Annotated in this window: 185 protein-coding genes, 1 tRNA gene and 29 pseudogenes (2 of these 215 cut by a window edge); 130 read left to right on the forward strand and 85 right to left on the reverse strand. The window is 66.9% G+C overall.

Annotated features, from left to right (window positions below; translation table 11 throughout):
* Positions 1 to 469, forward strand: the 3' portion of a protein-coding gene (locus L6444_RS06260; protein ID WP_236981362.1) for a biotin--[acetyl-CoA-carboxylase] ligase. 365 nt of this gene lie to the left of the window's left edge; the window shows 469 of its 834 coding nt (coding positions 366–834); its start codon lies beyond the left edge, outside the window; it ends in the stop codon at positions 467 to 469.
* Between the two features lie 22 nt (positions 470 to 491).
* Positions 492 to 1,010: a PH domain-containing protein gene (locus tag L6444_RS06265; RefSeq protein ID WP_236981363.1), complete on the forward strand. Its 519-nt coding sequence runs from the start codon at positions 492 to 494 to the stop codon at positions 1,008 to 1,010.
* On the opposite strand, the gene L6444_RS06270 is transcribed toward L6444_RS06265, so the two are convergent.
* Entirely contained in the window at positions 965 to 1,624 is a 660-nt protein-coding gene (locus tag L6444_RS06270; protein ID WP_236981364.1) for a GtrA family protein, read from the reverse strand. The two genes, L6444_RS06265 and L6444_RS06270, sit on opposite strands and share 46 nt — an antisense overlap.
* A 99-nt stretch (positions 1,625 to 1,723) precedes the next feature.
* On the opposite strand from L6444_RS06270, the gene L6444_RS06275 reads away from it, so the two are divergent.
* The 6 genes from L6444_RS06275 (at position 1,724) to L6444_RS06300 (ending at position 8,152) form a co-directional block, all read left to right on the forward strand.
* Positions 1,724 to 2,938: a 5-(carboxyamino)imidazole ribonucleotide synthase gene (locus L6444_RS06275; protein ID WP_236981365.1), complete on the forward strand. Its 1,215-nt coding sequence runs from the start codon at positions 1,724 to 1,726 to the stop codon at positions 2,936 to 2,938.
* Positions 2,931 to 3,452, forward strand: a complete 522-nt coding sequence (purE, locus tag L6444_RS06280; RefSeq protein ID WP_236981366.1) for a 5-(carboxyamino)imidazole ribonucleotide mutase — start codon at positions 2,931 to 2,933, stop codon at positions 3,450 to 3,452. The genes L6444_RS06275 and purE overlap by 8 nt, the downstream gene beginning before the upstream one ends.
* 15 nt (positions 3,453 to 3,467) lie before the next feature.
* Positions 3,468 to 4,637: an acyl-CoA dehydrogenase gene (locus L6444_RS06285; protein ID WP_236981367.1), complete on the forward strand. Its 1,170-nt coding sequence runs from the start codon at positions 3,468 to 3,470 to the stop codon at positions 4,635 to 4,637.
* A 256-nt stretch (positions 4,638 to 4,893) separates the two neighbouring features.
* Positions 4,894 to 6,078: a PP2C family protein-serine/threonine phosphatase gene (locus L6444_RS06290; protein WP_236981368.1), complete on the forward strand. Its 1,185-nt coding sequence runs from the start codon at positions 4,894 to 4,896 to the stop codon at positions 6,076 to 6,078.
* Between the two features lie 74 nt (positions 6,079 to 6,152).
* Positions 6,153 to 7,715 carry a sensor histidine kinase gene (locus L6444_RS06295; protein WP_236983864.1) on the forward strand — a complete coding sequence of 521 codons (1,563 nt, stop codon included), beginning with the start codon at positions 6,153 to 6,155 and terminating at the stop codon, positions 7,713 to 7,715.
* A complete protein-coding gene (locus tag L6444_RS06300) occupies positions 7,712 to 8,152 on the forward strand; it encodes a response regulator (protein WP_236981369.1) in 441 nt (146 codons plus the stop codon). Before L6444_RS06295 ends, L6444_RS06300 begins: the two co-directional genes overlap by 4 nt.
* 13 nt (positions 8,153 to 8,165) lie before the next feature.
* Here the strand turns inward: L6444_RS06300 and L6444_RS06305 are convergent, their stop codons facing one another.
* Positions 8,166 to 10,412: a SulP family inorganic anion transporter gene (locus tag L6444_RS06305; RefSeq protein WP_236981370.1), complete on the reverse strand. Its 2,247-nt coding sequence runs from the start codon at positions 10,410 to 10,412 to the stop codon at positions 8,166 to 8,168.
* A gap of 238 nt (positions 10,413 to 10,650) precedes the next feature.
* Positions 10,651 to 11,862: a CoA transferase gene (locus L6444_RS06310; protein WP_236981371.1), complete on the reverse strand. Its 1,212-nt coding sequence runs from the start codon at positions 11,860 to 11,862 to the stop codon at positions 10,651 to 10,653.
* Positions 11,863 to 12,016: 154 nt separating this feature from the next.
* On the opposite strand from L6444_RS06310, the gene L6444_RS06315 reads away from it, so the two are divergent.
* Positions 12,017 to 12,706: a cation transporter gene (locus L6444_RS06315; RefSeq protein WP_236981372.1), complete on the forward strand. Its 690-nt coding sequence runs from the start codon at positions 12,017 to 12,019 to the stop codon at positions 12,704 to 12,706.
* 102 nt (positions 12,707 to 12,808) lie between these two features.
* The gene (locus L6444_RS06320; protein WP_236981373.1) at positions 12,809 to 14,452 is read left to right on the forward strand and encodes an AMP-binding protein; all 1,644 of its coding nucleotides are present in this window, start codon (positions 12,809 to 12,811) and stop codon (positions 14,450 to 14,452) included.
* On the opposite strand, the gene ctpC is transcribed toward L6444_RS06320, so the two are convergent.
* The 4 genes and pseudogenes from ctpC to L6444_RS06340 all read right to left on the reverse strand — a co-directional run bounded on the left by ctpC (position 14,449) and on the right by L6444_RS06340 (position 19,162).
* On the reverse strand, positions 14,449 to 16,599 hold the full coding sequence (gene ctpC / locus L6444_RS06325) for a manganese-exporting P-type ATPase CtpC (RefSeq protein ID WP_236981374.1): 2,151 nt from the start codon (positions 16,597 to 16,599) through the stop codon (positions 14,449 to 14,451). The genes L6444_RS06320 and ctpC overlap by 4 nt on opposite strands.
* A 4-nt stretch (positions 16,600 to 16,603) precedes the next feature.
* On the reverse strand, positions 16,604 to 16,885 hold the full coding sequence (locus L6444_RS06330; protein ID WP_236981375.1) for a DUF1490 family protein: 282 nt from the start codon (positions 16,883 to 16,885) through the stop codon (positions 16,604 to 16,606).
* Positions 16,886 to 16,948: 63 nt separating this feature from the next.
* Entirely contained in the window at positions 16,949 to 17,635 is a 687-nt protein-coding gene (locus L6444_RS06335; protein WP_236983866.1) for a TIGR03089 family protein, read from the reverse strand.
* Positions 17,636 to 17,681: 46 nt separating this feature from the next.
* Positions 17,682 to 19,162: pseudogene (locus L6444_RS06340) on the reverse strand (LCP family protein).
* Positions 19,163 to 19,225: 63 nt separating this feature from the next.
* On the opposite strand from L6444_RS06340, the gene rfbD reads away from it, so the two are divergent.
* The 3 genes from rfbD to manB are packed head-to-tail and all read left to right on the forward strand — an operon-like array spanning position 19,226 to position 22,128.
* Complete coding sequence (gene rfbD, locus L6444_RS06345; protein WP_236981376.1) at positions 19,226 to 20,134, forward strand: dTDP-4-dehydrorhamnose reductase; 909 nt, start codon at positions 19,226 to 19,228, stop codon at positions 20,132 to 20,134.
* A gap of 10 nt (positions 20,135 to 20,144) precedes the next feature.
* Positions 20,145 to 21,047, forward strand: a complete 903-nt coding sequence (locus L6444_RS06350) for a glycosyltransferase family 2 protein (protein ID WP_236983868.1) — start codon at positions 20,145 to 20,147, stop codon at positions 21,045 to 21,047.
* Between the two features lies 1 nt (position 21,048).
* The gene (manB, locus tag L6444_RS06355) at positions 21,049 to 22,128 is read left to right on the forward strand and encodes a mannose-1-phosphate guanylyltransferase (RefSeq protein WP_236981377.1); all 1,080 of its coding nucleotides are present in this window, start codon (positions 21,049 to 21,051) and stop codon (positions 22,126 to 22,128) included.
* Here the strand turns inward: manB and L6444_RS06360 are convergent.
* From L6444_RS06360 to cofD, 4 genes and pseudogenes are all read right to left on the reverse strand, one after another.
* A complete protein-coding gene (locus L6444_RS06360; RefSeq protein ID WP_236981378.1) occupies positions 22,110 to 22,655 on the reverse strand; it encodes an NUDIX hydrolase in 546 nt (181 codons plus the stop codon). The genes manB and L6444_RS06360 overlap by 19 nt on opposite strands.
* A pseudogene (locus L6444_RS06365) lies at positions 22,652 to 24,232 on the reverse strand (class I SAM-dependent methyltransferase). The gene L6444_RS06360 and the pseudogene L6444_RS06365 overlap by 4 nt, the downstream one beginning before the upstream one ends.
* On the reverse strand, positions 24,229 to 25,578 hold the full coding sequence (locus L6444_RS06370; protein ID WP_236983870.1) for a coenzyme F420-0:L-glutamate ligase: 1,350 nt from the start codon (positions 25,576 to 25,578) through the stop codon (positions 24,229 to 24,231). The pseudogene L6444_RS06365 and the gene L6444_RS06370 overlap by 4 nt, the downstream one beginning before the upstream one ends.
* Before the next feature lie 14 nt (positions 25,579 to 25,592).
* Positions 25,593 to 26,592, reverse strand: a pseudogene (gene cofD / locus L6444_RS06375) (2-phospho-L-lactate transferase).
* A 351-nt stretch (positions 26,593 to 26,943) separates the two neighbouring features.
* On the opposite strand from cofD, the gene L6444_RS06380 reads away from it, so the two are divergent.
* The gene (locus L6444_RS06380) at positions 26,944 to 27,300 is read left to right on the forward strand and encodes a WhiB family transcriptional regulator (protein WP_370653150.1); all 357 of its coding nucleotides are present in this window, start codon (positions 26,944 to 26,946) and stop codon (positions 27,298 to 27,300) included.
* Between the two features lie 14 nt (positions 27,301 to 27,314).
* On the opposite strand, the gene L6444_RS06385 is transcribed toward L6444_RS06380, so the two are convergent.
* A complete protein-coding gene (locus L6444_RS06385) occupies positions 27,315 to 27,722 on the reverse strand; it encodes a metallopeptidase family protein (RefSeq protein ID WP_236983872.1) in 408 nt (135 codons plus the stop codon).
* 203 nt (positions 27,723 to 27,925) lie between these two features.
* On the opposite strand from L6444_RS06385, the gene L6444_RS06390 reads away from it, so the two are divergent.
* From L6444_RS06390 to manA, 4 genes are all read left to right on the forward strand, one after another.
* On the forward strand, positions 27,926 to 28,414 hold the full coding sequence (locus L6444_RS06390; RefSeq protein WP_236981380.1) for a DUF3499 domain-containing protein: 489 nt from the start codon (positions 27,926 to 27,928) through the stop codon (positions 28,412 to 28,414).
* A 74-nt stretch (positions 28,415 to 28,488) separates the two neighbouring features.
* Positions 28,489 to 29,889: a phosphomannomutase/phosphoglucomutase gene (locus tag L6444_RS06395; protein WP_236981381.1), complete on the forward strand. Its 1,401-nt coding sequence runs from the start codon at positions 28,489 to 28,491 to the stop codon at positions 29,887 to 29,889.
* Positions 29,886 to 30,959, forward strand: coding sequence for a TobH protein (locus L6444_RS06400; RefSeq protein ID WP_236981382.1), 1,074 nt, complete (start codon positions 29,886 to 29,888; stop codon positions 30,957 to 30,959). The genes L6444_RS06395 and L6444_RS06400 overlap by 4 nt, the downstream gene beginning before the upstream one ends.
* Before the next feature lie 7 nt (positions 30,960 to 30,966).
* Positions 30,967 to 32,205 carry a mannose-6-phosphate isomerase, class I gene (gene manA / locus L6444_RS06405; RefSeq protein ID WP_236981383.1) on the forward strand — a complete coding sequence of 413 codons (1,239 nt, stop codon included), beginning with the start codon at positions 30,967 to 30,969 and terminating at the stop codon, positions 32,203 to 32,205.
* Here manA and L6444_RS06410 read toward each other — a convergent pair.
* Positions 32,189 to 33,568, reverse strand: a complete 1,380-nt coding sequence (locus tag L6444_RS06410) for an FAD-dependent oxidoreductase (protein ID WP_236983873.1) — start codon at positions 33,566 to 33,568, stop codon at positions 32,189 to 32,191. The two genes, manA and L6444_RS06410, sit on opposite strands and share 17 nt — an antisense overlap.
* Positions 33,569 to 33,657: 89 nt before the next feature.
* On the opposite strand from L6444_RS06410, the gene L6444_RS06415 reads away from it, so the two are divergent.
* The 12 genes and pseudogenes from L6444_RS06415 (at position 33,658) to L6444_RS06470 (ending at position 45,857) form a co-directional block, all read left to right on the forward strand.
* A complete protein-coding gene (locus tag L6444_RS06415) occupies positions 33,658 to 35,139 on the forward strand; it encodes an amino acid permease (protein ID WP_236981384.1) in 1,482 nt (493 codons plus the stop codon).
* Between the two features lie 119 nt (positions 35,140 to 35,258).
* Positions 35,259 to 36,503: an alkane 1-monooxygenase gene (locus L6444_RS06420; RefSeq protein WP_236981385.1), complete on the forward strand. Its 1,245-nt coding sequence runs from the start codon at positions 35,259 to 35,261 to the stop codon at positions 36,501 to 36,503.
* Positions 36,500 to 36,661 (forward strand): annotated as a pseudogene (locus L6444_RS06425) (rubredoxin); the annotation flags it as partial. The gene L6444_RS06420 and the pseudogene L6444_RS06425, both read left to right, overlap by 4 nt.
* 18 nt (positions 36,662 to 36,679) lie before the next feature.
* Positions 36,680 to 36,862: a rubredoxin gene (locus L6444_RS06430; protein ID WP_236983874.1), complete on the forward strand. Its 183-nt coding sequence runs from the start codon at positions 36,680 to 36,682 to the stop codon at positions 36,860 to 36,862.
* Positions 36,859 to 37,509 carry a TetR family transcriptional regulator AlkX gene (gene alkX, locus L6444_RS06435; protein WP_236981386.1) on the forward strand — a complete coding sequence of 217 codons (651 nt, stop codon included), beginning with the start codon at positions 36,859 to 36,861 and terminating at the stop codon, positions 37,507 to 37,509. The genes L6444_RS06430 and alkX overlap by 4 nt, the downstream gene beginning before the upstream one ends.
* A gap of 131 nt (positions 37,510 to 37,640) precedes the next feature.
* Positions 37,641 to 39,112: pseudogene (ahcY, locus tag L6444_RS06440) on the forward strand (adenosylhomocysteinase).
* A gap of 148 nt (positions 39,113 to 39,260) precedes the next feature.
* Complete coding sequence (locus L6444_RS06445) at positions 39,261 to 39,893, forward strand: dTMP kinase (protein ID WP_236981387.1); 633 nt, start codon at positions 39,261 to 39,263, stop codon at positions 39,891 to 39,893.
* An 80-nt stretch (positions 39,894 to 39,973) separates the two neighbouring features.
* A pseudogene (gene mtrA, locus L6444_RS06450) lies at positions 39,974 to 40,661 on the forward strand (two-component system response regulator MtrA).
* Between the two features lie 23 nt (positions 40,662 to 40,684).
* Positions 40,685 to 42,413: pseudogene (gene mtrB, locus L6444_RS06455) on the forward strand (MtrAB system histidine kinase MtrB).
* Complete coding sequence (gene lpqB / locus L6444_RS06460; RefSeq protein WP_236981388.1) at positions 42,413 to 44,176, forward strand: MtrAB system accessory lipoprotein LpqB; 1,764 nt, start codon at positions 42,413 to 42,415, stop codon at positions 44,174 to 44,176. Before mtrB ends, lpqB begins: the two are co-directional and overlap by 1 nt.
* A 38-nt stretch (positions 44,177 to 44,214) precedes the next feature.
* Positions 44,215 to 45,033, forward strand: a complete 819-nt coding sequence (locus L6444_RS06465; RefSeq protein ID WP_236981389.1) for an LmeA family phospholipid-binding protein — start codon at positions 44,215 to 44,217, stop codon at positions 45,031 to 45,033.
* A gap of 284 nt (positions 45,034 to 45,317) precedes the next feature.
* Positions 45,318 to 45,857, forward strand: coding sequence for a hypothetical protein (locus tag L6444_RS06470; protein ID WP_236981390.1), 540 nt, complete (start codon positions 45,318 to 45,320; stop codon positions 45,855 to 45,857).
* Between the two features lie 3 nt (positions 45,858 to 45,860).
* Here the strand turns inward: L6444_RS06470 and L6444_RS06475 are convergent, their stop codons facing one another.
* The 8 genes from L6444_RS06475 to L6444_RS06510 form a co-directional block, all read right to left on the reverse strand.
* Positions 45,861 to 46,667 (reverse strand): ESX secretion-associated protein EspG, encoded by an 807-nt coding sequence (locus tag L6444_RS06475; RefSeq protein ID WP_236981391.1) that lies wholly within the window; start codon positions 46,665 to 46,667, stop codon positions 45,861 to 45,863.
* Between the two features lie 24 nt (positions 46,668 to 46,691).
* Positions 46,692 to 47,330, reverse strand: coding sequence for a hypothetical protein (locus L6444_RS06480; protein WP_236981392.1), 639 nt, complete (start codon positions 47,328 to 47,330; stop codon positions 46,692 to 46,694).
* Positions 47,331 to 47,675: 345 nt separating this feature from the next.
* The gene (locus L6444_RS06485) at positions 47,676 to 48,140 is read right to left on the reverse strand and encodes an ESX secretion-associated protein EspG (protein WP_236981393.1); all 465 of its coding nucleotides are present in this window, start codon (positions 48,138 to 48,140) and stop codon (positions 47,676 to 47,678) included.
* A gap of 1 nt (position 48,141) precedes the next feature.
* On the reverse strand, positions 48,142 to 48,888 hold the full coding sequence (locus L6444_RS06490) for a hypothetical protein (RefSeq protein ID WP_236981394.1): 747 nt from the start codon (positions 48,886 to 48,888) through the stop codon (positions 48,142 to 48,144).
* A gap of 23 nt (positions 48,889 to 48,911) precedes the next feature.
* Positions 48,912 to 49,457: a hypothetical protein gene (locus L6444_RS06495; protein WP_236981395.1), complete on the reverse strand. Its 546-nt coding sequence runs from the start codon at positions 49,455 to 49,457 to the stop codon at positions 48,912 to 48,914.
* Between the two features lie 12 nt (positions 49,458 to 49,469).
* Entirely contained in the window at positions 49,470 to 50,894 is a 1,425-nt protein-coding gene (locus L6444_RS30985) for a TPR repeat region-containing protein (protein WP_444980220.1), read from the reverse strand.
* A gap of 43 nt (positions 50,895 to 50,937) precedes the next feature.
* On the reverse strand, positions 50,938 to 51,258 hold the full coding sequence (locus L6444_RS06505; RefSeq protein ID WP_236981396.1) for a hypothetical protein: 321 nt from the start codon (positions 51,256 to 51,258) through the stop codon (positions 50,938 to 50,940).
* 102 nt (positions 51,259 to 51,360) lie between these two features.
* Positions 51,361 to 52,242 carry a L,D-transpeptidase gene (locus tag L6444_RS06510; protein ID WP_236981397.1) on the reverse strand — a complete coding sequence of 294 codons (882 nt, stop codon included), beginning with the start codon at positions 52,240 to 52,242 and terminating at the stop codon, positions 51,361 to 51,363.
* A 197-nt stretch (positions 52,243 to 52,439) separates the two neighbouring features.
* Between L6444_RS06510 and L6444_RS06515 the strand changes: the two genes are divergently transcribed.
* The 6 genes from L6444_RS06515 (at position 52,440) to mddA (ending at position 60,204) form a co-directional block, all read left to right on the forward strand.
* Positions 52,440 to 53,072, forward strand: a complete 633-nt coding sequence (locus L6444_RS06515; protein WP_236983875.1) for a ComF family protein — start codon at positions 52,440 to 52,442, stop codon at positions 53,070 to 53,072.
* 351 nt (positions 53,073 to 53,423) lie between these two features.
* Positions 53,424 to 54,047 carry a ribosome hibernation-promoting factor, HPF/YfiA family gene (hpf, locus tag L6444_RS06520; RefSeq protein ID WP_236983876.1) on the forward strand — a complete coding sequence of 208 codons (624 nt, stop codon included), beginning with the start codon at positions 53,424 to 53,426 and terminating at the stop codon, positions 54,045 to 54,047.
* A gap of 112 nt (positions 54,048 to 54,159) precedes the next feature.
* Positions 54,160 to 56,991: a preprotein translocase subunit SecA gene (secA, locus tag L6444_RS06525; RefSeq protein WP_236981398.1), complete on the forward strand. Its 2,832-nt coding sequence runs from the start codon at positions 54,160 to 54,162 to the stop codon at positions 56,989 to 56,991.
* A 53-nt stretch (positions 56,992 to 57,044) separates the two neighbouring features.
* Positions 57,045 to 57,794, forward strand: coding sequence for a hypothetical protein (locus tag L6444_RS06530; protein ID WP_236981399.1), 750 nt, complete (start codon positions 57,045 to 57,047; stop codon positions 57,792 to 57,794).
* A 22-nt stretch (positions 57,795 to 57,816) separates the two neighbouring features.
* Positions 57,817 to 59,382, forward strand: coding sequence for an HD domain-containing phosphohydrolase (locus L6444_RS06535; RefSeq protein WP_236981400.1), 1,566 nt, complete (start codon positions 57,817 to 57,819; stop codon positions 59,380 to 59,382).
* Positions 59,383 to 59,445: 63 nt separating this feature from the next.
* Complete coding sequence (gene mddA / locus L6444_RS06540; RefSeq protein WP_236981401.1) at positions 59,446 to 60,204, forward strand: methanethiol S-methyltransferase; 759 nt, start codon at positions 59,446 to 59,448, stop codon at positions 60,202 to 60,204.
* 23 nt (positions 60,205 to 60,227) lie between these two features.
* Here mddA and L6444_RS06545 read toward each other — a convergent pair whose 3' ends face one another.
* Entirely contained in the window at positions 60,228 to 60,725 is a 498-nt protein-coding gene (locus L6444_RS06545; protein ID WP_264892194.1) for an Rv3235 family protein, read from the reverse strand.
* 190 nt (positions 60,726 to 60,915) lie between these two features.
* Between L6444_RS06545 and L6444_RS06550 the strand changes: the two genes are divergently transcribed.
* From L6444_RS06550 to L6444_RS06580, 7 genes are all read left to right on the forward strand, one after another.
* Entirely contained in the window at positions 60,916 to 62,325 is a 1,410-nt protein-coding gene (locus L6444_RS06550; RefSeq protein WP_236983877.1) for a WS/DGAT/MGAT family O-acyltransferase, read from the forward strand.
* Between the two features lie 41 nt (positions 62,326 to 62,366).
* The gene (gene ppk2 / locus L6444_RS06555) at positions 62,367 to 63,227 is read left to right on the forward strand and encodes a polyphosphate kinase 2 (RefSeq protein WP_236981403.1); all 861 of its coding nucleotides are present in this window, start codon (positions 62,367 to 62,369) and stop codon (positions 63,225 to 63,227) included.
* Complete coding sequence (locus tag L6444_RS06560; protein WP_236981404.1) at positions 63,224 to 63,724, forward strand: DUF6912 family protein; 501 nt, start codon at positions 63,224 to 63,226, stop codon at positions 63,722 to 63,724. The genes ppk2 and L6444_RS06560 overlap by 4 nt, the downstream gene beginning before the upstream one ends.
* 98 nt (positions 63,725 to 63,822) lie before the next feature.
* Positions 63,823 to 64,980, forward strand: coding sequence for a ferredoxin reductase (locus L6444_RS06565; RefSeq protein ID WP_236981405.1), 1,158 nt, complete (start codon positions 63,823 to 63,825; stop codon positions 64,978 to 64,980).
* Positions 64,981 to 65,066: 86 nt separating this feature from the next.
* The gene (locus L6444_RS06570) at positions 65,067 to 66,347 is read left to right on the forward strand and encodes a fatty acid desaturase family protein (protein WP_236981406.1); all 1,281 of its coding nucleotides are present in this window, start codon (positions 65,067 to 65,069) and stop codon (positions 66,345 to 66,347) included.
* Positions 66,348 to 66,493: 146 nt separating this feature from the next.
* The gene (locus L6444_RS06575) at positions 66,494 to 67,030 is read left to right on the forward strand and encodes a hypothetical protein (RefSeq protein ID WP_236981407.1); all 537 of its coding nucleotides are present in this window, start codon (positions 66,494 to 66,496) and stop codon (positions 67,028 to 67,030) included.
* 4 nt (positions 67,031 to 67,034) lie between these two features.
* Positions 67,035 to 67,904, forward strand: a complete 870-nt coding sequence (locus L6444_RS06580) for a beta-keto acid cleavage family enzyme (protein WP_236981408.1) — start codon at positions 67,035 to 67,037, stop codon at positions 67,902 to 67,904.
* Here the strand turns inward: L6444_RS06580 and L6444_RS06585 are convergent.
* On the reverse strand, positions 67,897 to 68,379 hold the full coding sequence (locus L6444_RS06585) for a DUF302 domain-containing protein (RefSeq protein WP_236981409.1): 483 nt from the start codon (positions 68,377 to 68,379) through the stop codon (positions 67,897 to 67,899). The two genes, L6444_RS06580 and L6444_RS06585, sit on opposite strands and share 8 nt — an antisense overlap.
* Positions 68,376 to 69,553: pseudogene (locus L6444_RS06590) on the reverse strand (thiolase family protein). The gene L6444_RS06585 and the pseudogene L6444_RS06590 overlap by 4 nt, the downstream one beginning before the upstream one ends.
* A gap of 96 nt (positions 69,554 to 69,649) precedes the next feature.
* Between L6444_RS06590 and L6444_RS06595 the strand changes: the two are divergent.
* Positions 69,650 to 70,120: a winged helix-turn-helix transcriptional regulator gene (locus tag L6444_RS06595; RefSeq protein ID WP_236981410.1), complete on the forward strand. Its 471-nt coding sequence runs from the start codon at positions 69,650 to 69,652 to the stop codon at positions 70,118 to 70,120.
* A gap of 84 nt (positions 70,121 to 70,204) precedes the next feature.
* Here the strand turns inward: L6444_RS06595 and rsgA are convergent, their stop codons facing one another.
* A complete protein-coding gene (rsgA, locus tag L6444_RS06600; RefSeq protein WP_236981411.1) occupies positions 70,205 to 71,185 on the reverse strand; it encodes a ribosome small subunit-dependent GTPase A in 981 nt (326 codons plus the stop codon).
* Complete coding sequence (aroA, locus tag L6444_RS06605; RefSeq protein WP_236981412.1) at positions 71,182 to 72,465, reverse strand: 3-phosphoshikimate 1-carboxyvinyltransferase; 1,284 nt, start codon at positions 72,463 to 72,465, stop codon at positions 71,182 to 71,184. The genes rsgA and aroA overlap by 4 nt, the downstream gene beginning before the upstream one ends.
* Before the next feature lie 43 nt (positions 72,466 to 72,508).
* Between aroA and L6444_RS06610 the strand changes: the two genes are divergently transcribed.
* Entirely contained in the window at positions 72,509 to 73,264 is a 756-nt protein-coding gene (locus L6444_RS06610) for an SOS response-associated peptidase (RefSeq protein ID WP_236981413.1), read from the forward strand.
* Here the strand turns inward: L6444_RS06610 and L6444_RS06615 are convergent, their stop codons facing one another.
* Both L6444_RS06615 and L6444_RS06620 read right to left on the reverse strand, forming a co-directional pair.
* Complete coding sequence (locus L6444_RS06615) at positions 73,265 to 73,888, reverse strand: TetR/AcrR family transcriptional regulator (RefSeq protein WP_236981414.1); 624 nt, start codon at positions 73,886 to 73,888, stop codon at positions 73,265 to 73,267.
* Positions 73,888 to 74,658, reverse strand: a complete 771-nt coding sequence (locus tag L6444_RS06620; protein ID WP_236981415.1) for an SDR family NAD(P)-dependent oxidoreductase — start codon at positions 74,656 to 74,658, stop codon at positions 73,888 to 73,890. Before L6444_RS06620 ends, L6444_RS06615 begins: the two co-directional genes overlap by 1 nt.
* 41 nt (positions 74,659 to 74,699) lie before the next feature.
* On the opposite strand from L6444_RS06620, the gene L6444_RS06625 reads away from it, so the two are divergent.
* The 5 genes and pseudogenes from L6444_RS06625 (at position 74,700) to L6444_RS06645 (ending at position 79,351) form a co-directional block, all read left to right on the forward strand.
* On the forward strand, positions 74,700 to 75,944 hold the full coding sequence (locus tag L6444_RS06625) for an alkyl sulfatase dimerization domain-containing protein (protein ID WP_236981416.1): 1,245 nt from the start codon (positions 74,700 to 74,702) through the stop codon (positions 75,942 to 75,944).
* Positions 75,941 to 76,688: pseudogene (locus tag L6444_RS06630) on the forward strand (SDR family NAD(P)-dependent oxidoreductase). The gene L6444_RS06625 and the pseudogene L6444_RS06630 overlap by 4 nt, the downstream one beginning before the upstream one ends.
* Positions 76,689 to 76,691: 3 nt before the next feature.
* Positions 76,692 to 77,876 (forward strand): sulfotransferase family protein, encoded by a 1,185-nt coding sequence (locus tag L6444_RS06635; RefSeq protein WP_236981417.1) that lies wholly within the window; start codon positions 76,692 to 76,694, stop codon positions 77,874 to 77,876.
* On the forward strand, positions 77,873 to 78,334 hold the full coding sequence (locus L6444_RS06640; RefSeq protein ID WP_236981418.1) for a VOC family protein: 462 nt from the start codon (positions 77,873 to 77,875) through the stop codon (positions 78,332 to 78,334). The genes L6444_RS06635 and L6444_RS06640 overlap by 4 nt, the downstream gene beginning before the upstream one ends.
* A 9-nt stretch (positions 78,335 to 78,343) precedes the next feature.
* Positions 78,344 to 79,351 (forward strand): zinc-dependent alcohol dehydrogenase, encoded by a 1,008-nt coding sequence (locus tag L6444_RS06645; protein ID WP_236981419.1) that lies wholly within the window; start codon positions 78,344 to 78,346, stop codon positions 79,349 to 79,351.
* Between the two features lie 116 nt (positions 79,352 to 79,467).
* Here L6444_RS06645 and L6444_RS06650 read toward each other — a convergent pair whose 3' ends face one another.
* Together L6444_RS06650 and L6444_RS06655 are read right to left on the reverse strand one after the other, a co-directional pair.
* Entirely contained in the window at positions 79,468 to 80,316 is an 849-nt protein-coding gene (locus L6444_RS06650) for an SDR family oxidoreductase (RefSeq protein ID WP_236981420.1), read from the reverse strand.
* A gap of 9 nt (positions 80,317 to 80,325) precedes the next feature.
* A complete protein-coding gene (locus tag L6444_RS06655) occupies positions 80,326 to 81,198 on the reverse strand; it encodes a DNA-3-methyladenine glycosylase family protein (protein ID WP_236981421.1) in 873 nt (290 codons plus the stop codon).
* Positions 81,199 to 81,446: 248 nt separating this feature from the next.
* Here L6444_RS06655 and L6444_RS06660 point away from each other — a divergent pair.
* Positions 81,447 to 82,099 (forward strand): annotated as a pseudogene (locus L6444_RS06660) (sigma-70 family RNA polymerase sigma factor).
* A complete protein-coding gene (gene rsrA / locus L6444_RS06665; RefSeq protein ID WP_236981422.1) occupies positions 82,096 to 82,392 on the forward strand; it encodes a mycothiol system anti-sigma-R factor in 297 nt (98 codons plus the stop codon). The pseudogene L6444_RS06660 and the gene rsrA overlap by 4 nt, the downstream one beginning before the upstream one ends.
* A 9-nt stretch (positions 82,393 to 82,401) precedes the next feature.
* On the opposite strand, the gene L6444_RS30990 is transcribed toward rsrA, so the two are convergent.
* Positions 82,402 to 82,476, reverse strand: coding sequence for a 50S ribosomal protein bL37 (locus L6444_RS30990; RefSeq protein ID WP_089025046.1), 75 nt, complete (start codon positions 82,474 to 82,476; stop codon positions 82,402 to 82,404).
* Positions 82,477 to 82,675: 199 nt separating this feature from the next.
* Between L6444_RS30990 and L6444_RS06675 the strand changes: the two genes are divergently transcribed.
* Complete coding sequence (locus L6444_RS06675) at positions 82,676 to 82,891, forward strand: biotin/lipoyl-binding carrier protein (protein ID WP_236981423.1); 216 nt, start codon at positions 82,676 to 82,678, stop codon at positions 82,889 to 82,891.
* 16 nt (positions 82,892 to 82,907) lie between these two features.
* A complete protein-coding gene (locus L6444_RS06680; protein ID WP_236981424.1) occupies positions 82,908 to 84,419 on the forward strand; it encodes a sensor histidine kinase in 1,512 nt (503 codons plus the stop codon).
* A 62-nt stretch (positions 84,420 to 84,481) separates the two neighbouring features.
* Here L6444_RS06680 and whiB1 read toward each other — a convergent pair whose 3' ends face one another.
* The gene (whiB1, locus tag L6444_RS06685; protein ID WP_036353357.1) at positions 84,482 to 84,736 is read right to left on the reverse strand and encodes a transcriptional regulator WhiB1; all 255 of its coding nucleotides are present in this window, start codon (positions 84,734 to 84,736) and stop codon (positions 84,482 to 84,484) included.
* A gap of 295 nt (positions 84,737 to 85,031) precedes the next feature.
* Positions 85,032 to 85,994: a diacylglycerol/lipid kinase family protein gene (locus tag L6444_RS06690; protein ID WP_236981425.1), complete on the reverse strand. Its 963-nt coding sequence runs from the start codon at positions 85,992 to 85,994 to the stop codon at positions 85,032 to 85,034.
* 75 nt (positions 85,995 to 86,069) lie between these two features.
* Between L6444_RS06690 and L6444_RS06695 the strand changes: the two genes are divergently transcribed.
* The gene (locus tag L6444_RS06695) at positions 86,070 to 86,501 is read left to right on the forward strand and encodes a hypothetical protein (RefSeq protein ID WP_236981426.1); all 432 of its coding nucleotides are present in this window, start codon (positions 86,070 to 86,072) and stop codon (positions 86,499 to 86,501) included.
* Here L6444_RS06695 and L6444_RS06700 read toward each other — a convergent pair.
* Genes L6444_RS06700 through L6444_RS06710 form a run of 3 tightly spaced genes read right to left on the reverse strand, consistent with a single transcriptional unit; the run spans position 86,453 to position 88,637 of the window.
* On the reverse strand, positions 86,453 to 86,935 hold the full coding sequence (locus L6444_RS06700; protein WP_236981427.1) for a GNAT family N-acetyltransferase: 483 nt from the start codon (positions 86,933 to 86,935) through the stop codon (positions 86,453 to 86,455). The genes L6444_RS06695 and L6444_RS06700 overlap by 49 nt on opposite strands.
* Positions 86,932 to 88,029 carry an isochorismate synthase gene (locus L6444_RS06705; protein ID WP_236981428.1) on the reverse strand — a complete coding sequence of 366 codons (1,098 nt, stop codon included), beginning with the start codon at positions 88,027 to 88,029 and terminating at the stop codon, positions 86,932 to 86,934. The genes L6444_RS06700 and L6444_RS06705 overlap by 4 nt, the downstream gene beginning before the upstream one ends.
* Positions 88,026 to 88,637 carry an acid phosphatase gene (locus L6444_RS06710; RefSeq protein ID WP_236981429.1) on the reverse strand — a complete coding sequence of 204 codons (612 nt, stop codon included), beginning with the start codon at positions 88,635 to 88,637 and terminating at the stop codon, positions 88,026 to 88,028. The genes L6444_RS06705 and L6444_RS06710 overlap by 4 nt, the downstream gene beginning before the upstream one ends.
* Positions 88,638 to 88,774: 137 nt before the next feature.
* Here L6444_RS06710 and L6444_RS06715 point away from each other — a divergent pair, with 137 nt between their 5' ends.
* Positions 88,775 to 89,575, forward strand: a complete 801-nt coding sequence (locus tag L6444_RS06715) for a ParA family protein (RefSeq protein ID WP_236981430.1) — start codon at positions 88,775 to 88,777, stop codon at positions 89,573 to 89,575.
* 9 nt (positions 89,576 to 89,584) lie between these two features.
* Here L6444_RS06715 and L6444_RS06720 read toward each other — a convergent pair whose 3' ends face one another.
* The gene (locus tag L6444_RS06720; RefSeq protein ID WP_236981431.1) at positions 89,585 to 90,799 is read right to left on the reverse strand and encodes an Rv3212 family protein; all 1,215 of its coding nucleotides are present in this window, start codon (positions 90,797 to 90,799) and stop codon (positions 89,585 to 89,587) included.
* Between the two features lie 23 nt (positions 90,800 to 90,822).
* Positions 90,823 to 92,364, reverse strand: a complete 1,542-nt coding sequence (locus L6444_RS06725) for a DEAD/DEAH box helicase (RefSeq protein ID WP_236981432.1) — start codon at positions 92,362 to 92,364, stop codon at positions 90,823 to 90,825.
* 256 nt (positions 92,365 to 92,620) lie between these two features.
* Here L6444_RS06725 and L6444_RS06730 point away from each other — a divergent pair, with 256 nt between their 5' ends.
* Positions 92,621 to 93,319 carry a ferritin-like fold-containing protein gene (locus L6444_RS06730; protein WP_236981433.1) on the forward strand — a complete coding sequence of 233 codons (699 nt, stop codon included), beginning with the start codon at positions 92,621 to 92,623 and terminating at the stop codon, positions 93,317 to 93,319.
* Here the strand turns inward: L6444_RS06730 and L6444_RS30455 are convergent.
* A pseudogene (locus L6444_RS30455) lies at positions 93,316 to 94,058 on the reverse strand (MmpS family transport accessory protein). The gene L6444_RS06730 and the pseudogene L6444_RS30455 overlap by 4 nt on opposite strands.
* 226 nt (positions 94,059 to 94,284) lie before the next feature.
* On the opposite strand from L6444_RS30455, the gene L6444_RS06745 reads away from it, so the two are divergent.
* Complete coding sequence (locus tag L6444_RS06745) at positions 94,285 to 94,539, forward strand: DUF3107 domain-containing protein (RefSeq protein ID WP_236981436.1); 255 nt, start codon at positions 94,285 to 94,287, stop codon at positions 94,537 to 94,539.
* Here the strand turns inward: L6444_RS06745 and L6444_RS06750 are convergent.
* Entirely contained in the window at positions 94,536 to 95,222 is a 687-nt protein-coding gene (locus L6444_RS06750; protein ID WP_236981437.1) for a TetR/AcrR family transcriptional regulator, read from the reverse strand. The genes L6444_RS06745 and L6444_RS06750 overlap by 4 nt on opposite strands.
* Positions 95,223 to 95,392: 170 nt before the next feature.
* Here L6444_RS06750 and L6444_RS06755 point away from each other — a divergent pair, with 170 nt between their 5' ends.
* The 3 genes from L6444_RS06755 to L6444_RS06765 all read left to right on the forward strand — a co-directional run bounded on the left by L6444_RS06755 (position 95,393) and on the right by L6444_RS06765 (position 98,674).
* Positions 95,393 to 96,427, forward strand: coding sequence for a DUF3152 domain-containing protein (locus tag L6444_RS06755; RefSeq protein ID WP_236981438.1), 1,035 nt, complete (start codon positions 95,393 to 95,395; stop codon positions 96,425 to 96,427).
* A gap of 39 nt (positions 96,428 to 96,466) precedes the next feature.
* A complete protein-coding gene (gene moeZ, locus L6444_RS06760) occupies positions 96,467 to 97,645 on the forward strand; it encodes an adenylyltransferase/sulfurtransferase MoeZ (protein WP_236981439.1) in 1,179 nt (392 codons plus the stop codon).
* Between the two features lie 174 nt (positions 97,646 to 97,819).
* A complete protein-coding gene (locus L6444_RS06765; RefSeq protein ID WP_236981440.1) occupies positions 97,820 to 98,674 on the forward strand; it encodes a TIGR02569 family protein in 855 nt (284 codons plus the stop codon).
* Here L6444_RS06765 and L6444_RS06770 read toward each other — a convergent pair.
* Together L6444_RS06770 and L6444_RS06775 are read right to left on the reverse strand one after the other, a co-directional pair.
* Complete coding sequence (locus tag L6444_RS06770; RefSeq protein WP_236981441.1) at positions 98,671 to 98,973, reverse strand: MGMT family protein; 303 nt, start codon at positions 98,971 to 98,973, stop codon at positions 98,671 to 98,673. The two genes, L6444_RS06765 and L6444_RS06770, sit on opposite strands and share 4 nt — an antisense overlap.
* Before the next feature lie 2 nt (positions 98,974 to 98,975).
* Positions 98,976 to 99,755, reverse strand: a pseudogene (locus L6444_RS06775) (alpha/beta fold hydrolase).
* Between the two features lie 149 nt (positions 99,756 to 99,904).
* Between L6444_RS06775 and L6444_RS06780 the strand changes: the two are divergent.
* From L6444_RS06780 to nudC, 5 genes and pseudogenes are all read left to right on the forward strand, one after another.
* Positions 99,905 to 100,744, forward strand: coding sequence for a DUF6159 family protein (locus tag L6444_RS06780; protein WP_236981442.1), 840 nt, complete (start codon positions 99,905 to 99,907; stop codon positions 100,742 to 100,744).
* Positions 100,745 to 100,843: 99 nt separating this feature from the next.
* Positions 100,844 to 103,910, forward strand: a pseudogene (locus tag L6444_RS06785) (ATP-dependent helicase).
* Positions 103,907 to 107,187, forward strand: a pseudogene (locus L6444_RS06790) (ATP-dependent helicase). Before L6444_RS06785 ends, L6444_RS06790 begins: the two co-directional pseudogenes overlap by 4 nt.
* Before the next feature lie 56 nt (positions 107,188 to 107,243).
* Positions 107,244 to 108,315 (forward strand): annotated as a pseudogene (locus L6444_RS06795) (potassium channel family protein).
* Positions 108,312 to 109,253 (forward strand): NAD(+) diphosphatase, encoded by a 942-nt coding sequence (nudC, locus tag L6444_RS06800; RefSeq protein ID WP_236981443.1) that lies wholly within the window; start codon positions 108,312 to 108,314, stop codon positions 109,251 to 109,253. Before L6444_RS06795 ends, nudC begins: the two are co-directional and overlap by 4 nt.
* 14 nt (positions 109,254 to 109,267) lie before the next feature.
* On the opposite strand, the gene L6444_RS06805 is transcribed toward nudC, so the two are convergent.
* The gene (locus L6444_RS06805) at positions 109,268 to 109,903 is read right to left on the reverse strand and encodes a sensor domain-containing protein (RefSeq protein WP_236981444.1); all 636 of its coding nucleotides are present in this window, start codon (positions 109,901 to 109,903) and stop codon (positions 109,268 to 109,270) included.
* A gap of 68 nt (positions 109,904 to 109,971) precedes the next feature.
* Positions 109,972 to 110,226 carry a mycoredoxin Mrx1 gene (mrx1, locus tag L6444_RS06810; RefSeq protein ID WP_236981445.1) on the reverse strand — a complete coding sequence of 85 codons (255 nt, stop codon included), beginning with the start codon at positions 110,224 to 110,226 and terminating at the stop codon, positions 109,972 to 109,974.
* Positions 110,227 to 110,326: 100 nt separating this feature from the next.
* Between mrx1 and L6444_RS06815 the strand changes: the two genes are divergently transcribed.
* The 3 genes from L6444_RS06815 to L6444_RS06825 all read left to right on the forward strand — a co-directional run bounded on the left by L6444_RS06815 (position 110,327) and on the right by L6444_RS06825 (position 113,093).
* A complete protein-coding gene (locus L6444_RS06815) occupies positions 110,327 to 112,429 on the forward strand; it encodes an ATP-dependent DNA helicase UvrD2 (protein ID WP_236983878.1) in 2,103 nt (700 codons plus the stop codon).
* Positions 112,430 to 112,541: 112 nt separating this feature from the next.
* A complete protein-coding gene (locus L6444_RS06820) occupies positions 112,542 to 112,694 on the forward strand; it encodes a hypothetical protein (protein ID WP_236981446.1) in 153 nt (50 codons plus the stop codon).
* 135 nt (positions 112,695 to 112,829) lie between these two features.
* Entirely contained in the window at positions 112,830 to 113,093 is a 264-nt protein-coding gene (locus L6444_RS06825; RefSeq protein WP_236981447.1) for a WhiB family transcriptional regulator, read from the forward strand.
* Between the two features lie 8 nt (positions 113,094 to 113,101).
* On the opposite strand, the gene L6444_RS06830 is transcribed toward L6444_RS06825, so the two are convergent.
* The gene (locus tag L6444_RS06830) at positions 113,102 to 114,445 is read right to left on the reverse strand and encodes a macrolide-binding ATPase MABP-1 (protein ID WP_236981448.1); all 1,344 of its coding nucleotides are present in this window, start codon (positions 114,443 to 114,445) and stop codon (positions 113,102 to 113,104) included.
* A gap of 140 nt (positions 114,446 to 114,585) precedes the next feature.
* Here L6444_RS06830 and L6444_RS06835 point away from each other — a divergent pair, with 140 nt between their 5' ends.
* On the forward strand, positions 114,586 to 114,759 hold the full coding sequence (locus L6444_RS06835) for a hypothetical protein (RefSeq protein ID WP_236981449.1): 174 nt from the start codon (positions 114,586 to 114,588) through the stop codon (positions 114,757 to 114,759).
* Positions 114,760 to 114,772: 13 nt separating this feature from the next.
* Here L6444_RS06835 and L6444_RS06840 read toward each other — a convergent pair whose 3' ends face one another.
* Together L6444_RS06840 and L6444_RS06845 are read right to left on the reverse strand one after the other, a co-directional pair.
* Positions 114,773 to 115,597: a cyclodehydratase gene (locus L6444_RS06840; RefSeq protein ID WP_236981450.1), complete on the reverse strand. Its 825-nt coding sequence runs from the start codon at positions 115,595 to 115,597 to the stop codon at positions 114,773 to 114,775.
* Positions 115,598 to 115,634: 37 nt separating this feature from the next.
* Complete coding sequence (locus tag L6444_RS06845; RefSeq protein ID WP_236981451.1) at positions 115,635 to 117,026, reverse strand: zinc-dependent metalloprotease; 1,392 nt, start codon at positions 117,024 to 117,026, stop codon at positions 115,635 to 115,637.
* 78 nt (positions 117,027 to 117,104) lie between these two features.
* On the opposite strand from L6444_RS06845, the gene L6444_RS06850 reads away from it, so the two are divergent.
* The 3 genes from L6444_RS06850 (at position 117,105) to L6444_RS06860 (ending at position 122,145) form a co-directional block, all read left to right on the forward strand.
* The gene (locus tag L6444_RS06850) at positions 117,105 to 118,127 is read left to right on the forward strand and encodes a YlbL family protein (RefSeq protein WP_236981452.1); all 1,023 of its coding nucleotides are present in this window, start codon (positions 117,105 to 117,107) and stop codon (positions 118,125 to 118,127) included.
* A 68-nt stretch (positions 118,128 to 118,195) separates the two neighbouring features.
* A complete protein-coding gene (locus L6444_RS06855) occupies positions 118,196 to 121,183 on the forward strand; it encodes a UPF0182 family protein (RefSeq protein ID WP_236981453.1) in 2,988 nt (995 codons plus the stop codon).
* Positions 121,184 to 121,335: 152 nt separating this feature from the next.
* Positions 121,336 to 122,145 carry a crotonase/enoyl-CoA hydratase family protein gene (locus tag L6444_RS06860; RefSeq protein WP_236981454.1) on the forward strand — a complete coding sequence of 270 codons (810 nt, stop codon included), beginning with the start codon at positions 121,336 to 121,338 and terminating at the stop codon, positions 122,143 to 122,145.
* 37 nt (positions 122,146 to 122,182) lie between these two features.
* Here L6444_RS06860 and L6444_RS06865 read toward each other — a convergent pair whose 3' ends face one another.
* Positions 122,183 to 123,388 carry an RtcB family protein gene (locus tag L6444_RS06865; RefSeq protein WP_236981455.1) on the reverse strand — a complete coding sequence of 402 codons (1,206 nt, stop codon included), beginning with the start codon at positions 123,386 to 123,388 and terminating at the stop codon, positions 122,183 to 122,185.
* A 179-nt stretch (positions 123,389 to 123,567) separates the two neighbouring features.
* Between L6444_RS06865 and L6444_RS06870 the strand changes: the two genes are divergently transcribed.
* Both L6444_RS06870 and L6444_RS06875 read left to right on the forward strand, forming a co-directional pair.
* Positions 123,568 to 123,644, forward strand: a tRNA-Met gene (locus tag L6444_RS06870).
* A gap of 258 nt (positions 123,645 to 123,902) precedes the next feature.
* A complete protein-coding gene (locus L6444_RS06875; RefSeq protein ID WP_236981456.1) occupies positions 123,903 to 124,934 on the forward strand; it encodes a DUF3644 domain-containing protein in 1,032 nt (343 codons plus the stop codon).
* Positions 124,935 to 125,092: 158 nt separating this feature from the next.
* Here the strand turns inward: L6444_RS06875 and L6444_RS06880 are convergent, their stop codons facing one another.
* The 10 genes and pseudogenes from L6444_RS06880 to L6444_RS06925 all read right to left on the reverse strand — a co-directional run bounded on the left by L6444_RS06880 (position 125,093) and on the right by L6444_RS06925 (position 133,017).
* A complete protein-coding gene (locus tag L6444_RS06880; RefSeq protein ID WP_236981457.1) occupies positions 125,093 to 125,518 on the reverse strand; it encodes a MazG nucleotide pyrophosphohydrolase domain-containing protein in 426 nt (141 codons plus the stop codon).
* 204 nt (positions 125,519 to 125,722) lie between these two features.
* Complete coding sequence (gene tmk, locus L6444_RS06885; protein WP_236981458.1) at positions 125,723 to 126,340, reverse strand: dTMP kinase; 618 nt, start codon at positions 126,338 to 126,340, stop codon at positions 125,723 to 125,725.
* On the reverse strand, positions 126,337 to 127,821 hold the full coding sequence (locus L6444_RS06890) for a B12-binding domain-containing radical SAM protein (RefSeq protein ID WP_236981459.1): 1,485 nt from the start codon (positions 127,819 to 127,821) through the stop codon (positions 126,337 to 126,339). The genes tmk and L6444_RS06890 overlap by 4 nt, the downstream gene beginning before the upstream one ends.
* On the reverse strand, positions 127,769 to 128,656 hold the full coding sequence (locus L6444_RS06895; protein WP_236981460.1) for a DNA glycosylase family protein: 888 nt from the start codon (positions 128,654 to 128,656) through the stop codon (positions 127,769 to 127,771). Before L6444_RS06895 ends, L6444_RS06890 begins: the two co-directional genes overlap by 53 nt.
* 595 nt (positions 128,657 to 129,251) lie before the next feature.
* Positions 129,252 to 129,573: pseudogene (locus tag L6444_RS06900) on the reverse strand (helix-turn-helix domain-containing protein).
* Complete coding sequence (locus L6444_RS06905; protein WP_236983879.1) at positions 129,554 to 129,904, reverse strand: type II toxin-antitoxin system RelE/ParE family toxin; 351 nt, start codon at positions 129,902 to 129,904, stop codon at positions 129,554 to 129,556. Before L6444_RS06905 ends, L6444_RS06900 begins: the two are co-directional and overlap by 20 nt.
* Positions 129,905 to 129,968: 64 nt before the next feature.
* The gene (locus L6444_RS06910; RefSeq protein WP_236981461.1) at positions 129,969 to 131,084 is read right to left on the reverse strand and encodes a tyrosine-type recombinase/integrase; all 1,116 of its coding nucleotides are present in this window, start codon (positions 131,082 to 131,084) and stop codon (positions 129,969 to 129,971) included.
* Positions 131,085 to 131,297: 213 nt separating this feature from the next.
* Positions 131,298 to 131,504: a helix-turn-helix domain-containing protein gene (locus tag L6444_RS06915; RefSeq protein ID WP_236983880.1), complete on the reverse strand. Its 207-nt coding sequence runs from the start codon at positions 131,502 to 131,504 to the stop codon at positions 131,298 to 131,300.
* Between the two features lie 465 nt (positions 131,505 to 131,969).
* Positions 131,970 to 132,332: a helix-turn-helix domain-containing protein gene (locus L6444_RS06920; protein WP_236981462.1), complete on the reverse strand. Its 363-nt coding sequence runs from the start codon at positions 132,330 to 132,332 to the stop codon at positions 131,970 to 131,972.
* Positions 132,333 to 132,645: 313 nt separating this feature from the next.
* Positions 132,646 to 133,017: a hypothetical protein gene (locus L6444_RS06925; RefSeq protein WP_236981463.1), complete on the reverse strand. Its 372-nt coding sequence runs from the start codon at positions 133,015 to 133,017 to the stop codon at positions 132,646 to 132,648.
* A gap of 826 nt (positions 133,018 to 133,843) precedes the next feature.
* On the opposite strand from L6444_RS06925, the gene L6444_RS06930 reads away from it, so the two are divergent.
* The 16 genes and pseudogenes from L6444_RS06930 to L6444_RS30045 form a co-directional block, all read left to right on the forward strand.
* Entirely contained in the window at positions 133,844 to 135,523 is a 1,680-nt protein-coding gene (locus L6444_RS06930) for an SNF2-related protein (protein ID WP_236981464.1), read from the forward strand.
* Positions 135,524 to 135,527: 4 nt separating this feature from the next.
* On the forward strand, positions 135,528 to 136,706 hold the full coding sequence (locus L6444_RS06935) for a hypothetical protein (RefSeq protein ID WP_236981465.1): 1,179 nt from the start codon (positions 135,528 to 135,530) through the stop codon (positions 136,704 to 136,706).
* Entirely contained in the window at positions 136,703 to 140,467 is a 3,765-nt protein-coding gene (locus tag L6444_RS06940) for an Eco57I restriction-modification methylase domain-containing protein (protein ID WP_236981466.1), read from the forward strand. Before L6444_RS06935 ends, L6444_RS06940 begins: the two co-directional genes overlap by 4 nt.
* Positions 140,451 to 140,630: a hypothetical protein gene (locus L6444_RS06945; RefSeq protein ID WP_236981467.1), complete on the forward strand. Its 180-nt coding sequence runs from the start codon at positions 140,451 to 140,453 to the stop codon at positions 140,628 to 140,630. Before L6444_RS06940 ends, L6444_RS06945 begins: the two co-directional genes overlap by 17 nt.
* 15 nt (positions 140,631 to 140,645) lie before the next feature.
* Positions 140,646 to 145,934, forward strand: coding sequence for a DEAD/DEAH box helicase (locus L6444_RS06950; RefSeq protein WP_236981468.1), 5,289 nt, complete (start codon positions 140,646 to 140,648; stop codon positions 145,932 to 145,934).
* A gap of 21 nt (positions 145,935 to 145,955) precedes the next feature.
* Positions 145,956 to 146,870 (forward strand): hypothetical protein, encoded by a 915-nt coding sequence (locus L6444_RS06955; protein ID WP_236981469.1) that lies wholly within the window; start codon positions 145,956 to 145,958, stop codon positions 146,868 to 146,870.
* Positions 146,871 to 147,260: 390 nt separating this feature from the next.
* Positions 147,261 to 147,568: pseudogene (locus L6444_RS06960) on the forward strand (transposase); the annotation flags it as partial.
* 145 nt (positions 147,569 to 147,713) lie between these two features.
* A pseudogene (istA, locus tag L6444_RS06965) lies at positions 147,714 to 149,372 on the forward strand (IS21 family transposase); the annotation flags it as partial.
* Between the two features lie 6 nt (positions 149,373 to 149,378).
* Positions 149,379 to 150,268, forward strand: a pseudogene (gene istB, locus L6444_RS06970) (IS21-like element helper ATPase IstB).
* Positions 150,269 to 150,276: 8 nt separating this feature from the next.
* Positions 150,277 to 150,910 (forward strand): annotated as a pseudogene (locus L6444_RS06975) (DDE-type integrase/transposase/recombinase); the annotation flags it as partial.
* A gap of 84 nt (positions 150,911 to 150,994) precedes the next feature.
* The gene (locus tag L6444_RS06980; protein ID WP_236981470.1) at positions 150,995 to 152,074 is read left to right on the forward strand and encodes a tyrosine-type recombinase/integrase; all 1,080 of its coding nucleotides are present in this window, start codon (positions 150,995 to 150,997) and stop codon (positions 152,072 to 152,074) included.
* A complete protein-coding gene (locus tag L6444_RS06985) occupies positions 152,049 to 152,219 on the forward strand; it encodes a hypothetical protein (RefSeq protein WP_236981471.1) in 171 nt (56 codons plus the stop codon). Before L6444_RS06980 ends, L6444_RS06985 begins: the two co-directional genes overlap by 26 nt.
* Positions 152,216 to 153,955 (forward strand): tyrosine-type recombinase/integrase, encoded by a 1,740-nt coding sequence (locus tag L6444_RS06990; protein WP_236981472.1) that lies wholly within the window; start codon positions 152,216 to 152,218, stop codon positions 153,953 to 153,955. Before L6444_RS06985 ends, L6444_RS06990 begins: the two co-directional genes overlap by 4 nt.
* 65 nt (positions 153,956 to 154,020) lie before the next feature.
* Positions 154,021 to 154,272, forward strand: a complete 252-nt coding sequence (locus tag L6444_RS06995) for a hypothetical protein (RefSeq protein ID WP_236981473.1) — start codon at positions 154,021 to 154,023, stop codon at positions 154,270 to 154,272.
* A gap of 25 nt (positions 154,273 to 154,297) precedes the next feature.
* Positions 154,298 to 154,495, forward strand: a pseudogene (locus L6444_RS07000) (integrase core domain-containing protein); the annotation flags it as partial.
* A 34-nt stretch (positions 154,496 to 154,529) separates the two neighbouring features.
* A pseudogene (locus L6444_RS30045) lies at positions 154,530 to 154,649 on the forward strand (integrase core domain-containing protein); the annotation flags it as partial.
* Positions 154,650 to 154,728: 79 nt separating this feature from the next.
* On the opposite strand, the gene L6444_RS07010 reads toward L6444_RS30045, so the two are convergent.
* The gene (locus L6444_RS07010; RefSeq protein ID WP_236981474.1) at positions 154,729 to 155,295 is read right to left on the reverse strand and encodes a nuclear transport factor 2 family protein; all 567 of its coding nucleotides are present in this window, start codon (positions 155,293 to 155,295) and stop codon (positions 154,729 to 154,731) included.
* Positions 155,296 to 155,456: 161 nt separating this feature from the next.
* Here L6444_RS07010 and L6444_RS07015 point away from each other — a divergent pair, with 161 nt between their 5' ends.
* Both L6444_RS07015 and L6444_RS07020 read left to right on the forward strand, forming a co-directional pair.
* Entirely contained in the window at positions 155,457 to 155,861 is a 405-nt protein-coding gene (locus L6444_RS07015) for a TetR/AcrR family transcriptional regulator (protein WP_236981475.1), read from the forward strand.
* The gene (locus L6444_RS07020) at positions 155,837 to 156,058 is read left to right on the forward strand and encodes a hypothetical protein (RefSeq protein ID WP_236981476.1); all 222 of its coding nucleotides are present in this window, start codon (positions 155,837 to 155,839) and stop codon (positions 156,056 to 156,058) included. Before L6444_RS07015 ends, L6444_RS07020 begins: the two co-directional genes overlap by 25 nt.
* A gap of 141 nt (positions 156,059 to 156,199) precedes the next feature.
* Here the strand turns inward: L6444_RS07020 and L6444_RS30050 are convergent, their stop codons facing one another.
* Positions 156,200 to 156,331 carry a hypothetical protein gene (locus L6444_RS30050; RefSeq protein WP_255731144.1) on the reverse strand — a complete coding sequence of 44 codons (132 nt, stop codon included), beginning with the start codon at positions 156,329 to 156,331 and terminating at the stop codon, positions 156,200 to 156,202.
* A gap of 188 nt (positions 156,332 to 156,519) precedes the next feature.
* Between L6444_RS30050 and L6444_RS07025 the strand changes: the two genes are divergently transcribed.
* Both L6444_RS07025 and L6444_RS07030 read left to right on the forward strand, forming a co-directional pair.
* Entirely contained in the window at positions 156,520 to 161,997 is a 5,478-nt protein-coding gene (locus tag L6444_RS07025) for an AAA domain-containing protein (RefSeq protein WP_236981477.1), read from the forward strand.
* A gap of 241 nt (positions 161,998 to 162,238) precedes the next feature.
* A pseudogene (locus L6444_RS07030) lies at positions 162,239 to 163,356 on the forward strand (IS3 family transposase).
* 5 nt (positions 163,357 to 163,361) lie between these two features.
* Here L6444_RS07030 and L6444_RS07035 read toward each other — a convergent pair.
* Positions 163,362 to 164,231, reverse strand: a complete 870-nt coding sequence (locus L6444_RS07035; protein WP_236983882.1) for a sigma-70 family RNA polymerase sigma factor — start codon at positions 164,229 to 164,231, stop codon at positions 163,362 to 163,364.
* Between the two features lie 91 nt (positions 164,232 to 164,322).
* On the opposite strand from L6444_RS07035, the gene L6444_RS07040 reads away from it, so the two are divergent.
* The 3 genes from L6444_RS07040 to L6444_RS07050 all read left to right on the forward strand — a co-directional run bounded on the left by L6444_RS07040 (position 164,323) and on the right by L6444_RS07050 (position 166,695).
* Positions 164,323 to 164,550, forward strand: coding sequence for a hypothetical protein (locus L6444_RS07040; RefSeq protein ID WP_236981478.1), 228 nt, complete (start codon positions 164,323 to 164,325; stop codon positions 164,548 to 164,550).
* Between the two features lie 46 nt (positions 164,551 to 164,596).
* The gene (locus L6444_RS07045; protein ID WP_236981479.1) at positions 164,597 to 165,400 is read left to right on the forward strand and encodes a crotonase/enoyl-CoA hydratase family protein; all 804 of its coding nucleotides are present in this window, start codon (positions 164,597 to 164,599) and stop codon (positions 165,398 to 165,400) included.
* A 95-nt stretch (positions 165,401 to 165,495) separates the two neighbouring features.
* Entirely contained in the window at positions 165,496 to 166,695 is a 1,200-nt protein-coding gene (locus tag L6444_RS07050; RefSeq protein WP_236981480.1) for a hypothetical protein, read from the forward strand.
* A gap of 68 nt (positions 166,696 to 166,763) precedes the next feature.
* Here the strand turns inward: L6444_RS07050 and L6444_RS07055 are convergent, their stop codons facing one another.
* Positions 166,764 to 167,933 carry an acyl-CoA dehydrogenase family protein gene (locus L6444_RS07055; protein WP_238305547.1) on the reverse strand — a complete coding sequence of 390 codons (1,170 nt, stop codon included), beginning with the start codon at positions 167,931 to 167,933 and terminating at the stop codon, positions 166,764 to 166,766.
* 56 nt (positions 167,934 to 167,989) lie between these two features.
* Complete coding sequence (locus tag L6444_RS07060) at positions 167,990 to 168,553, reverse strand: TetR/AcrR family transcriptional regulator (protein WP_236981482.1); 564 nt, start codon at positions 168,551 to 168,553, stop codon at positions 167,990 to 167,992.
* Positions 168,554 to 168,627: 74 nt separating this feature from the next.
* Between L6444_RS07060 and L6444_RS07065 the strand changes: the two genes are divergently transcribed.
* The 17 genes and pseudogenes from L6444_RS07065 (at position 168,628) to L6444_RS07145 (ending at position 190,676) form a co-directional block, all read left to right on the forward strand.
* Positions 168,628 to 170,070 carry a DUF3375 domain-containing protein gene (locus L6444_RS07065; RefSeq protein ID WP_236981483.1) on the forward strand — a complete coding sequence of 481 codons (1,443 nt, stop codon included), beginning with the start codon at positions 168,628 to 168,630 and terminating at the stop codon, positions 170,068 to 170,070.
* The gene (locus L6444_RS07070; RefSeq protein ID WP_236981484.1) at positions 170,067 to 170,642 is read left to right on the forward strand and encodes a DUF4194 domain-containing protein; all 576 of its coding nucleotides are present in this window, start codon (positions 170,067 to 170,069) and stop codon (positions 170,640 to 170,642) included. Before L6444_RS07065 ends, L6444_RS07070 begins: the two co-directional genes overlap by 4 nt.
* A pseudogene (locus L6444_RS07075) lies at positions 170,635 to 174,020 on the forward strand (ATP-binding protein). The gene L6444_RS07070 and the pseudogene L6444_RS07075 overlap by 8 nt, the downstream one beginning before the upstream one ends.
* On the forward strand, positions 174,017 to 175,195 hold the full coding sequence (locus L6444_RS07080; RefSeq protein ID WP_236981485.1) for a Wadjet anti-phage system protein JetD domain-containing protein: 1,179 nt from the start codon (positions 174,017 to 174,019) through the stop codon (positions 175,193 to 175,195). The pseudogene L6444_RS07075 and the gene L6444_RS07080 overlap by 4 nt, the downstream one beginning before the upstream one ends.
* A complete protein-coding gene (locus L6444_RS07085; protein WP_236981486.1) occupies positions 175,192 to 175,407 on the forward strand; it encodes a hypothetical protein in 216 nt (71 codons plus the stop codon). Before L6444_RS07080 ends, L6444_RS07085 begins: the two co-directional genes overlap by 4 nt.
* A 119-nt stretch (positions 175,408 to 175,526) precedes the next feature.
* Positions 175,527 to 176,972 carry a WS/DGAT/MGAT family O-acyltransferase gene (locus L6444_RS07090; protein ID WP_236981487.1) on the forward strand — a complete coding sequence of 482 codons (1,446 nt, stop codon included), beginning with the start codon at positions 175,527 to 175,529 and terminating at the stop codon, positions 176,970 to 176,972.
* Complete coding sequence (locus tag L6444_RS07095) at positions 176,969 to 177,724, forward strand: SCO6745 family protein (protein ID WP_236981488.1); 756 nt, start codon at positions 176,969 to 176,971, stop codon at positions 177,722 to 177,724. The genes L6444_RS07090 and L6444_RS07095 overlap by 4 nt, the downstream gene beginning before the upstream one ends.
* A gap of 18 nt (positions 177,725 to 177,742) precedes the next feature.
* A complete protein-coding gene (locus L6444_RS07100; protein WP_236981489.1) occupies positions 177,743 to 178,408 on the forward strand; it encodes a DUF1345 domain-containing protein in 666 nt (221 codons plus the stop codon).
* Positions 178,409 to 178,637: 229 nt separating this feature from the next.
* Complete coding sequence (locus tag L6444_RS07105) at positions 178,638 to 180,008, forward strand: MFS transporter (protein ID WP_236983883.1); 1,371 nt, start codon at positions 178,638 to 178,640, stop codon at positions 180,006 to 180,008.
* 109 nt (positions 180,009 to 180,117) lie between these two features.
* Positions 180,118 to 184,227: pseudogene (locus L6444_RS07110) on the forward strand (SpoIIE family protein phosphatase).
* Entirely contained in the window at positions 184,227 to 184,574 is a 348-nt protein-coding gene (locus tag L6444_RS07115; protein WP_236981490.1) for an STAS domain-containing protein, read from the forward strand. The pseudogene L6444_RS07110 and the gene L6444_RS07115 overlap by 1 nt, the downstream one beginning before the upstream one ends.
* 445 nt (positions 184,575 to 185,019) lie before the next feature.
* A pseudogene (locus tag L6444_RS07120) lies at positions 185,020 to 186,058 on the forward strand (sulfate ABC transporter substrate-binding protein).
* Positions 186,055 to 186,912 carry a sulfate ABC transporter permease subunit CysT gene (gene cysT / locus L6444_RS07125; RefSeq protein ID WP_236981491.1) on the forward strand — a complete coding sequence of 286 codons (858 nt, stop codon included), beginning with the start codon at positions 186,055 to 186,057 and terminating at the stop codon, positions 186,910 to 186,912. Before L6444_RS07120 ends, cysT begins: the two are co-directional and overlap by 4 nt.
* On the forward strand, positions 186,909 to 187,727 hold the full coding sequence (gene cysW, locus L6444_RS07130; protein WP_236981492.1) for a sulfate ABC transporter permease subunit CysW: 819 nt from the start codon (positions 186,909 to 186,911) through the stop codon (positions 187,725 to 187,727). The genes cysT and cysW overlap by 4 nt, the downstream gene beginning before the upstream one ends.
* 18 nt (positions 187,728 to 187,745) lie before the next feature.
* On the forward strand, positions 187,746 to 189,119 hold the full coding sequence (gene hpnE, locus L6444_RS07135; protein ID WP_236981493.1) for a hydroxysqualene dehydroxylase HpnE: 1,374 nt from the start codon (positions 187,746 to 187,748) through the stop codon (positions 189,117 to 189,119).
* 10 nt (positions 189,120 to 189,129) lie between these two features.
* A complete protein-coding gene (locus L6444_RS07140; RefSeq protein ID WP_236981494.1) occupies positions 189,130 to 189,978 on the forward strand; it encodes an SDR family oxidoreductase in 849 nt (282 codons plus the stop codon).
* 2 nt (positions 189,979 to 189,980) lie between these two features.
* Entirely contained in the window at positions 189,981 to 190,676 is a 696-nt protein-coding gene (locus tag L6444_RS07145; protein WP_236981495.1) for an acetoacetate decarboxylase family protein, read from the forward strand.
* A gap of 13 nt (positions 190,677 to 190,689) precedes the next feature.
* Here the strand turns inward: L6444_RS07145 and L6444_RS07150 are convergent, their stop codons facing one another.
* Positions 190,690 to 192,186: a potassium/proton antiporter gene (locus L6444_RS07150; protein WP_236981496.1), complete on the reverse strand. Its 1,497-nt coding sequence runs from the start codon at positions 192,184 to 192,186 to the stop codon at positions 190,690 to 190,692.
* Between the two features lie 166 nt (positions 192,187 to 192,352).
* Here L6444_RS07150 and L6444_RS07155 point away from each other — a divergent pair, with 166 nt between their 5' ends.
* Both L6444_RS07155 and L6444_RS07160 read left to right on the forward strand, forming a co-directional pair.
* Positions 192,353 to 193,051, forward strand: a complete 699-nt coding sequence (locus L6444_RS07155; protein ID WP_236983884.1) for a potassium channel family protein — start codon at positions 192,353 to 192,355, stop codon at positions 193,049 to 193,051.
* A gap of 113 nt (positions 193,052 to 193,164) precedes the next feature.
* Positions 193,165 to 193,980 carry an amidohydrolase family protein gene (locus L6444_RS07160; RefSeq protein ID WP_236983885.1) on the forward strand — a complete coding sequence of 272 codons (816 nt, stop codon included), beginning with the start codon at positions 193,165 to 193,167 and terminating at the stop codon, positions 193,978 to 193,980.
* Here the strand turns inward: L6444_RS07160 and L6444_RS07165 are convergent.
* Positions 193,973 to 195,307 (reverse strand): flavin monoamine oxidase family protein, encoded by a 1,335-nt coding sequence (locus L6444_RS07165; RefSeq protein ID WP_370653151.1) that lies wholly within the window; start codon positions 195,305 to 195,307, stop codon positions 193,973 to 193,975. The two genes, L6444_RS07160 and L6444_RS07165, sit on opposite strands and share 8 nt — an antisense overlap.
* Before the next feature lie 135 nt (positions 195,308 to 195,442).
* Here L6444_RS07165 and L6444_RS07170 point away from each other — a divergent pair, with 135 nt between their 5' ends.
* Complete coding sequence (locus tag L6444_RS07170; RefSeq protein ID WP_236981497.1) at positions 195,443 to 196,387, forward strand: alpha/beta fold hydrolase; 945 nt, start codon at positions 195,443 to 195,445, stop codon at positions 196,385 to 196,387.
* Here L6444_RS07170 and L6444_RS07175 read toward each other — a convergent pair.
* From L6444_RS07175 to L6444_RS07185, 3 genes are read right to left on the reverse strand one after another with little or no spacing between them, the layout of a single operon-like run.
* Complete coding sequence (locus L6444_RS07175) at positions 196,382 to 197,728, reverse strand: flavin monoamine oxidase family protein (protein ID WP_236981498.1); 1,347 nt, start codon at positions 197,726 to 197,728, stop codon at positions 196,382 to 196,384. The two genes, L6444_RS07170 and L6444_RS07175, sit on opposite strands and share 6 nt — an antisense overlap.
* A 30-nt stretch (positions 197,729 to 197,758) precedes the next feature.
* Complete coding sequence (locus L6444_RS07180) at positions 197,759 to 198,874, reverse strand: hypothetical protein (protein ID WP_236981499.1); 1,116 nt, start codon at positions 198,872 to 198,874, stop codon at positions 197,759 to 197,761.
* Positions 198,874 to 199,992 (reverse strand): phosphotransferase family protein, encoded by a 1,119-nt coding sequence (locus tag L6444_RS07185; protein ID WP_236981500.1) that lies wholly within the window; start codon positions 199,990 to 199,992, stop codon positions 198,874 to 198,876. Before L6444_RS07185 ends, L6444_RS07180 begins: the two co-directional genes overlap by 1 nt.
* A gap of 43 nt (positions 199,993 to 200,035) precedes the next feature.
* Between L6444_RS07185 and L6444_RS07190 the strand changes: the two genes are divergently transcribed.
* Positions 200,036 to 200,632 carry a TetR/AcrR family transcriptional regulator gene (locus L6444_RS07190; RefSeq protein ID WP_236981501.1) on the forward strand — a complete coding sequence of 199 codons (597 nt, stop codon included), beginning with the start codon at positions 200,036 to 200,038 and terminating at the stop codon, positions 200,630 to 200,632.
* Positions 200,629 to 201,462 (forward strand): SDR family NAD(P)-dependent oxidoreductase, encoded by an 834-nt coding sequence (locus tag L6444_RS07195; RefSeq protein WP_236981502.1) that lies wholly within the window; start codon positions 200,629 to 200,631, stop codon positions 201,460 to 201,462. Before L6444_RS07190 ends, L6444_RS07195 begins: the two co-directional genes overlap by 4 nt.
* A 7-nt stretch (positions 201,463 to 201,469) precedes the next feature.
* Here the strand turns inward: L6444_RS07195 and L6444_RS07200 are convergent, their stop codons facing one another.
* Positions 201,470 to 202,750 (reverse strand): HNH endonuclease, encoded by a 1,281-nt coding sequence (locus tag L6444_RS07200; protein ID WP_236981503.1) that lies wholly within the window; start codon positions 202,748 to 202,750, stop codon positions 201,470 to 201,472.
* A 70-nt stretch (positions 202,751 to 202,820) separates the two neighbouring features.
* Between L6444_RS07200 and L6444_RS07205 the strand changes: the two genes are divergently transcribed.
* The 7 genes and pseudogenes from L6444_RS07205 (at position 202,821) to L6444_RS07235 (ending at position 212,731) form a co-directional block, all read left to right on the forward strand.
* Positions 202,821 to 203,771, forward strand: coding sequence for a DUF4129 domain-containing protein (locus L6444_RS07205; RefSeq protein ID WP_236981504.1), 951 nt, complete (start codon positions 202,821 to 202,823; stop codon positions 203,769 to 203,771).
* Positions 203,768 to 204,253 (forward strand): hypothetical protein, encoded by a 486-nt coding sequence (locus L6444_RS07210; RefSeq protein ID WP_236981505.1) that lies wholly within the window; start codon positions 203,768 to 203,770, stop codon positions 204,251 to 204,253. Before L6444_RS07205 ends, L6444_RS07210 begins: the two co-directional genes overlap by 4 nt.
* Positions 204,254 to 204,284: 31 nt before the next feature.
* Positions 204,285 to 205,254 (forward strand): annotated as a pseudogene (locus L6444_RS07215) (AAA family ATPase).
* Positions 205,251 to 206,498, forward strand: coding sequence for a DUF58 domain-containing protein (locus L6444_RS07220; RefSeq protein ID WP_236981506.1), 1,248 nt, complete (start codon positions 205,251 to 205,253; stop codon positions 206,496 to 206,498). The pseudogene L6444_RS07215 and the gene L6444_RS07220 overlap by 4 nt, the downstream one beginning before the upstream one ends.
* Before the next feature lies 1 nt (position 206,499).
* A complete protein-coding gene (locus tag L6444_RS07225) occupies positions 206,500 to 206,916 on the forward strand; it encodes a hypothetical protein (RefSeq protein WP_236981507.1) in 417 nt (138 codons plus the stop codon).
* A gap of 126 nt (positions 206,917 to 207,042) precedes the next feature.
* Positions 207,043 to 210,249: a PPE family protein gene (locus tag L6444_RS07230; RefSeq protein WP_236981508.1), complete on the forward strand. Its 3,207-nt coding sequence runs from the start codon at positions 207,043 to 207,045 to the stop codon at positions 210,247 to 210,249.
* Positions 210,250 to 210,484: 235 nt separating this feature from the next.
* Positions 210,485 to 212,731 carry a PPE family protein gene (locus L6444_RS07235; protein WP_236981509.1) on the forward strand — a complete coding sequence of 749 codons (2,247 nt, stop codon included), beginning with the start codon at positions 210,485 to 210,487 and terminating at the stop codon, positions 212,729 to 212,731.
* A 14-nt stretch (positions 212,732 to 212,745) separates the two neighbouring features.
* Here the strand turns inward: L6444_RS07235 and nuoN are convergent, their stop codons facing one another.
* From nuoN to L6444_RS07305, 14 genes and pseudogenes are all read right to left on the reverse strand, one after another.
* The gene (gene nuoN, locus L6444_RS07240; RefSeq protein WP_236981510.1) at positions 212,746 to 214,317 is read right to left on the reverse strand and encodes an NADH-quinone oxidoreductase subunit NuoN; all 1,572 of its coding nucleotides are present in this window, start codon (positions 214,315 to 214,317) and stop codon (positions 212,746 to 212,748) included.
* Positions 214,314 to 215,890, reverse strand: a pseudogene (locus L6444_RS07245) (NADH-quinone oxidoreductase subunit M). Before L6444_RS07245 ends, nuoN begins: the two are co-directional and overlap by 4 nt.
* 101 nt (positions 215,891 to 215,991) lie before the next feature.
* Positions 215,992 to 217,881: an NADH-quinone oxidoreductase subunit L gene (gene nuoL, locus L6444_RS07250; RefSeq protein WP_236981511.1), complete on the reverse strand. Its 1,890-nt coding sequence runs from the start codon at positions 217,879 to 217,881 to the stop codon at positions 215,992 to 215,994.
* Positions 217,882 to 217,891: 10 nt separating this feature from the next.
* Positions 217,892 to 218,191 carry an NADH-quinone oxidoreductase subunit NuoK gene (gene nuoK, locus L6444_RS07255; protein ID WP_205876874.1) on the reverse strand — a complete coding sequence of 100 codons (300 nt, stop codon included), beginning with the start codon at positions 218,189 to 218,191 and terminating at the stop codon, positions 217,892 to 217,894.
* Complete coding sequence (locus L6444_RS07260) at positions 218,188 to 218,988, reverse strand: NADH-quinone oxidoreductase subunit J (protein ID WP_370653093.1); 801 nt, start codon at positions 218,986 to 218,988, stop codon at positions 218,188 to 218,190. Before L6444_RS07260 ends, nuoK begins: the two co-directional genes overlap by 4 nt.
* On the reverse strand, positions 218,985 to 219,533 hold the full coding sequence (gene nuoI, locus L6444_RS07265) for an NADH-quinone oxidoreductase subunit NuoI (protein ID WP_255731146.1): 549 nt from the start codon (positions 219,531 to 219,533) through the stop codon (positions 218,985 to 218,987). Before nuoI ends, L6444_RS07260 begins: the two co-directional genes overlap by 4 nt.
* A complete protein-coding gene (gene nuoH, locus L6444_RS07270; RefSeq protein WP_236983892.1) occupies positions 219,526 to 220,788 on the reverse strand; it encodes an NADH-quinone oxidoreductase subunit NuoH in 1,263 nt (420 codons plus the stop codon). Before nuoH ends, nuoI begins: the two co-directional genes overlap by 8 nt.
* Before the next feature lie 5 nt (positions 220,789 to 220,793).
* Positions 220,794 to 223,214, reverse strand: a complete 2,421-nt coding sequence (locus tag L6444_RS07275) for an NADH-quinone oxidoreductase subunit G (protein ID WP_236981512.1) — start codon at positions 223,212 to 223,214, stop codon at positions 220,794 to 220,796.
* A 7-nt stretch (positions 223,215 to 223,221) separates the two neighbouring features.
* The gene (gene nuoF / locus L6444_RS07280; protein WP_236981513.1) at positions 223,222 to 224,538 is read right to left on the reverse strand and encodes an NADH-quinone oxidoreductase subunit NuoF; all 1,317 of its coding nucleotides are present in this window, start codon (positions 224,536 to 224,538) and stop codon (positions 223,222 to 223,224) included.
* On the reverse strand, positions 224,535 to 225,317 hold the full coding sequence (gene nuoE, locus L6444_RS07285; RefSeq protein WP_236981514.1) for an NADH-quinone oxidoreductase subunit NuoE: 783 nt from the start codon (positions 225,315 to 225,317) through the stop codon (positions 224,535 to 224,537). The genes nuoF and nuoE overlap by 4 nt, the downstream gene beginning before the upstream one ends.
* On the reverse strand, positions 225,314 to 226,612 hold the full coding sequence (nuoD, locus tag L6444_RS07290; protein ID WP_236981515.1) for an NADH dehydrogenase (quinone) subunit D: 1,299 nt from the start codon (positions 226,610 to 226,612) through the stop codon (positions 225,314 to 225,316). The genes nuoE and nuoD overlap by 4 nt, the downstream gene beginning before the upstream one ends.
* Positions 226,612 to 227,337 carry an NADH-quinone oxidoreductase subunit C gene (locus L6444_RS07295; protein WP_236981516.1) on the reverse strand — a complete coding sequence of 242 codons (726 nt, stop codon included), beginning with the start codon at positions 227,335 to 227,337 and terminating at the stop codon, positions 226,612 to 226,614. The genes nuoD and L6444_RS07295 overlap by 1 nt, the downstream gene beginning before the upstream one ends.
* Positions 227,334 to 227,888: a NuoB/complex I 20 kDa subunit family protein gene (locus L6444_RS07300; RefSeq protein ID WP_236981517.1), complete on the reverse strand. Its 555-nt coding sequence runs from the start codon at positions 227,886 to 227,888 to the stop codon at positions 227,334 to 227,336. The genes L6444_RS07295 and L6444_RS07300 overlap by 4 nt, the downstream gene beginning before the upstream one ends.
* An 8-nt stretch (positions 227,889 to 227,896) precedes the next feature.
* A complete protein-coding gene (locus tag L6444_RS07305) occupies positions 227,897 to 228,274 on the reverse strand; it encodes an NADH-quinone oxidoreductase subunit A (protein ID WP_236981518.1) in 378 nt (125 codons plus the stop codon).
* Between the two features lie 430 nt (positions 228,275 to 228,704).
* On the opposite strand from L6444_RS07305, the pseudogene L6444_RS07310 reads away from it, so the two are divergent.
* From L6444_RS07310 to L6444_RS07315, 3 genes and pseudogenes are all read left to right on the forward strand, one after another.
* Positions 228,705 to 229,178, forward strand: a pseudogene (locus L6444_RS07310) (PPE family protein); the annotation flags it as partial.
* Complete coding sequence (locus L6444_RS30055; protein ID WP_255731340.1) at positions 229,163 to 229,294, forward strand: hypothetical protein; 132 nt, start codon at positions 229,163 to 229,165, stop codon at positions 229,292 to 229,294. The pseudogene L6444_RS07310 and the gene L6444_RS30055, both read left to right, overlap by 16 nt.
* A complete protein-coding gene (locus L6444_RS07315; protein WP_236984669.1) occupies positions 229,291 to 229,986 on the forward strand; it encodes a hypothetical protein in 696 nt (231 codons plus the stop codon). The genes L6444_RS30055 and L6444_RS07315 overlap by 4 nt, the downstream gene beginning before the upstream one ends.
* Before the next feature lie 8 nt (positions 229,987 to 229,994).
* Here L6444_RS07315 and L6444_RS07320 read toward each other — a convergent pair whose 3' ends face one another.
* Together L6444_RS07320 and L6444_RS07325 are read right to left on the reverse strand one after the other, a co-directional pair.
* A complete protein-coding gene (locus L6444_RS07320; RefSeq protein ID WP_236981519.1) occupies positions 229,995 to 230,396 on the reverse strand; it encodes an Rv3143 family two-component system response regulator in 402 nt (133 codons plus the stop codon).
* A 14-nt stretch (positions 230,397 to 230,410) separates the two neighbouring features.
* Positions 230,411 to 230,686: the 3' portion of a YceI family protein gene (locus L6444_RS07325; RefSeq protein WP_236981520.1), read on the reverse strand. It continues 267 nt past the right edge of the window; only the last 276 of its 543 coding nucleotides appear in the window; its start codon lies off the right edge, out of view; the stop codon is at positions 230,411 to 230,413.

The following is a 230,686-nucleotide window of genomic DNA, read 5'->3' on the forward strand; positions in this document are numbered from 1 at the left end:
GAAATGGCCCAACGACGTACTCGCCGGGGCCTCGAACTCGATGCGGAAGCTGGCCGGGATCCTGGCCGAGGTGTCCCAGCCGTTCGCGGTGATCGGCATCGGGCTCAACGTCACCGAGGCGCCCGGGGATCTCGACGGGCCGGGGGCCACGTCGCTGCGGGACGAGGGCGTCGACGCACCCGACCGGAACCTGCTGGTGCGCCGGCTGCTGCGGGAACTGGGCGAGCGGATCAAGGCCTGGCGCGGCGCGACGGACGGGTGGGCCGCGCTGGCCAACGACTACCGGGCCCGCAGCCTGACCCTGGGTTCGCGGGTGCGGGCCGAACTACCGGGCGGCCGCGAAGTCGTCGGCGTCGCCCGTGACGTCGACGCCCAGGGCCGGTTGTGCCTTCAGACCTGGGACAACGACGCCGACAAGTCGGGCCAGACCGTCGTGGTGTCCGCCGGCGATGTCGTGCATTTGCGTTGAAGCCAGAGATAGGGTCGCGGATATGAGCTACCCGGACAACGCCCTGGCCGCCGGCGAGAAAGTGGTGCTGCACCGGCACCCGCATTGGAAGCGGCTGATCCTGCCGGTGCTGAGCCTGCTCCTGTTGACCGGGCTGGCCGCGCTGGGCAGCGGGGTGGTCGACGGCAGCCAGTGGCAGCCGCTCACCAAGAAGATCCTGTTCGGCGTCATCTGGGGCGTCTGGCTGGTCGTCGTCGGCTGGCTGACGGCGTGGCCGTTCCTCACCTGGCTGACCACCCATTTCGTGGTGACCAACCGGCGGATCATGTATCGGCACGGAGTGTTGACCCGAAGCGGCATCGACATCCCGATCGCGCGGATCAACAGCGTGCAGTTCCGGGACAAAGTCTTCGAGCGGATCTTCCGCAGCGGCACGCTGATCGTCGAGTCGGCGTCCCAGGACCCGCTGGAATTTCACGACATCCCGCGGCTACGCGAGGTGCACGCGCTGCTCTATCACGAAGTCTTCGACACGCTGGGCTCCGAAGAGTCACCCAGCTGAGCCTGCCCCTTGCGCTTGTTGCGCCAGGCGCGCAACAACGTCACGTTCCCGCCCTCGATCTCGTCCTCGAAGACCTCGGCGATCCCGCCAGCGGTCAGCGCCGACTCCAGCGCCCGGTCCGGGTCGCGCGCGAACGCGTCCGGGAACACCCAACGCCGGAACGCCCAGAACCGGAACGCCATCTGCAACAGGTTGCCGATGATGTACGCCGACACGAAGTCCGCGAGGTTCTCCACCGTCAGCGACACATTGGGCACCCGAAGTTGCAGCACATAGCTGGAGAACCACAGCGGCGCCATGCTCAACAGCACCCCCACACCGCTGAAGGCGAAGAACAGCAGCGCCTCGTGGTGCCGCTCGCGGCCGCCGCGGTTCCGGAAGCTCCATTCCCGGTTCAAGATGTAGGACGCGATGACCGCGACGATCCCGGCGATCACCTTGGCGGTGACCGGCTTGGATTCGAGAATGGTGAGCTTGAGCGTGTAGAAAATTGCTGAGTCGATGATGAATGTGGTGCCGCCGACGATGGCGAATTTGATCAACTCATGGTGGCGCATCGCAAAGGGCTGAATTACCCCGGGAAGGCGCGCAATCGTGGCATCGGCAAAGGACACAGCACGCCAGTCTACGGACGATCTCGAAACCGACGCAAAATGATACATAACGATTTGGTACGGCCTCCGCTAAACACGCCGGTCAACAGCCATGACAACATGATGGCCGTGCCGAGTCCCCGTACCCCGCTGGTGGCGATGGTCGGTGGCGGGCAGCTCGCCCGCATGACGCATCAGGCCGCCATCGCCCTCGGCCAGACCCTGCGGGTTCTGGCAAACTCCGTCGACGAGCCGGCGGCCCAGGTGAGCCCCGACGTGGTGGTCGGCTCCCACACCGATCTCGAGGATCTGCGCCGGGCGGCGGCCGGGGCCGCCGTGCTGACGTTCGACCACGAGCACGTGCCCACCGAGCTGCTGGACAAGCTGGTCGCCGAGGGCGTCAACGTGGCTCCGCCGCCACAGGCCCTGGTGCACGCCCAGGACAAGCTGGTGATGCGGCAGAAGCTGGCCGCGCTGGGCGCGCCGGTACCGCGCTGGCTGGCCATCGAGACCATCGAGGGTCTCGCCGAGCTGGACGCGTTCGCGGCGCGGACCGGTGGCACGCCGGTGGTCAAAGCCGCCCGCGGCGGCTACGACGGCCGCGGCGTGACAATTGCGGACGATCTCGCCGACGCCCGGGAGATCGCCGGCGAATACCTCGCCCGTGGGGTACCCGTGCTGGTCGAGGAGCGGGTGCAGCTGCGTCGGGAGCTGTCCGCGCTGGTGGCGCGATCGCCGTTCGGCCAGGGGGCGGCCTGGCCGGTGGTGGAAACCGTGCAGCGGGACGGGATCTGCGTGCAGGTGATCGCGCCGGCGCCGGAGCTGGCGCCGGACTCCGCCGCCGACGCCCAGCGGCTGGCGCTGCGGCTGGCCGGGGAGCTGGGTGTGGTCGGGGTGCTCGCCGTCGAGCTGTTCGAGACGGCCGACGGCACGCTGCTGGTCAACGAGCTCGCCATGCGGCCGCACAACTCCGGGCACTGGACCATGGACGGATCCCGCACCAGCCAATTCGAACAGCATCTGCGGGCGGTGCTGGACTATCCGCTCGGCGACACCGACGCGATCGTGCCGGTGACGGTGATGGCCAACGTGCTGGGTGCGGCGCAGCCGCCGCGGATGAGCGTGGACGAACGGCTGCACCACCTGTTCGCCCGGATGCCCGACGTCAGGGTTCATCTCTACGGCAAGGCCGAACGGCCCGGCCGCAAGGTCGGCCATGTCAACCTGCTGAGCACCGGGGCCGAAGGCCTGACCGAGCTGCGCAGGCGCGCCGAGCTGGCGGCACACTGGTTGTCCCACGCGCAGTGGACGGACGGATGGGATCCGCATGGGTGATGCAGCGCAGCCCCGCGTCGCAGTGATCATGGGCAGCGACAGCGACTGGTCGGTGATGGTCGACGCGGCCGCGGCGCTGGCCGAGTTCGGCATCCCGCACGAGGTTCGGGTGGTCTCGGCGCACCGCACCCCGGGGGCGATGTTCGACTATGCCCGCGACGCCGCCGGCCGCGGCATCGAGGTGATCATCGCGGGCGCCGGGGGAGCGGCGCACCTGCCCGGCATGGTGGCCTCGGCCACACCGCTGCCGGTGATCGGCGTGCCGGTGCCGCTGGGGCGGCTGGACGGCCTGGATTCGCTGTTGTCGATCGTGCAGATGCCGGCCGGTGTGCCGGTGGCCACGGTGTCCATCGGCGGCGCCCGCAACGCGGGACTGTTGGCCGTCCGGATGCTCGGATCGTCGGATCCGCAACTACGCGCGCGCATCGTCGAGTTCCAGGACGAGCTGGCGCGCAGCGTGCAAGCCAAGGATGCGGCGTTGCAGCAGCGAGCGAGTAAATTGGGCCCCGACTAGCAAGGAGGCCGACAGATGGCTGGATGGGCCGGAAACCCGTCATTCGATTTGTTCCAACTTCCCGAGGAACACCAGGAGTTGCGTGCCGCGATCCGGGCGCTGGCGGAGAAGGAGATCGCCCCGCATGCCGCCGACGTCGACGAGAACTCCCGGTTCCCCGAGGAAGCACTGCAGGCTCTCAACAATTCGGGTTTCAACGCCGTCCACGTGCCCGAGGAGTTCGGCGGCCAGGGTGCGGACTCGGTGGCGGCCTGCATCGTCATCGAGGAGGTCGCCCGGGTCGACGCGTCGGCCTCGCTGATCCCGGCGGTCAACAAACTGGGCACCATGGGCCTGATCCTGCGCGGCTCCGACGAGCTGAAGAAGCAGGTGCTGCCGTCCATCGCCGACGGCACCGCGATGGCCTCTTACGCGCTGAGCGAACGGGAGGCCGGCAGCGACGCCGGATCGATGCGGACCCGGGCCAAGGCCGACGGCGACGACTGGATTCTCAACGGCACCAAGTGCTGGATCACCAACGGCGGCAAGTCCAGTTGGTACACCGTGATGGCGGTGACCGACCCCGACAAGGGCGCCAACGGCATCTCGGCGTTCATGGTGCACAAGGACGACGAGGGCTTCTCCGTCGGCCCCAAGGAACGCAAGCTCGGCATCAAGGGCTCGCCCACCACCGAGTTGTACTTCGAGAACTGTCGGGTGCCCGGTGACCGGATCATCGGCGACCCGGGTACCGGGTTCAAGACCGCCCTGGCCACCCTCGACCACACCCGCCCGACCATCGGCGCGCAGGCCGTCGGCATCGCCCAGGGCGCGCTGGACGCCGCCATCGCCTACACCAAGGACCGCAAGCAGTTCGGGCAGTCGATCAGCGATTTCCAGGCGGTGCAGTTCATGATCGCCGACATGGCGATGAAGGTGGAGTCCGCCCGGCTGATGGTCTACAGCGCCGCGGCCCGCGCCGAGCGCGGGGAGGGCAACCTGGGGTTCATCTCCGCGGCGTCGAAGTGTCTGGCCTCCGACGTGGCGATGGAGGTCACCACCGACGCGGTGCAGTTGTTCGGCGGCGCCGGGTACACCGTCGACTTCCCGGTGGAGCGGATGATGCGGGACGCCAAGATCACCCAGATTTACGAGGGCACCAACCAGATTCAGCGTGTCGTGATGTCGCGGGCATTGCTACGCTGAGCCGGCCTGTAAACAGTGCATGCGCAGTTTCGCGAACAATGGGAAACTCCCAGCGCAACCGCCTATTATCCAGCAGACGAGCAGTCCACGCGATTGAGCAGCCAGTCGGGGTGGCAGGACGCTGCGGAGGGCCCGCTTCGGCGCGTCGGCCGCACGCCTGCACGCCATCGTCCGACCAAACGTATTCCCACTGCCCAGGGGGCGATGAGGTGACGAACGTAGGTTTGCGCGCACGTGACTGCGTGACGAGCACTTGATGGCGCAAGGGTCGATCGCACCGGCCGCGACGTGGCAGGCGTTGTCGCTGCTGCTGGTCGAGGACGACCGCGCCGACGCGGTGCTGGTCGAGGAGCTGATCGCCGATGCGGTCGCCGACATCGAGGTGGTGTGGGCACAGTCGATGGCGCACGCCGAACGCGAGCTGGCCTCCGCCCGCCCCGACTGCGTGCTGCTGGATCTGAACCTGCCGGACGCCAACGGGATCGACGCGTTGGACCGCATCCTGCGCAGCGACGCCACCGTCCCGATCGTCGTGCTCACCGGGCTCAACGACGAGTACTTCGGGGCTTCTGCCGTCGCGGCCGGCGCGCAGGACTACCTGGTCAAGGGGCGGGTGGAGCCGGAGATGTTGCGGCGGGCCCTGCTGTACGCGATCGAGCGCAAGCGGGCCGAGCTGATCGCCGCGGACCTGCATGCCAGCCAGCTGCGGGCCCGGGAGAACGCGCTGCTCGAACGCGGCCTGCTGCCCTCGCCGCTGTTGCTGGACAACCCGGGCGTCGACATCGTCGCCCGGTACCGGCCCAGCCGCGAGAACGCCTTGCTGTGCGGCGATTTCTACGACGTGGTGCAGACTTCCGACCGGGTCACCCACGTCCTGATCGGCGACGTCGCCGGACACGGCCCCGACGAGGCGGCGTTGGGTGCCGCACTGCGGATCGCCTGGCGCACACTGACTTTCGCCGGAGTGCACGGTGTCGAGCAGATGCGCCAGCTGGAGCGGGTGCTGCATGCCGAGCGGGCCGAGAACGGCGTGTTCGCCACCGTGCTGAGCCTGGCGATACCGCCCGACGATGGCCCGATCACCGCCGTCCGGGCCGGCCACCCCGGGATGCTGCTGCACGGGCCGGGATCGGTGGAGTGGATCGAACCCCCCTACGGTCCCGCGCTGGGACTACGCAGTTCCGGCTGGCCCCAGCACCAGCTGGAGCTGCCGCCCGGGCACGGGTTGCTGTTGCTCACCGACGGGCTGTTCGAGGGGTATTCCGGTCATGACGGGCGCCGGCTGGGCGAAGCCGGCTTGCTGGCCCTGGCGCGGGGGCACGCGGCGCTGCCCGGCGCACAGTTCGTCGACGCCGTGATCGACGGCGCCGAGGAACTCGCCCGCGGGATGGGCGGGCTCAGCGACGACATCGCCGTGGTACGCGTGGAGCGCACCTCGTGAGAACCGACGCCTCGGGAACGCTGCCCAGAAAGCAACTCACCGCGCGCGGCTGGCAGGCCCTGGTGTTGTCGATCATGGGCGTGTTGGTGCTCGCGGGCGCGGTGCTGGGCGGGTTGTTGCTGGAGCACGCCGACGAAGTGTCGCGCGAGTTGCGCGACGACGTGCAGCCGGCCCGGGTGGCCGCGGCTCAGCTGCAGGCGGCGGTGCGCGACCAGGAAACCGGCACCCGCGGCTATCTGCTCACCGCCGATCCGCAGTTCCTCAAGCCGTATTACGACGGGCAGCGCGCCGAACGCGCCGCGGCCGACTTTATTCGGAGCCGACTGGGTCGGCATCCGGATCTGATCGCGGATCTGGATGCGATCGAGGCTGCCGCCACGGAATGGCGAAACAGCTACGCCGAACCGGTCATCGCCGCCTTGCGGGCCAACAACGCGGCCTTCACCAAGAACGCCGACCTGACCGACCATGGCAAAACGCTGTTCGACGGCCTGCGCGGGCTTTTCGACACGCAGACCGCGCACCTGACCGAGGCGCGCAACCAGGCCACCGCCAGCCTGCAGCGGGTCAACGACTGGCGGGACCGGGTGCTGGCCTCGATGGTGGTGACGTTCTTCGTGACGGCCGCGGCGCTGGGGCTGCTGATCAACCGCGCGGTGTCGAAGCCGCTGGCGTCGCTGGCGGCGTCCTGCCGCCAGGTCACCGAAGGCCACTTCGGCGACGCCATCAAGCTGCCCCGCCGGCCGGCGGACATCCGCGGCATCGCCTACGACGTGGAAGGGATGCGGCAGCGGATCGTGCAGGCGCTGGAGGCGTCGCGGGCCGCGCAGGCGCAACTCGACGAGCAGGCGGCCGATCTGCGGCGTTCGAACGCCGAACTCGAGCAGTTCGCCTACGTCGCGTCGCACGACCTGCAGGAGCCGCTGCGCAAAGTGGCGTCCTTCTGCACGTTGCTCGAGCGCCGGTACCGGGACAAGCTCGACGACCGCGGCGTGGAGTACATCGACTTCGCGGTCGACGGCGCCAAGCGGATGCAGGTGCTGATTAACGACCTGCTCAGCTTCTCCCGGGTGGGTCGGCTCAACGCCAAGTACACCGCGGTCGAACTCGACACGGCGCTGGACTCGGCGGTGGCCAATCTGGCGGTGGCCATCGAGGAGTCGGGAGCCGAGATCGTCCGGCCGGCCCGGCCGCTGCCGCGGGTCAACGGTGACCCGACATTGCTGGTTGTGTTGTGGCAGAACCTGATCGGCAATGCGGTGAAGTTTCACCGCGAGGGCGTTCCGCCCCGGATCACGATCGAATTCCGGCGCGGCACCGGCAGTCGGGAGAACCTCTGGGTTTTCAGCGTCTCGGACAACGGCATCGGAATCGCCGAGGAGTTCGTCGACAAGGTGTTCATCATCTTCCAGCGGCTGCACGGTCGCGACGCCTATGGTGGAACAGGTCTCGGTCTTGCGATGTGCAAGAAGATCGTCGAGCACCACGGGGGCACCGTGTGGATCGACACCTCGTATACCGATGGGACACGGTTCGAGTTCACTTTGCCTGTCGCCGAGCTCAACGCTGAACCCATCGGGGGGCGCAGTGAGGTAGTCCAATACGGCTTGGTCTCTTCAGAAGGAGCAAACGAATGACATCACCCGGTCGCGCGATCGACATCCTGTTGGTCGAAGACGACCCCGGCGACGAGCTGATCACCCGGGAAGCGTTCGAGCACAACAAGCTCAAGAACAGGCTGCATGTCGCGCATGACGGCGAGGAGGGGCTGAACTACCTCTACAAGCGCGGCAACTACGAGCACGCTCCGCGGCCCGACCTGATCCTGCTCGACCTGAACCTGCCGAAGTACGACGGGCGGCATCTGCTGCAGAAAATCAAATCGGACCCCGACCTGTGCCGCATCCCGGTCGTCGTGCTGACCACCTCCTCGGCCGAGGAGGACATCCTCAAGAGCTACAAGCTGCACGCCAACGCGTACGTCACCAAGCCGGTGGACCTGGATCAGTTCATGAACGCGGTCCGCCAGATCGACGAGTTCTTCCTGCAGGTGGTGCGGCTGCCGCCCAGCTGACGGGCGGCCGGATTCAGTGCGCGGGAGCCGGTTCCCGCGCGGTCTGGGTGGCGGGCACGATCCCGTGCCGATCCACCACGTGCACGTGCACGGTGGCGAAGTCGAAGAAGATGCCCACCACTTGCACGGCACCTGACTCCACCGCGGCAGCCAGGATCGGGTGGCGGCTGAGCCGGTCGACCTGCACCGCCACGTTGACGATCGCCAGCTGGTCGACTTCGCTGAAGCGGAAACCGTTCGACGTGCAGCTCAGCCGGGCGTCGTGGTTGTCCCGGTAGGCTGCCAGGCTTTCCCGGGCATGTTCGAGCCACTGCGAGATCGGGGCGGCGGTGTCGTGGAGCGTTCCGTCGAGCAGCGCCTGCATCGCGCGGCATGACGAATGTCCGCACACCACAACCGAACTCACGCCGAGTTGGTTGACCGCGAAGTCCAGCGCGGCGTCCACGGAGCGCTCGGCGGAGTCCACCGGCACCAGGTTGCCGACGTTGCGCACGATGTAGAGGTCGCCGGGCCGGCTCGCGGTGATGGTGTCCGGCAGGATCCGGGAGTCGGCACAGGTCAAGAACACCGTGTCGGGGTTGGGGGAGTCGATGAGCTCAGGGACGTGATGGTGCAGATTGCCGATGCGGTGATAGTGCTGGACGCCGTCCAGAATCGAGGCGTCGGGCCCGTCGCCGTTGTTGTCGCGGCGCGACGGCCAGGGCGCCTCGCGCAGCGAGCGGGAGACGAAGTGGCGTCGCGGTGGGCTCTGGTGGGCGCTCACCAGGTTGGCCGGCGACGTCTCGACGATGGTCACCGATCCGCCGGTTGCCTCATGGGCGGTCTTCCAGTCGGAGATGGCCTCGGAGATCGAGTGGTCGATGTAGTCGGCGTTCAGGTTCAGCGTCACATCGCACCCGGGCGGCAGGGTGGAGAGCACGTTGGTCAGCCGCGGCAGCAGCAGGAAACTGAGCGTGCCGTCGATGTCGACCCGCCAGTGCTTGGACTCCTCGCCCACCGGTTTGGCCTCGATGGGCGCTTGGACGACCCGGACCAGCAGGAACCCGATGGCCACCGCCAGCCCGATGGCCACACCCTCGAGCAGGTTGAGAAAGACCACGCAGACGATGGTGATGACGTAGATCGCGAAGTTGCCGGTGCGCACGGCCACCTGGATGTGGGCCAGCTTGATCAGCTGGATACCGATGACGATGAGCAGACCGGCCAGCGCGGCCTTGGGGATCAGCTCCACCAGGCCGGTCAGCAGCGAGGCGAACAGCAGGATCCACACCCCGTGCAGCACGGCCGAAGTCCGGGTGCGCGCGCCCGCGGCGACGTTGGTGGAACTTCGCACGATGACGCCGGTCACCGGCAGGCCGCCCAGCAGGCCGGACACCACGTTGGCGCTGCCCTGCCCGATCATCTCCCGGTTGAAGTTGGTGCGCGGTCCGCTGTGCATCTTGTCGATGCCGACCGCCGAGAGCAGGGATTCGACGCTGGCGATCAGCGCCACCGTGACCACGCCGAGCGCGACCGCGCCGATCTCGGACAGCCACGGGTGGCCGCTCGGGGACACCGGCGGCAGCTGCGGCAGCCCGATGGCGTCGAAGAAGTTGCCCGACAGGTTGATCCGGTCCACCTGCAGGTCCACCAGCAGCGACAGCGCCGTGGCCACCACGATCGCCACCAGTGCGCCCGGGATGAAGCGGATCCTGGGGGGCAGCTTCGACCACAGCACCAGGATGGCGATGACCGTGCCGCCGACGATCACCTCGTGCAGTTCGTGATTCAGGATGCCGTTCGGCAGCGCCTTGATGTTTTCCCAGGCCGAGCTGCGTGAGGCGCCACCCATCAGCACGTGGATCTGCTGCAGCACGATGGTCACGCCGATGCCGGCCAGCATGGCGTGCACCACCACCGGCGCGACGGCCAGCGCCGCACGCGCTACCCGGACCAGGCCCAGCAGGATCTGCACCGCACCGGCGCAAATGGTGATCACGCACGTCATCTGCCAGCCGAACTGGTCGATCAAATCGGCCACCACCACGGTGAGGCCGGCGGCCGGGCCGCTGACCTGAAGCACCGAACCGCCGACGGAGCCGGCGACGATGCCGCCGGCGACCGCGGCGATCAACCCGGCCATCAGCGGGGCGCCGGAGGCGATGGCGATACCCAGCGACAGCGGCAGCGCGACCAGGAAGACCACCAGCGAGGCCGGCAGGTCGTAGCGCAGGTTCGGCAGGATCTTGCGGGGCGCTTCCGCGGTGGCAGTGCTGCTCATGCGACTCCTCGTTGCCGGGGGCTTCCGGCTGACGACCTTTCAGGACCGGCGTGAACGCCGTCTGTCGACCGGTAGTCCACCAGGCGTCGGGTACGGGCAACACATATTTGCAACCAGCAAACATATGAGCCCGATTACCGGCGCATTCACCAATATCCCTGCGGCCGCCAACGATCCCGGGAGCCGAACAGCGATTCATCGGCAATTCAAAGAAAAACGATGAATCGCCTGCGCGAATTTAGGAAAGCTCGGTGAGATACCGGTCGTTGTGTTGGCCGGGCGCCGGCGGCGGGTCGGTGACGGTGGCGTCGAAGCTGGTGTAGCGGGCCGGCGTACGGATCACGGTGACCGTCCCGATCGCCGGATCGTCGGCACTCACTTGCAGCGCGAGGTCGTTCTCGGCGAACAACGGGGTGTCCACCACCTGCTTCCACGTGTAAGCCAGGCACGCCATCAGGCCGCCCTCCTGCAGCAGTTCCACCCATTCGGCGGCCGTCTTGGCCGCCAGCGCCGATTCGAGTTCTTCGGTCAACTCGGCGTAGTTGATCGCCCGGGAACGCTGGTCGGCGAACCGCGGGTCGTCGATCAGGTCGGGCCGGCCGATGATCTGGCACAGCTTCGTCCAGTGCTTGGGCACATAGGCGCTGATCACGAGGTAACCGTCGGAGGCGCGGAACGCGTCCGAGGGTTGGGTGGCGAAGCCGACGCCCTTGCGCTTCTTGACCGGCTCGCCGGCGGGTTGGCCGGCGGGCTGCTGGGCCGGTTCGGGTTTAGCCGGCAGCTTGTTCAGGTGGATGGTCAGCTGATTGGCCTGCAGGCCGACCGCGACGTCGTACATCGCGACCCGCACCAGGTCACCGACACCGTGCCGCTCGCGGTTGAGCAACGCGGCCAGCACAGCCTGGGCCAGCACGTGGCCACTGGCGTTGTCGACCACCTGGAAGGGAATGATCTGCGGTTTGCCGCTCGGGGTGGGCATGCCGCTGCTCATGCCGGCCTCGGCCGCGACCATCAGGTCGACCCCCGGCCGCGAACCGTGCGGGCCGTTGCCGCCGTACGCGCTGAGCCGGGCGTAAATCAGCTTGGGGTTGCGGGCCCGTAGCTCCTCGGGGCCCAAGCCGAGCCGCTCCATGACACCGGGCCGGAACCCTTCCAGCACCACGTCGGCGGTGTCGGCGAGCTCGAGGATCTGCCGCTTGGCGACCTCGTCCGTGAGGTCGACCGTCACCGACTTCTTACCGCGGTTGTTCGGCAGGAAGTAGGTGGCCAGCGGGGGGCGGCCGGGCAGCACCGAGGTGAGCCGCCGCGCCTGCTCCCCGCCCGGCGCCTCGATCTTGATGACTTCGGCACCCAGGTCGGCCAGCACCTGTCCGGCCAGCGGCCCGGCGACGTTCTGGGTGAAGTCCAGTACCCGGAAGCCGTCCAGCGGTTTCGGTTGGTTGTCCGTCATCGGCCGCGATTCTCCTTGTCTGGCTCGCCGTCGGGGTCGAGGCGCGCCTTACATGCTTAGACAGATTAACGACGCGATCCTTGTCACCAAACCGTGTCCGCGGTCGCCACCCGGGTTACCAGCTTCCGCACGGCTACGCATCTAGCATCGTGGGATGCAACCGGCGACCACTCCCGGTCTCATCGAAGTCGACGCCTGCTGCGACGGAACCGTCGCCCGGCACGGGCCGCCGACGCGAGATGCCGCCTGGCGGCGACACGCGCGAGTGGCGCACCGGCTGGCCTGGGTGAGCCTGGCCGTGATGCTGTGCGAGGGCGTGCTGGGCCTGTGGCAGGGCATCGCGGTGGGGTCGGTGGCGTTGACGGGGTGGGCGCTGGGCAGCGTGCCCGAAGGCTTGGCCAGCGCGATGGTGATCTGGCGGTTCAGCGGTTCGCGCACGCACTGCGACAAGGCGGAGCGGCGCGCGCAGATCGGTGTCGCGCTGTCGTTCTGGCTGACCGCCCCCTACATCGCGGCCGAGTCGGTCCGCCACCTCGTCGAGGGTCAGCACGCCGAGACCTCGCTGATCGGCATCGCGCTGACGGCGCTGGCCCTGGTGCTGATGCCGACGCTGGGCCGGATCAAGCACAATCTGGGCGCGCGACTGGGCTCCGGGGCCACCAAGGGTGAAGGCACGCAGAACTACCTGTGTGCCGCCCAGGCGGCTGGAGTGCTGGTGGGCCTCGCCGTCACTGCGACGTGGTCGGGGACCTGGTGGGTCGATCCGGCTGTCGGACTCGTGATCGCCGCTGTCGCGATCTGGCAGGGCTTCCGGGCCTGGCGGGGCCTGGACTGCGGCTGCTGAGCGTCGAGCGGTTGCCGTGCCTGCGCGGGTGACCAAAGGCACCCGTCCACGGTGTCGTTACGCCTGCCGTGCCGCGCGGATCGGTGGCAGCATCGACGTGTGGTGAGCGCAGAGCAGACGTTGGCGGGGCTGGCCAGGCGGCTGGGTTTGGAAGGCGAGTCCCTGCTGTTGTATCTCCGGTCGGGCGGACTGCGGCCGATCCTGCCGGCCCGGATCGGGTCGGTGCTGCGCGCCCTGCAACGCTATGGGCTGCTGGGCGCGGCGACGGCGATCGCCGCGGGCCGCGACCCCGACGGTCTGGCGCTGATCGACGAGCGCGGTCCGCTCAGCTTCGGCGAGTTGGATCGCCGCACCAACGCGCTGGCCAACCAGTGGCGCTGCCGCGGGCTCGGCCCCGGCGCCAGCGTGGCCATCCTGGCCGCCAACCACCGGGGCTTCCTCGAGGCGGTTTATGGGGCCGCCAAGTGCGGCGCGGGCGTCGTGCTGCTCAACACCGGCTTCGGCAGCGCCCAGCTCGCCGACATGGTGGCCCGCGAGAAAATCGATCTGTTGGTGCACGACGACGAGTACCGGGCCGTCGTCGCCGATGTCCGGCCGAGGCTGGGCCGAGTCGTGGCGTGGAGCGACACCCCGGCCGACGACACCATCGACGGGCTGATCGACCGCGGCATCGAACGCGGCGCGGATGCGCCACCGCCCCGCTCGGGTGGCCGGCCCAAGATCATCATCTCCACCAGCGGAACCACCGGCACCCCGAAAGGCGCCATGCGTTCCGAGCCGCTGTCGCTGATCCCCGTCGGAAGTCTGCTCGGCAAGGTTCCGTTCCGCGGCCGCGGCGTCACCGAATGCTGTGTGCCGCTGTTCCATTCGCTGGGCTTCAGCCACGCCATGTACGCGATGGTGCTCGGCTCGACGCTGGTGTTGCACCGCCATTTCGACCCGCAGCAGGCCCTGAACAGCGCGGCCGAGCAGCGGGCCGACGCCATGATCGTGGTACCGATCATGCTGCGGCGCATCCTGGACCTAGGCCCGCAGGCGCTGGCCGCGGCCGACCTGTCCGCGTTGCGGATCGTGTTCATCGGCGGCTCTCAGCTCGGGGCCGCGCTGGCCACCCGCGCCCTGGAAGCGCTGGGGCCGGTGGTCTACAACATGTACGGCTCCACCGAGGTCGCCTACGCCACCATCGCCACGCCGGCAGACCTGGCCGTCGCGCCGGGATGCGTCGGCAAGGTGGTGCCGGGATCGGTGGTCAAGGTCTTCGCCGACGAGCTGCACGAAGCGCCCGTCGGGACGCCGGGACGGATTTGCGTCGGCAACATCCTGGCTTTCGAGGGCTACACCGGCGGCGGCACCAAGGAGTCGATCCAGGGCCTGATGGCCACCGGCGACGTCGGCCATTTCGACGCGGCCGGCAGGTTGCACGTGGACGGGCGCGACGACGAGATGATCGTCTCGGGCGGGGAGAACGTCTACCCCGGTGAGGTGGAAGAGGCGCTGGCGAACCACCCCGGCATCCTCGAGGTCGCGGTGGTGGGCGTCGACGACGAGGAGTTCGGCCAACGGCTGCGCGCCTACATCGTGCCGCGGCCGGGCGTCTCGCTGACCGAACAGGATGTCAAAGATTACGTGCGAAACCAGTTGGCGCGCTTCAAGATTCCCCGCGACGTCCGCTTCGTCGACGCGCTGCCCCGCAATGCGGGCGGCAAGGTGCTCAAGCGATTGCTGAAAGACCAGCGCGTGACTTAGTCCAGCCGGTAGCGGATCAGCCGGGAGCTGTTGGCCACCACCGCGACCGACGACGCGTTGTGCAGAATCGCGGCGAGCACCGGTGACAGCGCACCGCCCGCCCCGATCAGCAGGCCGGCCGCATTGACCGCGATCGACATGCCGTAGTTCTGCTGGATGACGCCCACCGCGCGGGCGCCCAGGTCCCGCACGTCGAGCAGGCGGTGCAGGTTGTCGTTGGCCAGCGCGACGTCGGCGGTCTCGACAGCGACGTCGGTGCCGGCCAGGCCCATCGCGATGCCGATGTCGGCGGCGGCCAGCGCGGGGGCGTCGTTCACGCCGTCGCCGACCATGCCGACCACAAAGCCCTCCTGCTGCAGGCCGCGCACCACCTCCAGCTTGTCCTCGGGCATCACTTCGGCGCGCCATTCGTCGATGCCCAGCTCTGCGGCAACCACTTCGGCAATGTCGGGGTGGTCGCCGGTGAGCATCACGATGCGGCGAACTCCGTTGCAGCGCAACCTGTTCAGCACCTCGGCGGCCTCGGGCCGCACCTCGTCGCGCAGGCTGATCAGGCCCACCAGCTTGCCGTCCACCGCGAGCAGCAGCGGGGTTTCGGCCTGGGCGCGCAGCTTGGCGACCCACTCCGAGGCTTTCTTGGACACCCGGACCTTCTCGGCGCGCAGCAGTCCCGGGCTGCCCAGCAGCAGGGTGCGCCCGTCGGCCCAGGTCCGCATGCCCAGCCCCACCAGCACCTCGCACTCCTCGTGCGGCGGGATGCTGATGTGGCGTTCCTCGGTGGAGCGGATGACGGCCTCGGCCAGCGGGTGCCGGGAGTGGATCTCCGAGCTGGCCGCGTACGCCAGCACCTGCTCGGGCTCCCAGTCTTTCTGCAGCGAAACAATATTGGTGACCACCGGGCGCCCGACGGTCAGCGTGCCGGTCTTGTCGAAGACCATCGCGTCCACCCGGCCGGCCTGCTCGAGGTGCGAGCCGCCCTTGATCAGGATGCCGCGCCGGGCGCCGTTGCCGATGGCGGCGCTGATCGCCGTCGGGGTGGACAGCCCGACCGCGCACGGGCACGCGATCAGCAGCATGGTCATGGCCCGACGGACGTCGCCGGTGACCAGCAGGGTGACGGCCGAGACGACGAACGAAGTGGGCACGAAGCGGCGGGAGAAGTTCTCGCCGACGGTCTGAATCGGGGCCCGATCATGTTGGGCCTCTTCGACTCTGGTGATGATGCGGCCGATGGTGGTCTGGTTGCCGACGGCCTGTGCGCGCACCACCAGCCGGCCGCGCACCACCACCGAGCCGGCGTGCACGAGCGCCCCGGCGGTGACGCTGACCGGCAGGTTCTCGCCGGTGATCGCGGATTGGTTGACGATGGCCTCGCCCTCGACCACCTCGCCGTCGACCGGGATGGCGACGTGGTCGTGGATCACCACCTCGTCACCGATCTGCACGGTGTCGATCGCCACCTGTACTTCGGTACCGTCTTCGAGCCGGATCCAGGCGGTGTCCTGGCTGCCGCGCAGCAGTTCGGAGATCGCGCGCCGGGTGCGGCGCAGGGTCAGGTCCTGCAGGTACTCGCCGATGTTGAGCAGCCACAGCACGGTCAGCGCGACGACGTTCTCGCGCAGGATCAGGCTGGCGACCGTGGCGGCCGAGACCAGCGCGTCGGTGCCGAGCTTGCCCGAGCCCACCGAGCGCAGGGCGCCGCGCAGGAACGGGTAGCCGGTGAAGACGGTGACGCCGGTGGCCACCAGCCGTCCACCCGCGCCCAGCAGCGGTGGCCGCGCGAACACGTAGCGGCGCACGCCGAGCAGCGCCAGCGCCGCACCGCCGATGACCATGCGCAGCACGTCGGTGTTGCGGATCTCGCTCGAGTGCGGTTCGCGAGTCGGGATCAGTTCGGCCGCAACGGTTTTAGCGCTGCGCACCGCATCGAGCACGGCCACGCGGTCGCAGCGCCTGGGGGAGTACCAGACGACGACCGAACCGGTGCGGGGGTAGGCATGGGCCACTCGCACCCCGTCGACCTGGGTGACGGCCTCTTCCACCGCGACGGCCCGCCGCGAGTCGCAGCGCACCCAGTCGACCTTGACCCGCATCCGGCCCGCCGCATCGGAGACGACCTCCAGCGGTTCGGCGATCGCGAGAGTCATCCGCTCAGTGGTCGTGGTCGTGGACGTCCCCGACGGCAGGCGTGGGCGTCTCTTCGCCGATGCGTTCGCGGGCTTCGGCCATCACGTCGGCGATCTTGAGGCGGGCCGATTCGGCGGCCACCTCCGCCTTGCGGGTGCCGCGCAGCCCAAGTTCGGCGCCCTTGACGGCCGTCTCGTGCAGGGGTGCTTTCTTGGCGGCTTTCTTCAGCACCTCGTACGCGGTGACCCCGGCCAACCCGGTGATCACCGTCGAAGCCGCCTTTGCCAAGAGCGCCTGCACCGCCATCGTTACGCCTTTCTCTGGGATCTCCCGACGCTAACATCCAAATATCGCGATATCAACATGTGTTTAGGGACCTGTCAGCAGCGTGCGGGTGACCTTCTCGGTTTCGATGCGGCGCGCCATCGCCGCCGAATCCGGATTGGCCACCAAAACCAGCGACCCGCCCACCGACAGCACCGCCAGCAATTGGTCCACCAGCTGCTCGGGCCGCTCCCACGACGCGGTGGACAGCACTCGGTCTGTCGCCGAGATGCCCTGCATCGCCGCCGATTGCGCGCAAGCCGCCAGCACCTGGGCGGCCGACTGCCCGGCCAGCGCCGGCCCGGGCTGGGGTTCGGGCACGATCTGGTCGCCGTGCACCCGCACCGCGGTGGCGTAGTCGGTGACGCCGATCGGCAGGTCTGGGACGGGCTTGCCGAACGGGTCCAGCGACAACACCGCCACCTCACCGCCGGTGACCGAGTCATCGGCCTCGTCCAGCCGGTCGGCCGTGCAGAACGCGACGTCGGCGGGACCGTCGAAAACCGCCTCGGCGCCGATCCACCACACCCCGAACAGCACCGCCGCGGTCTGCCAGTGCGCCGGCAACAGCACCGCCACCCGGCTGCCCGGCCCGGCGCCCAGTTCGTCGCGCAGCAGGTTGGCCGTCTTGGCGGCCCAGTTCGCCAGCGTCACCGCGGACAGTTCGATGCGCTCGCCGGTGGAATCGTTGTAGTAGGTGATACGCGGGCCGACCGGGTCGGCGCGCAGCATCGGATCCAGGATTGCCGCGCTCAGTGTCAGTTGCCCCACGAAGTGGTCAGTTTATGCACTCGGGGTTGTCCGAGCCCGCGGTGAGGATGGGCGACGGGGCGGGGGCGGTCGAATTGGCGGCCCCCACGGTGGAGGCGCGCACCTGCGTAGCCGTGCCGCCGCCGTCGAGCCCCGATCCCGGGCCGGTGTAGTCGTTGGCCAGCACCACCCGCACCGATCCGGCCGGTATCGACGAGTCGGCGACGACGGGCAGGCCGCCGAGTTGCTTGGCCACTTCCTGGGCGCCCAGGTCGTCGGCCTTGGGCGCGCGCACCTGGCTGTTCTTGACGTGGCTGCCGTCGTTGTTGCCGACCGTGCCGGCGGTGAACCCCTTGGCGGTCAACACGTCGGACACCGCCGAGGCGAGTCCGTTGATGTCGGTGTCGTTGACCACGTTGGCGGTGGTCTTGCCGGGCGCGTAGGCCAGCTCCTCGGTGTGTCCCTGGTCCTGCTCGTGCAGCAGACCCAGAACCCACTCCTGCACCTGGTGCGGATCCACCCGCACCACGCTCTGCATGCCGTCGTCACTCCAGCCGGCGCCGTCGAGCACCGGGATGGTGGCGAACGCGACCTTGCCGCCGGCCAGGCTCTGCAACTGGCGGACGAAGTCCATGATGTCCCAGCCCGACGAGATCACCACCGAGCGCTGTACGGCCTGTTCCAGGCGCTTGAGCGTGGCCGGGCTGGACAGCGTCTTGCCCGAGATCACCCGGTGGGCCAGCGAGGCCATCACCACTTGCTGTCGCACCACCCGGTCCAGGTCGCCGCGCGGCAGTTCGTGCCGTTGCCGCACGAAGCTGAGCGCTTGCGGGCCGTTGAGCTTCTGCCGGCCGGCCGGGAAGTCGGCACCTGAAAGCGGTTCGAACACAGCATCTTTGAGGCACACGTCGACGCCGCCGAGGGCGTCGGCGATCAGTGCGAAGCCCAGCAGGCCGATCTCGGCGTAATGGTCGACGGTGACGCCGGTGAGGTCGGCCACCGTCTTGATCAATGCCGTGCGCCCGGCTTCGGTGCCGGCCGCGGCGGCCTCGGCGGCCGAGGCGCCGGCTTTGACCAGGCTGGTCCGCTTGGCTTCGCGGGTCTGCCCATAGACGCCGTTGATCTTGGTCTTGCCCAGGCCGGGCGCCTGCACGTAGGAGTCGCGGGGGGATCGAGATCGCGGTTGCCGACTTCCCGTTGTTGGGGATGCGGACCAGGATGATGGTGTCGGTGTTGGTGGCCTCTTCGTCGCCGGCGCGCAAGGTGGCCAGTTCCTCGGGGGGTCAGCGCGTTGCCGTGTGCGTCGGTCCGGCTGTCCAGGCCCACCAGCAGGATGTCGATCGCGCCGTCGTCGGCGCCGCCTCCCAGCGAGGGCGACGACATGTGGAAGATGCCGTCTTCGAAAGATCTGACGTTGCTCCAGGCCACGCCGGTGCCGATCACCACGGTCACCGCCAGGGCGGTGCAAATCACACGCATCACACGAGCCACACTTTGCGCAGGCATCACTGTAGGTTACTTGCGCAACATCCGGTTTCCGGGTAGCCCGCATCGGCGTGCCAGACTCGAACCATGGCAGGCAGGCTTGTGATCACCGGTGCGGGCGGGCAGTTGGGCAGCCTGTTGGCCGCGCAAGCCACCCGATCCGGCCGCGACGTGCTGGCCGCCGCCTCGTCGCAATGGGACGTCACCGACCCGGCGGCGGCCGCGCGGAATATCCAGGCCGGCGACACCGTGATCAACTGCGCGGCCTACACCGACGTCGACGGCGCCGAGACCGACGAGGCCCGCGCGTATGCCGTCAACGCCGCCGGCCCGGAGCACCTGGCGCGCGCCTGCGCACGGGTCGGAGCCGAGCTCATCCACGTCTCCACCGACTACGTGTTCGACGGCGACTTCGGGGATGCACCGCCGCGCCCCTACGAGCCCGGCGACCGAACCGCGCCGCAGGGCGTCTACGCACGCAGCAAGCTGGCCGGCGAGCAGGCGGTTCATGCCGCGCTGCCGGATGCCGTCGTGGTGCGCACCGCCTGGGTGTACACCGGCGGCGTCGAGCGCGGCGACTTCGTGGCGGTGATGCAGCGACTGGCCGCCGGCGCCGGTCCGATCCGGGTGGTCGACGACCAGACCGGCTCGCCCACCTATGCCGCCGACCTGGCCGCGGCGCTGCTGGAGCTGGCCGACAGCTTGCCAACGAAAGATGTCCGCGGACGCATCTTCCACGCCGCCAACGAGGGTGCGGTGTCCCGCTTCGAGCAGGCCCGTGCGGTGTTCGAGGAAAGCGGCGCCGACCCGCACCGGGTCAACCCGTGCGGCACCGACGAATTCCCGCGCCCGGCGGCGCGGCCCGGCTATTCGGCGCTGTCGAACCGGGAATGGATCGCGGCGGGGTTGACACCGTTACGGCCCTGGCGCAGTGCACTTACCGACGCACTCGCCGCGGCCGGCGCCGATCGACCGTTACCCTCTACGCGTGACTGACGTTCTGCCGGTGGTGGCGGTGACCTATTCGCCGGGTCCGCACCTGGAGCGGTTCCTGGCGTCGTTGTCGCTCGCCACCGAACGTCCCGTCAGCGTGCTGCTGGCCGACAACGGCTCCACCGACGGCACCCCGCAGGCCGCCGTGATGCGCTATCCGAACGTGCGGTTGATGCCCACCGGCTCCAACCTCGGCTACGGGACGGCGGTCAACCGCACCGTCGCCAAGCTGGCGCAGCGCGACGAAAACTGGGTCGAGGACTGGGTGATCGTGGCCAACCCGGACGTGCAATGGGGCCCGGGCAGCATCGACGCCCTGCTGGAGGCCGCCACCCGGTGGCCGCAAGCGGGCGCGCTGGGGCCGCTGATCCGGGATCCGGACGGGTCGGTGTACCCGTCGGCCCGTCACCTGCCGAGCCTGATCCGCGGCGGCATGCATGCGCTGCTGGGGCCGGTCTGGCCGCGCAACCGTTGGACCAAGGCCTACCGGCAGGAGCACCTGGAGCCCAGCGAGCGTCCGGTGGGCTGGTTGTCGGGCTCCTGCCTGCTGGTCCGCCGGGCCGCGTTCGAGCAGGTGGGTGGTTTCGACGAGCGCTACTTCATGTACATGGAGGACGTCGACCTCGGCGACCGGCTGGGCAAGGCCGGCTGGCAGTCCGTCTACGTGCCGTCGGCGGAGGTGCTGCACCACAAGGGCCACTCGACCGGCCGCGACCCGGCCAGTCACCTGGCCGCGCACCACCGCAGTACCTATATCTTTCTGGCCGACCGCCATTCCGGCTGGTGGCGGGCCCCGTTGCGGTGGACGTTGCGCGCTTCGCTGGCGCTGCGCTCGCGGGTGATGGTGCGCAGCGCGCTGCGCAGGTCCCGTAAGTCGCTGCGGCAGGAGTTGAAGATGGCAGAAGGGCGGCGCTGAGGTGGCAACCCACGAAGTCGACGCGGTGGTCCTGGTCGGCGGCAAAGGAACCCGGCTGCGTCCGCTGACGCTGTCCGCGCCCAAGCCGATGTTGCCGACGGCGGGGCTGCCGTTCTTGACCCATCTGCTGTCGCGGATCGCCGCCGCGGGCATCGAGCACGTGGTGCTGGGCACGTCGTACCGGGCGGAGGTGTTCGAGGCCGAGTTCGGCGACGGGTCCAAGCTCGGCCTGCAGATCGAATATGTGACCGAGGAGAAGCCGCTGGGCACCGGCGGCGGCATCGCCAACGTGGCGGGCAAGCTGCGCCACGACACCGTGATGGTGTTCAACGGCGACGTGCTCTCCGGGGCGGACCTGGGCCAGCTGCTCGATTTCCATCGCGACCGCCAGGCCGACGTCACGCTGCACCTGGTGCGGGTGAGTGACCCGCGGGCGTTCGGCTGCGTGCCCACCGACAGCGAGGGCCGGGTCACCGCGTTTCTGGAGAAGACGCAGGATCCGCCGACCGACCAGATCAACGCCGGCTGCTACGTCTTCGCCCGCGACATCATCGACCGGATCCCGCGCGGGCGTGAGGTCTCCGTCGAGCGGGAGGTGTTCCCGGCGCTGCTGTCGGACCCGACGGTGAAGGTCTGCGGGTACGTCGACGCGACGTATTGGCGCGACATGGGCACACCCGAGGACTTCGTGCGCGGATCGGCGGATCTGGTCCGGGGGATCGCGCCGTCACCGGCGCTGCACGGTCACCGGGGTGAGCAATTGGTGCACGACGGCGCCGCGGTGGCGCCGGGTGCGCTGCTGATCGGTGGCACCGTCGTCGGCCGCGGCGCCGAGATCGGGCCCGGGGTGCGGCTGGACGGGGCGGTGATCTTCGACGGCGTCAAGGTCGAGGCGGGCAGCGTGATCGAACGCTCGATCATCGGCTTCGGCGCCCGGATCGGTCCGCGGGCGCTGATCCGCGACGGCGTGATCGGCGACGGCGCCGACATCGGCGCCCGCTGCGAACTGCTGCGCGGCGCCCGGGTGTGGCCGGGGGTCTCGATTCCCGACGGCGGCATCCGCTACTCCTCGGATGTCTGAACCGCCCGCCGCACCAGGTGCTCCAGCGCGTGGTCGGTGCCCTCGGGTAGCGCCCCGGCCGGCCACCAGCGCAGGTCGTCGGACTCGTCGCTGATCGCGATCTGTGCGCCGGCCGGGGCGTGCGCGACGAACTGCAGATCCAGATGCCGGGTCGGTACGCCCAGCGAGCAGGTCAGCGCATGGACGTGCACGGCAACCAGTCCCGGGTTCAGCCGCAGGTCGGGGATGCCGGATTCCTCGACGGCCTCGCGCAGCGCGGCGGCCAGGATGTCGGCGTCCTCGTCCTCGCAGTGCCCGCCCAGCTGGACCCAGCGGCGCAGTCGCGGGTGCAGGGTGAGCAGCACCCGCTCGCCCCGGTGGTCGAGCACCAGGGTCGAGGCGGTGATGTGGCCCGGTTCGCAGGCCCGGCGGCAGGCGTCGTCGCGGGCCAGCACGAAGCCCAGCACCGCCTGGCGCAACGCGTCCTGGCCGGCATCCGGCGCCTGCCATTCGGACAGCAGCGCGATCACCGATTCCCGCAGCGTCATCGGCCCCTCCGTCCGATGCGACGGTCGCGCAGGGCGATCCACGCTGCGCGGCAGTCCGCCACCACCGCCGGCGACAGGCCCAACCCCTCGATCAGCACCCGGCGGTCCACCAGGTCCAGCGCCTTCTCGATCTCGTTGGCCCGCAACAGCAGATCGACGTCGTCGGCCAGGCCGGAACCGGCATACCCGGGTGGCGGGACGGGCAGCCGTTCGGCCTCGCCGGGTTCGAGTTCCAGGATGCCGCCGCCGTAACTGCGGCCCATGGTCTCGGCGAAGGCGAACGTCGCACTGTTGTGGAACGCCGCGGCCAGCGCCGTGGGGGTCCACGCCCGGGACGACCCGCACCCGGTGCACGGTGTCGGTGCTGGTCGCCGCGGCCGCGTTGACGGTCAGCCGGGGCGCCTGATGAATCTGGCGCAACAGGAACAGATCGGGGTTCCACAGCGACGGGGTGGTCCACCACGGCTTGCGCAGCGAGCACTTGTAGCCCAGGTGGACGCCGGCGGCCTCGCCGGCCTCGATGTGCGCGACCAGCGCGGTGTCGGCGGGTTGCGCCGGGGCGTTCAGCAGCCAGGTCCGCTGCCCGTTGGCGACATCGCCACTGCGACAGTCGATGTCGTAGTGCAGACCGGACAGCTGCGCGCGCTGCGCGAGACCAGCGGGACACAGTGGTGGGTCAGCCCGAGTTCGCGGGCCTGGGCGTCGGTGAAGGTGAAGAAGCTGTTGCGGCCCGTCACGATGCCCACGTCCACTTCGGCGACCCGGCCCAGCCGGGTCAAGGCCGGGCTGCACGCGAGGTCGCGCAGCGTCCGGATCGCCGCCGGGTCCAGGAAGTACTTGGTCCACTTCTCGGTGTCGTGCAGCAGCGCGGGAGCCGCCGGTACGCCCAGATCGGCGGCGGCCAGTGCGTCCGAGTCGGACAGCTCGACGGTGCGGATGTGCGCCGGCCCGGCGCCGACGACCCCGCAGAACAGCACCACCTCCTGCAGCGCGCCGGCGAAAACGAGCCGGCGGAAGCTGACCAGGGTGATCTCCCGATACCGGCGCACCAGGAAGTCGCGTAGCTGCGCGGCGTAGCCGACCTGCAGCAGCTCGGCGGGCAGCACCAACCCCACCCGGCCGCCGTCGCGGACCAGGGCGGTGGCGGCCACCACGAACGGCACCCACGCGTTGGTCAGCTTGGTGGGCCGCAGCCCCTGACGACACATGAATTGCAAGGCGGCCGCCCGTTGATCGGTGGGCCAGTTGCCGAACCGGATGTAGGGCGGGTTGCCGGCGACGCCGTCCCAGCCGGCACCCGGCATCGTTGCGGACCAGGCGAACAGGTCGGCGTCGTCGACGGGTGCGAACTGCCGTGCCTTGGCCGCCTCCTCGGCGACGAGTTCCACGCCGTGGGCCTGCTCGGTGAGCGCGGCGAGCTCGCGCAGGATCCGGCCGTCGCCGCAGGAGGGCTCCAGCACCCGGGGCCCCGCCTGCACCACCCATCCGGCCAGGAATCGGGCGATCGGCTCCGGGGTGTAGTAGCCGCCGCGCACCTTGTCGGGCGAGGCCGGGGTCTTCCCGGCGAACGTCCTCATCTGCGGATCAGCAGGTCCGCTGCGTCGACCGGCTCCCGCAGCCCGGCCGGCTCGGCGGGGTAGCCGATCGCCACGGCGCCCAGCGGTTCCCAGTCGGCGGGCAGTCCCAACTCGTCGCGGACCAGGTCGGCGGCGAAGATCGTCGACCCGATCCAGCAACTGCCCACCCCGCGCACCGCCAGCGCGACCAGCAGGGCCTGTACGGCAGCACCCACCGCGACGGTGAACATGGTGTGCTCGGCGGCGGTGCGCGCCGCGTCCGGGTAGTGGTGCGCGCCGTCGGGGACCAGGAAGGGTATGACGACTTCGGTTGCGTCGTAAAGGATTCGGCCGCGGGCGACGCGGCGCTCGACAGCATCGGCGGGTCGGCCGTCGGCACGCAGGTCGCGGCGCCACTGGTCTTTCATCCGGTCCAGCAGCCGGGTGCGGGTCTGCTCGGACTGCACCCAGACGAACCGCACCGGCCGGGTGTGGTGCGGGGCCGGCGCGGTGAGTGCTTCGGCGACGGCGGCCTCGACGAGCTCGGGCGGTACCGGCTGGGTGCTGAACCGCCGCACGGATCGTCGGGTCAACTGGGCTTGGCGCCGGCCCAGGTCCAGTGCCTCGGCGGTGCCGAGCCAGAACAGGTCCTCGGTGCCGGGGCGTACCAGATCCCGGGCCGTGGAGCCGTCGTCGGTCGGCTCGAGTCCGCGCACCACGGCGACCGGCATCGCGGTCAGCTTGCCCTTGACCAGGTCGGCCGCGGCGGCGACTTCGTCGGCGATGGCGATCTCGGTGACCACCAGGTCGTTGCCGTGCCGGTCCACCGCGCCGGAATAGTTGTGCAGCACAGCCAGACCCGCGCTGCCGACGGCGGCGTCGATCTGACCGTTGCGCCAGGCCCGGCCCATGGTGTCGGTGATGACCACGGCAACCTCGACGCCGAGCCGCTCCCGCAGGGCCGACCGCAGGGTCGCGGCGCTGCCGTCCGGGTCCACCGGCAGTAACGCCAATTCCTTACGCCCGACGTTGGATCCGTCCACCCCGGCCGCGGCCTGCACCAGACCGAGCCGGTTCTCGGTGATCAAGGTGCGCTCCTTGCGGGCCAGGACGCGTACCGCCTCGTCGTCGACCAGCTTGCGGCGCAACGCGTCTCGGCGCTCCGGATCCGACGGTGCCGGCACCAGCCGGCCTTCGCACTTGGACACCACCTTGCTGGTGACCACCACCACGTCGCCGTCACGCAGCCAGGGTGCGGCGGCGGACACGGCAGCAGCCAGGTCGTCGCCCGGCCGGAACTCGGGAAGCCCGGCGACGGGCAGGATTTCGATCGCGGCAGCGGTTCCGTGTTCGCCCGTCGGCGGCAGGGCCGGGTGCCCGTTCACCCGGTCACGCCCGCAATCTCGAGGCCGGCGCGCACCATCTCGGCCGTCGCGGCCGGATCGGTCATCAGCAGCGGGACGGAACGTGTCGTCACGCCGTCGATCTCGGCGTGGTCGCCGTCGTGGACCAGCCAGTAGTCCAGGATCCCGGTGCCGCTGCGGGCGCCGTAGTGCTGGCCGACGGCTTGGGCGGTGGACTGGACCCCGATCACCGTCAGGCAGGCATCGGCCATGCCGCGCAACGGCTTTCCGCCGATGATGGGGGAGTAGCCGACGACGGGGGCCGGGGCCGCTCGCAGCGCGGCCCGGATGCCGGGCACGGCCAGGATGGCGCCGACGCTGACCACCGGATTGGACGGCGCCAGCATGACGACGTCGGCGTCGGCGATTGCGGCCAGAGCTTCGGTTGTGGCGCTTGCTTTTTCGGCCCCGACGAAAGCGAAGCTGTGGGTGGGCACCTGGGCGCGGTACCGTACCCACCACTCCTGGAAGTGGATCGCCCGCCGCGTCGCGGAGGCTGGGTCGCAGTCCGGGTCGGTGATCACCACGTGCGTCTCGCAACGGTCGTCGCTGGCGGGCAGCAACCGTGCGCCGGGTTGCCAGCGGTCGCACAGTGCCGCGGTGATCTGGGTGAGCGGGTAGCCGGCGTTGAGCATCTGGGTGCGCACCAGGTGCGTGGCCAGATCGCGGTCGCCGAGGCCGAACCAGTCGGGCTGCACGCCGTAGCGCGCGAGTTCCTCCTTGGCATGCCAGGTTTCGTCACGGTGACCCCAGCCGCGCTCCGGGTCGACGCCGCCGCCCAGGGTGTACATGCAGGTGTCCAGGTCCGGGCAGATGCGCACCCCGTGGATCCAGGCATCGTCGCCGACGTTGACCACGGCACTCAATTCGTGGCCGGTGTCCCTGGATTGAGCAAACCCTCCGAGTCCGAGCAGATGCTGCACCCCGAGTAGGAATCGGGCGCCCCCCGACGCCGCCGACCAGAACGGTGACCTTCACACCGCAGGACAGTACCCGGGTGCGTGTGGCATGGTGGTTTCGGTAACCGCTGTGGCGCAAGGGACTTGTGATGAATCTGTGGCCGACACGCCGCGGCCCGACCGCAACAGAATCGCCGAAATTCGATCACGAGATGGTATGGAAATGCGCCGAAGTGCTTGACCAAGATCGCCGACCCGTGTCTAATCACATCAGTGTCATTTCCCGGTTGGCCGGCCGGTTCCGGTGTCGCAGACCGAGATTCGATCACTTGTTCGAATTGGGTATCTGTACATCAAAACAGTGGGAAACCATTTCATTCTCAATCAGTGAGGAGGCGGAGGCATGTCCTATGAGTACCTTCGGGGCGTAATGGGAAGCGCACCGCACGCCGTTCCGGGTTCGGCTGTGACGTCTTTGCCGATGCCGACGGCACCTGTCCGCCCTCATCTGAGTGTGGTTCCAGACGCGCCGGCCGCGTTCGAGCCGGAGCCGCTGGAGGAAGTGCCCGCCGATCAGTGGCAGGACAAGGCGCTGTGCGCGCAGACCGACCCGGAGGCCTTCTTCCCGGAGAAGGGCGGCTCCACCCGCGAGGCCAAGAAGATCTGCCTCGGCTGCGAGGTCAGGCACGAGTGCCTCGAGTATGCGCTGGCTCACGACGAGCGCTTCGGTATCTGGGGCGGTCTGTCGGAACGCGAACGCCGGCGCCTCAAGCGCGGAGTTATCTAGCCCGCCAACACAAGTCAGTCGTCGATCGTCGGGTCGATGACCGAGGGTTCCACGTCCAGATAGATGGCCACCTGGGCCACCAGTATCTCGTGCAGCAAGTCGCCGAGTTCGACGGTGTCTTTCGCCCGTCGCTCAATTGGCTTGCGAAACAGCACAATTCGTGCCCGCGTCGCGTTGCCGCGGACGTCCACTCCGGCCGGTATCAGCCGGGCCAGCGCGATCGGGCCGTCGGCGATCACCTCCGGTGGCCACTGCACGCTGTCGGGGTCTTTGGCCGCGATGCGCGGGATCTCGTCGACGGCGACGTCGAGCTCGGACACCCGGTCGCGCCAGCGCCGCTCGATGGGTTCGTAGGACTCGAGCACCGCCATGTCGAACCGCTCGGCGCGGCTGCGCCACCCGGGGACCGTCGGCGGCAGCAGCGGGCCGCGCGGATCGCGACCCCGGCGCCGGGACCGGTGCCGGGATGACCCGGCCGCCCCGACCCAGGGTCGGCCGCTCCGGCCGCTGGGGCCGGAACCGCGGGAATCGCTCACGCGCCGATGGTAACGGTTGCACATCGTGCCCCGACGCGTTGCGCGTGTCCGGCGCTGCGGCGGCGGCGGCGCGCGATAGCCTTTCGATCGTGAACGTACCCCGTCGCTGCTGCCGGCCCGGGTGTCCGCACTATGCAGTGGCAACGCTGACGTTCGTCTACTCGGACTCCACAGCGGTGGTCGGCCCACTCGCTACCGCGCGGGAACCCCATTCCTGGGACCTGTGCGTCGGTCATGCCGGCCGGATCACCGCCCCCCGCGGGTGGGAACTCGTCCGCCACGCCGGGCCGCTCAATGCCGAGCCCGTCAACCCCGACGAAGACGATCTGGTCGCCTTGGCCGACGCGGTCCGGGAGGGCGGCGCCGCTCGGGGCGGTGCCGTGGTGAACGGCTTCGGAGTACCGGGCGCTGACCTATACGACGGGTACGACGACGTCCCGCACACCGGTGGCGGCGCCGACCTGCACACCGCGGGAGCCCACGCCACCGCCCCCAGCGGTGGGCTGCTCGCGCCGCCCGAACACCGGTCCGGGCGCCGCCGCGGACATTTGCGCGTATTGCCCGACCCTTGCGACTAAGTACCTGCCGTGACGGTCGGGGGCGGCCGATAGGCTGACGGCCAAGAGAGTTCACGTCGTCAGGAGCACCCCGCATGTCTTGGCCCGCCGCGGCTGTCCACCGTGTCATCAAGGCATATGACGTGCGTGGGCTGGTCGGAGACGAGATCACCGAACCGTTCGTCGCCGACGTCGGCGCCGCGTTCGCCCGGCTGATGCGCGCCGAAGGCGCCGGGCAGGTGGTGATCGGGCACGACATGCGCGACAGTTCGCCCGCGTTGGCCGCCGCGTTCGCCCGCGGCGTCGTCGGCGAAGGTCTGGACGTGGTGCGCGTCGGTCTGGCGTCCACCGATCAGCTGTACTTCGCTTCCGGACAGCTGGACTGCCCGGGCGCGATGTTCACCGCCAGCCACAACCCGGCGTCCTACAACGGCATCAAGCTGTGCCGCGCCGGCGCCAAACCGGTCGGCAAGGACACCGGCTTGACGACCATCAGCGAAGATTTGATCGCCGGGATCCCAACTGCCTACCGCGGCTCGCCCGGCTCGATCACCGACAAGGACGTGCTGGCCGATTACGGGGCGTTTCTGCGCTCCCTGGTCAATACCGCCGGCCTGCGCCCGCTACGGGTGGCGGTGGACGCCGGCAACGGGATGGCCGGCCACACCACTCCGGCGGTGCTCGGCGCAATCGAGTCGATCACGTTGTTGCCCTTGTACTTTGAGCTCGACGGCACGTTCCCCAACCACGAGGCCAACCCACTGGACCCGGCGAACCTGGTGGACCTGCAGAACTACGTGCGTGAGACGGGCGCCGATATCGGGCTGGCATTCGACGGCGACGCCGACCGCTGCTTCGTCGTCGACGAACGCGGCCGGCCGGTCTCCCCGTCCACGGTCACCAGCCTGGTGGCCGCCCGGGAACTGAGCCGCGAGATCGGCGCCACCGTGATCCACAACGTGATCACCTCGCGGGCGGTGCCCGAGCTGGTGACCGAGCGCGGCGGCACGCCGCTGCGCTCGCGGGTCGGGCACTCCTATATCAAGGCGCTGATGGCCGAAACCGGGGCCATCTTCGGCGGCGAGCATTCGGCGCACTACTACTTCCGCGACTTCTGGGGCGCCGACTCCGGGATGCTGGCCGCGCTCTACGTGCTCGCGGCCCTCGGCGAGCAGCACCGGCCGCTGTCGGAGCTGACCGCGGACTACCAGCGTTACGAATCCTCCGGGGAGATCAACTTCACCGTGGCCGACGCGCCGGCCGCCGTGGACGCGGTACTGAAGACATTCGCCGGCCGGATCCACTCGATCGATCACCTCGACGGCGTCACCGTCGACCTCGGCGACGGCACCTGGTTCAACTTGCGCAGCTCTAACACCGAGCCGTTGTTGCGGCTCAACGTCGAGGGGCGCAGCATCGAAGACGTGGACGCGGTGGTCGCCGAGGTCAGTGCGCAAATCGAGGCACAGGCGGGCCGGGACGGGGCCGCACCGTGAGTGCCGTCGGCTCCATCGATCTCGAGGACTCCGACGGTCTGCTGGCCGCCGACCGCGGCGGCCTGTTGCGGGCCGCCTCGATGGCCGGCGCTCAGGTGCGCACCGTGGCCGCGGCGCTGGACGAGGGCGACCTGGACCTGCTGCGCGACCCGACCAACAAGCCGCGCACGGTGATCTGGGTGGCCGGGCGCGGCACCGCCGAGACGGCCGGTGCCCTGCTGGCCGCGACGCAGGCCGGGGCGGCCGCCGAGCCGATCGTGTTGGCCACCGAGGCGCCGCCGTGGGTCGGCCCGCTCGACGTGCTGGTCGTGGCCGGCGACGATCCGGGGGATCCCGCGCTGGTCGGTGCTGCCGCCACCGGAGTGCGGCGCGGCGCGCGGGTGGTGGTCGTGGCGCCGTATGAGGGCCCACTGCGCGACTCCACCGCCGGCCGGGTCGCGGTGCTGGCCCCGCGACTGTGGGCCGCCGACGGGTTCGGGTTGTGCCGATACCTGGCGGCGGGGCTGGCGGTGCTGCAGATCGTGGATTCGCGGTTGCGCGTCGACCTGGCGGCGCTGGCCGACGAACTCGACGCGGAGGCGCTGCGCAACAGCGCCACCCGCGAACTGTTCACCAATCCGGCCAAGACGCTGGCCGCGCGCATGGCCGATCACCAGGTGGTGCTGGCCGGAGACAGTGCGGCGACGCTGGCGCTGGCCCGGCACGGCAGTTCGGTGTTGCTGCGCAACGCGCACCGGGCGGTCGCCGCCGCCGGGTTAGCGGACGCGCTGGCGGCGCTGCGCGACCCGAACAGCGGATTGCGCACCCACGCCGACACCCTCTTCCACGATGAGCAGATCGACGGGCCGCTACCGCAGCGGCTGCGGGTCCTGGCGCTGACGCTCGCCGACGAGCGCACCGTGGTCAATGCCCGGATCGCCGGGCTCGACGAGGTCTACCCGGTCGGTGCCGAGGATGTGTCGGATGCGCCCGCCACGCTCACCGAGTCCGCCCGCGCCGAGCAGCAGCTGGCAGTATTGGCGGTTCGGCTGGAGATGGCCGCGGTTTACCTGAGACTGGCACGGGGATAGATAGACGGTGGAATTGCTACGCGGAGCCTTGCGCACCTACGCCTGGGGATCTCGCACCGCGCTCGCCGAGTTCACCGGGCGGCCGGTGCCTGCCGCGCATCCCGAGGCCGAACTGTGGTTCGGCGCGCACCCCGGCGACCCGGCCTGGCTGGAAACGCCCGGCGGCGATACGTCGTTGCTGTCGGTGCTCGCCGACGACCCGGAGGGTCAGCTGGGCTCGACCTGTCGGGCCCGATTCGGTGACGTGCTGCCGTTTTTGGTGAAGGTGCTGGCCGCCGACGAGCCGCTGTCGCTGCAAGCACATCCCAGTGCCGCGCAGGCACTCGAGGGTTACCGGCGTGAGGAGCGGCTGGGTATCCCGGTGAACTCGCCGGTGCGCAACTACCGCGACAAAAGCCACAAGCCCGAGCTGCTGGTGGCGCTGCAGCCGTTTGAAGCGCTGGCCGGGTTCCGGCAGGCGTCGCGCACCGCCGAGCTGCTCCGCGCGCTGGCCGTTTCCGATCTGGACCCGTTCATCGACCTGCTGGGCGCCGGCTCGGACGCGCAGTCCGACGCCGACGGGCTGCGGGCGTTGTTCACCACCTGGATCACCGCACCACAGCCCGATCTCGACGTGCTGGTGCCCGCCGTACTGGACGGCGCCATCCAGTACCTCAGTTCCGGCGCCACCGAATTCGCCGGGGAGGCCAAGACGGTGCTGGAGCTGGGGGAGCGTTATCCCGGCGACGCCGGGGTGCTGGCGGCGTTGCTGCTCAACCGCGTCATCTTGGCCCCGGGTGAGGCGATCTTTCTGCCGGCCGGCAACCTACACACCTACCTGCACGGGTTCGCGCTGGAGGTGATGGCCAACTCCGACAACGTGTTGCGGGGCGGGTTGACCCCCAAGCACGTCGACGTGCCGGAGTTGCTGCGGGTGCTGGACTTCACCCCCACTGCGGAGTCGCAGCTGCGGGCGCCGGTGCACCGCGACGGGCTGGCGCTGGTCTATGACACTCCGACCGACGAGTTCGCGGTCGCGCTGCTGATCCTCGACGGCGATCAGCTGGGCCACGAGGTGGACGCGCCGTCACGCCATGACGGCCCGCAGATCCTGTTGTGCGCCGAGGGCGAGTTGACGGTGCACGGCAAGTCCGGGTCGCTGCATCTGGACCGGGGCGCGGCGGTCTGGGTGGGCGCCGACGACGGCCCGATCCGGTTGTCGGCGCGGCGGCCGGCCAAGCTGTTCCGGGCTACCGTCGGCTTGTGACGGCGGATCGGCGTCGCTGACTATCGTCGCGTTTCTCGCCCAGCCACAGCCGCATGTTGTGCGCGATGGTGCGACCGAGGATCGACGGTGACGGCACCATGTACAGGCTGTCGAGCAGCGAGAACCGGCGCAGAAACCACTCGCCGAGAACGGGATTGGTTTCCGCGGCGCCCAGGAACTGGTCGAACAGCCCGCCGGCGGCCCGCCACCAGCTCGGCTCGGGCGAGGCGGCGGCGTGGTGGAAGGTGACGTCGCCGATCGCGTTCATCGTCCACACCGGGAAGGTGGTCTTGGCGGTGAGCCGACTGAACTCGCCGGCCAGCTCGCCGTCGTCGTCGACCGACTGCAGTGCCCGGCGCAGGTGACCGGCCTGCAGCGACGTCATCGTCATGCCCTGACCGAAGGTGGGGTTGAAGCTGGCCACCGCGTCCCCGAACGGCACGATCCCGGCCGGGAAGCGTTCCAGCTTGTGGTAGCGGCGCCAGCGGCTGACCGGGAAGGCGTGGTAGGCCGGTTCGCCGACGGGTTCGGACTGCGCCAGCGCGGCGTTGAAATGATCCGGCAGCAGCTCTTTGGCCAGCGCGAGCATTTCGGGGTAGGTGCGCGGGGGTTTGGTGTTCGCCACCCCGAAGGTGGTCAGCACCCAGGTGTAGTTCTCGTAGTGCAGCATGCCCAGGCCCAGCGATTTGTCGTGCGAGGCGCCGGCGACCACCACCTTTTCCGCGATCAGGCCTTCGGGCATGCGGAACTGGTGGGTCGCGTAGTTGATGCCGATGTCGACGGTGGCTTCCGGGGCGCGCTGGTAGCCCCACTGGGTCAGCCACACCGGTAGCCGGGTGCCGCGCCCGGCGGCGTCGACCACGAGGTCGGCGGCGACGAACTCCGGCGAATCCTGGCCGGGCTGCGGGTCCAGCAGCACCCCCGTCACCCGCTGCAACGCGGGCTCGAACCGTGGCTCGGCGACCGGTCGTCGCTCGATCGCGACGTTGTCGATCTGCTGGACCCGGCGCCGGATCTGCCATTCCAGGTGCGGCCGGCTGGGCACGTAGGCGGTGAATTCGTCGCGCAGCGTGTGTCCGGTGCCCAGGACGTGGCCGGCCGCACCGAGATGGATGCAGTCCGGCCGGTTCTCCAGGATCGGCACCCCGGCGGCGACCATGTCGGCCAACAGGCCCGGGAACAGGCTCTCGAACTCGTTGGCGCCGCGCGCCATCAGCATGTGCAGATGCCGGTCCTGAGGCACGGTGGCACGGTTGGCCGGCTCACTGGGCAGCTCGTCGCGCTCATAGACGGTCACCTGGGTATAGAAGTCCGACAGCACCCGGGCGGCACACAACCCGGCGATGCTGGCGCCGATCACCACGGCGTGATTTCTGTTCGCTGCGCTCCCCACCATCGACGCAGAGTACCCAGTACTGTCCCGTCACAAAGGTGAGGTGAAAGGGGCGGCCGATGGCCCGACTCAAGGATTCGTTGCGCACGAAGACGGTCGAGCAGTCGATCGCCGACACCGACGAGCCCGGCACCCGCCTCCGCAAGGACCTCACCTGGCGGGATCTGGTGGTGTTCGGTGTGTCGGTGGTGATCGGGGCCGGGATCTTCACGGTCACCGCGTCCACCGCCGGAGACATCACCGGGCCGGCGATCTGGATCTCGTTCCTGATCGCGGCGGGCACCTGCGCGCTGGCGGCGCTGTGCTACGCCGAGTTCGCTTCGACGCTGCCGGTGGCGGGCAGTGCCTACACCTTCTCCTACGCGACCTTCGGCGAGTTCCTGGCGTGGGTGATCGGGTGGAACCTGGTGCTGGAACTCGCGATCGGTGCGGCCGTGGTCGCCAAAGGCTGGTCCAGCTACCTGGGCACGGTATTCGGGTTCTCCGGCGGGACCGCCGAGTTCGGCTCGGTGCGTTTCGACTGGGGCGCGCTGGTGATCGTGGCGCTGGTGGCGATCCTGTTGGCGCTGGGCACCAAGCTGTCGTCGCGGTTCTCCGCGGTGGTCACCACCATCAAGGTGGCGGTGGTGCTGCTGGTGGTCGTGGTCGGCGCTTTCTATGTCAAGGCCGAGAATTACCGGCCGTTCATTCCCGCACCCGAGGCCGAGCACGGCGGTAACGGCCTGGACCAGTCGGTGTTGTCGATGCTCACCGGCGCCGGCAGCAGCCATTACGGCTGGTACGGGGTGCTGGCGGGGGCGTCGATCGTGTTTTTCGCGTTCATCGGGTTCGACATTGTGGCGACCATGGCCGAGGAGACCAAGCATCCGCAGCGCGACGTGCCGCGCGGCATCCTGGCGTCGTTGGGGGTGGTCACCGTCCTCTACGTGGCGGTCTCGGTGGTGCTGTCCGGGATGGTGTCATATACCCAGCTGAAGACGGTGGGCCGCAACTCGGCGAACCTGGCCACTGCTTTTCGGGCCAACGGCATCCACTGGGCCAGCGGCATCATCTCGGTCGGCGCGCTGGCCGGTCTGACCACCGTGGTGATGGTGCTGATGCTGGGCCAGTGCCGCGTCCTGTTTGCGATGGCCCGCGACGGGTTGCTGCCGCGGGGCCTGGCCAAGACCGGCGCCCGGGGCACTCCGGTACGCATCACCGTGCTGGTGGCGGTCGTGATAGCCGCGACGGCGTCGGCGTTCCCGATCGACAAGCTCGAGGAGATGGTCAACGTCGGTACGTTGTTCGCCTTCGTGCTGGTGTCGGCCGGTGTCATCGTGCTGCGCCGGACCCGTCCCGACCTGGAGCGCGGGTTCAAGGCGCCGTGGGTGCCGCTGCTGCCGATCGCCTCGGTGTGCGCCTGCCTGTGGCTGATGCTCAACCTCACCGCGCTGACCTGGGTCCGGTTCGGCGTCTGGTTGGTGCTCGGCGCGGCCATATATTTCGGCTACGGGCGCCGGCATTCGGTGCAGGGACGGCGGCCGGTGGCGCAGGTCGAGTAGACACAACTCACAGATTTGAATATCTGGTTTACAAAACGTGGCTATGTGTCTAGACAGGAGACGCAACCTATCGTATTGTCCAATCTCAAGGTGGTGTGACTCACAAGGAGGTTTGGCATATGACGACGGATACGACGGAAACCATCGAGACCACGATCGAATGGCGCGACAAGAAGCGTTACCTGTGGCTGATGGGCCTGATCGCCCCCACCGCGCTGTTCGTGATGCTGCCGCTGGTCTGGGCGTTCAACCGGCTCGGCTGGCAGACCACGGCCCAGGTGCCGCTGTGGATCGGCCCGATCCTGCTCTACATCCTGTTGCCGGCGCTGGACCGGTTCTTCGGCCCGGACGGCCAGAACCCGCCCGACGAGGTGATGGAGCGGCTGGAGAACGACAAGTACTACCGCTACTGCACCTACATCTACATTCCGTTCCAGTACGCCAGCGTGGTGCTGGGCGCCTACCTGTTCACCGCCTCCAACCTCAGCTGGCTGGGCTTCGAGGGTGGATTGGGCTGGTTCGGCAAGATCGGCGTGGCCCTTTCGGTCGGCGTGCTCGGTGGCGTCGGCATCAACACCGCGCACGAGATGGGGCACAAGAAGGACTCGCTAGAGCGCTGGCTGTCCAAGATCACGCTGGCGCAGACGGCCTACGGCCACTTCTACATCGAGCACAACCGGGGCCACCACGTCCGCGTCTCCACTCCGGAGGACCCGGCGTCGTCCCGGTTCGGCGAGACCTTCTGGGAATTCCTGCCGCGCAGTGTCATCGGCAGCGCCCGCTCGTCGGTTCACCTCGAGGCGCAGCGGATCCGCCGGCTCGGCAAGAGCCCCTGGGACCCGCGCACCTACCTGGGCAACGACGTGCTCAACGCCTGGATGATGACGGTGGTGCTGTTCGGCGCGCTGATCGCGGCCTTCGGTGTCGGCGTGGTCCCGTTCCTGGCCATCCAGGCCGTCTTCGGCTTCAGCCTGCTCGAAGCCGTCAACTACCTCGAGCACTACGGCCTGCTGCGGCAGCGCAACGCTAACGGCCGCTACGAACGCTGCGCCCCGGTGCACAGCTGGAACTCCGACCACATCGTGACCAACCTGTTCCTGTACCACCTGCAGCGGCACAGCGATCACCACGCCAATCCCACCCGGCGCTACCAGACGCTGCGCAGCATGGCGGGTTCGCCGAACCTGCCCAGCGGTTACGCCTCGATGATCTCGCTGACCTACTTCCCGCCGCTGTGGCGCAAGGTGATGGACCACCGGGTGCTCGCGCACTACGACGGCGACATCACCAAGGTCAACGTGCAGCCGAGGTTGCGCCGGAAGCTGTACGCGAAGTACGGCGCCACCGAAACGGCCCGAGCATGACGGCCGCGTACCGGTGCCCCGTCTGCGAGTACGTCTACGACGAGGCCAAAGGCGATGCCCGAGAAGGATTTCCGGCCGGAACCGGCTGGGACCAGATCCCCGAAGACTGGTGTTGTCCGGACTGCGCCGTCCGCGAGAAGCCCGATTTCGAACTCGTCCAGAAGGTTAGAACTCCGATGAATGACTACAAGCTCTACCAGTGCGTCCAGTGCGGGTTCGAGTACGACGAGGAGCTGGGCTGGCCGGAGGACGGCATCGCGCCCGGCACCCGCTGGGCGGACATCCCGGAGGACTGGAGCTGCCCGGACTGCGGTGCGGCCAAGGCGGACTTCGTGATGGTGGAGGTGGCCCGGTCATGATCGGCACCAACTTCGTGCCGAAAACGGCTACTGTCGCGCCTGTGAAGCGAATTCCTTACGCGGAGGCGTCCCGGGCCCTGCTACGTGATTCGGTTCTCGACGCGATGCGGGACCTGCTGCTGACTCGCGACTGGTCGGCGATCACGCTCTCGGACGTGGCCAGGGCCGCCGGCATCAGCCGGCAGACCATCTACAACGAGTTCGGCTCCCGCCAGGGCCTGGCTCAGGGCTACGCGCTGCGCCTGGCCGACCGGCTGGTCGACACCGTCAGGACGGCGCTGGACGCCAACATCGGCAACATCTACGAGTCGTTCCTGCAGGGTTTTCGGGCCTTCTTCGCCGAGTCGGCCGCCGACCCGCTGGTGCAGTCGCTGCTGTCCGGGGTGGCCAAGCCCGACCTGCTGCAGCTGATCACCACCGACAGCGCGCCCATCATCAACCGCGCCTCGGCGCGGTTGGCGACGGCCTTCACCCAGACCTGGCTGGCGACCAGCGACGACGACGCCAACGTCCTGTCGCGGGCGATCGTCCGGTTGTGCTTGAGCTACGTGCCCATGCCGCCGGAATCCGACCACGACGTCGCCGCGGACCTGGCCCGGCTGATGGCGCCGTTCGCGGAGCGGCACGGGGTGGTGAACGTCCCCTAGCGTCCGGCGCGTCCGAACCGGGCGGCTACAGTGGCTGAGGAGCAATCCGAGGCGCTGCTAGCCGCCCGGCTCCGTTTTGACCACAGACGCCTCAAGAACCCGAAGAACCCCGAGAAGGATGTATTACGACCATGGCCCCCGGAAATTCGCTGACTCCCGACGTGCTCAACGGCATCGACTTCAAGGTCGCTGACCTCTCGCTGGCGGAGTTCGGGCGCAAGGAACTCGACCTGGCCGAGTACGAGATGCCCGGTCTGATGTCGCTGCGCCGCGAGTACGCCGAGGTGCAGCCGCTGAAGGGGGGCCCGGATCTCGGGTTCGCTGCACATGACCGTGCAGACCGCGGTGCTGATCGAAACCCTGACCAGCCTCGGTGCCGAGGTCCGATGGGCGTCGTGCAACATCTTCTCCACTCAGGACCACGCGGCGGCGGCGGTCGTCGTCGGCAAGCACGGCACCCCCGAGGAGCCCAAGGGTGTGCCGGTGTTCGCCTGGAAGGGCGAGACGCTCGAGGAATACTGGTGGTGCGCCGAGCAGATGCTCACCTGGGAGGGTGAGCCGGCGAACATGATCCTGGACGACGGCGGCGACGCCACCATGATGGTGTTGCGCGGCATGCAGTACGAGAAGGCCGGGGTGGTGCCCCCCCGCCGAGGAGGACGACTCCGCGGAGTGGAAGGTCTTCCTCAGCGTGCTGCGCAACCGCTTCGAGACCGATAAGACCAAGTGGACCAGGATCGCCGAGTCGGTCAAGGGTGTCACCGAGGAGACCACCACAGGTGTGCTGCGGCTGTATCAGTTCGCCGCCGCCGGCGACCTGGCCTTCCCGGCGATCAACGTCAACGACTCGGTCACCAAGTCCAAGTTCGACAACAAGTACGGCACCCGGCACTCGCTGCTCGACGGCATCAACCGCGGCACCGACGCGCTGATCGGCGGCAAGAACGTGCTGATCTGTGGCTTCGGCGACGTCGGCAAGGGCTGTGCGGAGGCCGCCAAGGGCCAGGGTGCGCGCGTCTCGGTGACCGAGATCGACCCCATCAATGCCTTGCAGGCGCTGATGGAGGGCTACGACGTGGTGACCGTCGAGGACGCGATCGCCAACGCCGACATCGTGATCACCTCCACCGGCAACAAGGACATCATCTCCCTCGAGCACATGAAGGCGATGAAGGATCACGCCATCCTGGGCAACATCGGCCACTTCGACAATGAGATCGACATGGCGGCGCTGGAGCGCTCCGGTGCGACCAAGCTGAACATCAAGCCGCAGGTCGACCTGTGGACCTTCGGTGACACCGGCCGCTCGATCATCGTGCTGTCCGAGGGCCGGCTGCTGAACCTGGGCAATGCCACCGGGCACCCGTCGTTCGTGATGAGCAACAGCTTCGCCAACCAGACGATCGCGCAGATCGAGCTGTGGACCAAGAACGACGAGTACGACAACGAGGTGTACCGGCTGCCCAAGCACCTCGACGAGAAGGTGGCCCGCATCCACGTCGAGGCGCTGGGTGGCAAGCTGACCAAGCTGACCAAGGAGCAGGCCGAGTACCTGGGCGTCGACGTCGAGGGCCCGTACAAGCCGGACCACTACCGCTACTGAGTCCCGCCGGACCCCGCCTTCCCGCCGAGCGTCACGCCAGCGTGGCACGCAGCGCCGAGCGTCACGCCAGCGTGACGGCTGCCGGGTACGCCGGGTACGCCGGGGTCGCCGGGTTCGCCGGGGTCGCCGGGTTCGCCGGACGCCGGCCATGCTGATCGCGATCGAGGGTGTCGACGGCTCCGGCAAGCGGACGTTGACCGACGGGCTGAAGGCCTCGATCGAGGCGGACGGCAGGTCGGTGGCCACGCTGGCTTTTCCGCGCTACGGGCAGTCGATCACCGCGGACCTGGCCGCCGAGGCGTTGCACGGCCAACATGGCGACCTCGCCGACTCGGTGTATGCGATGGCGACGCTGTTCGCGCTGGACCGGGCCGGGGCGGCGCCGGATCTCGAGCGGCTGCGCCACCAGCACGACGTGCTGATCCTGGATCGTTATGTTGCCTCCAACGCCGCCTACAGCGCGGCGCGGCTGCGTCAGGACGCGTCGGGCGCGGCGGTGAGTTGGGTGCGCCGCCTGGAATACGAGCGGCTGGGGCTGCCCGTCCCGGACTGGCAGATCCTGCTCGCGGTGCCGTCCGAACTCGCCGGGCAGCGGGCCCGCAGCCGGGCGGACAGCGATCCGGGCCGGGCGCGGGACAGCTACGAACGCGACGACGGACTGCAGCGCCGCACCGGCGCGGTGTACGAAGAGCTGGCCGCCGGGCAGTGGTGCGGACGGTGGCTCGTGGTCGGCGCGGACGTCGATCCGGGCGCGCTGGCCGTCACGCTGAGGGCTGAATAGCACAATTTCGGTGCGTTTTGCGGTGATCAATCAAGAAACACGCGCGTGGTGTCCGGGGTTTGTCCGGAACTGGTGACACCATGGAGGCCATGAGGCAAAGGATTCTGGTTGTCGACGACGACGCTTCGCTCGCCGAGATGCTCACCATCGTGTTGCGTGGGGAGGGTTTCGACACCGCCGTCATCGGCGACGGTACCCAGGCCCTGACCGCGGTCCGCGAGCTGCGGCCCGACCTGGTGCTGCTGGACTTGATGCTGCCCGGCATGAACGGCATCGACGTCTGCCGGGTGTTGCGCGCCGATTCGGGTGTCCCGATCGTCATGCTGACCGCCAAGACCGACACCGTCGACGTGGTGCTGGGCCTGGAGTCGGGTGCCGACGACTACATCATGAAGCCGTTCAAGCCCAAGGAGCTGGTGGCGCGGGTGCGGGCGCGGCTGCGCCGCAACGACGACGAGCCCGCCGAGATGCTGTCCATCGCCGACGTCGACATCGACGTGCCGGCGCACAAGGTCACCCGCAACGGCGAGCAGATCTCGCTGACGCCGCTCGAGTTCGACCTGCTGGTCGCGTTGGCGCGCAAACCCCGCCAGGTGTTTACTCGTGATGTGCTGCTCGAACAGGTGTGGGGATACCGGCACCCGGCGGACACCCGCCTGGTGAACGTGCACGTCCAGCGCCTGCGCGCCAAGGTCGAGAAAGACCCGGAGAACCCGACCGTGGTTCTCACCGTTCGAGGGAGTGGGTTACAAGGCCGGACCTCCGTGATCCGATGCTGAGGAGTGGCGGCATTGATATGGCGCTCTCCACGACGTAGTCGAGGCCGCTGGGGTCGATCCGGCCCTTTGCCGCGCGGGTTGAGCGCGCTGAGCCGTGCGGTCGCGGTCATTTGGCGCAGGTCGCTGCAGTTGCGGGTGGTCGCGCTGACCCTGGGGCTGTCACTGGCGGTGATCCTGGCGTTGGGTTTCGTGCTGACCAGTCAGGTCACCAACCGGGTGCTCGACATCAAGGTCAAGGCCGCAATCGACCAGATCGAGCGGGCCCGCAACACCGTCAGCGGGATAGTCAACGGCGAGGAGACCCGCTCGCTGGACAGCAGCCTGCAGTTGGCCCGCAACACGCTGACGTCGAAGACCGATCCCGCCTCCGGTGCCGGCCTGGCCGGTGCGTTCGACGCGGTACTGATGGTGCCCGGCGACGGACCGCGGGCGGCGACGGACCGCGGGCGGCGACGGACCGCGGGCGGCCTCCACCGCCGGGCCGGTGGACCAGGTGCCCAGTGCGCTGCGCGGGTTCGTCAAGGCGGGGCAGGCGGCTTACCAGTACGCCACCGTGCACACCGAGGGCTTCTCCGGGCCGGCACTGATCGTCGGCTCGCCGACGTCGTCGCGGGTGGCCAACCTGGAGCTGTACCTGATCTTCCCGCTGGCCAACGAGCAGGCCACCATCACCCTGGTGCGCAGCACGATGGCCACCGGCGGGCTGGTGCTGCTGTTGCTGCTGGCCGGGATCGCGCTGCTGGTCTCGCGGCAGGTGGTGAACCCGGTGCGGTCGGCGTCGCGGATCGCCGAGCGGTTCGCCGAAGGCCACCTGTCCGAGCGGATGCCGGTGCGCGGTGAGGACGACATGGCGCGGCTGGCGGTGTCGTTCAACGACATGGCCGAGAGCTTGTCGCGGCAGATCACCCAGCTCGAGGAGTTCGGTAACCTGCAGCGCCGCTTCACCTCCGACGTCAGCCACGAGTTGCGCACGCCGCTGACCACGGTGCGGATGGCCGCGGACCTGATCTACGACCACAGCGCCGACCTGGACCCGGCGCTGCGCCGCTCCACCGAGTTGATGGTCAACGAGCTGGACCGGTTCGAGAGCCTGCTCAACGACCTGCTGGAGATCTCCCGCCACGACGCCGGGGTGGCCGAACTGTCGGTGGAGGCGGTCGATCTGCGCACCACCGTCAACAGCGCGCTGGGCAATGTCGGTCACCTCGCCGAGGAGGCCGGCATCGAGTTGCTGGTGGATATGCCGACCGAGGAGGTGATCGCCGAGGTCGATGCGCGCCGGGTGGAGCGCATCCTGCGCAACCTGATCGCCAACGCGATCGACCACGCCGAGCACAAGCCGGTGCGGATCCGGATGGCCGCCGACGAGGACACGGTCGCGGTCACCGTGCGCGACTACGGTGTCGGGTTGCGGCCGGGTGAGGAGAAGCTGGTGTTCAGCCGGTTCTGGCGGTCGGACCCGTCGCGGGTGCGGCGTTCCGGCGGTACCGGCCTGGGGCTGGCGATCAGCATCGAGGACGCGCGGCTGCACCAGGGCCGGCTGGAGGCCTGGGGCGAACCGGGCGAGGGCGCGTGCTTCCGGCTGACCCTTCCGCTGGTGCGCGGGCACAAGGTGACCACCAGTCCGCTGCCGATGAAACCCATCCCGCCGTCCGCCGCCCAGTCCGGTCCGCAGCCGTTGACCCCGACCGGCCCGCAGCCCCTCACCCGGCACCGCGAGCACGCCGACCGGAGCGGATGATGTTGCTGCGCAAGCTTTTTGTTCTGCTGCTGGCGGCCGGCCTGCTGGCCGGCTGCGCGAGCGTGCCGAGCTCGTCGGCCCCACAGGCGATCGGCACCGTGGACCGGCCGGCGCCGTCGAACCTGCCCAAGCCGACCCCCGGCATGGATCCCGACGTGCTGCTGCGGGAATTCCTCAAGGCCACCGCCGACCCGGCCAACCGGCATCTGGCGGCGCGGCAGTTCCTCACCCAGTCGGCCTCCAACGGCTGGGACGACGCCGGTAGCGCCCTGCTCATCGACCATGTGGTGTTCGTGGAAACCCGTGGCTCCGAGCGTGTTTCGGCCACTATGCGGGCCGACATCCTGGGTTCGCTGTCCGACGTGGGCGTCTTCGAGACGGCGGAGGGGCAATTGCCCGATCCGGGCCCGATCGAGTTGGTCAAGACCTCCGGCGGCTGGCGCATCGACAAACTGCCCAACGGGGTCTTTCTGGACTGGCAGCAGTTCCAGGCCACCTACAAACGCAACACGCTCTATTTCGCCGACCCGACCGGCAAGACCGTGGCGCCCGATCCGCGCTACGTCGCGGTGTCCGACCACGACCAGCTGGCCACCGAGTTGGTGTCCAAGTTGTTGGCCGGGCCCCGCCCGGAGATGGCGCACACGGTGCGCAACCTGCTGGCCCCGCCGCTGCGGCTGCGCGGCCCGGTGACCCGCGCCGACGGCGGCAAGAGCGGCGTCGGCAAGGGGTACGGCGGCGCCCGCGTCGACCTGGAAAAGCTGGCCACTACCGACCCGCACAGCCGGCAATTGCTTGCCGCGCAGATCATTTGGACGCTGGCGCGCGCCGATATCCGCGGACCGTATGTGATCAACGCCGACGGCGCCCCGCTCGAAGACCGCTTCGCCGAGGGCTGGACCACCTCCGATGTCGCGGCCACCGACCCCGGGGTGGCCGACGGTGCCGGCGCGGGCCTGCACGCCTTGGTCAACGGGTCGCTGGTGGGGCTGGACGGTCAGCAGATCACCACGGTGCCCGGTGCGTTCGGGCGGATGGGGGACCAGACCGGGGCCGCGCTGTCCCGCAACGGCCGGCAGGTGGCCTCAGTGGTGACGTTGCGTCGCGGCGCCCCGGACATGGCGGCGTCGTTGTGGATCGGGGATGTGGGCGGCGAGGCGGTACAGTCCGCCGACGGGCACAACTTGTCGCGGCCGAGTTGGTCGCTGGACGACGCGGTCTGGGTGGTGGTCGACGCCAACAACGTGCTGCGGGCGATCCCGGAGCCGGCATCGGGTCAGCCGGCGCGCATCCCGGTGGATTCGACCGCCGTCTCGAGTCGTTTCCCCGGCCCGATCACCGACCTGCAGCTGTCCCGGGACGGGACGCGGGCGGCGATGGTGATTGGGGGACAGGTGATCCTGGCCGGCGTCGAACAGACGCAGGCCGGGCAGTTCGCGCTGACCTACCCGCGGCGGCTGGGCTTCGGGCTGGGCACCTCGGTGGTGTCGTTGTACTGGCGCACCGGTGACGACGTGGTGGTGACCCGCAACGACGCCACGCATCCGGTCTCCTATGTGAACCTCGACGGGGTCAATTCCGACGCGCCGTCGCGTGGCCTGCAGATTCCGTTGTTCGCGATCGCGGCGAACCCGTCCACGGTGTACGTCGCCGGTCCGCAAGGGGTGCTGATGTATTCGGCGGCGGCCGCCGAGAATCAGCAGGGCTGGTCGGAGGTGGCCGGGCTGATGATCGGCGGCGCGGCACCGGTATTGCCCGGCTGAGCGCGGCGGTTACCCTCGCACAGAGGAGGCGCTTGCCGATGTCGCCGAAGGTTCCGTTTCTGCGCTGGGATGACCCGCTGCGTGCGCTGGACGCGCTGGCCTCGCTGTGGTTCTCGTCGGTGAGCGCGGGGGCCGCCCAGGCGGCGTCGGTGCCGTACCGGACGTTGTTCGCCACATTGCAGCAGTTGCTCGTCGGCAAGGAAGTCACGGTGCGCATCGGTGAGCACGATGTGACGCTGACCGTCACCGAGTTGGAGTCCGCGTTGGACCCGCAGGGCCTGCCGGTCGGTCAGCTGGGCGAGGTTCGGGTGGCCGCGCGCGATATCCGGTGGGACGAGCACCATTTGCAGAGCGCCGTCGCCGTGCTGCGCAATGTGCACATCCGTCCCGGGGTGCCGCCGCTGGTGGTGGCGGCGCCGACGGAGTTGTCCACCGAGTTGGCCAAGGACATCTTCGACGACGTGTTGCGGCAGGCGGCGCCCCAGTTGGACAGCGAGATGGGCGACGACGGTACGGCGCGACTGCGCTGGGCGCGCCGGCCGAGTTGGGGTGGTCTGGAGATCGATGCCGACGTGACCGGGTCGACGTTGTGGTTGCGTCCGCGGGCGCTGGTGGCGGGGCAGCGTAGGTGGCGGCTGCCGCAGCGCACGCCGGCCTATCAGGTGCCGTTGCCGGAGTTGCCGCACGGGCTGATGATCACCGGCGTCGAGCTCACCCCGGGCGCGGTGCAGGTGTCCGGCCTGCTGCCGGAGTGGCGGATGGAGTTGTCGCTGCCGGCCCTGGAGAACCTGATCACCCGGCTCAGCCAGGGTGTGCGCGATTTCAGTTGGCCTTCGCTGTGGTGGGGTTCCGACTAACTCGCGCTCGAATTACATTGATGTAAATTACGGTTATGTAATTCGATGCCGGAATTTGCTGGTGCGCAATCACGGCCGGCAATTCGCCAGCTCGTCGCCGGGCGCCCGGAGAGGCGCTTTCCACCCGAAATCGGCTGGGACATCACCCTTTGGGAGAGCAACCGTAACGGCACGGCAGGTGTGGCGTATCGGTTCGATATCCGACAGGTCACCGCTCTAGGCGGGAATTCGGCGCGCGTATACGGTTCCCGGTTGTCAGTTAATTGCGGGGGCAATGAATCGGGATGGACGGGGTCGCGTTGCTGATAAGGGATCGATTCTGCGTTGCGCTCTTTGCCGGCGCGGGCGTCTTCGGAGCTGTGCTGGCATTGAGCCCGAGTGCGGCGGCCGCGCCCCGGCCCACCGGCGGCGGGGGGTCGTGCCTCGAGCAGTTCGCGGCTCCGCTGGTGCCGTTGGCTGCACCCGTGGTCTTGCCCGGGCCGGTGCCGGTTGCTCCGGTGGTGCCGGTTGCACCGGTCGCTCCGGTGGTGCCGGTCGCCCCCGTGGTGCCGGTCGCCCCGGTGGTGCCGGTCGCGCCTGTCGTGCCGGTTGCGGGTGCGGGCGCGGGTGCCCTGCCGGCGGATGTCGTGCCTGCCGCACCGCTGATCCAGGCCGCCGGTACCGGCAAGGGCGCACCGACCGCTCCGCCGCCCTCGCTGGCTGCCACCGCCGCCCCGGTGGTGCTGCCCGGGCCGCCGCCGCCGGAACCGACCGCGCCCATCCCGGCGGTGCTGGCCGGGTCGCGGACGGCGGTGCCGGTGTGCGCGGGCGGCGGGGTCAACTAGGCGCTAGGTGATTCCGCGCCGCCGGCGTAGGACGGCGACGTCCGCGGCGATCAGGTCGTCGATACGGTCGGCGAGTTTGCGTTCGGTGGCGGGTACCGCGTGGCTGAAGTCCGGTACGTAGACGTAGTCGCCGTCGTCGCTGATCTGCACCCAGGCGACGAGGCTCTTGGCCCAGTCCATGCCCCAGGAGCGGGCGGGTTCCCAATGTGACTGGATGGTGCCCACGGCTGCTACTCCTGCGTCCGGGACAGTGACGGTCGCGCTCCGGGACGTGACGGGTTCCAGGACTGAGAACGTGTAGTCGTCGTCCGCGGTGTCGGCATCGGCGGTGGTGGAATCGGCGAAGTAGTCGACGTACTTGGGAATGGTGATTTGCGAGTGTCGACCGGGGCCGATCAGCGGCACCGAGTTGGCAATGGCGGCCCCCAGGTCGTAGGGCGCGAGCTCATACACGTCCACCACATCCAGGTCGGGGCGCTGCACCGCGCAGAATCCCAACTGGTCGGCGCGCAACGCCGATATGCGAGTGTCGGGAATGTCTCCGGCCTCGGTGGCACGGTAGAGCACCCGGCACTCGACCCAGATGTCGGCGCGAGTGTAGGCCTGTATCCACCGGTGGAAGCCACGCAGGTCGCCGTCGGCGGGCCGGTCCGAAAACCGGTGTGGCTCTGGTGGATTGGATACTTGCAGGCCCGGGCGTCCGGTCTCCGCGAACGGGTAGGGCAGTCCGTCGAGGCCTAGGACATCGCATATCCGGGCCAGATCGGAGATGTCGATGCCGCCGATGTGTTCGCGGCTTACCGCTGGCATCTCTTCATCTTCCCGCCACGTCGATCAAGTTGCGCGTTCGCGCAGAGCATGTTCGACCCGATCCATCTGCTGACTCGGATCGGTGTGGGCGCCTTCTTTCCAGGCCGTCAACGCGTTGAGCAGATTGACTGGTTCGACGGTGACCTGCGCTGCCTGCGGGCCGAGCCGGACGGTCTTGGTCGCGGCAGTGGCGCCCGCAGTGCGATAGGTAATCTCCACCTGGAAGCCGAAAGTCCTTGGTACTCGCCGGGGCTGGATCGTCTGGACATGGTCACGCCGGATCTCGGCCAGCCCGTGCGCATCCTTTCCGATGACGGCTGCCCGCACCCGCAGCGTCGTCGGGTTGATGTACAGGACGCATCGCCGCCACATTAGTAGGACGAAGAACATCGTCAAGGCCGCCCCGGCGAAGATGACCACGCCGCCAATCACGAATGGCGGGTTGTGGTCCGCGAATCCAGCGCCCAAGGATGCGGCCCCGAATGCTGGCAGCAGCAGGCCTGCGATATAGGTGACGCCCTCGTACAGGGGAGAATAGCGGCACACGATTTCGTCGCCCGACCGTGCGATCCGCGGCCGAAGTGGACGTCCCCGGCCACTGACGACGATGACAACGGCGACGCAGAAAACGGGTAGCCACTGATACCAGGGGGGATCCGGCAAGGACTGCCGATAGTGCGAGCACGCCGACCCCCGCGCCGATGACGTAACGCAGAGCGCCGCCTAAGCGACGGTTGGCAGGGGCTTCGCTCACGTCCCCCCCTTCCCCGCCACGAAACTGCGCTCGCCGCTGGCCAAGGATACTCGTGGCGCACGGAACCGAATCTCTGTCCTTCATTGGGTCCACGTGGTTGACCGGTCGCGCAGGATTTGTTCGATGCGATCCATCAAAGCAACTCGCGCGTCCGGAACGGTGGTGACGGCCGCGGTTCGCGATGTCACCGGTTGCAAGACGGAGAAGTCCTCGTCGTAGTCGGCGGTGGGATTGATGCCGGTGGGTGTGGCGAATTAACCGACATACTTGGGCACGGATATTCGCAAATGGCCGCCAGGCCCGATCAGCGGCACCGAGTCGGCGACGGCCGACCCCAATTCGTACGGCGAGAGCTCATAGACGTTGACCACGTCCTCGTGCGGGCGCTGCACCGCGCAGAACCCCAACTGGTCGGCGCGCAACGCCGATATGCGAGTGTCGGGAATGTCTCCGGCCTCGGTGGCACGGTAGAGCACCCGGCACTCGACCCAGATGTCGGCGCGAGCGTAGGCCTGGGCCCACCGGCGGATGGCGCGCAGATCGTCATCGCCGATTCGATGCGAAAACATCTGCGGCTCTTGCGGATTGGCCGTATGGCGGCCGGGGCGCCCAGTTTCCGCGAACGGGTAGGGCAATCCGTCGAGACCCTCGGCATCGCAAATCTGAGCCAGATCGATCAGGTCGACGGCGCCGATGTGTTCGCGGTTCGCCCCTGCCATTTCACCCGTCGACCCGTGCGCGCCCGGTGGGCGCACCGCGCAGGGTTCGCTCGATCCGATCCATGAATTCCGCAGAATCGGCACCTTCGCCGCGGCTCCAGATCGTCAGGCCGTCGAGCAGATTCTCCGGTTCAACGCTGACCTGCGGGCCGATATCGATGGTCTTGGTAGTTTCGCCGACGCCGGCAATCCGGTAGGCAACCTCGACCTGGATGCCGTACCCATTTGTCACGCCTTTGGGCTCGATGGACTGGATATGTTCGCGGGGGATTTCGATCATGACACGCGCATCCGCACCCACACCGATGACAAAAGCGCGAACCCGCAATGTCGTTGGGGTAATGCAAAGAAAGCTTCGTTGCCACATCATTACCGCGCCGAACATCAGCAACATGGCCAGGGCTAGCAGAACAACGCCGCCCACTGTGAACGCGATATTGTGAGACGCGCGCCCCTCGGCAATGCCTCCGATCCCAAATCCCGGTAGCAGAACGCACCCGAAATATGCGTATCCCTCGTACACCGGAATGTACCTGCACACGATTTTCTCGCCGATTCGTTTGATCCCGGCCCGAATGATCAATCGACGGGGCCCGATCAAGAACAGGGCAGCTGTACAGGATAGGAGCAGACATTCGTACCAGGGGAATCCGGTCAGCGCACCCCACAACGTCAGCAGTAACAGCATTGCGCCGAAGAGGTAGAAGAACACTATCCCCCAGCGGCGTTTCCGCCCGATGCCCGACATTCGTGCCTCCTCAGGCATGGTCATCACTGCCCGCCGGAGGAGTGCGTTTGCACAATCACACCGGCGGGCGCGGCACCCGGGCGGACGGTCATCCAGAAAGCGTCGTGGTTTACCGCCGAGGTCAGTAGCGCCGTCACAGTCAATTGCGCGATCATTGTTTCCGGTCCGTATTTGATGATTCGGGATCGGGAGACACTTTCGATCGCGCCGAACTCATGAGCAGGGATCTGCAGGGCAAGCAGCCCATGAATGCCGATGCCGTCGTCGGCTGAAGCGACGTCGCGATGCTGTTCTTCACACCCCGGTACCGATTGCATCTGCTCGTCGGCGAGCATTGCGAACACCTCCTCCTCATCGAGGTCCGCGGCTGCAATGTGGGTGGTCAACACGGCGTTGGCGCAGAACGATCCGCCGGCTTTCTCGTCGGCGTGACACCACAACCGCAGACCGGGAGCGGAGCGCTCGGGTTCCCACCCCGCCGGCATACCTATTTCCACCACGAACCCGGGGAATTGGCCGACACCGGTCAAGGCGATACCGGAACGTTTCACATACTCGTCGAATTTCATTGTCGCCGCGTTCTAATCGAACAGGGAATGCCAGGCGTGGCCGATCAATTTCGATCCTCCCGTTGCAGCCAAGCCACCGACTACGGCTCCCGCCACCAGCCCGGCTGCGGTTCCTACGCCCGGGACCGGAATCAAGGTTCCGACCGCCGCACCCGTGGCCATATCCGCCAGCACCGCCGCGCCGATGCCGATGGCGGCGCCCCCCGCCTCGCGGGTTATCGCCTCCGGAATCGAGTTGTGATCCTCGCCGTTGACGTCGCCGATCGCGGCGGGTACCGCGAATGCTGCGGCAAGCAGCCCGTTGGCACGAGTGAAACCCCTGATCTCGAAATCACCGATCTTGGGGTTCTCGAACCACTTCAACATGCCGGGATCCGCCTTGCCCGGACCCGAGCCCGGGGAGGAGAGGAACGCCCGGCTCGCGGCATCGTTGGCAGCGGTTTTCACGGCCGTGGCAGACGTGAGCGCCCAGTCCGACCCCGAAAACGACCACGACGGCGCTTTGGATCGTTCCTCGCCACCCGGTTGCGACTTCAGCACCTGCTGGATGCTGCTGGGCAGTTGCGCGAACCCGCCGGTCATCATGTCCGCCCCCTCCTTGGCGCCGACGGTCAGCGGAGTCTTCGGGAAGCGGAGATTTCCGTTGTTCATCAGCTGCCACGAATTCGGGATCATCCGGCTTTGATCGCCGAGCTTCTTCTCGGTGGCGTTCAGCGCATCCTTGGACATGCCGTGCTCTTGGGCCTGTAACTGGCTCAACACCGACGCCTGCGCCGGGGTCAGCGGCACCTTCCCGGCCAGCTGATCCGGGGTGATCGAATCCAGAATGGCGTTGACCCGGGTAGCCGCGGATTGGTTGCCGGACAGCGCCGCCCGGACGTCGGCCTCGGCCTGATCCGGGGACTCGGCGATGTGGCCGCCGCTGAAATTGGCCGCCAGCCCCTGCTTGTCTTTATTGATCTGGTCGGCCACGGCCTGATCGGCGTCCCACCACTTTTGGGCCAGCGCCTTGATGTCACGCTCGTAGTTGTCGCGGTCCTGCGTTCGGACCGGATCGGGGGTGTCGCCGCTGTGCTGCCTGGTGTCGGTGACCGACAGATCGTCGTTGACGTGAAAGCCGTTGTTCTCCGCCTCGGTGATCTTGTTGCGGACCGCGTTGAGGTTGGGGATGACGGTGAAGTTGATGCCGTTGGCCGCGGTGTCGGACATGGCGTCGATCGCCTGGCACATGTGGTCGATCGCCGTGTAGTCGTTGCCGGCCATCGCGACCGCCGCGTCGCGGGTCGCGCCCGACCACGGCTGCCCACCCGGCAGGGTTACGGTCTGCCGGTAGGTGTCGGCCCGGCTGAGCAAGTCCTTGGCGTAGTTCTTCCAGGAGTTGACGATGCCCAGCACGGTCTGCGGATTGGCGTGGTCGATTTGCGTGCGGGTTACCAACGCGCCCTCCTCGCCATCGCGACGCCGCTGCCCGCCGCGGCGGTCACCGGCTCGGCGGAAGTAAGGAGCCGGCGGCGGTGATCGCCGTTGTCAACGTTTGATCGGACTCGGCGAACTTCGTCCTCGCCATGTCGATGAGGTCCCCGACTTCGGTGAACCGGTCCGCGATTATCCCCTGCACCGCAGGAATGGTTTGGCTGCTCACCGCTCGAGCCGCCACCAGCGACGGCGAATCAGCGCCCGGATCCGCGGTCGCGCTCATCTGCGGGGCCTGGGCAAGCGACCTCAGCGAGCTGCCCAATGCAGCCAACGCGGGCCGCGCCCGACCCAGCGCCTCGAGTTCCAATTCCAACGTCGTCGCCATTTGCCGCTCCCCTCGGTAGCTGACGCCGCATGTCAGGATACCGGTGGTTCGCCCAATTAATCCGCGTCGGTCGTCGGCGCCCCTTGTGCTGTCCGAACGGTTCTAGCTGGGCGGCCGGTTGGGGTTGAGCGTCGAGGGCTGGATGTCCACCTCTTTGTCGCTGCGGTCGACCGCGACTCCGGCCTGCACGATCACCGGGTCTCCGACGTGCACGGTGTCGAAGTACCACTCGGCGTCGGCGGGGCTCAGGCTGATGCAGCCGTGGCTGACGTTCTCCAGGCCCATAGATTGGACGGCCCAGGGCGCCGCGTGTACGAACAGCCCGTGGTCGGTGATGCGTACCGCATAGTCGACCGGTAGCCGGTAGCCGTCGGGGTCGTTGACCGGAATGCCGACCGAACTCGAGTCCATGATCACCGAGCGGTCTTTGGACAGCACGGTGTAGTTGCCGACCGGGGTGGGGAACTCCGGCCTGCCCATCGAGGCGGGCAGGATCCCCGACTCGCCCCAGTGCGGCCGGTGATGCGGCGCCGGCAGGGCGGGGGGCGGGGGACCGGCGGCGACGTCGTCGATGCTGACGGTAAAGGTGTGGTTGGCGACGTCGGCGACGCCGACGACCTTAGGGCCGGTCTTGAAGTCGGTGCGCAGGCCGCCCACCGACAGCGCCACCGTGCTGTGCGCGGGCCAGTAGCGGTCGGGCACCCATCGCACGACGTTGACGTCGAGCCACTCGAACCTGCCGGTCATCGCGGGCTCCGACGTGACCCGCAGGGTCCGTTCCACCGCTGTCCGATCGGCGACGGGACCGCGCAACGTCACCACCACCGGGTGCGCGACGCCCACCACCGCGCCGCGCGCGGGCAGCACCGAGGCGATCTCCGGGTAGGGCTGGTTCACCGCCATCAGCGTCAGATCGGCGCGCCCGGCGAACACCGTGGTGGCGATAGCGACCACCACGAGCAGAGACCTTATTGTCGCCCTCATCGCGCTTTCTCAACACCTCGGCTAGAAGATTTGCTCTGTCGCTGGTGATCGTAGGGTCGCCGCGACGCGTGAAAGTGAAAGCGCGCGTACGCATGTCGGTCAGGGTTTGGTCACAAGTGGGTCTCCGTCGCTGTGATGTCCGGCTGCGGGCAAGCGTCGATGTCACCGCCGCCGCCCACACTGTGGTCATGCCCGGTCTGCTCGATCTCGTGTTGCCGCTGCAGTGCGGCGGTTGTGGTGAGCCCGCGGTGCGCTGGTGCGACGCGTGCGCGCGGGAGTTGTCGGTGTCGCCCGGCGAACCGCTGGTGGTGAGCCCGCGGGTGGACCCCGGCGTTGCGGTGTTTGCGCTGGGCCGCTACCGCGGTGCCCGGCGGCAGGCGATCCTGGCGCTCAAGGAGCGTGGCCGCGGCGATCTGGTGGCGCCGCTGGCGTACGCGCTTGCGACCGCGGTGCACCGGCTGTTGTGTTGGGGCATGGTCGACCTCCCGTTGGCCCTGGTGCCGGCGCCGACGCGGCGCTCAGCGGCCCGGCGGCGCGGCGGCGATCCGGTCGCCCGGATCGCCAGGACGGCGGTGGCCGGCAATCCGGACATCGATGTCGCCGCGGTGCTGCGGATGCGTGCGCTGGTGCGGGACTCGGTGGGGTTGGACACCTCGGCTCGGGAACGCAATGTCGCCGGCCGGGTGCTGGTGCGCGGTCGCCCGCCGGTAAGCGAAGTGCTGGTCGTCGACGACGTCGTCACCACGGGCGCCACCGCCGCCGAATCGGTGCGGGTGCTGCAGGCGGCCGGGGTGAGGGTGGCCGCCGTGCTGGCCATCGCGGCGGCGTGAGACGTAGCCAACAATGAAGAACTCGGAAAGAGTCCGCGAATTGGGTGGCACGCGGAGGCGAACACGGGCTAACGTCGACACCAGATTCTCGACTTACGTTCGCGACATTGCCGAGTTGAGCAGGACCCGCGGTAGGAGGTGAGTATTCGACTTCTTGCTCCGGCGGGCAGCCTGCGGAGAACCCGTTCCTACCCCGTCGGCGCGTATTCAAATGCCGTACACGCAGGGTGCGTGTGAAATGACGAGAGAAACGAGTTGTCAAGAATGTCAAGGCTTTCCGTGGATTCCGAGCAGGTTCTTGAGCCGGCAGGAATTGAGAACGACGCCAGGACCGAAGCCCAGCCCGAGCCGATGGCCAACGCCGAGATCGTGTTCAAGGGCCGCAACGTCGAGATCCCCGACCATTTCCGCACCTACGTTTCACAGAAGCTCGCCCGCTGTGAGCGGTTCGACCGGACCATCTACCTGTTCGACGTCGAACTCGACCACGAGCGCAACCGGCGCCAGCGCAAGGCATGCCAACGCGTGGAGATCACCGCTCGCGGCCGCGGGCCGGTAGTACGCGGGGAGGCCTGCGCCGACAGCTTCTACGCCGCCCTGGAATCCGCCGTCGCCAAGCTGGAGAACCGCCTGCGCCGGGGCAAGGATCGCCGCAAGGTGCACTACGGCGACAAGACGCCCGTCTCGCTGGCCGAGGCCACCGCGGTGCTCCCGCCGTCGGAGAAGGCGTTCGACTCCGAGCCTGCCGAACCGCACGCGCACGACGGCGCCGAGGTGGAGAACAACGACCACGCGCCGGGACGGGTGGTGCGCACCAAGGAACACCCGGCCAAGCCGATGTCCGTCGACGACGCGCTCTACGAGATGGAACTCGTCGGCCACGACTTCTTCCTGTTCCTGGACAAGGAGACCGACCAGGCCTCGGTGGTGTATCGCCGGCACGCCTACGACTACGGGCTGATCAGGCTGGCGTGATGCGCTCGGCCTGACGATCGGCGGCGCGCAGCAGCCCGTCACCTACGATGGGGGTCGCTCGTAAAGAAGAAGACTCCTATCTACAGGGGAACATCCCGAAGGGGACAACACTGTGCTGTCCAGATTGCTGCGCCTCGGTGAAGGTCGCATGGTCAAGCGCCTCAAGAAGGTCGCTGACTATGTCAACACGTTGTCCGACGACGTCGAGAAGCTCACCGACGCCGAGCTGAGGGCCAAGACCGACGAGTTCAAGAAGCGTCTGGAAGAGGGCGAAGAGGAACTCGAGGACCTGCTGCCCGAGGCGTTCGCGGTGGCCCGCGAGGCGGCCTGGCGGGTGCTCGACCAGCGCCCGTTCGACGTCCAGGTGATGGGCGCGGCCGCGTTGCACCTGGGCAACGTCGCCGAGATGAAGACCGGTGAGGGCAAGACCCTGACCTGTGTGTTGCCGGCCTACCTCAACGCGCTGGCCGGCAAGGGCGTGCACGTCGTCACCGTCAACGACTACCTCGCCAAACGCGACAGCGAGTGGATGGGCCGGGTGCACCGTTTCCTGGGCCTGGAAGTCGGCGTGATCCTGGCGCAGATGACACCCGAAGAGCGGCGGGTCGCCTACAACGCCGACATCACCTACGGCACCAACAACGAGTTCGGCTTCGACTACCTGCGCGACAACATGGCCCACTCGCTGGACGACCTGGTGCAGCGCGGGCACAACTTCGCCATCGTCGACGAGGTCGACTCCATCCTGATCGACGAGGCCCGTACCCCGCTGATCATCTCCGGCCCGGCCGACGGCGCGTCCAACTGGTACACCGAGTTCGCCCGCATCGCGCCGCTGATGGAAAAGGACGTCCACTACGAGGTCGACCTGCGCAAACGCACCGTGGGTGTGCACGAGAAGGGCGTGGAGTTCGTCGAGGACCAGCTGGGCATCGACAACCTCTACGAGGCCGCCAATTCCCCGCTGGTCAGCTACCTGAACAACGCGCTGAAGGCCAAGGAGCTGTTCAACCGGGACAAGGACTACATCGTCCGCGACGGCGAGGTGCTCATCGTCGACGAGTTCACCGGCCGTGTGCTGATCGGCCGCCGCTACAACGAGGGCATGCACCAGGCCATCGAGGCCAAGGAGCACGTCGAGATCAAGGCCGAGAACCAGACGCTGGCCACCATTACGCTGCAGAACTACTTCCGCCTCTACGACAAGCTGGCCGGCATGACCGGTACCGCCCAGACCGAGGCGGCCGAGCTGCACGAGATCTACAAACTAGGCGTGGTTCCGATCCCGACCAACAAGCCGATGATCCGCACCGACCAGTCCGACCTGATCTACAAGACCGAAGAGGCCAAGTACATCGCGGTGGTCGACGACGTCGCCGAGCGCTACGAGAAGGGCCAGCCGGTCCTGATCGGCACCACCAGCGTGGAGCGCTCGGAGTACCTGTCGCGCCAGTTCCAGAAGCGGCGCATCCCGCACAACGTGCTCAACGCGAAATACCACGAGCAGGAGGCCGGCATCATCGCCGAGGCGGGCCGGCGTGGCGGCATCACGGTGGCCACCAACATGGCGGGCCGCGGCACCGACATCGTGCTGGGCGGCAACGTCGACTTCCTGACCGACAAGAGGTTGCGTGAGCGCGGCCTCGACCCCGTCGAGACGCCCGAGGAGTACGAGGCGGCCTGGCACGAAGAGCTGCCCAAGGTCAAAGAGGAGGCCGCCAAGGAGGCCAAGGAGGTTGTCGAGGCCGGCGGCCTCTACGTGCTGGGCACCGAACGTCACGAGTCGCGGCGCATCGACAACCAGTTGCGCGGCCGTTCCGGCCGTCAGGGTGACCCGGGGGAGTCGCGGTTCTACCTGTCGCTGGGCGACGAGCTGATGCGCCGGTTCAACGGGGCCGCGTTGGAGAGTCTGCTGACCCGGCTGAATCTGCCCGACGACGTGCCCATCGAAGCCAAGATGGTCACTCGGGCCATCAAGAGCGCGCAGACCCAGGTCGAGCAGCAGAACTTCGAGATGCGCAAGAACGTGCTCAAGTACGACGAGGTGATGAACCAGCAGCGCAAGGTGATCTACGCCGAGCGCCGCCGCATCCTGGAGGGCGAGAACCTCAAGGACCAGGCCACCGACATGATCCGTGACGTGATCACCGCCTACGTCAACGGCGCGACGGCGGAGGGCTACGCCGAGGACTGGGACCTCGATGCGCTGTGGACCGCGCTCAAGACGCTCTACCCGGTCGGCATCGACCACGAGACGCTGACCCACCCCGACGAAGAGTCCGAGCGCGACGACCTGACCCGCGAGGAGCTGCTCGAGGCGTTGCTCGAGGACGCCGAAAGAGCTTATGCCGCAAGGGAAGCCGAGCTGGAAGAGATCGCCGGCGAGGGTGCGATGCGCCAGCTCGAGCGTAACGTGCTGCTCAACGTCATCGACCGCAAGTGGCGCGAGCACCTCTACGAGATGGACTATCTCAAGGAGGGCATCGGGCTGCGCGCCATGGCTCAGCGCGACCCGCTGGTGGAGTACCAGCGCGAGGGTTACGACATGTTCATGGCCATGCTCGACGGAATGAAGGAGGAGTCGGTCGGCTTCCTGTTCAACGTCAGCGTGGAGGCCGTCCCGGCGCCGCAGGTCGAGGTGGCTCCGGTGGAAACCCCGGAGGGCCTGGCCGAGCTGGGTGGCGACACCGCCGAGCCCGAGCCCACGCCACCAGCCAAGGAACCGGTCAGCACCTTGCGCGCCAAGGGCATCGACGACAGCGAGGCGCCCGCCCTCACCTATTCCGGCCCGTCCGAGGACGGTTCGGCGCAGGTGCAGCGTAACGGCGGCGGCGCCAAGGCGCCGGCCGGGGCCGCGGCCGGCGGCAGCCGTCGGGAACGGCGGGCGGCAGCACGGCAGCAGGGTCGCGGCGCCAAGCCACCGAAGTCGGTGAAGAAGCGCTGATTTGAGGCAGCCGCCTCATGCGCGACACCACCTGAGGTAGGCAGCATTCCGGTATGACTCCTACCGGTATCACCCCCCTCGACGCCGCCACGGCGGTGCTGCAGAACCCGACGTTGCCCGCCGGAGATGACGAGCGTTTCGTCGGGTTCGGTGTGCTGGGCCTGCCGTTCGCCAGCGGTCATTACCTTGCGCTGCGGTACTTTCCGGCGACCAGTTTCGCGCCCCCGTACCGCTCGGTCTGGCACCGCGACCCCGACGGCGGCTGGACGTTCTACGCGACGACCCCGGGTCCGCAGAGTTGCGCCCGCTACTTCAGTTCGGTCACCCGGCACGACGCGGTGCAGTGTGGCATCGAGGTCGCCTGGGTGACTTCCTGGTCGCTGGCCGTCCGGATCGAGGAACTGCTGGAGTGGGAAATCGACTTGAGCGCAACACTATCCACGCGGGCACTGAGCACAGTCGGCACCAGGTTGCCGGCCGGCGCCTGGGCCAGCCGGGCGGTGCTGGGGCTGATCGGCCGACTCGCGCGGCCGGCACTGCGTGCCGGTCAGCTGCGGCTGGCCGGAACCGCGCCCAACGGGCAGCGGTTCACCCTGGCCCCGCGGCAGCTGTGGGTGGTTTCCCGGTCCCAGGCCAGCTGGCGGGGCGTGCACCTCGGCCCGGTCGGACCGCTGCCGCGCCAGCCGCGGCTGGCCGGGTTCCGGCCCCCGCAGCGGGGGGTGTTCGTGGTCGGTTCGGGACATTTCGAGAACTTCGACGCCGATCGCCATCATGCCGTACCGCGCACTGTCGCTATCCGTTGACCGGCCCGGGCACAATATGCCCATGACGTCGGTGCCCCACCACCTCCCGACGCGGGCCGAATTGCTGGCGGCACTGTCGGTGGCCATCGACCTGGGTTTGGGGCAGCCCGCCGAACACATGCTGCGCGCCGCCCTGATCGCCACCCGACTTGCCGAGCGGCTGGGCCTGAGTGCCGAACAGCGTGACTGCACGTACTACACCACGCTGATCATGTGGATCGGCTGTCACGCCGACTCCCACGAATACGCGCGCTGGTTCGGCGACGACATCGCCGTGCGGCACGACTCGTACCTCGTCGACTGGTCCGGGCTGCCGTATTGGCGGTTCCTGCTCGGAAACGTCGGCCGCGGGCAGCCGCTGCTGCAGCGATTGACGGTCATGGCAACGCTTTTCGCCGACGCGCGGGGCCGGTTGTCGGAGTTGATCCATTCGCACTGCATGTCGGCTGCGCTGCTGGCCGACCGAATCGGCTTGGGCCCCAACGTGCAAGCCGCGCTCGGGTTCGCTTTCGAGCGCTACGACGGCGGCGGTCTGCCCACCGGCGCCCGCGGCGAGCAGATCCCGATCCAGGTGCGGGTCGCCCAGATCGCAGAGATGGCCGAGGTGCATCACCGCACCTTCGGGGTGGACGGGGCGGTGGCGATGGTGCTCGCCCGCCGCGGCGGCCAGTTCGATCCGGCGGTGGCCGATGTGTTGGTGCGCGACGCCCGCGTGATACTGGCCGGTCCGGCGATCGGGGATGTCTGGGAGGCCGCGCTTGCGGCCGCCCCCGATCATCACCAGCGCGTGGACGAGCAGACCCTGGACACGTTGCTGGCGGCACTGGGCGACTTCGTCGATCTGAAATGTCCTTTCACCCTTGGTCATTCACGCGCGGTGGCGCGGCTGGCCGGTGCGGCGGCGCAGGTTGCCGGGCTCGACGACGACGCCGTGACGCTGACCCGCCGCGCGGGGCACGTCCATGACCTGGGCCGCATCGGGGTGTCCAACCAGATCTGGTCGCGGCCGGGCTCGTTGGGCGCCGGCGAGTTCGAGCGGGTGCGGCTGCACCCGTACTTCACGGTGCGGATCCTCGACCGGGTTCCCGGTCTGCGCCGGCTCGCGGAGGTGGCCGGCAACCACCACGAATGCGTGGACGGATCGGGCTACCCGCGCGGTCTTCAAGGGGCCGCCCTCGGGCTGCCGGACCGCATCCTTGCCGCGGCCGTCAGCTACCAATCCGGTTGTGAGCCAAGGCCATACCGGGACGCGCTGGCCGCTGATGGCGCCGCCCGGCGACTCCGTGACCGGGTTCGGGCGGGCGAACTGGATGCCGCGGCGGTCGACGCTGTGCTGCACGCGGCCGGTCATCGCGCAGCCGGGCCGAACCCGAGAGCTAACGCCCGTCCCGGCGGGCTGACGCCGCGCGAGGTCGAGGTGCTGTGTCTGGTGGCCCGCGGGGCGTCGAACAAGGAGATCGCGGCGGCGCTGGTGATCAGCGAGAAGACCGCCCGCAATCACGTGGAGCGCACGTACGCCAAGATCGGGGTGTCGAACCGGATCGGCGCCAGCATGTACGCGCTGCGGCATGGCCTGGTGAGTGCGTAGTACGGCCGGATTTGAGGCATCCGCCCCATGTTCTGCGGTCTTTCCGGGTCGCACAATTGGCTGATGAAACGCTATCTGACAATCATTTACGGCATCGGGAGCTACCTGGTGTTCGTGGTCGCTTTCCTCTATGCCGTCGGCTTCGTCGGCGCAATCCTGGTGCCCCGCAACGTCGATCACGGTATCGAAGCTCCGCTGTGGCAGGCTTTCGCGGTCAACCTGGCGCTGCTGGGTGTATTCGGCGTGCAGCACAGCGTGATGGCCCGGCCGGCCTTCAAACGCTGGTGGACCCGGTTCGTGCCGCCCCAGATCGAGCGCAGCACCTATGTGTTGCTGTCCAGCGCGGCGCTGATCCTGCTGTACTGGCAGTGGCGCACGATGCCGGCGCTGATCTGGGACATTCGGGTGCCCGCCGGCCGCGTGGTGGTGTGGGCGCTGTTCTGGCTGGGCTGGGCCATGGTGTTCGCGTCGACGTTCATGATCAACCACTTCGACCTGTTCGGATTACGCCAGGTGTATCTGGCCTGGCGCGGGAAACCTAATCCGGAGTTGGGCTTTCGCACACACCTGTTGTACCGGCTGGTTCGCCACCCGATCATGCTCGGCTTCCTGATCGCGTTCTGGGCGGCACCGACGATGACCGAGGGGCGACTGCTGTTCGCGCTGGGCACCACCGGCTACATCCTGGTGGCGCTGCGGTTCGAAGAGCGTGACCTGACGGCGTCGCTGGGTGGGCAGTACCGCGAGTACCGGCGTCGGGTGCCGATGCTGATCCCGCTGCCGCGGCGCCGACCGGTCGTCAAAATGGTTGGCCAGCAATAATTCTCGATGCTTCGCCCTGCACATCAGCCGATGTGCAGGGCGACCAGCAGCCATTGGCCGGGCAACCGTTGCGCCCGGGCGGCGATCGCATGGATCCGGTCACCGCGGCTGTAGGTGCCGAACACCTCGGCGGCGCTATGCCCGGCGCCGTCGGCGGGCTGCAGTCGCATTCTGCGCAGCACCGCGGCTCCCGGCTGGTCGGCCAGCTTCCGGCTCACCGCGAGCACGGAGTCCACCAGTTCCGGGGCCAGCACCGAACGCAGTTGTATGGCCGGGCGCCGGCGGTCGATGACTTCCAGGACGCGGCGCAGCGCTGCGTCGGCGAACACGGCCGCCTCCCGCATCTGCGGGGACAGTGGTGCCGCGGCCTGCGCCGCGCCGCCCAGCGCCGGTGTGTGCGGCAGCGACGGCCGCGGCGGCACCTGCGGGGCCACCCGGCACCGCGGCGGGTTGCCGGTTGGCGGTTCGTAATCGATCACCGGCGTGACGGCGAAGGTGGGCACGGGCTCTCTCCGGTTCATGAACGGCGATAACGGGCAGCCTGCGCAAGAGTGACAGACAATGGTTGCTCCGCGGTATTCAGCTCGGACGCCATCCACAGCCACTGCCATGCGCACCCGAACCGTCGGTGCGCCCCGGCTGCGGTTACCGTGGGCGGCAGCCGGAGCCCCGACGAAAGAGGACAGACTTGACACCAAGGACTTGCCCGCAATGGTGACCCGGTTGTCCCCTGCGGACGCGTCCTTTTTTCGGCTGGAGAACACCGCCACCCCGATGTATGTCGGGTCGCTGGCGATCCTGCGTAAGCCGCGATCCGGGCTGAGCTACGAGACGCTGCTGGCCACCGTCGAGAAGCGGTTGCCGCAGATACCGCGCTACCGGCAGAAGGTGCGCGAGGTCAACTTCGGGGTCGCCCGGCCGGTCTGGCTCGACGACAGCGATTTCGACATCACCTATCACGTCCGGCGGTCGGCGCTGCCGTCGCCGGGCAGCGACGAGCAACTGCATGAGCTGATCGCCCGGCTGGCCGCCCGGCCGCTGGACAAGTCGCGGCCGCTGTGGGAGATGTATCTGGTCGAGGGCTTGGCGAAGAACCGCATCGCCCTCTACACCAAGTCGCACCAGGCGTTGATCAACGGCATGAGCGCGCTGGAGATCAACCACGTGATCGCCGACCGGACGCGCCGCCCGCCGCCGCTGCCCGAGGACATCTGGGTTCCCGAGCGCGATCCCGGCAGCACCCGGCTGGTGCTGGGCGCTCTCGGCGACTGGATCGTGGGTCCGGGGGCGCAGCTGCAGGCCGTCGGGTCCGCGGTCGCCGGGATGTTGACCAGCTCGACGCAGATCGTCGAGGCGGGCCGCCGGTTTTTCGACGTGGCGCGCACGGTGGCACGCGGTACGGCCCCCAGCAGCCCGCTCAACGCGACGGTGTCGCGCAACAGAAGGTTCACGGTCGCCCGCGGTGCGCTTGACGACTACCGGGCGGTGCGGGCGCGGTACGACTGCGACATCAACGACGTGGTGCTGGCGGTGGTGACCGGCGCGCTGAGCAACTGGCTGATGTCTCGCGGCGAAGCCGTCTCGTCGACGGCGACGGTGCGCGCGATGGCCCCGCTGTCGGTCTACTCCGACGACCAGCTCGACCCGTCCGGCCCGGGCCAGGCGATGAGCGAGGTGACCCCGTTCCTGGTGGATCTGCCGGTGGGGGAGCGCAACGCGGTGGTCCGGCTGTCCCAGATCGCCCACGCCACGGAGTCGAACCCCTCGGCATCCAGCCTGGTGGACGCTAGGACCATCGTCACGCTGTCCGGGTTCGCGCCACCGACGTTGCACGCGATGGGAATAAGGGTGGCGACCACCTTCCCGGCGCGGTTGTTCAACCTGCTGATCACCAACGCCCCCGGGGCGCAGTCACAGATGTACGTCGCCGGCACCAAACTGTTGGAGACCTACGCGGTTCCGCCGTTGCTGCACAACCAGGCGCTGGCGATCAGCGTCACGTCCTACAACGGGGTGCTGTATTTCGGCATCAACGCCGACCGCGACGCAATGAGTGACGTGGACGTGTTGCCCGGTTTGCTGCAGCAGTCGCTGGAGGAGTTACTGGAAGCTTCGCGCTAGTTCGGTGTCAAATGGGCTGCCTAGGGCTAGCATCCGTTGATGTGAGCAACCCGAACAACGACGGTGCGTCGACGAAACCCAAGAAGAAGAAGTCCTCAGCCGGGGTGCGCAAGCTTCCCGTCGACGTCTATGAAGCCGAATTGTTCAGGCTGCAAACGGAATTCGTCAAGCTGCAGGAGTGGGTCCGGCATACCGGCGCGCGCCTGGTGATCATCTTCGAGGGCCGCGACGCCGCCGGCAAGGGTGGTGCGATCAAGCGGATCACCGAATACCTCAGCCCACGCATCGCCCACGTCGCCGCGCTGCCCGTGCCCACCGACCGCGAACGCGGGCAGTGGTACTACCAGCGTTACATCGCCAACCTGCCCACCAAGGGCGAGATCGTGCTGTTCGACCGGTCCTGGTACAACCGCGCCGGCATCGAAAAGGTGATGGGATTCTGCACGCCGCACGAGCACGCGCTGTTCCTGCGGCAGACCCCCATTTTCGAGCAGATGCTGATCGACGACGGGATCCTGCTGCGTAAATACTGGTTCTCCGTTTCCGACGCGGAGCAGCTGCGCCGGTTCAAGGCTCGGCTCAATGATCCTGTGCGGCAATGGAAATTGAGCCCGATGGATCTGGAGTCGGTGTACCGCTGGGAAGATTATTCGCGCGCCAAGGACGAGATGATGGTGCACACCGACACTCCGGTGAGCCCCTGGTACGTCGTGGAGTCCGATGTCAAGAAGAACGCACGGTTGAACATGATGGCGCACCTGCTGTCGACCGTCGACTACACCGAGGTCGAGATTCCGAAGGTCAAGTTGCCCGACCGCCCGGTGGTGACGGGCAACTACCAGCGGCCGTCGCGGGTGCTGCAGAAGTATGTTCCCGATCATGTCGCCACCCTGACGACATGACCCAGATCTACATCCCGGCGACCCTGGCCATGCTGCAGCAGCTCGTCGCCGACGGCTCGCTGCGCCCGGTCAATGGCACCGCGTTCGCGGTCACCCCGACCTTGCGCGAGTCTTACGCCGAGGGCGACGACGACGAACTGGCCGAGGTCGCGCTGCGCGAGGCCGCGCTGGCGTCGCTGCGCCTGCTGGCGGACGACTCGGCCGGTGGGCTGCCGCCGCGCCGCGCGGTGCTGGCGGCCGAGGTCGACGAACTGACCTACCGTCCCGATCTCGACGACGCGGTTGTCCGGATCGCCGGTCCGGTCGCCCTGGACCAGGTGATCGCGGCCTATGTGGACAATTCGGTGGCGGAGCCGGCGGTGCTGGCGGCGATCGAGGCCATCGACGCGGCCGATCTGGGCGACGAGGACGCCGAGCTGATCGTCGGGGACGCCCAGGATCACGATCTCGCCTGGTACGCCAGCCAGGAGCTGCCGTTTCTGCTCGAGCTGCTCTGAATTCCGCTTATTTACGGAATTGGCCGACTGGCTACGCCACCGTAGGTTACGGTACCGTAGGTTGGTCGGCAGCCGAAGGGCCGAGGGCAGGAGTTTCCGTGAGCAAGAAGCACGTGGCGCTCAAAGCCAGGGTGGTCGAGACCCAGCGTCCGAGCGTCGTGGGAGCCGACAAGCACCCCGGGTGGCACGCACTGCGGACCATCGCCGCGCGGATCACCACGCCGCTGTTGCCCGACGACTATCTGCGCCTGGCCAACCCGTTGTGGTCGGCGCGGGAGTTGCGGGGACGCATCGTGGAGGTCCGCCGGGAGACCGAAGACTCCGCGACCCTGGTGATCAAGCCGGGCTGGGGCTTCAGTTTCGACTATCAACCGGGGCAGTACGTCGGGATCGGGGTGCTGGTCGACGGCAGGTGGCGCTGGCGGTCGTACTCGCTGACATCGAGCCCGTCCGGACGCCGGGCCGCAAGGGCCGGTTCGGCTCGCACCATCACCATCACCGTCAAGGCGATGCCGGAGGGGTTTCTGTCCACACACCTGGTGGCCGGGGTGGAACCGGGCACCATCGTGCGACTGGCCGCGCCGCAGGGCAATTTCGTGCTGCCGGACCCGGCGCCGCCGGCCATCCTGTTCCTGACCGCGGGGTCGGGGATCACACCGGTGATGTCGATGTTGCGAACGTTGGCCCGCCGCAACCAGATTGGCGACATCACGCATGTGCATTCGGCGCCCACCGAGTCCGATGTGCTGTTCGGTGCCGAACTGGCAGAACTGGCCGAACGCCATCCCGGCTACCGGTTGTCGGTGCGGCAGACCCGCACCCAGGGCCGGCTCGATCTGGCCCGGCTGGACCAGGAGGTGCCGGATTGGCGCTCGCGCCAGACCTGGGCGTGCGGACCGGAGGGCATGCTGACCGCGGCCGAGAAGATGTGGGCGGCGGCGGGGATCGGCGAGCGGCTGCATCTGGAGCGGTTCGCGGTCGCCAAGGCCGCGCCGGCGGGGTCCGGCGGGACGGTGACCTTCGCCCGCAGTGGCAGGAGTGTGGCCGCCGACGCCGCCACCTCGGTGCTGGATGCCGGAGAGCAGGTGGGCGTGCAGATGCCCTTCGGCTGTCGAATGGGTATATGTCAGTCATGCGTGGTCGAACTGGTCGAGGGCCATGTCCGCGACCTGCGGACCGGTCATGAGCACGATCCAGGGTCCCGGGTGCAGACCTGCATCTCGGCGGCATCTGGTGATTGTGTGATCGACATCTAGAGTTACCGACAGGTAACCTACGGAATCGTAGCTTTCGCTAGCGTAGGTCTGGGTAAGCTGCGGGACGAGACGACAGGGAGGAAGACGTGGCGATCACCGACGTCGACGTATTCGCGCACCTGACGGATGCCGACATCGACAGCCTGGCGTTCGAATTGGACGCGATCCGCCGGGACATCGAAGACTCACGGGGCGAACGCGACGCCCGCTACATCCACCGAACCATCGCCGCTCAGCGCGCACTCGAACTGGCCGGCCGGGTCACGCTGGCGGCCAGTTCACGGCGTTCGGCTTGGTGGGCGGGCACCGTAACGCTCGGCGTGGCCAAGATCATCGAGAACATGGAGATCGGCCACAACGTCATGCACGGCCAGTGGGACTGGATGAACGATCCCGAGATTCACTCCTCGACGTGGGAGTGGGACATGAGCGGGTCGTCCAAGCACTGGCGCTACACGCACAACTTCGTGCACCACAAGTACACCAACATCCTGGGCATCGACGACGACGTGGGCTACGGCCTGTTGCGCGTCACCCGGGACCAGCGCTGGAAGCGCTTCAACATCTTCAACCTGGTGTGGAACACCCTGCTCGCCCTGCTCTTCGAATGGGGTGTCGGGATGCAGCACGTGGAGATCGGCAAGATCGTCAAGAAGCGGATGGACCATGCCGAGGCCCGCGAGCGCATCGACGAGTTCCTGGGCAAGGCCGGCCGCCAGGTGGTCAAGGACTACGTCGCGTTCCCGGCGCTCACCTCGTTGTCGCCCGGCGCCACCTACAAGTCGACGCTGAAGGCCAACGCGACGGCCAACGTGATCCGCAACGTCTGGGCCAACGCCGTGATCTTCTGCGGCCACTTTCCCGACGGCGCCGAGAAATTCACCAAGACGGACATGATCGGCGAGACCAAGGGACAGTGGTACCTGCGGCAAATGCTGGGCAGCGCCAACTTCGAGGGCGGTTGGCTGTTGCGGTTCATGAGCGGCAACCTGTGCCACCAGATCGAGCACCATCTGTATCCGGATCTGCCGAGCAATCGGTTGCACGAGATCTCGGTGCGGGTGCGCCAGATCTGCGACAAGTACGACTTGCCTTACACCACAGGGCCTTTCCTGGTGCAGTACGGCAAGACGTGGCGAACGCTGGCCAAGTTGTCGTTGCCCGACAAGTACTTACGCGACAACGCCGACGATGCGCCGGAGACGCGCAGCGAACGGATGTTCGTCGATCTCGAGCCAGGTTTCGCGGGTCCCGATCCCACGACGGGCCGCCGTCGCGGGCTGAAGACGGCGATCGCTACGGTGCGCGGCTGGCGGCGTAACAAGAAGGCCCGTGCCGCCGCCGCTTCCGACGACCTGGCGGCCTGACTCTCGCTGGGGCGGCCCCATTCGTGAATCCTGGGCGAATTCCGGGTCGGTTTTTCGCCCTGATTTCACGTCAGGCGGCGTCCCGGCGGGGCAGACGCTCTGCCGACTGGGGCTACCCTCGACAAGGTAGTGAGGGAAGGGGCGCCATGCTCGCAGCGTTCGGATTCGAAAATCTCGGTGTGGTGGTCGGGGACATGTTCTTCGTCGACCCGAACCCCAACGCCGGTCAGGAAACCCCGGAAAGGGGAGTCCGGCTGGAACTTCGCATGGTCGACCGGGACGAACCCCAGGGATCGATCTATGCGGGCGTTCCGATCACGTTCACCCGCCCGGTGTGGCGGGTGGACCTGTTCGGCTCCACCGAGAGCCCACCCGGGACGCTGGACCGGGCGCATCACCACCCCCGGTTCAACGGCTGGGAGCCCGGACGGCGCCACTTCGTCCCCGAACTGTCCGCTGACCCCGTCGGTTGGCTGACCGGGCAACTGGCCGACCCGCCGGCCGTGCTGGACCGGGCCGGCGTCGACCCCGGCGAATACACCCAAGCCGACGTCGCGGGGCTTTCCGCGGCGGCCCCGGAAATCGTCGCCGCGGTACGGCGGATGCTCGACGGCGTGCGCGACGGGGATCTGGCTCCGTCACCCCCAGAGCCGGTTGCCGCGGCCCGCACCGGCTGGCTCTGAGTACGTGGGTCCCGTCATCGTCGAGTGCGCCGTCAACGGCGTCACGTCGAAGGCAACCAATCCCCATGTGCCGGTGACACCTTCGGAGATCACCGCGGACGCCCTGGCCTGCCTTCAGGCGGGTGCGGCGATCATCCACAACCACATCGACCTGCACGGTGTCAGCGTCGAGCAGGCCGCGCAGCGATACCTCGAGGCGTGGCGGCCCGTCCTCGCCGCTCGACCGGACGCGTTGCTCTATCCGACGGTTCACTTCGGCGAGGGTTTCTCGATCTCGTACGAACACCTGCTCCCGCTCGCCGCAGCCGGATTGCGGGTCGGGCTCACCGACCCCGGGTCGGTTAATCTCGGCGGCACCGATGCCGACGGTATCCCGGCGGGAGATTTGGTCTACACCAACTCATTTCACACCATCAGCCGGGCATTCGAGATCTGCCGCGAAGCCGAACTGGGTCCTAGCCTGGCCATCTACGAACCCGGCTTCCTGCGGGCCACGCTCGCGTGGTGGCGAGCGGGCCGGTTGCCCCAAGGGGCGATGGTCAAGCTCTACTTCTCCACCGAACACGGCTATCTGGGAGCGCCGTTCGGGCTGCCACCCACGGAACGCGCCCTGGAGGCCTATCTGGAACTGCTCGACGGATGCGAGCTACCGTGGGCCGTTTCTGTGGTCGGCGGTGACCTGTGCGCCGACCCCATCGCCAGGCTGGCGTTGGAGCGCGGCGGACATCTGCACCTGGGACTCGAGTTCTATCGCGGCGATCGCACCCCGACCAATGTCGAGTTGGTGACAGCGGCGGTTCGGCTGTGCAACGAGCTCGGCCGCGATGTTGCAACGCCCGACCAGGCCGCCGAGATTCTCCGACTCCCTAGGTGACCTTGGCGGCCAGTGCCGCCAGCTTGGCATCGAGTTGGCCGGCGGCGCTGAGCAATTCGGGGTTTGGCTCAATCACCATCAGCGACGACGGCTGGACGTAGGTCAAGGTACTGCCGCTTCCGTCGTCGGTGATCAGCACCTCGACCGGGGCGAATAACCCGGCCGTCACATCGTGACGCAGCATCGTGACGGCGATCAGCGGGTTGCCCAGGATGACGCGCAACGCCCTGCGTCCGATGCCGGCGTTCGGCAGCCAGGTGCCATGGTCGATCAGCGCGAACAACATGAATCCGCTTGGGCCGACGTACGGTTCGACGGTGGCACGGTAAGCGTCCCAGTCGTCGCACGGTTGGGTGACGTCCGTGATCGGCACCGGTTGCCGACCGATGTCGGCCAGCAGCGCGGCCACCAACTCGTCGTAGCTCTTGGTGCTGTCGTAACGCACCCGCACGCCCTGGAACGGCGTCTGCGTCACGAGAGTCGCTCGATGATCGTGGCGTTGGCCATCCCGCCCCCCTTCGCACATCGTCTGCAGGCCGTACCGGCCGCCGCGCTGCTGCAGGGCGTTGACCATCGTGGTCATGAGGCGCGCCCCGCTGGCCCCCAGGGGGTGGCCGATCGCGATGGCCCCGCCGTTGACGTTGGTCTTGCGCAGATCCGCTCCGGTGTCGTGTGCCCATGCCAGCACGACCGGCGCGAAGGCTTCGTTGACTTCGAACAGGTCGATGTCGGCCAGCGTCAATCCGGCGCGCTGCAAGACCTTTTCGGTCGCAGGGATGACTCCGGTCAGCATGTAGAGCGGATCGGAGCCCCACCACCGTCGCGGTGTGGATCCGGGCCAGCGGCGTGAGGCCGAGGCGGCGGGCGACCTCGCTGCTGGTGATCATCACCGCCGCGCTGCCGTCGGACAGCGGTGAGGAGTTGCCCGGGGTGATCTGCCAGCTGATCTGCGGGAAACGCGCCGCGGTCGCCTCGCTGTAGAACGCGGGCTTGAGGCCGGCCAGCGTGTCGACCGTGGTGCCGGGACGGACGATCTCGTCGGTCGACAGTCCGGCGATCGGGATCAGCTCGTTGTCGAAGCGTCCGTCTTTGGTTGCGGTGGCTGCCTTTTCGTGACTTGCTGCGGAGAACTCGTCGAGCTGCGCGCGGGAGAAGCCCCACTTGGCGGTGATCAGCTCGGCGCTGATGCCCTGCGGCACCAGGCCGTCCGGGTAGCGGCCCGTCATGTCCGCGCCGAACGGGTTGCTGCCCGGCAGCACCGAACTGCCCATCGGCACCCGGCTCATCGATTCCACGCCTGCGGCGATCACGATGTCGTAGGCGCCCGCGACGACGCCCTGGGCGGCGAAGCTGATGCTCTGCTGGCTGCTGCCGCACTGCCGGTCGACCGTGGTGCCCGGCACCGACTCGGGAAAACCGGCTCCCAGCAGGGCATTACGGGCTATATTGACGGCCTGGTCGCCGACCTGGGTGACGGCGCCGGCGATGACGTCGTCGACCTGTGCCGGGTCGACACCGGTGCGGGCCACCAGTTCCCGCAGGCTGTGTGCGAGCAGGTCGGCCGGCAGGACCCCGTGCAGCGCACCGTTGGGCTTGCCTTTGCCGACTGGCGTGCGGACAGCTGCCACGATGACGGCGTCTGGGGACATGGCTCCTCCTTGAGTCGTTGAGCTGAGTTTTGTTCTCTATACTCAGCTATAACACCTGGATATACTAAACGCAACCTAGGTTGGGAGGTGATGTGCGTGACAATGCTGCAGGGCAGGCTCGCCGATCGCGACGCGTGGTCGGCCGTCGGGGAGTGCGCGATCGAGAAGACGATGGCCGTGGTCGGCACCAAGTCGGCCATGCTGATCATGCGTGAGGCCTACTACGGCACTACTCGATTCGACGACTTCGCCCGACGGGTGGGCATCACCAAGGCGGCGACGGCGGCGCGGCTGGCCGAACTGGTCGAACTGGGACTGCTGACCCGACGGCCCTACCGGGTGCCCGGGCAGCGCAGCCGCGACGAATACGTGCTGACCGAGGCCGGCGTCGAGTTCATGCCGGTGGTGTGGTCGCTGTTTCAGTGGGGGCAACGCCATCTGCCCGGCAAGCACCGGCAACTGCGGCTCACCCACTTGGGCTGCGGGGCGGATGCTCAAGTCGAAATGCGTTGCACCGAAGGTCATTTGGTTCCGCCGGACGAACTCGGAATGCAGCTGGCCCGCTGAACCCCTTGCTGTGCGCCACAGTCCCCATATGTACGGGTTTCCAGGCCGTTCACCGTACATTTGGGGCCGCTCGTCGCGGCGGCCTCAGTCCTCCCGCAGGGTGCCCAGCAATCGGCGGGCCGCGGCCACACGGTGCGCCGCCGGCCCCGACAGCGAGTCCAGCGCGCACTCGGGATCGGCGGGCGGGCCCATGTGCCCGCAGCCGCGCGGGCAGTTCTCGATCGCCTCGGCCAAGTCGGAGAAGGCCATCAGCACGTCGTCGGGCGAGATATGCGCCAGCCCGAACGAGCGGATGCCCGGCGTATCGACCACCCAGCCGCCGTTCGCCAGTGGTAACGCGACCGACTGGGTCGACGTGTGCCGTCCGCGGCCGATGTCGGTCACCTCGCCGACCGCCCGATCCGCCTCGGGCACAAGCCGGTTGACCAACGTCGACTTGCCCACCCCGGAGTGCCCGAGCAGCACGGTGATCTGGTCGTGCAGTAGGTCGGCCACCGCGAGCAGTGGGTCGTCGACTCCTGCTTCGACCACCGTCAGGTCCAGGTCCACGAAGTGCGCGGCGAACGGTTCCGGCGGCGCCAGGTCGGTCTTGGTCAGGCACAGGATCGGCGTCAGTCCCCCGGCGTAGGCCGCGATCAGTGCACGGTCGACCAGCCCGGTCCGGGGCGGGGGATCGGCCAGCGCGACCACGATCAACAGTTGATCGGCGTTGGCGACCACCACCCGTTCGGTGGGATCGTCGTCATCGGCGGTGCGCCGCAACACCGTTCGGCGCGGGCCGCGCCGAACGATGCGGGCCAGGGTGTCGGTGCGCCCGGAGAGGTCGCCAACGATGTCGACGTCATCGCCGACCACGATCGGGGTGCGGCCGAGCTCACGTGCCCGCATCGCCGTGACCCGGCGCTCCGGGCGGCCACCCAGCACGCATCCCCAGCGGCCACGATCGACGCTGACCACCATGGCCGCCTCGGCGTCGGCGTGCTGGGGACGAGTCTTGGTGCGGGGCCGCGATCCTTTGCCGGAGCGGACCTTGACGTCGGACTCGTCGTAGTCGCCAGGTCTCAAGTGCGCGATACCATTTCGGCCCAGAGTTGCGGAAATTCGGGCAGTGTCTTGGTGGTGGCGGCGATGTCGCCGACCTCGACGCCGGACACTCGCAGCCCCACTATCGCGCCCGCCATCGCCATCCGGTGATCGGCGTAGGCCCGCCACAGACCGCCGTGCAGCGGGGTGGCGGTGATCACCAGGCCGTCGTCGATCTCCCGGCAGTCGCCGCCGAGTCGGTTGATCTCGGTGCTCAGCGCGGCCAGGCGGTCGGTCTCGTGACCGCGCAGGTGGGCGATGCCGGTCAGCCGGGACACCGATCCGGGCCGGGCCAGGGCGGCCAGGGCCGCGACCGTCGGGGTGAGTTCGCCGACCGCACTCAGGTCGACCTCGAAACCCCGGTACCCACCCGCGGGTCCCTGCACCTGCAGTGTCGAATCATCTTGAGTGACAACGGCATTGAGTTTTTGCAACACGTCGATGAGGTGCCCGGCGGGTTGCACGCTGTGGGTCGGCCAGCCGGTGATGCGCACGGTGCCGCCGGTGACCACCGCGCCGGCCAGGAACGCCACCGCATTGGTGAGATCGGGCTCGACCTCCCAGCGCCGCGCATGAACGGCGCCGGGATGCACGTGCCACCGGTTGGGCACGGTGTCATCGACGTCGACGCCGGCCTGGCGCAGCATCTCGACCGTCATCGCGATGTGCGGCGCCGACGGCAGTGACGCGCCGGTGTGCTGCACGGTCAGGCCCTGGGTGAACGAGGCGCCGCACAGCAATAGTCCCGACACGAACTGCGACGACGACGACGCGTCGATGCTCACCGTGCCGCCGGCCACCGTGCCGCGGCCGTGTACCTGGAAGGGCAGGCCGGTGCCGTCGACGGGGACACCGAGGCCGCGTAGCGCGTCGAGCAGCGGGGCGATGGGCCGGGCGCGGGCCTGCTCGTCGCCGTCGAAGGTGACCGGGACGGCGCTGAGGGCGGCCAGCGGTGGGACGAAGCGCAGCACCGTGCCGGCCAGGCCGCAGTCGACGCGGGCGTCGGGGCCGGGCTGGATGCGGCCGCTGACGGTCAATTCGGTGCCGGGGCCTGAGATGGTGAGGCCGAGCGACTGCAGCGCTCCGATCATCAGGTCGGTGTCGCGGCTACGCAGCGCCCCGGTGATCGTCGAGGTGCCCTGGCCTTGTGCGGCCGCCAGCGCCGCGAGTATCAGCGCGCGGTTGGTCTGGGACTTCGAGCCCGGGACGGTCACGGTCGCGTGCACCGGTGCCGCTGCCGACGGGGCCTGCCATGCGTTCACTGGTCCATCATTGCTTGTCGGGTGGCTCTGCGAACATGGAGCTATGTGTGGACGTTTCGCGGTCACCACCGATCCGGCGCTGCTGGCCGAGAAGATCAAGGCAATAGACGAGGCCACCGGTGCTTCCGAGCGGGCCTCCGAGCCCAACTACAACGTGGCTCCCACCACCCCGATCGCGACCGTGGTGACCCGGCACACCGAACCCGACGACGAGGCTACCCGCCGGATACGCCTGATGCGGTGGGGCCTGCTGCCGCCCTGGGTCAAGGCGGGCCCGGACGGCGCGCCGGACACCAAGGGGCCGCTGCTGATCAACGCGCGCGCCGACAAGGTCGCCACGTCCCCGGCGTTTCGGGGTTCAGCCAAGAGCAAGCGCTGTCTGGTGCCGATGGACGGCTGGTATGAGTGGCGGCCGAACCCGGAGACGGGCAAATCCCCGAAGACACCGTTCTTCATGCACCGCGGCGACGGCGAGCCGTTGTTCATGGCCGGGTTGTGGTCGGTTTGGAAGTCGGCCAAAGAGGCCGATCCTCTGTTGAGTTGCACGATCATCACCACCGACGCGGTGGGGGAGTTGGCGCAGATCCACGACCGGATGCCGCTGGTCCTGCCCGAGGATGAGTGGGATGCCTGGCTCAACCCGGACGCGCCGCTGGATCCTGAGTTGCTGGCCCGCCCGCCCGACGTGCGTGGCATCGAGATTCGTCAGGTGTCGACGCTGGTCAACAACATCCGCAACAACGGGCCCGAGCTGCTGGAACCAGCCGAGCCCGAACCGGGCCAGATGACGCTGCTGTAGCTAAGGCAGGGGTCGGCTAGCCTGCGACACCGCGGTGGCGACGGCCTCGAGGAGCCGGCTCAGCTGCTCGGCGTCATAGATCGAGCGATCGCCGCCGGCCAGGCGGGTGAACACCCCGGCGATGAAAGTGGTGACCGCCGCGGTCTGCGCGGCCAGCAGCTCGGGGTCGTCGGTGCCCGGTTGCAGGTGCGCGATGGCCTGCTGAGTCATGGCGTTCATGCGGGCCACGAACTCTCCCGACGTCGCCGCGAGATCGGGGTCACGTGCGGCGGCCAGCAGTAGCTCGTGGCGTGCCCGATTGAGCATCAGCCCCCGCCCGTCGGCCTGCAGCAAGGTCAGCGACGCCAGGTGTGCGAACGGAGACTCCGGGTCCAGCGGTTCGTCGATCACCGATCGCAGGTTGGCGACGTCGATCTCGGCGACCCGCTTGCCCACCCCGCGCAGCAGTGCCTCGCGGGTCCGGTAGTAGTACGACGTGGTGCCGTCGGGCACGCCGGCGCACCGATCGACCTGACCATGGGTGAGTCCGCGCGATCCCTGCTCGGCGAGCACTTGGATTGCGGCATCACATAATTCGCGCCGACGTTCGTCGCCGTCGCGTTTGCGTGGGCTTCTGGTGGTCATCAGCGCAGCACGGTTCCGCCGTCGATATTGATCACCTGGCCGTTGATCCACTCGCCTTCCTGGGACAGCAGGAAGGCGACGAGGGACGCGATGTCGTCGGGGTCGCCAACCCGGTTGCCGCGGATGCGTTTGAGCGCGCCGGCTTCCAGCTGCGGCCATTGCGGGACCGACCGGATGGCGTCGGTCGCGGTGAACCCCGGTGCGACGGCGTTGCACCGGATGCCGTCCTTGCCCCACCTGGCCGCGACGTGTCGGGTCAGCGCGCCGATCCCCGCCTTGGCGGTGGCGTAGGCCGGCCGCGCCGGCTCGCCCTGGAACGCCGCCGCAGACGACATGTTGACGATCGCCCCGCCGCCGCGGTCCAGCAGCTGCGGAATGGCGCACTTCATGGCGGCCACATATCCACGCAGGTTCACCGCCATCACCCGGTCCCAGACGTCGAACCCGATGTCCACGACGTCGGTGTCGTAGCGCAGCGCGCCCATGTCCGCCCCGACATTGAACAGCAGGTCGATACCACCGAAAGTGGTTGTGGCGGTGTCCATCAGGGTGGCAACCGAGTTCGTATCCGCCAGGTCGAACCCGGCATGCGTCGCGGTGCCGCCGACCGTCACGATGCGATGGGCCGTGTGTTCTGCGGCTTCGGCGGCGATGTCGCCCACCACCACCCGGCAGCCTTCGTCACCCAGTCGGAGGGCGGTCGCCGCGCCGATGCCGGTGGCACCGCCGACTACGACCGCAACCTTTCCGGTCAGGCCGCGAAGTCCCATGCCCTTGACTTTACCTCTAGAACTGTAGAGGATCGCAACCCATGGCTGGGATTCATCGCGAGCGTCCCGGTGCCGGCGACCTGGCAGCGGCCACCGGCGCTCCGGCGGTGTCGTTGGGCGACGGCATCTGGATGTCGCCCGGTGTCTCGAATTCCTACGCGGTCGCCACCGACGACGGGCGAGTGATCGTCAACACCGGGTTGGTGTTCGAAGGACCGTTGCACCGCAAGGCCTTTCACGATGTTCCCGGTCCGACCCGCGCCGTCGTCGTGACCCAGGGGCACGCCGACCACTGGGGCGGGGTGAACTCGCTGCGCGACGACGGCACCGAACTGATCATGCACCGCAACTACCGGTACTGGCGTGACGACAACCAGCGGCTGATGGGCTACCGGGTGCCCAAGACGTCGTTCGCCTTCCGGAAATTCTCCGACGCGATGCTGGAGCACTTCAAGACCATCGATCCCGCCACCGTCGACTTCTCGTTTCCTGAGCCCACCACCACATTCGATCGGCACCACGAGCTGACGGTCGGCGGTCGGGTCTTCGAACTGAGCTGGACACCGGGTGGGGAGACCACCGACGCGCTGGTGGTATGGCTGCCGCAAGATCGAATCCTGTTCACCGGCAATCTGTTCGGCCCGCTGTTCGGTCATGTGCCGAACCTGATGACGATCCGCGGCGACCGCTACCGCGACCCGATCCTCTACATCGAAGCGTTGAACCGCGTGCTCGAGTATCGCCCGGCAACACTGATCACCGGCCACTTCGGGCCCATCGAGGGCGCCGCGCGCATCGCCGAAGAGGTCACCGCGATGCGCGATGGGATGCAAGCCGTGCACGACCGCACCATCGAGCTGATGAACTCCGGCGCCGACCTGTATACCGCGATGCGCGAAGTGCGGATTCCCGAGCACCTCGACATCGGCGAGGGTTACGGAAAGACGTCGAGGAACGTGCGCGCCATCTGGGAGATGTACACCGGATGGTTCCGGCACCGATCCACCACCGAGCTCTACGGAGTGGCCCCGGATTCCATTGCCGCTGAGGTGGTTAGCGCGGCCGGGGCGGACACGCTCGTCGCAGCGGCCCGCAACCAGGTATCCGCGGGCCGTCCGGTGCAGGCGTTGCAGCTCACCGACCTGGTGCTGGCTGCCGAGCCCAGCCATCCGGAAGCACGTGCGGTGGCCGTCGACGCGCACCAAGCGCTGCTGGCCGGCACCGAGAACTTCTGGGAAAGGGCTTGGCTGACCAAGAACATCGACGAATTGAGGGCCACCGAATGAACTCCGTCAGCTTCGACTTCACCGGCGCCCAGGTGCTGGTCACCGGCGGCACCAGCGGCATCGGTAACGGCATCGCCGCCGCCTTCGCCGACGCCGGCGCGACGGTGACCATCACCGGAACGCGCTCCACTGCAGCAGATTACGACGACGACCTGACTGCTTTCAGTTACCGGCAGTGCCGGATCCAGGAGCCCGACTCCGTCGACGGGCTGGTCGACTCGCTCGGTGAACTGGACATCCTGGTCAACAACGCCGGCGGACCCTTACCCGGCGGGCGACGAATACGACCCCGACGGTTACATCGCCTCGGTCGCCCAGAACATGTTCGGGCCGATGCGACTGACCATGCGCTGCTACGAAAAGTTGAAGTCCAGCAAGGCATCCGGCGGCGCCAGCGTGGTCAACATCGTGTCGATGTCGGCGTTTCGCTCCGCGGTCTTCGTGCCCGGCTACGCCTCCTCGAAGATGGGCCTGGTCGCACTGACGATGAACCTCTCCCGCCGCTGGGCCCACGACGGCATCCGGGTCAACGCCGTCGCACCCGGCCTCATCGACACCCGCATGACGCATCCCGCGATGAGCATCCCGCAGGTCATGGACGTCGAGATCGGTTTCCACACCCCGCTGGGCCGGCCCGGGACACCCCAGGACTGCGCGGGTGCGGCGCTGTTCCTGTGTACCGACGCCGCCGCGTACATCACCGGGTCGACGATCGCCGTCGACGGCGGATACCTGACGGTCTGAACCATGGGCGACTACGACAACGTCACCACCCCCGACGACGTCCTCAAGCTGGCCTCGGAGCGCACCGGCCTGTCCGACACCGAATCCGATTCCTGGCGTGCCGGATTGGCGGTCATGCTGGACGACCTCAACACCTCGACGGCGTTCACGCCATTCGGCCGCGACCGCATCATCAACGACGCCATCGGCGCGCTGGGCCGTCGGCTGCAGATACACGACTACATCCAAGCCCACCCCGAGATCCTCGACGCGCCCATCGAGCGGCCACTGATCGTGCTCGGCATGCCCCGCACCGGCACCACCGTCATCAGTTACCTGCTCGACCAGGACCCGGCGCGCCGCTCGCTGCTGCACTGGCAGTGCGTACACCCGATCCCGCCGGCCGACACCCACACCCTGCGCACCGACCCGCGCTGCCTGGCGCTGCTGGACGAGCAGGCCAAAACGCTGGAGTTGGTCAAGACGGCGAAAATCCCGCTACCGCACTGGGAAGACGCCGACGGTCCCACCGAGGACATGTTCATCCACAACCAGGACTTCAAGGGCCTGTCCTGGGACTCGTTCCTGTCGACGCGGCGCTACGCCGAGTGGCTGTTCGACGAAGCCGACATGAGCACCACCTACGAGTACCAGAAGCGTTACTTGCAGGTGCTGCAGTCCACCGCGCCGGGCACCTGGAGCCTCAAGATGCCGTCGCATTCGGTGCACATCGACGCGCTGCTCAAGGTCTTCCCCGACGCGCGGCTGGTGTGGGCGCACCGCGACCCGTACCAGGCCACTGGGTCGCTGGCCAATCTGTGGAAGCTGCCGAAAGGCATGACGCACCGGCCGGAGGCCGTCGACCTACCAGCGATGGGACGAGATGCCTTGTGGCAGATGCGCTATCACGTCGAGCGTCCGCTGCGGGCCCGCGACCGCATCGTCGACGACCGCTTCTTCCATATGTACTACCACGAGATGATGCGCGACCCGATGGACGTGATGCGCCGCCTCTACGACTGGGCGGGCGATCCGCTCACCACGGAAACCGAAGAGCGCATGCGCAATTGGCTCGCCGCACACCCCCAGGACCATTACGGCGTCAACAGTTACAGCCTGGACCAGTACGACCTCACCGTCGAACAACTCAAGCCGGTGTTCGCCGAGTACCTCGACACCTTCGCCATCGAACTGGAGAGCACAACGTGACCGCACTTTCCCCCGCGGACTGCTATCACACCGGTCTGGTGGTGCCCGATCTGCAGGCCGCGATCGAAAGTGCCACCGCCGCAGCGGGTTACACGTGGACCAAACCCGTCGAGGCCACCCTGGCCGTCGCGGCCGTGGACATCGAGTACGAGGTGCCGTTCAAGTTCGTCTACTCCATCGAGGCCCCGCATCTGGAGCTGATCCAGGCGGTGCCCGACACCATCTGGGCGGCGCAACCCGGCGGTGCCGCCCACCACCTCGGCTACTGGGCCGACGACCTGCCGGGTGTCGCGGACAAGCTGAGCGCGGCCGGCTACCGCCTCGAGGCCCGGCCCGCCGGCGACCAGCTGTCGATGTTCGCCTATTTCATCGCGCCGTCCGGTGTGCGCATCGAAATCGTGGACCGCGCACTATTTCCCGACTTTCCGGGCTTCCTCGAATCGATGAAGGCCGGTTAGGGGCGCGTGATGAAAGCCGCCATGGTGACCGGGCCGGGGCAGACCGAAGTCGTCGACACCGATCGGCCGCAGGCCGGCCCCGATGATGTGCTGCTCAGGATGCGCGCCTGTGGCATCTGCGGATCGGATGCGTTCTACATCACCATCGGGGGCGTTCCGCCGCGCCAGGGCTGCATGCCGCTGGGCCACGAACCGGCGGGCGAGGTAGTCGAGGTCGGCTCGGCGGTGTCCGGCATCGCCGTGGGCGATCATGTCGTCGTCAACCCGATGGCCGCCCCCGGCGGCATCATCGGCAACGGCGGCCCTGCCGGTGCCCTCTCGGACTACCTCGTGATCGAAAACGCAGTCCGTGGAACCAGTTTGGAGGTGATCCCGAAACACATCCCGTGGCAGGTCGCCGCGCTCAACGAGCCGATGGCCGTCGCGCGGCACGGCGTCAACCAATGCCGGCCCAAACCGACGGACAAGGTGGTGGTGTTCGGCGCCGGACCGGTGGGGCTGGGAGCGACGCTGGCGTTCAAATCCGTTGGCGTGCAACACATCGTGGTTGTCGACCTGGTTCCCGGGCGGCTGGACAAGGCGTTGCGGATCGGCGCCGATGCCGTAGTCAACTCCGCCGAGCAGGACGTCGTGCAACGCCTCGTCGAACTGCACGGCCCCGGCGAGTCGATGTTCCCCGGCAAATCCGGCACGAATATCTACCTCGACTGCGCCGGTGCGGCCGCCGTCGTCAACACCGCCTTGGCGGCGGCCCAGAAGGGGGCCACGCTGGGCATCGTCGGCGTGCACAAAGAGGCGGTGCCGGTCGAGTTCGTCAACGTGATGAGCAACGAAATCACCATCGTCGGCAGCATGGGGTATCCGACCGAGATCTTCGAGGTGACAAAGGATCTCGTCGCAAACTGGGAGAAGTACGCGCTGATCGTCAGCCACACCGTCCCGTTCGCGAACCTCGGCGAGGCGCTGGATTTGGCCAGTACGCCCGGCGCCGCCGACAAGGTCGTCGTCACCTTCTGAGGTCGGTCCCCGGAGCGGTGGTTCGGGAGTCGGCCGAGGCCCCTGGCGTTACCGGCGTTGACCAATGCCGCCATGCCCGGCGTGGCCGCACCGGCCATGTCAGCCGCTAGCGGAGTTCACGGACCGGTGTATCCGGGCGGGTTGACCCCGTCGACCCAGAAGTCGACGCCGAGTTGCGATCCGGGCACGCAGTCGTAGACCGAAAGGTCCTTGACCCCGGAGTCCACCAGCACGTCTTCGCACAGCAGCATGTTGCCGGTGTACTCCCGCGACGGCTTGTTCAGGATGACGTAGGCCGCGTCCGAGTAGACCTCCGGCTTGCGCGACCGCGCCATCGCCTCGTCGCCGCCGAGCAGGTTCTGCACCGCGGCGGTGGCCACCATGGTGCGCGGCCACAGGGTGTTGGAGGCAATGCCCTCGGCGCGCATCTCCTCGGCAATCCCCAACGCGCACAACGTCATACCGAACTTCGCCATCATGTACGCGGTCGGCTTGAGCCACTGTTTGCCCAGCAGCACCGGCGGCGAGAGCGTCAGCACGTGCGGGTTCTCGCGACCCTTCATGTGGGCAAGACACGCCCGCGACACCGCGTAGGTGCCGCGCACCTGGATGCCGTTCATCAGGTCGAACCGCTTCATCGGCACCTCGGTGATGGAGCCCAGGTTGATCGCCGACGCATTGTTGACGCAGATGTCGATGCCGCCGAACTGCTCGACCGCTTTGGCCACCGCGGCTTCGACCGAATCCGGGTCACGCACATCGCCGACGATCGGCAGGGCTTTCCCGCCTGCTTCCTCGAGTTCCTTGGCGGCGGTGTACACGGTGCCCGGCAACTTCGGGTGCGGCTCAGCGGTCTTGGCGATCAGCGCGATGTTGGCGCCGTCCTGCGCGGCGCGCTTGGCGATCGCCAAGCCGATGCCGCGGCTGGCACCGGAAATGAACATGGTCTTATCTTTGAGCGACATGGCGTCACCCTAACTCCCGGTCCGAGCTGCGATTTCGTGGGTGCGCCGTTCCCGTAACGCGCGCAGGTATACGGCGGCCCAGGTGCGAAAAGGGCGCCAGGCCTCCGACACCTCGGCCAGGGTGCGCCCGGGCCCGTACTTCGCGATGATCTCGGCGTCCAGGCGGCGCTCGTGCCTCGGCAGCCCGTCCGGCACATTGGCGCCCCGCAGCACCACGAGTTCGGCAGCGAACGGCCCAAGTCCTTTGATCTGCTGCACGGCCGCTATCGCCGCGTCGGGATCCACCGACCGCAGCGCCGCGCAATCCAGCTGCCCGTCGAGGGCGGCCTCGGCGACCGCGCGCAGGTACTCGCCCTTGCGGCCGGGCAGGGCGAGGTCCAGCGCCACCAGCCGTCCGGGACTCGGAAACGCGCCGCGGTCGCCGTGGCGCGCCACGATGTCGGCGCGCAGCCGGGCCGCCTGCACGATCCGCAGCCGCTGGGACAGCACCGCCCAGGCGGCCGCCTCGTACGGCGAGTGAAACCCGCACGGACGTAAGCCGGGAAGTTCGTGCTGCGCCGCGGCGATCACCGCATCGCGCCTGGCCACGTCGACCCAACCGCGGGCGTCGACGTCCAGCGCCAAAAACCGCGCGGTCTGTTCGGCCGCCGCTGCCAGATCACCGTCGCCGGCCACCGCGATCGACGCGGACGACCCGCGCTGGGAGACGGTGACCTCGGCGCGCGACCAGTCGGCTTCCACCAGGAACGTCGTGGACAAATCGGCGGACTTGGGTTGCTCGGCCAGGGCGGCCGGCGTGAAGCCTTCCCAGAATTCGCGACTGATGGCCAGTGACCACGGACCGCGTATCTGCCGGGTGACGGTGTGGGTTCGCGTCGGCACGTGACAAGTGTTCCAGGGGGCACCGACACAGCGCGGAAATAGCTGGCCGACAAATCCCGTTGATCGGGTGGTCGAGCCGACCGGGCGGGCAGCTGTCGGTCGCGGCCTTTAGATTGGGAGGAGGGAGCCAGGTGTCAACTGCGACGAGCCTATTGTGCGACGAGCGGTTGGATCGCTTCCTTGCGAGTCCGGTGGCGCTCTTCGCGCTGGCCGGTGACACCGCAACCGAAGGGACCGTGGTACTCGAGATGGCCGACACCGATGGCGAGACCGGGCCCGAGGTTCCCGCGACCGGGCCGCCCAAACCGGCGGAGACCGACGCCGAACTGACGGCGCGATTCGAGCGCGATGCGATTCCGCTGCTCGACCAGCTCTACGGAGGCGCGCTGCGCATGACGCGCAATCCCGCGGACGCCGAGGACCTGCTGCAGGAAACGATGGTCAAGGCCTACGCCGGGTTCCGGTCGTTCCGGGAGGGCACCAACCTCAAGGCGTGGCTGTACCGCATCCTGACCAACACCTACATCAACAGCTACCGCAAGAAGCAGCGGCAGCCCTCGGAGTACCCGACCGACGAGATCACCGACTGGCAGTTGGCCGCCAACGCCGAGCATTCCTCAACCGGGCTGCGGTCGGCCGAGGTCGAGGCGCTCGAAGCGCTGCCGGACACCGAGATCAAAGCGGCCTTGCAGGCGCTGCCGGAAGAATTCCGGATGGCGGTCTACTACGCCGACGTCGAAGGTTTCCCCCTATAAAGAGATTGCCGAGATCATGGGCACGCCGATCGGTACGGTGATGTCTCGGCTGCATCGCGGCCGGCGTCAGCTTGCGCGAACTGCTGGCCGACGTCGCCAGGGACCGCGGTTTCACCCGTGGCCAGCACGAGGAGGTGTCGTCATGAGCGAGTCCTGCGGCACGTCCGGCGCCCACGACCACGACGACTTCGGCTGCGCCGAGGTGCTTGCCGAGGTGTGGACGCTGCTCGACGGCGAGTGCACTCCGGAGAAGAAGGAGAGCCTGCGCAGGCACCTCGAAGCGTGCCCGGGATGCTTTCAGCACTACGGGCTCGAGGAACGGATCAAGGCCCTGGTTGCCACCAAATGCAGCGGTGAGAAGGCCCCGGAGGGTCTGCGGGAGCGGTTGCGGCTGGAATTCCGCCGCACCACCATCATCCGCGAGGAGATTCAGCCTTAGCAGCGCCCGTCAGGCGTTGGGCCGCTTGCCGTGGTTGGCCTTGCTGTACTTGCGGTCACGCTTCTTGCGGCCACGCTTGGCCATGATCCAACCTCGTTTCGTCAGGGTGTTTGTCGCTGCGGGCGGGGTGAAAAGCCGCGCAATTGCCTCCCATTGTCTCATGCGGATCGCGCCACGCTGTCCACCGCCCGCACCCCGCGGTCGCCAACGGTCTTATGGTTCGATATACATTGCCCGACAGGGCAGACAGCATGGGCAGTGGCCGAGACGAGTGGGGTGATGGATGTCCGAGGAGGTTCGCGCCGAGATCGTGGCCAGCGTGCTCGAAGTCGTTGTCAGCGAAGGCGACCAGATCGCCCAGGGCGACACCGTGGTGCTGCTCGAGTCGATGAAGATGGAGATCCCGGTCCTGGCCGAAGTCACCGGCACCGTCAGCAAGGTGAGCGTGTCGGTCGGCGACGTCATCCAGGCCGGCGACCTGATCGCCGTTATCAGCTGAGCAATCCCCGGGTTTCATGTCCACTCTCGGTGACCTGCTCGCCGATCACACGGTGCTGCCGGGCAACGCCGTCGACCATCTGCACGCCGTAGTCGGGGAGTGGCAGCTACTGGCCGACTTGTCCTTTGCCGACTATCTGATGTGGGTGCGCCGCGACGACGGCGTACTGGTGTGTGTGGCGCAGTGCCGCCCCAATACCGCTCCGACGGTGCTGCAGACCGACGCAGTGGGCAGCGTCGTCGCCGCCGACCGCCTACCCCTGGTCGCCGAGGCTTTCTCGTCGGGCGGGGTGCAGCAGGGAGACCCGGCCGAACAGGGCGGATGGCAACTTCCCGGACCAGTTCCCGGCCCCAACGTGATCGCCTCGCCGGTGCGCTACGGGGAACAGGTGGTGGCGGTGCTGACCCAGCATCAAACCGAGACCGCGGCCCAGCGGATGTCCGGCCACCTCGAGACCGCCTATCGGGACTGTGCCACCGACCTGTTGCACATGATCGCCGAGGGCACCTTTCCCGATGTCGGCGACGTGGCCATGTCGCGGTCCACGCCGCGCGCCGGCGACGGCTTCATCCGCCTCGACGTCGACGGCATCGTCGCCTACGCCAGCCCCAACGCGTTGTCCGCCTACCACCGGATGGGCCTGAACAGCGAGTTGGAAGGCCACAACCTGATCAAGGTCACCCGGCCGCTGATCTCGGACCCGTTCGAGGCCCAGGAGGTGGCCGAACACATTCTCAACCTGCTGGCTGGCGGCTCCAGCATGCGCATGGAGGTCGACGCGGGCGGCGCCACGGTGCTGTTGCGGACACTGCCGCTGGTGGTGCACGGGGAGAACGCGGGGGCGGCGATCCTGATCCGCGACGTCACCGAGGTGAAACGGCGCGACCGTGCGCTGATCTCCAAGGACGCCACCATCCGCGAAATTCACCATCGGGTCAAGAACAACTTGCAGACGGTGGCGGCGCTGCTGCGTCTGCAGGCCCGCCGGACGGTCAACGCGGAAGGGCGCGAGGCGTTGATCGAGTCGGTGCGCCGGGTGTCCTCGATTGCATTGGTGCACGACGCGCTGTCGATGTCGGTGGACGAGCAGGTCAACCTCGACGAGGTCATCGACCGGATTCTGCCGATCATGAACGATGTCGCCTCGGTGGACCGACCAATCCGGATCAACAGGGTCGGTGACCTGGGTGTGTTGGACTCCGACCGGGCGACGGCGCTGATCATGGTGATCACCGAACTGGTGCAGAACGCGATCGAGCACGCCTTCGATCCCGATGCCGCCGAAGGTTCGGTGACCATCCGGGCCGAACGGTCAGCGCGCTGGCTGGACGTGGTGGTGCACGACGACGGGCGCGGCCTGCCAGAGGGGTTCAGCCTGGAGAAATCGGACAGCCTGGGCTTGCAGATCGTGCGGACGCTCGTCTCAGCCGAGCTGGACGGGTCGCTGGGCATGCGGGAGGGCGCCGACCGCGGCACCGACGTGGTGCTGCGGGTGCCGATCGGCCGACGCGGCCGGTTGCTGCTATGAGCGTGGTTACGCAGCAATGCGGCCCCGGTCGCAACCGGGGCCGCATTGCAGTGAATCTAGGGTCAGACTCCGCTGCGAGCCTTCGTCCGGGCGTTGCGACGCTTGAGTGCACGCCGCTCGTCTTCACTCATTCCGCCCCAGACGCCCGAGTCCTGGCCGGTGTTCAGAGCCCAGCCGAGACACTCCGTCGTCACCGGACACCGATTGCAGACCAGTTTCGCGTCAGCGATCTGCGCGAGTGCCGGCCCGCTGTTCCCAACCGGGAAGAACAGTTCCGGATCTTCGTCGCGACACACCGCCCTATGGCGCCAATCCATTAGTAGCTACTCCTCACTATGTGCGCAGCACTGCGCACGGGCATTTCTTCTTGGCTGTTAAACCCGGCACAAGAAAGGGGTTCCGTACCTTTGCATATCTGACGCATGCAACCTTTTGATCGTTTCACAGGCTCAACAGATGTCAATAGTGTTACGCGGGCTCGTGGGCTATCTCACTTCAGCGATCTCTTACCCTTGCCCTTAACCAGTTGTACTACACTACTCGGCCTTTTGCGCCCCACAGTTTCGTCGCGGGCGAGTCACAGCTTGATTCGTGCAGCTCAGAAGCCTGTTTTCACTCCGAGCCGGGCCGCGGGGCAACCACCGCAAGACCGCTCGGGACCACTCGGAACGTCATCGAGTCGCGCAGGCCGAGGTATTCGCCGTCGTACTGGCAGGCCGCCGGCGCGGCCATCTTGGTTATCCGCGCGTAACTCACGTCGTCGTCTCGGATCAGCTGTTTGGCTTCCAGCTTGGGCCGCTTCGCCAGCAGTTGGCGCAGCAACCGCAACGTGGGGATCAGTTTCATACTGGTGAGTGCGAAGATGCCCAGCCCTGACTCGAAGCTGCAGCCCGGGTTGGTGACCATGGGCCGGTCGTCGCTGTAGGTCCAGGGATTGGTGTTGGAGACCCACACGAAGTGCACGCCCGATACGGGTTCGCGGTCGGGCAGCTCCAGGATCAGGTTGGGGTCCCGGCGGCTGAACCGCACCGACACCGGCACCGCCACCCGCCAGTAGCGCAGCGGCGTGATCTTGTGGCCCTTCTTGCGTTCCTTCTCCACCGCCTCGACCACTTCGGCGTCGACTCCCATGCCGGCATTGACCAGGGCGTACACCTCGCCGCAGTCGATCAGTGAGATGCGCCGCCACTGCCGGCTCCGCTCGTATTCGTCGAGCAGGTTGATCAGCTGGTTGCTGGCCGCGGCCGGGTCGCGGTGGATGCCCAGGGCTCTGGCCAGCACGTTCGCCGAGCCGCCGGGAATGATTCCCAACGCCGGGACGGGGCCCGGCGGGGTCGAGCCGGGCCGGCCGAGCATGCCGTTGACCACCGCACTCACCGTGCCGTCACCGCCGTGCACGACGACCAGGTCGTAGCCTTCGGCAACCGCGGTGCGGCCGAGTTCGTCCGCGTGACCGGCGTGCTCGGTGTTAGCGACGGTGAGCTGTACGCGGCTTTCCAGCGCGTGCGTCACCAGCTCGCGAGCGGCCGGTGTGATGCTGGTGGCGATCGGGTTGGCGATCAACATGGCACGCATGAGCCAAACGTTAGGCGCGGCGCCCCTTCCCGCTCCACGCGGGCCGGGGTTGGTCCGCGCGACTACGCTGGCGCCGTGACCTTTCCAGCTCCGAGTGCGGTTCGACGCGCCGGATTCGTCGTCGCGGCGCAGGGAATCGCGGCGTTAGTCATCGCTGCGACCCTGGTGGTCCGTGGTCTGGCGGGCGCCGACCAGCACGTCGTCAACGGGTTGGGCACCGCGGCCTGGTTCGCGGTGTGCGGCGGTGCGGTGCTGGCTAGCGGATTCGCGCTGGCGACGGGTCGTCGCTGGGGTCGCGGGCTGGCCGTGTTCACTCAGCTGTTGCTGCTGCCGGTGGCGTGGTATCTGGCGGTCGGTTCGCACCGGCCGCTGTTCGGTATCCCGGTGGGGTTGTTGGCGCTGGCGGTGCTGGGCCTGCTGTTCAGCGCTTCCGCGGTGCGGTGGGCCGCGGGTGACGATCAGCGGGGTTCGGCCAGTGCGGCCAGTTCGGGGCCGGACACCCGGTAGGTCGTCCACTCGGTCTGTGGCCGCCCACCGACGCCGTCGTACAAGGCGATCGCGTCGGTGTTCCAGTTCAGCACCGCCCACGACAGCCGCGTGTAGCCGTTCGCCAGGCATTCGCCGGCCAGCGCCGTCAGCAAACCGCGGGCCAGGCCACGGCGGCGGAAGTCCGGCCGCACATAGAGATCTTCCAGGTAGATGCCGGGCACACCGTCCCAGGTGGAGAAGTTCCGGAACCACAGCGCCATGGCGGCGACGTGGCCGCCGACCTCGCTGACATGCCCCCGCAATGTTGGGTCTTTCCCAAAAAGCGCTGCGGCTATTTGTTTTTCGGTGACGCTACACTGCTGGGCGGCTTCCTCGAACTCGGCCAGCTGGTGAATCATGGCGGTGATGTCGGCGACGTCGTCGGGTCTGGCGCGGCGGACGTTCGGTGTCACTGCTCGACCCCCAGTGCGTTCAGAATGGTCGCGAATTTCGTTGTGGTTTCGTCGACTTCGCCATCGGGATCGGATTCGGCAACGATCCCGCCACCGGCGTGAGCCAGCGCCGAAAAGCGGTCGGCCGACAGCTGCGCGCAACGGATCGACACCACCCAGTCGCCGTCGCCGGCCGCATCGCACCAGCCCACCGTGCCGGCGTAGAAGCCCCGGTCGCCCTCCAGTGTTGCGATCAGTTCGGCGGCCGCGCCGGCCGGAACCCCGCCGACCGCCGGCGTGGGGTGCAGTGCCAGCGCCAAATCCAGTGCAGTAGTGGATTTTTCACGAAGCCGCCCGATCACCGGGGTGCACAGATGCCAGACCGCCGCGGTGCGACTCAGCTGCGGCTCGTCGGCGATCGTCAGCTCGTCGCACAACGGTTCCAGTGCCGCGCGCATGGTGTCGATCACCAACCGGTGCTCATGGCGGTCCTTGGCCGATGCCGCCAGCGCGGCCGCATTCGCGGCGTCGGCGTCCGGGTCGGGGGATCGTGGCGCGGAACCGGCGAAGGGGCGGCACACCACCCGCTCCCCGGAGCGCGCCACCAGCAGTTCGGGGCTGGCGCCCACCAGAGCCGCCCCGGCGTAGGCCGCGCCCGCGGCGGTCAGATCGACCAGATAGCCGTATGCGGTGGGATCGGCGGCCATCAGCCGGCTCAGCACGACGCGGCCGTCCAGCGGTGCGTCGGCGCGCAGCCGCAAGGCCCGAGCCAGCACCACCTTATGCAAGGGGTTTTCCGGCGCTGCCAGCTGATCGCGGGCCCGGCTGATCCGGGACCGGTGCTCGGCAAGCGGCGGGATGGCTGCCTGCACGCGCACCGCCGGCAGCGGGCCGGTGGGCCAGTCCGGCAGCGAATCGAGGCGCCGCAGCGTTTCCGGCACCAGCAATGCGGCCGGCTGCGATGCGTCGAATGCCAACGCGCCCAGCACTATTGGTGCCTCCCCGGAGCGCAGCGCGGCTTGCGCCGCCGCGATATCGCGGTAGTGCTCGCGGGCCCGCTCGGCGACCAAGGTCCCCCGTGGACCGCTCAGCGCAAACGCCGGTTCGGTCTTCACGCGGTAGCTGCCGGTCGCGGATGGCAGCTCAGACCGAGCTGGCTGAGCTGCCGGATGCCGTGTTCGAACCCGCAGATCGCGATGGTCGCGGTGGGCATGCCGAAGCGGTAACCCTCGGTCACCGGAAGCTGCACCCATCGGGTGATGACGGCGCGGGAGAAGTGGCCGTGGCTGACCAGCAGCACATCTCGCGATTCCATGTTCTCCAACGCCAGGGCGATGGCGCGGTCGGCTCGTTCACTGACCTGCGCGGTGGTTTCACCGCCGGGACAACCATGTGTCCACACCAGCCAATCCGGGTCGGATTCGCGAATCTGCGGCGTGGTCAGGCCTTCGTATTCGCCGTAATCCCACTCCGCGAGCAGCGGCGTCACCTGATCGACGATCAGCCCGGCCAGATCCGCGGTGACCAGGGTGCGGCGTCGCGGGCTGCAGATCACTATGGGGTCGTCCAGGCCGAGCTCGCCGAGAACGACACCGGCGAACTCGGCCTGCTCCCGGCCGGCGGCTGTCAGCTCGATGTCGGTGCGGCCGGTGTGCCGACCGGTTTTCGACCATTCGGTCTCGCCGTGTCGCAGCAGCAGTAGCCGGTGACTGTCGACCCCCATGGCAGCGATTGTGCCCGAGACACGCCGGACCCGGCCGGGTGCGCCACCCGACCGGCGCCGACGGGTACGTGCCAGGATGGGCAGCGTAACGGCGTCGGCGACGCTGCAGAGCGAAGTGACGAGGAGGAGCGACGCTGGTGAGTGAGTTGCGCGTGCTGGCGGTGGCCAACCAGAAAGGCGGTGTGGCCAAGACGACGACGGTCGCCTCGCTCGGCGCGGCGATGGTGGACAAGGGAAAACGGGTGCTGCTCGTCGACCTGGATCCGCAAGGGTGCCTGACTTTCTCGCTTGGCCAAGACCCCGACAAACTGCCCGTTTCCGTGCATGAAGTGCTGCTCGGCGAGGTGGAACCGTCCGCCGCGCTGGTCACCACGGCGGAGGGGATGACGCTGCTGCCGGCCAACATCGATCTGGCCGGGGCCGAAGCGATGCTGCTGATGCGGGCCGGGCGGGAGTACGCGCTTAAACGGGCGCTCGCCAAGATCGCCGACGATTTCGACGTCGTGATCATCGACTGCCCCCCGTCGCTGGGCGTGCTCACCCTCAATGGGCTCACCGCCGCCGACGAGGTCATGGTGCCCCTGCAATGCGAAACGCTGGCGCATCGCGGCGTGGGCCAGTTCCTGCGCACCGTCGCCGATGTCCAGCAGATCACCAACCCGGACCTGCGGCTGCTGGGCGCGCTGCCCACGCTGTACGACCCGCGCACCACCCACACCCGCGACGTGCTGCTCGACGTCGCCGACCGTTACGAGCTGCCGGTGCTGGCGCCGCCGATTCCGCGGACGGTGCGCTTCGCCGAGGCCAGCGCGTCGGGCTCGTCAGTGCTGGCGGGACGCAAGAACAAGGGCGCGGTGGCCTACCGCGAGCTGGCGGAGGCCCTGCTCAAGCACTGGAAGACCGGCAAGCCACTGCCCACGTTCACCGTCGAGTACTGAGCCCCGGCTTCAGCCCAGCGCCACCAGGGTGTCGCCGCGCTGCTCGATCACCCGGGAACCCAGTACCACCGGTACGACGGGTGCAGCGCTGGGTTGCCGCTCCACCGGGATGTAGCGGCTGGCTTCGCCGCTGACCGGGTCGTACACGCCGATGGCACCGGTGACCGGCACCAGCAGCTGGCCGGCCATCATGACGCCCGGCCCCAACGGAGCGGCGGTTTCACCTGCGGCGATGGTGTAGCGCACAGTCAGGCTGCCGGCCTCGAGCACCAGCAACGAATCCCCGGTCCACCAGGTGACCAGGCCGCCGGTGGTCGACGCCACCGCGGATGCCGACGGCGGCGCGTCCAGCAGTGTGCTGGCCACCGTGGTGCCGGTCTCGTCCAGCACGTCGACGCGGGGCTGCGGGGCAGGCAGGTACACCGCGGTGCGGTTCTGCGAAACCACCAGGACCCGGGCACCGGTGCCCGGACGCAACCCGGGTTCCTGCACCACCTGCTGCTGGGGTTCGTCGTCCTCCTTGCCGGGACGCAACAGCAGCAGGCGCATATCGGCCTGGTTCGTGCACGACTCCAGCACCGCCGCCTGCGACGAGCTGGCCGTCGCGGATTCCAGCGTGCAACCCGAGTGCAGGCCGCGCGCCGACGGCTTCACCCGGGCGTCGGTTTCGCCGTAGGCCATCATCCGGACCATGTCCGAACGCCACATCTCCAGCCTGGTGGCCCCCGCCGACAGCACGGTGGTGCCGTCGGAGGACAAACGCACCCGCGGGTCGGCGTAGCTGCTGCGGGCCGGGCCGCGGCGCCCGGTCGAGCCGTCGATGGTGCTGACCTGGCCACAGCCCCGGTCGTCCCGGTAGACGGCGACGGCGTAGTGGTACACCGAGGTCACTCCGCACAAGTCGGTGTCGCGGGAGTAACTCCACAGGGTCTGGCCGGTGCCGGCGTCGCGGCCTTCCACCAGTCGTCCGCCCGCGGTGACGACGGTCCCGCCCACCACCACCGGAACCCGGGTGGCCGGGCTGGGGGCCGACCAGAGTTGGTGCAGTGCGGCCGGCACCTCCCGGGCCGTGGCCGGAGTCGCGACGGGAGCGGCCGCGGGCCGGCTGATGGTGGCCCGGGCGTCGCTGGTCCACCAGATCAGCCCAGCCGCGACGGCGACCACGATGGCGATCGCCGCGGCGGCCACGATGTCGGCCTTGGTGCGGCGCTCGGGTCGGACCATCGAGGGGCCTCAGCGGGGCCGCGTCAGTTGGTCGCCGGAGAGGCGTCAGCGGGCTTGCGCCGACGCCGGCGCCGCCGCGCCGAGGTGGCCGCCGCGCCCGAGCCGGCAGGAGCCGACGCAGGCGTGCCCGACTCGGAAGCGGCGTCACCGGTGCCGGCCGGGTTGGCGGGATGGCCGGTCACCGGCTTGCCGCCGCGGGTGCGCTGGCGCCGGTTGGCACGACGCGCCGGCCGGGTGGCCGAGTCGTCGCTGCTGGTTTCCCGACTGGTTTCCCGACGCTTGGCCGGGGCTTTGTGCGGTGCGCCGACGGCGCCGCCGGTGTCGGTCGGGATTGACAGCTCGGTGTACAGGTGCGGCGAATTGGAGTACGTCTCGGCCGGGTGGGGCGAACCCAGTCCCAGCGCTTTGTCGATCATCGTCCAGCGTTCGAGTTCGTCCCAGTCCACCAAAGTGACCGCGACACCGGTACGGCCGGCGCGGCCGGTGCGCCCGATGCGGTGGACGTACATCTTCTCGTCCTCGGGGCACTGGTAGTTGATGACGTGGGTGACGTCGTCGATGTCGATGCCGCGGGCCGCCACGTCGGTGGCGACCAGGACGTTGATGTCACCGGAGCGGAACGCCTTGAGCGCCTTCTCACGCGCGATCTGGCCGAGGTCGCCGTGGACGGCGCCGACGGCGAACCCGCGCTCGTTCAACTCGTCGGCAACTTTCTGGGCGGTGCGCTTGGTGCGGGTGAAGATCATCGTCGCGCCGCGCCCCTCGGCCTGCAGGATCCGGCTGACCAGTTCCACTTTGTCCAGAGCGTGCGCCCGGTAGACGAACTGCTCGGTGGTGTCGTGCACCGCCAGCGAGTGCGGCGCCTCGGCCCGGATGTGGGTGGGCTGGGTCATGAACGTACGGGCCAGCGTGATGATCGGGTCCGGCATGGTCGCGGAGAACAGCATCGACTGCCGGTCGGCGGGGATCTGCCGCAGGATGCGTTCGATGTCGGGCAGAAAGCCCAGGTCGAGCATTTCGTCAGCCTCGTCGAGCACCAGGACCGACAGCCCACCCAGCTGCAGGTGCCCCTGCTGGCATAGGTCGAGCAACCGTCCCGGCGTGCCGATCACGACGTCGGCGCCCTTTTGCAGGGCCTCGATCTGCGCCTCGTAGGGGCGGCCGCCGTAGATGGAGATCACCGAGAGCGGACGCTCGCCGCCGTCGTCCTTGGGGGCCTTCAAGTATTTGGCCGCGGTCGCCAGGTCGCCGGTGACCTGCAGGCACAATTCGCGGGTCGGTACCACGACCAGCGCCCGCGGGGCTCCGGTCAGCGGTCGTGTCGCGGTCTCGGAGGTGACGCGCTGCAGCAGCGGCACGCCGAACCCGAAGGTCTTGCCCATGCCGGTGCGGGCCTGGCCTATCACGTCCTCGCCGGCCAGCGCCAGCGGCAGCGTCAGTTCCTGAATGGCGAACGGGGTCTCGATGCCCTTTTCGGCCAGGGCGCGGACGATCTCGTCGCGGACGCCGAGGTCGGCGAATCCTGGCTCGGGGGTCAGTTCAGTGTTGGGTTTGAGTGCAGTCATACCTGGTTGGAGAGCCTTTCGGGGACAGTAGTCGAAGTTGAATCGGTACTTCTCTGTGTGCGGTTCACGCGCGCACGAGTTCCGAATCCGACTATGTCGCCGGGCCCGCATTGTCTGGTCTTGACAGCGGGCGGCTCCGTGCACGCACATTTCCTCGGCGGTGGCAGCACAGCTTCAGCCACTACCAATTCGCCATCATACCTGGTCGCCCGGCGGGACACGGTGCGCTCTGCGACGGCCTACTAGAGTGTTGCCCATGCCACCGCCCCCATCCGCCGACGAGTTGGCGGATTCGCCCAGGCCGCGGCTGTCAGCCGATCACCCCGGTGTCAACGAGTTGCTCGCCGTGCTCGCATATGGCGAGGTGGCGGCCTTTTACCGCCTGACCGACGAGGCGCGGATGGCGCCCAACCTGCAGGGCCGGATCTCGATGGCCAGCATCGCCGCCGCCGAGATGGGGCATTACGAGCTGCTGCGCGACGCACTGGAAAGCCGGGGTGTCGACGTCGTCCCGGCGATGTCGAAGTATGTGTCGGCGCTGGAGAACTACCACCGGCTGACCACTCCGAGTACCTGGCTGGAAGCGCTGGTGAAGACCTACGTCGGCGACGCCCTGGCCGCTGACCTCTATCTGGAGATCGCCGGCGGGCTGCCCGACGAGGTCGCCGACGTGGTCCGTGCGGCGCTGTCCGAGACCGGGCACTCGCAGTTCGTCGTCGACGAGGTACGGCCCGTGGTCACCTCCAGCGGCAAGCAGCGCAGCCGCCTGTCGTTGTGGGCTCGCCGGTTGCTCGGGGAGGCGATCACGCAGGCCCAGTTCCTGCTGGCCGACCACGACGAGCTGGTCGACCTGGTGGTGTCGGGTAGCGGCGGCCTGGGCCAGCTCGGAACGTTCTTCGAACGGCTGCAGCAGACCCACGACCAGCGGATGCGGGAGCTGGGCCTGAGCTCTTAGCGGGTGCAGGTGGCGATCGAGGAGTTGTTGGTCGAGGCCTTGACCAGCTGACCTTGGGCGTTGACGATCGAGCAGTTCAGCTGGCCGTAGATGCTGGTGGCTATCACCGACTCGGTCTGCACGCCCGGGTTGAGCACCACGACTTTCGTCCACGGCAGTGCCACGTTGAACTCCGTCACCGGAAAGCCCCGCGCGTCGGTGTAGGCGATGTTCACCAGGTCGAAGAGCTGCTTGGTGCCGGTCACCGTGTAGACAACCGTGCGCGGGCTCAGGGCGGCGCCCGGGGAGTGGCGGTGGGGACGGGCGCTGCGGTGGGTATCCGGGTGGGCGCGTTGCTCGGCGGCGTCAACGTGGTGACCGTTTCCGGGGGCAGCGGTGTGCGCGCGGTGCTCGGTGGAGTGCTGGGCGCGGCCGGGCTGCGGGGTGTGGTTGAAATCACGCTGCGCGGGGTCGGTGCGCCGACGGTGGCCTTGGTGGTCGCGCTGTCGCCGCTGTTGATGATGACGGCGGTCGCGACCGCTCCGACGGCGACGACGGCGCCGAAGAAGAGAGCGATGGGGCGCCAGCGACGATTGGCCGGCCAGGCCCACTCTTCGTCGTCGTAGTCGTCACCGTCGTAGTCGTCGTAGTCGTCGCGTGCCCAGCTGTCGGTGTCGGCGGTGTCGTCCGCGTAGTCGTCCGGGTAATCGGCGGCTGGGCGGCCTTTAGCCTCCGAGAAGTCCTCGAGGTCTCGGACGATGTCGTAGAGGGTGTTACGTATGGTGCCGATGGGGCCGATGTTACTTAGTTCGCCGGGTCCGGATCGGGCGTCGGGCCAGGTGTTGGCTCAGGTTAGACCGAATCGTGATGCGTTCGTTTCGCTAAGCGCGAAGCCCCGGCTGGGGGCGGGCCGGCGTGTTGACTGCGGGCGTCCATTAGCCTGCTGCTGACGAGCCTGCGATCGCAATAGCAATGGAAGGGGCCCTGTGGAGGTCAAGATCGGTATCACGCAAAGTGCGCGCGAGCTGGTGTTCTCCAGTGCGCAGACGCCCGCCGAGGTCGAAGAGTTGGTGGGCGCGGCATTGCGCGAAGACTCGGGACTGTTGAGCCTGACCGACGAGCGCGGCCGCCGTTACCTGGTCAACGCGGACAAGATCGCCTACGTCGAGATCGGTGTCGCCGACGCGCGCCGGGTCGGCTTCGGCGTCGGGGCGGACTTGGCGGCCAAAGCCAAGAGCTAGGAGCGGGTGAGCGGCACGTGCGACAGTCCGCCCCAGGCGAACTGCACGGTGCCGTCGACCGCATCCGACTTCGAGATCGGCTTGTCGGAGTCCAGCCAGTAGCGGGCGCTGTCCACGCTCATGCCGACCAGCCCCACCGCGATCATCCGGGCGCGATGCGGATCCAGGCCGGAGTCCTCGGCGATCAACGCGAACACCGCGTCGATGCAGGATTCGGTGGCCACCCGCACCTGCGCGGCCACCTCCGGCTCGGTGACATAGTCGTTCTCGAAGATCAGCCGATAACCCTGGCTGTCGTGCTCGATGAAGTCGAAGAACGCCTGCACGGCCGAGTGCAGTCGCCGCCTGTTGTCGGTCGTGCGGCCCAGGGCCTGCTGAACGCCGGAGACCAGGTTCTCCACATGCCGGTTCAGCACCGCCAGATACAGTTCCAGCTTGCTCGAAAAGTGTTGGTAAAGAACAGGTTTGCTCACACCCGCGCGGTCGGCGATCTCGTCCATCCCGGCCGCGTGGTAGCCGCGGTCGACGAACACGTCACTGGCGACCACCAGCAACTGGCCGCGTCGCTCGTCGCGCGGCAGCCGGTTGCCGCGACGGTTCGAGGGCGCAGCGGCATCGCCCGGCCGAACTCCTTCGGCCGACCGGACAGCGCGTCGCGGCGCTGCCTTGGCGAGATCGCTCATGGGTCCTCAATCCGATCGGGCGGGTGCGCCCATTTTGCCATCCCCGAGGCTGCACCGTATTTCGCAAGCAGATTACAACCTGCGCTGGTGTGCCGATCGCAAGCTGGGCCATCCGGATTTTCGGGCGCGCCAGGGCGGGCTGCCCGGTGCCGCTGTGCCATCCTGGGGAAATGACGTCCCCGCGGCCTGCCCGCAGCACAGAGCATGCGCCTGTGTTGCGTGACGACTGGCGCGAGCCGCTGCGGGCCCAGCGCGACCCACTCGGCCAGAGCGCCGGGCGGGTCCGGGCCGACCGCGAACGTCCGCGGCAGTGGCGCAAGCAGTCGTGGCTCGGGCGGTTCGTGACGACCTACGGCTGGCGGGCTTATGCGTTGCCGTTCCTGACGGTGATCACGCTGGTGGTGGCCTATCAGACGGTCACCGGCACCAGCACCGCCAAACCGGCGGCGCAGTCGGTCCGCAAAGATCCCCCCACCATCGGTGCGGTCGGCACGTCCATTCTCGACACCCCGCCGCGGGGCCTGGCCGCCTTCGACGCCAATCTGCCGACCGGCACGTTGCCCGAGGGCGGCCCGTTCACCCAGGCGGGCGACAAGACCTGGCGGGTGATCCCTGGCACCACGCCGCAGATCGGTCAGGGCACTGCCAAGGTGTTCCGGTACACGGTGGAGGTGGAGAACGGCCTGGACCCCACCATGTACGGCGGTGACGACGCATTCGCGCAGATGGTCGACCAGACACTGGACAACCCGAAAAGCTGGACGCACAACCCGCAATTCGCGTTCATCCGCATCGACGGCGCCGGTGGCGGCAAGCCCGACTTCCGCGTCTCGCTGGTGTCGCCGATGACGGTCCGGGTCGGATGTGGCTACGAGTTCCCGCTGGAGACGTCGTGCTACAACCCCTCGTTCGGGCCGGACCGGGAATCGCGCGTATTCATCAACGAGGCGCGCTGGGTGCGCGGAGCGGTCCCGTTCGAGGGCGACGTGGGCTCGTACCGGCAGTACGTGGTCAACCACGAAGTCGGCCACGCCATCGGGTACGTGCGCCACGAACCGTGTGAACAGCAGGGTGGCCTGGCACCGGTGATGATGCAGCAGACGTTCTCCACCGCCAACAACGACGGCGCCAAATTCGACCCCGATCAGGTCAAACCCGACGGCAAGACGTGCCGGTTCAACCCGTGGCCGTTCCCCATCGCCTGAATTCACCGCTCGTCAAGTGCTGCGCCTAACCTCGGTGGAGTGATGCCGTCGTTGCCGCCGCTGGTCGAACCCGCCGCCGCGCTCAGTCGCGACGAGGTGGCCCGCTACAGCCGTCATCTCATCATTCCCGAGTTGGGCACCGACGGGCAGAAGCGGCTGAAGAACGCCCGCGTGCTGGTGATCGGCGCCGGCGGACTCGGATCACCGACGCTGCTGTACCTGGCCGCCGCCGGCGTCGGCACCCTCGGCATCGTCGAATTCGACGTCGTCGACGAATCCAACCTGCAACGCCAGATCATCCACGGCAGCGCCGACGTCGGGCACTCCAAGGCCCGGTCGGCGCGCGACTCGATCGCAGCGATCAACCCGTTCGTGCGGGTGCGCCTGCACGAGGTCCGGCTGGAGCCCGCCAACGCAGTCGACCTGTTCGCGCAGTACGACCTGATCGTCGACGGCACCGACAACTTCGCCACCCGCTATCTGGTCAACGACGCCGCCGTACTGGCCGGCAAGCCCTACGTGTGGGGCTCGATCTACCGATTCGAGGGTCAGGCCTCGGTGTTTTGGGAAGCCGCGCCCGACGGCTTGGGTTTGAACTACCGCGACCTGTACCCCCAGCCGCCCCCGCCGGGCCTGGTGCCGTCCTGCGCGGAAGGGGGAGTGCTGGGCATCGTCTGCGCCTCGATCGCGTCGGTGATGGGTACCGAGGCGATCAAGCTGATCACCGGTATCGGCGAGACGCTGCTGGGTCGCCTGATGATCTACGACGCGCTGCAGATGAGCTACCGCACGATCCGGATCCGCAAGGATCCCTCGACACCGAAGATCACCGAACTCGTTGACTACGAACAGTTTTGCGGCGTGCTATCCGATGATGCCGGGGATGCTGCCGCTGGTTCCACCATCACCCCGGCCGAGCTGCGCACCATGCTGGACTCGGGCCGCAAGGTGGCCCTGATCGATGTGCGCGAACAGGTGGAGTGGGACATCGTGCATATCGACGGGGCGCAGCTGGTGCCGAAGTCGCTGATCATGTCCGGTGAGGGTCTGGCCAAGCTGCCGCAGGACCGGGTCGCGGTGCTGTACTGCAAGAGCGGGGTGCGTTCGGCGGAGGCGCTGGCCGCGGTCAAGCGGGCCGGTTTCGCCGACGCGCTGCACCTGCAGGGTGGCATCGAGGCCTGGGCCAACCAGGTGCAGCCCGACATGGTCAGGTACTGAAAACTTCGGCTCCTGCGCGCGTCCGTAAGGACGCGCATCGTCGCCCGCTGGGCGCGATTGTCGGGCTCCTGCGCGCGTCCGTGAAGACGCGCATCGTCGCCCGCTGGGCGCGATTGTCGGGCTCCTGCGCGCGTCCGTGAAGACGCGCATCGTCGCCCGACTAGGCTAACCGCTGTGACTGTCGAGCCGCCGCCCGAGCACGTGCTGACGGCGTTCGGCTTGCACGGCGTGCAGCCCGCACCGTTGGGCGATGCCTGGGAAGGCGGCTGGCGGTGCGGCGAAGTCGTGCTGTCGATGGTGGCCGACAACGCACGCGCCACCTGGTCCGCGCGCGTCCGCGAAACGTTGTTCGTCGACGGTGTTCGCCTGGCCCGGCCGGTCCGCTCCACAGACGGCCGCTACGTGGTTTCCGGCTGGCGAGCCGACACCTTCGTCGCCGGCACCCCCGAGGCCCGTCACGACGAGGTGGTCTCGGCCGCGGTGCGCTTGCACGAGGCGACCGGCAAGCTGGAGCGGCCCCGGTTCCTGACTCAGGGACCCACCGCGCCGTGGGCCGACGTCGACGTGTTCATCGCCGCCGACCGCGCCGCCTGGGAAGAGCGGCCGCTGCAATCGGTTCCGCCCGGCGCGCGCACCGCGCCGCCGTCCGCCGACGCCGAACGTTCCGTCGAGTTGATCAACCAGCTCGCCACGCTGCGCAAGCCGACCCGCAGCCCCAATCAGCTGGTGCACGGAGATCTTTACGGCACAGTGCTTTTCGCCGGAACCGCCCCGCCAGGCATCACCGACATCACGCCGTACTGGCGGCCCGCTTCCTGGGCGGCCGGCGTGGTCGTCGTCGACGCGTTGTCGTGGGGTGAAGCCGACGACGGCCTCATCGAACGCTGGAACGCGTTGCCGGAGTGGCCGCAGATGTTGTTGCGCGCGTTGATGTTCCGGCTCGCGGTGCACGCCCTGCACCCCAGGTCCACCGCCGAGGCGTTCCCCGGCTTGGCGCGCACCGCGGCGATGGTCCGGATGATCGTCTAGGTTCCGAACTCGTGGCGGACCTCGCTGAGCGCGATCCGGCCGTCGACCGACAACACCCCCTCGGCCCTCAACAGCTCCAGCTGTCGGCTGCTCAGATGCCGGGCAGGCCGTCCGGAGGCGGTGATCACCCGGTGCCAGGGCAGGTCCGCCGAATCGGTACGCATGATCCAGCCGACAATCCGGGGACTGGAAAGTGCTGCGGCAGATGCGATGTCACCGTAGGTCGACACGCGGCCCGGCGGGATCGAGGCGACCAGCGAACGCACCCGTTCGACCTGCTCGTCGGTCACCCGGGCCACGGTCAGCCGACCAGCCGTTTGCGCACCAGCGCGGCGACGTCGTCGGGCTTGGCGTGCGGCACCATGTGATCGCACTCGTAGTCCAGGAGTTCGAAATCGGGTCCCAAGCGATCACGCAGTCCCGTGATGAGCTCGTCGCTGACATAGGGCGGCGACGTCCACTTGGCCCGCACCAACGTCGTCGGCACCCCGGCGGGCGGAAGTACCATGGCACGGGCCAACTCGCTCCAGTACGACATCATCGCGGGCAGGCTGATCCGCCAGCCGTACCGCCCGTTGGGCAGTTGCACCAGATGCTCGTCCAGGTCGGCGTCGAGCACCGCCGGGTCCACGTCCGCCCACGAGCCCGCCGCTTTCTCCTGATGGGCCTGCGCACGGTCGGGATAGTCGGGCTAGCCGAACATCGCCTCGGCGATCTGCGCCATCCATCGGCCGTCCAATCCGATCGCCGGATCGAGCAACACCAGTCCGGACACCAACTCGGGGCGGGCCGCGGCCAGATGCAACGCCAGCGCGCCGCCGAAGGAGTGCCCGACGACCAGAACGGGTGCTGACGCCTCGGCGTCCAGCAGCGCGGCCAGCGCCGCGACGTTGGCGTCGATGCTCCACGGTGCGGCCCAGGAAGAACGCCCGTGCCCGATGAGATCCGGTGCGGCGACGGTGATTTCGGGCACGTAGTCGGTGAAGTGCTGCCAGCGTTTGCCGTGTCCGGTCAGCCCGTGCAACGCGAGCAGCTGGATCGGCCCGGGCGGCCCGAACCGGTGCAGATGAAGGGCGGTCACGCGTCGATGATGCCAGGCTCGAACCCTCGCCTGCGCTGTGGTGGCGGACTAACATGATCCACCATCGGGGGCGATGCGACACGACGGGAGTGTCAAAAATGGGCAGGATCAGCCGCGGTTGGGCGCTAACGGGGCAGAGTTGGAGAGTCTTGAAGGGCGACCTCTCGCTGATGATCTTCCCGATCCTGTCGACCGTCTTCGGCATCCTCGCCATCGTCGCGATCTGGGTGCCGGCGGCGTTCGCGCGGGGATTGTTCGAGGGCACGCAGGTGTCGAAGAATGATCCCGTCCTCATCGCCGCGGGTCTGACCTCGGCGTACGTGTCGACGTTCATAGCCATCTTCTTCAATGTGGCGTTGGCCGCCTGCGCGGTGCGTTCGATGCGTGGTGAGGACACCAAAGTCCGCGAGGGAATCAGCGCCGCAATGCGCCGGCTGGGTCCGATCATCGGCTGGACGTTGGTGACCACCACCGTCGGGCTCATCCTGCGCGCGCTGGAGAAGCGCTTCGGGTTCTTGACCGACATCGCGGTTTGGCTGGCCGGGGCAGCCTGGGCCATCGCCACGTTCTTCGTGATCCCGGTGGTCGCGCTCGAAGGCACCGGGCCGATCCAGTCGCTGAAGCGCTCGTCGAGCGTGGTGAAGGCGCGGTGGGGCGAAGGTGCGACCGGTGCGGCCACGATAGGCGTGGCGACATTCCTGATCAGCGTTGCGATCGCGCTCGTCGGTGGCGTCGCCGGATTCGCGCTTCTTGCGGTCCCCGTGGTTCCTGCCGCCGTCGCCGTCCTGGTTCTCACGGTCGTCGGGATCGTCGCGGTGTCATTCGTCTCGAGCGCGTTGGGGCAGATCTTCCGCGTCGCTGTCTATCAGTACGCGGTCAGCGGCACCGCCCCGAGCGCATTCGACGGGCAGTTGCTGCAGGCGGCGTTCAGTGTGCACGGGGTCCCGCAGAACCGCTGGCAAGACCCTACGACCGGACGGTCACTCTAGCGAAGTTTCAGCTGGCCTGGCGCGGGCCGGGTCGATCTTTGGCGGTGGCTTTCACCTGGTCGGGGCGGGTTGTCGGACCGTCGTGGTTGCATGCCGGGTATGTCGTTCGCATGGTGTGCCGAGGCGCGCGAGGTTCTGCAACCCGGGCGGCGCGGGGTGGTGCGGGTGCTTGGCGGTCCGGGTACCGGCAAGAGCAGCCTGCTGGTAGCGGCCGCGGTAACGCAGATCGCGGCCGGGGTGGATCCGGAATCTGTTCTGCTGCTTACCGGTTCGGGCCGGATCGGAACACCGGAGCGCAGCGCTTTGACCAGGGCTCTGCTGGGCCCGGGGAGCGTGGCGGCTGTGCGCGAGCCGCTGGTGCGCACGGTGCACAGCTACGCCTACGCCGTGCTGCGGCGGGCCGCTGAACGCGCGGAAGATCCGCCGCCGCGCCTGCTCACCGGCGCCGAGCAGGACGCCATCATCCGGGAACTGCTGGCCGGCGACCTCGAAGACGGAACCGGGTGGCCCGATCATATGCTGCCCGCCCTGACCACCGCCGGGTTCGCCAACGAACTGCGAAACCTGTTGGCGCGCTGTGCCGAACGCGGTGTCGATCCGCTGGGTCTGGAGCAGCTGGGCCGTCGGTGCGGTCGCCCGGAGTGGGTCGCCGCGGGCCGGTTCGCGCGACAGTACGAGCAGGTGATGCTGCTGCGCGCCGCGGTCGGCACGGCGGCGCCCCAGGCAACGGCACCGGCCCTGGCCGCCGCCGAACTCGTCGGGGCCGCGCTGGAGGCATTCGCAATCGATCCGGAACTGTTGGCCGCCGAACGCGCCCGGGTCCGGGTGCTGCTGGTCGACGACGCCCAGCAGCTCGATCCGCAAGCGGCGCAACTGGTCCGGGCGCTCTCGGCCGGTACCGACACCACGTTGATCGCCGGTGACCCGAACCAGGCGGTGTTCGGGTTCCGGGGCGGCGAGCCGGCCGGACTGCTCGGTCAGGACGGCCCGTCGGTGACCCTGACGGTCTCGCATCGCTGCGCCCCGGCGGTGGCGCGCGCCGTCAGCGACATCGCCGGCCGGCTGCCGGGCAGCAGTGCGGGCAGGCGAATCGATGGCAGCGGCGACGAGACGGGTTCGGTGGCGGCGCGACTGGCTGCCTCGGCGCACGCGGAGGCGGCGCTGATCGCCGACACGCTGCGACGCGCGCACCTCGTCGACGGCATTCCGTGGTCACAGATGGCGGTGATCGTCAGGTCGGTCCCGCGGGCCGGCGCTCGGTTACCGCGAGCGCTGGCCGCCGCGGGAATTCCGGTGGCGGACCCGGCGAGCGGCGGGTCGCTGTCCGACGAGCCGGCCGCGGATGCGCTGCTCACCGTTGCGGCCGCGACGGCTGACGGGCTCGACGAGGATCGGGCTCTGGCGCTGCTCACCGGCCCCATCGGTCGCGTCGACCCGGTGTCGCTTCGGCAGCTGCGCAGGACGCTGCACCGCGCCCGGGCCGAGTTGGTCCCGACGCTGCTCGGCGACGAGCCGGTGTCCGGGCCGCAGTCCGGCGCGCTGCGGCGGGTGCGGGCGGTGTTGGCCGCAGCCGGCGGGTGCCACCGGGACGGCCAGGACCCGCGCTACACGCTGTGGGCGGCGTGGCATCGGTCCGGGCTGCAGCGCCGCTGGTTGACCGCTATCGAACGCGGCGGTCCAGCCGGGGCCCAGGCGGCGCGGAACCTGGAGGTCGTGACCGCGTTGTTCGACGTCGCCGACGACTACGTGTCACGCACGTCCGGTGCGTCGTTGCGCGGACTCGTCGACCATGTCGCGGCCCTGCGGCTGCCCCGGTCCAACCGCGACCCGGTCACCGAAGCCGAGCAGGTCGAGGTGCTCAGTGCGCACGCGGCGCTGGGCCGCGAATGGGATCTGGTGGTGATCGCCGGACTACAGGACGGGTTGTGGCCCAACACGATTCCGCGCGGCGGCATCCTGGCCACCCAGCGGCTGCTCGACGAAGTCGACGGGATCGCCGAGCAGGTATCGGTGCGCGCACCGCTGTTGGCCGAGGAGCGACGGCTGCTGGTCGCCGCCATGGGTCGGGCGCGGCGCCGACTGCTGGTGACCGCAGTCGACGGCGACGCCGGCGGCCAGGACGCCGCGCTGCCGTCGCCGTTCTTCTACGAGATCGCCGGTGAGGCTGAACCTGTTGCAACGCGGCCTGTTTCGTCGCCACGGGTGTTGTCGAACGCGGCGGTGGTGGGTCGGCTGCGGGCGGTGGTGTGCGCGGCCGAGGGCACCGTCGACGACGCAGTGCGAACCTGTGCGGCAACACAATTGGCGCGACTCGCGCAAGCCGGCGTGCCGGGTGCGGATCCGGCGGAATGGCAGGGTCTGCTCCCGGTCAGTACCGACGCACCGCTGTGCGGTGCCGACGACGTCGTCACGTTGACGCCGTCGACGCTGCAGACCTTGTCCGATTGCCCGCTGCGCTGGCTGGCCGAACGCCACGGCGGCAGCGACCCGCGTGAGTTGCGCTCGACGGTCGGCTCCGTGCTGCACGCACTGATCGCCGAACCCGGCCGCACCGAATCGCAGTTGCTGGCCGAACTGGACCGGGTGTGGACGCACCTGCCGTTCGACGCCGAATGGCACTCGGCCAACGAACTCGCCCGGCACCGCGCCATGATCGAGGCCTTCGTGGAGTGGCGGGCACAGACCCGCGGCGAGCTGACCGAGGTCGGCGTCGAAGTCGAAGTCGACGGGGTGCTCGACACACCGCGCAGCAATGGGGGGACGGATCCGGCTGCGCGGCCGCATCGACCGCCTCGAGCGCGACGCCGCCGGCCGACTCGTGATCGTCGACGTCAAGACCGGCAAGACGCCGGTCAGCAAGGACGACGCCCAACAACACGCCCAGCTGGCCATGTATCAGCTGGCCGTCGCCGAAGGCCTGCTGCCCGACGGTGACGAGCCCGGCGGCGCCCGCCTGGTCTACCCCGGCAAGACCGCTGCCGCCGGGGCCACCCAGCGTGAGCAGGATCCGCTGACCGCGCAGGCCCGCGAGCACTGGCGCACTCTGGTGCGCCAGGCCGCCGACGCGACGGCCGGGCCGCAGTTCGTCGCCCGGCGCAACGACGGCTGCTCGCACTGCCCGATCCGGCCGTCCTGTCCGGCCCATGCCGAAGGACCAATGCAATGAGCCCGCGGTACACCCCGGCCGAATTGGCCGACGCGCTGGGCATTTTCCCGCCCACCGAGGAACAGGCCGCGGTGATTGCGGCGCCGCCGGGCCCGTTGGTGGTGATCGCGGGCGCCGGCGCCGGCAAGACCGAGACCATGGCGGCTCGGGTGGTGTGGCTGATCGCCAATCGCTACGCCACACCCGACCAGGTCCTCGGGTTGACCTTCACCCGTAAGGCGGCCGGGCAGCTGCTGCGGCGCGTACGGACCCGGCTGTCCCGATTGGCCGCGCTGTCCGTCGAGGGCGTCGACGCCGCGGGCAGCCCGACGGTCAGCACCTACCACGCGTTCGCCGGGTCCCTGCTGCGTGAATACGGTCTGCTGCTGCCCGTGGAACCCGACACCAGGCTGCTCACCGAGACCGAGCTGTGGCAGCTGGCGTACGACGTCGTCACCGAATACCGCGGCGAACTGCGGACTACCAAGACCCCGGCCGCCGTCACCTCCACCGTGCTACGGCTGTGGGGACAGCTCGCCGAACACCTCGTCGACACCGGACAGCTCCGGGACACCCACGTCGAGCTGGAACGACTCGTGCACACCCTGCCGCCCGGGCCGCGGCAGCGGCAGCGGGATAGCGGCCCCAACCAGGCGCTGCTGCGGATGCTGACCACTCAGACCGAGCGCGCCGAGCTGGTACCGCTGCTGGACGCGCTGCAGGAACGCCTGCAGGCCGGCAAAGTGATGGACTTCGGTATGCAGATGGCCGCGGCGGCGCGGCTGGCAGCGGAATTCCCGCAGGTTGGCTGCGAGCTGCGGGCCCGCTACCGGGTGGTGCTGCTCGACGAATACCAGGACACCGGGCATTCGCAGCGGGTCGCGCTGTCCGCGCTGTTCGGTGGCGGCGCCGACGACGGTCTGGCGCTGACCGCGGTCGGCGATCCGATCCAGTCCATTTATGGCTGGCGCGGCGCATCGGCGACCAACCTGCCGCGGTTTACCACCGACTTTCCGCTTTCGGACGGCTCCCCGGCGCCCACCCTGGAGTTGCGTACCAGCTGGCGCAACCCGCCCACCACACTGCACCTGGCCAACGCCATTTCGGCCGAGGCCCGGCAGCGCTCGGTCGCAGTCCGGCCGCTGCGTGCCCGACCCGACGCCCCGCCCGGGGTGGTGCGGTGCGCGCTGCTGCCCGACGTCCAGGCCGAACGTGACTGGATTGCCGACCATCTCGAGCAGCGGTATCGGCGGGCCCACGACGACGGCGTCGCCCCGCCCACCGCGGCGGTGGTGGTGCGCCGCAACGCCGACGCCGCACCGATTGCCGATGTGCTGCGGGCGCGCGGAATCCCGGTCGAAGTCGTCGGGTTGGCCGGGCTGCTGTCCGTCCCCGAAGTCGCAGAGCTGGTGGCCATGCTGCGGTTGGTCGCCGACCCCACGGCCGGGTCGGCGGCCATGCGGGTGCTCTCCGGTCCACGCGTGCGGCTCGGGGGCGCCGACATCGCCGCGCTCTGGCGAAGAGCACGCGAATTAGCTGGGGAAGCAACGGAACCCACGTCGGCCGAGTCCATAGCCAGGCAGGCCGGATCAGAGGCCGACGCCGCCTGCCTGGCCGATGCCATCTGCGACCCGGGCCCCGCGACCGCCTACTCCGGCACCGGCTATCGGCGCATCAGTGCCCTCGCCGCCGAGCTGACCGCACTGCGCGGTCACCTCGGCTACCCGCTGCCCGATCTGGTCGCCGAGGTGCGCCGGGTGTTGGGCCTGGATTGCGAGGTCCGCGCCACCGCCGCCGCCGAGTGGTCGGGTACCGAACACCTGGACGCCTTCGCCGACGAGGTGACCGGCTACGCCGAGCGTGCGGGCGCATCCGGCGGGTCCACGAAACCGTCGGTGGCCGGCCTGCTGGCCTACCTGGACGTGGCCGCCGAAGTGGAGCACGGGTTGGCCCCGCCACAGCCTGTCGTCGCGAAGGACCGCGTGCAGATCCTCACCGTGCACGCCGCGAAGGGGTTGGAATGGCAGGTGGTGGCGGTGGCGCACCTGTCGGGCGGGATATTCCCCTCAACGGCCTCGCGCAGTAGCTGGCTCACCGACCCTGGCGAGTTGCCGCCACTGCTGCGGGGCGACCGGGCCCACGTCGGCGAACTGGGCATCCCGGTGCTGGACGCCTCCGCGGTGACCAATCGAAAACAGTTGTCGGACAAGATCTCCGAGCATCGGGCTCAGCTGGATCAGCGGCGTGTCGACGAGGAACGCAGGCTGCTGTATGTCGGCGTCACCCGGGCGGAAGACACCCTGCTGGTCTCCGGTCATCACTGGGGGGATCACCGGCGTCAAGCCGCGCGGTCCCTCGGAGTTCCTGTGTGAAATCAAAGAGATCATCGAGCGTTGCGAACAAGCCGGCGAAAGCTGTGGCATCCTCGAGCACTGGGCGCCGGCGCCGGCCGATGGCGATCCAAACCCGTTGCAGGAGAACGTGGTCGAGGCCGTGTGGCCCGCCGAGCCGCTGGGTGCGCGGCGCTGTGACGTCGAGCGTGGGGCTCAGCTGGTGTCCCGCGCGATGACCGCCGGGACCGAGGCCGAAACCACCGCGGCCCCCTGTGCCGACCCGGAAGGCTGGATCGCCGACGTCGACGCGCTGCTGGCTGAACGCGCCCGCGCGGCCGCCCCCGTCCCGGCGCACGCTGCCGAGCCAGTTGTCGGTCAGCGGCCTGGTCGAATTGGCCCGCGACCCCGACAACGCCATACCGCGGCTGATTCACCGGCTGCCCACCCGTCCCGATCCACAGGCGTTGCTGGGCAATGCTTTTCACGCCTGGGTCCAGCAGTTCTACGGCGCGGAGCTGCTGTTCGACCTGGGCGATCTGCCCGGCTCCGCCGATTCCGAGGTAGTCGACCCGGCCGAATTGACGGCATTACAGGAGGCGTTCGCCGACTCGCCGTGGGCGGCGCGCACCCCGATCGCGGTCGAGGTCCCGTTCGAGATGCCGATAAACGACAAGATCGTGCGCGGGCGCATCGACGCGGTGTTCGCCGACGACGACGGCGGCACCACAGTCGTCGACTGGAAGACCGGTGAACCGCCGCGCGGGCCGCACGCCATGCGGCAGGCGGCCATCCAGCTGGCCGTGTACCGGCTGGCCTGGGCGGCGCTGCACGGCTGCCCGGAATCGGAGGTGCGCACCGCCTTTCACTATGTGCGCAGTGGGACCACCGTCGTCCCGGACGAGCTACCCGATGCCGACGAGCTGGCTGTCCTGCTGGCCGACGCCAACCGCGCTGCGGGAGGCTGATCGTGGTTACATGATTGACGTGCGAGGGACGATCGTCGGGATCAAGACGGCTTGCCGTGGCGAAAGGTAGCTGGCGGCGGCTGCGGCGTCTCGACGAGAGGTTGACCGTCCAGCCGAGTTACGCGCTGGTCGGCGTGCTGCGTATCCCGCAGGGGCAGGCCAGCCCGGCCCGCATCGTCTCCCGCCGGGTGCTCATCGCGCTGGCGGCACTTTTCCTCGGAGCCATCACCGTCTACCTCGACCGTGACGGGTATCGCGACTCGCAGGGCGATCGGCTGTCGTTCCTGGACTGCCTCTACTACTCGGCGGTGACGCTGTCGACGACCGGGTACGGCGACATCACACCGATCTCGGAGTTCGCTCGCGCGGCCAACGTCCTGATCATCACGCCGCTGCGCATCGCGTTCCTGATCTTGCTGGTCGGAACGACGCTCGAAGTGGTGACCGAAACGTCCCGGCAGGCACTGAAAATCCAGCGTTGGAGGAGCAAGGTGCGCAACCACACCATCGTCATCGGGTACGGGACCAAGGGCAAGACGGCGGTCGCCGCGATGCTGGGGGACGAGACTCCGCCGGGTGAGATCGTGGTGGTCGACACCGACCGCGCCGTGCTGGACCGTGCCGCGTCGGCGGGTCTGGTCACCGTTCACGGTGACGCCACCAAGTCCGACGTGCTGCGGTTGGCCGGTGCACAGCATGCGGCGTCGATAGTGGTGGCCACCAACCGTGACGACACCGCGGTGCTGGTGACGCTGACCGCACGCGAGCTGTCGCCCAAGGCCAAGATCGTGGCGTCCATCCGGGAGGCCGAGAACCAGCACCTGCTGCAGCAGTCCGGGGCCGACTCGGTGGTGGTGTCCTCCGAGACCGCCGGCCGGTTGCTCGGGCTGGCCACCACCACCCCGAGCGTGGTGGCGATGATCGAGGACCTGCTCACCCCAGACGAAGGGCTGGCCATCGCCGAACGTGAGGTGGAGCAGTCCGAGGTGGGCGGTTCCCCTCGGCACCTGCGCGACATCGTGCTCGGAGTGGTTCGGGACGGACAGCTGTTGCGTATCGACTCCCCCCGAGGTGGACGCGATCGAGGCCGCCGACCGGCTGCTCTACATCCGCAACGCCGGGCATTGAGGCCCACAGTGGACTTCCAATTGCGCAGCATCCCGCTGCTGTCGCGCGTCGGCGCCGACCGCGCCGACCAACTGCGTACCGACATCGACGCGGCCACGGCCGGTTGGGCGCAGGCGGCCCTGCTGCGCGTCGACGCCCGCAACCAGGTGCTGGCCGCTGACGGGCGGGTGGTGCTCGGCGCGGCCGCCGAACTGGGCGACGAACCGCCACCCGAAGCGGTCTTCCTGGGCAGACTCGACGACGGCCGCCATGTGTGGGCGATCCGCGCCGCGCTGGTGCCGCCGCCGGACGCCCCCGAAACCGGCGAAGTCGAAGTGCTCGACCTGCGCAGGCTCGGCCGCATCATCGACGACACCAGCAGCCAGTTGGTGTCCTCCGCGCTGGCGCTGCTGAACTGGCACGACAGCGCCCGGTTCAGCCCGGTCGACGGGACGCCCACGAAACCGGCGCGGGCCGGGTGGTCCCGGATCAACCCGCTCACCGGGCACGAGGAGTTCCCGCGCGTCGACCCCGCGGTGATCTGCCTGGTGCACGACGGCGGCGACCGGGCGGTGCTGGCCCGGCAGGCGGTGTGGCCGCAGCGGATGTTCTCGCTGCTCGCCGGTTTCGTGGAAGCCGGCGAGTCGTTCGAAGTCTGTGTGGCTCGCGAGATCCGCGAGGAAATCGGGTTGACGGTGCGCGACGTGCGCTACCTGGGCAGCCAGCCGTGGCCGTTCCCACGCTCGCTGATGGTCGGGTTTCATGCGCTGGGGGATCCGGACGAGCCCTTCGCGTTCAACGACGGCGAGATCGCCGAGGCGGCCTGGTTCACCCGCGACGAAATACGCGCCGCCCTCGAGGCCGGCGACTGGTCCACCGCCTCGGATTCCAAACTGCTTCTGCCCGGGTCGATTTCGATCGCCCGGGTGATCATCGAGTCCTGGGCCGCGCGCGACTGAACCCGGCCCGCTGCTTACTTGATCCGATCGGTGATCTGATCCAGGATCGTCGAGGCGATCCGGTCCGCCGGTTCGATCCCCAGCACACCGACGGACATCAGCACCGCATTCTTCACGTGATACTGATGGCTCCAGCCGCTGTCGGTGATCCGCAGCGAGGTGGAGTCCGGCTTGTCCACCCGGAACGTGTATTTCGGATCGTGCAGCGCCACGCAGGCGTTCAGCGAGGTTTCCAGCTGATCGAGCGCGCTGCGTGCGGCGGCGGCATCGGAATAGATCGCCACCGCCTGATTGACCGAATCGATCAGTGCGATCCCGCCCGGCAACGTGTCGTCGGTCACGCCGCTGTAGCCCGCGCTGCGAAATTCGGTCCAGCCGGGGGCAAAGGTCATGTCGCTGGTCCCGGCAGCGCGGCAGGGACCGGGAGCGTTGAGGTCACCGACCGGTGGATGGCGAAGGTCCGCGTGCGCGTGCGGGGTGAGTTCCTCGTAGTTGGCGATCCGCCGCACCTCCTCGACGCTGACGATCAGCGCGTCGACCCGGCTGACCGGGGCAGGTGCGGCGGCGGTGTCGTGGTGCGAACATCCGCAGAGCCCGGCCAGCGCGCACCAGACGACGAAGACCGTCCGCCGGGTCAGCGCCGATGCCATGGAACTCATCGTAAGGGCGCCTAGACCGCGCACTCACACCAATTGCGGTGCCGTGTCGGCAGATCGGCTCAGCCGCCGACCTGCGCCAACTTCGCCTTGACCTCGCCGGCACTGGGATTGGTCAACGTCGATCCGTCGGCGAACTTCACCGTCGGGACGACATGGTTGCCGCCGTTGACCGACCCGACGAACTCTGCCGCCGCGGGATCGCGCTCGATGTCGATCTCGTGGTAGGGAATTCCCTGCGCTTTCAGCGCTGTCTTCAACCGAAAGCAGTAGCCACACCAGGTGGTCGAGTAAAGGGTGAGCGCGGCATTGGTCATGACTGGTAAACGTAACCGCCGCACCGCCCATTCCGGGCGCGGCCCCGCCGAAAGCCCCGACACGCCGGGTTTGTCGGCCGGCACTGACAAGATGGACGCCATGCCGGTGATGGCCGACTCCTTGATCGCGGACCTGGACGACGAGCAGCGCGAGGCCGTGCAGGCTGCGCGCGGCCCGGTCTGCGTGCTGGCGGGCGCGGGCACCGGCAAGACCCGCACCATCACCCACCGCATCGCGCAGCTGGTGGCCAACGGCCACGTCGCGGCCGGGCAGGTGCTGGCCGTGACGTTCACCCAGCGCGCCGCGGGGGAGATGCGCTCGCGGCTGCGCTCGCTGGACGCCGCCGCGCGGATCGGTGCCGGAGTGGGTTCGGTGCAGGCGCTGACCTTCCATGCCGCCGCGCACCGTCAGCTGCGCTACTTCTGGCCGCGGGTGGTCGGTAACACCCGATGGGAACTGCTCGACACCAAGTTCGCCATCGTCGCCCGGGCGGCCAGCCGGTCGCGGCTCAACGTCAGCACCGACGACGTCCGCGACCTGGCCGGGGAGATCGAATGGGCGAAGGCGTCGCTGATCACCCCGGAGGACTATGCGGGTGCGGTGGCCGAGGCGGGCCGCGACACACCGCTGGACGCCGAGAAGACAGCCGCCGTGTATGCCGCGTATGAGGCATTGAAGGTGCGCGACGAGGACGTCACGCTGCTTGATTTCGACGATCTGCTGCTGCACACCGCGGCAGCGATCGAGAACGACGCCGCGGTCGCCGGCGAGTTCCGGGACCGCTACCGCTGTTTCGTCGTCGACGAGTACCAGGACGTCACCCCGCTGCAGCAGCGGGTGTTGTCGGCCTGGCTGGGCGACCGCGACGACCTGACCGTGGTCGGTGACGCCAACCAGACCATCTATTCGTTCACCGGCGCCTCGCCCCGCTTCCTGCTGGACTTCTCACGGCGTTTCCCGGATGCCACCGTGGTGCGGCTAGAGCGCGACTATCGGTCGACGCCGCAGGTCGTGACGCTGGCGAACCAGGTGATCGCGGCGGCGCGGGGCCGGGTGGCGGGCAGCAGACTGCAGCTGATCGGTCAGCGCCCGCCCGGTCCGGTGCCCACCTTCCGGGAGCATCCCGACGAGGCCACCGAGGCTGCGGCGGTCGCCGCGTCGATTGCGCGGCTCATCGAATCCGGCACTGCGGCATCGGAAATCGCGATCCTGTACCGCGTCAACGCCCAGTCGGAGGTCTACGAGGAGGCGCTGACCGAAGCCGGTATCGCCTACCAGGTGCGCGGCGGTGAGGGGTTCTTCAACCGGCAGGAGATCAAGCAGGCGCTGCTGGCGCTGCACCGTGCTGCGGAGCGCGGCTCCGAACCGGAACCGGTCCGCGACGTCGTGCGCGCCGTCCTGGAACCGCTGGGCCTGACCGCGACCGAGCCGACCGGCACCCGGGCACGGGAGCGGTGGGAGGCGCTGACCGCCTTGGCCCAGTTGGTCGACGACGAGCTCGCCCAGCGTCCGGATCTGCAGCTGCCCGGCCTGGTCGCCGAGTTACGCACCCGCGCCGACGCCCGCCACCCGCCGGTGGTGCAGGGTGTCACCCTGGCCTCGTTGCATGCGGCCAAGGGCCTGGAATGGGACGCGGTGTTCCTCGTGGGTCTGGCCGACGGCACCCTGCCCATCTCGCACGCGCTCGCGCATGGCCCCGACAGCGAGCCCGTCGAGGAAGAGCGCCGGCTGCTCTACGTCGGAATCACCAGGGCGCGTGTGCATTTGGCGCTCAGCTGGGCATTGGCGCGGGCTCAGGGCGGTCGGCAGAGCCGCAAGCCGTCGCGGTTCCTCAACGGCATCGCGCCCCAGACACGCGCCGATCCGACGCCGGCCAAGTCGCGGCGCAGCCGCACTCCGTTGCGCTGCCGGATCTGCAATGAGGAGCTGAGCACGCCGGCCGCGATCATGCTGCGCCGGTGCACGACGTGCGCGGGCGACGTCGACGAGGATCTGCTGCTCAAGCTCAAGGCGTGGCGGCTGGAGATGGCCAAGGAACAGAAGGTGCCGCCCTACATCGTATTCAGCGACAACACGCTGGTCGCGATCGCCGAGATGCTGCCCGGCGACGAGGCGGCGCTGATCGCCATCCCGGGCATCGGCGCCGCCAAGCTCGCGCAGTACGGACCCGACGTGCTGGAGTTGATCCGCGGGTCCCGCTGAACGATCAAACGCCCAGGTCAGAAAATCGGTTGGCAGCGTGGGCCGCGACGCATTACCCTCGATTGCTGGTTCACCGAGACGTTCAGCGAGACATGAGAGGAGGGTGGCCACGATGATCGACAACCTCGTATCCGGCGCGGGCGCGGCTACCCGCATGCCCATTTGGGGCACCGCCCATGCCGCCGCGCCGGCGGCCGCGGCCAAGCGCCGTGTCGCCGCCGCGACTGAAGCGTCCGTGGATCGGGGCTATCGCACAACGAGCTGAGCAGCCCAGTTTCGCCGAATGGCCACGGACTCGAAGTCACCAGGATCCGTGGCCATAGTTTTTGGGAAGACAACTTCCCGACCTGGTCCGGATCGCCGCAAACAGCCTCACCGACCAGGAAAAGGTGCACAAGCCATGTCGATTACGCCAGTCCCTAGACAGACGCGGCCGGTCCTGCCCTGCCACGCCAATGATCCCGACCTGTGGTTCGCCGAAACCCCGGCCGACCTGGAACGCGCCAAGACGCTGTGCACCGACTGCCCGGTCCGGCGGCAGTGTCTGACCGCGGCGCTCGATCGGGCCGAACCGTGGGGGGTGTGGGGCGGCGAGATCTTCGAGCGCGGCTCGATCGTCAGCCGCAAGCGTCCCCGCGGCCGTCCGCGCAAGGAGGCCGCCTGAAAGCAGGCTCAGATTGCGGCGGTGTCCGGCTCGGCGAAGCCGGGAATCAGCTCCTCCGAAAGGGCCTTGATGGGAACGGTCGCATCCAGCTGGCACAGGATCGCCGCCACCGACGCGATCACCCGCATCGGGATGGCCAGCTTCGGCGGCAGGTCCATCTGGCGAGCGGTCTTGATCTGCGCCACCGAACGGTCGAACTGGCTGACCGTCATCCGCTGCAACCACTTGCGCGTGTAGTGGAACTCCTCGACCTGGATGGGTTCGACGTACTGGCGCAGCATCTCGTCGATCTCGCGGACCGACACCTGCTGGCCCTGCTGGATGAACCCGACCTTCTCCATGGTCGGCAACAGCAGGTCGTAGTTCTTGTCCCGGGCCAGCCGGATCGTCATTCCGAGTTCGATCGGATAACCCCCGGGTAGCGGCGCCACCGCGCCGAAGTCGATGACGCCTAGGCGGCCGTCGGGCAGCAGCATGAAATTGCCCGGGTGGGCGTCACCGTGCAGCATCTCCAAGCGGCGCGGTCCGTCGAAGGTGAACTCGAGCAGCAGCGTGCCGATCCGGTCGCGTTCTTCCTGAGTGCCATGCCGGATGATCTCGGCCATGTGCTTGCCGTCGATCCACTCCTGGATCACCACCTTCGGCGCGCTGGCCACCACGTGCGGGACCGCGAACCGCGGGTGGCCCTCGTATGCCTTGGCGAACGCCCGCTGGTTGTTGGCCTCCAGCCGGTAGTCCAACTCCATCTCGGTGCGCTCGAACAGCTCGTCCACCACGCCCTGCACGTCGGCGCCCGGCGCCAGCTGCTTGAACACGCTCACCATGCGCTGCATGGTCTTCAGGTCGGCGCGCAGCGCTTCGTCGGCGCCCGGGTACTGAATCTTGACGGCGACTTCGCGGCCGTCCGACCACACTGCCTTGTGCACCTGGCCGATGCTGGCCGAGGCCACCGGGGTGTCGTTGAACTCGCTGAACCGGTCGCGCCACTTGGTGCCCAGTTGGGCGTCGAGCACCCGGTGCACCTTGGCGGCGGGCAGCGGCGGGGCGTCCTTCTGCAGCTTGGTCAACGCCTCGCGGTAGGGCTCGCCGAACTGCTCGGGAATCGCGGCTTCCATCACCGACAGCGCCTGGCCCACTTTCATCGCGCCGCCCTTGAGCTCACCCAGGACGGTGAACAGCTGGTTGGCCGCTTTCTCCATCAACTCGGCGTTGACTTCGTCCTTCGACTTGCCGGTCAGCCGCTTGCCGAAGCCAAGAGCCGCCCGGCCGGCCATGCCGACGGGCAAGCTGGCGAGCTTTGCATTGCGGGCCGCGCGACCCCGCTTGATTTCTGACACGTAACCATCATCCATGACGGCCAGCGCAAAGGTTGCATTGATTCCCGCATCGTCTGCATTGGTTCATCCGCGGTTGCCTCGCGATATGTAGTCTCTTCGGGTCGCAATCGTGCGACGGATCCAAGCCACGCCCGCCGAAGGGGACCGCGACCACCATGGCAGCACGCCAGACTCAGCACGACGCCGCCGACGCCTTGTTCCGGGCGATCATCGAAACCCTGGACAAGCACCGCAACGAGCGCACCCTCACCGAGGACGTGCTGGACACCCTCGGCCGTGCCTACGCGTCGATCTCGACCAGCGTGCCCGAACAGGGCCGGCTGGGCTGAGCCTGCGGCGCGGTCAGCACGCGCACAGGGGATGCCGTGTCCACTGCCGTGCCACGATCGCGCTGGCGTTCAGGTCGAATTCCAGCGTGGCATTGAGCGACGACGGGGCAGCGGCCTGCCGGCCGCGGACCGCGGCGATCACCTGATTGACCTGGCTGAGTGCCAGCGCCGCCGTCGCCAGCAGGGTGGCGCGGTCGGCCACGCCAACGGTGTCGCGCAACTGTGCGGCGATGGCCGGCCACGCTGCGTCGCGGTCGCGGCGGTGTAGGTCGCCGCAGCTCAGGCAGCTGGTCACGCCGGGAATGACGAGTGGCCCCACCAGCCCGGTGCCGTCGCGCACCCGGACCGGCAGGTGCGGGACGCCGGAACTGTGCAGGTCGCGCACGATGCGCGGGTCGGCGACCAGGTAGTCGGCCAGCACCACCAGATCCACGGTGGCGGTGGACACCGCCGCGTGCGGTTGACTGCTGTGGCCGGTCCGCACTCCCGAACTGCGCAGTGCCGAGACCAGCAGATCCGACAGCGGCCCTCGCCCGTGCACGCGGATCGAGGCCGTGCGACCCGTGCTGGTGGCGGGTTCGCGCCTCGCCACGCCGTGGTTGACGAGTTGCTGCAGCAACTCGGTCAGGTCCTCGCCGTTGGCCTGCCGATGCAAGTCGATCAGCGGCACCGGTGAGCGCATGGACCGCAGCACCGCGGCCAAACCACCAGGGGTCAGCCCGCTCGGCGGCCGGACCAGCACTGCCCGGCGGGGATCCCAGCCGACCTGCACCGCCCCGTCGGGCCGCAGCAGCACCGGCATCGCGGGGTCCAGGCAATACAAAGCGGGCCGCGCCATGACGTGTCACGGTGCCACGATCGGTGCGCTGGCGTCCTCAGTTATCCACAGCGCCGGGATCGTCGTTGCCGCGGTTCTCGCGGCCCAGTTCGGCTTCCAGGTCGGACAGCGCGGCGTCGATCCCGCTGGTGTCGCCGCCGACCACCCCGTCGATGAACGCCGAAGGGTCATCGAGGTCCTCGGCGCTGGGCAGCAGGTCTGGGTGTTGCCAGACGGCGTCTCGCGCGTCCATCCCGACGGCCTGCTCCAGCCGCGTCCACAGGGCCGCGGCCTCGCGCAGCTTGCGGGGCCGCAGTTCCAGGCCGACGAGGGTGGCGAAGGTTTGTTCGGCGGGACCGCCGCTGGCCCGACGCCGGCGCAGCGTCTCGCTGAGCGCCGCCTCGCCGGGTAGCCGCTCGCCCAATGCCGCGGTGACCACGGTCTGCACCCAGCCTTCGATCAGCGCGAGCAGGGTCTCCAGCCGCTCCAGCGCCTGAGTCTGGGCCGGGGTGGCCTTGGGTTCGAACACACCCTGGCTGAGCAGTTGTTCCATGGCGGCGGGGTCGGCCAGCGAGGCCGGGTTGAAATCGCGGGCCAGCTCCTCGATGCCGGACATGTCGATCTGCATGCCCGCCGCGTATGCCTCGACGGCCCCCAGCAGCTGGCTGGGCAGCCAGGGAACGTGGCTGAACAACCGGTGGTGGGCGGCCTCGCGGGCGGCCAGAAACGTCATGATCTCGCTACGGGGCTGTTCGAGCCCGGACGCGAAGGCCTCTACGGCGTCCGGCAGGATCGCGGCCACGCCTTTGGGGCCCAGCGGCAGTCCGATGTCGGTCGAGGTCAGTACCTCCTTGGACAGCCGGCCCAGGGCCTGGCCCAGCTGCGACCCGAACGCGATGCCACCCATCTGCGACATCATCTGCATCAGCGGCCCGGCCATGCCCTTGGCTTCCTCGGGCAGCGCGGAGACCCACACCGACGAGATCTGCTGGGCCATCGGATCGCACAGCCGTTTCCAGGTGCCGATGGTGTTGTCCACCCAGTCGGTAGGACTCCAGCCGATCGCCCGGGTGGTGCCGGCCGGTAGTGCGGTGGCGCCGTTCAGCCAGGTCTCGGCCAGATGCACCGCGTCGGAGATCGCCGAGTTGGTGCCGGCCGGGATGGGTGCGACGAAGCCGATCGAGCTGGACGCGACCTGACGGGCCAGGTCGTAGTTGACCGGGCCGGCGCCCGCGCCCGATGCCCCCGACGCCATGGCGCTGCCGACACCGCCGAACATCTCACCCAGGCGGGTGAACAACTGGCCGAGGTTGGCCATGTCGAACTCGCCGCCGAATCCGAAAGGGTTGGCGCCGGACTCGGGATCGTTCTCGCGCCGCTTGTCGCGATCGGGGTCGTCTCCCGAGGAGAAGCCGAAGGGCAGGTCAGCCATAACGTCAACGGTACTCATCGCGGAACGGGAAAGCGCGAGGTGTGGTCACGCTCGTAGCTGAACGGGGTGTGACCCGCGCCGGTTAGTGTGTTCGGCGTGAACAGGCGGATTCTGACCTTGGTGGTCGCGCTCGTCCCGATCGTGGTGTTCGGCGTTCTGCTGGCCGTGGCCAAGGTGCCGTTTGTGTCCTTGGGTCCGGGCCCCACCTTCGACACCCTCGGAGAGGTCGACGGCAGCCAGGTGGTCCACATCGAGGGCACCCAGACGCATCCGACGACGGGTCACCTGAACATGACGACGGTGTCCCAGCGCGACGACCTGACCTTGGGTGAGGCTCTGGGACTGTGGATTTCGGGTCAGGAGCAGCTGGTGCCGCGCGATCTGATCTACCCGCCGGGCAAGTCGCGCGACGAGGTCGACAAGGCCAACGACGCCGACTTCAAGAATTCCGAGGACAGCGCCGAGTACGCCGCGCTGGGCTACCTGAAGTTCCCCGAGGCGGTGACGGTCGCGACGGTCAGCGAGGGCGGCCCGTCGTCGGGGAAGCTCAAGCCGGGCGACGCGATCGACGCGGTCAACCGGACGCCGGTGGCCAACGTCGAGCAGTTCACCGGGATGTTGAAGAACACCAAACCCGGTCAGGTCGTGACCATCGACTACCGCCGCAAGAACGAGCCGCCGGGCGTCGCGGAGATCACGCTGGGCACCAATAAGGATCGTGACTACGGGTTCCTGGGTGTCGCGGTGCTGGACGCGCCGTGGGCGCCGTTCACCGTGCAGTTCAACCTGGCCAACATCGGCGGCCCGTCGGCCGGACTCATGTTCAGCCTTGCCGTCGTCGACAAACTCACCACCGGCGACCTGGCCGGTTCCACCTTCGTCGCGGGCACCGGCACCATCAGCGTCGACGGCAAAGTGGGCCCCATCGGCGGCATCACCCACAAGATGGCCGCGGCCCGCGCCGCTGGGGCGACCGTGTTCCTGGTGCCGGCCAAGAACTGCTACGAAGCGGTCTCCGACATCCCGTCCGGGCTCAAGCTGGTCAAGGTGGAGACGCTCAGTTCGGCGGTGGACGCGCTGCACGCGATGACGTCGGGGGCGGCCACCCCGAGTTGCTGACTCCGACCGCGGGTGGCGTGATGCGTACAGTTGTGACCGTCGGGGAAACAGAGCAGGGAGCGTAGCCAGTGGGAATGCGGCCCGCCGCAAGGATGCCGAAGCTGACTCGGCGTAGCCGGATTCTGATCCTGATCGCACTGGGTGTGATCGTGCTGTTGCTGGCCGGCCCGCGGCTGATCGATGCCTACGTCGACTGGTTGTGGTTCGGCGAACTCGGCTACCGCTCGGTGTTCACCACCGTGCTGGTCACCCGCATCGTCGTTTTCCTGGTGACCGGTCTGCTGGTGGGCGGCATCGTGTTTGCCGGGCTGGCGATTGCCTACCGAACCCGCCCGGTGTTCGTCCCGAGCAACGAAAACGACCCGGTGGCGCGGTACCGGGCCCTGGTCATGAGCCGGCTGCGGTTGGTGGGCATCGGGATTCCCGCTTCCGTCGGGTTGCTGGCCGGTGTCGTAGCGCAGAGCTACTGGGCGCGGGTCCAGCTGTTCCTGCACGGTGGCGACTTCGGGATCACCGACCCGCAGTTCGGCAAGGACCTCGGGTTCTACGCGTTCGAGTTGCCGTTCTACCGGCTGGTGCTCAGCTATCTGTTCGTCGCGGTGTTCCTGGCGTTCCTGGCGAACCTGGTGTCGCACTACCTGTTCGGCGGCATCCGGCTGTCCGGGCGGGCCGGGGCGCTGAGCCGCTCGGCGCGGATCCAGCTGATCACCCTGGTTGGCGTGCTGGTGTTACTCAAGGCCGTCGCGTACTGGCTGGACCGCTACGAGCTGCTGTCGCACACCCGCGGCGGCAAGCCGTTCACCGGGGCCGGCTACACCGACATCAACGCCGTGCTGCCGGCCAAGCTGATCCTGATGGCGATCGCGCTGATCTGCGCTGCCGCGGTGTTCTCCGCGATCACGCTGCGCGACTTGCGGATTCCGGCCATCGGGCTGGTGTTGCTGCTGCTGTCGTCGATGATCGTGGGTGCGGGCTGGCCGATGATCGTCGAGCAGATCAGCGTCAAACCCAATGCGGCGCAGAAGGAGAGCGAATACATCAGCCGCAGTATCGCGGCGACCCGGCAGGCCTACGGGCTGACGCCGGACGTGGTGACCTACCGCAACTACACCGCCGGCGACAGCCAGGCGACCGCACAGCAGGTCGCCGCCGACCGCGCCACCACCTCCAACATCCGGTTGCTGGACCCGACCATCGTCAGTCCGGCGTTCACTCAGTTCCAGCAGGGCAAGAACTTCTACTACTTCCCCGAGCAGTTATCCATCGACCGGTATCTGGACCGCACCGGCGCGCTGCGCGACTACGTGGTGGCCGCCCGCGAACTCAACCCGGAACGGCTGATCGACAACCAGCGCGACTGGATCAACCGGCACACCGTCTACACCCACGGCAACGGGTTCATAGCCTCGCCTGCCAACACCGTGCGCGGCATCGCCAACGACCCGAACCAGAACGGCGGCTACCCGCAGTTCCTGGCCAACGTGGTCGGCGCCAACGGCAGCATCGTGTCCGACGGTCCGGCGCAGCTGGATCAGCCGCGGATCTACTTCGGGCCGGTGATCGCCAACGCCAGCGCAGACTACGCGATCGTCGGCAAGACCGGCGCCGACCGCGAGTACGACTACGAGACCAGCACCGAGACCAAGAACTACACCTACACCGGCAGCGGCGGCGTCTCGGTCGGTAGCTGGATCGCGCGCAGCGTGTTCGCCGCGAAGTTCGCCGAGCGAAACTTCTTGTTCTCCAATGTGATCGGCTCCAACAGCAAGATCCTGTTCAACCGTGACCCGGCGCAGCGGGTGGAGGCGGTGGCGCCGTGGTTGACCACCGACAGCTCGGTGTACCCGGCCATCGTGAACAAGCGGCTGGTGTGGATCATCGACGGCTACACCACGCTGGACAATTACCCGTACTCCGAGCTGACGTCTTTGTCGTCGGCGACGGCGGACTCCACCGAGGTGGCCTTCAACCGACTGGCGCCCGACAAGAAGGTCTCCTACATCCGCAACTCGGTGAAGGCCACCGTCGACGCCTACGACGGCACCGTGACGCTCTACCAGCAGGACGAGAACGACCCGGTGCTCAAGGCCTGGATGCGGGTGTTCCCCGGCACCGTCAAACCCAAGAGCGACATCACACCGGAGTTGGCCGACCACCTGCGCTACCCGGAGGACCTGTTCAAGGTGCAGCGGATGCTGCTGGCGAAGTACCACGTCAACGACCCGGTGACGTTCTTCTCCACGTCGGACTTCTGGGATGTGCCGCTGGACCCCAACCCCACCGCCAGCAGTTACCAGCCGCCGTACTACATCGTCGCGAAAAACATTGCCAAGAACGACAATTCGGCTTCCTATCAGCTGACCAGTGCGATGAACAGGTTCAAGCGCGATTACCTGGCCGCTTATATCAGCGCCAGCTCGGACCGCGACACCTACGGCAAGATCACGGTGTTGACCATCCCCGGTCAGGTCAACGGGCCCAAACTGGCCAACAATGCGATCACCACCGATCCGGCGGTGTCCCAGGATCTCGGTGTGATCGGCCGGGACAATCAGAACCGGATCAAGTGGGGCAATCTGCTCACCCTGCCGGTGGGCCAGGGCGGCTTGCTGTATGTCGAGCCGGTCTACGCCTCGCCGGGGGCCAGTGACGCGGCGTCGTCGTATCCGCGGCTGATCCGGGTGGCGATGATGTACAACGACAAGATCGGTTACGGGCCGACGGTCGGCGATGCGCTGACGGGACTGTTCGGTCCGGGTGCGGGTGCGACCGCGACCGGTATCCAGCCGACCGAGGCCGGTGCGCCGGTCAGCCCGCCGGCCAATACGCCGCCCGGACCGGCTGCCGGGCCGGGGCCGCCACCGCCGACGGCTGCGGTGCCTCCGCCACCGGACGCCTCCGCGGCCTTGTCCCCAGCGAAAGCCGCTGCGCTGCAAGAGATTCAGGCCGCGATCGGCGCTGCCAGGGATGCGCAGAAGAAGGGCGACTTCGCGGGGTACGGGTCGGCGCTGCAGCGTCTTGACGAGGCCATCACGAAGTTCAACAACACCAAATAGCCGCTGGACCTGGCGGTCTCTCGTGAGCGTCCTCATATGTACGGTCTCAGCCCGGATTTGGCGTCATTTTGGGGCCGCTCGTCGCGGTGCCAACTCGCCCCGTCGCCATACACTCGGCGCGACATGCAACAGCTGATCCAAGGAAGGCGACCATGCCAGATCCCGCGGTCCTCGTCGAACGTGACGGCCACGTACTGACGCTCACCCTCAACCGGCCCGAGAAGCGCAACGCGTTCAACCCGGAGATGCTGTGCCGCCTCGCCGACGCGTGGGATCTGCTGGACAGCGATCCCGAACTGCGCGTGGCGATCATGACGGGGGCCGGTGGCCACTTCTCCGCGGGAGCAGACCTCGACCGCTTGGTCGGAGCGCTGATATCCGGGCAGCCGGCCGAGAACGAGTACGAAGAGCGTGTCCGCCAAGACTTTTCGGTGATCTACAAAGGGCTCCTGAAGAACCACTACGTCAAGAAGCCGATCGTGGCTGCCGTCGAGGGTTACTGCTACGCCGGCGGCATGGAGATTCTGCAGGCCTTCGATATCCGCGTGGCCGCCGAGGACGCGCAACTGGCCGTGAGCGAGGTGCAGCGCGGCCTGTTTCCGATGAGCGCGTCGACCGTGCGGCTGCCGCGCCAGATTCCGTATACGGTCGCCATGGACATGCTGATAGTCGGAGACCCGATCTCCGGGCGACGTGCTTACGAGGTCGGCCTGGTAGGGCATGTGACACCGCGCGGGGGAGCGCTGCAGCGGGCCCGCGAGCTGGCCGACCGGCTGGCCGCCAACGGCCCGCTGGCCGTGCGCAACATCAAAGCCTCGGTGGTGGAGAACCTGGCCAAGCCCGAAGTGGAGGCGTTCACCCGGGAGCTGGAACTCGGCATGGAGGTGATGGGCTCTCGGGACGCCAAGGAGGGGCCGCGGGCGTTCCTGGAGAAGCGTCCGCCGAACTTCACCGGCGCCTAGCGTTCCCATCGGCTCGGACCGGCCGCGATGATCGGTCTTACTGGCCCTTGACGCTCATCACCTGCCGCAGCGAAGTCACCACCTCGACCAGCGGCTCGGCGTCGGCCATGACTTGGTCAATGTCCTTGTACGCCTGCGGAATTTCATCGATCCACTCCTTTCCGTGGCGGTACTCGATCCCCGTCATGGCGTCGGCCAGGTCCTGCTCGGTGAACAATTTCTTGGCCTTCGTCCGGCTGAACCGCCGACCTGCCCCGTGCGGGGCCGACCACAGCCCATCGGCGTTTCCCTTGCCGCACACGATGTATGAGCGGGTGCCCATCGAGCCGGGGATGATGCCCAGCTTGCCTTCGCTGGCGTCGATCGCGCCCTTGCGGGTGAGCCAGACGGCTTCGCCGTCGATAGTCGCTCTCGCGGTGTAGTTGTGGTGGGTGTTGATGCGCTCGGTTTCCACCAGCTGCGGTTGGACCGCCATCCATGAGGCAAAGGCGTCGATGAATCGATCCATCATCTCGGCGCGGTTGAGGTAGGCGAAACGTTGTGCCCACTCCAAATCCTGGATGTAGCGGTCGAATTCGGCCGTACCCTCCCGCAGGTAGGCGAGGTCGCGGTGCGGCAACGTGATCGACGGATCGGCTGAGCAGTTGTCCAGGGCGATCTTGATGTGACGCTGCGCAATCTTGTTGCCGACCCCGCGTGAGCCGCTGTGTAGAAAGAGCCAGACGGTGTCGTCGGCGTCCAGGCACAGTTCGATGAAGTGGTTGCCGCCGCCCAGAGATCCCAACTGCTGCATCCACTTTGGGCTGTGCGACAGGTCCACGTCGAGAGTCTTCTGCAACTCGAGCAGTTCCCGGTGCTTGGCGGCGGTGAACGGGAAACGTTGCAGGCTCGTGTTGTAATTGCCCGGCGACAACGGTATCGCGTCCTCTACCGACTGACGCAACTTCGCAAGTTGGGGGCGGTAGTCGCCGTCGAACCTTTGCACCAGGTCTGTTTCGGTGCAGCGGGTCTTGGCGGCGACCATGCCGCAGCCGATATCGACCCCGACCGCCGCGGGGATGACCGCGCCCTTGCTGGGGATGACGGTGCCGACAGCCGAGCCCTTGCCGAGGTGCGCGTCGGGCATCAATGCGACGTGCGGGTGCACGAACGGCATCGATGCGGTGACTTGGGCCTGCTGCACAGTGTCGGGGGCGATCTCGGAGGCGAAGTTGAGCAGCTTGTGCCCGAGGCGTTCGGGCATGACGGTCTCCTGGTTGGGGGTTCTGATGTGCTGGCCTGATGGGCGCTGTTCCTGCCTGACGGCCGGTCGAAGGTTATCCGTCCGCCTGAGTTGGCCGCAACGGATTTACCGGCTGCTTGGCCCGGTGAGCACGCGATTTGGAGACGCCTGCCCGTGTTGGGTAACCTTTCGTTTACCAACGCGGGGTGGAGCAGCTCGGTAGCTCGCTGGGCTCATAACCCAGAGGTCGCAGGTTCGAATCCTGTCCCCGCTACCAGCGGAAATGGCCCTCAGGCGCAAGCCTGGGGGCCATTTTCTATGGCATTGGGAACACTTTTGGGAATATTCGCAAAGCTAACAAGTTTCGAGAACAGGTTGGGAATGCTTCGGTGCAGCGCAACGACGCCTGCCAGGCGGTGGTGTTTTGGCGTGGCCGGGTTCTCATCCGTCGTCAACAATCAGGGCGAACTTTTTCGTACCGCGAGCGGGCGAGATGGTCGTCTTTCGTCGCGGGTCGAAATGACATACTGCGCTGATGCCAAGGAAGCCGCGATGGTGGTATGTCCTCCAAGACTCGAAGAACGAGGTGAGGCTCGCGGTTGATCTGTACAACAGGTCAGGTATGGAACGGCAGCTCGAAGCATTCATCGTTCACATGTCGATGGGTTGGCTCAAGCTGCTGCAGGCGCACTTCGAGAGGAGTGGCTTGGACATTTTCATCCGCGATGAGCGAGGTTGGCGGATCAGGCACCCTGATGGCGGATACAAGCACCGGGGGCTGCACGATCTAGCCAGGGAGCAATTCGCCGAAATTGATCCCCGAAAAGCTAATCTGAGATTCTTCACTGGACTTCGCAACATCATTGAGCACCGCTATGAGCGAGACATCGCTGCGTTGGTCGCCGGCAAGACTCAGGCGTATCTCCTCAATTACGAGGGAACGGTCATCGAGCTGTTCGGGGACGATGAAGGCCTCGCGGATGAGCTGCGGTTCCCTCTGTTTTTGTCGTCGATCACCGGGGACGCTGTCGACTCCCTCAAGAAGGTGCGTGCCCGCATTCCCAAGGGAGTGCTCGAGTGGGTTCAGGACTTCGACACTTCCGTTGAACCAGACATTGCGGCCGACCAGCGGTTCGAGTTCAAGGTGTACCTGATTCCGCATAAGGGTGCGAAAACCGACGCAGACGCTGCGATGACGTTCGTTCATGAAGATGAACTCACCGACGACCAGAAGGGCGTGATGGACCAAGTGAGGACCATCATTCGTGACCGCACAGTGCCGATCGGCGGTGTCGATGAATTCCTGCCAGGGGCAGTCGTTCAGCAGGTCAACGCGCAGATCGACCGCGACTTTACGATGCACATGCACACCCAAGCCTGGAAGTACTTCAACGTCCGCCCAGCAACCGGGGCAGCGGACAAATTCAAGACCAAGACTCAGTTCTGTTACTGGAACAAACTAGTGGGCAAGTACGTGTACACCCCAGCTTGGGTCGCCTACCTCGCAAGGAAGCTTTCTGACGACGAGATTTATGAGACAGTCGCGGCGGTAAACTTGGGCGACTGACCAAACCATCTCAAGCGCCCGGCTGGCCGCCTCGTAGCTCAGCGCTGGCTATCGCCATGCTTGGTTGGCACCCAAGAATCAATCGTGTTGTCTGCCAACGAGACTGTGCGCGCCACGGGCAGCCTGCAGGAGCGCTTCGCGGATGCCATGGTGCACGGTCAGCCGCTGGAGCGAGTGGTGAGGGTGGCCATACGGTGCTCGACGGTATCCATCTTATTCTGCAGCGCGTCGCTGAGGTCGACGCCCAGCACTTGGGAGAGCACCGCGACGCACATCACGACGTCGGCGAGTTCGCCTGCCAGCGTCTCTGTGTTGAACGCCTTCGCTTTGTCGGTGCGCTGCATGCGTAGGTGTCCGAGGATCTCGGCGTGCAGTTCGCCGACCTCCTCGCTGAGTTTGACCGCCTGGGAGAGCAGGAAGCCCTCGCTGTGTCGGCTGACGCCGGTGATCTGGGCGATGACGCCGATCTGCCGGTGGGCCCAACGGGTGAGGTGGCGGACGCTCAGCGCGGTGCGCTGGCGTCGTCGTTCGGCGAGTTCGGGCACGTCGAGGCCGAGCAATTGTGGTTGTTCTGGTGCAACCATGCCTGCCTTCCGCGCCGGATCGGCTCACCGTACGGCACCGCGCTTGTTAGTCGCATTGTGCAGAACTGAGCGGATTCTGTGGATAACAGGGATTCACGGGGTGGCGGCCTGTTGATCACTGGCGAAGCGCACGTGGTCAGAGCTCTGCGACAACGCCCGGGGCCTGGGGACTACCGTCTAGCAAAGAACAATGTTGTAATTTGATCAAAGCTGCAGTGTTTGGCTCGTCTCGGTGATGAGATCGGCGATCATAACGGCGACCTGCGGTGCGGCGGTCGCCTCTGTGTCCACGGTGTGCATGTTCCAACCTTGGCTTGTCAGGTCGGCAGCTACCTGCGCGTAGGCGCGGTGTTCGGCGTCGGATTGTGCGCGATGTTCCTCGAAACGGCCGTGGGAGCCGCGGCCGACGATGCGCGACCACGCGGTATCGGCGCTGGCCTCGAGAACCACGGCCAGGTCGGGGCGAGGAGCAGGCGAGTTGAGGGCCGTGATGTAGGAGGCGGGTACGCCATCGAGTGATTGCAGCACCAGCGAAGACGCTACATAGCGGTCGCAGATGACGATCGTGCCGGCCTCCAGGGCGGGCGAGATCACCCTGGCGACATGGTCTAGGCGGTCGGCGGCCACCAAGCATGCCAGCGCAGGACCGTTGATCGATCCGAATTGCTCACGCACAAATCGGCCGGTGGCCGAATCCGACGGTTCGTGGGTGTAGAGCGCGGGCAGCGCCCGGGTGTGCAGCTCCTCGACGACCAGTTGGGCAGTGGTGGTCTTACCGGCTCCGCCGAGGCCATCGATTGTGACAAACAGTCCGGGTGTCATCGGTCGGCGGCTGCAGGTTGCGCAGCTTTGTGCTGGGCACGGCGGTGCTGCTCGGCGACCACCGCCGACAGTGCGGCGCGGATGTCGGCGCGTGGTGCGGCGGCGAGGTCGCGGCCGATAGCGAAGTTGAATTCGTCACGGTCATACATCGACTCGTTGATGCCGCCTTCGGTGAGGTCCACCGGGCGGTAGTCAAGCAGCTCGTCTTCGGAGTAGGCACCGGTCGCCACCAGCCGCGCCCAGTCCGGCGTGCCAGGGTAGGGGCGGTATTCGAACGCAGAGGCGCGAAAGTCGGCATCGTGGTGGTCGCTGAGTGCCCAGAGCTGCTCGATGAGCGTGCGTGTTGCGGAAATCTCGGCGGAGGTTTCGGTAGGAAACCCGAAGATGAAATACCCCTTAACGGAAATGTGGTGGGCCAGAAGACGGGTGACGACGCGTCGGGTCATATCGGGATCGATGCGTTTGTCGATTAGGTTCAGCACCCGGGGGCTGGCCGATTCGATTCCGACGGCCACTTCGCGCAATCCCTGCCGGTGCAGTGCTTCGATCTCTTCGTCAGTGAGCCGGTCGACGACGTTGATGCGGCCGGTGGCATCCCAGGTGGCCCAGTCGCCGACGCCCTGCTCGGTGAATCCGGACACCATCTCGGCGATGACGCGCCTTGCCCCGAGAAACAGGTCGTCTACGAAGCGGAACGCGGTGACACCGGAGTCACGCAGCTGTTGCATTTCGGCGATGATGTTGTGCGGTGAGCGCACCCGGATGGTGACGTCGGGATTGGCGGAGACGGCCGCGCCGCAAAAGGAGCAGTTGTAGGGACAGCCGCGGGCGCCGACCATGCTGGCGCGCAACCGCTGGCCGGTGTCCACTGGATCGTTGGCCAGCAGTGTGCGGTCGACGAACGGCAGTGCGTCGAGGTCGGGTGCCAGCCAGCGTGCACGGTCAGGGCCGCGAGCGTTGCCGGTCGCGATGTCGCCGCGGTCGTCTTGCCACATGACCGCGGGCAGGCGCTGCCGGGCGGTCAGATCACCGAGCAGTTCCGTAACCCGTAGTTCGCCCTCGCCGATCACCAGTGCCCGGCAGTTGCCCATCCGAGGATCGCGCAATACTCGGTGGGGGAGGGCGCGCGCGTGATGCCCGCCCACTAGCAGGTGGCTGTGCGGGTTGATCAGCTCGGCCAGCTTCGCGCTCATCTCGTACGTGGGAGCCAGAAGGTTCAAGCCGACCCACCGTGGGCTGTGGCTGTTGATCAGTTGCGCGGCAGCCTGCAGCGGCAAACCGTGCGCTTCAGCGTCCAGGACGCCGGCGGCGAAGCCTTGCGCGCGTGCATAGGTGGCGATGTAGGCCATCCCCAGCACGGGCAGGGTGAAGTCGTTGGTTCGTGGCCGCTGCTCGTAATCGCGCAGTGGCGCGTTGACAAAGATGACGTCAGCGGGCTGCCCCGGTGCGAGTCCGAGCACCGGGTGCGGCTCGCCGCCCATGTAGTGCTCCAAACGCCAGCGTTGACACCGTCCAGGCGGACAGGTCTGCTTGAGCCATATTCTTCCATGCCTGGGCAAACGCTGCGTCGGTCGCTGGCCACGAGGTGTCGGCGTCCATGGCTGCCGCCCATGTGCGCACCGCGAGGTCGCCGTAGGGGTAGAGCGCAAAGTCGTTGGAGTAGTCGGCAACGGTGGCCCGTGCTGTCCACTCGCCGACGCGTCGCACCGCGGTCAGCGCCTCGACCAGATCTGAATGAGGAAGTGTCGCCCAGTGTTGACCGTGGGCCAGGTAGGCCTGCGCAGCAGCACGCAGAACGTCGCGTTTGAAGTTCAAGCCGAGTTCGGTCAGATCGGTGTCAGTCAGGGCTAGCACGGTGTGGGCGTCGGGAAACGCGGCGGTCGCGCCGTGTTTGGTGTCGAAGTGGGGTCCGAATGCGGCGCACATCGCGGTGTAGAGCCGCCGGGCGTGGGCGGCGCGAATGACCTGACGGATGATTGACGTAGCCAATGCATCCCACAGGTCAGTGTTGCGCCATCGCGCCACCACCTTCATTGCGCGGAGCCGGTGTCCCATTGTTGTTGCACCACCCAATTGGGTGCAGTCGAACAGCGTCCATTCGGGCGGCGTGCCCGCCCCTTGCAGCGCCTCGTAACACACCCGGGTCTGCCCATTCTGGGCTGGTTCGCAGGTGATCAGCCATACGCTATCGGCATCGCGGATGCAGCGTATGCGAATATCGCCATGTGTTTGCCATGAGGGATGGTCTGTCATAACATTGTCCGCTGTGACGGTCCGCGTCGGCTGCGCCTTGCGTGTTGAATTAGCTTGAACCACAACAGAATAATACCTTGATTTGGTGAACAGAGTCAATGCCGAGCAGATGTTTCTGGAGTGAATTCGCCGTTTGCCAGGTGGGTTTCGGCGGCATTTGGAGTGCACGTGATGTCTAATGCTTCGGAGCTACGCTGGCGTACGAAAGCGTCTGTCGGACAGCACTTGTCGGCGCCAATACGCCGGCTCTCTGTGCGCGCGGCCCGACGGATGCGACTGCGCACGCTCAGACGACGGATGTCTCATCGAATGATGAACCGACGGAACGAAACACGCAGTACCTGGCTGCTGACGCACGCGCGATACGCCCGAAGTTTGGCTCGATAATCGTCGGGCGGCCCAGGGCTAGATAGTCTGTCCCCGACAAGCTCGCGCGCCGTCTGCTTTGATTCTCGCGGTCCCGAGCGGAGACCTATCGTGGACCGCGCTTAGCTCAGAAAAATACAAGTCTCTGGGATGAAGTCCCCATGCCAAAGTACGGGACGCCGTTCATCGCGGCAGGTCACGGCCGAGTTGAATGACAGGGGAATCGAGAACTTACAGTTCGGGCCCTCGTCTCCAAGTCGAATGCCGGTACACCGAAAAGAGGGCGAGTTCGTCAAGTGGTTAGCTCCACGATCCTCTCGCCAAACTCTGCGACGACCCTTAGACTCCCGGCCGAGCGCAGCCACGTACGACTGCAGCGTGCCCAACTCGGTATGGGACAGGTCGCCGCCCTCCAGCCTGGACACCCAGGCCTGCGACACACCCATGAGCGCGGCGACGTCGGCCTGACGGGCGTGATGAGCCTTGCGGATGTCGGCGAGGCGCTGCGCCTGGACGGCGTCGTACATCTCTTTGCGTGCGGCATCCGCGCGTGCGGGGTCAACGTGCCCCGACGCAACCGCCTCAGCGCGGATTTCACGCCAGTGTCGTGCCATCGTCGTCACTTCCTGCCAGCCAGTTCTCGTAGCGCTGCTCAGCTTTCGGAATGTTCTTGTCGTACCAGCTCTTCCAGTTGCCCGCCTTGTCGCCGCCGAGCAACAGGATTGCCTGCCGCTCTGGGTCGAAGATGAACAGAATCCGGATGCTGGTGCCGACCGGCCGCAGCTCCTTCATGCTGTGAAACTTCGATGCCTTGACTCTGTCCACCGTTGGACGACCCAAGCTTGGTCCTTCGAGCTTAAGCAGGTCGATGGCGCCGGTAACGGCGGCCGTCGTGTAGCTATCGAGCGTGAAGTACCAGGCTTCGACCTCCTCAAGGAGGATTATCTCCCAGTACTCCGACACTAATATAACCTCAGAGTTATATGCAACATTCCCAAGCGAAGTGGGCTCACGCCGGGCCGTCCCCGGCATCCCAAGCGTCGCCGAGCAAGAACTCTGCTGCTTGCTCTGCTGCCTCTTGGTCGTCGTTGCCCAGCACATGCGCGTAGGTCTCCAGGAAGAACCCGACGTTGGCGTGGCCGATGCGCTCGCTGATTACCTTCGGGCTGATCCCCGCTCGCAGCGCGCCAGTGGCGTAAGAGTGGCGCAGATCGTGAAACGTGATGCGCGACAGGCCTGCTGCGGCCGCCAGGCGGTCGAAGCGTTGACGAATAGTGTCGGGGTGTGGTGGCCGGCCGTCCTGATAGGTGAAGAGGTAGTCGCCCGAATGGTAGGCGTCGCCGAAGAATTCGCGCTCGCTGTCTTGCAGTTCGCGCCAACGGCGAAGCGCCGCCACGGTGGTGCGGTCGATGGAAATGGTTTGATCGGCGTTGCGGGTCTTGCCGCCGGCCTTATCGACTGCCCGGCCGCCGACTACCACGCGATTGTCGTGGACGGTGACGACGCCGGCATCCAGGTCGACGTCCGGCCACTTCAAGCCACACACCTGGCCGCGACGAATGTCGGTCGTGAGTTCCAGCAGGAACAGCGTGGCGAAGCGGTCGTCGCGGATCGACTTCAGGAATGTGCGGATCTCCTCAGCGCTCCACACTGTCCGGCGAGTGCGGGGTCGACGCGGTGGTTTCACGTTGCTCGCCGGGTTGTCGGTGAGGTACTTCCAGGCCACCGCGTCAACGAGGGCACGATGCAGGAAGGCGTGAACGTTGCGGACGGTCTTGGGTGCCAATCCCGGCGAAACCGGTTTGGGCACAATGCCTACCCGGTAGCATCGTACTGCGGTGCGGGCCGCATGGATCGTTGTGCCGCAGGCCTCCGACAGTTGCCGTGGTGTGGGTGGGGAACCGCAGGCATTGCGCTCGGACCAATAGGCGTACATCACAGTGTCGTTGTCTCGCTTGACGCGACCTTCGGTGAGCAGTTTGGCGTATAGCTTCAGGAGTAGCGGCTCGTCAAGGCTCTGCAGGCGCTCGGCACCGATGTGGGGGGGATAACGTATGTGCGGGCATAATCGCTCCAGCTGCGCCAGGTCGTGGCGTCGAGCGCAGGTTTGACGGCTGCGAGCCATTCGGTGAGGAACTGCGCGACCGTGCGGGTCGAGGGTTTGACAACTCGGCCGCGGTCAGCGTCGCGCATGGCGTCTCGGCACGCTTTCCACGCTTCGCGCTCGGTGTCGAAGCCCCCCCCTTGGTGATCCACGGATATCTGCCCGTGGCGGGGTCCCGCTCGGACAAGCGGAACTTGTAGTACCACGCTGAACCCCGCTGGTGGACAGTGCCTTTCACGATGCCACCAGTTTGCGCAAGTCGGCCGTGACGACGTAAATTCGGCCACCAAGTCGACGGACGGGCAACTCGTCAGAGGCCACGAGTCGATAGGCTGCGGCTCGGCTGATTCCCAACAGCTGCGCTGCGTGGGGGACCGCAAGCAGCAGCGGCAGATCGTTGAACACGTTGCTTTTCCAAGATAATTCACCACCTTTCCACATTTTTGCCAGAAGTTTGCACGGACGTAGGGCCCCTGTGGATTTGAGGGCTGCATTGTGGACAAAACCGCGCAGCTTCTGTTCCGTCGGCCGCAGTGACCGTGATGGTGCGAAAATGCGCGTCCTCGCACTCACCGCACCACGGCACCGTCGTCACGGGTGGGTCTGCGCCGTGCCAGGCCTCGGTGAGGCGCCGTCCGATGACGCGGATGGGCTCACGTGCGCCCTGGGGATGTCGAATCAGATGCTCGGTGAGGTCTTCGACTGGCCAGCCGCGCGCCAGGGCGGACTCGATGGCCGGCAAGAGCGTATTGGCGGCGCGACTGCTCAGCTTCCACGAATCGATCACGGTCGCCAAGACCAGTGCCGCACTGCCGCTTGGTTCGGATGGTGATTCGGTTAATGGTTTCAAGGGGTCCCGGTTTGGGACCCCCCGTGGGGTCTCGCGATGACACCGTCCCAGTCTCGTTATGGGACGGCCCCCGTGTCAGTACGGGACTGGGGGGTCCCGAATTGGGACCGGGGGGGTCCCGGATCGGTACTGCGTGAATGATGCGGTGCTCGAGGGTGATTGAGGTAGTAGCGCGTGGAGCGACGCGCCCCGGAGTCGTGGAATTGCGGGCGCCGCGTCATGAACTCGCGCGCCTCTAGATAGCTGAGCGCCCGCAAGACGGTGCTTCTGCCGGCGCCGGATTCAGCCATGAGCGTGCGGATCGAGGGATAACATGAGAAGTTCTCGTCTGCCTTGTTTGCCAGCAGGACAAGGATGAATTTCGCGACCGGATGTGCGATGTCTGAGTCTTTCGCCCAGGCGAGCGCTTCCCAGCTCATTCCGAAGCGCCGACGGGGTACCGCTCACAGATAGCCGTTCCGGCGGGCTGCGCCGAGCGGCGATCCGTGTCGCGTCGTTTCATGCTTAAACGGTAAGTCCGCCCACCGACGCTGCGCGACGGTCGGTCGAAACTTTCTCGGTCAATTTCGCTGCAGCACACCCGATTCCCGTTGCCTCCTGGAACGCAATGAAACGTCGTGAAACGCTCGGTTCGGCAACGGCAATGCGCTAACCACGGCACGACCGGCGTGGCTCGACGGTCAGTAGGGATCACCCGACGCGGGTTATGGAATTTGGGTCATAGAGCCGGCGCTAGCCGTCGATGAGTCGCGCTCGTTCGAGCGAGGAGAGCAAACGCTGGGCCGCTCGCAGTGTCGCAGCGTGCATCGTGGTGTTCAGTCCTCCTGAGTCCGCTTCGGCCGCCAACGCTTCGAGCACTGCGCGGCACGCCCGAGGTGAATTCAGCACGATCTGAACCGCCTCGGCGCGGCTCGACTTGATTTGGGTTGTCTCGACGCGGACACGTTCCCCGATGCGCTCGACGGGCTTCTCGACCACCTCGACCCGCACCGCTACCGCGCCGTTGGCTGCTGCGCGCCGTTCCTCGTATGCCGCTCGCCGGCACTGCTGGGAACACCAGGTCGGTGGGCGTCCAGGCTTGGGTGGCCAGGCGCTCGTTGGCATCGCTGCGGCGCATCGCGGGCACTGTTTTAGTCGCACGATGGTAATGGTAAGTGCACCTCAAAAAATTAGATACGGACGAAATTGCGTTATCGTTTCGTGACCTGTGTGCAAGAGGTGTGATGGTCTTTGGGGGCAAGAATGCGACTTACTTAGTAAACCTAGGGAGGCTGAGCGACAGTTCAGAAGGAAGCGCAATAGGTCGTGGGAAAGGGCGACGCGCCGAACAAGTAGGCGTGATGGTCGTTACTCCGGGATGTTGGTGGACACCTTGCGATGATCGCTACCGCGGGGGCTGGCTTGTCGGGTGCTGAGCCGGAGAACGACGAGAATGGGGGGTGGAGTGCCGCGGTACAGGTTTGAGTGGGCCAACTTCTCACCAGCGTTACTCAAGGTCCTCTGCCGCGACCTCCTCGGGGATCTGCAAAGCAACCCCGCGGATGCGCTCGTCCGCAACTACGGGGCACGACCCCGGGAGGACTTCGTTCGGGCCGCGTGGCCGATCTTGCGTGAATCTTGGCTCCGCGTGTCCAAAGAGTCCCGCGACTGGGTGGTGGAAACGCTGAGGCAGATCCGGCACGAACCTGAGCCGCTAACGCGCCGCGACGACCAGATGGACTACCTTCGCAACCTGAGGAACTCAGCGAACTTGCGACGCATCGTCCTGCAGGAACTCGTTGCGGCCGGAGAAATGGAACGTCCAGCAAGACATGAACCCCGACAGACCGAAAGGCCGTCAAGGACGCGATCAGTATCACGGCAGTCCAGCGCCGAAAACAGCACACCACGCCGCGGGAAGATGCCACAGAGCAGCCGAAAGGGATCGCCAGTGACGACCACGGTAGGGGCCACACCGACGGAAGGTGACCTCCTGACACCGGGCAAGGTGGTCCGGCTGCGTGAACGGCTTTGGCGTGTCGACTACTGCGACGGCACCACCTTCGGTGTGACAGCACTCGACGGCCGCGACACCCGGCCTTCCAGGTTTCACACCGCACTCGAAACTGTGGAGGCCGGCGACCTCCCGTTTCCCCAACCCGGCGCGCTGGCCGACGACCGCCAGCAACGGTTGCTCCTGGACGCCTACAAGTTCTCCCTGCTTCACGGCACCGCCCCCATCCTCGGCCTGCAGCGCTCGCGAGCTATCCCCACCGACTACCAACTCGTGCCGCTGCTGATGGCTCTCAACAGCGACCCGGTGCGTCTGCTCATCGCCGATGACGTCGGAACCGGAAAAACCGTGGAGGCGGGACTTATCCTGTCCGAACTGCTGGCCCGTGGCCGCGCCCGCCGAGTCTTGATCGCGGTCCCTGCCAACCTGCGTGATCAGTGGCATGACGCGCTGGACCGGATGTTCCACATCGACGCCACTATCGTGGCCGGGCATCTGCTGCCGGCCCTGGAACGCCGACTGCTGCCGGGCCAGAGCGTGTGGGCCGCCCACGACATCGTGATCGCGAGCATCGACTACCTCAAGACCCGTACCGAAGAGGTCCTGTCCTACGGCTGGGACTGCCTGATCATCGACGAAGCGCACATCGCAGCCAAGCCACACACCCAGGCCGGACGATCGACCCCGGACATGGAGCGCTTCCTCTTCGCGTCCAGTGCCGCGGCCCGATGCCGGCACCTGCTGCTGGTCACCGCCACCCCCCACAACGGGTACACAGATTCGTTCCATTCGCTGTTCCAGATGCTCGATCCCACCCTGGTCACCGATTTCGCCGGGCTGGATCGCAGACGCGCACGCGACCATCACGTCGTGCAACGACGCCGCGCTGACATCGAAGACTGGTATCGACTTCGCGGTGCCAAATCGCCCTTTCCGGCGCGCCGCGCTGATGAGCAACTCGTCAGCCTCACCCGCAAGCGAGAGATGCAAGCCCTGCTGGCCGCACTCAACGAGTACGCCGGCGACCTGTACACCGGCGGCACCCGCACCGTCGACCGCTGGCTAGCCGCGCATCTGCAGAAACGGCTGCTGTCCAGCCCGGCGGCGCTGCGCTCAAGCATCGACAAGCGGATCGCGGCCGTGACCCGCGGTACGAGCTTGGAAACCAACGCCACCGCGCTCGAACGTGCCGCCGAAACCACAACCGATGCGATGTTCGATGAAGACGACGAACAAGACGCTGCGCACGTGACCGCGACCAGCGGACTGGACGCGGCGACCGAACTGCGCCGCCTGGGCGAGATCCGCGACCTCGCCAAGCAGGTCACCGCAGCCAAAGACCCGAAACTGCAGGCCCTGCTCACACTGCTGCCCGAACGGATGGCCCAGCATCCCAATGCACCCCGAGTGCTGGTATTCACCAAATACAAGGACACTCTCGACTATCTGGTCGCTCACCTGGAAAAGGCGGTGGGCAAGCCGAAAGCCGGCCTGCCGGCGGACACCGAGGTTCACGCGATCCACGGCGGGATGAACCTCGCCCAACGCAACGAGGTTTTCACGAGGTTCGAAAAAAGCCAGCCCGGCCGTTCTGATCGCCACCGACTGCATCAGTGAAGGCGTGAACCTCCAACGAGCCTGCGCCGAGCTCGTACATTACGAGCTGCCGTGGAACCCCAACCGGATCGAGCAACGCAACGGACGCATCGATCGGTTCCTGCAGCGCGAACCGTTCGTCGGAATCCGCACACTGGTGCTCGACGATCCCTTGGATGCCAGCCTGCTCTATCTGATCGTCCGCAAGGCCGAACAGATGCGCGCCGACTACGGATTCGTGCCGCCGTTTCTGGCCAACACCGACATCCTGTTGCACCTGTCAGACCCACAGGCAGCCTTCCGCGGCCGGGTGACCGCCCGGTCCAGCGCCTCGCAGCTGTCCTTGGCCGACCTGTTCGCCCAGGACGCCGAAGAGGATATGAGCAGCCTCGACAGTGAGCTTGCCGAACTGACCGCTCAAAGCGTCGACGAAACCGACACGCTGGAACGGGTGCGCGACGAATCCTTCTACGGACAGACCGGGATCGCACTGCAAGCCATCGAGGAAGCCCTGTCCACGTCGCGTGATCTTGCCGGCACCCCAGAACAGGTGCGGGAGTTCACGTTACGCAGCCTGCGCGATCGCCACGCCACCGTCAGCGAGGACGCCGCGATATTCACCGCCACCAGCGCTCCCGCGAACCTCACGGACCTGATCCCATCCGGTTACCGGTTCACCTTCGACCAAACCATCGGCATCGACGACCCCGACATCGACGTGATCGACCTCGCCCACCCCCTGCTTCGACGCCTCATCGACATGACGCTTGAGGAAGCCCGCATGCCTGAGTGCCGCGGCCGCGTCGCCGCCCGCATCATCGACACCACCACCGGCCGCGCAGTACTCCTGCACGCCCTGATCCGCTACGTCGCCCACGCCGAACCACCGGTCCTGCTCGAAGAATTAGTTCCAATCGGCTACCAACTGAGCACCGGCGACACCCTGGACCCCGCGCCGTTGCTGGCCGCCGCAGCTGGCGCAGGCAGCAAGCACCGCGACGACGTCCTCGAAGACACCGCGCACGTCCTCGACGACCCCCAGCTGCGCGACCGATTACACGCAGTCGCGGCGCAACGCGCAACGACCCTAGCCCAACGGCACAGCAGCCTGGTCGCCACGTGGGCCAACGGACTGACCCGAGTCGAGTCCACCTCGACCGACCTCGTAGCAATGACCCTGCTCTACCCGCAGGTGAAGCCATGACCGACGTTAGCCTTGTCCACACCAGCGGCGGCCTCATCGGCGACGTCATCACCGACAGTCTGCGTTCCTCCGATGTGGACGGTGATGCGAAATTCCTCACTGTCGCAGCCACATTCACTGACCTCGACGGTGTCGTCCCCACCAAGACGCAACTCCTCAGCGACCAGGAAGCCGCCTTCCGTACCGGCGTGGCACTGTGGTCGACCTACGGCGACGAACTAAAAAGCGGCATGGACATCTCCCGGATCCGGGAACGCCTTGTCATCAAACTGCTTGACCTACTGGGTTTCTCGCCGATTTATCAACGCGCGAACCTTACCGCCGGAGGCCAAAGATGGGACATCAGCCACCTGGGATGGCAGAGTGAGCATGCTCCTCCGATCCACACAGTAGCCGCCGCGGATCTCGACCAACGCGGTGAACGCAAGCGCAGCCCACATGAAGAGTTGCAGGGCTATCTCAATGCCGCTGACGCGCGTTGGGGAATCTTAACCAACGGCCGAGTGCTCCGCCTGTTGCGCGATTACCACCACACCCGCACCCGCGGCTATGTCGAGTTTGATGTTGTTGCGATCTTCGAGGCCGCCAGCTGGCCGGACTTCTTGGCATTGTGGAGGCTGTGCCACGTTTCACGCTTCCGGGCCGGCGCCGACACCGCCGTCGCGGATTCGCCCGACACCACCACTGCCGCGTCTGAGGACGACGACGCTGAGGACGGTGATACCGCCGTCGTTGACGACACGACCTCTATAACGTTGCTGGAATCGCTTCACAGCAGAGCGGTTTCCGCCGGCGTCGCCGCCGGGCGACGCTTGCAACCACAGGTCCGATCGGCGATCGGCAGCCTGGCCAACGGGGTCATCGACGCCAACCCGGAGCTGCGTGGCCAGTTGGAATCCGATCCGGACCTCGGCCGGGAGCTCTACCGCGAGTTGCTCACCGTCTTGTACCGAATCCTGTTCCTGCTCTTCGCCGAACAACGCGGAATGCTCAAGGGCGCCGACGCGCTCTACCGCGAGAGCTACAGCCTGACCCGACTGCGCGCCATTGCCGTCGACGGCCACGCCGAACCCAGGCGCATGGATCTTTGGGAAGGCCTCAAGACCACCTTCCGGTTGTTCGGCAACGAAGCCGATGCCGCCGTTCTCGGTGTCTACCCGTACAACGGGTTCTTGTTCGATGCCGCCCGTACACCGATGATGACGAACGCGCGGTTAGCCAACTGGAACTTGACCGCCGCCATCGAAGCGTTGACCACCGTGCAAACCGGCAAGATGAGCCTGCACATTGACTACCGCAATCTCGGCGTCGAGGAACTCGGTGCCGTTTATGAGTCGCTACTGGACTACACCCTGACCATCGCTGCCACGGCCGAATCCGTGGACGGCCGCGTGGTACGCGCAGGGGAGGCCTATCTGGCCCCGTTGAGCATCGAACGCGCCGATCTGGCCTCCTACTACACGCCCATCGAGCTGACCGATCTGCTGCTGACCCGCACACTGGACCCGCTGATCGAACAAACCCTCGCCGCCGCCGGTGACGATTCCGCTGCCCGGGCCGCCGCGATCCTCGGTCTGAAAGTTCTGGATCCAGCGTGCGGCTCGGCGGCAATTCTGACTGGCGCGCTTGAACGCCTGGCCTATGCGGTCGCTCGCGCACGCAGCGACCCGCATGAGCCAAAGGATGTCGACCTCGCCCATGCGCGGCGAGATGTGCTGCAGCGGTGCATCTTCGGAGCAGAAAAGGACCCGTTCGCGGCCGAACTCGCCAAGGTGGCACTTTGGATTCACTGCGTGGTGCCAGACCAACCGCTGACGTTCTTGGACCATCACATCGTCTGCGGCGACAGTCTGGTGGGATGGCCGCTACTCAATGTGCCCAAACAGATTCCCGACGCCGCATACAAGGTGCAGTCGGCTAAGGGTGCAGACCGGTCTGTGCTCAACAAAGCGGCCCAACGCAACGAGGCATTTAACAGCGCAGGCGGTGATCTGTTCCAACAGTGCCCCGTCGATTTCACCCTCACCCTCCCTGCAGAACTGGAAGAAGGAGAACACAGTCCCGAACAAGTGCGCCGCAAAGCGGCCGCATACCGCGCCTGGATCGCTAGTCCCGACTACGCCCGATGGAAACAGACCGCCGACCTGTGGACCGCAGCGTTCTTCTGGACCGCCGACACTGGCCACGGAGTCGCTCCGCCCACCAGCGTCGAATACGCCGCGGCGCTAGACGGTAACCCCGACCCGCAGTTAGCGGCAACCGCAGCCGATCTGCTCGCCGACATCAATCCGCTGCACTGGCCGCTTGCCTTCCCAGAGGCCCACGCCGCGGGTGGGTTCGATCTGGTCCTCGGCAATCCTCCCTGGGAGCAGTTCGAAAGTGGAGAGCAAGCGTTCTTCAAACAGCACAAGCCAGCGATTGCGGCGATGACCAGCGAAACCCGCAAACAAGCGATAGCCGCACTTCAATCGGACGATCCCGGCATGTTTGCGCGGTGGGATCGGTATCGATCTCTGCAGGGCCGGATGGCGCACTACGCCAAGTCCTGCGGCCGCTTCACCCGGACCTCTGGCAAGGTCAACACATACGTGCTCTTCACCGAACTTGCCGCCAACTCCAGCGCTCACGTCGGACTCATCGTGAAGTCGGGCATCGCAATTGACGCCTCCCAATCACTGGTGTGGAAGCGACTTCTCGATGACCACCGTGTCCGCGAAACTTTGGACATGGTCAACCAAGACCGATCTGGAAAGCGTGTATTCCCGGCGGTTGCCGCCGTCGAACGGTTCTGCATCCTGCATCTCGGCCCGCGTGTGGTGGCGCCCGTCCAAGCATCCATGCTCAACTTCGGGGTGGCGGAGGCAGCTACCAACCCGCCGCGCATTTGGACCCGGGATGAGATGCGGGTCGCCTCACCGCGCACGCAGAACTTGTTGTCAACAGGTGATAAGCGCGAACTCGAACTGGCGCTTGCTTTGCAGGGTCGCTTTAAGCCTCTAGATTTCGCTGATACTGATGGCGCAAATCCTTGGGGGCTGAGGTATGCGGCACTGTTCAATTCATCGACCGCCAAGGTGTCCGGTGCTCTACTGCGAGGCCCTGTTCTGGAAGAGCAAGGTTTTAGGCTCGGTCGGGACAAGCGCTACAGCCATGGAGACGGCAGAATTGCCGTTCCCGTGTATGAGGGCCAGATGGCCAACCGGTGGGACCACCGCGCTCGTACCTACGAAGGATTCAAGGGAAAGGACCGCTACGGCCGAAAGCCCCACATTCCGTGGGTTTCCAATGAGCAACACTCCGACCCAGATTTTGAGATTGAACCCCGATACTGGATGCACACAAAGGTAGCGGAGGAGCGCATCAACGAGGTTGCCACCGAAGGCGAAGCGGCAATGGCGCTGCGTGAAATCGGTCGCCCCTGGACTGATCGTCGCATTCTTCGTGTAGCAATTGTAGAAAGGTTGCCAGCAACAGACACCTTGCCAATTCTCTTTGTGCCAACCGAAACGGTCACTGCTGCCGCGGCATTGTTCAATTCCATGACATTGGATTTCCTAGTCCGATTGCACATGCCTGGGGGGGCACGTGACAACACCCGTCTTGACGCAATGTGTGGCACCAGTGCCCTCGGAAATCCCCCAGCGCGCAGCCGATCTCGCAGCGCAACTAAGTCTGACCTCGACTCGACTCGCCGCAGCTGTCGGACAGCCTTTGCGTCCATGGGATCCCGAACGGCGGGACACCTTGGACGCTCAGTGTGATGCGCTGATCGCGCAAGCCTACGGGCTATCGACGGCGGATTACGAGATTGTGCTGGACCATTTCAAACTACTCGAGAAGATCGAGACCCGATCGCACCGGGGCGAGTACTACAGCAAGCGACTGCGCCTGGAAGCGTTCGAAGAAATCGAAGGGAACCCCTAAATGCACCCACTTGCAATGATTTCGGGGCTCCGAGACACGTACACCCGCTACGTTGATTCGTTTCAGTTCTACAAGAACCCGGCCATCCGGGACTGGGTTCAACAAAAGCGACGCGAAGGGCGTCTGCTGTACCGGGAACCGTTTCTGACGCTAGCCAAGCCGTTTGCCTCCGGCGCCTCGCTGGTGACGCTCGTCGACGAGGGTGTGCTCGATCCTGTTGTGCTGTCGGTCTTTTCACGTACTCCCGGCGACGCCAGCAGCGGTCCGATCTCACCGTTTGTCCACCAAGAGCAAGCCATCAGGCAAGTGATGGCCGGCGATAACACCGCCGTGACGACCGGAACCGGGTCGGGCAAATCTTTCACCTTCTACATCCCGATCGTATCGACCGCCCTGACTCTCATGAAATCCGGTGGAAATAAGGGATTTCGGTCTCCCATCGCCGTGATCATCTACCCGATGAACGCCCTGGCCAACAGTCATTACGAGGACATCGCCGCCCGGTTGTCCGGCAGCGGCCTCACCGTGTGCAACTACACTGGAACGTTGAAGTCTACCCATGAGGGTGCGATGAAGGACTTCAAGGAGCTCACCGGCCGAGACCAACCGTTCGACAGTGAAGTGATTGACCGGGACACCCTGCACAGCAGCGGCTGTGACATCTTGTTGACCAACTTCAAGATGCTCGAGTATGCGCTGGTGCGCCGTAAGGACGCCGCCCTGTTCGAAACCCTGGCCAAAGGCGGCCGACTGCAGTTCCTTGTGCTCGACGAGATGCACACCTACTCCGGACACCAGGGTGCCGATATGGCGCTGCTGGTGCGCCGATTCAAAGGACGTACCGCAACCGCCGGAAGCTTGCGCTGCGTCGGCACCTCGGCCACCGTCGACTCGGGCGATCCCGCCGAAGCCCGCCAACTGATCGCGGCGTTCGCCACCAAGCTCTTCGGGGAGGAGTTCGACCCCGACTGCGTAGTCGGAGAAACCTACGGCCCGAAAGAGACCGCCGATCCCACTGGCTCAGACCTCTACCTTTCGGCTGACCCCGTCGACCTTGCGACCGTGGTGGCCGCGACCGCCGCGGAATCCGACGCGGCGGTGGCGGAAATCCTGGGCGAGGCGATGCTCGACCAACCGGCCACTCCCGATGTCGTGCGGCATGCGCTGCCCGTCGCGTGGTTGGAGCACACACTGTGGTCAGGGGCGGTGTCGATGACCGAGCTCGAGAACCGATACCTCCTCGACGTCCGCCCCGGCGCCACGCGGGACCAGGCCGCCGCCGAGATTCACGCTGCTGTCATGCTCGGCGCCGCGGTGAAGACACCCGGCCCAAAGGGAACCGACGTCGGACTACTCACCCCCAAAGCCCACGCTTTCTTCTCCCAGGGACTGCCAGTCACCCGTTGCCTGGTCTCCGAAGAGCCACCGCACCTGTCCGAACAAGGGGAATCGACCTGCAGCACGTGCGCACAGGGCGGACTGGAGGATGTGCCGGCGTTTCCGGTCGTGTTCTGCCAGTCCTGCGGCCAGGATTTCTATGTCGCCGAAGATCTGACCACCCGTCTGGGTTCGCGGGACTTCCTGGCCGCCGCCGAAGACGGTGTCGCCGTCTACGTCATGACCGACGAATGGGACCGCGACGTCGCCCCGGTCCTGGACAGCGATGTGTACAAGAATGGCACACCTAAGAAAGGCCGCGCCGGGGCGGTCCCCGTGCCGATGACGGTCTGCGGACAATGCGGGGACATGGCATCGAACTGCGGGCATCAGCACAGACGCGATGTCGTCAGCGTCTCAGCCCCGCTGTTGCTGTGCCCGTCGTGCGGTGTCCGGTACGACGGAAACCACTCGGAATACAACAAATTCTTCCAAGTAGGGACCGTGGGCCGGGCGACGGCCACAGACGTGATTGTTGAAGGGATGCTCAACGGACAGGACTCCGGGCTGGCCACGGCCAAACCCCAGGTCATGGCATTCACTGACAATCAACAGGATTCGTCGTTCCAGGCCGCGCATCTGCGGGCGATGTCGCGGCGTTTCCACGTGCGTCGCGCCTTTATCACCGGTCTGCATGCACGCCGTGCCCTGAGCCGTGAGGAGGCGCTCGACACCGCCGACCTCGCCGATGCGGCATTCGAACAAATGGAGGCCACCAAGACGCTGCCCAAATTCGCCCGGGCAGGCCAGGATAAGGGTGGCTTCGATCCCGGCGACAGCTCCAGCAAGACCAAAGGCCGGTATCTGCGCTACCTGAAAACCGGGGTACTCCTGGAAACGAGCGGCGGTCCACGCAAGACCCAGCCCAACCTGGAGGACACCGGCCTGATCGTCGTCGACTACCGGGCGTTCACCCCCGGCAAGGTCGCCGCCGCGGTCGCCGGAGACGATGGGCTGCGCAAGATGATCCGGGCCTACGCTGCAACCGATCCCGGGTTCACCGAAGATCTGCTGCGGGTGATCCTCGATCTCATGCGCCGCCAGCACGCGATCGTCAGCGCTAACGACGACGGTCCGGCGGCGGCATTCACCGACCACGACCGATTTGCCAGCGATGTCCTTGAGCAGCTGGCTGATCCAGCGTTCTTCCACGCCGGCCCAGAACTTCCCTTGCGCCGTACCCTCTACGACGAAAAGAGGGAGTCCAAGGGCCGCACTAGCTATCGGCGGCTGGCCGGCAAGATACTCCCCGATGGCACCGACTCGCCTCAAACCACCGCGCTGACCCGCTGGGTCAAGAAGGAAGTCGGCCTGGACCCAGATGCCCACGGAACCCAAGCCGCCAAGCAGATCATTCGGGAAGCAGCGCACTGCCTGGTGAAGTACGGCTACCTGATTGACGAGAAAGGCGGGTGGGTCGTCAACGAAGAAAATGTGCTGTATTGGTTTGCCGCAGAGCCCCAAGGGTTTCGGTGCATGCGGTGCGCAGCGCGCTGGCTGCTCACCAAGGAACGATCCTGTCCTCGCTGCGTCAAAGCCGCCGTCAAACCTGACCGCGAGGACCGCGACGACTACTTCCACGCCTCCTACACCGCACCCCTAGACGAACACGTCAAAGTCGAAGCCGCCGAACACACCGGCAGCCTCGACGGTGACGAGCGAAAGCTCATCGAGAGCCGCTTCCGTGCCCAGGGCGATCCGCTCAACGTGTTGGTCTGCACCCCCACCATGGAACTGGGCGTAGACATCGGCACTCTCTCGGCCGTCTACATGCGAAACGTTCCACCGTCACCGGCCAACTACGCCCAACGGCAGGGCCGCGCCGGTCGCGCCGCGCAACCCTCCACCGTCGTGACTTTCTGCTCAGCGCAAGGGCGGGCGGCATCCCACGACCAGTACTTCTTCAAACGTCCCGAACGGATCATCGCCGGCAAGATCACCACACCACGGTTCCTGCTGGACAACAAGGCACTGCTGGCAGCACACACCCACGCCATCGTCCTCGGTGAGTACGTGAACATTCACGGCGACCTGCCCTCCGAACTGGGCACCTGGACCCGCCTCGACGACGGGCTGGGTGGGCTGGCCGCTGACTTCCAGACGGAGCTGAATTCCTTCATCGCCACCCACCGCAGCACCTTGACCACCGCTGTGACAACCACTTTCGCCGATGTCATCAACTCAGCAGTGACCGTCAAGGCTGTGGACGTCGCAGAGATCGTCGACAGCTTCGTCCAGGACTTGGATTCGGCCATGGCGGCGCTCGTCGACTACGCCGCAGAACTCAAAGTCGAGCTCGACGAACTCAATGCCAAGGGAGACAAGGGAAAACTGGATCGCAGCGGTGATCGCCGCCGGTCCTCCGTTGAAGCGATCCGTGGCCATATCTACAACGGCCGCGGCGACTACCATCCGCTGTCCTGGCTGGCTCAACGGGGCTTCTTGCCCAGCTACGCTTTCCCCCGAGCTGCGGCACTGCTGCGGTTCAGCGACCGTGAACGCGCACGGGTCAGATCGCGGTCGATCGCGCTTCGCGAATTTGCGCCCGGCAACTCGATTTACCACTTGGGCAAGCGTTATCAAGTCACTCGCGCGTCGTCGGGACGCAACGCTGAGGACATCACGTCCAAACTCGCGCTGTGCGAATGCGGGTACTACTTGGGGGGTGACGCCGTCGACACGACGAGCAAGTGCCCGTCCTGCGATCGGCCGCTCGACACCCAGACGGTTTTCCGCAACGCCATGCCCGTCATGGATCAGTACGCCATTCAACGCGACACTGTCGGCGCTGACCTCGAAGAACGCCTGCGCCAAGGCTATAGGGTCGAAGCCGCCTACCGATTGCCGAACATTTCCACCCGAAATGGCTCTCTCACAACGGCTTCGGGAACGGCAATCGGTTTGACCACCGCGCACCTCGGGTACATCGTGCAGGCCAATACCGGCCTCGTCCGCTCCGACAGCAATTTCAGCCTATGCGCACGATGCCGACAGTGGAACCCCGATGCCGATCACTACAGCCAAGGCGGCGACTGCCTTCCGCAGAGCGAAAACCTGATCGAGAACATCGTGCTCTTCAACGATGGCCGGCACGACATGATGGTCCTCGACGTCGCGGCGCCTGACGATAGCGACGCCGACATGTACGCCTACACCTTGATGTATGCGCTGCAGGCCGCCATGGGAACGCATTTCGGCGTCAACGAAGATGAGCTCGCCGGTCAGGTCTATCCCGGTCGCGGAGGCCCGCAGGAGCGTCGCATCCTGATCTACGAAATGGATGAAGGCGGCATTGGTGTGCTTGACCGTATGACCGACCAAGCAGCGTGGGAGGCCGTTGCCGCAAGGGCTCTAGATATCCTCCACGTCGACCCGCAGGGCAACGACCAGTCCGACGCTTGCCAAGCCTCGTGCTACGAGTGTCTGCGCAGTTTCTACAACCAATGGCATCACGATACCCTGGACCGGACGTTGGTCGTCGACTTCTTCGTCGACCTTCTCGCCGGGTTGGCCATTGCGATCGACCATGCGCCCGAGTCGTGGGACGCGGTCGTTACATCGTTCGACTCCGCCACCGAGGAAGCCATGGTGGCGGCACTGCGTGCTGCGGGGCTGCCCGCACCGACTAGTGCCCATCAGGGACTTCCGCCGGAGAAACCCGTCGCTTCTGCCGATCTCTACTATGTGGGCGAGGGGATGCACATAGCGGTGTTCCTCGACGGCGGGGTCCACGACAAGGCATTTCAGCAGAAGATCGACGTCGCTCGCCGCGAGAAGCTCAAGGACTGCGGTTACTCCGTCGTAGTGATTCGCCACGACGATCTGGACGCGGGAGTCACAGCCCTCAGATCACGACTCGACGCCTAAAGTAACGAGGGCCACGGTTGAATGGACGTGACTGCGCTTCCGAGCCATGGGGTCCTCGACCGCGCAGACGGGCGCGCGTGGTCGGCCGTGCTCGAGCCAATACTGCGGGACACCCATGGCGTCGAAAAGTCAAAGCTCCGACTCCACTTGATCGACAGCCTTATCTCGCAACTGGTCGACGAGCTGAAGCGGCATCGGCTTCCGGAATTCGTCATCTACACCGCTCCAGACCGTCGCGACGTCACACGTCTAGCGTTTCTCTCCGCCCTCGTGGCGCATCGCGCTGAACGGTTGGTTCAGGCCGCGGAACTCGCCGCCTCGGCACTGGCTGCCTTGGTGCAGGGAAGCCTTCAACCAAGCGCAGTTTCGGCCCGGGCGTTGTTCGAGCTGGGGGTGGTGTGTTGGGACACCCACAACAAGATGCTCGATTCGTGGCGTGCGGTGCACGGGAGCCGAAGTCGCATTCGGGCCGAGTCGAGTTCCGGCGAGGCGACGGTGTATCGCCTGCTTTGGGAAACACGGATGGGATCGAGGTTCTACGGCCCCGAACACGGGTGGCCGCTCGCCAAGAGTATCTTGACCCGCCTCGACCGCTTGGCTAAAGAAGTACCGGATGCGCGAGAGACTTACGACATGTTGTGTGACACAACGCATCCCAATCTAGAGGCGCAAGCACTCCTATGGCGGACTGACTACATAACAATTGGTAAGGACAGGGCGATCCGGTTCGCCCCCGGCAGATCCAACTCCCTCGTCAAGCTGTATATTGTCGAGTCAATCCGTCTCAGTCTCATGCTCATTATGCCTTTTACGCGGGATCTCTGGTGGATCGCAGCCGACATCACCAATGCGTGCGACATAACTGCAAGCAGTAAGACTGAACCACTGGGCCTGCCAACACGAACGGGTCGGTCGAAACGACCCCTGCTCATGTGATTCCGGCGAGACCACTCGGGCCTGTATGCACCCCGAACCGGCTCCAGTGCGCTGATCTATAACGCTCGCGGTGCTTTCTTGAGGGCGATAGCAGCGGACGCTCACCGTCGGCCGAGGTTCGCGCTAAGCTCGAACCACTCCGGAGGCGGGCGCAGCTGTCCGCCGCTGTATCCCTCGGCGAGGTGCTGCCGGATCTACGCAGCGAGTTCGGGGAGTTCTCCGCTGACGCTGGACTCGGTCTCATCCCAGGCGACACGGCCCTCGGCATCGATACCGCCCGTGGCGACGATGCGGCCGCGGGCTCTGTCCTTGGCCTGACCCCGATTGGTTGATCCATGGCTTATGAGAGTCTTGCGGCCCACGTTGTGGGCAGGAAGGCTCGACAAGATCATGGCGACGAGGAAGCGGCATAGTCCAGAGCAGATTGTGCGGAAGTTGATGGCGGCCGATCGGCTGCTGGCCGAGGGCAAGGACACCGCGGCGGTCTGCCGCGAGCTCGGGGTGTCCGAGGCCACTTACCACCGCTGGCGCAACCAGTTCGGCGGCCTGAAGGCCGAGGACGCCAAGAAGCTCAAGGACCTCGAACGCGAGAACGCCACCCTCAAGCGGTTGTTGGCCAACGCCGAGCTGGAGAAGGACGCGCTGCGGGAGATCGCGAAGGGAAACTTCTAGGCCCGGAACGCCGACGGGCGGCCGTTTGGCTATGACAGTTTGATTCAGGACCGGTGTGACGGCCTGATTCAGGACCACCTTCTTTCAGACCGGTGTGTTGTGACGGTTTGATTCAGGACCACCCTCGACGGTTGGCGTGTCGATTATTGGCTCGCTGTCGGAGGGTTCCGGATGGGAAGTCGTGTGGAGCTGTTCGCCCAGATACGTAGGGACGCCCGGGTCGAGGGTTTGGGTATTCGGGCGCTTGCTCGTAAGTACAAGGTTGGCCGGGATACGGTCCGGCACGCGTTGGCGAATCCGGAGCCGCCGAGGCGGAAGACACCGGTGCGGGAGTCGCCGAAACTGGGCCCGCTCAAACCTGCGATTGATGCGATGCTGCGGACCGATCTGGATGCGCCCGCAAGCAACGCCACACTGCGACAAGGATTTGCAATCGTCTGGCCGATGAACACGGCGTTGAGGATGTGTCGTATTCGTCGGTGCGTGACTATGTCCGGGTCCGTCGTGCGGAGATCATCGCCGAGTCCGGTAAGCAGGCGCAGGAAGCGTTCGTGCCGCAGGAACACCCGCCCGGCGCTGAAGCTGAGGTTGATTTCGGCGAGGTTCACGTCATCCTCGCTGGTGTCAGAACCCGCTGCTACATGTTCGTTTTCGAATGTCGATGTCCGGCAAGGCAGTCCATCGGGTGTATGCGACTCAGTCGCAGGAGGCGTTCCTCGAAGGCCACATCGAAGCATTCGACGTGATCGGCGGCATCCCGGTGCGCCATATCCGCTACGACAACTTGAAGTCTGCGGTCACCTCGGTGGTGTTCGGCCGCGGTCGGGGCAGGGTCGAGAACGACCGGTGGGTGCTGTTCAGATCGTTCTACGGGTTCGACCCGTTCTACTGCCAGCCGGGAGTAAAAGGGCCCACGAGAAAGGCGGAGTCGAGGGCGAGATCGGACGTTTCCGCCGCACCTGGCTCACGCCCATGCCGGAAGTGGACTCGCTGTCAGAGCTCAACGACTACATCCGCCGCTGCGAAGCACGTGAGGATCATCGGCGGGTCACCGGCCGGCTGCACACCGTGGGCCAGGACTTCCAGACCGAACGAGAACATCTCGCCGCTCTGCCTGCCGAGCGGTTCGACCCGGGCTGGTGCTGCATCCACGGGTGGACCGGTCGGCGCTGATCACGGCGCGGTCGGCGAAGTACTCGGGTCCCGCCCGGTTGATCGGACGCAAAGTCAGGGTGTCGCTGCGGGCCTGAGTTGGTCGTCTTCGACGGCCGCACTATCGCCGCACGCCATGAACGCGTCACGACCCGCAACGGGCAATCGATCAACCTCGACCACTATCTGGGGGTGTTGCACTGCAAACCCGGCGCGTTGCCCGGCTCCACCGCGCTTGCTCAGGCCCGCGCCGCCGGCACTTTCACCGCAGCGCACGAGGCGTTCTGGCAGCAGGCCCGCCGCGTCGACGGCGATGCTGGCGGGACTCGCTCGCTAATCGACGTGCTGCTGCTGCACCGCAGCATGCGCGCTACCGATGTGATCGCCGGGATCCACGCCGCCCTGTCGGTCGGTGCCGTTTCAGCGGATGTGGTCGCGGTCGAAGCACGCCTGCATGCCGCCGGTGGTGGTCTCGAATCAGACCGTCACGCCGGTAACCATGCCAATACCGTCGATTACCGGGTCGTCAGTCTGACCCAGCGCCGCCTGGCTGATCCAGCGACCGTGATCGCCGGCCTGCCACCCGACACCCGGCCGCTGCCTGACGTCGCGGCCTACGACGAGCTGCTCCAACGCAGACCCCAACACCGCCACCCGGTGCGGAATGGAAGGAACGACTGGATCATGAGCACGGCCACGAAAGTCACCAACACCCTGCGCCGCCAACGCGGGATGACCCCACAAGCGGCCCAAGCCGCCGTCGATTCCGCATGCCGACGCCTGCGGTTGCCGACCGTGCGTGCGGTGATCGACGAAGCAGTGAAAGTCGCCGAGCGTGAACAGCTCACCTACCACGGCTTCCTCGCCGAACTGCTCCTGGCCGAATGCGATGACCGGGACCGCCGATCCACCTTGCGGCGAGTCGCAGCGGCCGGGTTTCCACGTCAGAAATGGTTGGGCGACTTCGATTTCGACGCCAACCCAAACATCAACGCCGCCACCGTACATACCGTCGCCCAAGGCGATTGGATACGCCGAGGCGACCCGCTCTGCCTGATCGGCGACTCGGGCACCGGCAAGCCCCACCTGCTCATTGGTGTGGGCACCGCCGCCGCCGAGCAAGGCTTCCGCGTCCGCTACACACTGGCGACCAAACTGGTCAACGAACTCGTCGAGGCCGCCGATGAAAAGCAACTCGCCCGCACGATCGCCCGCTACGGCCGCGTCGATCTTTATGTATCGACGAACTCGGCTACATGGAACTCGACCGCCGGGGCGCGGAGTTGCTGTTCCAAGTACTCACTGAACGCGAGGAAAAGGCGTCAGTAGCCATCGCATCCAACGAGAGTTTCTCCGGCTGGACCAAAACCTTCACCGACCCCCGACTCTGCGCCGCGATCGTCGACCGACTCACCTTCCACGGCACCATCATCGAAACCGGCACCACCTCATACCGGCTCAGCCATACCCGCGGTAGCAGCTCGCGATCACAGCCTACGAAGACGCCTGAGCCACCACCTCCTCGCCGAGGTGGTCCCGAATCAAGCCGTCACAGTGGTCCTGAGTCAGGTTGACATAGAGAGCCGTTCGTCATCTCCAGCGTGTGCTGGGGTCAGCGAGCGGTTCGCCTGTCGCGTCACCGGGCAACACCGCGCCACCCAACGCCACGAGCCGACCGCGGCGACACCAGAAGACCCCGACGCTGCCCTGGCGGGACTGGCTACGCGCCTACGCCCGATAAACACCCGCGGCGTGGCTTCCGGCCCGCCTACCACGATGCCCGAGGTGAAGGCTGGCAGGTGAATCACAAGAAGATCCAACGCCTTTGGCGTGAGGAAGGACTGCGGGTGCCGCAGCGGCGCAAGCGCAAACGGCACGGCATCTCCACCGCCCCGCTGGCCGTGACCGCTGATGGGCCCGACCGGGTCTGGGCGGTGGACTTCCAGTTCGACGTCACCACCGACGGTCGGCCCATCAAGATCGTGTCGATCATCGACGAGCACACCCGCGAATGCCTCGGCGGGATGGTCGAGCGCAGCATCACCGGCGAGCACCTGATCGACGAACTGGACCGCGTGGCCTCTCAGCGCGGCACCTATCCGACGGTCCTGCGATGCGACAACGGACCCGAATTGGCTTGTGTCGCAATGGCTGACTGGGCCTCAGGCCAAGTTGGATTGCACTTCATTCCACCCGGCGAACCTCTCTTAACCGGCTAATCGGGATAATCGATTTCGCGCGACACGCCGTTTTCCTGCGGTTCTAGACCGTGGTGGTGCGAGATGAGATATGTACATCTCATGACGAAGGAACTCTCTGCGGCTGTGGACGACGATGGCGTCTGGCAGTTGCGCGGGACGGCCGCGGAGAAGTTCGGGTTGGTGAATGAATTCCTGGGGTTTCTGGCTGACCGTAATTTCTCCCCTCGGACCTGCCGTGCTTACGCCTATGACCTGTTGGCGTTCGCGCGGTGGCTGAGTGGCGAGCAGTTGGTTCTGGCGGAGGTGAATGTTGATGTGCTGCTGCGGTTCTTGACGGCATGTCGGGAGGCGACGTTGCCGGGTCGGCCGGGTGGCAACGTGTATTCGATCCGTGATGGCCGTAATCAGGGGTATGCGCCGGCGACGATCAATCGGCGGTTGGCGGCGATTTCGAGCTTGTTTGCGTTTCGGGAGATGCGTGACCCGGATGCGCGTAACCCGGTCGGTAGCGGTCGGGCGGCCCGATTGCGTTCGCGCAGTGAGCGTTCCGGGCTATTGGCGCACACGGCGAAACCGAAGTCTCGGTCGCAGCTGCGGGTCCGTGAGCCGCGCCGGTTGCCACGCGGATTGTCGCGGGAGGAATCTGCGGCGCTGCTGGGCAGCTTCCGTAGCTGGCGTGACCGCGCGATCGGCGGGTTGATGCTGTTGTCGGGTCTGCGTTCGGCGGAAGTACTTTCGCTGCGGGTCAGCGATATCGACATTGCGCGGCGCTGGGTTCGGGTGCTCGGTAAGGGCGGCAAGGAACGCTCGGTGCCGATTGATACCGACGTGGCTGGTGCGATCCAAACCTATCTGCTGGCTGAACGCCCCGAAACTGACGCTGATGCACTGTTCGTTGTCGCCAAAGGCGCCCATCGCGGACAGCCGCTGACCCCTGCGGGGCTGCGCACGGTGTTCCGGTATCACCGCGAGCGCTCCGGTGTCGCTGCAGGGCATCCACACGCGTTACGGCATTCGTTTGGCACCGCACTGGCCGAGGCTGGGGTCGACCTGTCGGTGATCCAAGCGCTGATGGGCCACGACCACGTCGATTCCGCTGCCGCCTACATCCATTTGGCCCCAACGTTTCTGCGTGAGGAGTTCGATGCCGCCCGTGCTCGCCTACGCACCCGCACCTGAGGTCGACCTGCTCGCCGCCTACGACGAACACTGCGCTCGGCTCGGTTTGACCAGTGTGAACCTTGGCTCGGCCGCGCGAACGTTCCTGCGGCGCTGGCCTGATCCGCAGCGGTGGGCCGGTGAGCCGCTCGAGAAGTGCGGTTGACCGTTTCTCATCCCACCCGCTCGTTCGTCACGTTTCTGATGTTGGCCCGCTATCTGCGGCCCGGCTATGACTACCTGATCCACCGCAAACTGGCCGTGTTCTGGCGGCATCTGCCACCGGGGCCGTTAGCGGAGGACCTGGCCGAGTTCTTGGGCGCCGCGCAAGAACTCGGCTTCACCGAACGCACCCGCAGCGCGGCCGCATCACAGGTGATCGGCAGGCTACTCATCCAGACCGGCCGACGGTTGGATACGTTGACCGACAACAATTTCGACGACTTGCTGGCCGCAAGCGCAGCCCGCCACGGCCTAGGGAAAGCCAGTCGTCACTACAGCAGCGCCACCCACACCGCCCGGCAGGTCATGTTTCACCTCGGTGTGTTCACCGAACAGCCGGTCAACGCGACCAGCCTGCTACGGCAGAGCTTTGCGCAACGGATGCGGGAAGCCACCCCGGCGCTGCGCGGCTCGTTTGTGGCCTACCTCGATCGGTTGACCGCCACCCACAGCCGCAGCACGGTCACCGGCACCGCAACCCGGCTCAACCACTTCGCCGCGCATCTGGCCTCGGTCGACCCGACGCTAACGAGCTTGACCGACCTGAACCGCCGCCGCCACATTGAGACCTACCTGACCGCGACTGCCGAGGCGACCAACACCCGCACCGGTGCACCGATCCAGGCATCTGAGCGCCGCGGCCGGATCCTGGCAGTGCACTGCCTGCTCAACAACATCGCCGAATGGGGCTGGCCCGAAGCACCGCAGCGGCGCCTGGTGTTTCGCTCCGATATCCCCATGCTGCCCCGACCGTTGCCGCGCTACCTGACCCCCGATCTGGACCGGCGCCTGACTCAAGCGCTGCAGGCCTGGCCCGAGCGGCTGCCCGCTGATGCGTTGCTGCTGCAACGAGCGACCGGTCTGCGCATCGGTGAGCTCGTCGACCTGGAACTGGACAGCGTGCACGAGATCCCCGGCCAAGGCGCCTGGCTGAAGGTTCCGCTGGGCAAGCTGAACACCGAACGCATGGTGCCGCTAGACGAGGAAACCGTCGCGCTGATCGACCGCATCGTCGCCCACCGCTCACCCGGACGGCCGTTGCCCCACCCGCGCACGGCTCGACCCACCGACTACCTGCTCACCCACCACGGTCGGCGCCTGACCGCCGATCACCTTCGCGACGTCCTGACCCGCGTTACTGCCGACGCCGGCCTGCCGCACATCACCCCACACCAGCTGCGCCACACCTACGCCACCGCACTGGTCAACGCTGGCGTATCCCTGCAGAGCCTGATGGCCTTGCTCGGCCATCTCTCGGCGGAGATGAGCCTGCGCTACGGACGGCTGTTCGACTCGACCGTGCGCACCGAATACGAGCGAGCCTTGGCCGCCGCGAAAGCCCACCTAGGCACCCTGCCCACCGAGCCACCCCACGGGCGCACCCAATTGCCGATCTTCGACGGCGACTGGAGACAGGCGCCCGCGGTCAAGGCCCGCCTGGCAGGTGGCTTCTGCATCCGCGCCCAAGTCCAAGGCCCGTGCGCCTACGCCAATATTTGCGAACACTGCCCCAACTTCCGCACCGATACCGGCTACCTGCCCGTCCTGGCCGCTCAGCGCGCCGACACCGAAACCCTGGCCCGTGACGCCGAAGCCCGCGGCTGGACCGGTGAAGCCGAACGCCACCGCCGACTCATCGAACGCCTCGACGCCCACATCAGTCAGACACAGACCGGATGACACCCCAACAGCGCCGACAACACGTCGAAGACGCTTGCGCGGCAATCATTCTCGAAGGACAACAAGTGACCTTCGATGACGTCGCGGCACGCACCGGACTCGGCCGAGCCACTCTCTACCGCAACTCCGAGCTACGCAGAATCATCGAAGAACACCGCACCCGCGGCAAGGAAGCCCACACCCTGTCCGGACTCACCACCGAGATCGCCCACCTACGCATCGCGCTGGACACCATCGCCACCACCGTGGCCGCCACGAAGAAGAACTCCGCCGCCTACGAAAACCAAAAGCCGACTAACACACCGCCCAACAGCTGAAACCGCGCCAAGATTAGCCGGATAACCTTGGCGCAACGGCTACGTCGAATCCTTCAACTCCCGCCTGCGCGACGAATGCCTCAACATCAACAGCTTCTGGTCCCTGACCCAGGCCCGCGTCGTCATCAGCGACTGGAAACACGACTACAACCATCACCGCCGGCACTCATCGCTGGGCTACCAACCCCCGGCCCGCTACGCTGCCACCTGTACCCACCGATGAACGACTCTCGTTCGCCGTGGACCAGTTCTCGGGGTCCGGCCAGGCCCGCGTCGTCATCAGCGACTGGAAACACGACTACAACCATCACCGCCGGCACTCATCGCTGGGCTACCAACCCCCGGCCCGCTACGCTGCCACCTGTACCCACCGATGAACGACTCTCGTTCGCCGTGGACCAGTTCTCGGGGTCCGGCCACCGGCATGGCAACAGCCGGCCGACTCATCGATCGTCGTCATTCCGATATGAGTGGCACTGGCCAAAGCGGCGCGCGCATCTCTTCCAAAGTGGAGTGCCCCGGCATGTTGCCCTCGGCAATGAGTTTCATTCGCTCGTCGAGTTGCGGAGAGTTGTTGCCGTCTCGCAGTACTTCCAGCATCGCGGAGGTCGCGACCCCGACGTCAAACATGTCGCGTTGCCACGACCAGCTGCGGTTGCCGCTGTACTGAAACCAGCTCCCACCCAGACCCTTGATCTCGTACGGTCGGCCGTTCGGCGCATTGAACGTCGTCAACTGCCTCCAAAACCCAAACGCTTGACCAGATCGATCGTCGAAGATCACCGCCTGATACGGGTAGATCCATCCTTGAAATCCCAGCATTTCCAACCCGAGCACGCCGGCTCGAATCTCTTCGCGGCCCACGTTCATGTATTGGTCCTCGGCGGAATAGGTGTAGCCATAGGTCGCGTCGGGCTCATAAAAGTCGGCCATGATGCCCCAGTCCCCTAAGCGCTGAGCCTCACGGTTGATCTCAAGCCAGTCTTGCCAGAAGGCGTCGAAATCTTCGCGGTCAAATGCCATGTCGGCTCCCTCTTACTCCCATTTCGAGATTGACGGACGGGATCCGCCGCAACGGCGATGCTGCGGCTGTGAGACGTTTCATAGGATAGTTTCATAATCGGTCCCCGTCAGTCAAACAACTCGTCTTCTGTCTGTACCGTGAGACTCGAAGAAGCAGGTCCGTGGTGGATGGAAGGACCGACATGCCAGACGATGTACGCGCGCGGTTGATCGCCGCCACAGCCGAACTGATCGGGCAGCGTGGACCCCTGGGTGTGCGCGTCGACGAGATCGCCGAGCCTGCGCGATGCTCACGGGCCACGCTCTACCGTTACGCCGCCGACAAGGACGAATTGGTACGCGAAGTGATCGTCGCCAGAACCACCGCTATGGCGGGAATCGTAGCCCACCAGATCGAAGGCATCTCCGATGCGACCGAGCGTATCGCACAGGGCATGCTGCTATTCGCCGACGCGCTGCGATCTGAAAGTTGTTCAAGGCATTGCAAAATGACGGTGACGACTCATACCCACTTGCGCGGATCGGCGGCGGGCTTGAGGCCATGGGCGCAGCGATCTCTCCGCTGATTCAAACACTGCTGGACGAGTACATTGATTCCCGGCACCTGCGTGACGACGTCAACCTGCACGACGCGGTCGAGTGGTTGATGGGCATCCTTCTGGGCCTGTTGGCGCCCGCGTTCGCAGCGCATTCCCGCGAGCACCGCCTCGGGATGCTCAAACGCTACGCGGTCTTTCCGTTGATCAAACCGCAGTACGAGTAGCTCCCCGGTCGCGGAGCGCGGCGCCCGTCCTTGATTGACCTCCGACACCGCGACGATGCTCTATGAGACTAAATTTCAAATCGTCGCATCGCGGCGTGTCGCTGCTAATCGTCTTTGCTCAGGAGGTCGAGATGAGCACGATCAGGATCCCCAAATCCACCGCTTGCGACCGCGTGATGCAGGCCTTACGGGCGTCGTGTCGTACTCCTCGGCATGATCGGTGACCAACCGCACCGCACGGGCCTTGAACTCCTCGTCGTATTTCTTCGGCATGATCCGAGCAACCTTCCCTCGAAAGAAGGCGTGCATCAGACCCGGGTTGGTTCACTTTCGGGCCATGCGCATTAAAGGGCATTAAAGGGGTTGTGCAAGACGGCCAGGCGGCCGGAGTTTGGGCCGTGTAAAAGGGGAGCGGTTCAGTGGGGCGAGCCTACGCAGCACAACCTCAGCAACGCCGCGGGGTGCTGTCGAACCTGTCGGACGCAACCGACATAATCGTGCAAATTGACGCGGGTGACGACGGCAGTCGGTTGGTTTCCCGTGGTGAAGATGACTTCGCGAAGGAGTGTGCTGTGACTGGTGAGCAGGAAAGCGACAACGAGCGGTTGGTGCGCCGCGCGGTCAACCTATTCACCTTTCTGAGCCGCACTCAGCAGCTTCTGGTAAAGCCGATTCGCACCGTCGACGGATTCGAGCAGGTGCTGTGGTTCGACGACCTCCCCGAGCACGAGGCGATCCGGTCCGCGCATCGAGTTGCTGAACTTGACGTCGATTCGCCGCTGCTGACCATCGACCGGGTGGCCAAGCTGGACCCGCCGTCGGTGCCCGAGGCCCTGACGGCATGGGTTGAGGGGCCCGTCGCCGACACCGATAAGGAACCTGTGCTTCGTGAAGCGATCTACGGCTTGGAACCGGTCCCGGCCGAGCTCGGCGATGATGAAGTGGACCTCCAACGCCGCCGTATCGAGTTGGCCGAGCACTCCGAGATCACCGAGGCATTCGAGGAGTGGTTAGCCGATTGGCGGCTGTGGGCTGAGCGGGAGCGCCGCGACGTCGCGGTCCGGAACATTTACAAAGAGCTTTTCGCAGTTCATCTAAAGTCCACCGACCACAGCGATGAGTTCGAGCTTGTGGTCGGGGTGGGCTGCTTGACCTGGCGGCCCGATAACCACCCACAGGTGTTGCGTCACGTCGCGACCGCACCGATTGCGATCGGATTCGATGAGAATTCGGGGCGCCTTACCGTAACGCAAGTGCCAGCTCCCGACGCAGTGTCTATCGAAGTGGATATGCTGGACCCAGCGCTGATCTCCAGTCCATCCAAGCTCGACGAAATCAAAGAGACGGCCGCCGAGTACGACGGGCACCTGCTCGATCAACCCGCGATTGGCGAGATCTGTCGGCGCCTCATCCACCGCCTCGATGCCGACGCGGAGTATGACGCGGACGCCACAACCGCGCCGACAGGGGCCAGCCCACGCGGTGCGTTTGCCCCAGCAATGATCTTGCGGCGCCGCACCAACCGCGGACTGGTGCAGATCTACGAAGCGATCGTGGCTCAGATTCGTAAGGCCGGCGAGGTTCCGGCGGGTGTCCTGCCGTTGATAGATCCGGATCGTCAGCCCGAAGCTCCGACGGCTGGGGAGACGCCCGGAGCAGTGGTCACTGTCGACGGGGAGGACTTCCTGCCGCTGCCGGTCAATGACAAGCAACGTGCGATTATCGAGCGGGTCGACAGCCGGGCGCAGACGGTGGTGCAAGGTCCGCCCGGTACCGGAAAGACGCACACCGCAGCAGCTTTGGTTTCGCACCTGCTTGCCCAAGGCAAGCGAGTGCTGATCACCGCGCACACTGACCGGGCGCTGCGGGAGGTCCGGGCCAAACTGCCTCGCGAGATTCAGTCCCTGGCCGTCGCCGTCATCGGCCAGTCACGTTCGGACATGGCCGACCTGCGCACTGCGGTGGACAACATTTCCCGGCGCGCCGACGATTTCGACATCGACGGTTCGCGCCACACCATCGCCGGACACCTCGCCCGCATCGACGATCTGCGTCGCCAGCGCGCCGCGATCCGCAACCGCCTGCTGGTCCTCCGGCACCAGGAGGTGCAGCTGCGCACCGATGGTCCGGCCGAAGGCACGCTGGCGGCTATAGCTTTCGACCATCTGCGGCACAAGTCCGACTACGAGTGGATCCGGCAGTTCGACATCGACAGGGACGGGTCGGGAATTACTGTCTCGACCGAGGAGATCCGGTTGTGGCACAACCTAATAAGCAGCGAGGATCTGGCCACCAACGAGGACGAGGCGACGCGGCTGCTGCCTGAGCCCGCGTCGCTGGTGACCCCGCAGGAATTCGCCGTACTGGTTGCTTCGGAGCAGCAGGCTACGGAACGCAAGGACGGCTATAGTGCGCTGCTTGCCCATGATTCGTTCGAGTTCGTTCGTTCCTTAAGCACCGAACTGCGTTACGAGCTGCGTGACCGAGTCTCGCAGCTGGCTGAGCGGACCATCAACCTAGAACACCGCCAAGAAGTCTGGATGAAGGATGCGTTGTGTGATGTGCGCAGCGGTCGTCAGCAAGTATGGCTAGCGCGTTCGGCCCAGATCAAGTCGTTGGCCGAGACTGCAGGTCGGCTCGCGATGCGAATCGGGCCGACAACCCGGGTGGTGGTCGGCGCCGGCGACCTGGGTGTGCATCAGCAGATCGCCAAATCATTGCTAGCGCATGTGGATTCCGGTGGTGCGATTAGGGTTCGGCCAGACGGTGCGCCGAAGATCGGGGCGTTTACTTCCAAAACGGTCAAGCTCGCCGAACCGTTCTTCGCGGCGGTGAAGATCAATGATCTGCCTGCCGTTGACAAGCAACAATTGACAACCTTCATCGATTGGGTGGACGCCATTCGCACCATCGCAGCGATGGATCAAGCGTGGCCGACGACCGTCGAGATCCCCGACGAGGACACCCTCGAGGAGAAACTGCAGTGGCATCTGACCGAAATCGAGCAGTTGGACAAGGTACTGGCCCTGGGCGCTCAGCTCGAGGTGGAACGGCAGTGGTTCCAGGCCAACAATTTGCCCGTCCCGGATTGGAACAATCTCGAGGAAATTCGGCGTTACGCCGACCTGGTCGAGGCAGCCGCTGCGGCCGACGGCGCATTGGCTGCCAGCTCGCCTATTGAAACGTTGGCTGGCTACCTGCTGGGACAGTCGCAGCAGCACAACCCGCCGGCGGTCTCCATGCAATTGTTGAACGCAGTCTCAGACCGCAGCGTCAACGGCTACAGCGCTGCCTACGAGAGATTGACTCACCTGCGTCGGGTCGCGGAGTTGGTCAGCGAGCGGGATCGAATTCGCGCCGAGCTGGACCGGTCTGCGCCCCTGCTGGCCGCGGCGATCGCCGCCGAACCGGCGGCCGCCCAATGGGTCGATTGGCTGCCCAGGTATGCAGAGGCCTGGCAATGGGAAATGACCGGGCGCTGGATCCTGGCCCAGGACAGCGAAGACATCAACGCGCTGAAGGCCAGCCTAAATGCAGTCGAGGACCAGATCCGCAGTGAGGTCGAGCATTTGGCGGCTGAGCGGGCCTGGGGATATGCCGTCGCTCCGGACCGTATCACCGGCAGTGCACGGGCCAACCTCACCCAATACGCTCAGCTGGTGTCCCGACTGGGCAAGGGCACGGGTAAGTATGCGGCCAAGCAGCGGGCAGCGATCGCCGAGGCGATGGACCGCTGCAGACCCTCAGTGCCGGTGTGGATCATGCCTTTGTACCGGATCGCCGAGCAGGTTCGTGTCGAACCGAACCTCTACGACGTAGTGATCGTCGACGAGGCCTCACAGGCCGGTCTGGAGGCATCATTCCTGCAATACCTGGCGCCCAAAATCGTGGTGATCGGTGACGATAAGCAGGTGTCACCCTCCGCGGTGGGCGTGGACCAGCAGGAGCTACGGAACCTTGCCGCGCTGTATCTCAGCGACGACCCGTACAAGGAATCCTGGCTTGACCCCAAGCGCAGCTATTTTGACGAGGCCAACATGCGCTTCGGCGGGCGGATCACCCTGACCGAGCATCGGCGTTGCGTACCAGAAATCATAGGCTTTTCCAACCGGATCGCCTACGAGCCGGAGGGAATTCGTCTCGTTCCTGTGCGCCAGTTTGGCGCCGAACGGCTCGATCCAATAAAGGTGGTCTATCTGGAGAATGCTTACGAGTCAGCGAATAAAACCAATCTGGCCGAGGCCGAGGCGATCGTCGAGCAGATCTGCAAATGCCTGGCCGAGCCGCATTACGACAGCGCGACGTTCGGAGTGATCTCGCTCTTGGGTAAGGAGCAGGCCAAGCTGATCGAGAGCAAGCTGCTCGACGCGGTGTCGCCGGAAGAATGGGCGGTCCGGGAACTGCGCTGCGGTGACGCATCGGATTTCCAAGGCTCCGAGCGTGATGTGATGTTCTTGTCGATGGTCAAGGCCCCGGAAGCGGACAAGCGCATGGGCGTGCTGACCCAGGCCCAATATGTGCAACGTTTCAACGTGGCCGCGTCACGGGCGAAAGACCAAATGTGGGTTTATCATTCGATGCCGCGGGAGGCGCTGCTCAACACCGAGGACATGCGGTTCCAACTGCTCGACTACTGCTACGGGGTGGTCAACCGGGTGCATGGCGCGGGCAACGGAGCGGTGGCTACCGTGGTCGCCGAGGATATGGTGGTACCACCGTTCGACTCCCTGTTTGAACAGCGAGTGTTTAATCGGCTCATCGAGCGGGGTTACACCGTCATGCCGCAGGTCGAGGCGATGGGATACCGCATCGACATGGTGGTTACCGGGGCCCGAGGGCGGCTGGCGATCGAATGCGACGGCGACTTTTGGCACGGCCCAGAGCAATATCAGGCTGACCTGGCTCGCCAGCGCGACCTTGAGCGGTGTGGGTGGAAGTTCTTCCGGATCCGCGAATCGGTGTTCTATGCCGATATGCGCGGAACTTTGCAGAAGCTGTGGGACACGCTCGACGACCTCGACATCCGCACCGCCCACTGGATTGATCCGAGTTTTGATGACGGCGACAGCTGCGCTGAGGAAGTCGACGAATCTGTCGACGAGGGACGCGCTATCGTCGAAGCTGAAGCAGGACATGGTGTTTCGATGTGGCGTGACGAGGAGGAATCAGGTGCAGGTGCGGGCATGCCGTCGGAAAACGGTCATCGCGCGATACATAGATGCTTGCCCACTACGGATCTCTTGACGGAGGCGCACAGCCGGCCTCGTGTTGACGGCGCCGGCGATCACCCATCTGGTGCGAACGGTACCCAGTCGATACCCGAGTCGGTCGACGAAACAGTCCGAGAACCGGAGGAAGAGCAACTCGGTTTGCTTGGCAGGCAACTCGTCGAAGGTCCGCTGACGAACCGGCTTCGGCCATATATTGCGTTTACACAGCCTCTGCCTCCGATTCAGGGAACACCGTTGCCAGAGTTGATTGCCAATGTTGTTCGGATCGTTGAAGTCGAGGGCCCTGTCTTGGGTCATCGCGTACACGATGCATATCGGGTTGCCTACGGCGGGCACCGAGTAGGTCGGGAACTCGCCAGAAGCCTGAACCAAGCGATGGAACTCGCTGTGCGTCGAGGGCAGCTGGTCGCGGCCAATCCGCTTAACGAACCTGGCATCAAGCCAAAGACTTTCAGGTTGCCGACTCAGTCTCCGGTCGTGTTGCGGGAACTCGGACCACGTTCGCTCAGCTTGGTGCCTCCCGCCGAGCTCGCTGCCCACCTTACCGAGTTCACGGGTATCGAAGGTCTTTCAGAAGATGAGCTATTTCGCGCCGTTCTTGACGTGCTCGGATTGCAGCGGCTTACGGAGAACGCGCGAGCAGTGTTGAGTGCGGCGATGGCCCTTGTGCCCACCGCTGCTTTGGGTGGAAGCGAGGGCTGGGAGTAGGGCCAGAGTTGGTATGTACTAGTTTGTTCCGGTCCACCTGATGGCCGGACGGGCACTTCGACACAGGAGTTCACCGATCGAGTGCCTGATTTTTCCTGCGTGAGGTTACTGACCGGCTGAAGTTGCGGTCCGCTCGGCCGTCTCGAAAGTTGGGAAGCGTTGGGACTCAATCAGGTCTGCTGCACGAATGGTGACATCTGAGTTGGCTTGCCCCGGGTGGGCAGGCTGGAAGGATGTCGTTGTGCCCAGGCCCTACCCCGTGAGTTTTCGCGACGACGTCGTGCGCGTGGCCCGCAACCGCGACGATGGTGTGACCGTCGAGCAGATCGGGACCGTTTTCGGGGTGCACCCGATGACGCTGCACAAGTGGATGCGCCAGGCCGATATCGACGAAGGGGCCAAGCCCGGCAAGAGCACCGTTGAGTCGACGGAGTTGGACGAACTGCGACGCCGTAATCGGCTGTTGGAGCAGGAGAAGGAAGTCTTACGGCGAGCGGCGGCCTATCTGTCGCAGGCCAATTTGCCGGGAAAGGCTCTACCCGCTCGTGAAGGAGCTCGCCGCCGACGGGATCCCCGTCGCGGTGACGTGGCGGGTACTCAAGCTCGCCCGCCAGCCCTATTACCGCTGGCTGGCCAAGCCGATCACTGACGCCGGACTCGTCGAGGCTTACCGCGCCAACGCCCTGTTCGACGCCCACCACGAGGACCCGGAGTTCGGCTTCCGCTACCTCGTCGAGGAAGCCCGTGACGCCGACGAACCCATGGCCGAGAGGACCGGCTGGCGGGTCTGCTCGCAGAATCGCCTGTGGAGCGTCTTCGGCAGAAAGCGCGGCAAGACCGGGCCGCCGGTCCACGATGATCTCGTCGAGCGGGATTTCACCGCTGATGCGCCAAATCAGTTGTGGCTGGCTGGTATCACTGAGCACCGTACCGGCGAGGGCAAGCTCTACCTCTGCGCCATCAAGGACGCATTCTCCAACCGCATCGTCGGCTACTCGATCGACTCCCGGATGGCGTCCCGTCTGGCCACCCAGGCTCTGCGCAGTGCTGTGGTACGCCGTGGTGACGCTGGCGGCTGCATCCTGCGCTCCGATCGTGGGTCTCAGCTCAGGTCAAGGAAATTCGTTTCTCGCCCTACATCGAAATGGCATGGTCGGATCGATGGGCCGCGTCGGCGCAGCCGGCGACAACGTGGCCATGGAGAGCTTCTTTAGCCTGTTGCAGAAAAACGTGCTGAACCGCCGCCGCTGGGACACCAGAGAGGAACTACGCATCGCGATCGTCACCCGGATCGAACGCACCTACCATCGGCGCCGACGCCAGTCCGGTCTCGGCCGGCCGTCGCACCAGTCCGTCTAGTCCGATCAGACATCAGTAGCCGAAAGCCGCGAAATGGCAGAGCCGCCCTCGCGGCGGCGCACCCTCGCCAAAACGTCGGCGTCGGCCCTGAACTGTAGGTGCGATATCTGCCCCGCCTCGATGGCGAAGTCGAACGCGACCTTGACCTCGCCGCGGTGGATCCAGGCAGCGCCGGGCCGGTCCTCGACAAACACGGGAAAGGCAGCCTTGGCGGCGCCGTTGAAGAAGCCGGCCACCTCGTCGCGACCTTCCAAACGCGGCGGGGTGCCCAACGCGATCGCGGCCGCGTCCGCCGAGACCACCACGTCAGGAGCCAGCAGCTCCAGCAACCGCGCGAAGTCGCCCTCCCGGGCCGCGGTCATGAACGCGTCCACAATCTCCCAGTCGCCCAGCGCATCCTCGGGCGCGGCCGGACGCACCTTGGCGCGAGCACGCGAAGCCAGCTTGCGGGCCGCGACCGGCGTCGTGTCGAGCATCGCAGCGATCGCCTCGAACTCGACGCCGAAGCTGTCGTGCAAAACAAACGCCACCCGCTCGGCAGGCGTCAGACGGTCCAGCACCACCTGCAGCGCGACGCCGACCGTGTCGGCCAGCACCACACCGTCGGCCGGGTCGGGCGCGACGGCCTCGAGCTCAATCGACTCCGTCGGCACCGGCGTTCGGGCGCGCAGCCGATCGAGGCATAGCCGCGACGTCACCGTGGTGAGCCAGCCCGCGAGATTCTCGATCGGCTCGTCGGTGGCGTGCAGCCGCAGCCACGCCTGCTGCACCACGTCCTGTGCCCCGTCGGGGTCGCCCAGGATCCGGGCGGCGATGCGCTGCAGGCGAGGGCGCTCGGCTTCGAAGCCGTCGCGTAGCTGATCGTCGCTCACCATGGCGGTCACACTTTCGTCGTCGGACGCGTCATCATCCTGACGCACCCGGACGGCCCGGTGTGACCAGAGCGGGAGGACGCTTATGAAAACGATGACGTGCCAGGATCTCGGTGGCCCCTGTGACCTCGCGCACCGCGGTGAAAGCGCCGACGAGATCATCAAGGCGCAGGACCGACACCTCAAGGAACTCGTCAAGGCCGGCGACGATGCGCACGTGCCCGCCCGCGAGGACATGAAGAGCCGCTGGCGCCACCCGATGAAGTCGATGAATTGGTACAACGACGTCAAGAAGAGGTTCGCCGAGCTGCCGGTGAGGTGACGGTCCGGGCCCCGGACCTTCGACATAGCGGGGTAAGTTTCCACGCGTGAGCGAAGACAGAGTTCGAGTGCAGATCAGCACCACCGGCGTGGCAACCGTGACGATGGTGCGCGCCGACAAACACAATGCGCTCGATCACGCTATGTTCGCGGGCCTGGTCGATGCGGCGGCGCAGTTGGCGGGTGATGCGTCGGTGCGCGCGGTGGTGTTGCACGGCGAGGGCAAGAGCTTTTGCTCCGGCCTGGACATCGCCAGCTTCATGTCCGGCCGGGGTGGCACCAGCGTCCTGCTGGAGCGCGAGAGCGGCCGGGCGGCCAACTTCGCGCAGCGCGTCGCCTACGACTGGTCCTTGGTGCCCGCGCCGGTCATCGCCGCGATCCACGGCAACTGCTTCGGGGGCGGGCTGCAGATCGCGCTGGGCGCCGACATCAGGATCGCCGCGCCGGGCGCCAAGCTGTCGATCATGGAGATCAAGTGGGGCCTGGTTCCCGACATGGGCATTACGCAGACTCTCCCGCGGCTGCTGCCTCTCGACGTCGCCAAGGAGTTGACGTTCACCGGCCGGATCGTTTCGGGGAGTGAGGCTTTGGCGCTCGGGTTGGTCACGCGAAACAGTGACGATCCGCTGGCTTCGGCGTTGGCGCTGGCCGAGGAGATCGCGCAGAAGTCACCGGACGCCGTCCGTGCTGCCAAGCGGCTCTACGAACAAACGTGGCTCAGTAACGACGCCGCCCGGGCGCTGGCCCTCGAATCCGAGCTGCAGGCGGGGCTGATCGGTTCGCCCAATCAACTCGCCGCGGTGGCGGCCGGAATGTCCGGGGAGAAGCCCGTTTTCGTCGACCCTGCGTAACGGTGACCGAAGGCAACTCGCACTGCACATGCCGATTCCCACCCCTGTTCACAGCCGCAACGACGGCGTCGGTGCAACGCGGTAGTGTCCGCCCAATGCCGGACAGTCGAAAGCGTCGCAAGGCCAAACAGGCGAGGCGAGATGCGCGCCGGATGCGCTCGGCGCGTCGCGCACACGAACTCGAAGAGGAGTTCCCGCTCGTCGACGCGGTGCGCGAAGCCCTCGCCGAAGAGCATCCGCTGGAACTGCTGCACACGGTCAGCCTCATCATCCAGGCAACGGAGCCAAGGCACTGGGCGCTCAGCGACCCGGACGAGCCAGAGGCCGTCAATCTCGGCGAACTCATCGACAGCTTTATCGCGACCAAGCTTCCCGAAACCACGGTGCTGTTGGCGGTGCTGTCCGAATTGCTCGACAACGAGGTGCTGCGGACACGCTGTGAACGAGAGGTTGCCGCGCGGGATGACGACCTGCCGCAGTGGATCACCGATCTGGGTCGAACGCACGTCGAGCGGGTGGTGCGGATGACACACGTGCTCGGGGAGGGGGACGAACTGATGCTCGGCGTGAAGTTGTCCTCCGGACAGGAGATGACCTGCGCGGCCTTCATCGACCACACCGTCGTGTCAGAGGTCAAAGACGCCTTTTTCGTTCCCGCGCCACTGCAGGAGGTTCTCGACGTCGCGACGCGCAGCCGTACGGATCCCGACACCACCTTCGTCGAAATGAGCCTCGCCGATGCCCGTGCCTGGTTGCATCGGGGTGTCGAGGTCGACGGTCTGCTGTCGATGTTGAGCGAGTCCGACACGTGGCCGGCGAGTCGTCCGCTGCTGCAATGGCTGACCCGGGGCTTGCCGGAGGGAGGCAGCGGCTACCAACCGCCGTTCTTCTCTGAGGACCAGATTGAGGAATTGTTGGACAGGTTCTTTGCCACAGTGCCGGGCTTGCGATTCGACGACTCCGGCCATCGGGATTTGTTGCGCACGTGCATCGATGAAGGCACCGGTGATCCATTGCGGTGGAGCGCGGGCCGGCTGCGGGACCTACCCGACGTTTTTCTGCCGCTCGACGAATACTCCGATGAGCGGTCCATTCAAGACCTGCTGGACCTACCGGATGTGATGCGCGCGTATGTTCCGTTCGCTCACGCCGAGAGCGGGATCCGCGACGAATTGACCGCAGAGGCACAGGCCGCCATCGATGAATTCGAGTCCGAGTTTCGAGAGATGGTTCTGGAGGACGCCCGATATCTGGACGACGACGACGACGACGATGACGACGGGGACCCGAGTTAGAGGGCCCGGTGACGCAGGTGGGCAACGCCCGGCGCTTCGAGCATCCGGACCCAGCGCGAGTCGGTGGATCACACCATCGCGATCGGCGAGATCTTCATCCCGATCTCCAGCGCACCATAGAGTTCGCGAGCGACGTCCTGATCGAAGATGACGTGGCCCGCGCCCATCTCCGCGTCCCGGCGCGCCCGTTGCAACGGATTGGCCAGGAAGTTGGCCGACGCTCCGGACGCCGCCATGAGATTGTTGATGACGCAAAGTGATTCGTTCACTACGTGCGCTGCCGTAGCTCGTGCGCGGGCCCGCAGTTTTCGTTGCACGATGCCGCCGTCGGCGACGATCGACTCGATGGTGCCGGCGATGTCGGTCACCAGTCCCTGCAGTGCCTGCAGCCGGATCCGGGCATCGGCCAGTCGGATCTGGGTGGCCGGCTGTTCCTTCTGCTTGACACCGCTGTAGGCCAACACCCGGGTCTCGAGACGCTCGGCGAACGCGTTCACCACCAGCTGCGCACTGCCGAGAATGGGCATCGCCGCGGTCAACGCGAGCGCGGGCACCACCGGCCAGCGGTACAGCGCGGCATCGTGCAGCGCCGCACCTGCTGAGGTGCCGTTGTAAATGTCCGATAGCGGGACGATGCGGTGCTCGGGCACGAACACGTCGGTGATGGTGACGTCGTTGGATCCGGTTGCGCGCATGCCCAGGGTGTGCCAGACGTCGTCGACGCTGACCTGGTCGGCCGGGACGAGCACCAGGCCGGGGAACATGTCGTCGCCGGAGCCGCACAACGCGCAGACCATCACCCAGTCGGCATGCATGATCCCGGTGGCCCAGGACCATTTTCCGCTCAATTTGATTCCACCGCTTACCTTCTCGCCGAAACCGGTCGGCGCCAGCGGTGCGGGTGCCAGCACCGGGCCGGAGGCGAAGACCTCCACTTGGGCCTGTTCGTCGAACAACGACAGCAGCCAGTTGTGCAGTACGAAGAAGCCGATAGTCCATGCGCTCGACGCGCAGCCCAGCGCCATCCGCTGCACCGGTTCGAGCACCTCGGGGAAGCTCGCCTGCCGGCCGCCGAAACGTTTCGGGGCGAGCAGGCCGAGCAGCTCGCCGGCGCGGACTTCCGCGACGGTGTCGTCCGGCAGTCGCCGCAGTCGCTCTGCTTCGTCGGCCCGTCGGGCCAGGCGTGCGACGAAGTCGTCGGGTACCAAGCTCGCAGCGGATTCCACAGGCAGTATCATACCGGGAACTCTATACCAAAAAGTATGGCGACAAAATCGGCCGGTCGCAAGCTAATTCAAGGCCGCAGCATGAAGTCGACCAGTTCGGCGCGCTCCGCGGCTGGCATATACGCCCGCTTGGATGCCAGATGCAGCGCGCCGACGCCCATCGCAAAGATCCAGTCGGCCCGTTGTCGCGCGGTCTTCTCGTCGAAGCCAGCGTCGAGAAAAGCCTGGCGCACCGCGCGCTGGACCCGACGGTCGGCAGCCAGGACGCTGGACGCGGCGGTGGCGTCCGAGCGTGCCCATTCCCGCATCGCGCGCTCCAAGGTCCAGTACCGCGGACTGAGCAGCACCGACATCATCTTGATCAACCGATCTCGCGGCGCCAGTTCAGCCAAGTCGCCCATCAGCTGGTGGTCCTCGTCGCGCCACTGCGCCCAATTGGCCACCAGCGCAGCCTTATACGCGGCCATGTCGGCGAAGTGCCAGTAGAAACTGCCGCGTGTGACGCCGAGGCGGGCAGTGATCACGTCGAGCTTGAGGGCTTTGAACCCTTCCTCGGCGAGGACTTCGTACCCGATCTGCAGCCAGGCATCTTTGGTGCTTTCACCGGAGCCGCGCCGCTGGGCTTTGGTCATCCAGTTACCTTAGAGGCGTCGTTCGGCCGCGGGCGTCGCCCGCATCCGTCGGTGCCATTACTTACGCTGTCCAGGTGGACTACGCGAGGATCGACGGACTGCGGGAGCGGCATCCTGCTTGGCGGCTGCTGCGCGCCGGCAACTCCACGCTGATCCTCGCTTTCTTGGGACAGTTCTTCGTCGAAGGCAACCGAGGCGCGTGCCCGGTAAGCGAAGTCGCGGCCGCGTTGGACGACCATCTCTACGCGCTGAACGCTGAGATTCCGGCCGAGCGTGGCGAGCAGCGGTTCCCGAAGAACGCTCGTTCCTATTTAGAGGACTGGGCGGCCACCGAAACTGCTTATCTGCGGCGCTTCTATCCCCCCGGCGACGACGAAGTGCACTATGAGGTCACGCCCGCTTTCGAGAAGGCCTACGCCTGGGTCATGTCCCTGAAGGGCCGTTCCTTTGTGGGGACGGAATCCAGGTTGCACACCGTGGTGGACTTGCTTCGGCAGATCGTGCACGGAACCGAAGTCGAACCCGACGTGCGGCTGGCTGAGCTGCGTCGGCGGCGCGACGAAATCGACGCCGAGATCGCGGCCGTCGAATCTGGCACCTTCACCGTGCTGGACGGGACTGCAGTGCGCGATCGCTACCAACAGCTCGCTGCCACCGCCCGGGAGCTGCTGTCGGACTTTCGCGAGGTCGAGGAGAACTTCCGGCTGCTGGACCGCGCCGCGCGCGAGAAGATCGCGGCCTGGGACGGTTCCAAGGGCGAACTGCTCGCCGACCTGGTCGGCAGCCGTTCCCAGATCACCGGTTCGGACCAGGGACGAAGTTTTCAGGCGTTCTACGAATTCCTGCTCTCCGAAGCGCGCCAGGCTGAGCTCGCCGCCCTGATCGGCAAGGTTTCAACCCTCGACATCGTCGACGCTGACCAGCGGATTAGCGGCATCCACCAGGACTGGTCTGAAGCTGCTGATCGGGCACAGCGCACGGTCCGACAGATATCCGAACAACTTCGCCGTTTCCTTGACGACCAGGTCTGGATGGAGAACCGTCGTGTGCTCGACTTGGTCCGGGCGGTCGAGAGCACCGCGCTCGAGGTCCGCGACGACCCGCCAACCTGGGGACTCGAAGTTGATCAGCCGGGCATCGACATCACCCTGCCGTTCGAACGCCCGCTTTACCAACCTCCTGCGGAAGTAGCCGTCGAAAGCCACCTTCCGCCGGAAGCTGAGGAAGTCGACGCGGACCTGCTCTTCACGCAGACCTTTGTCGACCAAGCGCGGCTTGCCGAAGTCATCCGCACTGTTCTGCCGGAGAATTCCTCGGCGCTGTTGTCCGACGTCGTCGCGATGTACCCGATCGAACAGGGCGCCGCAGAGATCGTCGGTTACCTCGCGCTCAACGACGACGACGTCATGGTCGACATGGACGACAGCGATGAAACTCTCTTGGAATACGTCGATCCGGACGATCCGCAGACAACCAAGCGGGCCAGGCTGCCGAAAGTGACGGTACGGCGACGATGAGCAACGAGCACGCCGTCGCCAGCGCCATCATCCGGTTGATGCAAGGCGTCGTCTACCGCGAATCGGACGAGGACACCTGGCTGACACTGGGACGTCTGGGTGCCGGTGTGCGAGACCATTTCGCCACCATCGGCGTCGACGTGATCGTCGACGACGTGGAAGGCTATGCCTACCTCCGGTCCCGGTCTGACGAGGAGGGCGACGAGGCGCTGCCTCGTTTGGTGCGCAGGCGCGCCCTGACTTACAACGTCAGCCTGCTGTTGGTCCTGCTGCGCAAACGGCTCGTCGAGTTCGAGACGGCGGGCAGTGACGGAAAGTTGGTCCTCACCTCCGACCAGATCGTCGAGATGTTGCGTCTGTTCCAGGCCGAGTCCAGCAACGATGCCCGGGTCGTGGACCAGGCGGAGACGACCATCAAGAAGGCGACCGAACTCGGATTCCTACGACCGTTACGCGGTCAGCGCGACCAGTGGGAGGTGCGGCGGATCCTCAAAGCCTACGTCGATGCCCAGACCCTGTCGGACTTCGCGGGTAAGTTACGGCAGTACGCGGGTTCGGTAGCCGATGAATGAAACAGCCTCCGCTGCAGCAGGTCTCGGTGATTCCGGGAGAGCAGGTTTCCGGCTCGAGTACGCCGAACTCCTGAACTGGGGCACCTTCGACAACCAGGTCTGGCGGTTTACGCCCAGGGCGGAGACCGCACTGCTCACCGGTGACATCGGCTCCGGCAAGTCGACGATCGTCGACGCGCTCACCACGTTACTGGTGCCGTCTCATAAGGCGGCATACAACAAGGCCGCCGGCGCTGAGGCCAAGGAACGCACCCTGCGCTCCTATGTCGAAGGCCACTACAAATCCGAACGGAATGAGACCACCGGAAAATCGCGCGCCAAGGGCCTTCGGGAGAACCGCCGGACCTATTCGGTACTTCTCGGTGTCTTCACCAACCACGGCTACGACGAAACCGTCACCCTTGCGCAGGTCTTCCAGCAGCGCGAAAGTGCCGGACAGCCGTACCGTTTCTTCGTCACCGCCACCAAGCAACTCACGATTGCGGCGGACTTTGCCGAGTTCGGCTCCGATCTTCGGGATCTGCGCAGGCGACTGCGCGGTGCCGGGGCAGAGATCTTCGACGAATTCCCAAAGTACGCAACATCGTTGCGCCGTCTGCTTGGAATTCGATCCGAACAGGCACTGGAACTGTTCCACCAGACCGTTTCGATGAAATCCGTCGGCAACCTCAACGATTTCGTGCGCGACCACATGCTGGAACCCAGCGACGCGACCGAACGCGTGCGGGACATCATCGCCCACTTCGAGGACTTGACCAAGGCGCACGACGCCGTGCGGCGTGCGCGGGAACAACTCGAGGCGTTCGAGCCTATTGTGGCGACCGCCGCCAAATACGATGCCGCACTTGGCGAACGCGATGCAATGGAGAGCGAACGATCCGCGGTCCGCGTGTTCATCGCCGAGTTGCGCTCCGGACTGCTGGCGGACGAGATCGCTCGGCTAGAGGCCGACTGCGCGGACCGGGCAGAACAACTAGCCGCAGCCGAAGCAGGCGAGCTGCGGCTCAAGCATGAACGCGAGTCTCTCATCGAAGAACGCGCCAAGGCAGGGGGAGATCGCATCGGCGAGCTGCAGCGGCTCGCCCACGAGGCCTGGGCCCAAGCCGAAACACGCCGTCATACCAGGACATTGTTCGACGATGCCGTGCGCGGCGCCGGGCTCGAGCCGGTCGCCGACCGGGCCGCGCATGAGGCATTGTCCGCCTTGGTCACCGCCGAACGCCCGCGACGGGCGGACGAGAAACGAGCCCTGGACGCGGCCACCGCCGAGGCGATCGGGATCTCAAAGGACTACCAACGTAAGTGCGACGCGATCGCCGACGAGCTCGCCAGCCTGGAGCAGCGCACCAGCAACCTGCCGCCAGAGCAGGTCGAACTGCGCGCCGACTTGTGTGCAGCCCTGGGTCTGGGGCCGGAGGATATTCCTTATGCCGGGGAACTTCTCGACATATTCGACGAGCATGCCGAATGGCGGGGGGCGGCGGAACGAGTGCTGCGTGGATTTGCGCTCTCGCTGCTAGTTCCCCAACCGCACTACGACGCCGTCACCCGATGGGTCAACGACCGAAGACTCACCTTCCGCGGCCGCGGAGCCAAGTTGGTGTACGAACGGGTTCCACCGCACCAGGTCCGTCTCCAGCCGTCCCGACATGACGGACTTCTGCTCGCCGACTGCGTCGAAGCCAAGGACGGACCATTCCGCGAATACCTCCTGAACGAGCTCGTAAAGCGGGCCGATTTCCGTTGCGCAACAACGCTCGAAGAATTTCGCAACCAGCGCCGTGCCGTAACTCGCCAGGGGCAGGTGCGATCCGGCGATCGGCATGAGAAGGACGATCGCTACCGCGTCGATGATCCCCGCCGCTGGGTCCTCGGCTGGGCCAACGAACGAAAGATCGCCGCGCTGCGCAACGAGCTCGACGAACTGGTGGTCCAGCGGGTGGCGGCGGATGCCGAGGTCGATACTCTCACCGCCCAGCGGGAAGCGCTGCAGGAGAGACTGGACGCCCTGTTGCGAATCGAAGGGTTCCGTTCGTGGACCGACCTTGACTTTGGCGAGGCCGAAGCGCGCGCGAATGACCATGACGCCGAACGCATCCGGTTGCAGGCCGGCTCGTCGCGACTGCAGGAGATCACACGCGCGCTCTGGATCGAAATGAGGAATTGGCCTGTGCCCTCGGGGAGTCGATCAAGAAACTCACCGGTGATCTGGCCACCACCGCCGCAGCGGCGGATCGGGCGAAGAAGGACAAGCAACGTGTTGACGACTTCGTGGCGGCGCAGCCGGAACCCGAGTTGGCAACGGCCCGCGTGTCCTATCCTGCACTGAATCAACGCATTGGCAGGTCCCGTCCGACGCGGGCTGCGGATTGTGGTGAGGCGGAGACCACGCTGTCCAGTGCCCTGCATACTCGCATCGAGAAGCTGACGCGGGAACTAAACGGTCATGCGTTGAATCTGGGTCAGTACATGGCCGAGGTGCTGCGCCGGTGGCCCGAGCTGCGCGCTGACATGGACGCGAATATCGAAGCCCGGCGTGAGTTTCTAACATTCCGCGATCGCATAGCGACCGATGATCTTCCGCGCTTCGAAAGCGAATTCAAAGAACAGCTCAATAAGAACGCCATCCAGGAGTTGGCCGGGTTCAACAATTGGCTGGGCAGACAGGCATCAGCGATCGATCAGCGCGTCGACCGCATCAACGAGGCGCTCGGCGCGGTGCCCTACAACCCGGGTCGCTACATCCGGCTAGAGAAGGAACCCACCACCAATCAAGATGTCGCGCAGTTCCGTTCCGATCTGCGTAACCTCACCGACGACAGCCTCGCCGTGGACGGTGATCAGTACTCCGAGCAGCGGTTCCTCGACGTCAAGCGCGTCATCGAACGCTTCCGCGGTCGCGACGGCTATTCCGAATCGGACAAGTCCTGGACACGACGGGTCACCGATGTGCGCAACTGGTTCGTCTTCTCTGCCTCCGAGCGCGATGCCGAAACCGGTGCGGAATGGGAACACTATAGCGATTCGGACGGCAAGTCCGGTGGTCAGAAAGAAAAGCTCGCGTACACGATCCTGGCGGCGTCGCTGGCTTACCAGTTCGGGCTGGAATGGGGTGTCGCGCGATCGCGCGACTTCCGCTTCGCGGTCATCGACGAGGCATTCGGGCGTGGCTCGGACGTCTCGACGCGCTACGCTCTGGAACTCTTCGCTACGCTGGGACTGCAACTGCTCATCGTGACGCCTTTGCAGAAGGTCCACGTCATCGAGCCATACGTCAAAGCGATTGGTTTCGTTGACAATCCAACCGGAACGTTCTCTCGGCTGCAGACGATGACAATCGAAGAGTACCGGTCCCGGCGCGACGGGCGGCGACCGTGAAGCCCGCCTGGACCACATCGGCGGGCATCGCGGTCCGAGTCAGGCGTCGGTGGGACGATGGGTCCCTGCTACGTGGTTATGCCAACGGCGATCCTTTCGAGCCGATCGAAGTGCCGCTGCGCGGACCGAAGCCGTCGCAGGTCGGCGACGACTTAGCCGCTGCGCGACAGTGGGTGGCCGACCTCCAAGCAAGCGCTCGGGACGGCGAACGATTTACCCTGCAGTGGCAAGCTATTGGCGGCAGGCGAATTGGCCGCAACCAATTGCCTTCCCGTGCAATGATATCCACATTCGAGCAAGCCGTGGCGCTGTTGGGGGTGACGGCGCTGGTCCGCAAATTCGACGAGCTGCTGGTTCTGGCAGATCAACATCGGCGGGTTCGACAGTGGATCGTCGACCATCCGCATCGTGCACTCGAACTGGGGCCGGAGATGCCGCGGCTGATCGCCGCGTACGTGTGGCTCGACATTAATCGCCAATCGCAAAAATATTTGCGGGAGATCAGTGCGCCCGGGGTGGACACCAAGTTCGCCGAACGGCACCGGCCGGTTTTGGCGGCCATGCTGGGCGTCTCCTCGACGGCGGCGGGCTTTGTCGCCGGCCTCGGCTTGAGGTCGAAGCCAGGCTTAGTAAGGCTACGGCCCTCGCCTTCTTTGGGTCTGCCCGGGCCGACTCTTTCTGAACTGGGCTTGCGTCCTGAAGAGTTGGCTCGACTGGATGTCGTGCCACGGCAGGCGGTGATCGTCGAGAACGAGATCAGCTATCTGTCCTTCGACGTCCCCGAAGACGGTGTTGTGATCTGGGGAAGGGGCTTCGACGTCGACAGCGTGGGCCGTTCGCCGTGGCTCGCTGGCGCCGATGTCCTCTACTGGGGCGACATCGACACGCACGGATTCGCGATTCTTGATCGGCTGAGGGCATGGTTGCCGCACGTCCGGTCGGTGCTGATGGACCGAGAGACACTGCTCGCCCATCGCGATCGTTGGGTGGCTGAGGACCGCCCGGCCCGGTCGCTTCTGACCCGGCTCACGCCGCCGGAGCAGGAGCTCTACTGCGACCTTGTTACCGATGGGCTTGGCGAACGGGTGCGCTTGGAACAGGAGCGAATTGACTGGCAGTGGGTGGTGCAGCGGGCGTCGGCAGCCGAACCGAGCCGAGAGCAGTCGCTGACGTGAGTTGGAAGAGATACAAAGGCACCGCCCGCGCGGATGCGGCCCTGCACGGCAGCGCGCTGCTGGCCGAACTGGAAGCTTATGTCCGCGTGCAAAACCCACACTTGACCGACGTCCGGCTGGACGAGGCGAGTGCTAACGAGGGCGCACCGGTCGAGCAGGGCCGGCGCATGTACGACGTCACTTATCTGGCCGATGACGGCGAGGGGAGCTGAGCGTCCCAGCCGAGTCGGGTGGTTCGACAAACACGTCGGCTGAGCGGTCTGGTTTCGCGGGAGTGAAAGAGGTGGAATGGGTAGCACCACTCGGGCAGCGCTGACGGACGGGCTTTGATGTGAAACGACTCACCGGCTTGGACGCCTTGACGTTGTACAGCGAGACCCCGGAAATCCACATGCACACGCTGAAAATCGGCGTACTGGACATCTCGGGTTTCAGCCAGGAGTTCAGCTTCGAGCTGTTCCGGCAGATCGCCTACCCGCGCCTGATGGCGTTGGAACCGCTGCGCTATCAACTGGTCGACATCCCGATGAAGCTGCACCACCCGATGTGGCGGACCAACGACGACATCGACCTCGACTACCATCTGCGTCACACCCGGGTGGCCGCGCCCGGCGGACGACGCGAACTCGACCAGCTGATCGGTCACATCGCCAGTACCCCGCTGGATCGCTCCCGGCCGCTGTGGGAGATGTACGTCGCCGAGGGCCTGGCCGACGGTCGCATCGCCATCATCCACAAGGTCCACCACGTATTGGCCGACGGAGTGGCGTCGGCCAACCAGATGGCACTGGCGATGGCGCTCGAGCACCCGGACCCGAGGCGCCGCGCCAAAGCGCCCGACCTGCCGGGCACCCGCGCCGAGCTGCTCCGGGCCGCCGCACGCGACCACGTCGGCCTGATCCGCAAGCTGCCCCGCCTGCTCACCGAGACGACCACCGGTGTCCGGCGGGTCCGCCGCCGCGCCAAGGAACGCGGCGCGCACCCCGAGCTTGCGCGCAACTTCGCACCGCCCCCATGCTTCATCAATCACCGGGTGACCCCGGGTCGTCTGTTCGCCACCGCGCCGCTGCCGCTGGCGGACGTCAAGCAGACGGCCAAGCACCTCGGGGTCACGCTCAACGATGTGGTGCTGGCCATGGTCGCCGGCGCGCTGCGTCGACTGCTGCTGCGATACGACGGTGAAGCCGGCGAGCCCTTGATCGCCGGCGTACCGGTAAGTTACAACACCTCCCCAGATCGGTTGGCGGGCAACGAGTTCTCCTATATGACGCCGTCGCTGCCGGTACACATCGACGACCCGATCGAGCGGGTGAAGCTGACTTCGCTGGCCACCAAGATCGCCAAAGAGAACCATCAGTTGCTGGGCCCTACGGTGCTGCCGGCGTGGATGTCGTATTTGCCGCCGGCGTTGGCGCCGCGCTTGTTCCGCGCCCAGGCCAGGCGAGTCGAATCAGCCAGCGTGATGAATCTGACCGTCTCCAACGTGCCCGGTCCGCGGGTTCGGGGCGACGTCGAGGGCGCCACGGTCAACGAGATCTACTCCGTCGGGCCGATCGTCGCGGGCAGCGGCATGAACGTCACGGTGTGGAGTTACGTCGATCAACTGGCCATCTCGGTGCTCACCGACGATGTGACGCTGACCGACCCGCACGAGGCCACCGAGGCGATGATCGATGCGTTCATCGAAATACGCAGTGCTGCAGGGCTTTCCAGTGAATTGACACCGGTGGGCGCCGTCCTTCCGCTGGTAACCGGGATCAAAGGAGGATTTTCATGACTGCTGACGGGATGCTCGAAGCGGCCCGCGCCGCCGGAGCGCCGATCGAGAAGGCCGTCGCGGTATTCATGCTGCATCCGGAGACGTTCGGCGAAAGTGTCGCGGCCGGTTACCAGAACCCGCTGGCAGGGTACGTCGCCGGCCGCGGCGGTGTGCTGGGTGATGCCAGCGGAACGACGGTCGCGGCGGTGTTCGCGGTCTTCGAGCCCGATTCGCTGGCCGCGCTGTGGGACCAGGGTGTCGCGGTACGCGGCGCAGCTGGTGCGGCGCAACAATATTGGGAGCAGACCGCTGGTTTCGCCCGCAGGCACCTGGCCGGAGTCGACGGCCTGGACCGTGTTGCCGAACTGGGCGAGAAGCTCATCGCGGTGACACCGACCGCGGGTCTGCCCCTGTTTGCGGGATGGCGCACGATGCCGCTGGCCGAGGATGCTCCCGCGCGGGCGCTGCAGGTGATGTTCATCCTGCGCGAGCTGCGGGCCGGTGTGCATTTCAACGCCCTCACCATTTCCGGCGTCAGCCCGGTGGAAGCGCACATGCTCAACAAGGGGGCCGAGTACACCAGGATGTTCGGCTGGCCCGAGCCGTTCGCCGACGGTACCGACAAGAAGGACCGCTACGAGCAGGTCGAGCAGACGACCAATCGCCGGATGGCGGAGATCTTCGCGGCGGCCCTCAGCCGTGACGAGGCCGACGAACTTGCCCGACTCGGCGCCGCCGCGCTGTCGTCGTTGCAGGCCAACCTGCCGTAACGGTGTTTAGCTTGCGGCATGGCGCACCAGGCAAGGTCTCGCTGGCGGACGCGGGTGGTGGTCCGGCTGATCGTCGCGGCGGGTATTGGTGTCGCTGCCGCGACGCTCGTGCCTCTGCTGGCCGGGCTGAGGTACGCGCCCAGCGTCGGCTGGATCGCCGCGGCGTCGACGTACCTGGTCTGGACGTGGATCGTCGTGCTGCCGATGGATGCCGACCGGACCCGCGAGCACGTCGAACCTGAGGACCCGCCCCGCGGTTGGCTGACCGACGCGGTGATCCTGACGGCGAGCGTGGCGAGCCTGGCCGGCGTGGAACATCTCCTGGTCGCCGGGTCGAAGTCCGGCCCGGAGAAGGATGTGGCCGCGGCGGTAGGCGTGGTCAGCATCGTCGCCGCGTGGTGCGTCGTGCACACCGTGTTCAGCGTCCGCTACGCCGACGTCTACTACTCCGATGCTGCCGACGGAATCACGTCCATCAACTTCAACGGGTCCGACGCCCCGCGGTTCCTGGACTTCTTCTACCTGGGCTTCACCATCGGCATGACCTATCAGGTTTCCGACACCACCCTGCAGACCGGCCAGTTGCGCCGCATCGCACTCGCGCAGGCGTTGTTGTCCTACCTCTTCGGTGCGGTGATATTGGCGGTGACGATCAATCTTGTTGTAGCACTCAGTAATTCATGAGTCCATACAGGAACCTCGGTGGTCCGGTCGGTGAGCGACGGCAGGCTTGCCCCCCATGCCGTCAGACGATCTCGAACGCGGCATGATGTTTCCGTCCGCCCGGTGACGGGAAAGCGAACGTGTGCGCGAGGAGCCGACCATTTCGACGTCCGATGCGGTGACCGGTTCGATCCGCAGCCTCATCCCCGCCCGCATCGACCGGCTGCCCTGGTCGCCGTTCCACACCCGGATGGTGGTGGCACTCGGCGTCGCCTGGGTCCTGGACGGCCTGGAGATCACCGTGGCCAGCGCGGTCGCCGACACCCTCACCGCCCCCGAGACGCTGCACCTGTCCTCGGCGGCGGTCGGGTTCGCCGCGACCATCTATCTGATCGGCGAGGTGACCGGCGCGCTCTTCTTCGGCCGGCTGTCCGACAAGCTGGGCCGGCGCAATCTGTTCATGGTCACCCTGGCCGTGTACCTGGCGGGCAGCGCGCTGACCGCATTCACCATGGGCAACAGCGCCGGCTGGATCGCCTTCCTGTATGCCACCCGGTTCATTGCCGGCACTGGCATCGGGGGTGAGTACGCGGCCATCAACTCCGCGATCGACGAGCTGATCCCGGCCCGCTACCGCGGCCGCGTCGACATCGCCGTCAACGGCACCTACTGGGCGGGGGCGATCCTCGGCACGCTCGGCACGTTCGTCTTCCTCAAAGTGATCGACCTGAGCCTGGGCTGGCGGCTGGCCTTCCTGCTGGGACCGGTGCTGGCCCTGGTGATCCTGCTGGTGCGCCGCAATCTGCCGGAGAGTCCGCGCTGGCAGGTGATGAACGGCCGCATCGAAGAGGCCGAGAAATCCATCGCCTACATCGAGGAGGAAGTCCGGGCCACCGGAGCCCGCCTGCCGGAGGTCGACGAAACCAGGGCCATCGAACTCAAGCCAGCCGAGAAGATCGGCTACCTGGCGCTGACGCGGGTGTTGTTCCGGGACTACCCCGGCCGCTCGGTGCTCGGCGCCTCCCTGATGATCAGCCAGTCGTTCCTGTACAACGCGATCTTCTTCACCTACACGCTGGTGCTGGGCAAGTTCTATCATGTCTCCCGGGATTCGGCGCCGCTCTTTCTCGTTGCTTTCGCCGTCGGAAACCTGTTGGGGCCGTTGACACTTGGGCGTTACTTCGACACTATCGGCCGCCGCAAGATGATCGCCGGCACCTACCTGACGTCCGGCCTGCTGCTGGCGGTGAGCGCCGGGCTGTTCGAGGCGGGGGTCCTCAACGCGATCACTCAGACCATCGCCTGGTGCGTCATCTTCTTCATCGCCTCGGCCGGTGCGAGCGCCGCCTACCTGACGGTCAGTGAGATCTTCCCGCTGGAGGTCCGGGCCAAGGCGATCGCGGTGTTCTTCGCGATCGCCCAGAGTTTCGGCGCCCTGGGTCCGGTCATCTACGGCGCGCTCATCGGCGACGGCAATAATCCCACCATGCTGTTCCTGGGTTACCTGCTGGGTGCGGTGGTGATGATGGCCGGCGGACTGATCGCCTGGTTCCTCGCCGTCGACGCCGAAGGCAGATCCCTCGAGGACATCGCCACCCCGCTGGCAGCCAGCACCGATTGAGGTTTTTTCATGATGCGACCGCGTTGCGTGCCCGTGTTCGTTTGCTACAGATAATCTCTGAGGTTGAGGGAACGCTGGTGGGACCAACCAGAGCTCGAAAGGTGGGTCAGTGGTCTTCCGAGCAGACCAGGAGATCGGGCTAGATCTCGCTGCCGTCGATTGGTCGTCGACCCCGCTGGGGCCCGTCGACACGTGGCCGCAGAGCCTGCGTACGGCCGTGGACATCCTGCTGTCGTCTCGGTTTTCGATGTGGATGGGGTGGGGGCCCGAGCTCACTTTCTTCTGCAACGCCGCCTATCGCCACGACACCCTGGGACGCAAATATCCGTGGGCGCTGGGCCGGCCGGCCAGCGAGGTGTGGGCCGAGATCTGGCCTGACATCGCACCGCGCGTCGACCGCGTCCTCGGTGCGGAGGCAGAGTCGACCTGGGACGAGGCGTTGCTGCTCTTCCTGGAGCGGTCCGGCTACACCGAGGAGACCTATCACACGTTCTCCTACAGCCCGCTGCGCGATGACGACCAGCGCGTGGTCGGTTTGCTGTGCGTCGTCAGCGAGGACACCGGGCGGGTAATCTCCCAGCGCCGCATCGCGACGTTGCGGGAACTGGGCTCGGATCCCAGCGTCGTGCGCACCGAGCGGCAGATGCTCGACTTCGCCGCCCAGCAGCTCGGGCGCAACCCGTATGACCTCCCGTTCACCCTGACCTACCTGTTCGACGACGACGGGCCGGCCCACCTGGTCGGTACCAGCGGTATCGCCGCCGGGCATCCGGCGGCACCGGAAACCCTGCCCGGCGACGGCCCGTCGGTGTGGCCAATCGAGAAGGCGGCGCGCGGCGAGGCCGAACTCGTCGAGCTGGACGGCGTCGCGCAGCAGCTGCCCTGTGGCGCCTGGCGCAAGCCGCCTAGGCAGGCGCTGGTGGTGCCGCTGCTGCAGCACGGTGGACCGCCGGTCGGTTTCCTGGTGGCCGCGCTGAACCGGCACCGGGGGAATTCGACGACGGCTACCGCGGCTTCGTCGAACTGGTTGCCGGTTACCTCGCGGCTGGAGTGATCAGCGCCCGCAGCTATGAGGCGCAGCAGCAGCGTGCCGAGGCATTGGCCGAACTTGACGGCGCCAAGACCGCCTTCTTCTCCAACATCAGTCACGAGTTCCGTACGCCGCTCACCCTGATCCTGGGGCCGGTCGACGAGTTGCGCCGTCAGGAGACCGGCCTCGACAGCCATGCGCGGCAAGAACTCGAACTGGTGCACCGCAACGCCCTGCGGCTGGCCAAGCTGGTCAACACATTGCTGGATTTCTCCCGCATCGAGGCGGGACGTATGCGGGGCCCGCTTCGAGCCCGTCGATCTCGCGAGGTTCACCGCCGAGCTGGCCAGCGTGTTCCGGTCAGCGATCGACCAGGCCGGCCTGACGTACGTGGTGGACTGTCCGCCACTCGACGAACCGGTGTATCTGGACCGCGAGATGTGGGAGAAGGTGGTGCTCAACCTGCTCTCCAACGCGCTGAAGTTCACCTTCGAGGGGTCCATCACGGTCCGGGTGGCCCGCGACGACGGTCAAGCGGTCGTCACCGTCTCCGACACCGGAATCGGCGTTCCCGCCGCCGAGATGCCCCGGCTCTTCGAGCGTTTCCATCGCATCGAGTCGGCCCGCGCACGCTCCACCGAGGGCAGCGGGATCGGGCTTGCCCTGGTCAAGGAACTGGTCGGGTTGCACGGCGGGACCATCAGCGCCGACAGCCGCGAAGGCGCCGGCACCACGTTCACCGTGCGGCTCCCGTTCGGTGCCGCCCATCTGCGTGCCGACGAACTGGCCGCCACGGCGCAGGAGCCACCGGCCACCGGTGCGATCGCCGAGCCGTTCGTCCAGGAAGCCCTGCGCTGGCTGCCGGGCACGACGACGCCCGTCGCCGCCGCGGCCGCCCCGGCCGAGTCCACCGGGGTCCAGGCCCGTGTGCTGGTGGCCGATGACAACGCGGACATGCGCGAATACCTGACCAGTCTGCTGGGAGCCTCCGGGTACGAGGTCAGTGGCTACAGCGACGGCCTGGCCGCGCTGGAGGCGATCCGTGCACAACCGCCCGAGCTGGTGATCAGTGACGTCATGATGCCGGGGTTGGACGGCCTGCAGCTGCTCTCGATGCTGCGGCAGGATCCGCGCACCGCCGCCCTCCCCGTTATTCTGCTGTCCGCGCGGGCCGGCCAGGAGGCCGCCGTGGAGGGGCTACTCGCCGGTGCCGACGACTACCTGGTCAAGCCTTTCGCGGCCGCCGACCTGCTGGCCCGGGTGCGCACCAACGTCGAGTTGACGCGGTTGCGCAACTATCACTCGCGCTGGCGCGCCGCGTTGGTGGACTCGCTGCAGGAAGGGTTCTTCATCTGCGACGAGCACGGTGCGATCATCGAGGTGAACACCGCGTTCACCGAGATCCTCGGTTACGGCCCCGAAGGAATACCGTACGAGCCCGTCCACCCCTGGTGGCCCGACCCGGACACCGACGCCGAGGCCTATCGGCAGTGCGAATCGGCGTTTACCCGACTGCTGAACGACAGCCAAGGTGGCTACGTCGTCCCGGTCACCCACCGAGACGGCCACCGAGTGTGGCTCACGGTCAACTTCAACCATGCCAACGACCCCGACTCCGGGCGTCGCGTCATGGTCGGCACCTTCCGCGATATCACGGCCGAGCACTACGCCGTACAGAGCCAACTTGCGCTCGCGGAGCTCAACGCCCAACTGGCGCAAGCGGATACGCTCGAGGACGGGCTGCGGAGCACCGCTGAGGTGTTGCGCGGAGTGTGGCAGGCGCGGCGCGTTCTAGCCGTGACGTTCATCGACGACTCGCCCACCGAGCACGCCCCGGCTCTGGTCTGCGCCGGCGAGGCGTGCACCTGGGGAGAGCTCGCACCGCGGCACCGCCAGCTGATCGAGACACTCCGCGGAGCCGATCTGCTGAGCACCTACACCGCAGACGCCGGGGTGGCCGGCGTCTCGTTGCAGCATCCCCACGGCCTCCTGGTCATCTGGATCGAGCTCTCCGAGCATCGCCGCTTCACCCGGGAGGACGAGACGCTGCTCACGGCGCTGGCCGGGCGTCTCGGTCAGGGGCTGCACCGCATCAACCAATTGGACCTGCAACGCGAGACCGCGCTGGCGTTGCAGCACGCGATGCTGGGACCGGCGGACCTGCCCGGCGGCATCGCCGTGCGCTACCTCCCGGCCAGCCGACCACTACAGGTCGGCGGCGACTGGTACGACGTGGTCGATCTCGGGGACGGCCGGGTGGCCCTGATCGTCGGCGACTGCGTGGGCCACGGTTTGGCGGCCGCCACGGTGATGGGTCAGTTGCGCAGCGCATGCCGCGCGCTGCTGCTCGAGCAGTCCGGCCCGAGTGCGGCGCTGGCCGGCCTGGATCGGTTCGCCGCGCGCCTACCCGGCGCGCGCTGCACCACGGCGTTCTGCGCGGTGCTCACCTCCGAGACCGGGGAACTGGTGTACGCCAATGCGGGTCACCCGCCGCCGATCATCGTCTACGCCGACGGCACCAAGGTGATGCTGGACGGCGAGCACGGGTTGCCGCTGGCGCTGCGGCCGGACTGGGAGCGGCCCGAATCGCGCATCACGATGCCGCCGCGCGCAACTCTGTTGCTCTACACAGACGGTCTGGTCGAGCGTCGGGGCAGCTCCCTGGACGACGGTATGTCCCGCGCCGCCGATCTGGTGCAGGAAGGCCGGTCGCAGTCCCTCGACGAGGTGGCCGACTACCTGATGTCCCGCTTGGAGCCCGCGGGCGGTTATCCCGACGACGTGGCAGTGCTGTTGTATCGCCAACCAGCGCCGCTGGCAATGGAATTCACCGCCGACGCCGAGAACCTCGCGGGAAGCCGGGCCGCCTTGCGCAGCTGGCTCACTCAGGTCGGAGTCGAGCCGGCTCAGATCCAGGACGTGCTGACCGCAACCGGTGAGGCTGTCGCCAACGCGATCGAGCACGGCCACCGTGACAAACCGCACGGCACCGTCTGCCTGCATGCCAGCGCAATGGTGGACCGCCTGCAGGTGACGGTCACTGACAGCGGTGAGTGGAAGACGCCCACCAAGGTTCCCGGCATGAGTCGCGGCCGTGGCATCGCTTTGATGCGAGTCCTGATGGAGGACTTCAGCATCAACTCCACTGAAGCCGGCACCACGGTGCACATGTACGCGAGGATCCCGTAATGGCCACACCGCTGCACCTCAACACCGACCGCGGCGCTGACGGGACACCGCGGGTGATCGCCACCGGCGAGATAGACCTGAGCAATATCGCGACATTCACCCGGGCATTGGCGGACGCGGGCGGGGGGACGCGCCGGCCGATCACCGTCGATCTCAGTGCGGTCAGATATCTCGACAGTGCCGGCATCAACGCGCTTTTCGATCATGCCGACGCGGTGGACCATCTGCGGGTCATCGTTCACCCCCTGCTGGTTCGGGTTCTCACGGTCAGCGGATTCAGCAAGATCGCGACAGTCGAGTCCGCGCCGGCCTCGACCGACGGCGCCTCCGGCTTAGACTCACCCTGACTTTTTGCGCCGCGCGCCCGCGGATCCTGCGCTGGAAGGCGCGGGCGCTGCTGCCGAGCCAATGACATTGTTGGGGCCGGATAGGTCAATGGTGTGAACTCAGTTCGGTGACCGCGCCGGCGGGGGTGGCCGCGACCAGTGCTTTATGCCCTCGTGCGGGGCGGGGCCGACGATCGGCACGAGCCGTTGCCGGTGGCCATGCCGCGCCCGGGGGGCTGCTGTGCCACGGGGCGAGCGGAAGAGGCTGCCGCACCTTGTCGCGCTCGGCGACGCTGCCGACACGCCGCGGGCTTTGCTACGTTTCCGCCATGTATGCGGCAGCCGACGGCGTGGAGTGCGATCCCGCCATGCGTTGTTGTCGCTGAAGTTCTGACCCCGATTCTGTTGATTACAAGCACCATTGCGCGGTGTGCGCACCCCGTTACCCAAATCCTGGAAGGCATCGATGTCTGCTGGCACCGACCGCGTGTCCCGTTGGGGACGAGTCGTCGGCATGACGGTTGTCGCCGCCGTGGTCGCGGCGTGCGGCGGCGGTGCCAGCGACGCCGTGGGCGGCGACTCGGTCACCGAGGTGAACACCAGCATCACCCTGGTGGCGTACTCGGTGCCCGAACCCGGTTGGAGTGCGGTGATTTCGGCGTTCAACGCTTCCGAGGAGGGCAAAGGCATTCAGGTGATCACCTCCTACGGCGCCTCCGGTGACCAGTCCCGCGGCGTTGTCGCGGGTAAGCCGGCCGACATCGTGAACTTCTCGGTGCAACCCGACATAACGCGATTGGTGAAGGCGGGCAAGGTTTCTGCGGACTGGGACACCGAAGCCAGCAAGGGCATACCCTTCGGTTCGGTAGTGACGTTGGTGGTGCGCAAGGGTAACCCGAAGAACATCCGCGACTGGGACGACCTGCTGCGCCCGGGGGTGGAGATCATCACCCCCAGCCCGATGAGCTCGGGGTCGGCGAAGTGGAATCTGCTTGCCCCCCTACGCGGTCAAGAGCGGTGGCGGGCGCAACGTCGCGGCAGGCGTCGACTTCGTCGACCGGTTGGTCCGCGAGCACGTCAAGTTGCGTCCGGGATCCGGCCGGATCGCCACCGACGTGTTCGTCGAAGGCAGCGGCGATGTCCTGATCAGCTACGAGAACGAGGCCATCGCCACTGAGCGGCAAGGCTATCCGGTCGAGCACATCAACCCGCCCCAGACGTTCAAGATCGAGAACCCGGTCGCCGTGGTGAGCAGCAGCACACATCTGCAGGCTGCGACGGCGTTCAAGAACTTCCAGTACAGCGCGGTGGCGCAACGGTTGTGGGCACGCGCCGGGTTTCGGCCCGTCGATCCCGCCGTCGCCTCGGACTTCCGCGACCAGTTTCCGGTGCCGGTGAAACTGTGGACCATCGCTGATCTCGGCGGCTGGGGAACGGTCGATCCCGAGCTGTTCGATCGGCACACCGGAAAGATCACCACGCTCTATCTGGAGGCCACCGGATGACAGCCGCAGTGTTGACCCCGGAACGTCAGCTACCAGCGCCGCCACCGGTCGCCGCCGCAGACCCCAAGGGCGACAAAGCCGTTCGGGTCGGTGTGGTGACGCTGTGGCTGTCCATCATCGTGCTGTTACCACTGGCCGCGATTGCCTGGCAGGCATGTGGTGGTGGCTGGCAACACTTCTGGTTGGCGGTCACCTCGCACGCCGCGCTGGAATCCTTCAAGGTCACGTTGATCATCTCCGTGGTCGTGACCGTGCTCGACGTGGTGTTCGGGGTGTTGGCAGCGTGGATGTTGGTGCGGGACGACTTCGCCGGGAAGGGGTTGTTGGACGCGATCATCGACCTGCCTTTCGCATTGCCGACCATCGTCACGAGTCTGGTGATGCTGGCCTTATACGGCCCCAGCAGCCCGGTGGGCCTGCATCTGCAGCACACTCCACCGGGGGTTGCGATGGCGTTGGCGTTCGTGACGATGCCTTTCGTGGTGCGTGCCGTTCAGCCGGTGCTGCGCGAAATCGATCGCGAGGTAGAGGAGGCCGCGGCCTCGCTGGGTGCAAGTGGCCGAAAGGTTTTCGCCTCGATCGTGCTGCCCGCGCTGCTGCCCGCGGTGTTGTCCGGTGCGGGGCTGGCGTTTTCGCGGTGCATCGGTGAATTCGGTTCGGTGGTGACGATCGGCGGCGCCGTGCCGGGCAAGACCGAGGTTTCCTCGCAGTGGATCCGGGCGCTGATCGAGAACGACGACCGTACCGCTGCTGCCGCGATATCGATTGTGCTGCTTTCTATCTCGTTCAGCGCATTGTTGATTCTGCGGCTTGCGGGCGGGTGGTTCACCAGGCGGCACGAGGATCTCGGGTGACCTCGTCGAGCGTGGTGCGCCACCTGGTGCGCTGGGTGGCGTCGGGCTACATCGTGGTGATGCTCGTGGTGCCGGTGTCGCTGATCCTGTACCGGACGTTCCGGCCGGGACTCCATCAATTCTTCGCCTGGATCAGCACACCCGCGGCGATCTCCGCACTGCAGCTGTCCCTGCTGGTGCTGGCCATCGTAGTGCCGTGCAATGTGGTGTTCGGTGTTCCCACGGCGATACTGCTGGCGCGCAACAAGTTTCGTGGCAAAGGTGTCTTGCAGTCGGTCATCGACCTGCCGTTCGCGGTTTCGCCGATCATCGTGGGTGTGGCGTTGATCTCGGCGTGGGGATCGGCGGGTGCGCTCGGATTCATCGAGCGCGACACCGGCGTCAAGATCATCTTCGGCGTTCCCGGCATCGTGCTGGCCAGCATCTTCGTCACCCTGCCGTTCATCGTGCGGGAGGTGCAGCTGGTGCTGAGCGAGGTGGGCACCGAACAGGAGCAGGCGGCGGTGACCCTGGGTTCGAATGCGTGGCAGACCTTCTGGCGGATCACGCTGCCCTCGATCCGGTGGGGCCTGACCTATGGCGTGGTGCTGACCGTGGCGCGGGTGCTGGGCGAGTTCGGTGGTGTGGTGATGGTGTCGTCGAACCTGCCGGGCAGCACGCAGACCCTCACGCTGCTGGTCAACGACCGCTACAACCGCGGGCATGTCTACGGCGCCTACGCGCTGTCGTCGCTGATGATGGCCGTCGCGATCGCGTTCCTCATCGTCAAGGTGATCCTGCACGTGCGCCGGGCGCGGTCAAACCGCCAGGCCTGAGTTGAGTATGGTTCGGTGATGAACGATTCGCCGAACCTGCACATCGTCGTCGTGGGCGGCGGTCTGGCGGGCCTTGCTGCCACGGTGTGGCTGGCCGAACTCGGTTACGCGGTCACCTTATTGGAGAGCAACGGCTCGCTGGGCGGGCGCACCATCGGCCTGACCTCCGGGCACGGTGATGCCATCGAGAACGGTCAGCACGTGTTCGCCGGCTCATACGACTGCGTGTTCCGTTACCTCGATTCCGTTGGTACCCGGCATCTTTTGCGGTTCCCCGACGAATTCGGGGTGCGCTATCCGGGCGGGCACGTCGAGACGTTCGGTTTGCGGGCCCGTAACGCGCGCCGCATGCTGCTGGGCCGGGTCCGCGGTCTGGGTCTGCCGGCGTTGCTGAAGGCCGGCCCGGCGTGGGCGCGGCTGGTCCGCGACGTCATCCGGTTCGACGACGCCCTGGACGACATCACCGTCGACGAGTGGTTCGACCGACTGGGCTTTCCCGCCGAGGTGCGCCGGATCATGCTCAATTCGATGGTGATCGGCCTGCTCAACGAGCTCCCGCACCTTGCCTCCGCGCACGCCTTCGCGGCCCTGCTGCGTACCGGTGCCGACCGGGTGCGCAGTGGGGGGTCAGCGGCGGCGCGGATCGGCTATCCGACCGTCGACCTGGAGACGCTGTACCTGCAGGGCGCCCGGCGGGTGATGGACGAACGCGGGGTGGACGTGCGATTGCGCACCCGCGCGGTGTCGGTGGAGGTGGCCGACGGCCGCGCCAGCGGCGTCCGGTTGGCGGACGGTTCGACGGTGCAGGCCGACGCGGTGGTGCTGGCGGTGCCGTCGTGGAATCTACGGTCGCTGCTCGACGAGGTGCCGGGCTCCGAAGAGATCCGACTGGCGGCCAAGCAACTCGAGCCCATCCCGATCATGAACGCCTACGTGTTACTGGATCGCCCGCTGGGCACCGTCGCGCCATGGGAATCGTTGTTGGACAGCGACATTGGTTGGGTGTTCGACCGCGACCGGATGCACGGGCCGCGCGCCGACGGCAACCACCTGTACGCGCTCACCACCTGCGCCGCCTACGACCTGATGCCGCTGAAGAACCGGGAGGTGGGCGAGCGGCTGGTCGCCGCGCTGCGCGCCAGCTACCCGGCCGCCCGGGACGCCCGGGTGCTCGACGTGACCGTGGTGCCCTGGCCAAAGGCCACTTTCTCGTCCCGGGTCGGCATGTCGACGATCCGCCCCGGCAACCGCACGGCGCTGCCGAATCTCGCGCTGGCCGGCGACTGGACCCACAACGACTGGCCCACCACCATGGAGGGGGCCGCGCAGAGCGCGGCCCGCGCGGTCGATCTGGTTCATGCGGCGCTCGGCCCGGCCACGGCCGGGGTCTAAGGTTTGCGACATGCCGAAGCTGCGGGGACGACGCGTCGCCATCACCGGGGGTGCGCAGGGCATCGGCCGCGCGATCGGCGAGGCGCTGATCGCCGCGGGCGCCACGGTGGCCCTCGGTGACGTCCAAGAAGCCGCCGTGCAGCAGACGGCCGCCGAACTTGGCACGGCGGCAACGGGTTACCGCCTCGACGTAACGGACCCGGCCGGTTTCGAGACGTTCCTGGACCGCTCGGCCGAGGATCTCGGCGGGCTCGACGTGCTGGTCAACAACGCCGGCATCATGCCGATCGGGCCGTTTCTGCAGGAGAGCCCGAACGTCACCCGTCGCACCCTGGAGATCGACGTCCTGGGGGTGATGACCGGAACGCGGTTGGCCGGCGCCCGGTTCGCCCGGAGTGGGTCGGGCCACATCGTGAACATCGCCTCGGTGATGGGCACCCTGGCATCGCCCAACGCGGCCACCTACTGTGCCGCCAAGTACGCGGTGGTCGGTTTCAGCGAGGCGCTGCGCCAGGAGTGGCGGGGCAGCGGGGTCAAGATCTCGGCGATCTGCCCGGGCTTCGTGCGCACCGAGCTGATCGCGGGCATGGCCGCGCCGGGGCCGCTGGAACGGTTTCTGGTGGTCGATCCTGAGGCCGTTGCCGCCGCGGTGGTCACCGAACTGAACCGGGGTGCCTCGCGCACGGTGTTCGTTCCCAAGTTGGTGGGCCTGGTTGCCCGCGGGACCGCCGTCCTGCCGGACCCGCTCGTCGACGCCGCGTTCCGGTTGTCGGGTGGCAACAAGGTCACCTCAGAGCTGGACCGCGAGAAACGAGCGTCGTACCAGGCGCGTGTCGAAGGCCGAGAGATCCAGGAGTAGGTATGTCGCGTATCGAGTTGACCGGGTTGCGCGGGGTGCCGGAGACCGCGCTGTCCGAGGCCTTGGTCGCCACCTTGCCCGCCAACGCAGCGCCCGCACCGTGGGAGTGCCGCTGCTCGGCGTTGCTGTGGCTGGGGCGGGGTGGTCGGGCCGCAGCCGCGGCGCTGCCGCCCGCACTGGCCGGTAGCTCGGCGCTGGCCACGATCGGCGGATTCGTCCGTTACACCGACACGCCGGTCGGTGCCTACGACGAGGTGCTCGGCATGGTCGGCTCCCGCACCGGGCTGCGGCCGTGGGGAAATGTGGCCTTCATGTCGGTGGATTCGGAGTCCAGCCTGGTCGGGGGCCGCACGAATTGGGCGATGCCCAAGACGCTGGCTCGGTTCGACGGCGAGTTGGCCAACGGTCAGGTCATCACCGGCAGCAGCGCCGACCAGCTGTCCTGGACGGTCAGCGCCACTCCGCGGGTGGTGGGCCCGGCCATCCCGCTCAAGACCAGGGCCAGCGCCCGCCAGCAGTTCGCCGACGGGCGCGTCGGTGACTCGTTGTTGACGTTCGCCGGTCGGGTGCGCCCGGCATTGGTGACCGTCGGCGTCTCCTCGGCGGGGCCACTGCCGACCTGGCTGCGCCCCGGCCTGCATCTCGGGGCGCTGATCGACCAGGCGGTCTTCACCTTGGGCGAGCCGCGGTTCAGCTAGTCGCGACCGCGGACTAGTCCAGTTCGCCGTACTCGTCGAACCAGTGCGCCAGTTTGCCGCGCCGGCTGACGGCCCGCAGCCTGGCTTCGGCTGCCGCCCGCGTCTTGCTCGTGGTGACGATCAGCAGTTCGTCGCCGGCCGCGATCCGCGTGTCGGGCTCCGGGACGAAGGTGTGGCCATTGCGGATGATCAGCGTGATGACCGCCGGGTCCGGCAGGCGCAGCTCCAAGATGGTGACGTTGTGCAGGCGCGACGGCCGCTGCACGGTCATGGTCAGCAGTTCCGCGTCGAGCATGTCCAGCGGGGCGGCCTCGACCTGGATCTCGCGGGTTGCCTCGCGCGATATCAGTCCCAGGATCCGGGCGATCGGGCGCAGGCTGGGGCCCTGGATCAGGGTGAAGACCACCACCAGTACGAAAACGATGTTGAGCAGCCGGTGACTGCCCTCCACACCGGCGACGATCGGGAAGGTGGCCAGCACGATCGGGACCGCGCCACGCAGTCCCGCCCAAGACAGGAAGACCTGGTCGCGCCAGGGGATGCGGAACCAGATCAGTGAGACCACCACCGACAGCGGCCGGGCAACCAGCAGCAGGACCAGGCCGATGACGATCGCCGGAAAGACGTCCGGCGCCAATTCGTGCGGGTTCACCAGCAGGCCGAGCAGCACGAACAACCCGATCTGCGCCAGCCAGCCGACGCCTTCGGCGAACGATCGGGTCGCCGACCGGTGTGGCAGGCCGGAGTTGGCCAGTACCACCGCGGCTAGATAGGCGGCGATGAAGCCGCTGGCGTGGGCGTCGCCGGCGGCAGCGAACGCCATCAAGCCGAGCCCGAAGGTGGCGATCGGGTACAGGCCGGAGGCCGGCAGCGCGATGCGCCGCAGGCCCAGCGCTCCCAGATAGCCCACCACCAGACCGATCGCCGAACCGCCGAGCAGTTCGTAGACCAAGCCGGTGACGGCACCTTCCGGTTCGAACACGAACGGCACCACGCTGAACATGAGCACGAGGATCACGCCGGGGGCGTCGTTGAACCCCGACTCGGCTTCCAGCAGTCCGGCCAGGCGCCGCGGCAGCGGCAACACCCGTAACACCGAGAACACCGCCGCGGCGTCGGTGGACGACACGATGGCGCCGAGCAGCAGCGCGAGTTGCCATTGGATGCCGAGCAGCAGGTGCGCGCCCACCGCCGTCACCAGCGTGCTGATCAGCACGCCGAGGGTGGCCAGCGCGCCGGCGGGCGCCAGCACTTTACGGATGTCGCCGAACCGGGTCGTCAGACCGCCCTCGACGAGAATCACCGCCAGCGCCGCGGTCCCGACGTTGCGGGCCAACAGCGCGTCGTCGAATTTCAGCCCCAGCCCGTCCTCGCCGATCACCACCCCGACCATCAGGTAGAGCAGCAGGCTGGGGAAGCCCACCACGGTGGCCACCCGGGTACCGACAATGCTGGCCAGCAGCACGAGGCCACCGATCGACACGATCAGGTACAGCTGTTCCAGGGTCATTCTTTCCCGTTCGACATGAGCAGCGGTTACCGCGGTTTGCCAGGTGAGGGTGCCGATTTCGGCGTCTTGTCAGTAAATCAGCCCGGACCGAGTGGTCGCTCGGCGCACAGCGGGCACAGCCGAGCTGCTGCCGATACGCAAAGATGATCACGTGACGACACGCAAGTTGCGAATCGGGATTGCCGGAGCCGGCAATGTCGGGCGTTCCGTCGCGCAGGAATTGCTGGACAACGGGCACAAGGTGTTGCTGATCGAGCGGGAGCGCCGCAATTTCGTGCCGCACAAGGTCCCGGACGCGGACTGGCTCAACGCGGACGCCTGCGAGATGACCGCGTTGCAGGAGGCCGGCGTGCAGACCTGCGATGTGGTGATCGCCGCCACCGGTGACGACAAGGCCAACCTGGTGGTGGGCCTGCTCGCCAAGTCCGAGTTCGGCGTGCCGCGGGTGGTGGCGCGGATCAACGACGTCCGCAACGAGTGGCTGTTCGGGCAAGCCTGGGGCATCGACGTCTCGGTCTCCGCGCCCGGCGCCATGGTCGCCGGCATCGAGGGTGCCATCGACGTCGGTCACCTGGTGCGGCTGATGGGCATGCGGGAGGGCCGGACGGCGCTGACGAAGCTGACGCTGCCCGCCGACAACCCGACTGTCGGGCAGCGGGTCGACGAGCTGGACTTGCCGCACAACACCGCGCTGGTCACCGTGGTGCGCGGCGACGAGGTGATCGCTCCCCGGGGCGAGGATGTGCTGGAGGCGGGCGACGAGTTGCTGTTCATCGCCGACAACGCACGCGAGCGCGCGCTGTGGGCCGCCGTCAACCGGATCAAGCCGGCGCCGCGGATGCCGATGCGCCACGACGCATGGTGAGGTGCCTGGGTGTCGGTCCCGCTTGGATCACCACCGCACGTCCAGGGGAAGATCCGACCCGCATCGAGGCGGAGACCGTTCGCCGATTGCTCGACGACGTCGGTCTGGCCTCGATGATCGACGTGCACACCCATTTCATGCCGAAACGCGTGCTCGACAAGGTGTGGGCCTACTTCGACGGCGTCGGCCCGCTGACCGGGCGGCCGTGGCCCGTCGCCTACCGGCACGACGAGCAGGCGCGGGTGGCGGCGCTGCGGGACTTCGGGGTGGTGGCCTTCACCTCGCTGCTCTACCCGCACAAACCGGACATGGCCGAATGGCTCAACTCCTGGTCTGCCCAATTCGCCGCTGCCACACCGGATTGTCTGCACACCGCCACGTTCTACCCCGAACCCGGCGCGGCCGACTACGTGTCACGTGCCATCGCCGACGGGGCCCGGGTGTTCAAGGCCCACGTGCAGGTCGGCAACTATTCGCCGAAAGATCCGCTGCTGGAACCGGTTTGGGCGGTCCTGGAGCGAGCCGGCGTCCCGACGGTGATCCACGCCGGATCCGGCCCGACACCGGGCACCTTCACCGGCCCGCAACCGGTCGCCGATGTCCTGGACCGCCACCCGGACCTGAAGCTGATCATCGCGCACCTGGGCATGCCCGAATACCGCGAGTTCATCGACCTCGCCCAGCAGCACGCCGGGGTGTATCTGGACACCACGATGGTGTTCACCGACTTCACCGAAGAGTTGCACCCCTTCCCCCGCGCGGAGCTGCCCCGGCTGCTCGAAGTGGCCGACAAGGTGCTCTTCGGCAGCGACTTTCCCAACATCCCCTACCCGTACCATCACGCCGTCGAATCGGTCGTCGCGCTCGGGCTGGGTGACCAGTGGAGCCGAAAGGTATTGTTTCACAATGCTTTTGAATTGTTCAACTGAGTCTGCGCAGCAACTCGGCCGCCGCATGCCGGCCGCTGAGTAAGGCGCCGTGCACGGTGGCCGGGTTGTCCACGCCGACGGCCTCGCCGGCCAGGTAGAGCCGGTCGCTGATCGGTTCCTGCAGTCGCCGACGATCGTCGAGACCGGAGCCGGGAGCGTGATAGGAATACGAGCCCAGTGCGTAAGGGTCGTTGGACCAGCCAGAGGAACGGACCTCGGTGACGTCGGTGTCGAACAGCGCCCGGGCAATCGGCATCGCCCCGGACAGCAACTCGCCCGCCGGCGCCGACTCCACCTGCCGGCCACGCCGACCGGCGTTGAACGCCAACACAATCGGGCCGGCGGCGGCGGACAGCGTGAACCACTGCGCCCACCTGCCGGGCTCGGAACCCAGGTACTGGAAGAATGCGTTTTCGGCGTCCCAGGTGCGTTGCCGGAAACGGAAGTAGCTCTTGGACAGCACGCCGAATCCCAGCGCGTCCACCGCGTGCGCGTGGCCGTCGGGTAGGGGTGGGTCGAAGATGATCTTGCCGGATTTGAGCACGCCGAGCGGAACGGTGAGGATCGCGGCCGGGCCTTCGAACGTCTGCCCGCCGGCCCGCACCATCACCGAGTTGCCTTTGCGCACAACAGCATCCACCGCCGTGTTCAGGCTGATCGGCAGGCCGTCGGCCAGCAGTCGCGGCAGCGCGTCGTAACCGCTGGTGATCACCGCCTGCGGTCCGCCGGTGTAGGTGCCCAGGTCGAACGTCGTCGCGGACAGCTGGTCTGCGTCGGCGGCGTACTCGTCTTCGATCTCGGTGGTGACGTAGTAGGCGAGTGCGGCGCGGTCCCGATCGGAGAGCCCGACGGCCTCGGCGTCGATCGCGGCGCTCAGCGTGCCCCCGTCGGTGTCGTCGCGCGCATCGGACACCAGCGTGCGCCAGGTCTTCGCGTCGTAGGTCATCGGCTGCAGGCGGGGATCGATGGCCAGTTTCACCGGCCGGTTGTAGTCGGTGGGCACGACCTGCGCCTGCACTTTCCGCGTCAATTCCAGTAGCGGATTGTCGGTTGTGCCGTGGATCCACGAGGCGCCCATTTCCAGCGGCGTTCCCCAGTCGCGGCTGGTGTACACCCGGCCGCCGATCCGGTTGCGGGCCTCGATCACCCGCACCGGCCGGCCCGCGTCCGCCAGGCTGCGGGCCGCCGCCAGACCGGCCATGCCGGCGCCGACGATCAAGATCGACCCGGTGTCCGGTGGTGCGGTGCTCGTGTTCTCGCTCTGCGGCCGCGGCCTTGCGCACCCTGCCAGCAGGGCGGATGCCGTCAGGAAACCCCGACGCGACAGGGACACGGGTGTCAGGGTCTCACATGCCGTTACCGGATCGTGTTCTGAGAACGTGACAGAGCGCACATTACGTTCAGGTAAAATCGTGCGCATCTGGAGGGCGGCAACGGTGCCGCGTCCAAGTGGGGAGCGGCAATGAATGCTCGACAGGCCACCCGTGCTTTACCGGCGGGCCGCGCCCTGACGGTCCGCGCGGCGGACGGTACGCCCCTGCACGCCGAGGTATTCGGACCGGCAGACGGCTACCCCATCGTTTTGACCCACGGCTTCGTGTGCGCCATCCGCGCCTGGGCCTACCAGATCGAAGAGTTGTCCACCGACTTCCGGGTCATCGCGTTCGACCACCGTGGCCACGGTCGCAGTGGACTCCCGCGCCGCGGTGGCTACAGCCTCAATCACCTTGCCTCCGACCTCGATTGCGTGCTGGAGGCGACGCTCGCGCCGCACGAGCGCGCGGTGATCGCCGGGCACTCGATGGGCGGGATGACCATCCAGGCGTGGTCGCAGCGCTACGGGCACAAGGTCGCTCGCCGCGCCGATGCCGTGGCGCTGATCAACACGGCCAGTGGCGATCTGCTGCGCAAAATCCGGTTCCTCTCGGTGCCACGCGGCCTGTCACCGGCCCGGGTCATGGCCGGGCGGACGCTGATCAGCGCGGTCGGCGGAGTCCCGCTGCCCAACGCCGTGCGGATCCCGGCCCGCTACCTGGTGGCGCTGATGGCGACCGGCGCCGAGGCGCATCCCGACGTGGTCAAACTGGTCTACGAGATGTTCGCGCAGACGTCACCGGCTGGGCGCGGGGGCTGCGCCCGGATGCTGGTGGGCGAGGTGGGGTCGCGGCACCTGAGCCTGGCGGGCCTGACGGTGCCGACCCTGGTCATCGGCAGCGAACGCGACCGCCTGACGCCGATCGGCCAGTCCCGCAAGATCGCCCGTACCGCACCCAACGTCGTCGATCTGGTCGAGCTGCCCGGCGGGCACTGCTCGATGCTGGAACAGCCGGCCGCGGTGAACGCTCAGTTGCGCGCCCTCGCTGAATCCGCGCTGGCGCGCCACGAGCTGCGGCGGATCAGCTCATAGCACGGCGGCGACCTCGGCGGCGGCGCGCCGGCCGGATCTGACGGCGCCGTCGAAGTACCCGGTCCACTCGTCGGCGGTCTCGGTGCCGGCCCAGTGAATGGGCCCGACCGCCGTGCGCAGCAGCCGACCGTATTTCGTCCACGACCCCGGCGGTACCGCGGCGGTCGGACCGCCCGGCGCGAATTCCTCTGTACCCCAACGGAAGTCGGTATAGTCCAACGGCTTGAGCGCTGCTTCGCCGTACACCGAGGCGAAGCAGCGCAGCGCGTCGCGGCGCCGTTGGTCACTCGGCAGCGAGTCGAAAGCGCGGGCATCGACGAAACCCAGCAGAATCCCCGGCCCGTCGTCGTGCGGGCTGACGTCGAAGGTGATGAACACCGGTCCCCGGTCCAACAGCGCCTGTCCCGACAGACCGTCGGCGCGCCAGAACGGCGTCTCGTAGGCCGCATACGCCTTGCTCAGCCGGCCCTGCGGCCACTGCCGGGCCAGCTCGGCGTATTCGGGTGGCAGCGGGGGATCGAACTCGATATCGGCCCGGTGGGCGGGCGGGATCGCGACGATGACGAATCCCGCCTCGGCTTCACCCCGATCGGTGCTCACCGTCACGCCCGATCCGTGCCGTCGGATGCGGTGGACCGGGGCGTCCAGCACCACGCGGTCGCCGAGCTCGGCCGCCGCCCGATCGGCGATCTGCTGGGTACCGCCCGGGATCAGGTCCTGTTGCGCGCCGTTTTCGACGTCGAGCAGCCGGTCCAGGCCGCCGGCGGCGCGCACGTAGCGGGCGGCGTGCAGCATTGACACCTCGTCGGGCTCGCACCCCCAGGTGACCCGGGACATGATCGCCATCAGATCCAGGGAGGACTTGGTGGCCCGCGCCATGGCAAGCCACTGAGCCAGTGAGATGTCGTCCAGCTGCCTGGCCCGCTTGGCGTCCCACGGCGCCGAAATCGGAATGCTGCGGGCGAGCCGTTCGAACTGCCATTGCAGCCGGCCGATGTCGAGCAGGCCCACCAGCGACAGCCGAGGAATGGTGCCGCTGTAGGCGCGAGCGGCGCCGCGCCAGAAGATCACGTTCTTGCCGTCGTGATAGGTGGGGGTGGTGGGTACGCCCAATTCAGCGGCCAGCGCCAGCACGGCGTCCTGGGTGGGGCCCACGAACGACCCGCCCAGGTCGACGGGTAGTCCCGCGACATTGCCGGTGAACGAGCGGCCCCCGACCCGGTCGCGGCCCTCGAAGACCAGGACGTCGTGACCCTGCTGGGTCAGCTCACGGGCGGCGGTCAGACCGGCGAAGCCCGCGCCCACCACGACAACGTCGACGTCCCACGAGGCGTTTGTCACGCCCTACAGTGAACCGCATCCGGACCGGATTTACGGCGCAACCGTCAACCAGTCGGCGAAGCCGGACGGGTCGTGGCGGCCCAGCGCGCCGTGCTCATAAAGTCCCCAGCCTTGCACCGGTTTCCCGTCGCCGTCCCGGCACACCGCGCGCCCGACGTGGTCGATGACGCCGAATCCGGACCGGGCGACGATGGCGGCGTCGGTCATGTCGTAGGTGAGCCGTTCGACGAACTTCTCGCCCTTCCACACCCCGTGCAGCCAGTCCGAGTCGCCGCCGTAGCCGCCGCCGACGTGGATCGGCACCGGCAGTTTGGACTCGACGTCCAAGTGCACCGGCGTGCCGTCCGGAGTCGTCGCGTCGATCGTCGCCCCGGTCGGAATCCGGGTGCCGGAGCGGTAGTGGATCTTGACCCGCGGCCAACCCAGCTGCTCGACTCGGCCGTCCCGCCACACCCGGGTGCAGTCGTTGAGCGAGCGGAACCCGTTGGGCTCCTCCTGGATGATCAGCACGATTGCGAACTCGTCGAACGCCATCGGTACGTACAGCCACCACATGCCCTCGAACGGGGGGTCGGCGGGACGGCCGGCGGGCTCGGGCTCCCCGATCGGGCGGATGCCCCAGGATCGGTCCCGGCTGCCGATCCACACGGCGGGGTCGACGGCGATGTCCTGCCCGTCGATCGCGAGGTGCCCGCTCCAGCTGCCCAGCTGGGCGAACCGCTGTGCGTGGAGGGTCATCCGGTTTCCCGCGCGCAGGATGTGCGGTTGCTCCTGGACGACGTCGAACAGTCCTTGCCAGGTGAGATCGGCTGCAATGCCCTCGGTTTCGTCGAGCACGATGCGCAACTTGCGCAGCGGTTCGATGACCTCGACCCGGTAGCTGTTCACATGCTGGTTGAGCCGGTCCTGGTCGATGGCGTCGGACAGGTGCACGGCGGTCTGCGTGTCACCGCGCCGGACGAGCAGAAACGCGTCCTTGACTCCGAGATTGGGGTAGTAGCCGATGCCGGAGATCACGAAGATGTCGCCGGTGCGGTCATGGGCGTTGAAATAGGAGCGGTCGTAGAAGTTGCGGTCGGAGGAGCCGGGCCAGGCGATCGGCTGCGGCACCTGGTGGACCGGATACTCGTCGAGTGGTCCGAGCATTAACTTTCCTCTCCGATAAGGCGTTTCATCAGTCCGGCATGGTAGAAGAGCGACTCGACGTCCTCGGGTTTCTCGGCCTCGCCGAAATGGACGCGCCGGGCTCCGGTGCGCATGAAGACGCAGGCCCACATGATCCCGGAATACACATAGAACCAGTGCAGGTCGTCGAGTTGCACGCCGGTGAGTTGCCGATAGGTGTCGCGCACGTCTTCCTCGCGCATCACCTGGGGTAGCCCGGGTAGTCCGGCGAGGCCGGCGAGTTCCTCGAAAACCTTGTGCGCGAAGATCATCCAGGCGACGTCGAGTTCGCGCGGGCCCAGCGACACCATCTCCCAGTCCAGCACCGCCACCGGTTCGAAGTTCCGGTACAGCACGTTGCCCACCCGGGCGTCCCCCCACAGCAGCACCGGCTCGCGTGCGTCGGCCGCGTCGGGCCAATTGGCTTGCAGCCATTCGAAACTGCGCTCCACCAAGGGTGATCGGCCGATGTCGGGGACGGCGAAGTCGTACCAGGATTTCACCCAGCTGAGGTGCTTGCGCAGGGCGGTGTCGCCGGTCAGTTTGGCGGTGAGGAAACCAAATGTCTTGTCGGCGTGCGGGATCGAGTGCAGCGTCGCCAGCACTTTCACCGACGCGTCCTGCAGCCTGCGCTGTTGTTCGACCGGGGCGTCGGCGAACCAGTTGCCGCCGAACGTGTAGGGCATCACGTCGGGCGGTACTTCGCCGTCGATGTAGTCCATCAAGAAGAACGGCGCACCCAGCACGTCACCGGTGTTCTCGATCCAGCGCACCCGCGGCACTGGAACGTCGGTGAGTTCGCCGACTTGGCGGATCACCTCGAATTGGTGGTCGAGTCGGTAGGTCGGGAAGACCGGGACGTCCTGGGCGGTGGGGGCCACCCTGGCCACGAGCTTCTGCGCGGTGCCGGCGAAGCGCGCCGTCAGGATGATGGTCTCCGACGACATGCCGGTCGAGTCCACGCCGCTTTCTACGGTAATCTCGGGCCTCTCGGGCAGCACGGTCGATAACCACTGCGACATCAACTCCGGAACGGTGGTGGTATCGCGGCTCGAGCGTTGCATACGGCCGACATCTTCGACCGCCGGTTCATTGGCCACGGGTATTCCTTCGCGAGATAATTACGATACGGTAGGTAGCGTTATGAAAGCAGACCTGCCATCCCTTGACAAGGCCCCCGGCGCCGGGCGGCCCCGAGATCCCCGCATCGACTCGGCCATCTTGGCAGCAACCGCCGAACTGCTTGTGCAGATCGGCTATTCGAACCTCAGTCTGGCCGCCGTCGCCGAACGGGCCGGGACCACCAAGTCGGCGCTGTACCGACGGTGGTCGAGCAAGGCGGAGTTGGTTCACGAAGCCGCCTTCCCGGTGGCGCCGACCGCGCTGACCACGCCGGCCGGTGATTTCGCCGCCGACATTCGATTGATGTTCGAAGCCACGCGGGACATCTTCACCACCCCGGTGGTGCGTGCCGCGCTGCCCGGCCTCATGGCGGACATGACCGCCGACCCGGAACTGAACGCCAGGGTGATGGCACGCTTTGAAGGTCTTTTCGAAGCGGTCCGGGTGCGACTGCGCGAAGCCATCGAGCGCGGGGAAGCCCATCCCGATGTCGATCCCGGCCGGCTCATCGAATTGATAGGTGGCTCCACCATGCTGCGGATGCTGTTGTATCCGGAATTGGACGACACCTGGGTGGAGCAGACCACCGCGATCGTGGTGCACGGGGTCAACCGATGACCGCGATCGTCACCGGCGCCAGCCGCGGCCTCGGGCGGGCGATCGCGCTGGCGCTGGCCGCCGACGGCGAGGCGGTGGCCGTCGTCGGGCGTACCGAAGCAGTCTGGGACGACCGGCTGCCCGGAACCATCGGCGAAACCGTCGCCGAGATCGAGTCCGCGGGAGGCCGGGCGATCGCGGTGCGGGCGGACCTGACCGACCGTGAGGATATCGGCCGACTTGTCGCGGAGGCGCGGAATGCGTTGGGGCCCATCTCGATTCTGGTGAACAATGCCGCCTTCACCGCGCCGGGGCGTCCGGGGGCCACGCCGCGACCGAAGGCGCCGAAGTCGACCGAAAGCAAACCCGGCTGGCCCGGTTTCGTCAGCACCCCGCTCGCGGCCTACCGCCGGCACTTCGAGATCTCGATCTTCGCCGCCTACGAGCTGATGCAACTGGTCGCCCCCGACATGATCACCGCGGGCGGCGGCTCGATCGTCAACATCACCTCGATCGCCTCGCGGATGCCGGGCAATGGGCCCTACCCCGACCGCAGTGCCGGGGTGCTGCCCGGCTACGGCGGATCCAAGGCCGCACTGGAGCACCTCACGCAGTGCGCCGCATTCGACCTCGCCGACCACAACATCGCGGTGAATGCGCTGGCGCCGTCCAAGCCGATCATGACGCCCGGCCTGTCCTACTATGCCCACGGCTTCGACGAGGAAAGCTCCGCCGAGGAATTCGCCCAAGCCGCTGTGCAATTGGCGCGCGTCGACCCCAGCGTGGTGACCGGGCGCACCATCGGTCACCATCAGGTGCTCGACGGCAGCTTCACCCCGTTCGCGGTGTGACCGCGCATTAGGCGGCATGGCGGTCGGTCAGCGTGATGCTGATGGCTGTTTCGATTTCGCTGATATCGAATTTCGGATAGATCGGTGGCGCGGACGATTGGTACCGCGCACCGGTCGGCGTCGCGTATTCGGCGGTGTGGGTGCCGTTTTCGTCATGGGTGATGACGGCCCAGCCGGGTGACTCTTTGAGGTAATTGCAGTGTTCGCACAGTCCCAGGCCGTTGGTGGCGGTGGTGGGTCCGCCGCGCTTGCAGGGTTGGGCGTGGTCGCGGTGGCGGATGGGGGCGTCGCAGTAGGGGGTGCGGCAGGTTTGGTCGCGCAGGCCGATGAAGTCGGCCAGGCCGCGCGGGAAGGTGCGGGACCGCGATTCCAGGGCGACCAGGGCGCCGGTGGCAGGACTGGCATAGAGCCGGCGCAGCGTCGCCTTGGACTTCCGGTCGGCCACCGCGCTGGTCACCATGTTGCGGGCCACTGCGGCGGGGATGGGTCCGTAGCCCTCGAGGACGGCCGGCGCGGTGTCGTCGCCGAGCAGCGCCTGATCGGAGATCACCAGGTTGACCGTCACCGGTGCCGTTGCGCTGGCGGGGGTGCCGGTGACGCGCTCAACCAAAGTGTCGGCCATCACCTGCCCACGTGAGCGGCCGTCGAAGGTGGTGTCGGCGGCGCGGCGCAGCGCCGCGTAGACGCCCACACCCTGGGCTACCGGCAGTAGTGCGCTGATCCAGGTCATCATGTCCGGGGCCGGCCGGGTGGTGACCGTGCGCTCCTCGACCGCTTTAGCAGCGCGATCGACGACCGCGTGCGGGTCCAGACGGTAAGCAATCGTCTTTGCGGCGGCGGTGATGCGCCGATCACCCATGCCGGCCAACGCCGCCGCGTCAGCGCACAGCTCGGCGTCGAGCCTGCGTCGATCTTCGAGGTCCAGGCAAGCTGATTCGCGCACGATCAACGTCGCGCGCCATTCCGAGAGCGCCCCGGATTCCAGGGCGGCCAGGGTGTGGGGCATTTCGTGGACCAGGGCTTTGGCGAACCCGAGGTGGCGACCGCCGCGGTTCGGGGAGTCGTGGCGGGCCAGGGCGACCTCGCTGGCCACCCCGCGGCCCCGCTTGCCCGCGGGCACCCCGGCGGCCGCCTCGGTAGCGCGCCGCGCGGCATCCAGGGCCGCCGCCGCGCGGGCCTGCCCGGCCGCCGCGGCGCATTTGATCTGCTCGAGCTCGGTGATCCGCGCGATCAACTCGGCCTCACCGGCTTCCGCCGGCAACCCCGCTAAGTCAAGCGATTCGCACATATGTTCGACTATACACGATTGCGCGACAAAGTGCTGTGACAACGCCCCACCCCGGGGCTAGCCTTCGGCTATGGGGCGAGTCGACAAGCCCACCGCGCGTGTCATCGCGGTGATCGCCCTGCTGATTCTGGTGGCCGCGGCCCTGCGCGGCTACCTGCCGGCCCACCACGGATCGCGCTTGAGAGAATCGGGCGGCAGCCCGGCCGCGCTGATGATCCTCGCCGCGGCCCTCGCTGCCACTCTGGCTCTGTTGGCGTTCTCGATCATTGTCCGACTGCGAGATCCGCGCGCGGTGGCGTCCAGCGCCGGTGCGCTGCCGGAAATGCTGGGCGGCGGCGCCGGTCGGCCGAGTTGGCGCGTGATCGTGATTGCGGTCGGGGTGGTAGTGGCCTGGCTGGTGATCGCGCTGCTGCTGTCCCGATCATTCACCCCGCCCGATATCGCGCTCGACGCACCGCAACCCGACACCAATGCCACCCCGCCCGGAGCGGGCAACGCGCAGCCGCCTCGCCCGCCGGCCCCACGCCAGAACACCGGCGACATCCTCGGCGTCCTGCTCGTCACAGCTCCGCTGTTGCTAATGATGTTCGTCGGCGGGATCTTTGCCGCCCGACGCCGTACACCCGTCGCGACAACGCCACCAGCCCCCGACCGCGACATCCCACAGTCGCCCGAAGCCGCCGCCGAATCGCTTGCGCGTGCAGCCGAAGTCGGGTTGGCCGAGATGGCCGATCTCAGCCGCGACCCTCGCGCTGCCATCATCGCGTGTTACGCGGCGATGGAACGTGAGCTGGCCAACGTGCCCGGCGCGGCCCCACAGGACTTCGACACTCCCACCGAAGTGCTGGCCCGTGCCGTCAAACACCAAGCACTGCAAGCTGATAACGCCATCCAGTTGGTGAGCCTGTTCGAGGAGGCGCGGTTCAGTCCGCACGTCATGGGTGAGGAGCACCGCGAAACGGCGGTACATGTGCTCGAGCTGGTTCTTGCCGAAATAGCGCCGCGATCGGCCATGCGATGAGGAAGCTTGTTGCGCTTGGCGTTTTGCTCGTGGTCGGTATCGAGCTGCTGGCGCTGTTGATGCAGAACCGCACTCTGGTGCTCGCCGCGTCCGGTGTAGGTGTGGCTCTGGTGTTGCTCAACATTCGCAAACTGCTGGGGAGCCCCAACGATCCTCCGGACGACGAGAGTGCCGACGATTCGGGCGACGCTCTGCGTCGCTGGGTAGCCAGCACCGAGACCACGATCCACTGGTCGGAGTCCACTCGCGCGGACTGGGACCGGCACCTGCGGCCAATGTTGGCCCGTCGTTTCGAATTGGCGACCGGCCAACGGCGGGCCAAGGACCCGGCTGCTTATGCCGCAACCGGTGAGATGCTCTTCGGGCCGCAGTTGTGGGTATGGGTGAATCCCAACGACATCGGGCATCCGGGTAACCGCCAGCACCCCGGGCCGGGCCGGGCGGCACTCGAGGAGATTCTGCGAAGGTTGGAGCAGGTATGAATGCGGAGCAGGCATGAGTACGCCGGCCACCATGCCGGCGGGCCAGACCACTGCCAATTGCGAAGCGGTACTGTACGAGATCGAACGCCTCGTGGTGGGCAAACGTTCGGCGTTGACGCTGATCCTGACGGCGGTGCTGGCGCGGGGTCACGTGCTGATCGAAGATCTCCCCGGGCTCGGTAAGACGCTGATAGCAAGGTCTTTCGCCTCGGCATTGGGCCTGGAATTCACCCGGGTGCAGTTCACCCCAGACCTGTTGCCGGCCGATCTGCTGGGCTCGACCATCTACGACATGCAATCCGGCCGGTTCGAGTTCCGTCGTGGACCGATCTTCACCAATCTGCTGCTGGCCGACGAGATCAACCGCACGCCTCCCAAGACGCAGGCCGCGCTGCTCGAGGCGATGGCCGAGGGGGCAGGTGAGTATCGACGGCCAAACTCACCGTTTGCCAACCCCTTTCATCGTGTTGGCCACTGACAACCCGATCGAGTACGAGGGCACCTATCCGTTGCCCGAGGCGCAGCTGGACCGATTCGCCATCCGCCTGGAACTGCGCTATCTGTCCGAACAGGACGAGACCGCGATGCTGCGCCGGCGGCTGGATCGCGGCTCGGCCGAACCGACGGTCAACCAGGTGGTCGATGCGCACGACCTGCTGGCCATGCGCGAATCGGTCGAGCACGTCACTGTTCACCAGGACGTGCTGCATTACGTGGTGTCGTTGGCCACCGCCACCCGGCACCATCCGCAGGTGGCCGTCGGGGCCAGCCCGCGAGCCGAACTCGACCTGGTGCAACTCGCCCGCGCCCGCGCCCTGTTGCTGGGCCGCGACTATGTGATTCCCGAGGATGTGAAGGCACTCGCGATCGCCGCGGTCGCACACCGCATCACGTTGCGACCAGAGATGTGGGTGCGCAAAATCCAGGGTGCCGATGTACTTGGAGAACTGTTGCGACGCTTGCCGGTTCCCCGTGCCCATGGCAGGCCGGCGCCCGGGTGAGCGAAGCGGAGGTGCAGTTCCGCTGGCGCGCGGCACGATTGACGCTGGCGATCGCAACCTGCGCCGGAGTTGCGCTGGCCGCCGCGGTGATGGCCGGCCGCTGGCAGCTGATCGCATTCGCCGCCCCGTTGCTCGGGGTGTTGTGTTCGCTCGGTTGGCAACGGCCCGCCCCGGCGGTTCGCGTGCATGCCGAACCGGACCTGCAGCGCTGCTTCGAAGACGAGATATCGACGTTAAGAGTATGGGCGACAATCGATTCCGACGATGCCATGATCGAACTCACCGTCTCTGCGCCCGCTCCGATGCAACTCGAAGTGCAAGGCGGCGACGCGAAAGCGGTGACCGCGGTCGCCGATCGCTGGGGACGTTATCCCATCAGGGTCCGGGTCGACGTTCTCGCCCGCGGTGGGCTGCTGCAGGGTACCGGGACGGTCGACGCCGCTCACCTCATCGTCTTTCCCTTGACGCCACCGCAGTCCACTTCCATACCGCAGATCGACTTGCTCGACCGGTTGGGCGCCCACCTCACCCGCTACGTCGGTCCGGGCGTGGAATACGCCGACATTCGTCCCTACATTCCGGGTGACCAACTGCGCGCGGTGAACTGGCCGGTGAGCGCACGCCGCGGCCGGCTGCACGTGACCCAGCGACTCACCGATCGCGCCGCCGACGTCGTGGTGCTGATCGACAGGTATCAGCAGCCGGAGGGTCCGGCGACAGCGGCCACCGAACGCGTGGTGCGCGGCGCGGCGCAGGTGGTGCAGACCGCGCTGCGGCACGGCGACCGGGCCGGGATCGTCGCTCTGGGTGGCAATCGCCCGCGCTGGCTGGGCGCCGACATCGGGCAGCGCCAGTTCTACCGGGTGCTCGACACGGTGCTGGAAGCCGGCGAGCAGGTCGACAACGCCACCGGCACGCTGGCGCCGCGCGCCGCCGTCCCGGCCGGTGCGATCGTCATTGCGTTCTCCACGTTGCTCGACACCGAATTCGCCTTGGCACTAATCGATTTGCGTAGGCGCGGTCACGTGGTGGTCGCCGTCGACGTCCTCGACACCGCTCCGTTCCAAGGTGAGCACGACCCGTTGCTGCTGCGGATGTGGACGCTGCAACGGTCCGCGATGTACCGGGATATGGCGACCGTCGGGGTCGACGTGCTGTCCTGGCCTGCCGACCGAGCGCTGGAACAGTCGATGGGAACGTTGCCCGATCGTCGCCGTGGTGGGCAGCTGCGTGGACGGCGCTGAGATGCCGGCCCTCGCACGCAACGCACTGTCGACCGCGCCCGGACTGGCGATGGTCGGGTTGGCTGCGTTCGAGTCGCACGGGGCCGCCCTGGTGGTCGCGGCAGCGGCAGGGCTGATGGTGGGGCTGGGAACGGTGTACCGCTTCGCTGCGACTGGTGCGGTGCTGCTGACGGTGCTGGTGATTGTGCTCTTTGACGTCTCGCACATCCTGGTCGCGCTGTCCGGACTTTGCGCGGCGGCGTACCTGGTGAGTCGACACGCAACGGCTTCCTGGCCGACGACCGTTGCCGCTGTGGGGTTTACGTTCGTCGGCCTGGTGGCGACGTCGTTTCCGCTGCAGGTGCCGTGGTTGCCGTTGGTGGCTCCACTGGCGGTCTTGGCGATCTACGTGGTGGCGACGCGGCCCTTTCTGAGTTGATCTGACTCAATTCGCACGCGGTTTCGCTGATTCCCCGGAAATGGCGAATCGCCGGCCCTAATATCTTGAGCGACAGGGTCTTGCCGTTACTGGGGGGCTGTGGTTCTCGGGGAAGGGGATGGCCCGGTGAGTTTCTTCGGACTGCCGCCGGAGATCAATTCGTTGCGGATGTTCGCCGGTGCGGGGTCCGCGCCGCTACTGCAGGCGGCCGCGGCCTGGAATGGTTTGGCCGAAGAATTGTCGACGGCAGCGCAGACGTTCGCGTCGGTGACCACCGGGCTCACCGGGCAGGCCTGGCAGGGTGCTGCCGCGACGGAGATGTCAGCCGCGGCGGCGCCCTACGCCGGCTGGCTTTCGGCTGCTGCGACGCGGGCGTTGGACGCCGCGGCGTCGGCGCAGGCTGTGGTCAGCGCGTTCGAGGCGGCCCAGGCGGCGGTCATCCATCCGGTGGCCGTCGCGGCGAACCGGAATGCGTTCGTGCAGTTGGTGGTTTCCAACCTGTTCGGGCAGAACGCACCGGCGATCGCGGCCGCGGAGAGTATCTACGAGCAGTTCTGGGCCGCGGATGTGGCCGCGCTGGTGGGCTATCACGGCGGGGCGTCGGCGGCCGTCGCGGCGTTGCAGTCGTGGGGTTCGGCGCTGCAGAAGTTGCCGGTGCTGGGTCAGGTAGCTGCCGCGGCGGCGTCGAATGCTGCGGCCGTCATTCCCGACGTCAACACGGGGCTGGGCAATATCGGCTCATGGAACTTCGGTGGCGGCAATATCGGGGATTTCAACATCGGCAACGGCAACGCCGGCAACGTCAATTTCGGTAGCGGGAACACCGGCGCCACCAACTTCGGCTTCGGAAATTACGGGAACAGCAACTTCGGCTTCGGCAACTATGGTTCGATCAACTTCGGGCTGGGGAACCTGGGCAACCTGAACCTAGGCCTGGGCAACGACGGCAGCGGCAATGTCGGTTTAGGCAACATCGGCAACGGCAACTTCGGGTTCGGCAACACCTCCCACCCGGTCAATTTCGCAAGTGGCACGAATTTCGGCAGCGGCAACGCCGGCGCCTACAACCTGGGTAGCGGGAATCTCGGCTCCAACAACGTCGGTTTCGGCAACAAAGGGAACTTCAACTTCGGATTCGGTAACACCGGCAACAACAACATCGGCTTCGGACTCACCGGCGACAATCAGTTCGGCATCGGCGCGCTGAATTCAGGAATCGGCAACTTCGGTTTCGGCAACTCGGGAAACAACAACATCGGGTTCTTCAACTCCGGTGACGGCAACGTCGGTTTCTTCAACTCCGGCAATGGCAACTTCGGGTTCGCCAACGGCGGAGACACCAACACCGGGTTCTGGAACGGGGGCGTCACTAATACCGGCTTCGGCGACTCCGGCACACGGAATTTCGGCGTCGGCAACGCGGGTAATGCCAACGTGGGTTCGGGCAACGCCGGCACCTTCAACATGGGCTCGGGTAACGCGGGCCAGGACAACACCGGATTTTTCAACTCTGGTGACATCAACACGGGCTTCTCGAACGCGGGTTCGGTCAATACCGGCTTCGGCAACGCCGATGACACCAATACGGGCCTGCTCAACTCGGGCGACCTGAACACCGGCATCGGCAGTTCCACGACGCCCACCGGCGTCACCTCCTCCGGGGTCGGGAACACCGGCACCGGAAGCTCCGGCTTCTACAACTCGGCAAACGACTCGTCCGGCTACCACAACTCCGACACGAATCTCGGGTTGGGCCAGATTTCGGGCCTCAACAACACCAACACCTATGCCGTTGGCTTCAATAACTCGGGCTTTACCAGCGTGGGGATCGGCAATACCGGCACCAACAGCGTCGGCTTCTGGAATTCCGGCTTTGCGTCCTCGGGCATCTCGAACTCCGGCGACTTCAGCTCAGGCGTCGGCAACTCGGGCGCTTACAGCGCCGGTTTCTTCAACCAGGGCGATCACCAGGCGGGCATCTTCGGTCCCGCCGCCAGGCCGGCGTTCCTGCTCGATCTCGGACCGCTGGCACCGATCGTCTCCGCGGTGTCTGCGCCGACGCCGGTGACCGTGCCCGACATCAACACCGGGTGGGGCAATCTCGGCTCCTGGAATCTGGGAGGGGGAAACCTCGGCGACTTGAACTTCGGCAGCGGCAACGCCGGGAACGCGAACATCGGCAGTGGCAATATCGGCAACCTGAACATCGGCAGCGGCAACCAGGGCTTCTTCAACCTGGGCAGCGGCAACGACGGACATACCAATATCGGCAGCGGAAACGTCGGCACCCTGAACCTGGGTAGTGGCAACTTGGGCGACGGCAACTTCGGGTTGGGTAACAACGGCGGCGGAAACCTGGGCAACGGCAACCGCGGTTACTACAACTTCGGCAGCGGCAACCTCGGCTCATTCAACCTCGGCAGCGGCAACCTCGGCTCCAACAACGTCGGGTTCGGGAACAAGGGCATCGCGAATTTCGGATTCGGCAACTCCGGTAACAACAACGTCGGCTTCGGACTGACCGGCGACAACCAGTTCGGGATCGGTGCGCTGAACACCGGATCCGGCAACTTCGGGTTCGGCAACTCCGGCAACAACAACATCGGGTTCTTCAACTCCGGCAACGGCAATGTCGGGTTCTTCAACTCCGGCAACGGCAGCTTCGGCTTCGGTAACGCCGGCAGCACGAACACCGGTTTCTGGAACGCCGGCTCGCTGAACACCGGCATCGGTAACGCCGACTACGGTAACTTCGGGGTCGGCAATTCGGGCACATTCAACATGGGCATCGGCAACGCCGGGCAAGGGAATGTGGGATTCGGCAATACCGGTTCGTCGAACACCGGAAACTTCAACGCAGGAAACGTCAATACCGGTGACTTCAACTCCGGCTACTTCAACACCGGGTACGCGAACGCGGGTTTCAGCAACACCGGCCTGCTGAACTCCGGAGGCCTGAACACCGGTATCGGTAGCTCCACCACCCCGGTAGGGGTGACGTGGTCGGGCTTCGGCAACAACGGATTTGGCAGCTCGGGTTTCTTCAACACCGGTGATCACGCCTCCGGCTTCCAGAACATCATCACCGGTGCGGGCCTGTACACGTCCGGGTTCCACAACGTGGGGCCGTCGAACGTCGGTGTCAACAACGCCGGAAACTTCAATGTCGGCTGGTTCAACACCGGTTTCAGCTCCGTCGGCATCGAGAACTCCGGAACTGTCAGTACCGGAATCGGAAATGCGGGCAACCAGAGCAGCGGCTTGTCGAACTGGGGCAATGGCAGTGCGGGCGCGTACAACCGCAGCGACAACGTGGCGGGCATCTCCCGCTGACGCGGCGGGTGCCACCGCACACCGGCGACACGCCGGCCGCGATGACTAAGTAGGTGCGCCGACAACGTTTTCCATGACCGTCGCGCGTAAACCTGTGGATCTGCTGAGCGCCAGAAAAAGCCTGTCAATCGACCTACCCGAGAATCGGCATTCCATTAGAGTTCGGTGTGCAGGTCGTGTGGCTCGGGAGCTGCTCACGGGAGGCGGCGTCATCCGGCTTGGAGGGAGCACAGCCATGAGCTTTTTCGGATTGCCGCCGGAAATCAATTCACTGCAGATGTTCACCGGTGCGGGTTCCGAGCCGATGCTCGCGGCCGCGACCGCCTGGTCGGGTTTGGCCGACGAATTGGCAACGGCTGCAGAGTCGTTCGCGGGTGTCACGTCGGGGTTGACCGGTCAGGCTTGGCAGGGACCCGCAGCGGCGGCCATGACGGCCGCGGCCGCACCCTACACAAGCTGGCTGAGTTCGGCCGCCGCCCACGCCGCCGGTGCGGCAGCATCGGCCAACGCGGTGGTGAGTGCGTTCGAGTCCGCCCAAGCCGCCACCATCCATCCTCTCGCGGTGGCGGCCAACCGAAATGCGTTCGTGCAGTTGGTTGTATCGAATCTGTTCGGGCAGAATGCGCCCGCGATCGCGGCCGCCGAGAGCATCTACGAAGAGTTCTGGGCCGCCGATGTGGCGGCGCTGGTCGGCTACCACGGTGAGGCATCGGCGGCCGCTTCCGCCTTGGTGCCTTGGTTCAATGCCCTCGAGAGCCTGCCGAATCAGCTCGCCGGCGCGGCCACGGCCGCCATCCCCGCCAGCAACACCGGAATCGGCAACATCGGCTCATGGAACCTGGGCATCGGCAACATCGGCAACCTGAACCTCGGAAACGGCAACACCGGTGACGTGAACCTCGGTGCCGGCAACACCGGCAGCTACAACTTCGGCAGCGGCAACCTCGGCAACCTCAACCTGGGTCTGGGCAACTACGGCACCCAGAACTTCGGTCTAGGCAACTTCGGCAGCAGCAACATCGGTTTCGGCAACGGAAGCAGCTATTACAGCATCGACGTCAAGGCCATCGGGAACGTCGGCTTCGGCAATCTGGGCAACTACAACTTCGGCATCGGGAACGCCGGCAACTCCAACTTCGGCCTGGGTAACCTCGGCAACAGCAATCTCGGGTTCGGCAACCTGGGCAACAACAACTTCGGCTTCGGAAACCTCGGCAGCAACGACATCGGGATCGGCCTCAACGGCAGCAATCAGATCGGCATCGGCGGGCTGAACTCGCTCACCAGCGGATGGAACCTCGGGTTCGGCAACAACGGCACCGGTAACTTCGGCTTCGGCAACGCCGGCAACTACAACGTCGGTTTCGGCAACACCGGCAACAACGACTTCGGCATCGGGCTGACCGGCAACAACCAGTTCGGGTTCGGCGGGCTGAACTCGGGCAGCGGCAATGTCGGCTTCGGAAACTCGGGCAGCAACAACGTCGGCTTCTTCAACACCGGTAGCGGAAACGTCGGAATCTTCAACTCCGGCAACGGAAGCTGGGGCATCTTCAACTCGGGCAGCATCGACACCGGCATCGGTAACACCGGCATGCTGGACACCGGACTGTGGAATGCGGGTACCACCAACTCCGGGTCGTTCAACGCCGGCTCAATCAACATGGGCTTGGGCAACGCTGGCGCCAACAACATGGGGCTGATGAACCCGGGCACCTACAATCTCGGCATCCTCAACGCCGGCACGCTGAACGTCGGTTTGGTGAACGCCGGTATCGGCGATATGGGCAGCTTCAACTCGGGCGTGGACAACTGGGGCTTCGCCAACGCCGGCGGATTCAACCTGGGCGCCTTCAACTCCGGTGGTCCCGAGGTGCGGGACGCCAGCGGATACTCGCTGGGCTATGGCAACGTCGGATTCGCCAACACCGGCGCGACGAACACCGGCTTCGGCAACTCGGGCAACACCAACACCGGCTTCTGGAACTCCGGCAACCTGGTCACGGGCCTGGGCAACGCGTTCAACGTCACCCCGGCGGGGGCGACGAGCTCGGGCTTCGGCAACACCGGCACCGGCGATTCCGGCTTCCTCAACTCCGGCAACGGCAACGCCGGCTATGGGAACGCGGCCAACTACAGCATGGGCTTCATGAACTCCCAAGGCCAATCACAGGTGGGCTTTTACAACTCGGGCGCGGGCAGCAATGTGGGAGCCTGGAACTCGGGTAACGGTGGCAACGTCGGCTTCAACAACTCCGGCGCCGGCGACAACATCGGCTTCTTCAACTCGAACACCGACTCCGGCAATCCCGACGTCGGCTTCACCAATTCGGGTAACGGCAGCGCCGGGATCTCCAACTCCGGGACCGCCAACGCGGGTGTGCACAACACCGGGACGGGCAGCTCGGGGATCAGGAATTCGGGTACCAACAGCAGCGGTGGTTTCAACCAGGGCGACGGACAGTCAGGGTTCTTCCGCTAACCGGGCCCGCCGGGTCAGTGCAGTAAGGTGGCCGCCTGGGCGGCCAGGTCGAGCACCGGCTGCGGGAAGATGCCCAACGCCACAGTCACCAAGGCGCACACCGCAATTGCGGCCTTGCTCAGCACGCCGGGCTCGACCACGTGCGGCGTGGTATCGGTCGGTTCGGTGAAGAACATCGACACGATCACCCGCACATAGAAGTAGGCGGCGATCGCGCTGGAGATCACACCGATGATCACCAGCGGCACCGCCCCGCCCTGGGCCGCGGCCCGGAACACGGCGAACTTGCTGATGAACCCGCTCGTCAGCGGGATCCCCGCAAACGCCAGCAAGAACATCGAAAGCATCACGCCCACAATGGGAGAGCGCTGACCCAGCCCGGCCCAGTGCGACAGTTCGGCGTCCTCGACGCCGTCGGAACCGCGGATCAGTCCGACAATCGCGAACGCGCCCACCGTGCTGAAGCTGTAGGCCACCAGATAGAACAACGTTCCGGACAGGCCCTCGGCGCTGTCGGCGATCACACCGGTGAGGATGAAACCGACGTGGGCCACCGACGAATACGCCAGCATGCGTTTGACGTCGACCTGATTCACCGCGGTGATGGTGCCGACGAGCATGGTCAGGATCGAGATAGCCCACAGCACCGGGCGCCAGTCGTGATGCAGGGGAGGCAGCGCCACGTAGACCACCCGCAGCAGTGCGCCGAAGGCCGCGACCTTGGTGGCCGCCGCCATGAACCCGGTGATCGGGGTGGGCGCACCCTGATACACGTCGGGAATCCAGGAGTGGAACGGCACCGCGCCGACCTTGAACAGCAGGCCCACCGACAGCAGCGCGACGCCGACCAACGCCATCGACTCATCGCTCTGCGCGGCAAGCGAATCGCGGATACCGGTCAGGGTCAGCGTGCCGGTTGCCCCATACAGCAACGCGACCCCGTAGAGGAAGAACGCCGACGAGAAGGCGCCCAGCAGAAAATACTTCAGCGCCGATTCCTGCGACATCAGCCGGCGGTGCCGGGCCAGTCCGCACATCAGGTACAGCGGCAGCGAAAGAACTTCCAGCGCAACGAACATGGTCAGCAGATCGTTGGAGGCGGGGAACACCATCATGCCGCCGACCGACAGCAGCAGCAGCGGGAAGAGTTCGGTCTGGGCGGCCCCGGCGCGCTGCGCCTCTTGCTCGGCGTCACTGCCGGGCACCGAAGACGCTTGCGGGGTAAAGGAATCCAATCCCGCGAACACCTTGGCGGACTTCTTGACCGCGACCTTGCTGCGCTCGGCCACGAAAATGGTCGCCAGCACCGCAACCAACAGAATGGTGCCCTGCAGGAACAGCGCCGCCCGATCGACGGCCATCGCGCCCATCACGGTGCGCCGGCCCTCGGCCGGAACCGATCGGGCCACCACGACCACCGCCACGAACGCGGCGACCAACCCGGTGAGGGTCAGGAACACCTGAGCGCCGTAGCGGAGTCGCCGCGGCAGGAAGGCTTCGGCTACCACCCCGACGACTGCGACACCGAAGACGATGAACAGCGGGGACAGCAGGAAGTACTCGATGCTGGGGGAGGGCAGGATCATCGGTGCGGTCCTTCGGCTGTCCGGGGTACCTGCATAGGAACGGTGGGTGCGGGATCGTGTTGGCCGATGGTCTGCATGGTGTGGTCGACCGCCGGGTTGATGACGTCCAAGATCGGCTTGGGGTACACACCGAGCACCAGCAGCAGCGCGATAAGCGGTGCGACGACCACCATTTCGCGGCCGGCCAGGTCGCGGATCTTCTCGTTGCCGGTCGCCACCGGGCCGGTCATCACGCGCTGGTAGAGCCAGAGCATGTAGATCGCGGCCAGCACCAGCGCGGTGACCCCGAACGCGGCGGCCACCCAGTAGCGGTTGAAAGTCCCCAGCAGCACCAGGAATTCGCTGACGAACGGCGCCAGCCCGGGCAGCGAGAGGGTGGCCATGCAGGAGACCAGGAAGGTGCCCGCCAAGATCGGGGCCACCTTCTGCACGCCCCCCGTAGTCGGAGATCGACCGACTGCCGCGCCGGGACACCAGGAAACCGGCGATCAGGAACACCGCCGCCGTCGAGAGGCCGTGGTTGAGCATGTACAGCGTCGAGCCGCTCTGGCCCTGCGTGGTCATCACGAAGATACCGGCGATGATGAACCCGAAGTGCGAGATCGAGGTGTAGGCGATCAGGCGCATCATGTCGGTCTGGCCGATCGCCACGATCGCGCCGTAGATCACCCCCGATGATGGCCAGCGCCACGATCACCGGCCGGAAATACGTTGAGGCATCAGGGAACAGCTGCAGGCAGTAGCGCAGCATGCCGAACGTGCCGACCTTGTCCATCACAGCGGTGATCAGCACCGCGGTCGCCGGCGTGGATTCGACCGCGGCGTCGGGCAGCCAGCGGTGCAGTGGCCACAGCGGCGCTTTGACCGCGAACGCGAACATGAAGCCCAGGAAGATGGCCTTGAACACCGCGGGATCCACGTCGCTGTAGCGGCCCCACTGCACGCCGGTGACGATCTCGCGGAAATCGAAGGTGCCGCCCCCGTGCTGCGCGGTCACCACGTACAGCCCGATCACCGCCGCCAGCATGATCAACCCGCCGAACAGGTTGTACAGCAAGAACTTCACCGCTGCCTTCGAACGTCCGGCACCGTGACCGAAGCCGCCGATCAAGAAGTACATCGGGATCAGCATCGCCTCGAAGAACACGTAGAACAGCAGCACGTCGAGGGCGACCACCGAGATCAGCACCATCGACTCGATAGCCAGCGTCAGTGCGACGTAGGCGTGTACCCCGCGCGGGCTGGTCTGGCCACCGTCATTCCAGCCGGCGATAAGCAGCAGCGGGATCAGCACCGTGGTGAGCACCACCAGGACGAGCGCGATACCGTCCACGCCCAACGTGTATCCGGTGCCGAAAGCCGGTATCCACTGGTGTGATTCGACGAATTGGTAGTTGCTGCCGCCCGGTTTGAAACCGATACCGACGACCAGCGACACCGCCAGGGTCAGCACGCTGACCACCACGCCAGTCCATTTGGCGAGCTGGCGCTGGCCCGGCGGCAGCAGGATGACCAGCACCGACCCGGCCAGCGGCAGCAGCCACAGCACGGTCAGCCAGGGAACATCAGTCATGAGCGCCGCTCCTCCTCATCGCTTCGCTCTGCATCGTCGCGACGAGTCATGAGCGCCGCTCCTCCTCATCGCTTCGCTCTGCATCGTCGCGACGCGGGCGCTCACCACAGGTTCACCGCCAACAATGCGCCGGCCACCACGGCGGCACCCAGCAGCATCGACAGCGCATAGTTGCGGGCGAAGCCGGTCTGAAAGCCGCGCAGGCGATTCGACGTTCGGCCCACCAGCGCGGCCAGTCCGTTGACCGATCCGTCCACACCGGCGTCGTCGGCGACGACCAGCGCGTGTGTCAGTTGCGCACCGGGGCGCATGAAGACCTCCTCGTTGAAGGCGTCGCCGTAGGCGTCGGCGCGGGCGGCCGTCGTGAGCACCGAGACGCGGGCCGGGGCGACCCGCGGGATTTCCGCCTTGCCGCCGTACATCCGGTAGGCCACCACAACTCCGACCAGGACGACCGCCAGCGCCGCGGCACTGACCGCCGCGGCCGGAATGCCGTGCGCGGCTTCCTCGTGCACACCGACGACGGGTTCCAGCCAGTGCTTCAGCGAGTCGCCGTAGGTGAACAGGAAACCGGAAAACACCGAGCCGAACGCCAGCAGGATCATCGGCATCGTCATCAGCGCCGGCGACTCGTGCGGGTGGGTCCCCGGCGTCCAGCGCTTCTTGCCGAAGAAGGTCATCAGCATCACCCGGGTCATGTAGAACGCGGTGATGCCCGCACCCAGCAGCGCGGCCCCGCCGAGCACGTAGCCGCGGGTGCCACCCGCGCCCAGGGCCGCCTCGATGATCGCGTCCTTGGAGAAGAAGCCGGCGAACGGCCACACCCCGATGATCGCCAGATACCCCAGACCGAAGGTGGCGAAGGTGATCGGCAGAGCCTTGCGCAGCGCGCCGTAGCGGCGCATGTCCTGCTCCTCGTGCATGGCATGGATGATCGACCCGGAGCCCAGGAACAGCCCGGCCTTGAAGAAGCCGTGGGTGAGCAGGTGCATGATCGCGAAGGGGTAGCCGGCCGGGCCCAGGCCCGCGGCCAGCACCATGTAGCCGATCTGGCTCATCGTGGAGGCGGCCAGGGCCCGCTTGATGTCGTCCTTGGCGCAGCCGATGAACGCTCCCAGCATCAGGGTCACCGCGCCGACGATGACGACGGCCAGCTGCGCGCCGGGCGCCAGGTTGAACACCGGGTTGGACCGCACGATCAGGTAGACACCGGCGGTCACCATGGTGGCGGCGTGGATCAGCGCGGACACCGGGGTGGGGCCCTCCATGGCGTCGCCCAACCAGGCCTGCAGCGGCACCTGGGCGGATTTGGCGCACGCACCCATCAGCAGCAGCAGACCCATCGCGTTCAGCACGCCCTGACTGGCGGCGGGCGCCCCGGCGAACACGCCGCTGTAGGACACCGTGCCGAAGGTGCCGAACATCAGGAACATCGCCAATGCCAACCCGGCGTCGCCGACCCGGTTCATCACGAACGCCTTCTTGGCCGCCGTGGCCGCCGACGGCTTGTGGTACCAGAAGCCGATCAGCAGGTAGGAAGCCAGGCCCACGCCTTCCCAGCCGACGTAGAGCAGCACGTAGTTGTCCGCGACCACCAGCAGCAGCATCGAGGCCAGGAACAGATTGAGGTAGCCGAAGAAGCGGCGGCGGTCCGGGTCCTCGGCCATGTAGGCGATCGAATAGATGTGGATCAGCGAGCCCACTCCGGAGATCAGCAGCACGAAACACATTGACAGCTGGTCGATCTGCAGGCCGAAGTCGACGTGCAGGCCACCGACGGGAATCCAGGAGTACACCGTCTGGGCGATGGTCCGGTCGCCTTCGCCACGACCGAGCATCTCGGCTAGCAGCGTGGCTCCCACGCCGAACGCGGACAGCGCGGCCAGTGTGCCCAGCCAGTGGCCGAAGGCGTCGGTGCGCCGACCGCCGAACAGCAGGATCGCGGCACCTGCCAGGGGCAGTGCCACCAGCAGCCAGGTGTAGTGAATCATCTTGGCGTTTCTAGCCTTTGAGTAGATTCGCGTCGTCGACCGACGCCGATTTGCGGGCACGGAAAATCGTCATGATGATGGCCAGGCCGATCACGACCTCGCAGGCCGCGACAACCATGGTGAAGAACGCGATCATCTGTCCGTCGAGCTTGCCGTGCATGCGGGCGAAGGTGACGAACGCCAGGTTGACGGCGTTGAGCATCAGCTCCACACACATGAACATGACGATCGCGTTGCGCCGCAACAGCACGCCGGCGGCGCCAATGGTGAACAGCAGGGCCGAGAGGTAGAGGTAGTTGGCCGGGTTCATGACGCACCGCCTTTGGGGCCGCCGGACACGGCTTCGGGGGAGGGGGTGGCAAGGCCGTCGGCCCCGCGGGTGCGCAGGATCTTGGAAACCGACAACTCCGAGTAGGAGCCGTCGGGCAGCAGCGCGGCCACATCGACGGCGTTGTGCCGGGCGTAGACACCGGGGTTCGGCAGCGGCGTCGGGTGGCCTCCCGGACGGAAGCGTTCCTCGGCGAGCTCGCGCTGGGTCTTGCGGCGCTCGAAACGCTCCCGGTGCGCCAGGATCATCGCCCCGACCGCCGCGGTGATCAACAGCGCGCTGGTCAATTCGAAGGCCCACAGGTAGCGCGAGAAGATCAGCGCCGCAAGGCCTTCGACGTTTCCGTTGGCGTTCGCGGCAGCCAGCCCGGAGAAGCCGCCGGTGGCCACGTTGCCGATCCCGGCGATCAGCAGCACACCGAACCCGATGCCGGTCACCACACCGGCGACCCGCTGGCCGTGCAGCGTCTCTTTGAGCGACTCGGCGGAGTCGACGCCGATGAGCATCAGCACGAACAGGAACAGCATCATCACCGCGCCGGTGTAGACGACGACTTGGACGACGCCGAGGAACAGCGCGTCCTGGGCCATGTAGAACACCGCCAGGATGAGCATCGTCATCGCCAGGAACATCGCGGAGTAGACCGCGTTGACGGCCAGCACCACCCCGAGTGCGCCGATCAATGCCGCGGTGCCCAGCACCCAGAACATCACCGCTTCACCGGTGGAGGTGCGGACCAGCGTGTCGGCCGCGACGTTGGCGGCCAGGGTGGCGATCATTTGGCGTCCTGGCTTTGACGCAGACCGTGGGCGGTCACGTTGCCCAGGTAGTAGTCCTTGTCGGTGGCGCCCTCGGCCCGCGGGTGCGGCGGCGCGAGCATGTCCTGCAGCAGCGGCGCCAGCAGCCGGTCCTTCTCGTAGATCAGGTCGGCGCGGTTGTCGTCGGCCAGTTCGTAGTCGTTGGTCATGGTCAGCGCCCGGGTGGGGCAGGCCTCGATGCACAGGCCGCAGCCGATGCAGCGTAGGTAGTTGATCTGATAGACGCGCCCGTAGCGTTCGCCCGGGGAGTACCGGGCTTCCTCGGTGTTGTCCGCGCCCTCGACGTAGATCGCGTCGGCCGGACACGACCAGGCGCACAACTCGCAGCCGATGCACTTCTCCAGGCCGTCGGGGTACCGGTTGAGCTGATGGCGTCCGTGGTAGCGCGGCGCCACCGGGCCCGGCTTCTCCGGATATTCCTCGGTGACGGTCTTTTTGAACATCGAGCTGAATGTCACGCCGAATCCGGCCAGGGCGTCCAACGGACGCCGGAGTGGGTTAGCCACGTGCCTTCTCCTTGCTCGCGCCGATCGGCTGTTCGAGTTTCTTCAGCGGCAGCGGCGGCACCGGGAACGCCGGTTCGGTGCTGCCGCGCTCCTCGAGCTGCTGGCGGCGCTGGCGGGCGCGCGCCCTGGGGCTCGGTGCGCTGAACGGTTTGCGCAGCGTCGCCAACAGCAGCGCGCCGACGACGAGGCTGCTGATCACCAGGACCACCGTCCAATGCTGGTAGCCCTGGTTGCGCAGGGTGCGGACGACGGCGGCGATCATGATCCACACCAGCGAGACCGGGATCAGCAACTTCCAGCCCAGCGACATGAACTGGTCGTAGCGGAACCGGGGCAGGCTGGCGCGCAGCCAGAAGTAGATGAACAGGAAGGTCCACATCTTGGCGGTGAACCAGAGCACCGGCCACCAGCCGGAGTTGGCGCCGTCCCACATGTTCAGCGGCCACGGGGCATGCCAGCCGCCGAAGAACATGACGGTGGCCAGGGACGACACGGTCATCATGTTGACGTACTCGGCGAGCATGAAGATCGCGAACTTCAGCGACGAGTACTCGGTGTGGAAGCCGGCGACCAGCTCGCCTTCGGCCTCGGGCAGGTCGAAGGGTGCCCGGTTGGTTTCGCCGACCATCGAGATCAGGTAGATGATGAACGACGGGAGCAGCAGGAAGACGTACCAGACCCGGTCCTGGCTGGCCACGATCTGCGACGTCGACATGGAGCCGGCGTAGAGGAACACCGCGGCGAACGACAGCCCCATCGCCACCTCGTAGGAGATGACCTGGGCGGTCGATCGCACCCCGCCCAGCAGCGGGTAGGTGGAGCCGGACGCCCAGCCGCCCAGTACGATGCCGTACACGCCGATCGCCGAGAGCCCCAGGATGAACAGCACCGCGACCGGAAGGTCGGTGAGCTGCAACGGTGTCCAGTGGCCGAAGACCGACACCTCGGGGCCGAACGGGATGAACGCGAACGCGGTGAACGCCGGGATCGCCGAGATGGCCGGTGCGGCGAAGTAGACGAACCAGTCGACGCCGCCGGGAGTGATGCTTTCCTTGAGCGCCAGCTTGATTCCGTCGGCCAGGCTCTGCAGGGTGCCCCACGGGCCGACCCGGTTGGGGCCGGGCCGCAACTGCATCCAGCCCAGGATCTTCCGCTCGAGCAGGATCGCCACCAGCACGTTAAGCATCAGGAACACGAAGATGGCCAGGGTCTTGCCGACCACCAGCCACCACGGATCGTGCCCGAAAGCGGTCAAGCCGTTCATGATTTCGCCCCGATCTTCACCACGCTGCCTGCGGTCACGCCCAGTTGCCGGTGTACCGCCGAGCCGGGCGAGTTCAACGGCAACCACACCACCCGGTCGGGCATGTCGGTGATGTTGAGCGGCAATGTGATCGAGCCGCGCGGGGTGCTGACCGTGACGGGTTCACCGTCGGCGGCGCCGATCTCGGCCGCGGTGTCCGGCGACAGCCGCACCTCGGGTTGGCGCGCGGTTCCGGCCAGATGCGGTTCGCCGTCCTGGCCGCGGCCGGCGTCGAGCAGCAACCGCCAGCCGGTCAGCACCGCTTCGCCGGCGCCGGGCTGGGCGGGCGCTGCGGCCTGGACCGACGGCCCGGCCGGGCGTTCACCGTCCCAGGTACCCAGCGCCGCCAGTTCTTCGCGGGCCGACTCCACCGAGGCGCAGCCGAGGTAGATGCCCATCTCGTCGGCCAGCGTGTCGAGCACCCGGTGATCGGATTGGCCGGCCTGCACGGTGGTGCCACGGAACACCGGTTCGAAGCCGCGGTAGCGGCCTTCCCAGTTGACGAACGCGCCCGGCTTCTGCGTGGTCGGCGCCACCGGGAACACCACGTCGGCGCGTTCGGTGACCTCGCTGTGCCGCAACTCCAAGCTGACCACGAACGGCGCCGCATCGAGTGCGCCCAGCACCGCCTCGGGATCGGCGAAGTCGCCGGGCTCGATGCCGCCCACCAGCAGCGCACCCAGGGTGCCGTCGGCGGCGGCGGCCAGGATGCCGTCGGCGTCCCGCCCTGGCGCGGTAGGCAATTCGTCCACGTGCCACGCGGCGAGGACCTGTGCCCGGGCGGCGTCGTCGGCGACGGGGCGACCGCCCGGCAACAGGCCGGGCAGCGCGCCGGCTTCCAGCGCGCCCCGCTCACCGGCGCGCCGGGGCACCCAGGCCAGCCGGGCGCCGGTGGCCTCGGCCAGTCGGGCCGCGGCCGTCAGGCCGCCGGGAACAGTGGCCAGACGCTCCCCGACCATGATGACCGCGCCGGGTTTGCGCAGCAGCTCTCCCACCTCGCCGTCGGTCAAGCCGTCCAGCGTGGCGGGCTCGGCGCCGGGCGCGGTGCGCAGCAGCCGGCCGGACATCTTGGCCAGGGCGCGGGTGGCGAACGGCGCCACCCCGTAGACCGGAACACCGTTCTTGCGGGCGGCCTTTCGCAACCGCAGGAACACCGACGGCGACTCTTCCTCGGGCTCGAACCCGACCAGCAGCACCACCGGGGCGGTCTCCAGGTCGGAGAAGCTGACGGTGACCGGCCGCCCGGCGACGTGCGCCGCCAGGAAGTCGGCCTCCTCGGCCGAGAAGGGTCGGGCGCGGAAGTCGATGTCGTTGGTGCCCAACACAATTCGCGCGAACTTTGCGTAGGCGTAGGCGTCTTCCCAGGTGACCCGGCCGCCGACCAGAACCCCGGTGTTGCCGCGGGCCGCGTCGAGTCCCTGCACCGCGGCCACGATCGCGTGCGACCACGACGCGGGCTGCAGCGTCCCGTCGGCGTCGCGGATCAGCGGCGTGGTGAGGACGTCGGGTTGGGTCGCGTAGGTGAACGCCCAGCGGCCCTTGTCGCAGATCCATTCCTCGTTGACTTCGGGGTCGTCGCCGGCCAACCGGCGCATCACCTTGCCGCGTCGATGGTCGGTGCGCTCGGCGCAGCCACCCGCGCAGTGCTCGCACACGCTCGGGCTGGACACCAGGTCGAAGGGACGGGCCCGGAACCGGTAGGACATCCCGGTCAACGCGCCCACCGGGCAGATTTGCACGGTGTTGCCGGAGAAGTAGGAGTCGAACGGCTCGTTGGCGTAGATGCCGACCTGCTGCAGCGCGCCGCGCTCCTGCATGTCGATGAACGGGTCACCGGCGATCTGGTCGGAGAACCGGGTGCAGCGGGCGCACAGGATGCACCGCTCCCGGTCCAGCAGCACCTGCGAGGATATGTTGATCGGCTTGGCGAAGGTGCGCTTGGTGTCGGTGAAGCGAGATTCCGCGCGGCCGTTGGACATCGCCTGGTTCTGCAACGGGCATTCACCGCCCTTGTCGCACATCGGACAGTCCAGCGGGTGATTGATCAGCAGCAGTTCCATCACGCCGTGCTGGGCCTTATCGGCGGCCGGCGAGGTGAGCTGGGTGTGCACCTGCATGTCGTCGGTGCACACCGTGGTGCACGACGCCATCGGCTTGCGCTGGCCCTCCACCTCCACCAGGCACTGCCGGCACGCGCCGACCGGGTCGAGCAGCGGGTGGTCGCAGAACCGGGGAATCTGAATCCCCATCAGCTCAGCCGCGCGGATCACCAAAGTGCCTTTGGGAACACTGATTTCGACGCCGTCGATGGTCAGCGACACCATGTCCGGCGGGGTCGCCTCGCCGGTCTTGTCGGTCGCATCAGAAGTCGTGGTCATCGGCAGGTCACGCCTTTCCGTCCGGCGAGAGCATGGAGTCTCGGGGGTCGAACGGGCATCCGCCTCTTTCGACATGGGCGAGGTATTCGTCGCGGAAAAACTTGATCGAGGACATCACCGGGCTGGCGGCGCCATCGCCCAACGCGCAGAACGACTTTCCGAGTATCGCGTCGGAGATGTCCAACAGCTTGTCGAGGTCTTCGCGGGTGCCCTGGCCGTTTTCCAGTCGTGCGTAGATCTTGTCCAGCCAGAAGGTGCCTTCGCGGCACGGTGTGCACTTGCCGCAGGACTCGTGCTTGTAGAACTCGGTCCAGCGCCGCACCGCCCGCACCACGCAGGTGGTCTCGTCGAAGATCTCCAAAGCTTTGGTGCCCAGCATCGAGCCGACCCCGCCGACTCCTTCGTAATCCAGTGGGACGTCGAGATGTTCGTCGGTCAGCAGCGGCGTGGACGACCCGCCCGGGGTCCAGAACTTGAGCCGGTGCCCGGCCCGCACGCCGCCGGCGTAATCGAGCAACTCGCGCAGCGTGATTCCCAGCGGCGCCTCGTACTGGCCGGGCCGGGTGACGTGCCCGGACAGCGAATACAGCGTGAAGCCCGGTGACTTTTCGGTGCCCATGGAGCGGAACCAGTCGACGCCGTTGCGGATGATCGACGGGACGCTGGCGATGGTCTCCACGTTGTTGATCACCGTCGGGCAGCCGTAGAGGCCGGCGACGGCGGGGAAGGGTGGCCGCAGCCGGGGCTGGCCGCGGCGGCCTTCCAGCGAGTCCAGCAGCGCGGTCTCCTCGCCGCAGATGTAGGCGCCGGCGCCGGCGTGCACCACCAGCTCCAGGTCGAAACCGGAGCCGCCGATGTCGCGGCCCAGATAACCGGCGGCGTAGGCCTCGGCCACCGCGTTCTGCAGCCGGCGCAACACCGGTACCACCTCGCCGCGCACGTAGATGAACGCGTGGCTGGCCCGGATCGCGTAGGAGGCGATTATCACGCCTTCCACCAGCACGTGCGGCGTGGCCAGCATCAGCGGAATGTCTTTGCACGTACCGGGTTCGGACTCGTCGGCGTTGACCACCAGGTAGTGCGGCTTGGCGGCGGCGCCGGAGTCGCCCTGCGGGATGAACGACCACTTGGTGCCGGTGGAGAATCCCGCACCGCCGCGACCGCGCAGTCCGGAGTCCTTGACCGTCGTGATCACGTCGTCGGGGTCCATTGCCAGGGCCTTCTTCATGGCCTGGTAGCCGTCATGACGTTCGTAGGTCGCCAGCGACCACGACTCGGGGTCGTCCCAGTACCGGCTGATGACCGGCGTCAAAGGTGTTGTCATGCTTTGCCTTCCGGCGCGCTGCCCGGAACGGGGGGTGCCTGCATATCGTTGTCCTGTGCCACCCGCAGGCCGGCCAGGGTGGCCGCGCCGGCCCCACCCTGGCCTTCGTCGGGGCGTTCGTCGCGCAGACCGGCCAGGATGCGCGAGGTCTCGCGGAACTTGCACAGCGGCGCCCCGCGGGTGGGGGGCACCGGCTCACCGGACCGCAGCGAGTCGACGAGCCGGCGCGCCGACTCGGTGGTCTGATTGTCGTAGAACTCCCAGTTGACCATCACCACCGGCGCGAAATCGCAGGCGGCGTTGCATTCGATGTGCTGCAGCGTGACCGATCCGTCGGGGGTGGTCTCGTCGTTGCCGATGCCGAGGTATTCCTTGAGGTCGTCGAAGATTGCGTCGCCGCCCATCACCGCGCACAGCGTATTGGTGCAGACACCCACGAAGTAGTCACCGGTGGGACCGCGCCGATACATGGTGTAGAAGCTGGCCACCGCCGATACCTCGGCGCCGGTCAGGTCTAGTTGCTGCGCGCAGAACTCCATTCCGGCCGGGGTGATGTAGGAGTCCTCGCCCTGCACCAGGTGCAGCAGCGGCAGCAACGCCGACCGCTTGTTCGGGTACTTGGCGATGATCTCCTTGGCCTCGAGTTCCAGTCGCGCCTGCACCTCCGGCGCATACGACTCCGGGGCGCCCTCCACCACGAACTGGTTGGGTTCCGACGGGGGAGGCCCGAGCCGGATGAAGACCCGCTCGCCGCTGTTCGACGCGGACGGCGCGCTCACCGGTCCACCCCGCCCATCACGGGGTCGATGCTGGCGACCGCGGTGATCAGGTCGGCCACCATCCCGCCTTCACACATCGCCGCCACCGACTGCAGATTGGTGAAGGAAGGGTCGCGATAGTGCACCCGGTAGGGCCGGGTGCCCCCGTCGCTGACCATGTGCACGCCGAGTTCGCCGCGCGGGGATTCCACCGCCGTGTAGACCTGTCCGGCCGGAACGCGGATGCCCTCGGTCACCAGCTTGAAGTGGTGGATCAGCGCTTCCATCGAGCTGCCCATGATCTTGGCGATGTGCTCAGGGGAGTTACCCATTCCGTCGGGGCCCACGTAAAGGTCTGCGGGCCAAGCGATCTTGCGGTCCTCGACCATCGTCGGGCCGGGCCGCAGCTTGTCCAGGCACTGTTCGACGATCTTGATCGACTCCCACATCTCCTTGACGCGAATGATGTAGCGCGCGTACGCATCACAGGTGTCTTCGGTGATCACGTCGAACTCGTAGTCCTGGTAGCCGCAGTACGGCTCGTTCTTGCGCAGGTCGTAGGGCAGACCGGTGGCGCGCAGGATCGGGCCGGTGATGCCCAGGGCCATACAACCGGTCAGATCGAGGTATCCGACGTCTTCGGTACGGGCCTTCCAGATCGCGTTCTCGTTGAGCAGGTCGCCCATCTCGCGCAGGATTTTGCGGAGTTGTACGAGGGCTTCGGCGACGTCGTCGGCCCCGCCGGGCGGCAGGTCCTGCGCCAGGCCGCCGGGCCGGATGTAGGCGCTGTTCATCCGCAGGCCGGTGATCTTCTCGAACAGGGTCAGGATCACTTCGCGGCCCCGGAAGCCGACGAACATCGGCGTCATCGCGCCCAGCTCCATCCCGCCGGTCGCCAGCGCGACCAGGTGCGAGGAGATCCGGTTGAGCTCCATCATCATCACCCGGATGACGTTGACCCGCTCCGGGATCTGCTCGGTGATGCCGAGCAGCTTCTCCACGCCCAGGCAGTACGCGGTTTCGTTGAAAAACGGTGAGAGGTAATCCATTCGGGTGACGAAGGTGACGCCCTGCGTCCAGTACCGGTATTCGAGGTTCTTCTCGATTCCGGTGTGCAGGTAGCCGATTCCGCAGCGGGCCTCGGTGACCGTCTCGCCCTCGATTTCGAGGATCAGCCGCAGCACCCCGTGGGTGGACGGGTGCTGCGGGCCCATGTTGACGACGATGCGTTCGCCGGGGTCGGCGTTGCGTGCGGCGTCGACGACCTTGTCCCAGTCCTGACCGCCGGCGACGACGAGAGTTTCGGTGGTGCTCATCAGTTGTAACCCCTCCGCTCGTCGGGCGGAGGAATCTGCGCGCCCTTGTATTCGACCGGGATACCGCCCAACGGGTAGTCCTTGCGTTGCGGATGCCCGTGCCAGTCGTCGGGCATCTCGATCCGGGTCAGCGACGGGTGCCCGTCGAAGATGATGCCGAAGAAGTCGTACGTCTCGCGCTCGTGCCAGTCGTTGGTCGGGTAGACGGCGAACAGCGAAGGAATGTGCGGATCACTGTCCGGCGCCGACACTTCCAGTCGCAGCCGGCGGTTGTGCGTGATCGACTTCAGCGGGTAGACGGCGTGCAGTTCGCGGCCGGTCTCGTGCGGGTAGTGCACGCCGTTGACGCCCATGCACAGTTCGAAGCGCAGCTCCGGTTCGTCGCGCAGGCGCTGGGCGACCTCTACCAGCCGATCCCGGTGCACGTGCAGGGTGAGCTCGTCGCGGTCGACCACCACCTTCTCGATCGCCTCGTCGAACTCGACGCCGTCGCGCGACAGCGCCTCGCTCAGTCGATCGGCGATGTCGTCGAAGTAGCTGCCGTAGGGCCGTGGGCTGCCGCCGGGCAGTGTCACTTTGCGAACCAGCCGGCCGTAACCGGAGGTGTCGCCGGTGCCGGACACGCCGAACATGCCGCGGCGGACGTCGATCACCTCGCCGCCCACCGGCACCTGGACGCCCGGGGTGACCGCCGCGCCCTGCGGATCCTTGTCCGGTGAGCTCATCGCAGCAGCCCGCGCATCTCGATGGTGGGCCGGGCCGCCATCGCCGCCTCTTCGGCTTCGGCGATGGCGCGCTCGCGGTTGACCCCCAGCGGCATTTCCTGAATCTTGTCGTGCAGCTTGAGTATTGCGTGCAGCAGCATCTCGGGCCGCGGCGGGCAGCCGGGCAGGTAGATGTCCACCGGGACGATGTGGTCGACGCCCTGCACGATCGCGTAGTTGTTGAACATTCCGCCCGACGAGGCGCACACGCCCATGGCCAGCACCCACTTCGGCTCGGCCATCTGGTCGTAGATCTGGCGCAGCACCGGCGCCATCTTCTGGCTCACCCGGCCCGCGACGATCATCAGGTCGGCTTGTCGCGGCGTCGCCGAGAACCGCTCCATTCCGAACCGGGCGATGTCGAACCTCGGGCCGGCGGTCGCCATCATCTCGATCGCACAACAGGCCAGCCCGAACGTCGCCGGCCACAGCGAGTTCTTGCGGACGTAGCCCGCCACCTTCTCCACCGTGGACAGCAGGATCCCACCGGGAAGCTGTTCTTCGATTCCCACGTCCTACCTCAATCCCACGTCAGGCCGCCGCGGCGCCACACATAGGCGTAGGCCACGAAAACCGTCAACATGAAAACCAGCATTTCGACGAGCGCGAAAACTCCCAGCGAATCGAAGCTGACCGCCCACGGATAGAGGAACACGATCTCGATGTCGAACACGATGAACAACATCGCGGTCAGGTAGTACTTGATCGGGAAACGCTGACCGCTGGCCGCGTGCGGACCGCTGACCGGGCTGTCCGTCGGCTCGATCCCGCATTCGTAGGCCGCCAGCTTCGACCTGTTGAAACGGGTCGGCCCGGTGATGCTGGCCAGGAAGACCGAGCCGATGGCAAACGCCGCGGCAACTGCCGCGAGCACCAGGATGGGTATGTAGGCGTTCAACTCGCGCCACGATCCGTCCGTACGGGCCGCCAGCGCGGGCGGGCAAGCGGGTGATTGGGCTGTAGTGACGGACCGGGCTTGTGGGCCGTCACAGTGACCTTCAACATAGTCGCGCGACCGCCCGAGCACATGCCCGGGGTCAAGCTCATAGACACCGCGGGGTCGCCCGGGTTCGGTGGCGGTTCGCGGCGGCGCCGCACGGCCCGGCGGGCAACCGCCAAGCCGCTGTCCAGACGGCCGGTTTTTGATACCCAGCCAGGCAAAATATCGCTGATTCCGGCGACCGCCAGACGCGTGGAGCGGTTGTTGTTACCCTTACAAGCAGACTGTAGCGGGGGCGATTTGCGAGGTCGCGAGCGCCGTCGGCCGATCTGGGAGGACGCGAACTGTGAGTTTTTTCACGCAGCCGCCGGAGATCATCTCCCCGAAGATGTTCATGGGCGCCGGCAGTGGGCCGATGTTGCAGGCCGCCGCGGCGTGGGACGGTCTGGCCGCAGAGTTGAGTACCGCCGCCGAGTCGTTCGGTTCGGTGATCTCCAACCTGGCCGGACAGGCATGGCAGGGACCGGCAGCCGCGGCCATGGCAGCCGCCGCCGCTCCCTACGCGGGCTGGCTGGCCGCGGCGGCGTCGCAGTCAATGGGTGCGGCGGGACAGGCGCGATCGGTGGTCAGCGCCTTCGAGGCAGCCCGCGCGGCCGTTGTCCATCCGAGTGCGGTGGACGCCAACCGCAATGCGTTCGTGAACTTGGTGATGACGAACCTGTTCGGCCAGAACGCGCCGTTGATCGCGCTGGCCGAGAGCATTTACGAGGAGATGTGGGCCGCCGACGTCACCGCCATGGCCGGGTATTACGCCGACGCCGCGGCGGCGGCCGCGCAGGTGGTGCCGTGGCAGACCGTGCTGCAGAGCTTCCCGGCGCTGACCAGCGGCCTGGCCGGGGATTGGCCGGCCTGGCCAACTCCGGCGCGGGTAACGGCGCGGTGCGGCTGCTGGCGCCGCGACCGGGGCGGGACCGATGAGCGCCGGCGGTGCCGGCGGTGCGGCCGGCGGCGGGGGAAGCGCCGACGGCGGTGCGGCCACCACCGCCGGTGGGGCGGGGAGCACCGACGCGGGTCTGGCCCCGGCCAGCTACACCAGCGGCGATCCCGGCGCCTACACCGCCGGCAACGCGGTAGCCCCCGCAGACGCCGGCGCCGTGAGTGCCACCACCGCCAACACCGGCGTCGCGAGCTCGGGTGTCGGGGGCTTCAGCATGATGCCGCTGGCGATGGGTGGCGTGGCGATGGCCGGGCTGCTCGGCGACAGCCCGTCGATGCCGACCCAGTCCAAGGAACCCGCGAAGTCCGCCGAACCCACTAAGGCCGAAGAGTCCTCCGAAAAGTCCGAGGAAGCCGTCGCGACGGAAGAAACCGCGGCTTCGGAGACGCCGGAAATCCCGGCGATGAGCGTGCTGCCCAGCGCGGCGTCCGACATCGCCGCCGCGGCGGCTCCGGGAGTCGGGGCCGCGGCGGCCTCCGCAGCCGCGGGCGCCTCCGGCATCCCGGTGTCACCGCTGCGGGCGGCCGGCGCCAAGCGGGCCGGTAAGGAATCAGAAGACTCGGCAGCCGAGGAATCGGTGCTGCGACTGCGCCCGGAGATCGAGCCGGGAGAGTTCCACCAGGCGCAGGCCGAAGCTCCCGAAGCCGAGGAAAAGATCCAACTCCGGGGCTGACCGCCTGGTCAGAGGGCGGGTGCGCGCAACAGGCTCAGTACCGCGCGGCCCAGCACGATCGGGTCCAGCGGATGCGGCACCGCCGCTTCGGCCCGAGACCAGCTGGCCAGCCACGCGTCGTCGGGACGGCCGGTGAGTACCAGGATCGGCGGACAGTTCGACAGCTCGTCCTTGAGTTGCTTGGCGATTCCCATGCCACCCGTGGGCGTAGCCTCCCCGTCCAGGATGGCCAGGTCGATGCCGCCTTCGTCCATTGTGCGGATCACCATCGGGCCGGTGGCGACTTCCACATAGCTCAACTCCGGCAGATCCGGATGCAGCCGTTTACCCAGCGCCTGCATCACTGCTTGGCGGGTCTGCGCGTTGCTGCTGTAGACGAGGATCTTCAGGGGGCTGCTCGAGTCGGGCACGTGCAGATGGTAATTCACGCGCCGCTGGACGACCGCACGAAGACGGCTTCGGCCGACACGGTGACCGTCTCGGCCATCACACCGAATTTGTTCCAGTCCAGGTCGAAGCGGGTTCGGTCGATGTCGCCGCGGCCGGTGATACGCACCGATCCGTCGTCGTGCTCGGTGACGGTCGCCGGCAGCGTCACCGGTTCGGTGACGCCCTTGATGGTGAACTCGGACTTCACTTCGGCGGCCTTTCCGGGCCCCGGGCTCAGGTCGGTGACAACGACCGCGATCGTCGGGAAGCG

It is taken from the genome of Mycobacterium kiyosense, from assembly GCA_021654635.1.
In the GTDB taxonomy this organism is placed as follows: Bacteria; Actinomycetota; Actinomycetes; order Mycobacteriales; family Mycobacteriaceae; genus Mycobacterium; species Mycobacterium kiyosense.

What these genes read in the sequence shown, in the direction of transcription:
- L6444_RS06265 (WP_236981363.1), top strand. Translation starts at nt 492, where the DNA reads ATGAGCTACCCGGACAACGCCCTGGCCGCCGGCGAGAAAGTGGTGCTG.
- L6444_RS06275 (WP_236981365.1), top strand. Translation starts at nt 1,724, where the DNA reads ATGATGGCCGTGCCGAGTCCCCGTACCCCGCTGGTGGCGATGGTCGGT.
- purE (WP_236981366.1), top strand. Translation starts at nt 2,931, where the DNA reads ATGGGTGATGCAGCGCAGCCCCGCGTCGCAGTGATCATGGGCAGCGAC.
- L6444_RS06285 (WP_236981367.1), top strand. Translation starts at nt 3,468, where the DNA reads ATGGCTGGATGGGCCGGAAACCCGTCATTCGATTTGTTCCAACTTCCC.
- L6444_RS06290 (WP_236981368.1), top strand. Translation starts at nt 4,894, where the DNA reads ATGGCGCAAGGGTCGATCGCACCGGCCGCGACGTGGCAGGCGTTGTCG.
- L6444_RS06295 (WP_236983864.1), top strand. Translation starts at nt 6,153, where the DNA reads ATGGGCGTGTTGGTGCTCGCGGGCGCGGTGCTGGGCGGGTTGTTGCTG.
- L6444_RS06300 (WP_236981369.1), top strand. Translation starts at nt 7,712, where the DNA reads ATGACATCACCCGGTCGCGCGATCGACATCCTGTTGGTCGAAGACGAC.
- L6444_RS06305 (WP_236981370.1), bottom strand. Translation starts at nt 10,412, where the DNA reads ATGAGCAGCACTGCCACCGCGGAAGCGCCCCGCAAGATCCTGCCGAAC.
- L6444_RS06310 (WP_236981371.1), bottom strand. Translation starts at nt 11,862, where the DNA reads ATGACGGACAACCAACCGAAACCGCTGGACGGCTTCCGGGTACTGGAC.
- L6444_RS06315 (WP_236981372.1), top strand. Translation starts at nt 12,017, where the DNA reads ATGCAACCGGCGACCACTCCCGGTCTCATCGAAGTCGACGCCTGCTGC.
- ctpC (WP_236981374.1), bottom strand. Translation starts at nt 16,599, where the DNA reads ATGACTCTCGCGATCGCCGAACCGCTGGAGGTCGTCTCCGATGCGGCG.
- L6444_RS06330 (WP_236981375.1), bottom strand. Translation starts at nt 16,885, where the DNA reads ATGGCGGTGCAGGCGCTCTTGGCAAAGGCGGCTTCGACGGTGATCACC.
- L6444_RS06335 (WP_236983866.1), bottom strand. Translation starts at nt 17,635, where the DNA reads ATGCTGCGCGCCGACCCGGTCGGCCCGCGTATCACCTACTACAACGAT.
- rfbD (WP_236981376.1), top strand. Translation starts at nt 19,226, where the DNA reads ATGGCAGGCAGGCTTGTGATCACCGGTGCGGGCGGGCAGTTGGGCAGC.
- L6444_RS06360 (WP_236981378.1), bottom strand. Translation starts at nt 22,655, where the DNA reads ATGACGCTGCGGGAATCGGTGATCGCGCTGCTGTCCGAATGGCAGGCG.
- L6444_RS06380 (WP_370653150.1), top strand. Translation starts at nt 26,944, where the DNA reads ATGGGAAGCGCACCGCACGCCGTTCCGGGTTCGGCTGTGACGTCTTTG.
- L6444_RS06395 (WP_236981381.1), top strand. Translation starts at nt 28,489, where the DNA reads ATGTCTTGGCCCGCCGCGGCTGTCCACCGTGTCATCAAGGCATATGAC.
- L6444_RS06415 (WP_236981384.1), top strand. Translation starts at nt 33,658, where the DNA reads ATGGCCCGACTCAAGGATTCGTTGCGCACGAAGACGGTCGAGCAGTCG.
- L6444_RS06420 (WP_236981385.1), top strand. Translation starts at nt 35,259, where the DNA reads ATGACGACGGATACGACGGAAACCATCGAGACCACGATCGAATGGCGC.
- L6444_RS06430 (WP_236983874.1), top strand. Translation starts at nt 36,680, where the DNA reads ATGAATGACTACAAGCTCTACCAGTGCGTCCAGTGCGGGTTCGAGTAC.
- alkX (WP_236981386.1), top strand. Translation starts at nt 36,859, where the DNA reads ATGATCGGCACCAACTTCGTGCCGAAAACGGCTACTGTCGCGCCTGTG.
- L6444_RS06445 (WP_236981387.1), top strand. Translation starts at nt 39,261, where the DNA reads ATGCTGATCGCGATCGAGGGTGTCGACGGCTCCGGCAAGCGGACGTTG.
- lpqB (WP_236981388.1), top strand. Translation starts at nt 42,413, where the DNA reads ATGTTGCTGCGCAAGCTTTTTGTTCTGCTGCTGGCGGCCGGCCTGCTG.
- L6444_RS06465 (WP_236981389.1), top strand. Translation starts at nt 44,215, where the DNA reads ATGTCGCCGAAGGTTCCGTTTCTGCGCTGGGATGACCCGCTGCGTGCG.
- L6444_RS06470 (WP_236981390.1), top strand. Translation starts at nt 45,318, where the DNA reads ATGGACGGGGTCGCGTTGCTGATAAGGGATCGATTCTGCGTTGCGCTC.
- L6444_RS06475 (WP_236981391.1), bottom strand. Translation starts at nt 46,667, where the DNA reads ATGCCAGCGGTAAGCCGCGAACACATCGGCGGCATCGACATCTCCGAT.
- L6444_RS06485 (WP_236981393.1), bottom strand. Translation starts at nt 48,140, where the DNA reads ATGGCAGGGGCGAACCGCGAACACATCGGCGCCGTCGACCTGATCGAT.
- L6444_RS06490 (WP_236981394.1), bottom strand. Translation starts at nt 48,888, where the DNA reads ATGTCGGGCATCGGGCGGAAACGCCGCTGGGGGATAGTGTTCTTCTAC.
- L6444_RS06495 (WP_236981395.1), bottom strand. Translation starts at nt 49,457, where the DNA reads ATGAAATTCGACGAGTATGTGAAACGTTCCGGTATCGCCTTGACCGGT.
- L6444_RS06505 (WP_236981396.1), bottom strand. Translation starts at nt 51,258, where the DNA reads ATGGCGACGACGTTGGAATTGGAACTCGAGGCGCTGGGTCGGGCGCGG.
- L6444_RS06510 (WP_236981397.1), bottom strand. Translation starts at nt 52,242, where the DNA reads ATGAGGGCGACAATAAGGTCTCTGCTCGTGGTGGTCGCTATCGCCACC.
- hpf (WP_236983876.1), top strand. Translation starts at nt 53,424, where the DNA reads ATGGCCAACGCCGAGATCGTGTTCAAGGGCCGCAACGTCGAGATCCCC.
- L6444_RS06530 (WP_236981399.1), top strand. Translation starts at nt 57,045, where the DNA reads ATGACTCCTACCGGTATCACCCCCCTCGACGCCGCCACGGCGGTGCTG.
- L6444_RS06535 (WP_236981400.1), top strand. Translation starts at nt 57,817, where the DNA reads ATGACGTCGGTGCCCCACCACCTCCCGACGCGGGCCGAATTGCTGGCG.
- mddA (WP_236981401.1), top strand. Translation starts at nt 59,446, where the DNA reads ATGAAACGCTATCTGACAATCATTTACGGCATCGGGAGCTACCTGGTG.
- L6444_RS06545 (WP_264892194.1), bottom strand. Translation starts at nt 60,725, where the DNA reads ATGAACCGGAGAGAGCCCGTGCCCACCTTCGCCGTCACGCCGGTGATC.
- L6444_RS06550 (WP_236983877.1), top strand. Translation starts at nt 60,916, where the DNA reads ATGGTGACCCGGTTGTCCCCTGCGGACGCGTCCTTTTTTCGGCTGGAG.
- L6444_RS06560 (WP_236981404.1), top strand. Translation starts at nt 63,224, where the DNA reads ATGACCCAGATCTACATCCCGGCGACCCTGGCCATGCTGCAGCAGCTC.
- L6444_RS06575 (WP_236981407.1), top strand. Translation starts at nt 66,494, where the DNA reads ATGCTCGCAGCGTTCGGATTCGAAAATCTCGGTGTGGTGGTCGGGGAC.
- L6444_RS06610 (WP_236981413.1), top strand. Translation starts at nt 72,509, where the DNA reads ATGTGTGGACGTTTCGCGGTCACCACCGATCCGGCGCTGCTGGCCGAG.
- L6444_RS06615 (WP_236981414.1), bottom strand. Translation starts at nt 73,888, where the DNA reads ATGACCACCAGAAGCCCACGCAAACGCGACGGCGACGAACGTCGGCGC.
- L6444_RS06620 (WP_236981415.1), bottom strand. Translation starts at nt 74,658, where the DNA reads ATGGGACTTCGCGGCCTGACCGGAAAGGTTGCGGTCGTAGTCGGCGGT.
- L6444_RS06625 (WP_236981416.1), top strand. Translation starts at nt 74,700, where the DNA reads ATGGCTGGGATTCATCGCGAGCGTCCCGGTGCCGGCGACCTGGCAGCG.
- L6444_RS06635 (WP_236981417.1), top strand. Translation starts at nt 76,692, where the DNA reads ATGGGCGACTACGACAACGTCACCACCCCCGACGACGTCCTCAAGCTG.
- L6444_RS06645 (WP_236981419.1), top strand. Translation starts at nt 78,344, where the DNA reads ATGAAAGCCGCCATGGTGACCGGGCCGGGGCAGACCGAAGTCGTCGAC.
- L6444_RS06650 (WP_236981420.1), bottom strand. Translation starts at nt 80,316, where the DNA reads ATGTCGCTCAAAGATAAGACCATGTTCATTTCCGGTGCCAGCCGCGGC.
- rsrA (WP_236981422.1), top strand. Translation starts at nt 82,096, where the DNA reads ATGAGCGAGTCCTGCGGCACGTCCGGCGCCCACGACCACGACGACTTC.
- L6444_RS06675 (WP_236981423.1), top strand. Translation starts at nt 82,676, where the DNA reads ATGTCCGAGGAGGTTCGCGCCGAGATCGTGGCCAGCGTGCTCGAAGTC.
- L6444_RS06680 (WP_236981424.1), top strand. Translation starts at nt 82,908, where the DNA reads ATGTCCACTCTCGGTGACCTGCTCGCCGATCACACGGTGCTGCCGGGC.
- whiB1 (WP_036353357.1), bottom strand. Translation starts at nt 84,736, where the DNA reads ATGGATTGGCGCCATAGGGCGGTGTGTCGCGACGAAGATCCGGAACTG.
- L6444_RS06690 (WP_236981425.1), bottom strand. Translation starts at nt 85,994, where the DNA reads ATGCGTGCCATGTTGATCGCCAACCCGATCGCCACCAGCATCACACCG.
- L6444_RS06710 (WP_236981429.1), bottom strand. Translation starts at nt 88,637, where the DNA reads ATGGGGGTCGACAGTCACCGGCTACTGCTGCTGCGACACGGCGAGACC.
- L6444_RS06720 (WP_236981431.1), bottom strand. Translation starts at nt 90,799, where the DNA reads ATGGTCCGACCCGAGCGCCGCACCAAGGCCGACATCGTGGCCGCCGCG.
- L6444_RS06725 (WP_236981432.1), bottom strand. Translation starts at nt 92,364, where the DNA reads ATGACTGCACTCAAACCCAACACTGAACTGACCCCCGAGCCAGGATTC.
- L6444_RS06730 (WP_236981433.1), top strand. Translation starts at nt 92,621, where the DNA reads ATGCCACCGCCCCCATCCGCCGACGAGTTGGCGGATTCGCCCAGGCCG.
- L6444_RS06750 (WP_236981437.1), bottom strand. Translation starts at nt 95,222, where the DNA reads ATGAGCGATCTCGCCAAGGCAGCGCCGCGACGCGCTGTCCGGTCGGCC.
- L6444_RS06755 (WP_236981438.1), top strand. Translation starts at nt 95,393, where the DNA reads ATGACGTCCCCGCGGCCTGCCCGCAGCACAGAGCATGCGCCTGTGTTG.
- L6444_RS06805 (WP_236981444.1), bottom strand. Translation starts at nt 109,903, where the DNA reads ATGGCATCGGCGCTGACCCGGCGGACGGTCTTCGTCGTCTGGTGCGCG.
- mrx1 (WP_236981445.1), bottom strand. Translation starts at nt 110,226, where the DNA reads ATGACCAATGCCGCGCTCACCCTTTACTCGACCACCTGGTGTGGCTAC.
- L6444_RS06815 (WP_236983878.1), top strand. Translation starts at nt 110,327, where the DNA reads ATGCCGGTGATGGCCGACTCCTTGATCGCGGACCTGGACGACGAGCAG.
- L6444_RS06820 (WP_236981446.1), top strand. Translation starts at nt 112,542, where the DNA reads ATGATCGACAACCTCGTATCCGGCGCGGGCGCGGCTACCCGCATGCCC.
- L6444_RS06825 (WP_236981447.1), top strand. Translation starts at nt 112,830, where the DNA reads ATGTCGATTACGCCAGTCCCTAGACAGACGCGGCCGGTCCTGCCCTGC.
- L6444_RS06830 (WP_236981448.1), bottom strand. Translation starts at nt 114,445, where the DNA reads ATGGATGATGGTTACGTGTCAGAAATCAAGCGGGGTCGCGCGGCCCGC.
- L6444_RS06835 (WP_236981449.1), top strand. Translation starts at nt 114,586, where the DNA reads ATGGCAGCACGCCAGACTCAGCACGACGCCGCCGACGCCTTGTTCCGG.
- L6444_RS06840 (WP_236981450.1), bottom strand. Translation starts at nt 115,597, where the DNA reads ATGGCGCGGCCCGCTTTGTATTGCCTGGACCCCGCGATGCCGGTGCTG.
- L6444_RS06845 (WP_236981451.1), bottom strand. Translation starts at nt 117,026, where the DNA reads ATGAGTACCGTTGACGTTATGGCTGACCTGCCCTTCGGCTTCTCCTCG.
- L6444_RS06860 (WP_236981454.1), top strand. Translation starts at nt 121,336, where the DNA reads ATGCCAGATCCCGCGGTCCTCGTCGAACGTGACGGCCACGTACTGACG.
- L6444_RS06865 (WP_236981455.1), bottom strand. Translation starts at nt 123,388, where the DNA reads ATGCCCGAACGCCTCGGGCACAAGCTGCTCAACTTCGCCTCCGAGATC.
- L6444_RS06875 (WP_236981456.1), top strand. Translation starts at nt 123,903, where the DNA reads ATGCCAAGGAAGCCGCGATGGTGGTATGTCCTCCAAGACTCGAAGAAC.
- L6444_RS06880 (WP_236981457.1), bottom strand. Translation starts at nt 125,518, where the DNA reads ATGGTTGCACCAGAACAACCACAATTGCTCGGCCTCGACGTGCCCGAA.
- tmk (WP_236981458.1), bottom strand. Translation starts at nt 126,340, where the DNA reads ATGACACCCGGACTGTTTGTCACAATCGATGGCCTCGGCGGAGCCGGT.
- L6444_RS06890 (WP_236981459.1), bottom strand. Translation starts at nt 127,821, where the DNA reads ATGGGCGGCGAGCCGCACCCGGTGCTCGGACTCGCACCGGGGCAGCCC.
- L6444_RS06910 (WP_236981461.1), bottom strand. Translation starts at nt 131,084, where the DNA reads ATGGCTCGCAGCCGTCAAACCTGCGCTCGACGCCACGACCTGGCGCAG.
- L6444_RS06915 (WP_236983880.1), bottom strand. Translation starts at nt 131,504, where the DNA reads ATGTGGAAAGGTGGTGAATTATCTTGGAAAAGCAACGTGTTCAACGAT.
- L6444_RS06920 (WP_236981462.1), bottom strand. Translation starts at nt 132,332, where the DNA reads ATGAGCTGGGAAGCGCTCGCCTGGGCGAAAGACTCAGACATCGCACAT.
- L6444_RS06925 (WP_236981463.1), bottom strand. Translation starts at nt 133,017, where the DNA reads ATGCCAACGAGCGCCTGGCCACCCAAGCCTGGACGCCCACCGACCTGG.
- L6444_RS06940 (WP_236981466.1), top strand. Translation starts at nt 136,703, where the DNA reads ATGACCGACGTTAGCCTTGTCCACACCAGCGGCGGCCTCATCGGCGAC.
- L6444_RS06950 (WP_236981468.1), top strand. Translation starts at nt 140,646, where the DNA reads ATGATTTCGGGGCTCCGAGACACGTACACCCGCTACGTTGATTCGTTT.
- L6444_RS06955 (WP_236981469.1), top strand. Translation starts at nt 145,956, where the DNA reads ATGGACGTGACTGCGCTTCCGAGCCATGGGGTCCTCGACCGCGCAGAC.
- L6444_RS06980 (WP_236981470.1), top strand. Translation starts at nt 150,995, where the DNA reads ATGACGAAGGAACTCTCTGCGGCTGTGGACGACGATGGCGTCTGGCAG.
- L6444_RS07010 (WP_236981474.1), bottom strand. Translation starts at nt 155,295, where the DNA reads ATGGCATTTGACCGCGAAGATTTCGACGCCTTCTGGCAAGACTGGCTT.
- L6444_RS07020 (WP_236981476.1), top strand. Translation starts at nt 155,837, where the DNA reads ATGGGCGCAGCGATCTCTCCGCTGATTCAAACACTGCTGGACGAGTAC.
- L6444_RS30050 (WP_255731144.1), bottom strand. Translation starts at nt 156,331, where the DNA reads ATGCCGAAGAAATACGACGAGGAGTTCAAGGCCCGTGCGGTGCGGTTG.
- L6444_RS07035 (WP_236983882.1), bottom strand. Translation starts at nt 164,231, where the DNA reads ATGGTGAGCGACGATCAGCTACGCGACGGCTTCGAAGCCGAGCGCCCT.
- L6444_RS07040 (WP_236981478.1), top strand. Translation starts at nt 164,323, where the DNA reads ATGACGTGCCAGGATCTCGGTGGCCCCTGTGACCTCGCGCACCGCGGT.
- L6444_RS07050 (WP_236981480.1), top strand. Translation starts at nt 165,496, where the DNA reads ATGCCGGACAGTCGAAAGCGTCGCAAGGCCAAACAGGCGAGGCGAGAT.
- L6444_RS07055 (WP_238305547.1), bottom strand. Translation starts at nt 167,933, where the DNA reads ATGATACTGCCTGTGGAATCCGCTGCGAGCTTGGTACCCGACGACTTC.
- L6444_RS07060 (WP_236981482.1), bottom strand. Translation starts at nt 168,553, where the DNA reads ATGACCAAAGCCCAGCGGCGCGGCTCCGGTGAAAGCACCAAAGATGCC.
- L6444_RS07070 (WP_236981484.1), top strand. Translation starts at nt 170,067, where the DNA reads ATGAGCAACGAGCACGCCGTCGCCAGCGCCATCATCCGGTTGATGCAA.
- L6444_RS07095 (WP_236981488.1), top strand. Translation starts at nt 176,969, where the DNA reads ATGACTGCTGACGGGATGCTCGAAGCGGCCCGCGCCGCCGGAGCGCCG.
- L6444_RS07100 (WP_236981489.1), top strand. Translation starts at nt 177,743, where the DNA reads ATGGCGCACCAGGCAAGGTCTCGCTGGCGGACGCGGGTGGTGGTCCGG.
- L6444_RS07105 (WP_236983883.1), top strand. Translation starts at nt 178,638, where the DNA reads ATGGTGGTGGCACTCGGCGTCGCCTGGGTCCTGGACGGCCTGGAGATC.
- L6444_RS07115 (WP_236981490.1), top strand. Translation starts at nt 184,227, where the DNA reads ATGGCCACACCGCTGCACCTCAACACCGACCGCGGCGCTGACGGGACA.
- cysT (WP_236981491.1), top strand. Translation starts at nt 186,055, where the DNA reads ATGACAGCCGCAGTGTTGACCCCGGAACGTCAGCTACCAGCGCCGCCA.
- hpnE (WP_236981493.1), top strand. Translation starts at nt 187,746, where the DNA reads ATGAACGATTCGCCGAACCTGCACATCGTCGTCGTGGGCGGCGGTCTG.
- L6444_RS07140 (WP_236981494.1), top strand. Translation starts at nt 189,130, where the DNA reads ATGCCGAAGCTGCGGGGACGACGCGTCGCCATCACCGGGGGTGCGCAG.
- L6444_RS07145 (WP_236981495.1), top strand. Translation starts at nt 189,981, where the DNA reads ATGTCGCGTATCGAGTTGACCGGGTTGCGCGGGGTGCCGGAGACCGCG.
- L6444_RS07150 (WP_236981496.1), bottom strand. Translation starts at nt 192,186, where the DNA reads ATGACCCTGGAACAGCTGTACCTGATCGTGTCGATCGGTGGCCTCGTG.
- L6444_RS07160 (WP_236983885.1), top strand. Translation starts at nt 193,165, where the DNA reads ATGATCGACGTGCACACCCATTTCATGCCGAAACGCGTGCTCGACAAG.
- L6444_RS07170 (WP_236981497.1), top strand. Translation starts at nt 195,443, where the DNA reads ATGAATGCTCGACAGGCCACCCGTGCTTTACCGGCGGGCCGCGCCCTG.
- L6444_RS07180 (WP_236981499.1), bottom strand. Translation starts at nt 198,874, where the DNA reads ATGCTCGGACCACTCGACGAGTATCCGGTCCACCAGGTGCCGCAGCCG.
- L6444_RS07190 (WP_236981501.1), top strand. Translation starts at nt 200,036, where the DNA reads ATGAAAGCAGACCTGCCATCCCTTGACAAGGCCCCCGGCGCCGGGCGG.
- L6444_RS07195 (WP_236981502.1), top strand. Translation starts at nt 200,629, where the DNA reads ATGACCGCGATCGTCACCGGCGCCAGCCGCGGCCTCGGGCGGGCGATC.
- L6444_RS07200 (WP_236981503.1), bottom strand. Translation starts at nt 202,750, where the DNA reads ATGTGCGAATCGCTTGACTTAGCGGGGTTGCCGGCGGAAGCCGGTGAG.
- L6444_RS07205 (WP_236981504.1), top strand. Translation starts at nt 202,821, where the DNA reads ATGGGGCGAGTCGACAAGCCCACCGCGCGTGTCATCGCGGTGATCGCC.
- L6444_RS07210 (WP_236981505.1), top strand. Translation starts at nt 203,768, where the DNA reads ATGAGGAAGCTTGTTGCGCTTGGCGTTTTGCTCGTGGTCGGTATCGAG.
- L6444_RS07225 (WP_236981507.1), top strand. Translation starts at nt 206,500, where the DNA reads ATGCCGGCCCTCGCACGCAACGCACTGTCGACCGCGCCCGGACTGGCG.
- L6444_RS07235 (WP_236981509.1), top strand. Translation starts at nt 210,485, where the DNA reads ATGAGCTTTTTCGGATTGCCGCCGGAAATCAATTCACTGCAGATGTTC.
- nuoN (WP_236981510.1), bottom strand. Translation starts at nt 214,317, where the DNA reads ATGATCCTGCCCTCCCCCAGCATCGAGTACTTCCTGCTGTCCCCGCTG.
- nuoL (WP_236981511.1), bottom strand. Translation starts at nt 217,881, where the DNA reads ATGATTCACTACACCTGGCTGCTGGTGGCACTGCCCCTGGCAGGTGCC.
- nuoK (WP_205876874.1), bottom strand. Translation starts at nt 218,191, where the DNA reads ATGAACCCGGCCAACTACCTCTACCTCTCGGCCCTGCTGTTCACCATT.
- L6444_RS07260 (WP_370653093.1), bottom strand. Translation starts at nt 218,988, where the DNA reads ATGATCGCCACCCTGGCCGCCAACGTCGCGGCCGACACGCTGGTCCGC.
- L6444_RS07275 (WP_236981512.1), bottom strand. Translation starts at nt 223,214, where the DNA reads ATGACCACGACTTCTGATGCGACCGACAAGACCGGCGAGGCGACCCCG.
- nuoF (WP_236981513.1), bottom strand. Translation starts at nt 224,538, where the DNA reads ATGACAACACCTTTGACGCCGGTCATCAGCCGGTACTGGGACGACCCC.
- nuoD (WP_236981515.1), bottom strand. Translation starts at nt 226,612, where the DNA reads ATGAGCACCACCGAAACTCTCGTCGTCGCCGGCGGTCAGGACTGGGAC.
- L6444_RS07295 (WP_236981516.1), bottom strand. Translation starts at nt 227,337, where the DNA reads ATGAGCTCACCGGACAAGGATCCGCAGGGCGCGGCGGTCACCCCGGGC.
- L6444_RS07315 (WP_236984669.1), top strand. Translation starts at nt 229,291, where the DNA reads ATGAGCGCCGGCGGTGCCGGCGGTGCGGCCGGCGGCGGGGGAAGCGCC.